The following is a 223,206-nucleotide window of genomic DNA, read 5'->3' as shown; positions in this document are numbered from 1 at the left end:
GCGCGGCCGCCCCGGCCGGCGGCACCGCGGGCGTCTTCCTCGGCGGCGTGTTCACCGAGTGGCTGAGCTGGCCCTGGGTCTTCGTCATCTACGTGCCGATCGGCCTCGCGACCCTCGCCGCCACCAAGCTGCTCCCCGAGGTCGCGTCCCGCCGCGGCGCCGTCGACGTCCTCGGCGCGGCCGCCGTCACCGCCGGCCTCGCGCTCGCCGTGTTCGCCGTCGTCCGGGCCCCCGAGGTCGGTTGGGGCGCCACCGCGACGATCCTGGAGCTGGCCGGCGCCGCCGCGCTGCTGGTCCTGTTCTTCGTGATCCAGAAGTCCGTCCGCGAGCCGCTCATGCCGCTCGGCGTCTGGCGGGTCCCGCGCCTCGGCTCCGCCAACCTGTCGATGACGCTGCTCGGCGCGGCCTGGATCCCGATGTGGTACTTCCTCAACCTGTACCTGCAGCAGGTCCTCGGCTACGGGGCCTTCGCCTCGGGCGCGGCGCTGCTCCCGATGACCGTGCTGCTGATGATCTTCATGACGGCCGTCACCGCGAAGCTGATGGCGAAGGTCGGCGCGAAGCCGCTGATCGGCGGCGGTCTGCTGGTTCTCGCCGCGGGCCTGGTGTGGCTGTCCGCCGTCGAGCCGACCGGGTCGTTCCTGGTCGACGTGCTGCCCGCCTCGCTGGTCGCCGCGCTCGGCATGTCCCTCGCGTACATCCCGGCGATGATCGCCGCGATGTCCGGCGCCCCGCAGGAGCAGGCCGGCCTCGCCTCCGGCATCGTCAACACCACGTACAACGTGGGCTCCGCGCTCGGTCTCGCCGCGCTGACCGCGCTCGCCATGTCGCAGGGCGCGGACCAGCTGGGCAACCTGCCGAAGCTGACCGAGGGCTTCTCCGCGGCCTTCGTCGGCGCCGCGGTGATCGCCGCGGTCGGCGGGGTGGTGACCCTGCTGGTCATGAAGAGCGACAAGGCCGCCGCGGCCGCCGCCGCTCCGGCCGCCGAGGCCCGGAAGGCCGGCGTGTGAGCCACGGGGGCGCGTGTCCCCCGTGCGCGCCGGAACCGAAGGGGCCGCCCGTCCGCGGGCGGCCCCTTTCGGCTGCCGCCCCCGTGCGCCCCCGCGGGGGTGCTGCTCGACTGGAGGGAACCCCCGCCCCCCAGAGGAGCGTGCGCACCATGGCCGTACTCGTCGTCATCGACATCCCCGGCGGGACCAAGGAGCAGTACGAGGAGAGCAACCGGAAGATCACCGAAGCCTCCTGGTTCCCGCCCAAGGGCCTCCTCCACCACGTCGGGGCGCCCAACAACGGCGGCTGGATCGTGGTCGACGTCTGGGAGACCCGCGAGGACTTCCGCGCCTTCGCCGAACAGGCCCGCCCCATCTTCTCCGAGACCGGCACCCCGCCGGTCGAGCCCAAGTTCTACGAACCGGCCAACGTCATCGCCCCCTGAGTCTCGGAGCCGACCCCGCGCCCCGGGCGATGAGTTTTCGGGGTGGGGGCGGTCTGTCCGGGGGGAGGGCCGCGGCGGGTGGTTCTCGGGACAGAGGAGTGGTTGCGGTGACGGTGATCGACTTCGATGCGCAGACGCGGCTCGTGGCGCGGTTGGCCGACGGGGTGGCGGACGGGCAGCTCGGGCTGGCCACGCCCTGCCCCGACTACGCCGTACGGCATCTGCTCGGGCATCTCGTCGGGCTGGCGGCGGCGTTCCGGGCCGCGGCGCGCAAGGACTTCGGGCCGATGACGGACACGTCGCCGCAGGAGTCCCTGCCGGACGTCGGGCCGGACTGGCGGGGCGAGCTCGACAAGAACCTGCGGGAGCTGGCCGAGGCGTGGCGGGAGCCCGCTGCGTGGGAGGGCTTCACCCGGGCCGGCGGGGTGGACCTGCCCGCCGATGTCGCCGGGCAGGTCGCGATGAACGAACTCGTCGTCCACGGCTGGGATCTCGCTCGCGCCACCGGCCAGGACTACGCGCCGGACGAGGCGTCGCTGCGGGTGTCCTACGAGCTGCTCGCACCCGAGGCGGGCGGTTCGGGCGGGGACGGTGAGGGCGGTCAGGACGTGGGCGGTGAGGTCGATCCCGACGCGCCGTTCGGGCCGGCCGTGCCCGTACCGCCCGGCGCGCCGCTGCTCGACCGGGTCATCGGGCTCAGCGGGCGCGATCCCCGCTGGCCGGCGCGCTGAGCCGGGCGGCGCGGGCCTGGCGGATCAGGAGCGCGGCCGGGACGAGGCCCAGCAGCATCGGCGTCGGCTCCAGGATCGCCGCGCCCACGACGCACCACACCGCCAGGCCCCAGCCGATGGACGCCGGGACGGTGACGGACCGCCGGGCCAGGTCCGCCACCAGTGCGCCCAGCAGCATCATCGGCACGGCGAAGCTGCCGATCGAGCTCCAGAACGCGCCGTTCGCGCCGCTCGGGTGGATGAACTCCTCGCGCGGCAGCCCCCACAGCGCGCCGGTGAACCACTCGTCCACAAAGTCCAGGTTCTGCGCTCCCAGCACGACCAGGTGCACCGCGCCGAGGATCATCAGCGTGCGTCCCGCCCAGCGTCCCATGTCGTTTCCCCTTTGCCCACTCGTTTCGGAACCATCAGTTTCGGAACTCGGGGTACCGTAACATGCGAGCATGGGACGACCTAGAGACGGCCGGGTCGACGAAGCGATCCTGACCGCCACCCGCAGCCTCCTCGCGGAGAGCGGGTACGCGCGGCTCACCGTCGACGCCGTGGCCGAGCGCGCGCGGATCGGCAAGGCGGCGATCTACCGGCGGTACGCGACCAAGCAGGAGATGGTCTTCGCGGCGGCCGTGCACGGCGCGGACCTGCCCCCGCCCCCCGACACCGGCAGCCTCCGCGGGGACCTCACGGCCCTCGTCCAGGAGATCGTGGACCACGTCACCAACCCGGCCGCCGCCGCCGCGATCCCCGGGCTGCTCGCCGACGTGGGCGGTTCGCCGGAGCTCGCCGCCCGCTTCCACGACGCCTTCGTCACCGTCCAGCAGGCCGGTCTCGCCGCGCTCCTCGACCGGGCCGTCGCGCGCGGCGAGCTTCCCTCGCCCCCCGACCTCGACCTCGTCCACGCCCTCGTCGCCGGGCCGGTCTTCGCCACGGTCTACCTCCAGAACCGCTCCCCGGACGGGCTGGCCGAGCCGCTGGGGCGGATGGCCGCCGCCGCCCTCACGGGGGCATGACGAAGGGCCGGGCCTTCGCGGCCCGGCCCCTGCGGTTCTCTCCAGGTGCGGATCAGGCGGGTCTAGGTGCGGATCAGGCGGGCGATCGCCTTCGACGCCTCGTCCACCTTCTCCTTCGCCCGGTCGCCGCCCTGGGCGATCGCCTCGGCGACGCAGCAGCTGAGATGCTCGTCGAGGAGGGCGACCGCGCAGGACTGCAGGGCGGCGTTGACGGCCGAGACCTGGGTCAGCACGTCGATGCAGTAGACGTCCTCGTCCACCATCCGCTGCACCCCCCGGACCTGGCCCTCGATCCGCCTCAGCCGTCTGATGACGTCTTCCTTGTGCGGTGCGTACCCGGCCATCGCCGTCCCCCCGTCACTTGTCGGCGGCCTGGAAGCCGCGCAGCCGCAGGCTGTTGCCGACCACGAAGACCGAGGAGAAGGCCATGGCGGCCCCCGCGATCATCGGGTTGAGCAGCCCGGCCGCGGCGAGGGGCAGGGCGGCCACGTTGTACGCGAAGGCCCAGAAGAGGTTGGACCGGATGGTGCCGAGCGTCTTGCGGGAGAGCCGGATGGCGTCCGCCGCCGCCCGCAGGTCGCCGCGTACGAGGGTCAGGTCGCCGGCCTCGATGGCGGCGTCGGTGCCGGTGCCCATCGCCAGGCCCAGGTCGGCCTGGGCGAGCGCGGCGGCGTCGTTGACGCCGTCGCCGACCATCGCGACCGAACGGCCCTCGGCCTGGAGCTTCTTGACGACGTCGACCTTGTCCTGCGGCATGACCTCGGCGATGACCTCGCCGATGCCGACCTCCGCGGCGACGGCCTCCGCGACCGCCTTGTTGTCGCCGGTCAGGAGGATCGGGGTGAGACCGAGGGCCTTGAGGCGGCGGATCGCCTCCGGGCTGGTCTCCTTGATCGCGTCGGCGACCTCCAGGACCGCGCGGGCCTCCCCGTCCCAGGCGACCGCGATGGCGGTCCGGCCGGCCTTCTCGGCCTCGTTCTTGGCGGACTTGAGGTGCGCCGGGAGTTCCATGGCCCACTCGGCGAGCAGCTTCTCGCGGCCGACGAGGACGGCGTGGCCGTCGACGATGCCCTGGACGCCGAGTCCGGGGACGTTGGCGAAGTCCTCGGGCGCGGGCAGCGTGCCGACCTTGGCGGCCGCGCCGGCGGCGACGGCCTGGGCGATCGGGTGCTCGGAGGAGTGCTCCAGGGCGCCGGCGAGGCGCAGGACGTCGGTCTCGTCGGTGCCGTCGGCGGTGTGCACCTTCAGCAGGGTCATCCGGCCGGTGGTGACGGTGCCGGTCTTGTCCAGGACGATGGTGTCGACCTTGCGGGTGGTCTCCAGGACCTCGGGCCCCTTGATCAGGATGCCGAGCTGCGCGCCGCGGCCGGTGCCGACCATGAGGGCGGTCGGGGTGGCCAGGCCCAGGGCGCACGGGCAGGCGATGATCAGGACGGCGACGGCGGCGGTGAAGGCCGCGGTCAGGCCCTGGCCGGTGCCCAGCCAGAAGCCGAGGGTGCCGAGGGCGAGCGCGATGACGACGGGGACGAAGACGGCGGAGATCCGGTCGGCGAGGCGCTGGGCGGCGGCCTTGCCGTTCTGGGCGTCCTCGACCAGCTTGGCCATGCGGGCGAGCTGGGTGTCGGCGCCGACGCGGGTGGCCTCGACGACGAGGCGGCCGCCGGCGTTCAGGGTGGCGCCGGTGACGGAGTCGCCGACGGAGACCTCGACCGGCACGGACTCGCCGGTGAGCATGGAGGCGTCCACGGCGGAGGAGCCCTCGACGACGGTGCCGTCGGTGGCGATCTTCTCGCCGGGGCGGACCAGGAAGCGGTCGCCGACCTGGAGTTCGGCGGTCGGGACGGTGAGCTCCCGGCCGTCGCGCAGGACGGTCACCTCCTTCGCGCCCAGCTGCATCAGCGCCTTGAGCGCCGCGCCCGCCTTGCGCTTGGAGCGGGCCTCGAAGTACCGGCCGGCCAGGATGAAGGCGGTGACCCCGGCCGCGGCCTCCAGGTAGATGTTCCCGGCGCCGTCGGTGCGGGCGATCGTGAACTCGAAGGGGTGCGTCATGCCGGGCGTGCCGGCGGTGCCGAAGAACAGCGCCCACAGCGACCAGGCGAACGCGGCGATCGTGCCGACCGAGATCAGCGTGTCCATCGTGGCCGCGCCGTGCCTGGCGTTGGTCCAGGCTGCCTTGTGGAACGGCCAGGCGGCGTAGACGACGACCGGCGCGGCGAGCGTGAGGCTCAGCCACTGCCAGTACGTGAACTGCAGCGCCGGGACCATGGCCATGGCGATGACCGGGACGGCGAGGGCGACGGCCGTGATCAGCCGCTGCTTCAGGGGCCGCAGTTCGGCGTCGGCCTTCTCCTCGTCGGAAGGGCCGCCGCCGTCGGCGTCCGCGGTCTCGTTCCGCGGCGGCTCGGGCTCCTTGGCGGTGTAGCCGGTGGCCTCGACGGTGGCGATGAGGTCCGCGACGCTGACGTCGGCGTCGAAGGTGACCTTCGCCTTCTCCGTCGCGTAGTTGACGGTGGCCTCGACCCCGTCCATGCGGTTGAGCTTCTTCTCGATGCGCGCCGCGCACGAGGCGCAGGTCATGCCGCCGATGGCGAGCTCGACCTGGGCGGCGGCGCCGGGTGTGGTGGTGGTCATGAGTGCTCCTCGTGGCGGAGTCGGGGGCCGGGGCCCGGGCGTGGAAGGGGCGGGCCCCGGCGGCCGGGGTGCTGCGGTGCTTCGTCGTGCGGTGGTGCGGTGCTGCGTGGTGCCGGTTGTGCGGTGGCGCGCGCCGGTCAGGCGCGGCCGGTGAGCTCGTAGCCCGCGTCGTCGATCGCCTCGGCGATCTTCGCGTCGTCGGGCTCGCCGCCGGTGGCGACGGTGACCAGGCCGCCGGCGATGTCGACCTCGACGGAGAACACGCCGTCGAGCGCGCCGACCGCGTCGGTGATCGCGGTGCGGCAGTGGCCGCAGCTCATGCCGGAGACGCGGTAGACGGTGGCGGTGCTCTCGGCGACGGCGGTCGCGGTGGTGGCGGCGCCGGTGGAGCAGCTGCCGTCGGTGGTGCAGCAGGACTCGGACATGGGGTTCTCCTCGTGGGGCGTCGGTGGGTCGATGTCGTTCGATACCCTCGGGGGGTATCCGCTGGGTCCATGTATACCCCCCTCCCGTATTCCGTGCAAGCCCCGGCGAGGACTTGACTTGATACCCCCTAGGGGTATTGTGAGGTGCAGTGAAGGACATCAGAGGTCAGGCGTACGCATACGGGAGAGCCGCCATGAACACCGGAGTGAAGATCACAGCCTTCGCCGCCGCGCTCGCCGCGACGTTCGGGACCGCGTACGGGGTCGGCGCCGCCGTCGGCCCCGTGGACGGGCCGAAGAAGGCGGAGCACGCGACGCAGGCCGGGCACGGCGAGACCGGCGGGTCCGGTGAGGCCGACGGGCACGGAGGCCATGAGGAGGCGCCGGGCGCCGGCGTGGCCGCGGCCGCGGGCGGGCTGCAAGTCTCCGAGGGCGGTTACACGCTCGCGCTCGAGACGCCGCGGCCGGCCGCCGGATCCGCGGTGCTGAGGTTCTCGATCAAGGACGCGGCCGGGAAGAAGGTCACCGCGTACAAGACGGAGCACGGCAAGGAGCTGCACTTCATCGTCGCCTCCCGCGACCTCACCGTCTTCCGCCACCTGCACCCGGTGCGGGCGGCCGACGGGACCTGGTCGACGCCGGTGGACCTGCCGGCGGCGGGCCCGTACAAGGCGTTCGCCGACTTCACCCCGGCCGCGAAGGGCGCGAAGCCGATGACCCTCGGCGTGGACGTCGCGGTGCCCGGCGCGTACGCCCCGAAGCCGCTGCCGGCCGTCGCGCCGACGGCCTCGGTGGACGGGTACGAGGTGAAGCTCGGCGGGACCCTGGCTCCCGGGAAGGCGGGCGAGCTGAAGCTCACCGTCTCGAAGGGCGGCCGGCCGGTGACCGACCTGGAGCCGTACCTCGGGGCGTACGGGCACCTCGTCGCGCTGCGCGAGGGCGACCTGGCGTACCTGCACGTCCACCCGAACGAGGGCGGGCCCGGTCCGGACGTCTCGTTCACGGCGACCGCGCCGAGCGCGGGGGCGTACCGGCTGTTCCTGGACTTCCAGCACGAGGGGAAGGTCCGTACGGCGGCGTTCACGGTGTACGCGGGCGGGGCGGCCGGCGCGGGTGCCGGTGCGGCTGCGGCGACCGACGGTGCGCACGATGCGTCCGGGCACTCCCACGGCTAGGCTGGTCCCGAACATTGGACTAGACCTGTAGCCGCAACTGGGAGGAACGGGCTCCATGAGCGACCGTGCAGTGCTGGAGGTGATCGCGCTCGACGAGGAGGACGCGGTCGCGGCCCAGGCCGGCGGGGCGGACCGCCTCGAACTGGTCACCGACATGGCGGCGGACGGGCTGACCCCCTCCAAGGAGCGCTTCGCGGCCGTCCGCGCGGCGGTGGACATCCCGCTGCGCGTGATGCTCCGGCTCACGGACGGCTTCGCCGCGGGTGACGTCGACGCGCTCGTGGGGCGGGCGGCGGAGCTGCGGGAGGCGGGCGCGGAGGAGTTCGTGCTCGGGTTCCTCACGGCCGACGGGCAGCCGGACCTGGTCGCGGTCGAGCGGCTGCTCGCGGTGATCGACGGCTGCCGGTGGACGTTCCACCGGGCGATCGACCGGTGCGCGGACCGGGACGGGCTGCGGAAGCTGCTCGCGGATCTGCCGGGGCTCGACACGTTCCTGACGGCGGGGGCGGCGACGGGGGTCGACGACGGGCTGCGGGTGCTGGCGGCCGAGGCGTCGCGGTCCGGTGAGCCGGGGTACGAGCCGCGGATCCTGGTGGGCGGCGGGCTGCGGCTCGACCACCTGCCGGCGCTGCGGGGGGCGGGGCTCACCGCGTTCCACATCGGTGGGGCGGCTCGGCCGCGGGGGTGGGCGGCGCCGGTGTCCGCGGAGGCGGTTGCGGTGTGGCGGGGGGCCGTCGATGCGCCCCTGGTCCCCGCGGGGGACTAGCCCCCACCCCGCCCCTTCCCGAAACCCTGCCGGGGGCGGGGGGTTCGCCGTGCCGGTCGGGGCGGGTTCGTTGTGGCCGGGCGCGCAGTTCCCCGCGCCCCTGGCGGGGGCGGTGGGGCGGAGTTTTCCGGTGCGGGTCCGTTGTGGCTGGGCGCGCAGTTCCCCGCGCCCCTTTCGGGGCGCTGACCGGCCTGTTTCCGGTGCGAGTCCGTTGTGGCCGAGCGCGCGGTTCCCCGCGCCCCTTTCGGGGCGCGGGTGGGGTGCTACGTCAGTTGTTCCGGCAGGGGTGCGTCGTGGACGATCGTCAGACCCGAGACGGCTCGGGTCAGGGCGACGTACAGGCGGCGGAGGCCCGTGCGTTCGTCGGGTTCGGCGGCGACGACGGCCGACGGGTCGTCGAGGACGACGTAGTCGTACTCCAGGCCCTTCGCCAGGGAGGCCGGGACCAGGGTGAGGCGGGCGTCGGCCGTGGTCTCCTCGCCGGGGGAGAGGTACGGCAGGCCCGCCGCCTCCAGGGCCTTCGCCAGCGCGGCGACGCGGGTGTCCGCGGCGATCAGGCCGATCGAGCCCTCGCGCGCCAGGGCCTCGCGGCAGGCCGCCACCACGTCCTCGTCCAGAGACGTGGAGTGACGGATCGTCAGGGAGCCGGGGTTCTCGCGGACCGACCTCACCTCCGCCAGGCCCGGCGACATGTGGGGCAGCAGCCGCGAGGCGTACGCGATGACCTCCTTCGGCACGCGGAAGCCCGCAGTCAGCTCCTCCACCGCCGCGTCCGGCTTGCCGAGGTGCCCCAGCGCCTGGGTCCAGCTCTCCGTGGCCCACGGCGTGGTGCCCTGGGCCAGGTCGCCGAGGACCGTCGCCGAGCCCGTCGTGCAGCGCCGGCCCACCGCCCGGTACTGCATCGGCGACAGGTCCTGCGCCTCGTCCAGGACCACGTGACCGAGCGAGTGCGTCCGCTCCACCAGGTCCTTCGCCTCGTCGATCAGCACCGCGTCCGCCGCCGACCACTTCGCGGACTTCACGCTGCGGGGCGGCTTCGTCCAGAGCAGGAGCCGCTGCTCGTCGTCCGTGAGGATCCCCGCCGCGTGCTCCGCCAGGAAGTCCGCGTCGCTCAGGAGGCGCAGGACCAGCTTCGCCGGGTCCACCTGCGGCCAGCACTCCTTGACGACGGCCTTCACCGCCGCGTTGCGCGCCACCGCGTCCTGGACCCGGTCGTCCGGCGCCTCGCCCGCCTGCTCCATGCGCACGAGCACGGTGTGCGCGATGCGCTGCGGCAGGGCGTCCCTGGCCGCCCCGTACCGGATGTCGCGGTCCAGCAACTCCCGGACGATCTCCTCCAGTTCGTACGCCGGCACCCGCCACCGCCGCGAACCGCGCACCACCATCAGCGGCTCCGTCGGCAGCGTGACGTGGGAGCGCAGCGCGCGCCGCAGCACCTGCGCCATCCGCGCGTCGCCCTTCACCACGGCCGTCGCCGCCGGGTCCTCGCCGCGCACCTCCACGTGCGCGACGAGGTCGTCCACCGTCGCCTGCTGGACCTCCAGCTCGCCGAGGGCCGGCAGGACCTGCTCGATGTAGTGGAGGAAGGAGCGGTTCGGGCCGATGACGAGCGTTCCCGTACGGGCCAGGCGCTCGCGGTGCGCGTACAGGAGGTACGCGACGCGGTGCAGGCCCACCGCCGTCTTCCCGGTGCCCGGGCCGCCCTGGACGCACACCGTGCCGGACAGGCCGGAGCGGACGATCGCGTCCTGCTCCGGCTGGATCGTCGCCACGATGTCCCGCATGGGGCCCACGCGCGGCCGCTCGATCTCCGCCTGGAGCAGCTTCGAGGTCCGCTCGGCCTCCGAGGGGTCGGTGAGGTGCTCGTCCTCGTACGCGGTGAGCTCGCCGCCGGTGTAGCCGAAGCGGCGGCGCAGCCGCACGTCCTGCGGGTCCTTCCGCGAGGCCCGGTAGAACGGCTGCGAGACGGGGGCGCGCCAGTCGATCACCATCGGGTCGCCGGCCGCGTCGTGGACGTGCCGACGGCCGATGTAGAAGCGCTGGCCGTGCTGGGTGGGGGGCAGGTAGTCCAGCCGGCCGAAGAAGAGCGGGGTGTGCGCGAGGTCCGCGAGCGCCTTGATCCGGTCGTCGATCTGCCGTTGCAGGACGAGGGAGTTGACCCAGTTCGCGGTGACGTCCTTGATGTCGAGCGCCTCCACGTCCTCGCGCATCGCGCGCAGCGCGGCGCGGGAGGCGGTCAGGTGGGCGCGCTCGCGGTCGAGCGGGTCGGTGGCGGACACGGACACGGACACGGCGGAGCCTCCGGGGCGGGAAGTGCGGACACGTCGAGGTGGCCGCCGGTTTCCGACCGGACGGCAGCTCTCCTGCGAGGGAGGCGGGGAAGCGGACGAGTGTAGCTTCCGGGCTCGCGTGGTGCGAACGGTTTTCCGCGGGGCCGTCGTACGGCTCGGTCGTACGGCGGGGCCGCCGTCCGACCCGTAGGGGACCGGGTCCGCCGCGCGTCGTACGCGGGGGCGCCGGCGGTTCCGCCCCCAGGGCGATGTGCTCGATATGTCCGAAATCCATGATGGAAGCATGACCACGACGACCCTGACCCCCGGCATCCCCCACTCCCGGCGGCTCGCCCTCGCCCTGCGCGCGATACGCGCCTACGGCGGCGCGGCCGTGAGCGTCGTCCTGCTCGGCGCGTACGACGAGCGGGCGGGCGTGAAGAACCCCCGGCCTGAGTACCTGTCCGAGCCCGACTGAGTACGTCCGCGCATGCCCGCGGCCCCGCCCGGCTGATGTGATCGGTGCATGACGACGCCTGCCCACGACGGCCCCACGCCCACCGCGCCCTCCTCCCGCGCCCTGCGCTTCCTCGCGCTCGGAGGGCTGGTGGCCCTGTTCGTCTCCCTCGTCCTGACCGCGATCGTCGTCCTCGACGACGCGATCTCCGGCGACGGCGTCGGCGGCCCCGCGGCCTCGGCCGGCTTCTGGGCGCTCGGCCTCGGGGCCCTGGCCGGCGTGGTCGCCGCCGCGGCGCCGCGCACGGCGCTCGCGTACCGGGCCCGCGCGGGGGTCGTCATGGCCGAGTACACGCTGGTCCTGGTCGCCCCGCTGATCGCCCTGATGGACTGACGACGACCGGTGTGGCCGGTCAGTTCTCCGCGAGCAGCTCGTCCGCGTCGACGATCCGGTACGCGTACCCCTGCTCGGCCAGGAAGCGCTGGCGGTGCGCCGCGAAGTCCTGGTCGACCGTGTCGCGGGCGACCACCGAGTAGAAGTGCGCCTGGTGGCCGTCGGCCTTCGGCCGCAGCACGCGGCCGAGACGCTGGGCCTCCTCCTGCCGGGAGCCGAAGGTGCCCGAGACCTGGATGGCGACGGTCGCCTCCGGCAGGTCGATGGAGAAGTTGGCGACCTTGGAGACCACCAGGACGCTGATCTCGCCGTTGCGGAAGGCGTCGAAGAGCTTCTCGCGTTGGGCGTTCGAGGTCTCGCCCTTGATGACCGGCGCGTTCAGGTGCTCGCCCAGCTCGTCGAGCTGGTCGATGTACTGGCCGATGACCAGGATCTGCTGCCCGGCGAACCGCTTCACCAGCGCCTCGGTCACCTTGCGCTTGGTGTCCGTGGTCGCGCAGTAGCGGTACTTCTCCTCCGTCTCGGCGGTCGCGTAGGCGAGCCGCTCGGCGTCGGTGAGGTTGACCCGGACCTCGACGCAGTCGGCGGGCGCGATGTAGCCCTGCGCCTCGATCTCCTTCCACGGGGCGTCGAAGCGCTTCGGGCCGATCAGCGAGAAGACGTCCGACTCGCGGCCGTCCTCGCGGACGAGCGTGGCCGTCAGGCCGAGCCGGCGCCGGGCCTGGAGGTCGGCGGTGAACTTGAAGACCGGCGCGGGCAGCAGGTGCACCTCGTCGTAGACGATCAGGCCCCAGTCCCGGGAGTCGAACAGCTCCAGGTGGGGGTAGATCCCCTTCCGCTTCGTCGTCAGCACCTGGTAGGTGGCGATGGTGACCGGGCGGATCTCCTTGCGGGTGCCGGAGTACTCGCCGATCTCGTCCTCGGTCAGCGAGGTCCGCTTGACCAGCTCGGCCTTCCACTGCCGGGCGGAGACGGTGTTCGTCACCAGGATCAGCGTGGTCGCCTTGGCCTGCGCCATCGCGCCCGCGCCGACCAGCGTCTTGCCGGCGCCGCAGGGCAGCACGACGACGCCGGAGCCGCCGTGCCAGAAGCCCTCCACGGCCTGCCGCTGGTAGGGGCGCAGCGCCCAGCCGTCCTCGGCGAGGTCGATGCGGTGGGCCTCGCCGTCGACGTAGCCGGCGTGGTCCTCGGCGGGCCAGCCGAGCTTGAGCAGGGTCTGCTTGATCTGCCCGCGCTCGGAGGGGTGCACGGCGACGGTGTCCTCGTCGATCCGGGCGCCGACCAGCGGCGCGACCTTCTTCGACCGGAGCACCTCCTCCAGGACGGGCCGGTCGGTGGTGGTCAGGACGAGGCCGTGCGTGGGGTGCTTGCTGAGCGTGAGCCGCCCGTACCGGGCCATCGTCTCGGCGACGTCGACGAGCAGCGCGTGCGGCACCGGGTAGCGGGAGTACTCGACAAGCGCGTCGACGACCTGCTCGGCGTCGTGCCCGGCGGCCCGGGCGTTCCAGAGCCCGAGCGGGGTGATCCGGTACGTGTGGATGTGCTCGGGGGCCCGCTCCAGCTCGGCGAACGGCGCGATGGCCCGCCGGCAGGCGTCGGCGAGCTCGTGGTCGACTTCGAGCAGGAGTGTCTTGTCGCTCTGGACGATGAGAGGACCGTTCACGTACGTGTATCCCTTCCGCGCGGCCAAACATCCAGTCTGCACGATGCGCGGCCGGTGTCGGCGGGGCCTGCCATGCTGGAGGCGACCGGTTCCGCACGAGGGAGGTGGCGAGATGAGCGTCGCGCACGATCCGCACTATGGGCCCTGGACGATAGAGGAGGTCCTGGCGCTGGGGGAGGACCGAGGTCAGCGCAGGGAACTGATGGGGGAAGCGCTCATGATGTCACCGGCTCCGGGAACCATGCACCAGCGGGCGTCGCTGCGGCTGGCGTCCCTGCTGGACCGCACGATCCAGGCCGCCGGCCTTCAGGCGGAGGTCCTGGAGGCGGTGAACCTGATCCTGCCGGACGGGCTCTTCATCCCGGACATCGTCGTCGTGGAGGCCGCTGCCGCGGCCAAGGACCCGGTCACGTACGACGCGGACGACGTCCTGTTGGTGGTCGAGATCGTCTCCCCCTCGTCCTCCGGCCGGCGCACGGACCGGCTGCTCAAGCCGCCGTACTACGCGGAGGCGGGGATCGAGCACCTGTGGCGGCTGGAGCTGGAGCCCGAGCCGGCCCTGGTCGTCACCGAGCTGGTGGACGGGCGCTACGTGGACCGGCTCGTGGCCGAGGCGGGGCGCGGCACGCTGATCGAGAAGCCCTTCGCCGTCGAGATCGACCCCGGGGCGCTCGTGAGCCCGAGGCGCGGGTAGGGCATACCGTCGGGCAGGACGGCCGCCCCGCTACCCCGCCGTCGTCCTGACCAGCGCGTTGTTGGCGATCGAGTTGTGGACGGTGAAGCTGACCGCGTCCGGGCGGTAGCGGTCGTCGGACCACTCCACGGGGCGGCCGTCGTGGGTGGTGGTGACGCGGCGCACGCGCAGCAGGGGGCTGGTGCGGCGCAGGGCGAGGAGGTCCGCGTCGCGGGCGCCGGCCGCGACCGCGTCGATCACGTGCTCCCCGTGCGCGAAGACCAGGCCGGTCTCCTCGTTCAGCCGCTGGGTGACCGAGGCGCAGTCCGGGGGGAGCGCCGCGACCGTGGGGGAGATCCAGTCGGCGTAGACCGTCCGCTCGATCAGGACCGGTTCGCCGTCGAGGCCCCGCACCCGCAGGACGTTCAGGAGCGGCACGCCCTGGTCCAGGTGGAGGCGGGCGGCGTCCTCGGCGGTGGCCGGGCGGTACTCCTGGGACACCACGTGTCCGGTGGCGGTGCGGCCCATGGCCTCGGCCCACTGGGCGAAGCTGCGCAGCTCGCCGAAGCTCTGGCTGCGGTGGTCGGCCAGGACCACCCGGCGGGCGCCCTGACGGGAGCCGATCAGGCCCTCCGCGGTGAGCGCGGCGACGGCCTGCCGGACGGTGCCGCGGGAGACGCCGTACTGGGCCGCGAGCTCGGTCTCGGCGGGCAGCCGGCTGCCCACCGGATACTCCTCGCGCCGGATCGCGCGCCGCAGCTCGGCGGCGATCTGCTCGTGTCTCGCGGCCATGGACTCCCCCCGGGAAAGTGGACAGCTGTGCACAGTTGTGCGCCGACGCTCAGCGTAATCGAGGGCGCGGCCGGCCGGTGGATCCGGTGACTGTGCAAAAAACAACGGGGATGCGTTCCCTTCGGGTTCATCTTTGTGTCACCATCGCCGGGCGTACTGAGGCCGACTTGTTCAGACAAGTTGTCCCCCTACGACGCTCCCCCTGGAGAAGCCGTGTCCGTCCCCCCGAGAAGCGCCGCCGCCTGCGGCTCGCTCGCGCTCGTCGCCGCCCTCGCCCTGACCGCCTGCGGCGCCGCCCCCGAGAACGACACCACGACCGCCGACGGCAGGAACGCCGCCACGGCCACCTCCGCCGCCGACTTCGGCGGCATGGACGCCCTCGTGAAGGCGGCCAAGAAGGAGGGCCGGCTGAACGCCATCGCCCTGCCCCGCGACTGGGCCAACTACGGCGCGCTGATCGACGGCTTCGAGAAGAAGTACGGGATCACCGTCGAGGTCGACAACCCGGACGGCTCCAGCCAGGAGGAGATCAGCGCCGTCACCACCCTCAAGGGCCAGGACCGCGCCCCCGACGTCCTCGACCTCGGCCAGTCCTTCGCGCTCTCCGGCGCCCAGCAGGGCCTGTTCGCCCCGTACGAGGTCGCCGCCTTCGCCGACATCCCCGCCGCCCAGAAGGACGCGCAGGCCCGCTGGTACAACGACTACGGCGGCTACGTCTCCATCGGCTGCGACGCCAAGCGCGTGAAGACCTGCCCGGCCACCTTCAAGGACCTGCTCAAGCCCGAGTACAAGGGCCAGGTCGCCCTCAACGGCAACCCGACCAAGTCCGGCTCCGCCTACGCCGGCGTCTTCGCGGCCTCCCTGGCCAACGGCGGCTCCTTCGACGACATCCAGCCCGGCATCGACTTCTTCGGGAAGCTGAAGGCCAACGGCAACTTCAACCCCGTCGAGGCCACCCCCGCCACCGTCGAGAAGGGCGAGACGCCCCTCACCATCGACTGGGACTACCTGAACGCCGGCTACGCCGAGCAGTTCCGGAGCAAGGGCCTCGACTGGAAGGTCGTCGTCCCCGCCGACGGCCGGTTCTCCCAGTACTACTCGCAGGCCGTCAACAAGGACGCCCCGCACCCCGCGGCCGCCCGCCTGTGGCAGGAGTACCTCTACAGCGCCGAGGGCCAGAACCTCTGGCTGAAGGGCTACGCCCGCCCGGTCCTGATGCCCGCCATGGAGAAGGCCGGCACGCTCGACAAGGACGCCGCCGCCAAGCTGCCCGCCGTCCCCGGCACGCCCGCGTTCCCGTCCGAGGCCCAGGCGGCCAAGGCCAAGACCACCCTGGCGCAGGGCTGGGGGAAGGCCGTCTCCGGATGACCCTCCCCGCCTCCGCCCGTCCCGCGACCGCGGCGACGGCCCCCACGCGGAGGGCCCAGGCGCCCGCCGCTTCCCCGGCCACCCCGGGGAAGCGGCGGGGCCGCACCCCCCTCCGCGCCCCCTTCCGCACCCCCGCCTGGCTCGCCGTCGTCCCGCTGCTCGCGGTCACCGCCCTCGCCTTCGGCGTCCCCGCCCTGGCGATGCTGGCCGGCGCGTTCACCGTGAAGGACCCGGTCACCGGGGCCGGTTCGTACGGGCTCGACAACCTGGCCACCTCGCTCCAGGGCGCGTACCTCACCGCCCTGCTCGGCAGCGTCGAGCTGTCCGCCGTCTCCGCCGGCATCGGCGTCGTCGCCGGACTCCTGCTCGCCCAGGCCGTCGTCACCTCCCGCTCCGAGGCGCTCCGGCAGGCCGTGCTCACCGCCTCCGGCGTGCTCGCCAACTTCGGCGGCGTCCCGCTCGCCTTCGCCTTCGTCGCCACCCTCGGCAACGCCGGCTTCCTCACCCGGAAGCTCGACCTCGCCGACAAGGGCTGGACGCTGTACGGCTTCACCGGACTGACCCTGGCCTACCTGTACTTCCTGATCCCGCTGATGGTGCTCACCATCACGCCGGCGCTCGAAGGACTGCGGTCCCAGTGGCGGGAAGCGGCGCTCGACAACGGCGCCACCCCCGCCCAGTACTGGCGGCACGTCGCCCTGCCGGTGCTCGCCCCGTCGCTCCTCGGCGGCTTCGTGCTGCTCTTCGGCAGCGCCTTCGCCGCCTACGCCACCGCCGCCGCGATGGTCGGCAGCTCGGTCCCGCTGGTCACCCTGCAGATCGCCGACGCGCTCGCCGGCAACGTCATGGTCGGCCAGGAGAACGTGGCCCTGGCGCTGAGCCTGGACATGGTCCTCGTCGCCGGGCTCGTCATGGCCGTGTACCTCCCCCTGCAACGACGGAGCGCCCGATGGCTCGCCTGACCCCTGCCCTCCGCGTACGCCCCGGGCGCGGTGTCGTCCTGCTGGTCGCGGCGGTCTACTTCCTGGTGCCGCTGGCCGCCTCCGTCCTCTTCACGATCGACGTCCCCGGCCGGGGCCTCACCTTCGACGCCTACACCGAACTGCTCGGCGCCGAGGGCTTCCTCACCAGCCTGCTGCTCTCCCTCGAACTGGCCGCCGCCACCATCGCGCTGGTGCTGCTGCTGATGGTGCCCGCCATGGTCGCGCTGCGGCTCGGCGCGCCGCGGCTGCGGCCGGTCGTCGAGGTCGTCTGCTCGCTGCCGCTGGTCGTGCCGCCGATCGCGTTCGTCGCCGGCATCGCCTCCGTCCTGACCTGGGGGCCCGAACACCTCTCCCGGACGCCGCTCTTCCAGACCTTCGTCGCCGTCCAGAACCCGGACTTCCCGGTGGTGCTCGTCCTCGCGTACACGGTGATGGCGCTGCCGTTCGTGCACCGGGCCCTCGACGCGGGCCTGCGCGCCGTCGACGTGCCCACGCTCGTCGAGGCCGCCCGCAACTGCGGCGCGAATTGGCCGCGGGCCCTGCTGCGGGCGGTGCTGCCGAACCTGCGCGGGGCGCTGCTGAACGCGTCGTTCCTCACCCTGGCGCTGGTGCTCGGCGAGTTCACCGTCGCCCAGATCCTGAAGTTCCGGCCGTTCGCCGTCTGGATCGTCGGCATCGGCGGCTCGCAGGCCCAGCTGTCCGTGGCCGTGTCCGTGCTCAGCCTGTTCGTCACCTGGCTGCTGCTGCTCGGCCTCGCCTTCGCCGGCGCCCGCCCCGCCGCCCCGACCACCACCGAGAAGTGAACCCGACATGACCGTCACCGCCTCCCGGCCGAAGGCCGGCCCCGCCGCCACCGACTCGGCCGCCACGGTCGAATTCCGGGGCCTGCGCCGCGCGTTCGGCGCCACCGTCGCCCTCGACGGGCTCGACCTGACCGTCCGGCCCGGGGAACTCCTGGCCCTGCTCGGCCCGTCCGGCTGCGGCAAGACCACCGCCCTGCGGATGCTCGCCGGCTTCGAGCGCCCCGACTCCGGCGAGATCCTCGTCGACGGCGAGGACGTCACCGGCGTCCCCGCCCACCGCCGCGACGCCGGCATGGTCTTCCAGTCGTACAGCCTGTTCCCGCACCTCAGCGCCCTCGACAACGTCGCCTTCGGGCTGCGGATGCGCAAGGTCCGCACCGCCGAGCGGCGCGCCCGCGCCACGGAACTCCTGGACCTCGTCGGCCTCGGAGACCAGGCCGGCCGCTACCCCCACCAGCTCTCCGGCGGCCAGCAGCAGCGCGTCGCCCTCGCCCGCGCCCTCGCCCTGCGCCCCCGCGTCCTGCTCCTCGACGAGCCGCTGTCCGCGCTCGACGCCAAGGTGCGGCTCACCCTGCGCGAGGAGATCCGCCGCATCCAGCGGGAACTGGGCATCACCACCCTGTTCGTGACGCACGATCAGGAGGAGGCGCTGTCCATGGCGGACCGCGTCGCCGTCATGCACGGCGGCCGCCTGGAGCAGATCGCCCCGCCCGCGGAGCTGTACGGTCGGCCCGCCACGGCTTTCGTCGCCGAGTTCGTCGGCACGATGAGCCGGATCCCCGGGGACCTCGACGGCAGCACCGTCGAGGTCCTCGGGCGGCGCCTCCCCGTCGACGGCGACGCGCCCGCAACGGCCGAGGTCGACGTGCTCGTCCGGCCCGAGGATCTGCGGGTCGCCGCCGACGCCTCCGGCACCGCCCGGGTCACGGCGGCCTCGTTCCTCGGCGCCGTCGTCCGGCTCACCGTCCGGCTCGCGGACGGCACCGAGGCCAAGGCCGACCTGCCCGCCCACGAGGCCCGCGCGCTGGCCGTCGGCGACGCCGTGACGGTGACCCCGCGCGAGCAGCCGGTCCTGGTGGCCGAGCGCGCCGCGCGCTAGCGCGCCGGCCTCGCAGCCGTACGTCTTCCGATGGAAAGAGAAACAGAGAACGTGACGCTGACCGCACAGCCGGGCGCCGCCCTCCAGGCCGTCCTGTTCGACATGGACGGCACCCTCGTCGACACCGAGGGCCTGTGGTGGGAGGCGGTGGAGCAGGTCGCCGGACGCCCGCTGACCGACGCCGACCGGCCGGACGTGCTCGGCCGCCCCGTCGAGCACACCGCCGCCTGGCTGGCCGCCGCCGACGGCGGCTCGGCCGAGGACCTCGCCGCCGCGCTGCACCGCGAGTTCGCCGACCGCGTCCGGGCCGGGGTCGTGCCCCGGCCGGGCGCGCTGGCCCTGCTGTCCTCGCTCGCCGCCGACGGCGTGCCCACCGCCCTGGTGACCGCCTCCCCGCGGTCCGTCGCCGACACCGTGCTCGCCGCCCTCGGCGCGCTGGGCGCCCCCGCGTTCGCGGTGTCCGTCACGGCCGACGACACCGCCCGCACCAAGCCCGAGCCCGACCCGTACCTCGCGGCCTGCCGGGCCCTGGCCGTCGACCCGGCCCGCTGCGTCGCCGTCGAGGACACGCCCACCGGGGTCGGCTCCGCCGAGGCCGCCGGCTGCGCGGTGCTCGCCGTGCCGTCCCTGGCGCCGATCGACGCCGCGCCCGGCCGGACCGTCCTCGACAGCCTCACCGAGGTCACCCCCGACCGGCTGCGCGCCATGGCCGGCGGCCCCCGGCTGACGGTGATGAGCTGGAACCTGTGGTTCGGCGGGGCGATGGTCGACGACGGCCGCGCCAAGCAGCTCGCGGCGATCCGCGGCTCGGGCGCCGACGTCGTGGGCCTGCAGGAGGCCGGCCCCGCCGCGACGGAGGAGCTGGCCGAGGCGCTCGGCTGGCACGGACACCACGTGGGCGACAACCTCGGCATCGTCAGCCGGCACCCGATCGTCGCCCGCCTCGGCGACCCGGACGTCGGCTTCTACGGGGCCACGGGCGTGCGCGTCCGCACGGACGACGGCCACGAGGTGGACGTCTGGACCGCGCACCTGCACTACACCCCGTACGGGCCGTACGAGGCCGACTTCGACGGGCTGCCGGCCGAGGAGCTGGTCGCCCACGAGGAGGTGAGGCTCGGTCAGATGCGGGACACCCTGGAGCGGATCGCGGCGGCGGCCGGGAACGCGCGTCCGGTCGTCCTCGTCGGCGACTTCAACGCGCCCTCGCACCTCGACCGCACCACCGTCCCGTGGCCGGTGACGCTGGCCGCCGAGGCGGCCGGGCTGCGCGACTCGTACCGGGAGGTCCACCCCGACCCGGTGCGCAGCCCCGGCCACACCTGGTCGCCGGTCCACGTCACGCACCCGGACGAGGGCTCCGGCAACGGGAGGCCCGAACCGCAGGACCGCATCGACTACGTCCTCCACAACGGCCGCGGGCTGCGGGTGCTCGACTCACGCACCCTGGTCACGGGCACCCCGAACCCGTGGCCGGAGGTCGCGGCGAACGCGTGGCCGTCGGACCACGCGGCGGTGCTCACGACGTTCGTCCTGGAGTAGGCGTCGTCCTGGAGCGGACGTTCGTCGAGCAGGCGTCGTCGTGGAGTACGCGTCGTTCGGGAGGAGGGCTGCTAGCCCTCGTCGTCGGCGAGTTCCGCGACGCCCGTAACGCGGTGCAGCGGGAACGTGCGGACCTCGTCGGCCGTGTGGTCGTAGCCGGTGACGAAGCCGCCCTCCACCCGGACCGGCGCGATCACCCGCTGGCTCGCGGCGCCGTCGGCGTTCACGTACCCGATCCACACCGCCGAGCCGGTCAGCGCCGCGGCCTGCACCGTGGCGAGGGTCTCCGCCGCGGAGGTGCGGGGCAGTTCGCCGGGCGCGCGCGGCGGCGCGTCCGGGCGTTCCTTGCGGACCGCCGTCGAGGCGAGGTCCCCGGCGCGGATCGCGCGGACCGCGGCCTTCAGGAGCGTGCCGTCGGGGGCCGGCGGCCCGTCCGGGACCGGGACGGGCGCGGTGCGCGGCGGGGTGCGGACCGCGTCGGCGCGGGTGATGAGCACGTCGCCCGCCGCGGACTCGGCGGCCGGCGCGTAGCCCATCGCGCGCAGCCCTTCGAGCAGCGTGGCCGGGTCGGTCTGCGCGGCGAGCACGGTCGGCGCGAGCCGGCGCAGCCGGAGCGCCGCTGACCGGCGGTCGGCGAGGATCTCGCCGAGCAGCGCGTCGTCGTCGCAGCGGACGTACGCGGACGCCGCCCCGATCCGCAGGTGGCCGTGCCGGCGGGCCACGTCGTCGATCAGGTACGCGAGCGGCTGAGGCACCGGCGTACGGGAGTGGGCGGCCAGGAACTCCTGCAGGTCGGAGGCGCTGCGCCCGGCGTCCAGGGCGCGGCGCACCGACGCCGGGGTGAACCGGTAGACGGTCGCGCCGCCCTTCGACTCGACGTCGGCGAGCACGGCCAGCGTCTCGGCGAGCGGCCGCTTCAGCGGGCCGGGCGCGACGGCGGTCAGGTCCGCCTGGAGCAGGACGTGGTCGACGGCCCCGGGCAGCAGCGGCGCGAGCAGCGCGGCCGCGCGGGAGGCGGCGACGGACAGTTCCACCCCGCCGCCGACCTCGCCGGGGGCGCGGTCGGGGCAGGGCCCGTCGAGCGGCAGGTTGAGCAGCGCCCGGCCGTGCCCGGAGAGCGCCCCCCGTCCGGTGAGCCCGAGGAGTTCGGCCTCGTCGAGCGCCCACAGGGCGAGCCTGGAGCGCAGGTCGGTGGGCCCGGCGGCCGTGTCGGCGCGGCCGGGGGCCGCGGCGGCCGAGCCGCGCAGCGGGCGCTCCCACGCGAGCCGGGCGAGCACGGACCGCGGGTCGGCGGCGGCGCCCGGCGGGAGGGTGGCCTGCAGGGTCAGGACCCGGCGGCGCACCTCGGGGGCGGGGGAGCGGTCGAGGTCCGGCCCGAGCACGGACAGCGTGCGCCCCTTGGCGTCCTGGCCGCCGACGAGTCCCGGGGTGCGGGTGCCCGGGAGCCAGGCGCCGACGAGGCGGGCCCAGCGGTCGGCGGGCGGCAGGTCGAGCCATTCGTCGTACGCGGGCGTCGGCGCGTACCGCTCGTCCGCCTCGCCGTCGGAGGCGAGCAGGCCCGCGCCGTGGCAGAGCTCCAGCCAGAAGGCGGCGACCGGTTCGGACACGTCGAGGGCGACGGCGGTGCGCTTGAGGTCGCGTACGGACAGGCCGCCGGCGCGCAGCACCGGGGGGCCGCCCTCGTTCCACTCGCGCAGCAGCTCCTCGACGGTGGCGAGCGCGGTGTACGCCTGGCCGGCGGCGGCGCTGTCCACAACCTGTGGACGGTACTCGCGCAGCACCTCCACGGCGGGCGGCACCGGCTCGACGACCCGGTGGGCGCGGCCGCCGCGCAGATGGAGCGCCGCCTCGCGGGGCAGCACGACCGTGCGCGTCGACACGGGCAGCAGCAGGCCCCGGTCGCGCAGCCAGCGGACCGGCGGCGGCGGGTCGGCGGTGACCTCGCCGTACGGCGGCCCCCAGACGAGCCGGTCGAGGACCGCGAGGGCGTCGGACGGGGCGGTGTCGAGCAGGGCGGCCATGCGCGTCCGGTCCGTGAACAGCTCCGTCAGCGCGGCCACGGCGGACACCGGGTCGTGGGTGGCGGGCAGCCCGGCCGCCGCGATGATCTCCTGCAGCCGGCCGGGGGACATGCCGGCGGTGGCCTCGGAGACCGAGGGCCCGAGACCGGTGGGGGAGGGGTGCTGGGGGGACGGGGCCAGGAGTTCGCGGGCGGTGCGGACCAGGCGCAGCCGGTCGTCGTCGCCCCAGACGAGCGCCTGCTCGCGCAGCAGCTCCACCGCGCGCGGCAACGCCTCGGCGATCGCCGGCTCGGGCTGCTCGTCCCCGGTCAGCAGCGCGAGCAGCACCGGGTACGGGGCCGGGTCCGGGGCCACGGCGAGGGCCTCGGCGGTCTGCAGGGCGAAACGGTCGAGGCGTTCGAGGGCGCGGACGACGGAGGCGCGGGTGCCGGCGCGGGTCGCGAGCTGGGTGAGGTCGTTCGGCACCGGCGACAGGAGGTCCGGCCGGGCGCGCAGCAGCGCGGCGAGCCCCTCGTCACCGCGGGCGCGGAGCGCCTCGGCGAGGGTGCGGGGCGGTGTCGTGCCGCCCGCGTTCCGTTCGGGCACGTGCGCCTCCCGATTGCGCTCTGCGGTCCCCATCCGCACCACGTTAGCCCCTGGACAGGCGCTAACGTCATGACCGAGCGGCCGGGGAGGGCGGATGGGCATCGAGAGCGAGCAGCTGGTCTTCGACTACCTGAGCCGGGTCGGGGACCTGGCGCAGCAGCGCCAGCTGCCGTCCGGGGAACGGATGAACCTCGTCGCGGAGCTCCGCGAGGAGATCGGCCGGCAGCGCGCCAAGGCGCTCGGCGGCGGCGACAGCCCGGCGACGGTGCGCCGCATCCTCAAGCGCCTGGGCTCGCCGGACGAGGTGGTGGAGCGCGCGGGCGGGGGCGTCCCCGCGCCGCGCGCGGAGACGCGGACCGGCGCGCCGGGCGCGGCGCCGGGCGGTGCGCAGGCCGGTGCGCAGGCCGGCTCGTCCGCCGGGGCGGAGCCCGGGGACTGGTGGGCCGAGGGCCCGCCGGAACTGCCGGGTTTCGTCGGCGGCGTGGAGGTGGCGGAGATACTCCGCCCGCCGGCGAAGGAGCCGGAAGAGCCCGACGGGCACGAGGAGCCCGAGGAGCAGGAGGAACCGGAGTCCGGGGAACCGGGCGGGCGGCGGGCGCTCCTCGCCCGGCTGTCCCGGCCGTCCCTGCGCAACCCGGTGCTGCTGCTGGCCGCGGGCCTGCTCGTGGCCGGAGCCGTCCTGGGCTCCCTGCTCGCCCTCGCGGGCGGCTGGCTCCTGGCGTACGCCTCGCGCCGGCTGAGCCCGTTCGAGTCGAAGCTCGCCGTCCTCGGCCTGCCGGGCGCGGCGCTGGCCGGCGGAGTCCTGTGGATCTGGGGCCGCGTCGACGGCCGCTGGGGCGCCCCGGTCCCCGCGGGCGGCGAAGCCCTCACCCGGGCCGTGTCCGAGACCTGGCCCTGGGCCCTGCGCGCCGCGGCGTTCGCCTCCGCGCTGTACCTGATCTGGCGCTCCCGCCGCGTATGACGTCTGTTCCGCACGTCCGACCGAAGCCTGACCACCCTCGAACGGAAGAGCCGAGAACCGTGCCGCACGACCGCACCGACCGCCCCGTCCCGCCCGTGACGCTGGAGGAGATAACCGACGACAACTGGCGGGCCGTCGCCGACGTCGCCCCCACCGACGACCAGCGCCGGTTCGTGGCCGCCCTCGGCGCCCGCTACCTGCTCCTGTCGATGCGCGGCGGCGTCTGGAACTCGCTCGGCGTGCGCGCCGGCGACGCCGTCGTGGGCCACGTCATGTGGGCCGTCGACGAGGCGGACGGCAGCCACTGGATCGGCGGCATGATCATCGACGCCGCCGAACAGGGCAAGGGCCTCGGCCGCGCCACCATGCACGCGCTGATCCGGCGCCTCGCCGCCCTCCCGGACTGCCGGGAGATCCGCCTCTCCTACCACCCGGACAACGTCCCGGCCGCCCGCCTCTACGCCTCCCTCGGCTTCACGCCCACCGGCGAGCGCGAGGACGACGAACTCGTCGCCGCCCTGCCGGTCGTACGGGACACCCCCTAGGAGGCACCCCCTAGGAGGCGTCCGACCAGGGCGTCGACGGGACCACCAGCGGGCTGCCGGTGATCGGGTCCGGGACGACCAGGGACCGCAGGCCGAAGACCTCCTCCACCAGTTCCGCCGTCACGACGTCCCCCGGCGCGCCCTCCGCGACGACGACGCCCGACTTCATCGCCACCAGGTGGTCCGCGTACCGGGCCGCCTGGTTGAGGTCGTGCAGGACCAGCACCACCGTGCGCCCGCGCGTACGGTTCAGCCGGCGCACCAGGTCCAGGACCTCCACCTGGTGCGCGATGTCCAGGTACGTCGTCGGCTCGTCGAGCAGCAGCAGGTCCGTCTCCTGCGCCAGCGCCATCGCGATCCACACCCGCTGGCGCTGACCGCCCGACAGCTCGTCCACCGAGCGGTCCGCGAGGTCGTCGACGTTCGTCCACGCCATCGCGTCCACGACCGCCCGCTCGTCGTCGTCGGACCACTGCCGCCACCACGCCTGGTGCGGCTGCCGCCCCCGGGACACCAGGTCCGCGACCGTGATGGCCTCCGGCGCCACCGGTGTCTGCGGCAGCAGCCCGATCGACTGCGCGACCCGCTTCGTCGGCAGCTTCGCCAGCGACTCGCCGTCCAGCAGCACCGCCCCGCCCCGCGGCTTCAGCAGCCGCCCCAGCGCCCGCAGCGTCGTGGACTTGCCGCAGGCGTTGGGGCCGACGATCACCGTCACCTTGCCGTCGGGCACGTCCAGGTCCAGGTCCCGCACCACCGTGCGGTCCTCGTACGCCAGCGTCAGCCCGCGCGCCGTCAACCTGCTCATGCTCGTCCTCCCGAAGTACGGCTGCGCACGATCAGCCAGATCAGATACGGCGCGCCCACCGCCGCCGTCAGCACCCCCACCGGCAGCTCCACCGGGGCGAGCAGCCGCCGCCCGAGCAGATCCGCGAGCACCACGACCGCCGCGCCCGTCAGGGCGGAGGCGAGCAGGGGGATCTGTGCCGTACGCGTCATCCGGCGGGCGATCTGCGGCGCGAGCAGCGCCACGAAGTCCACCGGTCCCGCCACGCCCGTCGCCACCGACGCGAGCACCACGCCCAGGAACACCAGCCCCAGCCGCACCCGGCCCAGCGGCACCCCGAGCGCCGTCGCCGTCGCGTCGTCCAGCGACACCGACCGCTGCGCCCGCGCCGCCCACAGCACCGCCGGCGCGAGCACCGCCAGCGTCAGCGCCAGCGGCCCCGCCTCGTCCCAGCCGCGCCCGTTCAGCGAACCGGTCATCCAGATCTGGGCCTGCTGGGCGACCAGATAGTCGCCCTTCGTCATGAACAGCGTCATCAGCGACCGCAGCGCGATCGCGACACCGATCCCGATCAGCACGAACCGCGCCGCGTGCAGCCCGCCCCGCCAGGCGAACACGTACACCAGCGCCGCCGCCGCGAGACCGCCGGCCACCGACAGGTACGGCAGCACCGTCCACGACGTCACGCCGAACGTCAGCGCGCCCACGGTCAGCGCGCCCGCGCCCTGGCTGATGCCGATGATGTCGGGGCTGGCCAGCGGATTGCGGGCCACCGTCTGGATCAGCGCCCCGGCCACCCCGAACGCCGTCCCGACCAGCAGCCCCACCACCAGCCGCGGCAGCCGCAGCGTGCCCACGACCAGCTCCGCCGGGGACTCCTGCCCCAGCAGGACCTTCACGACCTCCGCCGGGGCCACGAACCGCTCGCCCCAGCACAGGGACGCCACCGACGCCGCCGCCAGCAGCACCGCGAGCACCGCCGCCACGACCACCGACCGGCGGTGCACCAGGAACGACGCCCCGCGCCGTCCCGCCCGCACCACCGTGTATCCGGCGGGCCGCACCGTCCCGGCCCGCGCCGCCGCGGCCCGTGCCGCGCCCGTCGTCGCCGTCCCGGTCACGCCGGCACCGCCTTCCTGCGCACCAGCGTCACCAGGAACGGCACCCCGATCAGCGCCGTCATCACGCCCGCCGCGACCTCGCCCGGCGGGAACAGGATCCGCCCCAGCACGTCCGCCACCAGCAGCATCACCGGACCCACCAGCGCCGCCATCGGCAGCACCCAGCGGTGGTCGGAACCCACGATCGCCCGCGCCACGTGCGGCACCGCGAGACCGATGAAGGCGATCGGCCCGGCCGCCGCCACCGCCGCGCCGGTCAGCACCGTCGCGCCCAGCCCCGCCACGATCCGCACCGTCGCGACCTTCTGCCCGAGCCCCTTCGCCACGTCCTCGCCCAGCGACAGCGCGTCCAGGCCCCGGGCGACCGCCACCACGAGCACCGTGCCGAGCAGCAGGAACGGCCAGACCTGCGCGATGACCACCGTGTCGCGCCCGTCCAGCGCACCGGCCTGCCAGAAGCGGAACTCGTCCAGCGCCGCGGCCTTCGTCGTCAGCACGCCCGTCGTCACCGACAGCAGCAGCGCGTTGATCGCCGCCCCGCCGAGCGCCAGCTTCACCGGCGTCGCCCCGCCCCTCCCCCTGGAGGCGATCGCGTACACCGCCACCGACGCCAGCGCCGCGCCCGCGAAGGCGAACCACACGTATCCGGCCAACGTGTGCACCCCGGCGAAGGCGATCGCCAGGACCACGCCCACGGACGCGCCCTGGCTGATGCCGAGGATGCCGGGGTCGGCGATCGGGTTGCGGGTGATGCCCTGCAGGGCCGTGCCGGCCAGCGCCAGCGCGGCGCCGACCATCAGGCCGATCAGCGTCCGCGGCACCCGCAGCTCGCGCACCACCTGCGCGTCGTCGCCGGTCCCGCCGTGCAGCAGCGCGTCGAGCACCGTCGACGGCGGCACCGCGCGGGCGCCCACGGCGAGGCTCAGCAGCACGGCGAGCAGGAGGGCGACGACCGCCGCCGAGGTCGCGAGGACCCGTCTCGAACGGAAAGCGGCTGTCATCGGGGCCCATCAGCAGTGCGAGGTTCGGTAAGGCTTCGCTCAGTGGAGCGCAGGCCGCAGTAGTTTATGCGGCGACTATTTCCGGCCTGTTCGGGGCCGGGTTCCACCTGTTCGGGGCCGCGTTCGAACAGCCCGGCACAATGTCCCCCATGACGATGACCCCGCCCACCGTCGGCTTCGACCTCGACATGACGCTGATCGACTCACGGCCCGGCATCAAGGCCGCGTACGAGGCGTTCGCCGCCGAGACCGGAGTCTTCATCGACGCGGACCTCGCGGTCAGCCGCCTCGGGCCGCCCCTGGCCCAGGAGCTGGCCCACTGGTTCCCGGCGGAGGAGGTCGAGGACCGGGTCACGCAGTACCGCGCGCTCTACCCCACGTACGCGATCGAGCCCTCGGGCGCGCTGCCCGGCGCGCGGGACGCGGTCGCCGCCGTGCGCGAGGCGGGCGGCCGGGCGATCGTCGTCACGGCCAAGAACGAGGCGCACGCCAAGCTGCACCTCGTCCACCTCGGCATCGACCCCGACGCGGTGATCGGCGGCCTGTGGGCCGAGGGCAAGGCGGAGGCGCTGCGCGAGTACGGCGCGGGCGTGTACGTGGGCGACCACACCGGCGACGTCCGCGGCGCCCGGGCCGCCGGCGCGCTGTCCGTCGCCGTGGCCACCGGGCCCTGCGCCGAGCCCGAACTGCGCGCGGCCGGGGCGGACGTCGTCCTGCCGGACCTGACACACTTCCGCGCCTGGTGGGACGCCCACCGCTGGGCCGGCGAACCGGCCTAGACCCCGCGCGCCTGCTTCCGCTGCGCCGCGATCGACCGCAGCACCCCGGCCCCGGCGAGCGCGAAGCCGACGCCCATCAGCATCGACACCAGGTACGCGACGGTCGGGAACGGCTCCGTGCCCAGGAACAGCGGGGCCACCGTGACCAGCGTGGCCGCCGCGCCGACGATGAACACGACCGCACCGGCCCGGATCAGGCCGTCACCCGGAGCGGCGGTGTTCGAAGGCTTCGCGGGGGTTTCACTACGCATTCGGCCAGGGTAGTTCCCAGGCCGGAGGAACAAACCGGCGGCGTCTTGTCAGCAGGCCCCGGACCATTAGCCTTAATGTCGGCGGGTCACGGAGACCCGCTTGATTGCTATCCAGAGCTATTCCGACGAGTACGAGGACGAGGACGGACGTGCCTACCGGCAAGGTCAAATGGTTCAATTCCGAGAAGGGCTTCGGCTTTCTCTCCCGGGACGACGGCGGTGACGTCTTCGTCCACTCGTCCGTGCTCCCGGCCGGAGTCGAGGCACTCAAGCCCGGTCAGCGCGTGGAGTTCGGCGTGGTCGCGGGACAGCGCGGCGACCAGGCGCTGTCCGTGACGGTCCTCGACCCGACGCCGTCCGTCGCCGCGGCGCAGCGGCGCAAGCCGGACGAACTGGCGTCGATCGTGCAGGACCTGACGACGCTCCTGGAGAACATCACGCCGATGCTGGAGCGCGGCCGCTACCCCGAGAAGATCCAGGGCAAGAAGATCGCCGGCCTGCTCCGGGCGGTCGCCGACCAGCTCGACGTGTGAGCCGCGTCCGCGTCAGGGAAAACGCAGCGCGTCCGGGCCGAGGGGCGGTACGAGCCCCTCGGCCGCGGCGCGCGTGAGCAGGCCGCGGACGGCCGCGTAGCCGGCCTCCCCGAGGTCGGCCGTGAACTCGTTGACGTACAGCCCGATGTGCTGGTCCGCGACCTTCGGGTCCATCTCCTGCGCGTGCTCGACGACGTACGGCCGGGACGCCTCCGGGTCGTCCCAGGCCATCCGGACCGAGGTCCGCGCCGACTCGGCCAGCAGCCGCAGGGTGTCCGCGCCCAGCGAGCGCTTCGCGATGATCGCGCCCAGCGGGATCGGCAGGCCGGTGGTGTGCTCCCAGTGCTCGCCCATGTCGGCGAGGCGGTGCAGTCCGTAGTCCTGGTACGTGAACCGGGCCTCGTGGATCACCAGGCCCGCGTCCACCTTCCCGTCCCGCACCGCGGGCATGATCTCGTGGAACGGCATCACGACGACGTTCCCCACGCCGCCCGGGACGACGTCCGCCGCCCACAGCCGGAACAGCAGGTACGCGGTGGAGCGTTCGCTCGGCACCGCGACCGTCCGCCCGGTGAGGTCCAGGCCCGGCTCCCTCGTCAGCACGAGCGGGCCGCAGCCGCGGCCCAGCGCGCCGCCGCAGGGCAGCAGGGCGTACTCGTCGAGGACATAGGGCAGCACCGCGTACGAGACCTTCAGCACGTCGTGCGCGGCGTCGCCGCGCTCGGCCCAGCCGTTGGTGACGTCGATGTCGGCGAAGGTCACGTCGAGGCGCGGGGCGCCGGGGACGCGGCCGTGGGCCCAGGCGTCGAAGACGAAGGTGTCGTTCGGGCAGGGCGAGTACGCGATCTTCAGCTTCACTTCGGCTTCCTGAGTTCTGCGGGCTCCGCGAGGTCCCCGGGCGCCGGGCCGCCGGCGAGGAGACGGAAGGCGTGGGTCAGGGCGGCCAGGGCCTCGCCGATGCGCCAGGCGGCGCGGTCGCGGGGGCCGACGGCGTTGGAGACGGCGCGGATCTCGATCACCGGCAGGCCGTGCGCGGCCGCCGCCTCGGCGACCCCGAAGCCCTCCATCGCCTCGGCGACGGCGCCCGGGTGACGCCGCGCCAGCTCGGCGGCGCGGGCGGCGGTGCCGGTGACGGTGGAGACGGTGAGGACGGGGCCGACGCGGGGGCCGATGCCGCCGGCGTCGAGCACGTCGGCGACGTGCCGGAGGAGGGCCGGCGGGACCCGGTGCGCGGAGCGGCCGAAGCCGAGGTCCTCGACCGGCAGGTAGCCGTCGGGGGTCTGCGCGCCGAGGTCGGCGGCGACGAGGGCGTCGGAGACGACGACCGAGCCGAGCGGGGCGTGCGGGGCGAAGCCGCCGGCGATCCCGGCGGAGACGACGAGGCCGTACGGGGCGTCGTCCAGGGCCGCCCGGGCGAGGGCGGTGGCGGTGGCGGCCGCGGCGGCCGCCGGGCCGACGCCGGCGACGAGCACGTCGACGGCGGAAGGGGCCCCGGCCGGCGCGGCGGGGCCGCCGGAGGCCGTGGGGACCGGGACCGCGGTCGTGTGGCGGCGCAGGGCGTACCCGCCGGGCAGGGCGTCAGGGCGCCCCTCGCCGGCGAGGCCCCGGGCGACGGAGTCGGCCTCCGCCGCCACGGCCGTCACGATCAGGATCCGGTCGGTCACCGGCGGGTCAGGACTTCTTCTTCAGCTCGAACTGCCAGATGCCGGTGAGCTTCCGGCCGGTGTTCTCGACGATGGTGACCTGGGTCTTGTTGGTCGCCTCGCCGCCCTGGGCGGAGAAGAAGGCGCTGGCCGGAATGGTCCGGTACGTCTTCTTGTACGGCTCCGGCTCGGCCTGCTGGCCGCCGAGGAAGATCGTCCAGCCGTGGTCGGCGATCTCCGGGTCGACGCCGAAGCGGATCTTGTCGTCGCCGGAGACGGAGATGGACGTCGTGGCCTTCTTGTTCAGGCAGCCCTGGACGAGCGACTCCTTGATGGCCTTGCCGTCGTTGTAGCAGGTGGCCTCGGTGTGGACCGAGTCCGTCCCGACCGTCACGGTCGCGAGCGGCGTCGGCTTGTCGCAGGCGGAGAGTACGAGGAGGCCGGCGGAGACGGCCCCCAGGGCCACGGCGGCCCGGCGGCGCGAGCCGGAGAAGAACGCAACGGTCATGAGCCGAAGGCTATCGGTCGCACCGCCGCCGGGCTCCCCGACCCCCCGGTTCCCCCGGGCCGTCACACCGGCGAGGGCCCGCGCGGCGGGCCGGGTCAGGTGACGCGGGCGCCGGGCGGGCGGGGTGCGGGCGGGTGGCGCGGGGCCGTGAGCAGGCCGCGTACGGACAGCACGGCGCCCGTGGCGAGGATCGCCGCGGCCACGCCCATGCCCACGGAACCGTTCAGCGGCAGGGCGATGCCGATGGCGCCGCCGGCCACCCACGCCATCTGCAGCAGCGTCTCCGAGCGGGCGAAGGCCGAGGTCCGCACCACCTCCGGCACGTCCCGCTGGATGAGGGCGTCCAGGGACAGCTTCGACAGCGCCTGCGACAGGCCCGCGACGCCCCCGAGCACGGCAACCCAGGCCGGGCTGAAGAACAGCGCGGCGCACACCGCCGCCGACAGTTCCACGAGGATCATCGTGGCGATGATCACTTCCGGGCCGCGGGCCCGCAGCAGCGAGCCGATCGCCGTCCCGCAGGCGTTGCCCACCCCGGCGGCCACGCCCACGATGCCGAGGGAGACCGCCGCGCTCTGGCCCGCCAGCGGGTGCTCCCGGAGCAGGAAGGCGAGGAAGAAGATCAGGAAGCCGGACAGTCCGCGCAGCGCCGCGTTCGCCTGCAGTCCGTGCAGCACCGCCGGCCCCACCGTCCGCAGGCTGGGTTTCTTCTCGCCGTGCGTGAGCAGGTGGGCCGGGCGCTCGCCCTTCGCGGAGTCGACCTTGTGCGGCATCCGCAGCGCCCAGTACGCGCCCAGCAGGAACAGCGCGCACGCCCCGTACAGCGGCCAGGACGGGCCGATCCGCTGCATCGCCACGCCGATCGGCGCGGCGATGCCGGTGGCGAGCAGACCGGCCAGCGTGACGCGCGAGTTCGCCTTGACGAGCGAGAAGTTCGGCGGCAGCAGCCGGGGCACGACGGCGCTGCGGACCACGCCGTACGCCTTCGACGCCACGAGCACGCCGAGCGCCGCCGGGTACAGCTCCAGGCCCCCGGTCGCGACGGCGCCCGACATGGTGACGGCCAGGACGGCGCGGGTCAGCATCGCGCCCGCCATCGCCCAGCGGCGGCCGTGCGGCAGCCGGTCGAGCAGCGGGCCGATGACGGGAGCCAGGAGGGTGAACGGCGCCATCGTGATGGCGAGGTAGAGCGCGACACGGCCGCGGGCCTCGTCGGTCGGCACGGAGAAGAACACCGTGGACGCCAGCGCCACGGTGATCATCACATCGCCGGCGCCGTTCACCGCGTGCAGCTCGATCAGCTTGCCGAGGCCGGACTCGCCCGCGCCGTGCGCGTGCGTGGCGCGGCGGATGCCCTTCGCGGTGCCGGTGAACGGCAGGTGCAGGGCGCGGCCGAGTCCCCGGCCCGCCCGGCGGAGCGGCCCGGCCCGGTCGTGCGATCCCGTCGACGACGCCGAGGCCGACGACCTCGGCGGCCTGGACGACTTCGACGGCCCCGAGGACCTCGCGGCTGCCACCCCCTCATCGTCCCCCACTCCTCGCTCCCGCACCCCCTTGCGGCACCGGGTTTCCCGACCCTCTTGGGACGGGCAGGTGGGAAGGGGGCGGCGAACGGGGTAGCGTGCGTAGCGCGCCACCGGCGGAAGTCCTCGGCCGCGCGCCTCTTCGGCATCCCGCAGAATGGATGCTGGTAGGTGTGCCCGAGGCACGCGAGACTCACGAGAAACGTCGGGTGCGGACGTCGATGCGGCCCCCAGGTCCGCTCCGCCCGCCGCCCGTACACCGCTCGTCGCTGCTTCGCTCCTCGGCCGGCGCACCCGTGAGACGGCGTATGGAGAGAAGCGAGACCTGTGAGTGCTGCGACGACGCGAAGCCCGCGAGCCACGCGTACCCGTACCCCCGACCGTCTGTGCGCCGAGGCGGTAGACCTCGCCCGGGCGGCGGCGGAGGAGCTCGCGGCTCCTGGCGTCGTCGGCGAGCACGCCGGGGTCGTCGCGGACGGCGACCGGGTCGTCACGCACTACTTCGAGTGCAAGGAGCCGGGCTACCGGGGCTGGCGGTGGGCGGTCACCGTCACGCGGGCCTCCCGCGCCAAGAACGTCACGCTTGACGAAACCGTCCTGCTGCCGGGCTCCGACGCGCTCCTCGCACCCGAGTGGGTGCCGTGGAGCGAGCGGCTGCGGCCGGGCGACCTCGGGCCGGGGGACCTGCTGCCGACCGAGGCGGACGACCTGCGCCTCGAGCCCGGTTTCACCGGCGAGGACGCGCCGCCGCCGAACTCCGCGGTGTCGGAGGAGATGGCCGACCACCTCGACGCCGAGGACGCCGAGATCACCTCCCGGGCCCCCTCGCGCGGCGCGATCGCGTCCGTGGCGGAGGAGCTGGGGATGCGGCGGGCGCGGGTCCTGTCGCGGTACGGGCTGCACGTGGCGGCGGACCGCTGGGACGAGGCGTTCGGCGCGAAGACGCCGATGGCGCAGGCGGCGCCCGCGTCCTGCGAGTCGTGCGCCTTCCTGGTGCCGCTGGCGGGCTCGCTGCGGCAGGCGTTCGGCGTCTGCGCGAACGAGTTCTCCCCGGCGGACGGGCGCGTCGTGTCCCTCGCGTACGGCTGCGGCGGGCACTCGGAGGCGGCGGTCATGCCGAAGCCGCCGCGCCCCGCGGCGCCGGTGCTCGACTCGATGGCCGCGGACGAGTTCCCCCTGCGCCCCGCCAAGGACTCCGGCTCGGTCCCGGCGCCCGACGCGACGTCGGAGGACCTGGGCCACTCGTAGCGGCTCGCTCGGGACCGGACGCCCGCGCCCACACGGGTGGGGGCGGGCCCGCGTCGCTCGCTTCGCGCGGTACCTTCGGCCGCAGTGGGTAGCCGCCCGCCGTACCCGAGGAGCCAGCCGTGAGGACCAGCGTCCGGACGACGACCGACGGAGCCGACCCCTTCGGCACCGCCCGCCTGCGCCGGGGCGTTCTCGACGCCTGGGGCGCGAGCCCCGCCCGGTTCCGCGAGGACGCGAACGCCGAGGAGGACCTCGCCCTCGGCGGGTACCGCGACCGGCTCGTCGTCGAGCTCGCGCAGAACGCCGCCGACGCCGCCCGCCGGGCCGGCGTCCCCGGCCGGCTGCGCCTCACCCTGCACCCGGCGGACGCCGACGGCCCCGCCGCGCTGGCCGCCGCCAACACCGGCGCGCCCCTCGACGCCACCGGCGTCGAGTCGCTGTCCACCCTGCGCGCCTCCGCGAAGCGCGAGCACGACACCGCCGCCGTCGGCCGGTTCGGCGTCGGCTTCGCCGCCGTCCTCGCCGTCTCCGACGAGCCCGCCGTCCTCGGCCGGCACGGCGGCGTCCGCTGGTCCCTCGCCGAGGCCCGCGAGCTGGCCGCCGACACGGCCCGGCACAGCCCCGGCCTCGGCGACGAACTGCGCCGCCGCGAGGGCCACGTCCCGCTGCTGCGGCTCCCGCTGCCCGCCGAGGGCGCCGCGCCCGAGGGCTACGACACCGTCGTCGTCCTGCCGCTGCGCGACTCCGCCGCCGGCGACCTCGCCGAGCGCCTCCTGCGCGGCATCGACGACGCCCTGCTGCTCACCCTCACCGGCCTCGCCGAGATCGTCGTCGAGACCCCGGACGGCGTACGGACGCTGCGCCGCTCCGAGCAGGACGGCTACGTGCACATCGACGACTCCGCGTCCGGCACCCGCCGCTGGCGCACCGTCGAGCACGCCGGCCCGCTCGACCCGAAGCTGCTCGCCGACCGTCCCGTCGAGGAACGGCTGCGCCCGCACTGGTCCGTGACCTGGGCCGTCCCCGTCGACGCCGAGGGCGCCCCGCAGCGGCCCGCCACCGCGCCCGTCGTGCACGCGCCGACGCCCACCGACGAACCGCTGGGCGTGCCCGCCCTGCTGATCGCCTCGCTGCCGCTGGACACCGCCCGCCGCCACCCGGCGCCCGGCCCGCTGACGGACTTCGTCGTGGAGCGGGCGGCCGAGGCGTACGCCGAACTCCTCGGCGACTGGCAGCCCGTCGGCACCGGCACCCTCGACCTCGTCCCGGGCCCGGTCGGCAAGGGCGCCCTGGACGGGGCGCTGCGCGCCGCGATCCTCGGCCGGCTGCCGCGCGTGGCGTTCCTCGCGCCCGCCGTCGCCTCGGAGGAACTGCCGGCGCTGCGGCCGGTGGAGGCGGAGGTCGTGGAGGGCGCGGGCGCCGAGACCGTACGGGTCCTGGCGGAGGTCTTCCCGACGCTGCTGCCGGCCGGCCTGGAGCGCCGCGCCGAGCTGCGCACCCTCGGGATCGGCCGGGTGCCGCTGACGGAGGCGGTGGACCGGCTCGCCGGCGTGGACCGCGCGCCGTCGTGGTGGTGGCGGCTGTACGACTCGCTGTCCGGGGTGGACCCGGACCGGCTGACGGGCCTCCCGGTGCCGCTGGCGACCGGGGCTCCCGCGGACGGGCAGCCGGAGACGCCCGCGGCGACCCGTACCGCCGTCGGCCCGCGCCACCTGCTCCTGCCGCAGGAGCACACCCCCGCGGACCTGGCGCGGCTGGGCCTGAAGGTCGTGCACCCGGACGCGGCGCACCCGCTCCTGGAGAAGCTGGGCGCGCTGCCCGCCACGCCCCGGGCGATCCTGACGACCCCGCAGGTGCGGGCCGCGGTCGCCGCGTCCCTGGACGCGGGGGAGATCTGGGACGAGGACGCGGACACGCCGGACGCCGACGAGCTGGCGGAGATCGTGCTCGGACTCGTCCGGGAGGCGGAGCTGGAGCCCGGCGACGAGCCGTGGCTGGGCGCGCTGGCGCTGCCGGACGAGGACGGCGAACTGTCCCCGGCCGGCGAACTGGTGCTGCCGGGCAGCGCGTTCGCCGCCGTCATGCGCGAGGGCGAACTCGCCCTCGTGGACGCCGAGCTGGCCGAGCGCTGGGGCGAGCAGCCGCTCGCGGCCTGCGGGGTGCTGGCGAACTTCGCGCTCGTCCGCGCCACGGACCTCGTCCTCGACCCGGACGAACTGGAGCCGCGCGACAGCGACTTCCCCGAGCCGGACGACGCGGGGCTGCTCGACGCGGTCGACGTGTGGTGCGAGGACGTCCTCGACCGGCTCCCGGACTCGCCGGTGCCGCCGGTGGCGACCGAGATCGTCGCCGTACGGGACCTGGACCTGGTGGACGACGACGCCTGGCCGCAGGCGCTGGCGCTGCTGGCGCGGCCGCCGCTGCGGGACGCGCTGACGCAGCCGGTGAGGGTGCTGCTGCCGGACGGCACGACGGACACGGTCCGCTCGTACACGGCGTGGTGGCTGCGCGACCACCCGGTCCTGGACGGCCGCCGCCCCGCGGGCCTGCGCGCCGCGGGCACGGACCCGCTGCTCGCGGGCCTGTACGACTCCGCCGACGCGACCGGCTTCGAGGACGAGCAGGTGCTGCGGGCCCTGGGGGTGCGCACCTCGGTGGCCGCGCTCCTGGACGAGCCGGGCGGCGCGGCGGAGCTGCTGGCCCGGCTCGCCGACCCGGACCGCGAGGTCGGCGGCGCGCAGCTGCACGCCCTGTACACGGCCCTGGCCGATCTGGACCCGGAGCAGGTCACCCTTCCGGACGAACTGCGGGCGGTCGTGGACGGCGAACTGGTGGTGGTGGACGCGGCCGACGCCCTGGTGGCGGACGCCCCGGACCTGCTGCCGCTGACGGCCGGGCTGCCCCTGCTCCCGGTCGCCCCGTCCCGCGCGGCCGACCTGGCGGAGCTGTTCCAGGTCCGCCGGCTGAGCGAGGCGGTCGAGGCGGAGGTCACGTCGGACGGCGAGGAGCACGAGGTCCCGCCCGCCGTGCACGCCCTGCTCGGCCCGGCGACACCGGCCACGTACGTCGAGCACGAGGAGCTGCGCGCGGGCGGCGTCGAACTGGACTGGCGCCGGACCCCCGACGGGGTCGTGCACGCCGCCACCCTGGAGGGCGTGGCCGCCGGGCTGGCCTGGTCGGCCGCCCAGTGGCCCCGCCGCTTCGAGGTGGCGGCGCTCCTGGAGGACCCGTCCCGGACGGCGGAACTCGCCCGGGACAGGTGGTTCGACTAGCCGCCGGCCGGCCGGGTCAGTTCACGAAGACGACCGCGCCGCCCTGCGTGGTGTCCTTCACCGGGCCGTACTTGGCGCTGAAGAACCCGTTCGCGGGGCAGGTGCCGGGGCCGCTGTACTTGGTGAACTGCTGGTTGCTGAAGGTCAGCGAGTTGTCGGCGTTGGACGGGGTGGCCGTGAGGCTCGTCGCGCGGTAGACGCAGGTGGTCAGGCCGAGGATCGTGTTGATCTTCAGCGTGGTCTGGAGGGGGCCGGCGGCGCCCGCCGTCACCGTCAGGGAGCCGCCGGACGTCACGGCCGTGGCGTACGGCAGGTTGTTGACGGTGATGCTCTGCACGCCGGTGGCGCCGGTGATGTTGGTGGTGCAGCTGCTGAGCGTGTGCGCCGTCAGCGTCTCGGTGGCGGTGCCGGGGGCGGTCGGGTTGGTGTTGACCGTGGCGGTGAAGGCGGAGGAGTTGCAGGTGATGCCGCTGCTGCCGCCGGCCGTGGTGGTGATCTTCGCCTGGCTGCCGGTGGCGAGGGAGGCGGTCAGGACGTCGCCGGCGGCGACGGCCGTGCCGCCGGCGCTGCCGGTGGTCAGCACGTTGCCCGCGGCGGCCGTCGCGTGCGCGGTGGCCGTGAGGGCGGCGGTCAGCGTCGCGGCGACGGCGAGACCGGTGGAGGTGAGAAGGGCGCGCTTGCCCATGGGGGTTCCTTCCTTCGCGGTGGGGTGTGATGACGCGGCGGTGCGCGTGGGGCGCGCACGGCCTTCCGGGCACGGCGGAGCACCCGGAGGGCGTGGGGATGTGCGCGGGGGTGCGAGGGTGCGCGGGGTGAACGGCGAGCGGCTCCTGCCCGCCTCGTGCCACCGCCGGAACGATCCGGCGCCACGGATGTCCCGGCGGCGGTGTCGTGTTGCGCGTTCGGGAGTGATACTCGGGGCAGGGGATCGGGCAACTCCGCGTGGGAGCGGCGGAGTCGGACCGGTCTGCGCCGAGAGGAAAACCCATGAGGGTTGTAACTCCGCTCGCCGGTGCCGTCAACACCCCCGGGAGGACGTGGCCGATGGACGTCGTACGCGCCGCCGACGAGGCGCTCGTCCTGCCCGGCACCCGCACCGGGCGGGAGCCGGAGCGCTCGCTGCGGCCCGGCCCGCGCCGGCTGACGCCGGAGCAGGTGGCGTCGCGGCAGCGCGAGCGGCTGCTCGACGGCGTGGCCCGCACGGTCGCCGCCAACGGTTACGCGGGCGCCCGGATCAGCGACATCTGCCGGGCCGCCGGAGTCACCCGTCCGGTCTTCTACGAGCTGTTCTCCGGCAAGGAGGACGCCGTCATCGCCGCGTACCTGGGCGGCACCCGGATCGTCGTGCGCGCCATGGAGCAGGCGTACGGCGGGGCCGGCGGACCGGCCGCCTGGCCCGCCGCCGTACGGGCCGGACTGTGCGCCATGCTCGAACTCCTGGCGCGCAACCCGGTGTTCGCCACGATGGTCGTCGAGATCGAGTGCGTGGGGCCCGCGGGCCGCCGGGCGCGCGCCGAACTTCTGGCCAGTTTTCGCCGGTTCTTCTCCGACGCCCCGCCGGGACCGGCGGGCGTGGGGCGGGCCGAGCTGGTGGACATCGTCGTCGGCTCCGTCCACGCCGCCGTGCACCGGGCCGTCGACGAGGGGCGGTCGGAGCGGCTGCCCGAGCTGCTGGAGTCCCTCGTGCACGTGGTGCTCTCGCCGTTCCGGGAGCCGTGAGACCGGGCGGGAGGCCGGGCAGGAGCCTTGCGGGACCGGACGACAAGCGGTTTCTGCACGGCAATTGACTCGCGAGTAATAACGGGCGTACGTTCCGAAACGGTTCCCTGCGGCACGGCTGCCTCAGCACGGAGGAAGACCCAGGCGGGTCGGGGGACCGTTCGTCGTCCGCGCCAGGACACGCCGCGCAGGTCTGTTTCCTCATCTATGTCAGGAGCACCTCATGGCACTGTCCGAAGCCCCCCAGGGCGCCAGGGAGCCCGAGCGCCGCGGCCGGGTCCGCTACCGCCGCGCCGCGTCCATGGGCTTACCGGCCCTGGCCGTCGCCGCGGGGCTCGTCGTCCTCACCGCCCAGGGCGCGCTCGCCGCCCAGTTCGCGATCTCCGGCATGCCGTTCACGGTCGCCGCCGACTCCCTGGAGGGCCGCGGCTTCGGCCAGTTCGGCGGCATGGACAACATGGCCGAGGGCAGCCCCAACGCCGGCGACACCGGCGGTCAGGTCCTCGTCATCGTGACCGCGATCCGCGAGGCGGAGCTCACCAACCTCTGCCAGAGCGTGGAGCTCGGCGGCACCTTCCTGAAGATCACCGCCGGCGACAAGGGCACCACGGTCAAGGCCTCGGGCCTGACCACCGACTCCACCGAGATCTCCGGCAAGCTCGCCGCCTTCGACAACATCGAGATCGGCGGCGACGCGTCCACCTTCGACAAACCGCCGGTGAAGGGCCCGCTCGGCAGCTTCGGCCAGCAGGCCGACACCGTCAGCCTCAAGGACCTGCGGCAGACCAACTACGCCACCACCGCCGTCCGGTTCACCCTGCCCGACCTGCGGATGCGCTTCGCGTCGGAGGGCTGCTGACCATGACGCAGGGCACCGACGGGACGGCGACCACCGAGGAGCCCCGGGAGGCCGGGCCGGAGCCGCGTACGCATCCCCGGGCCGCCTTCCGCCGCTGGCGGCACCGTCGCCCGTTCGGTGCGGGTCTCGCCGTCGCCCTCGGCGGCGGCGAGATCCTGCTCACCCAGCGGGCCAGCGTCTCCGTGATCCTGACCGCCGGCGCGGACAGCCTGATCGGCTACGTCATGCCGGTGATCATGATCGTCTGCGGGCTGCTGATCGTTCTCAACCCGGGCCAGCGGCTGTTCTACTCGGTCGTCGCCGTCCTCGCCTCCCTGGCGAGCTGGCTGACCTCCAACCTGGGCGGCTTCTTCGTCGGGCTGCTGCTCGGCGTCGTCGGCAGCTCCCTCGCCTTCGGCTGGGACCCGGACCGGCCGGCCCGCGCGAAGCGCCGATGGCCGCGCCGCCGGAAGACCGCCCCAGTTACGCCGGGAACCTCCGGTCCACCCACCGCCAGGTGAACTCGAGCAGCGCCGCGCCCGTCGCCGCGATCGCCACCGCCGTCCACGGCATGGTCACCCCGACCAGCCGCAGCGCGAAGAACTCCTGCAGCCACGGCACCAGCAGCACCAGCACGAACGCCCCGCCCATCGCCGCGACCAGCCCGATCCGCCACCAGGTGTAGGGGCGGGCGACGATCGCCAGCACCCACATGGAGACCAGGAACAGCGTCAGGGTCGCGGCGCTGGTCTCCGCGTTCAGCGCGCCCTCGCCGCTGTAGTGGGAGCGGGCGATCAGGTACGTGGTGAACGTCGCCGTCGCCGCGACCACGCCGCCGGGGATCGCGTACCGCATCACCCGGCGCACGAAGTTCGGTTTCGCCCTCTCCTTGTTGGGGGCCAGGGCGAGGAAGAACGCCGGCACACCGATGGTCAGCGTGGACAGCAGCGTCAGGTGACGCGGCAGGAACGGGTACTCGACCTGGGAACAGACCACCAGGATCGCGAGCAGCACCGAGTACACCGTCTTCACCAGGAACAGCGTGGCGACGCGGGTGATGTTGCCGATCACCCGGCGGCCCTCGGCGACCACCGACGGCAGGGTGGCGAAGCTGTTGTTCAGCAGCACGATCTGGGCGACGGCCCGGGTCGCCTCGGAGCCCGAGCCCATGGCGACGCCGATGTCGGCGTCCTTCAGCGCGAGGACGTCGTTCACGCCGTCGCCGGTCATCGCGACCGTGTGCCCGCGGGACTGCAGCGCGCCGACCATGTGGCGCTTCTGCTGCGGGGTGACCCGGCCGAAGACGGTGTGGGCGTCCAGTTCCCGGCCCATCGCCTCCCGGTCGGCCGGCAGGGCGCGGGCGTCCACGGTGACCCCCGCGCCGGACAGGCCCAGCTTGCCGGCGACCGCGCCGACGGAGACCGCGTTGTCGCCGGAGATCACCTTCGCGGCCACGTTCTGGTCGGCGAAGTACGCCAGCGTGTCGGCGGCGTCCGGCCGCAGCCGCTGCTCCAGGACGACCAGGGCGGTGGGCCGGGCGCCCTCGGCGACCCGGGGCGCGTCCAGCTCGCCCGCCGCCCGGGCCAGCAGCAGCACCCGCAGGCCCTGCTCGTTGAGGTCGTCGATCTCGGCCAGCACCGGATCGCCGTCCGGCAGCAGCACGTCGGGCGCGCCGAGCAGCCACGTGGAGGACTCCCCGTCGCCCTCGCTGAAGGCGGCGCCGCTGTACTTGCGGGCGGAGGAGAACGGCAGCGACTCGGTGCAGCGCCAGTCCTCGCTGTCCGGGTAGGCGTCGATGATGGCCTGCAGGGAGGCGTTGGGCCGGGGGTCGGACTCGCCGAGCGCGCCGAGGACCTTGCGCACGTACGCCTCGTCCGAGCCGTCCAGGGTGCGCAGCTGGGTGACGTCCATGCCGCCCTCGGTGAGCGTGCCGGTCTTGTCGAGGCAGACGACGTCGACGCGGGCCAGGCCCTCGATGGCGGGCAGCTCCTGCACCAGGCACTGCTTGCGGCCGAGCCGGATCACCCCGATCGCGAAGGCGACGGAGGTGAGCAGCACGAGGCCCTCGGGGATCATCGGGACGATGCCGCCGACGGTGCGGGCGATCGAGTTCTTGAAGTCGGTGTCCTTGACGACCAGCTGGCTGATGACGAGCCCGATCGCGGTCGGCACCATCATCCACGTCACGTACTTGAGGATCGTGGAGATGCCGGAGCGCAGCTCGGAGTGGACGAGGGTGAAGCGGGACGCCTCCTCGGCGAGCTGCGCCGCGTACGCCTCGCGCCCCACCTTCGTGGCGGTGAACGCGCCGCCGCCGGCGACGACGAAGGAGCCCGACATCAGCGGGTCGCCGGGTTTCTTCAGGACGGGGTCGGCCTCCCCGGTCAGCAGCGACTCGTCGACCTCCAGGCCGTCGGCCTCGGCGACCTCGCCGTCCACCACGATCTTGTCGCCGGGCCCGAGCTCGATCAGGTCGCCGAGCACCAGCTCGGAGGTGGACACCTCGGTGGTGAGGCCGTCGCGGCGGACGGTGGGCCGGGCCTCGCCGATGACGGCGAGCCCGTCGAGCGTCTTCTTGGCGCGCAGCTCCTGGACGATGCCGATACCGGTGTTGGCGATGATCACGAAGCCGAACAGGCTGTCCTGGATGGGCGCGACGAAGAGCATGATCACCCAGAGCACGCCGATGATCGCGTTGAAGCGGGTGAAGACGTTGGCCCGCACGATGTCGACGGCGGAGCGGGAGCTGCGGACGGGGACGTCGTTGACCTCGCCGAGCGCGACCCGCTCGGCGACCTGGGCCGAGGTCAGTCCGGTGGGGCGGTGGACGACGGGAGGCCGCGCCCGCGCGTCGTCGGGCCGTGCGTCATCGTCGGTCTCGATCTTCGCCCGCTGCGTCATGTTTCCGACGGTACGGCCGGAGCGGCGGGTTCACCCGCCGAGTCGGGGGAAGTTGGGGCTGCGGGAGGACGGAGATCGTCCTGAGGTACTACGGGGCTTCCCCGAGGCCGTCGGCTTCGGCGGCCCGGGCCCGCTTGATCGCCGCGTCGCGCTTGCGCACGTACCAGATGCCGATGAGGCCGAGGCCCGCGCCGGCCAGGCAGGTCCAGATCCACGAGGTCGCGTTGCGGTCGGCGTACCAGCCGTAGAAGGGGACCTGGACGAGGAACAGGACGAACCAGAGGATCGTGCCGCCGATGATGGTGGCGACGACGGGCCCCTCCAGGGGCTCGGGTGCCTCGTGCTTGGGGGTCCACTTCGCCATGCGCCCAGTCTAGGGGGAGCCCCCCGGGGGTCTACGCGCGGAGATAGACGCTCTTCCGCTTATGTGTTCATACTGAAACGGTTTGCCTCCGGCGGGTTTCCCTCGTATGAACCGCCAACGAAGATCCCGATGAGGACCCTTTCATGAGCACCACGGCCCCCGCCCAGGCCACCCCCATGCCTCCCGAGCCGCAGCAGCCGGCCTCGGCCGTCGACCGCTTCTTCAAGATCTCCGAGCGCGGCTCCACCGTCGCCCGCGAGGTCCGCGGCGGCTTCGCCACCTTCTTCGCGATGGCCTACATCATCGTGCTGAACCCGATCATCCTCGGCAGCGCCAAGGACATGTACGGGCACCAGCTCGACGGCGGCCAGCTCGTCACCGCCACCGTCCTGACCGCGGCCCTGTCCACGCTGCTCATGGGCGTCATCGGCAACGTGCCGATCGCGCTGGCGGCCGGCCTCGGCGTGAACACGGTCGTCGCCCTCCAGCTCGCCCCGCGGATGTCGTGGGCCGACGCCATGGGCATGGTGGTGCTCGCCGGTCTCGTGGTGATGCTGCTGGTGGCGACGGGCCTGCGGGAGCGCGTGATGAACGCGGTGCCGGTGGGGCTGCGCAAGGGCATCGCGATCGGCATCGGCCTGTTCATCATGCTGATCGGCCTGGTCGACTCGGGCTTCGTCTCGCGCATCCCGGACGCCGCCCACACCACCGTCCCGCTGCAGCTCGGCGCCGACGGTCACCTCGGCGGCTGGCCGGTGCTGGTGTTCGTGCTCGGCACCCTGCTCACCCTCGCGCTGATCATCCGCAAGGTCCCGGGCGCGATCCTGATCTCCATCGTGGTCATGACGATCGCCGCCATGGTGATCAACGCCGTGGCGAAGGTCCCGTCCTGGGGCCTGACCACCCCGGAGTGGCCCGGCAACCCGGTCGCGACCCCGGACTTCGGTCTGGTCGGCGAGGTCAGCCTGTTCGGCGGCTTCGACAAGGTCGGCCTGCTCACCGGCTGCCTCTTCGTCTTCACCGTGCTGCTGTCCTGCTTCTTCGACGCGATGGGCACCATCCTCGGCGTCGGCGACGAGGCCAAGCTGATGGACAAGGACGGCAACTTCCCCGGCATCAACAAGGTCCTGCTCGTCGACGGCCTGGCCGTCGCCTCCGGCGGCGCGACCTCGTCCTCCGCCACCACCTGCTTCGTGGAGTCCACGGCCGGCGTCGGCGAGGGCGCGCGCACCGGTCTGGCGTCGGTGGTCACCGGCGGTCTGTTCTCGGTGGCGCTGTTCCTCACGCCGCTGGCCACGATGGTGCCCTCGCAGGCCGCCACGCCCGCGCTGCTCGCGGTGGGCTTCCTGATCCTGGCCGGATCGGTCAAGGACATCGACTGGAGCGACTTCACCATCGCCGTGCCGGCGTTCCTGGCGATGGTGATGATGCCGTTCACGTACTCGATCACCAACGGCATCGGCATCGGCTTCATCGCCTTCAGCGTGCTGCGGCTGGCGGCCGGCCGGGGCCGTGAGGTCCCGGCGGCCATGTACGTCGTCTCGGCCGTGTTCGTCTTCTATTACGCCATGCCGGCCCTCGGCCTCACGTAGGCGAAGCCGCCCGCGTCTCCGTCGTCGGGCCGTAGAACTTCTCGGTCTCGTCGACGGCGGCCTTGAACCGTTCGTCGAAATCGTCGCGGATGAGCGTCCGGAGGACATAGTCCTGGACGCTCATTCCGCGTTTGGCGGCATGCCCCCGGAGCCGGTCGAGCAGCTCACCGTCTATGCGCAGGCTGAGCACTGTCGATCCCATGCGAGTCAGGGTCCGGGAGCGGCTGGTCCGATGCGTCACTTTCCGGATGGCTCTCACTCATTTGGGTGACACATTCAACGAGTGCGCATGAGGGCGTGAAACCGAGTGGTCTTTAGGAAGAGTAATGAGTTACGCTAAAGAACATGCCTGACCTGTCCCACGGCACCGCCGAAGACGCGGCGGCCGTGAACGCGCTCCGCTCGGCGGTGATGCGGCTCGGCCGACGCCTGAAACACCAGCGCGTCGACGAGTCGCTCAGCCCCACCGAGATGTCGGTGCTCGGCACCCTCCACCTGTGCGGCTCGGCCACCCCCGGTGAGCTGGCCCGCAAGGAGCACGTGCAGCCGCCGTCCATGACCCGCATCGTGGCACTGCTGGAGGCCAAGGGACTGGTCCGGCTCGAGCCGCATCCCGACGACCGCCGGCAGAAGGTGGTCAGCCCGACCGAGGTGGCCGAGGCCATGCTCGAGGAGAGCCGCCGCAAGCGGAACGCCTGGCTGGCCGCGCTCGCCGAGGGTCTGGACGAGGACGAGTGGGCGAGGCTGCGTGCGGCCGCGCCGGTCCTGGAGAAGCTCGCACACCTCTGACCCTGCCAGCCGAGGAGGCGACGCACCTTGAGCACGGGACCCGGAGCACACTCCGCACCCGTCAGCACACCGCACCACGACACCCCCGCGGACCGGGGAACGTTCTCCTCCCTCCGGATCCGCAACTACCGCCTCTTCTTCACCGGAGCGATCGTCTCCAACACCGGCACCTGGATGGCCCGGATCACCCAGGACTGGCTGGTGCTCACGCTCACCGGTTCCTCCGCCGCCGTCGGCATCACCACGGCGCTGCAGTTCCTGCCGATGCTCCTGTTCGGCCTGTACGGCGGCGTGCTCGCCGACCGCTACCCGAAGCGGCGCATCCTCCTGATCAGCCAGGGCGCGCTCGGCCTGTGCGGCCTCGCCCTCGCGGCGCTCACGCTCTCCGGACACATCCAGGTCTGGCACGTGTACCTGGTGGCCTTCCTGCTCGGCATGGTCACCGTCGTCGACAACCCGGCCCGGCAGTCGTTCGTGTCCGAGATGGTCGGCCCCGGCCAGCTGCGCAACGCGGTCTCCCTGAACTCGGCGAACTTCCAGAGCGCCCGCCTCGTCGGCCCCGCCGTGGCCGGTCTGCTGATCGCCTCGGTGGGCAGCGGCTGGGCGTTCCTGCTGAACGGCCTGTTCTTCCTCGCCCCGCTGACCGGGCTGCTGATGATGCGCCCGGCCGAGCTGCACCGCACCGAGCGGGCGCCGCGCGGCAAGGGACAGCTCCGGGAGGGCCTGCGCTATGTGGCCGGGCGGCCCGAGCTGATCTGGCCGATCGTGCTCGTGGGCTTCGTCGGCACCTTCGGCTTCAATTTCCCGATCTGGCTGACGGCCTTCGCGGACGACGTGTTCCACGTCGGCGCCGGCACGTACGGCCTGCTCAACACGCTGATGGCGGCCGGCTCGCTGGCCGGCGCGCTGCTCGCGGCCAAGCGCGGCAGCACACGGCTGCGGATGCTCGTCGGCGCGGCGGCGCTGTTCGGCGTCCTGGAGGTCCTCGCCGCGCTCGCCCCCGCGTTCTGGATCTTCGCGCTGCTGCTGGTCCCGATCGGCACGGTCGGCCTCACGGTGAACGTGACGGCGAACTCGGCCGTCCAGCTCGCGACCGACCCGGTCATGCGGGGCCGGGTGATGAGCCTGTACATGATGGTCTTCGTCGGCGGCACGCCCATCGGCGCCCCGATCGTCGGCTGGCTGACGGACGAGTACGGCGCGCGCGTCGGCTTCGCCACGGGTGGCCTCATGACCCTGGCGGCCGCCACGACGGTGGGCCTGATCCTCACCCGGGCGGTCGGCGTGAAGCCCCGCCTCCACTGGCACCACGGCCACCCGAGGGTCCACCTGGTCAAGCGCACGCAGCCGGCCCTGGAGCCGGCCGCGTAGCCCGGTGGCAGCGGCCGGGTGGCTGTCAGACTCGCGGCATGAGGCTTTTCACCGCCGTCCTGCCCCGCCCGCCCGGCTCGCCGAGCTCGCCGCCGAGGTCGACGAGCTGCTCCGCCTCCCCGGTGCCGACGCCCTGCGCTGGACCGGCCGGCCCGGCTGGCACTTCACCCTCGCGTTCATGGGCGAGGTCGACGAGGCCCTGCTGCCCGACCTGCGCGCCCGGCTCGCCCGCGCCGCCCACCGCACCGCCCCGTTCCCGCTGCGCCTGCACGGCGGCGGCCGCTTCGGGCAGCGGACCCTGTGGACCGGCGCGGCCGGCGGGCTGGACGACCTGCGGCTGCTCGCCGAGCGCGCCGACGCGGCCGCCCGGCGCGCCGGCATCCCCATGGACGAGCACCGGGCCTTCCACGCCCACCTCACCGTCGCCCGGGCCCGCCCCGGCGTCCCGGCGGACCTGCGGCCGTTCGTCGAGGCGCTGGAGCGGTTCGAGGGCGGCCGGTGGGAGACCGGCGAGCTGGCGCTCGTCCGCTCCCACCTGCCCGCGAGCGGGGTCCCCGGCGAGGGCCCCCGGTACGAGACCCTCGACACCTGGCCCCTCGGCCAGGGCGGCTGACCCGCCGGGTTACGCTCGAAGGGTGGATCCGAAGACCCGAAACCAGATCATGGCCGGCGTGCTGGTGCTCCTGTTCGCGATCATCGCGGTGGCCTCGGTGACGGGCCAGTAGCGGAGTACCGGCCCGCCCCGACACGCCTCACCGCCTCAGCGCCTCACCAGGCGAAGGCCTCCGGGGACGGCCCCGGCCCGGGGAAGATCTCGTCCAGGGCCGTGAGCACCTCGTCCCCGAGCTCCAGCTCCACCGCGCGCAGCGCCCCCTCCAGCTGCTCCACGGTCCGCGGGCCGACGATCGGGCCCGTGACGCCGGGCCGCGTGAGCAGCCAGGCCAGCGCCGTCTCGCCGGGCTCCAGGCCGTGCTTGTCGACCAGGTCCTCGTACGCCTGCACCTGCGCCCGTACGGACGTGACGGCCAGGGCGTCCGCCGACCGGCCCTGCGTCCGCCGCCGGCCCTCGGCCTCCTTCTTCAGGACGCCGCCGAGCAGCCCGCCGTGCAGCGGGGACCAGGGGATGACGCCGAGCCCGTACTCCTGGGCCGCCGGGACGACCTCCATCTCCGCGCGCCGCTCGGCGAGGTTGTACAGGCACTGCTCGCTGACCAGGCCGACCATGCCGCGCCGGGCGGCGGCCTCGTTGGCCTGGGCGATCTTGTAGCCGGGGAAGTTGGACGAGCCCGCGTAGAGGATCTTGCCCTGGCCGATCAGGACGTCGATGGCCTGCCAGATCTCGTCGAAGGGGGTCCGGCGGTCGATGTGGTGGAACTGGTAGAGGTCGATGTGGTCGGTCCGCAGCCGCTTGAGGCTGGCGTCGACGGCGCGGCGGATGTTCAGCGCCGAGAGCCGGTCGTGGTTGGGCCAGCGGTCGCCGTCGGCGCCCATGTTCCCGTACACCTTCGTGGCGAGCACCGTGCGGTCGCGGCGGCCGCCGCCCTGGGCGAACCAGGAGCCGATGATCTCCTCGGTGCGGCCCTTGTTCTCGCCCCAGCCGTAGACGTTGGCGGTGTCGACGAAGTTGACGCCCGCGTCGAGGGCGGCGTCCATGATGGCGTGACTGGTCGGTTCGTCGGTCTGCGGACCGAAGTTCATCGTGCCGAGGACGAGTCGGCTGACCTTGAGTCCGGTGCGTCCGAGCTGCGTGTACTTCATGGGCCACCAGCCAACTGCTTCGAGTCCGCTCCAGGCAAGGGAGCGGGTCGGGCGGAACCCGGCGGGCCGGGTTCCGCCCCGTCGCCTAGAAGGTCAGGTTCCAGGCGTCGATCCTGCCGGTGTCCTGCGCGGCGTTGTCGTTCACGCGCAGCTTCCAGACGCCGTTCGCGACCTCCGCGGAGGCGTTGACGGTGTACGTCTGGGCGATGTTGTCCGTGCCGCTGCCGGTCCGGTTGTGCAGCGTGTAGACCGTGCCGTCCGGGGCCACCAGGTCGACCTTCAGGTCACCGATGTAGGTGTGCTTGATGTCGACGCCCACCTTCAGCGTGGCCGGGGCGTTGCCCGTGACGCCGCTGACCGTGATCGGGCTCTCGACCGTGGCGTTGTCCGCGATGGTCACGTCGGTCAGGTTCTCGAAGTACGCGCCGGGCGGCGGGGTGCTGCCGGAGACGGCCTTGAGCGCGTCGACCTGGCCCTCGCCGAAGAAGCCGTTCTTGGCGGTGGTGCCGGTGCAGCGGCTGTCGGCGGGGCAGGCGGTGTCGTTCGCCTGGGAGTTCAGCTTGTCGCGCAGGCCGGCCGGGGTGAGCGTCGGGTCGACGCTCGCGAGCAGCGCCGCGACGCCCGCCACGTGCGGGGACGCCATCGACGTGCCGTTCTTGTTGCCGTACTTGCCGCCCGGCAGCGTCGAGTAGACGCCGTACGAGCCGTCGCCGCCGGGGGCCGCGACGTCGATGACGTTGTTCCCGAAGTTGGAGTACGACGCCTTGACGTTGCCCCGGCCCATGGCCGCGACGGTGACGACGCCCGGCAGCTCGGTCGGGATGTCGATGCAGGCGTTGGTGATCGTGCGGGTGACCGGCGTCGAGTCGTTGGGGCTCTCGGAGTCGGTCGTCTTGTTCGCCAGGTCGTAGTTGGAGTTGCCGGCGGCGGCGATCTGGAGCGAGCCCTTGCCCTCGGCGTACGCCTGCGCGCGCCGGACGCCCTCGATGATGGCGGCCTGGTCGACGTTGTCCGGGCAGTTGAACTGCCACGGGTCGGTGTAATAGCTGTTGTTGGTGACCTTGAAGCCGTGGTCACCGGCCCAGACGAAGCCGCAGATCGTGTTCTCCGCGAAGAACAGGCCGCTCGGCTGCTCCGCGATGCGGACCGACGAGATCTTCACGCCCGGCGCGACGCCGATGACGCCCTTGCCGTTCTTGGCGGCCGCGATGGTGCCCGCGACGTGCGTGCCGTGGGTGTCGATGTCGCGCCACGCGCCCGGACGGGTGTCCGGCTTGCCGTAGGCGCAGGAGACCGAGTCCGCGGAGTTGAAGTTGGGCGCGATGTCCTGGTGCTGGTCGTCGACGCCGGTGTCCAGGACGCCGACCTTGACGGTGGCGGAGCCGGTGGTGACGGCCCAGGCCTGGTCGGCCTTGATCTGGGTCATGTCCCAGCGGTTCGACTCGGTCAGCGTCGTCGGCGACTGCGAGGGGTTCGGGGGCAGCGCCGGGTTGTAGGCGTCCGCCGGGACGTCGGAGGTGCGCGTCGCGCCGACCTGCTGGACGCCCGTCACGGCCCGCATCGCCGGGGCGAAGCCGGCCGACGCCGAGTGGGCCACGAGGACGCCGATGGCGTCGTAGGCCGCGAAGACGGAGCCGCCGTTGTTCGCGATCGCGGTGCGCACGGCGGTGGTGTCACCGGGGGCGGTGATCACCAGGTACGCGCGGGTGCCCGCCGCCCAGGACGTCTCCGCCGCCGCCGCGCGCGCCGCCGAGGACGAGGCCGTCGTGCGGGCGGCAGAGGAGGGTTCGGGGGTGTCGACCGGCGCCGCGTGGGCGAGACCGACGGGCCCGGCGAGGGCCATGGTCGCCCCGAGGGCGACGGCCGTCACGGCCGAGAGTCTCAGCCGGCTGGATATGTGGGAAAACAATGCGTCCTCCGAAGGCCCGGTGGCGCTGGTGGCGCCGGCCGGGCCATGTCATGTGTGGGGAGGACGCAAGATCCCAGACGAAGGCATGCGGAAGGAAGGGTTCTGTCCGACAAGTCTGGTGATGTTACTAAGAGTTGATCTGACTGTGCATCGGCTGCGGGTGTTTCCGCGGGTACGTGGCGAGAAGTGGACAGAAGCGTCGCCCCCGTGGGTGACCGCGGCCCGGTGCCATGTCCCTGCGCCCCGGCCTCCGTTTCAATGCGGAGGATGACCTCCACCCGTACGCGCCGCCCCGCGCTCGCCGCCGTGGCGGCGGCGCTCGTCGTGCTCGGCACCGCCTCCGCCGCCCCGCCCGCCCAGGAGCGCGTCCCGGCCGTGTTCCTCGGCGACGGGACCGTCGGCGGCTGGGGCATCGCGCCCGTCGACGAGAGCCGGCTCTCGTGCGTGCGCGCCCAGGAGAACCTGCCGGACGTGATCGAGGACCAGCTCGCCGACCAGTCGATCCTGCTGGACGTCACGGCCGATGTCTCCTGCGCGGGGGCGGAGCTGCGGCACGTGTGGGAGGAGCAGGGGTTCGGCGGTTCGGTGGCGTCCGCGCCGCCCCAGAAGCGGGCGTTGACGAAGGAGACCCGGCTGGTGGTGGCGGCCCTCGGGGCGCACACGGTGGGCCTCGGGCCGATCCTGAAGCAGTGCTCGGCGAAGCTGCGCGGGGCGCAGGGCGCGTTGCTGCCGGGCCGTCCGGTGGACGCCGCCTCGCGACCGGCGGACTGCGCCGCGTACTTCGCGCGCGGGGCGGGCGCGGACTGGCTGGCGCAGCGGTTCGAGCAGGCGGACAAGGACCTGGAGAAGCTGTTCTCGGAGATCCGCAGCGAGTCGCCGTCGGCGGACGCGGTGCTGGTCGGCTACCCGAGGCTGGTCCCGAAGGACGTGACGCGCTGCCGGACCGCGCTGCCCGACGGCGGGGGCCGTCCGCTCGCGGACGTCCCGGAGGCGGCCTGGGCGTTCCTGGACCGGAAGGTGCAGGCCCCGCTCAACTCCCTGATGGCCGAGCGCGCCAAGGCGCACGGCGGGCACTTCGTGGACCTGTACGCGGCGACCGGCGGGGCCACGGCCTGCGACGGCGCGGACCGCGCGACCGGCGGCCTCCTGGAACCCTCGGCCGTCACCCTCCTCGACCGGCGCCACCCGTGGTTCCTGCACCCGAACGAGACGGGGCGTGACGCGAACGGCGACGCGGTGGCCCAGGCGATCGCCACGGAGGTGTTCGGCCGCGGCCCGGCGTGAGCCGCCCGGGCCGGGCGGTCACGCCCCTCCGGGCCGGCCGGGTCACGCCCGGCCGTCTCACGCCCCGCCGAGCCAGCTCGGGGCGTCGAGCCGGTACGCGGTCTCCGGCGGGACGACGGTGCGCAGGGCGGCCTCCAGGTCGCGTACGCGCTCCGGGCCCAGGGTCGCGGCCCACTCCGCGCGCAGCTCGTCGAAGATCGCGGCCGAGCGGGCGAGGGCGTCGAGGCCGGCCGGGGTCAGGCGGACGAGCTTGCGGCGGGCGTCGGCGGGGTCGTCGGCGCGTTCGACGTAGCCCAGGGCGAGGAGGCGGTCGAGGGTCTTGCCGGCCGCCTGCTTGGACACGCCGAGCCGGCGCCCCACGTCGCTCGCCGTCGCCCCGGCCGGGCCGCCCGCCGCCACGGCCTGCAGGGCGAAGCCGTGCGCGGGGCGGAAGCCGGCGTGGCCCTCCTGGGCGAGGCGGGCGTGCAGGCGGTCGATCAGGGTGCGGAAGCCGCCGAAGAGCAGCAGCGGCAGCTCGTAGCCGTGGCCGTCCGCAATTCCCTTGCCGCGATCGACAACCTGGTTTACGTTTTCCTCGTCGAACTGGTCAACCATGTTGTCGATCCTATCCGGGGGTCCCCTTGCCGTCCGACCTGTCCCGCCGCGCCGCCCACGCCGTCACCCTCTTCAAGGAGTCCCCGCACGCCTTCGACGGCTTCCTGAAGCTCGTCGAGATCTTCGACTCCACCACCCTCGACCCGCACGCCCGTGAGACCGTCGTCCTCACCGTCGCCGCGCGCAACCAGTGCCACCTGTGCGTCGGCATGCACGAGGCCGCGTTCGCCGCGCTCGGGCCCGTCCCCGACCCGGAACGGCTCGCCGCCGTACGCGAGTTCACGCTCCAGGTCCTCGCCTCCAGCGGCGCGGTGAGCGATGCCGAGCTCGCCGCGTTCCAGGCCCACGGCTACACCCGGCAGAACGCCCTGGAGGTCGTGCTCGGCATCGGCGCGTACACGATCTCGACCCTCGCGAACCGCCTCAATCGCTGTTGACGGCCCGGCGGACGGCGCGGTTGTCTGCCGGGATGGAGCACCTGCGCTACGAAGCACCGGACACCGACCGCGTCCTGGAGGACTGGCGGCACGTCCACAACGTGATCGTCCCGCCCGCCGCGCTCACGCTCGACGAGGTCCGCGAGCGTGCGGGCCGGTACGAGCTGGAGGTCGCGTACCTCGGCGACGTGCCCGTCGGCTGTACGACGGTCCGCCCGCCGACCCCCGACGCGCCCCGCACGGCCACCGTCATCGCCCGCGTCCTGCCCGAGCACCGCGGCCACGGGCACGGCACCGCCCTGTACGCCCGCGGCCTCGCGCGGGCCCGGGCGCTCGGCGCGCGGACCGTCGAGACCTGCGTCCTCGCGGCCAACGAGGACGGCCTGCGCTTCGCCGGGCGCCGCGGCTTCACCGAGACCGACCGCTACACGCTGCCCGGTGACGACGCCCTCTGGATCGACCTCGCGCTGAACCTGAACACCCCGCGCCGGAACGTCGGTTCGGGCTCCCCGCTCGAACCCGAGATCGGCTTCTCGCGGGCCGTCCGCAAGGGCGCGCACGTCGCCGTCGCCGGCACCGCGCCCATCGCCGAGGGCGGCGGGACCGCCGGCATCGGCGACGTGTACGCGCAGACCGTCCGCTGCCTCGACATCGCCGAGGCCGCGCTCGCGGAGGCCGGGGCCACCCTGGACGACGTCGTACGCACGCGGATCATGCTCACCGACGTCACCGCCTGGAAGGAGGCGGCCAGGGCACACGGGGAACGCTTCGCCGCCGTGCGGCCGGTGACCACCTTCGTGGAGGTCTCACGGTTCATCGACCCCGAGTGGCTGGTCGAGATCGAGGTCGACGCGATCACCGACGCGCCGTAGCCGTCGTCAGGCCCGGTACGGCGCGCCCACGCCCCACGCCTGGTACAGCGCGTCCGCGAAGGCGGCGGCGAGCTTGTGCTCGCCCGTGGGGCCCGGGTGGGTGCCGTCGTACGTGTCCGCGCGCAGGTCGTACGACTCCGGCGGCGAGGCCAGCAGCAGCGGCGACGCGGCCGTGTCCAGGTCGGCGACGACCTTGGCCAGCAGCTCGTTGAAGCGCTCGCACTCCGCCGCGAACGGCGCGTCCGACGCGGCCCGCACGTTCGGGATCACCGGCAGCAGCACCGCCCGCACCCGCGGGTTCGCCGCGCGGGCCGCCGCGACGAAGGCACGGACGTTGTCGGCGGTCTGCTCGCTGTTCGTGTAGAAGCCCAGGTCGATCAGGCCCAGCGCGACCAGCAGCACGTCCGCCCCGGTCTCCGCCACCGCCCCGCCGATCAGCGGCGCCATGTGCAGCCAGCCCTCGCCCCAGCCGGCCAGGTGCCGGCGGGCCTCCTCGGGAAAGTCGGGCGCGGCGTACGCGGACGAGACGGCCGCGTCGGCCCCCGCCTCGTACAGCGCCGTGCGCGGGCCCACGATCTCGTACGGGCCTCCGGGGCACCGGCCGAGGTGCTGCCACATCCGGTAGCGCCACGTGTAGTCGCCGGCGCTTCCGACCGTGCAACTGTCGCCGACGAACATGAAACGCATCCCGCCATCATCCCGGACGCCCCGGCCGACCTGCGACGTGACGGCCGACACCCCTCTCCGGCCCGTGGCACGCTTGAGCCCATGCGATCGTCTCTCCGCGTCACCGGCGCCCTGGCCCTGGTCCTGTGCACGGCCGTCGCCCCGGCCGGCGCCGCCGAGGCCGCCCCGGCCGCCGAACCGGACCGCGACTTCACGATCGAGGACACCCGCGTCACCGAGTCCAGCGGGCTCGCCGCCAGCCGCGCCCACCCCGGTGTCTACTGGACGCACAACGACCAGGACGAGCCCCGGGTCTTCGCCGTCGACTCCCGCACCGGCCGGACCGTCGCCACGGTCACCCTCCGCGGCGTCGGCACCCCCCGCGACATGGAGGCGATCTCCGTCGGCCCCGACGGCCACGTCTACGTCGGCGACATCGGCGACAACCTCGGCGGCTCCTGGGACCACGTCTGGATCTACCGCTTCCCCGAGCCGAAGACCCTGCGCGACCAGAGCGTCCAGGCCGTCCAGTACGACGTGAAGTACGCCGACGGGCCGCGCGACGCCGAGGCCCTGATGGTCCATCCGAAGACCGGGCGGGTCTATCTGGCCAGCAAGCACGAGGACGGCGGCGGCTTGTACGAGGGGCCGGCGCGGCTCAGCACCAAGGGCGTCAACACCTTCCGCCGGATCGCCGAGGTCCCCTGGGTCACCGACGGCGCGTTCTCCCCGGACGGGGACCGGCTCCTGCTGCGCGGCTACCTCATGGCCCGCGAGTACGCGTGGCAGGGCGGCCGCCCCGGCGCGGACCGCTCCATCGGCGCGCCGTTCCAGGGGCAGGCGGAGTCCGCGACGTACACCCTCGACGGCTCGGCGGCGATGCTCGGCTCGGAGGGCGTGGGCAGCCGCGTGCTCCGCGTGGACCTGGACGACGAGCGGCCCGACGGCTCCGGCCCCACCGCGAGTCCCCCGGCGAAGGGCGGCGGCGCGGGCGAAGGCGCTCAGGACGGCCAGGAAGGTCAGGACCAGGGCAGCTTCGGCCTCGGCGTCGTCGTGCTGGCCCTCGCCACCGCCGTCGTCGTCGGCTTCAAGCGCCTGCTGCGCCGCGGCTGATCTGCGCCGCCCGCCTCCACGGGACGACAATGGAGACAGGGGGGACCGTCCGTGGAGGAATCATGACGGCATTCACCCGCGAGGACATTCCGGTCGCCATCGAGGGCGGCGGTGTGGAGGTCCGGCTGCAGGAGGTCGGGGAGATGACCCTGGCCTACATCCACCTTCCCCAGGGCACGGACATGGGCCCCACCCTCAAGGGGCTCGAGAACGACCTGTGCCAGTGCCCCCACTGGGGCTACCTGTTCAAGGGCCGGATCAAGATGCGCACCGCCTCCGGCGAGGACGTCTACGAGGCCGGCCAGGCGTACTACTGGGCCCCCGGCCACGCCCCCGAGGCGCTGGAGGACTCCGACGTGGTCGAGTTCTCGCCCACCGCCGCGTTCATGGAGGTGATGGACCACGTGAAGGCGCAGATGGGCTGAGCGCGCCGAAGGCCCGGCGGGTGGGCTCACCGCGCCGGGCCTTCCGGGGACGCCTGACGTCTACAGCTTCTCGATCACGTAGTCGACGCAGGCCGTCAGCGCCTGCACGTCCGCCGGGTCGATCGCCGGGAACATCGCGATGCGCAGCTGGTTGCGGCCCAGCTTGCGGTACGGCTCGGTGTCCACGATGCCGTTGGCGCGCAGCGCCTTGGCGACGGCCGCCGCGTCGATCTCGTCCGCGAAGTCGATCGTGCCGATGACCTGCGAGCGCTTCGCCGGGTCGGTGACGAACGGCGTCGCGTACTTGGACTCCTCGGCCCAGCCGTAGAGGTTCTGCGCGGACTGCTTCGTGCGGGCCACGGCCCAGTCCAGACCGCCCTGGCCGTTGATCCACTTCAGCTGCTCGTTCAGCAGGAAGAGGGTGGCGAGCGCCGGGGTGTTGTACGTCTGGTTCTTCAGCGAGTTGTCGATCGCGGTCGGCAGCGAGAAGAACTCGGGGATGTGCCGGCCCGACTCGTGGATCTTCTTGGCGCGCTCCAGGGCGGCCGGGGAGAACGCCGCGAGCCACAGGCCGCCGTCGGCGGCGAAGGACTTCTGCGGGGCGAAGTAGTAGACGTCGGTCTCGGTGATGTCGACCGGCAGACCGCCCGCGCCGGAGGTCGCGTCGACCAGGACCAGCGCGCCCTCGTCGGCGCCCGCGACCCGCTTCAGCGGGGCGGCGACACCGGTCGAGGTCTCGTTGTGGGTGTAGGCGTACACGTCGACGCCCGCCTCGGCCCGCGGCTCCGGGTGGGTGCCCGGGTCGGAGGAGATCACGGTGGGCTCGGCCAGCCAGGGCGCCAGCTTCGCGGCCTTGGCGAACTTGGAGGAGAACTCGCCGAAGGTCAGGTGCTGCGACTTGTTCTCGATCAGGCCGTGGGTCGCGATGTCCCAGAAGGCGGTGGAGCCGCCGTTGCCCAGGATCACCTCGTAGCCCTCGGGCAGCGAGAAGAGCGCGCGGAGGCCCTCGCGCACCTCGCCGACCAGGTTCTTCACCGGAGCCTGGCGGTGGGAGGTGCCGAGCAGGGACGTGCCCGTGGCGGCCAGGGCGTCCAGCGCCTCCGTACGCACCTTGGAGGGGCCCGCGCCGAAACGGCCGTCGGCGGGCTTCATGTCAGCGGGAATCTGGATCTCAGCCACGAGGCGGAGCGTATCGGGTCGGAAGGGCCGTGGCGGACCGTTGTCCGCCGGATGAGACGACGAGGTGAGACATGCTGGCCTCGTGGGAACACACGAGGCACCGCGGGACGCACTGAGGGACGCACTGCGCCGGGCGCTGCGCGGCGACGTCGACTTCTCCTCCACCGCCCGCGCCCTGACCAGCATGGACGCCTCCAACTACCGGCGCGTGCCGCTGGGCGTGGTGGCCCCGCGCGACGCCGGCGACGTGGCCGCGGCCCTGGAGGTCTGCCGGGAGCACGACGTGCCCGTCGTGGCGCGCGGGGCGGGCACGTCGATCGCCGGGCAGGCCACCGGCACCGGCGTGGTGCTCGACTTCACCCGCCACATGCGCGCCGTCGTGTCGGTCGACCCCGAGGCCCGGACGGCCGTCGTCCAGCCGGGTGCGGTCCTCGACCGGCTGCGGGCGGCGGCCCGCCCGTACGGGCTGACCTTCGGGCCCGACCCGTCCACGCACAGCCGCTGCACCCTCGGCGGGATGATCGGCAACAACGCCTGCGGGGCGCACTCGGTGGCCTGGGGCACCACCGCCGACAACGTCACCGGCCTCGACGTCCTCACCTACGGGGGAGCGGCGCTGCGGCTCGGGCGGGACTGGCGGGGCGCGCCGGACGGGCTGCGCGAGCTGGTCGGCCGGAACCTGGCGGCGCTGCGGACCGGCTACCCGTCGGGCCTGCCCCGCCGGATCTCCGGTTACGCGCTGGACGCGCTGCTGCCGGAGCGGGGCGGCGACGTGGTCCGCTCGTTCTGCGGGAGCGAGGGGACGCTCGGGGTGGTGACGGAGGCGACCGTGCGCCTGGTGCCGCTGCCGTCCGCGCCGGTGCTGGCGGTCCTCGGGTACCCGGACGAGAGCGCGGCGGCGGACGCGGCGGCGGGGCTGCTGCCGCTGGGCCCGCTGACCGTGGAGGGCATGGCCGCCGACCTCGTCCGGGGCGCCGCGGGGCTGCCCCGGGGCGGGGCCTGGCTGTTCTGCGAGGTCGACGGGCCGGACGCGGCCGCGCGGCTGGTGCGGGCCGCGGACGCGCTGGACGCGGCGGTGGTGAGCGACCCGGCCGGGCAGCGGGCGCTGTGGCGGATCCGCGAGGACGCGGCGGGCACGGCGACCCGGATGCCGGACGGCACGGAGGCGTGGCCCGGCTGGGAGGACTGTGCGGTGCCGCCCGCCCGCCTCGGCGGGTACCTGCGGGACTTCCGGGCCCTGCTCGCGGAACACGGGCTGCGGGGCACTCCGTACGGGCACTTCGGCGACGGCTGCATCCACGTGCGCGTCGACTTCGACCTGTGGACGGGCGAAGGGGTGGGCCGGTTCCGGGAGTTCTCCGAGGCCGCCGCGGACCTCGTGGTGGCGCACGGCGGCTCGCTGTCCGGGGAGCACGGGGACGGGGTGGCCCGCGCCGAACTGCTGCCGAGGATGTACGGGGACGAGCTGGTCGGGCTGTTCGGCCGGGTCAAGGACCTGTGGGACCCGGCGGGCGGCCTCAACCCGGGGATGCTGGTGCGGCCGGGGCGGCTCGACGAGAACCTGCGCTTCACGGGGCTGCCGGTGGTGGGCCTGGGGCGCGAGGTGGCGCGCTGCGTGGGCGTCGCGAAGTGCCGGGTGGAGGGCCCGGTTCCGGGGCCGTCGGTGATGTGCCCCTCGTACCGGGCGACGGGGGAGGAGCGGCACTCGACGCGCGGCCGGGCGCGGCTGCTGCACGAGATGGCGCTCGGCGAGGTGATCACGGACGGGCTGCGCTCGGAGGAGGTCCGCGAGGCGCTCGACCTGTGCCTGTCCTGCAAGGGCTGCCGCAGCGACTGCCCCGTGGGCGTGGACATGGCCGCGTACAAGGCGGAGTTCACCGACGGCTACTACCGGGGCCGCCCCTGGCGGCGGCCCCGCTCGCACTGGACGGTCGGCCGGCTGCCGGAGTGGCTGGCGCGAGCCCGCTGGCTGGTGGCGGCCGGCACGCGGCTGCCGTACGCGGCGCGGCTCGCGGGCGTGACGCCCGAGCGGCCGCTGCCGCGGCCGGCGGCGCGGAGCTTCGTCGCGCGGCACGGTGTGCTCGCCGGCGAGGACGCGGTGCTGTGGCCGGACACCTTCACCAACCACCTCGCCCCGGAGGTGGGCGAGGCGGCGGTACGGGTCCTGGACGCGGCCGGGATCGCGACGGGACTGCCGCCGGGGCGGGTGTGCTGCGGGCTGACGTACGTGTCGACCGGGCAACTGGACCGGGCCCGCGCGGTGATGCGGCGCACCCTGGACGTGGTGGAGCCGGTGCTCGGGCGGCCGGTGGTGGTCCTGGAGCCGTCCTGCGCGGCGACGCTGCGGACGGACCTGCCGGAGCTGCTCCCGGACGATCCGCGGGCGGCGCGGCTCGCGGCCTCGGTGCGCACCTTCGCCTCGGCCCTGGAGGAGCTGGCTCCGCAGTGGACGCCGCCGCGCCTGGACCGGCCGGCGGCCGGGCAGACGCACTGCCACCAGCACGCGGTGCTGGGCGACGCGGCCGAGCGGAGGCTCCGCGAACGCGCCGGGCTGAACGGCGAGTTGAGCGGGGGCTGCTGCGGCCTCGCCGGGAACTTCGGCTTCGAACCGGGGCACTACGAGGTCTCGGTGGCCTGCGCCGAGGACCGGCTCCTCCCGGCGGTCGCGGCGGCGGGCGACGACGCGGTGCTGCTCGCCGACGGCTTCTCGTGCCGGACCCAGCTGGACCACCTGGCGGGGCGGCGGGCCCGGCACCTCGCGGAGGTACTGGCGGAGGGGCTGGGATAGAAGGGGCGTCTCCGCCCCGGACATGCCCTGTCCGGAACAGCACCGGAAATCAAATGCCGGAAATGTGCGGTCGGTTGACGTCACATCAGATCAGTGATTAGAAATCCCCCCGCCTGACCGGCGCACCTCGTGCGAGGCCGTGTACCCATGGGCGGGTCACGGTCCGATTTCGCATGCCCCGAGGGATTCCGGCGGGTGAACGCACAGCGAACCGACACGGAACGGCCGTGTCGGACCTTCGGCACGCCCATTTCCGCAGCTCGGCGGAGGGGCGCCGACGAAAGGGATTTCGTGAAAGCAAGATATGGGCGGGCGACAGCCTGCCTTGTGGTCGCGGCCCTGTCCGGGACCATGTTGCCACAAGTGGCTTATGCCGCGCCGGTTTCGAGCGATGACGGCGAGGGTATTGTCGATGCCTTCTCCGGCTGGTTCTCGGACGACGGGGAGAACCCCGCTCCGCAGGAGCCCCGCACCGGCGGAACTCCGGTGCTCCCGAGCCGGGAGAAACTTCCGGCGGGGAAGGCGACGGCGAAGCCGAAGCGTGTCGCGGAGCTGACGGCCCGGCGTACGGCGCACGCCCGCTACTGGAAGCTCTCCGACGGCCGGGTGCAGGCCGAGGTGTCGGCGGTGCCGACGGCGTACCGCTCCGGGAAGTCGTGGAAGGACATCGACCCGACGGTCGTCCCGGCCGGCGACAAGAGCTTCCCGTTCGTCAACACCACCAACACCGCCCGTACGTCCTTCGGCGCGGACGCCGGCCGGCTGCTGCGGTTCGAGGCCGAGGGCCACGCGGTGACGCTGGGCCTGGAGGGCGCGGGCAGGCTGTCCCCGCGCGCCCAGGGCGACACGGTCACCTACAAGGACGCGCTGTCGGGCGCGGACCTGTCGTACCAGGTGGGTCCGGGCCGGGTGAAGGAGAACATCGTCCTGGACGCGAAGCCGTCCGGGCCGGTGTCGTTCACGTTCACGCTGGACGCCGGCGGTCTGACGCCGAAGGCGAACAAGGACGGCTCCGTCTCGTTCTTCGGCGAGGGCGCGAACCCGGTCCTGGTGATCCCGGCCGCGTTCATGACGGACGCGAAGAAGGACGCGGCCTCCGCGTACGGCACGGGCTACAGCGCGGCCGTGACGCAGAAGCTGACGAAGGCCGGCCAGGGCTGGAAGCTGACGGTCACGCCGGACACGAAGTGGCTGGCGGCGCCCGAGCGGCAGTACCCGGTCACCATCGACCCGACGATCTCCATCGCGCCGACGCCGACCACGGCGCAGGACGTGATGATCTCGTCGGACGGCCCGACGACGAACTACAAGGACAACTGGCGGCTGTCGGTCGGCAACACCTCCACCGGCGCCTCCCGTGCCCTGCTGAGGTTCCCGATCACGGGCGTGCCGGCCGGGACGAAGCTCGACTCGGCCGATCTGAAGCTGTGGTTCGACCAGACGCACACCACCGGCGACACCGAGGTGCAGCTGGAGGCGCACCGGGCCACGCAGGCGTGGACCGAGGACCAGGCGACCTGGAACAGCGCGAGCACGTACACCGGTGAGCTGTCCGGCACGTCCGTGGTCGTCGACGACGGCGACACGGGGACGACCGCCGCGGTCGGAGCGTGGCCGACGTCGGGCTCGACGCTGACGCAGTACGCGGTCGGCAGCGACTACCGCTACAACAAGGACACGGTCGCCGGCGACACCTACACCTGGCGGCCGAACCTTCCCGAGGACGGCACGTACCAGGTCGAGGCCCACTGGGTCGGCGCCACCGACCGCGCGGCGAACACGCCGTACACCGTCACCTACGACGGCGGGTCGAAGCAGTACCTGGTGGACCAGCAGACCGGCGGCACGGGCGTCTGGAAGACCCTCGGCAACCACCCGTTCAAGGCCGGCACGCTCGGCAAGGTCGTCCTCGGCGACGGCCCGGTGAACACCAGCACCTCGGTGATCGCGGACGCCGTCCGCTTCACCAAGGGCGGTGTCGTCACCAAGCAGGCCGGTGAGCTGAACACCTGGCACACCTTCCCCGTCACCAAGACCGTCCAGCAGTGGATCGACGGCACGTACACGAACCACGGTTTCGTGATCAAGGCCGGGGACGAGTCCGCGAACGGCCCGAAGGGCGGTCCGCGGTACGAGGGCAGCGAGTTCGGGTACGGCGGCGAGGCCGCGAACTACCCGCGCCTGGTGCTGACCTTCGGCCGGCAGGGCGTCGAGCTCGCCGCCCCGACGACCGTCCACGACACCGGCGCGGAGCTGTCCTGGTCCGCCTACGACGACCAGGACCCGATCGGAGCGGGCGACGACCTGGTCGAGTACCAGGTGCACCGTTCGATCAACCAGACGTTCACCCCGTCCGCGGCGACGCTCGTCTCCCCGGTCGCCCCGGGGACGACGTCCTTCACGGACACGTCGGCGACGCCGACGAAGGCGGACGACCCGGACCCGTTCGGCCGCGCGTACTACTACATGGTCGCGGTGAAGACGAAGGACGGACAGGTCGTCGCCGCGCCGACCCAGCTCGTCCGGCTGCCCAAGGCGGGCCGGACGACGAAGGTGCTGACGGCGACGCAGGACACCACCGTGTCCTCCGCGCGGACCACCTCCAACCTGGACACCATCGACGACCTCGGCCCGAAGAACTGGCTGAGCGTGGGCAACAACTCCACGACGTACGACGACACCCGTGCGCTGCTGAAGTTCCCGGCCCTCGGCATCCCGGCCACGGCCCGGGTGCTGGACGCGAAGGTGCGCCTCTGGTCCACCCAGACCGCCACCGACGCCGCCGGAGCCCTGTACGAGATCCGGCCGCTGACGCGGGACTTCGACGAGGCCGCGGCCACCTGGGTCAAGGCGGACGCGACGACGAACTGGACGACCCCGGGCGGCGACTTCGGCGCCGTCGTGGGCGACACCGGGGCGAAGACGAACGACCCGGCCCGGCACGACTGGGGCATCACCTCGCTCGCCCAGTCCTGGGTGACCAGCCCGGCCTCCCAGAAGGGCGTCGTCCTCAAGATGGCCGACGAGGCGGCCAAGCAGGAGCGGACGCTGTTCCTGTCCTCCGAGGGCGCCGAGCCGCGGCTCCACCCGAAGATCGTGGTCACGTACATCGACTCGACCACCGCGTCGACGTACTACGCGCCGCAGACCCCCGCGCGCATGACCCCGAACAGCGACTACACGGTCGACTTCACCCTCACCAACACCACCGCCTCCACCTGGAACGCGGCCGACCAGGTCCTCACCTACCGGTGGACCCTGCCGGACGGCAGCGACGTCACCACCGGCGGCAACCAGGTCCACACGGCCCTGCCGTCGAACGTCGCGCCGGGTGACAGCGTCTCCCTGCAGGCGAAGATCAAGACCCCGATCAACTCGGACAACGGCAACAAGCGCACCGACTACGTCCTGACCTGGGACGTCTTCAACAAGACGGCCGGCACCTGGACGTCGGGCACCGCGGGCATCCCGGGCCTCGCCCAGAACGTGGCCGTGGAGGACCCGACCTCCAACCAGCTCGGCATGGAGAAGTTCTACTCCTACAGCGGCAAGAACACCGGCGCCGGCTCGACCGTCATGAACAACCTGGCGTCGGGCAACAGCGTCTGGCAGTACAACGCGTTCACCAACCCCGGCCGTGGCATCACCACGTTCGCCCGGTTCGCGTACAACAGCCTCGACACCTCCGACACGGTCTCCGGCCACGGCTGGTCCTTCCAGGTCTCCGGGCCGATCCGGCTCGGCGCGGCGTTGGAGTTCCACCCCAAGCCGAACCCGACGGAGATCCGACTCCCGGACGGCGACGGCACCACGCACGTCTTCCGCTGGGACGCGACCGCCAACGCGTGGAAGGCCCCCGCGGGCGTCCACTACAAGCTGGCGGCCAAGCCCGGCCTGGACTGCACCCCGTTGAAGGACCCGACTCCGGACGCCTGGACGCTCACCCGTCCCGACGGCACCCGGTTCGTGTTCGGCTGCGACGGCTACCTGACGTCCGTCGTGGACAAGAACGGGAACGCGCAGACGTACACGTACGAGGAGCGGAAGTCCAACAACAAGCCGACCAAGTTCCTCAAGTACGTCACCGACCCGGCCGGCCGCCAGTCGCTGACGATCGAGTACTACACGAAGGCCGACAGCAGCAACCCGAAGATCATCGACCACATCAAGTCGATGACCGACGTCTCGCAGCGCACGCTGACCTTCGAGTACTCCGACAAGGGTCTGCTCACCAAGGTCACGGACGGCGCGGGCTCGACCCAGCCGAAGGTCTTCCTCTTCGAGTACGACGCCACCCAGGGCAACAAGAACGTCAAGCTCGTCAAGGTCACCGACCCGCGCGGCGCCACGACGGGCCTGGCGTACTTCGCGCCGCAGACCGGTGACGACCCGAAGTACCACTGGTGGACCAAGACGATCACCGACCGTCTGCAGGGAACCACCGGCTTCACGTACGCCGTGGACGCCGCGAACCCCAAGTTCACCGCCACCCGGGTCACCGACGCCGAGTCGCGCCCGACGGACTACGTGGCGGACGACTTCGGCCGGCCGGTCCAGGCGACGAACGCCAAGTCGCAGACCATGAAGATGTCGTGGGACGCCGACAACAACGTCACGTACATGGAGGAGCCCAACGGCGCGAAGACCGCGTACTGCTACGACCAGGTGACGGGCTACCCGCTCTGGAAGCGCGACGCGGAGAACAACAAGTCCGGTGTTCCGCCCTCGTCGGACTGCGCGCCTGGTGTGTACCCGGCGAACTCCGCCCAGTACGTGTACCAGAAGCGTGCGGACGGCTTCTCGGCCGATCTGTTCACCAAGACCTCCCCGGAGGGCCGGAAGTGGCAGTTCGGCTACGACACCTTCGGCAACCTGAAGACGGTCACCGACCCCAAGGGCGTCGCGACGACGACGGCCGGTGACTACACCACGTCGTACGAGTACGACGGCCACGGCCAGCTGATCAGGGCCGTCGACGCCAACGGCAACGCGGACACGAACAGCGACTTCGGTCCCACGGGCTTCCCGGCCACGATGACCGACGCCCTGAACAAGTCCACGACGTTCGTCTACGACGAGCGCGGCCAGGTCCGCGAGGTGACCGACGCCCTGGGCAAGAAGATCACGCAGACGTACGACACCTTCGGCCGTCCGCTGGTCAAGACCGAGCCCAAGGACCAGGCCGCCGGTGAGCTGATCACCGCTCCGGCCCCCGTGTACGACGCCAACGACAACGTCACCACGTCGACGGCGCCCAACGGCGCGGTGTCCACCGCGGTCTACGACGCGGCCGACCAGATCACCTCGGCGACCGAGCCGAAGGACACCACGACGTCGGACGAGCGCAGGACGCTCTACACCTACGACAAGGTCGGCAACCTCAGGACGACGACCGAGCCGAAGGGCGCGCTGACCCCGGCGGTCGCGACGGACTACGTCACGACCAACCACTACAACGAGATCTACCAGCTCACTTCCGTCGTCAACGCGGAGGGCCACAAGGTCAGCTACGAGTACGACGAGGTCGGCAACAACACCAAGGTCATCGACCCGAAGAAGAACGCGACGGCCGACACGACCGACTACACCACCCTGACCGCCTACGACCTGAACCACCGGGTCACCTCGGTCACCGACGCCGCCGGCAAGACCACCAAGAAGTCCTACGACAAGGACTCCCTGGTCGTCTCCACGACGGACGCCGAGAACAACACCACGCTCATCCGCTACGACGAGCGCGGCAAGCAGGCCGAGGTCAAGGTCCCGTTCAGCGGCACCACCTCGATCACCTACCGCACGACCCGGTACGAGTACGACCAGGTCGGCAACACCACCAAGGTGATCACCCCGCGGGCCGTCGACGCGGACACGACCACCGCGTTCACCGCGCGTACCGAGTACGACGCCCTGAACCGGCCGGTCAAGCAGTACCAGCCGTACGACCCGGCGGACACCCGCCACAACAGCCCGAACGTCTACACCGAGACCGTGTACGACGCCGTGGGCCGGGTCGCGAAGACCTCGCTGCCGCCCTCGGAGGGGCAGACGGTCCGCAACGACACCGTCTTCACGTACTTCGACAACGGCTGGGCCAAGAGCTCCACGGACCCGTGGGACATCGCCACCACCTACGAGTACGACGCCCTGGGCCGGCAGACGGCCCGGACGCTGACGTCCGCGGGCGGTTCCTCCAACCGCACGATGACCTGGTCGTACTTCCCCGACGGGAAGGTCAGGTCCCGGTCCGACGACGGTGTTCCGGTGGGCCGGTCGGTGGTCCTGGTGGACAACTCCGACACCCAGCACACCTCGGCCACGGGCACCTGGGCCACCGGGAACCTCACCGGGCAGCAGGGCTACGACCACCGCACCCACGCGGCCGGCACGGGCACGGACGCCTTCACGTGGACGCTCGACGTCCCCGAGGACGGCACGTACACCGCGTACGTGAAGTACCCGAAGGTGACGGGCGCCGCCACCACCGCGAAGTACACGCTGTCGCACGGCACCACCACCGAACCGGCGGTCACCAAGGACCAGAACGCCGGCACCGGCACCTGGGTCGGTCTCGGTTCCTACGCCCTCAAGCAGGGCGAGGACACCAAGCTGAAGCTGGAGCAGAACAGCGGCGGCGTCGTGGTCGCGGACGGCGTCAAGCTCGTCCGTGACAACTCCGCGGAGACCGACAACGAGAAGCGCACCTTCACCTACGGCTACGACGTCAACGGCAACCTGACGTCCATCGGCGACACGTCGTCCGGGGCGAAGGTCGACTCCTACGCCATCACCTACAACGGCCTCAACCAGGTCCAGAAGGTGGCGGAGTCGCTGGCCGGCGTGGAGAAGAAGGCGACCTCGTACACGTACGACGCGAACGGGCAGTCGGAGACGGTCAGCCACCCGAGCCAGTTCTCCAAGTACACCTACGACCTGCGGGAGAAGGTCAAGACGGTCTCGGTCGGCAAGTCCGCGACCGACACCTCGCCGAAGGTCACCTCGTACACGTACACCGACCGCGCCCAGAAGCTGAAGGAGACCAAGGCCAACGGCAACACCGTCGACTACACGTACTTCCTCAACGGCGCGCTGAAGTCGACCACGGAGAAGAAGGGCTCCGGCACCCTCGTCGCCTCGCACACCTACGCCTACGACGCCAACGGCAACAAGGCGCAGGACGTCGCGAAGAAGATGAACGCCGACAACCACGCGGCGTACCTCGACTCCACGACCGACTACACCTACTCGCCGACCGACCGGCTCATCAAGTCGGTCAAGACCGGCAACGGCGCGGGCACCGAGACGTACGTCCACGACGACAACGCCAACGTCATCGAGCAGACGATCAAGAACGTCACGACGAAGTACCACTACGACCGCAACCGGCTGCTGAAGGCCGTCACCGGAACGTCGACGGCGTCCTACGCCTATGACCCGTTCGGGCGCCAGCAGTCCGTCTCCAGCGGCGGCAAGGTCGTCGAGCGGAGCGTGTACGACGGCTTCGACCACGTCGTGGAGTCCCAGAAGCTGGACGGCTCCGGCGCGATGAAGTCGACGACGTACACCTTCGACCCGCTGGACCGCACCGCGACGAAGACGACGGACGGCAAGACCACCGACTTCGAGTACCTCGGTCTGTCCGACGAGGTCCTCGACGAGAAGGTCGCCGGCCGGCTGACCAAGTCGTTCCAGTACAGCCCCTGGGGCGAGCGTCTGTCGCAGGTCAAGCACAACGCCGACGGCACGTCCGAGGACGGCTACTACGGCTACAACAGCCACACCGACGTCGAGACCCTGACGGACGGCAACGGCGACACCAAGGCCACCTACGGCTACACCGCCTACGGCAACAACGACACGTCCGAGTTCACCGGCATCGACAAGCCCGACGCCGCCGACCCGGCCAAGGAGGACTACAACCCCTACCGCTTCAACGCCAAGCGCTGGGACGCCCAGTCCGGCACGTACGACATGGGCTTCCGCGACTACAGCCCGGGCCTCAACCGGTTCACCACCCGGGACATGTACAACGGCGCCCTGGCCGACATGAGCCTCGGGTCCGACCCGTACACCAGCAACCGCTACGCCTTCACCGGCGGCAACCCGGTGAGCGGCGTCGAACTGGACGGCCACCTCGTCTGGTTCGGCATCCCGGCGATCTACTACGGGTACGCCGCGCTCTTCGGCACCGCCGCGTACGCGTCGACGCCGGCGGGCCAGGAGAACCTGGCCAACGCGGGTTCGGCCATCGGCAGCCTGCTCATGCCGTCCGCGTCCGACGTCGACAACTCCAGCGACTCGTCGAACGAGCCGCGTCCCGGTCCGACCCCTCAGCCGTCGCCGCAGCCGCAGCCGCAGCCCCGGCCCGTGCCGCGGGTCACCGACACCAACGACCCCAACTGCGACTCGATGGCCCGCATCGACGGGGGCCGGATCTACGGAGGTCTCGAGGAGTACACGGATCACTCGGGGCGGAAGGGCTGCAGGGCGACCGGCGCCTTCGCGTTCCTGACCAAGAGCGACCGCAGGTCGCGCACCGGGGCCGGCGGGCTGCCGAAGTGCCCCGAATGCGAGCCGTCCGTGCAGCCGGAGGGCATGAACGAAATCCGGGCCGGAGGCGGAAAGCCGCAGGCGGGCCACCTGATAGGTTACTGGGGCAAGGGCACCGGCCAGGACGTCAAGAACCTGGTCGCTCTGCACGGCCGGGCGAATGCCCGGATGGCCAGCAGGGTGGAATCCTTCGGGTGGAAGCACCTGACCGGTGACAACAAGCTGATCATGTCGGTCGTTCCCATCTACGGAGACCCGCGTTCGGCCGTTCCCACCACCGTCCAAGTGGGAATGACCGCGTACAACGCCCAGGGCGACATCGCGGGATCCTTCTCCTGCACGGTGAACAACACGAAGACCGGCTACGGCTCGACGTGCTAGAAGGGGCCTCACGGTGGCAACGCTTTCAGAGATAGAAGCCCTGCTGGGCGAACCCCGGTTCAACTGGTCGGACCCGGCGCCCTGGATCGCCCTGGAGCAGGAATTCGGCATCGAATTCCCCGCGGATTTCCGGGAGATCCTGGACGCCTACGGCTCGGTCCAGATCAACGGGCAGTTGTATCTGGAGCACCCCGCCGGTCATCTTCTGCACAATCTCGGGGAGACCATCAGGGGCGACCTCGAGATGTGGCGCGAGGAGGACATGGCGGAGCGCCTGCCCGGTCCGGTCGGGTCGGGCCCCGGTGAACTGATGCCGGTGGCCTCGGCCACGACGGGGGAGTGGGTGTTCCTCCGCGTCCCCGACGACCCGTCCTCCCCGTGGCGCGTCGTGGTCCTGGAACTCGACAGTCCGGCCTGGACCCTCTACGAGATGACGTTCGGCGCGTGGTTGCTGGCGTATCTCCGGGGGAGGGACGTGACGTTGTGTTCGCGCAACCTCGCGCCCGAGGGCCCGTTCTTCGAGCCCCTCTCCTGAAAACCGCACACACGACGGCCCGCCGGTTCCGACCGGCGGGCCGTCCGTCGTCCGTGCACGGCGGTCAGCTCTCGCGGGCGATGGCGCGGGCCAGTTCGGCGAGGGCCGGGATCGCCGGGTGCGGGGAGGCGTCGCGCCAGGCGAGCAGGACGGGGACGGGCGGGGCGTCGGGAAGCGGGCGGTAGACGACGCCCGGATGGGGGTGCATCTCGGCGGTGGAGGCCGCCGAGACGCCGATGCCGCGGCCGGCCGCGATGGCGGTCAGCCAGTCGTCGGTGTTGCCGACGGTGAGGGTGGAGGAGGGACGGGAGTCCGGGGGCCACAGGCCGAGGGTGGTGGTGCCGGAGACCGGGTTGAGGACCGCGGTCTCGTCGGCCAGGTCGGCCAGGCTCAGGGTCGGTCGCGCGGCGAGCGGGCTGTCCGCGGGCAGCGCGGCGACGCGCAGCTCGCTGACCAGCTCCACGGTCGCGAGGCCCGGCGTGTCCACCGGGCCGCGCAGCAGCGCCGCGTCGACCTCGCCGCGGGTCAGCCCGGCGGTGCGGTCGTCGATGCGCAGGAGTTCCAGCGGGGTGTCGGGATGCGCGTGCTGCCAGCGGCGCAGCAGGGGCGTGGTGTACGGGCCGAACGCCGACCAGGCGTGCCCGAGCCGCAGCGGGCGGCGGCGCAGCAGCTCCGGGTCGGCGGCCGCGTCGAACGCGGCGACGGCCGCGGCGGCCCGGTCGTGGAAGGCCCGGCCCTCGGGGGTGAGTGCGAAGCGGTGCGTCGTGCGGTCGACGAGCCGGGCGCCGAGGTGCCGCTCCAGCGCGGCGAGGGTGCGGGAGACGGCCGGCTGCGTGAGGTGCAGCCGGGCGGCGGCCCTGGTCAGGTTGCCTTCTTCGGCGATGGCCAGGAAGCAGCGGAGATGACGGAGCTCGATGCCCATGCGCCAGGAGCATAACCGCAGCCCAATCGGCATTTCCGGCAGCGCGCGGGGGCTCGTAGCGTGAAGAGGGGAGAGCGCTTGACGAGTCCAGTACTCTGTACTGAGAGTCCATTCGAATGAACTGGCGGTGTGGTCCAGCGCACCCCTGAGCACCAACGAGCACCAACCCGCAAGGAGTGAGCCGGTGGACAGCCCGGTCAAGGACATCGCCGCCGTCTCCGCCCCCGAGGCCGCCGCGGCCCGGCCCGGAGCGCCCGCCCGGGCGGCCCGGCTCGGACCCGTGGCCCTCGTCGTCGCGGGCGGGCTCTCCGTCCAGTTCGGCTCGGCCGTCGCCGTGCTGCTGATGCCCCACGCGGGCGCGCTCGGCGTGGTCACGCTCCGGCTGGTCCTCGCCGCCGCGGTGCTCCTGCTCGTCTGCCGGCCCAGGGTCCGCGGCTACAGCCGCGCCGACTGGGGCACGGTCGCCGCCTTCGGCACCGCCATGGCCGGCATGAACATCCTCTTCTACCAGTCCGTCGACCGGATCCCGCTGGGCGCGGCGGTCACCCTGGAGGTCCTCGGCCCGCTGATCCTGTCCGTCGTCGCCTCGCGCCGCCTGGTGAACCTGCTCTGGGCCGGCCTCGCCCTCGGCGGCGTCGTGCTGCTCAGCGGCGGCGGATTCGACCGGCTCGACCCGGTCGGCGCGGCCTTCGCGCTCGCCGCGGGCGCCATGTGGGCCACGTACATCGTGTTCAGCGCCCGCACCGGCCGCCGCTTCCCGCAGGCCGACGGCCTGGCCCTGGCGATGGCCTTCGGCGCGGTGCTCAGCCTCCCGCTGGGCCTGGCCGAGGCCGGCGACCGGATGCTCGTGCCCTCGACGATCGGTCTCGGCCTCGCCGTCGCGCTCCTCTCCTCGGTCCTGCCCTACACCCTCGAACTGCTCGCCCTGCGCCGGCTGCCCGCCCCCACCTTCGCGATCCTGATGAGCCTCGAACCGGCCATCGCCGCCACCGCGGGCTTCCTCGTCCTCCACCAGGCCCTGGCCGTCACCGACGCCCTCGCCATCGCCCTGGTGATCGCCGCCAGCATGGGCGCGGTCCGCACCCAGACCCGCCGGCAGTCCCGCCGGCAGTCCTGACGGCCCGATCCTGACGATCTTCGGCCCGGACACGGGCTGTCCGGAGCCCCGCGCACCGGCAGGATCGGGCCATGGCTCTGGACATGCGCACGATCTGCGAACGCTGCGGGACGACCCCCCTCCCCGCCGACGGCCCCGCCCGCATCTGCTCGTACGAGTGCACCTTCTGCGTCCCCTGCGCCGAGGCGATGGCCGGCGTCTGCCCGAACTGCGGCGGCGAACTCGTCCCCCGCCCCCGCCGGGCCTCCTCGGCCTGAACACGGTCAGTACGACTTGGGCAGGCCCAGGGTCTGGTGGGAGACGTAGTTCAGGATCATCTCCCGGCTGACCGGGGCGATCCGGGCCACGCGGGCCGCCGTGATCAGGCGGGCGAGGCCGAACTCCTTGGTGAGCCCGTTGCCGCCGAGGGTGTGGACGGCCTGGTCGACGGCCTTCACGCAGGCTTCGGCGGCCGCGTACTTGGCCATGTTGGCGGCCTCGCCCGCGGCCATGTCGTCGCCCGCGTCGTACAGGGCGGCGGCCTTCTGCATCATCAGCCGGGCCAGTTCCAGCTCGATGTGGGCCTGGGCGAGCGGGTGGGCGACGGCCTGGTGGGCGCCGATCGGGGACTTCCAGACCTGGCGCTCCTTCGCGTACTGCACCGCCTGCGCGAGCGCGTAGCGGCCCATGCCGATCGCGAACGCGGCGGTCATGATCCGCTCCGGGTTCAGCCCGGCGAAGAGCTGCAGCAGCCCCGCGTCCTCGTCGCCCACCAGGGCGTCCGCCGGGAGGTGGACGTCGTCGAGGGTCAGCTCGAACTGCTTCTCCTCCGCCCGCAGCTCCATCTCGATGTGGCGGCGGCCGAAGCCCGGGGTGTCCCGCGGCACGATGAACAGGCACGCCTTGAGGTTGCCCGTGCGGGCGTCCGACGTACGGCCGACGATCAGCGTGGCGTCCGCGATGTCGACGCCCGAGACGAACACCTTGCGGCCGTTGAGCACCCAGCCGTCCTCGGTGCGGGTCGCCGTCGTCGTGATGCGGTGCGAGTTGGAGCCGGCGTCCGGCTCGGTGATGCCGAAGGCCATCGTGCGGGAGCCGTCGGCCAGGCCGGGCAGCCACGCCCGCTTCTGCTCCTCCGTGCCGAACCGCGCGATCACCGTGCCGCAGATGGCCGGCGACACGACCATCATCAGCAGCGGCGCGCCCGCCGCCCCGGCCTCCTCCAGGACGATGGACAGCTCGGCCATGCCGCCGCCCCCGCCGCCGTACTCCTCCGGCAGGTTCACCCCCAGGTAGCCGAGCTTCCCGGCCTCGGCCCACAGCGCGGCCCGGTCGAAACCGGGGCCGTGGCGGTGGCCGAGGGCGGAGACGGCGGCGCGCAGCGCGGTGTGCTCCGGCGAGTCGATGATGCTGCTCATGAGGCGGTTTCCTCCTGTGCTTCGGTCGGTACGTCCGAGGGCTGTACGACGGCGAGCAGGGCGCCGACCTCGACCTGGCGGCCGGGGGCGGCGTGGAGCGCGGTGAGGATGCCGGAGGCCGGAGCGGTGACGCGGTGCTCCATCTTCATGGCCTCCAGCCAGAGCAGGGGCTGACCGGCGGCGACGGCGTCGCCGACCGCGAGCCCGTCGGCGACCCGGACCACCGTGCCCGGCATGGGCGCGAGCAGCGAGCCCGGCTCCTGCCGGTCCGTGGGGTCGGTGAAGCGCGGCCGGGCGGCGAGGCGGTGCGGGCCGACGTGGACGGTGCCGTCCGGGTAGGCGGTGACCGCGTGGTCCCGGACCACGCCGGCGACGTCGAGGCGGACGAGCCCGGGGGTCACGGAGACGACGCGGACGCCCTCGGGGGCGGTCACCGTGTAGCCGTCGCGCCCGTACCGGTACCGGACCTCGTGCCCGCCGTACGTCTTCACCTGGTCCTGCGAGGCGAGGTTGCGCCACGCCCCGCCGAACCGCCCTTCGTTGCGGGCCGCGTCGGCGAGCGCGGCGGCCACCGCCGCGTACGCCTCGCCGTCCCGGGGCCGGGTCAGCCCGTCGAGGTTCCGTCCGTAGAAGCCGGTGTCGAGCCGGGCCGGGTCGCCGAACTCGGGGTGCCGCAGCGAGGCGGCCAGCAGGTCCCGGTTGGTGACCGGGCCGTGCACCTGCGCCCTTTCCAGTACGGACGCCAGCCTGCGCACGGCCGCCTCCCGGGTCGCGGCGTGCACGACGACCTTGGCGAGCATCGCGTCGTAGTGGACGGGGACGGCGTCCCCGGAGGCGTATCCGGTGTCGACGCGGACGCCCTCGGGGAACTCCAGGCGGTGCAGCACCCCCGTCTGCGGCGTCCAGCCGGCGGCCGGGTCCTCCGCGTACAGGCGGGCCTCGACGGCGTGGCCGCGCGGCTCCGGGGGCTCGGCGGGCAGCGGCGCGCCCTCCGCGACCGACAGCTGCAGGGCCACCAGGTCGACGCCGTACACCTCCTCCGTCACGGGGTGCTCGACCTGGAGCCGGGTGTTCATCTCCAGGAAGTGCGCGCGGCAGTCCGCGACGAGGAACTCCACCGTGCCCGCGCCGACGTAGCCGACCGCCTTCGCGGCCGCCGCCGAGCGCGCGTACAGCTCGTCGGCGAGCGCGGCCGGCAGGCCGGGCGCGGGGGCCTCCTCGATCACCTTCTGGTGCCGCCGCTGCAGGGAGCAGTCGCGGGTGCCGAGCGTCCACACCGTGCCGTGCGCGTCCGCGAGGACCTGCACCTCCACGTGCCGGCCGTTCTCCACGTACGGCTCGACGAACACCTCGCCGTCGCCGAAGGCGCTCTCAGCCTCGGCCGAGGCGGCTGCCAACTCCTCCTCCAGCGCGCCGAGTTCGCGGACGACCCGCATCCCGCGCCCGCCGCCGCCCGCCGCGGCCTTCACCAGGATCGGCAGGTCCGCCTCCGTGACGCCGGTCAGCGGCGCGACGCCCATCAGCTCCTTCGCCCGGGTCTTCGAGGCCATCGCCTCGATCGCCTCCGGCGGCGGCCCGATCCACACCAGGCCCGCGGCCGTCACCGCCCGCGCGAAGTCGGCGTTCTCCGACAGGAAGCCGTAGCCGGGGTGCACCGCGTCCGCGCCGGCCGCCAGCGCCGCGGCCACGATCAGGTCGCCGCGCAGATACGTGTCCGCCGGCGCCGCGCCCGGCAGCCGTACCGCCGCGTCGGCCGCGCGGACGTGCAGCGCGTCCGCGTCCGCGTCGGAGTACACGGCGACGGTCGCGACGCCCAGCTCGCGGCAGGTCCGGAAGATCCGGCAGGCGATCTCGCCGCGGTTCGCCACAAGGACGGAAGTGATCATGGGGACAGCCCTCACATCCTGAAGACGCCGAAGCCGCCGCGTGCGCCCTCGACCGGTGCCGTTTGGATCGCGGACAGGCACAGCCCGAGGACCGTGCGGGTGTCGCGGGGGTCGATGACGCCGTCGTCGTACAGCCGCCCGGACAGGAACATCGGCAGCGACTCCGACTCGATCTGCGCCTCGACCATCGCCCGCAGCCCGGCGTCGGCCTCCTCGTCGTACGGCTGCCCCTTCGCCGCGGCCGAGGCGCGCATCACGATCGACAGCACCCCGGCCAGCTGCTGCGGGCCCATGACCGCCGACTTGGCGCTCGGCCAGGCGAACAGGAACCTCGGGTCGTACGCGCGGCCGCACATGCCGTAGTGCCCCGCCCCGTACGACGCGCCCATGAGGACCGACAGATGCGGGACCTTCGAGTTCGACACCGCGTTGATCATCATCGCGCCGTGCTTGATGATGCCGCCCTGTTCGTACTCCTTGCCGACCATGTAGCCGGTGGTGTTGTGCAGGAAGACCAGCGGGATGTCGCGCTGGTTCGCGAGCTGGACGAACTGCGCGGCCTTCTGCGACTCGGGGCTGAACAGCACGCCCTGCGCGTTGGCGAGGATGCCCACCGGGTAGCCGTGCAGCCGCGCCCAGCCGGTCACCAGCGACGGCCCGTACAGCGGCTTGAACTCGTCGAAGTCCGAGCCGTCGACGATCCGGGCGATCACCTCGCGCGGGTCGAACGGGGTCTTCAGATCGCCGGGGACGATCCCGAGGAGCTCCTCCTCGTCGTACTTCGGCGGCTCGGCGAAGCCCGGGTCGGCGTGCGCCTTGCGGTGGTTGAGCCGGGCGACGATCCGCCGCGCCTGGCGCAGCGCGTCGGCCTCGTCGACGGCGTAGTGGTCGGCGAGCCCGGAGGTGCGGGCGTGCATCTCCGCGCCGCCCAGCGACTCGTCGTCGCTCTCCTCGCCGGTCGCCATCTTCACCAGCGGCGGGCCGCCGAGGAAGACCTTCGACCGCTCCTTGATCATCACCGTGTGGTCCGACATGCCGGGCACGTACGCCCCGCCGGCCGTCGAGTTGCCGAAGACGACGGCGATCGTGGGGATGCCGGCCGCCGACAGGCGGGTGATGTCCCGGAACAGCCCGCCGCCGGGGATGAAGATCTCCTTCTGCGAGGGCAGGTCCGCCCCGCCCGACTCCACGAGCGCGATGCACGGCAGCCGGTTGGCGTACGCGATCTCGTTGGCCCGCAGCGCCTTCTTCAGGGTCCACGGGTTGGAGGCCCCGCCGCGCACGGTCGGATCGTTGGCGGTGATCAGGCACTCGACGCCCTCGACCACCCCGATGCCGGTCACGATCGACGCGCCGACCGGATAGTCGCTGCCCCAGGCGGCCAGCGGCGACAGCTCCAGGAACGGGGTGTCCGGGTCGATCAGCAGCTCGATCCGCTCGCGGGCGAGCATCTTGCCGCGCCCGCGGTGCCGTTCGGTGTACTTCTCGCCGCCGCCCGCGAGCGCCTTGGCGTGCTCGGCGTCGAGCGCGGCGAGCTTCTCCAGCATGGCGGCGCGGTGCGCGGCGTAGTCGGGTCCGGCCGTGTCGAGGGCCGAGGCGAGCACGGTCACAGCAGTTCCTCCGGTACGTCGAGAACGCGGGCGCGGAGCCATTCGCCGAGGGCCTTGGCCTGGGGGTCGAAGCGGGCCTGCGAGGCGACGCCCTCGCCGAGCAGCCCCGTCACCACGAAGTTGACCGCGCGCAGGTTCGGCAACAGGTGGCGCTCGACGGGCAGTTCGGCGGTCTCCGGCAGGAGCGCGCGGAAGCGGTCCACCGTGAGGGTGTGCGCGAGCCAGCGCCAGGCGGCGTCCGACCGCACCCAGACGCCGACGTTCGCGTCGCCGCCCTTGTCGCCGCTGCGGGCCCCGGCGACCCGCCCGAGGGGGATCCGGCGCACCGGCCCCGGCGGCAGCGGCTCGGGGAGCGGGGGCTCCTCGACGGGCTCCAGCTCGCGGGTCCGCGCCGGTACGGGGACGTCCTGCCGGGTGCCGTCGGGCAGCACGGCCACGTGCGGCACGTCCTTCGCCGGCACGTACGCCGCCTCGACGACCCCGTACGGCGCGCCCTTGCCGGGCGGGGCGATGACGTGGAAGCCGGGGTAGCTGGCGAGGGCCAGCTCGATCGCCGCGCCGGACAGGGACCGGCCGACGGCCTCGGGGTCCGGGTCGCGCACGACGAGCCGCAGCAGGGCGCTGGCGGTCTCCTCGGTGGCCGCGTCGGGCCGGTCGGTGCGGGCCAGCTCCCAGCGGACCTCGGCGGGACGGGACTTGGCGCGGGCGAAGGCGTCCTCGACCTGGTCGCGCACGAGCCGCGCCTTGGCCTCGACGTCGAGGCCGGTGAGGACGAGGACGACCTCGTTGCGGAAGCCGCCGAGGCGGGTGCGGCCGACCTTGAGCACGGGCGGCGGGGCCTCGCCGCGCACCCCGTCGATCCGGACCCGGTCGGGGCCCTCCCGGGTCAGCCGTACGGTGTCGAGCCGGGCGGTCACGTCCGGCCCGGCGTACCGCGCCCCGGCCGTCTCGTACAACAACTGGGCGGTGACGGTGCCGGTGTCGACGAGTCCGCCGGTGCCGGGCTGCTTGGTGATCACGCAGCTGCCGTCCTCGTGCAGCTCGGCGACCGGGAAGCCGGGGCGGCGGAAGAGGGCCGGGTCGTGCTCGGCGAAGAAGGCGTAGTTGCCGCCGGTGGCCTGGGTGCCGCACTCCAGGACGTGCCCGGCGACGACCGCGCCCGCGAGCCGGTCGTACTCCTGCGGGCCCCAGCCGAACCGCCACTGCGCGGGCCCGGTGACCAGGGCCGCGTCGGTGACCCGGCCGGTGACCACGACGTCCGCGCCGGCGGCGAGGCACGCGGCTATCCCGGCGCCGCCGAGGTAGGCGTTGGCGGTCAGCACGCCGTCGCCGGTGGGCAGTCGGTCGCCCTCGACGTGCGCGACGCGGACGGGCAGGCCGAGCCGGTCCGCCAGGGCGCGCAGGGCGTCGGCGAGCCCGGCGGGGTTCAGTCCGCCCGCGTTGGTGACGAGGCGGACCCCGCGCTCGTGGGCGAGGCCGAGGCCCTCCTCCATCTGGCGCAGGAAGGTCTTCGCGTACCCGGCGGCCGGGTCCTTCAGGCGGTCCCGGCCGAGGATGAGCATGGTCAGCTCGGCGAGGTAGTCGCCGGTGAGGACGTCGAGTCCGCCGCCGGTGAGCATCTCGCGGACGGCGTCGAAGCGGTCGCCGTAGAAGCCGGAGGCGTTGCCGATGCGGAGGGTCACCGGGTCGCCCCCTGGGGCGGGCGGCCGGCGCCCGCCGGGCCGGCGAAGGCCTGGGCGATGGTGAGCCAGTGCGCCGCGTCGGCGCCCTCGGCGGTCACGTCCAGGTCGTCCCGGTGGGCGCGCTGGGTGACGAGCAGGCAGAAGTCCAGGGCGGGCCCGGTGATCCGCTGAGCCGCGTCCTCGGGCCCGTACGCCCACCGCTCCCCGTCGGGCCCGGTCAGTTCGACGCGGAACGGCTCGGCCGGCGGGGTCAGTCCGCGCACGAGGTACGCGTAGTCCCGGGCCCGCAGCCCGATCCAGGCGACGTGCCGGAGCCGGGCGGTGGGCCGGCGGTCGACGCCGAGGGCGTCGGCGACGTCCTGGCCGTGCGCCCAGGTCTCCATCAGCCGGGCGGTGCCCATCGACACGGCGCTCATGGGCGGGCCGTACCAGGGGAAGCGGCTGCCGGGCGGCGCGGCCCGCAGCACCTCCTGCAGCCGCTCGCGCCCCTCCCGCCACCGGGCGAGCAGCTCGGCGGGCGGCAGGGTGGCGCCGTCCTCGGCGCCCCGGTCGACGAAGCCGCCGGGGTCGGCGAGCGCCTTCTCCGTCTCGGCGGCGAAGCCGTCGGCGTCGGTGGCGGCGAGCAGCGCGGCGCGGTCGGTCCAGGCGAGGTGGGCGATCTGGTGGGCGATCGTCCAGCGCGGCGCGGGCGTGGGCGTCGCCCACTCCGGGGCGCTCAGGCCCCCGACCAGCCGGTCGAGTTCCTCGCTCTCGCTGCGCAGGTCGTCCAGGACGACGGCGGGGTCGGACACGGTGCACTCCCTCGGCGGGGCGGGGACACGGGCGTGTGCCGAGGAGCATGGCAGCGCCGACAGAAACAATCAAGCGTGCTTGCTTTATTGACGGGGCGCTGCCAGGGTCTCCCCAAGTCCCGTGGGCAGGCGTCATCCTGACGCCACCTTCCACCACTCCAGGGGGCACGCATGGTGTTCTACAGCGAGTACGCGGACGTTCCGGCCCTGTCCCTGCCCATCCACGACGCCGTCCTCGGCGAGGCCGCCGCGCGCGGGGACACGCCGGCGCTGATCGACGGAAGCGGCGCTCCGGGGGCGCTCACGCTCACGTACGCGCAGGTCGACGCCTTCCACCGGAAGGTCGCGGCCGGGCTCGCCGAGGCGGGCGTGCGCAAGGGCGACGTACTGGCCCTGCACAGCCCCAACACGGTGCTGTTCCCCATCGCCTTCTACGCCGCCACCCGGGCCGGCGCGTCCGTCACCACCATCCACCCGCTGGCCACCCCCGAGGAGTTCGGCAAGCAGCTCCGGGACTCCGCCGCCCGGTGGATCGTCACCGTCTCCGCGCTCGCGGAGACCGCGCGCAGGGCCGCCGAACTCGCCGGCGGCGTCGAGGAGATCTTCGTCTGCGACACCGCCGACGGACACCGCTCGCTGCAGTCGATGCTCGCCACCACCGCCCCCGAGCCGGACGTCGCGATCGACCCCGACGAGGACCTCGCCGCCCTGCCGTACTCCTCCGGCACCACCGGCGTGCCCAAGGGCGTGATGCTCACCCACCGCTCCATCGGCACCAACCTGAACCAGCTCGAACCGCTCGTCCCCATGGGCCCCGGCGACCGCGTCCTCGCGGTCCTGCCGTTCTTCCACATCTACGGGCTCACCGCCCTGATGAACGCCCCGCTCCGCAAGGGCGCCACCGTCGTCGTCCAGCCGCGCTTCGAGCTCGACCGGTTCCTCGCCGCCGTCCAGGAGCACCGCATCACCGGCCTGTACGTCGCCCCGCCGATCGTCCTCGCGCTCGCCAAGCACCCGTCGGTGGATGCGTACGACCTCTCCTCGCTGCGGTACATCGTGTCGGCCGCCGCCCCGCTCGACGCCTCCCTCGCCGAGGCCTGCCGGGCCCGGCTCGGGCTGCCCGTCCGCCAGGCGTACGGCATGACCGAACTGTCGCCCGGCACCCACGTCGTCCCGCTCGCCGTGGCCGACCCGCCGCCCGGCGCGGTCGGCAAGCTCCTGCCGTCCACCGAGATGCGCATCCTGTCCCTCGACGACCCCGCCAAGGACGCCGCGCCCGGCGAGGAGGGCGAGGTCGCCATCCGCGGCCCGCAGGTGATGAAGGGCTACTTCGGCCGGCCGGAGGCCACCGACGCGATGATCGACGCGGACGGCTGGCTGCACACCGGCGACATAGGCCGCGTCGACGCCGACGGCTGGCTGTACGTCGTCGACCGGGTCAAGGAACTCATCAAGTACAAGGGCTTCCAGGTCGCCCCCGCCGAGCTGGAGGCGCTGCTGCTCACCCACCCCGGCATCGCGGACGCGGCGGTCATCGGCGTCGCCGACGGGGACGGCAACGAGGTGCCGAAGGCGTACGTCGTCCGGCAGCCCGGCGCCGACGGGTTGACCGACGCCGACGTGATCGCGTTCGTCGCGGGGCAGGTAGCCCCGTACAAGAAGATCCGCCGGGTGGAGTTCATCGACGCGGTGCCGAAGGCGGCGTCCGGGAAGATCCTCCGCCGCGAACTGAGGGAGCGCCCATGACCCTGGTCCCCGTCGCCGACGAGCGCGGCATCCGGACCCTGACCCTCGACTCGCCGTCGAACCGCAACGCGCTCTCGGCGGCCCTGGTCGCCGAGCTCGCGGACGCGCTCGCCGCGGCGGGCAAGGACCCGGCGGTCCGGGCGGTGCTGCTCACGCACACCGGGACGGTGTTCAGCGCGGGCGCGGACCTGAAGGCGCCGCCCAACCCGTACGCCTTCGTGACCCTGCTGCGGCAACTCGTCGAACTGCCGAAACCGGTGGTCGCGCGGGTCGCCGGCAAGGTTCGGGCCGGGGGACTGGGCCTGCTCGGCGCCTGCGACGCGGTCGTGGCCTCGGCGGACTCGGACTTCGCGCTCACCGAGGTGCGCATCGGCGTGGCGCCCGCGGTGATCTCGCTGACGCTGCTGCCGAAGCTGGATCCGCGGGCGGCCGCGCGGTACTACCTCACGGGCGAGCGCTTCGGCGCCGCCGAGGCGGCGCGGATCGGGCTGGTCACGGCGTCCGACGCGGACCTGGAGAGCATCCTCGACGGGCTGCGGCGGGCCTCCCCGCGGGGCCTGGCCGCCGCGAAGCGGCTGGTCACGGCTAAAGTCCTGGAGACCTTCGAACGCCACGCGGAGGAGCTCGTGCAGGAGTCGGCCTCCCTGTTCGCCTCCGCCGAGGCGCGCGAGGGGATGACGGCCTTCCTCGAGCGACGGGACCCCGAGTGGCGCTTGTGACCGCACCCAAGCAGGACAGGAGCCGCGCCACCCGGCAGCGGCTCCTGCAGGCCGCGGTGGCCTGCCTGGCCGAGCGCGGCTGGGCGGGCTCCACGGTCGCGGTCGTCGCCGAGCGCGCCGGGGTCTCGCGCGGCGCGGCGCAGCACCACTTCCCGACCCGGGAGGATCTGTTCACGGCGGCGGTCGAGTACGTCGCCGAGGAGCGCTCGCACGCGCTGCGGTCGCTGGCGGCGAAGGACCGCCGCGAGGTCGTCGCGGCGATCGTGGACCTGTACACCGGCCCGCTGTTCCGGGCCGCCCTGCACCTGTGGGTCGCCGCCTCCGACGAGGACCAGCTGCGGAGCCGGGTGACGGAGCTGGAGGCCCGCGTCGGCCGCGAGTCGCACCGCATCGCGGTCGAGCTCCTCGGCGCCGACGAGGCGGTCCCCGGCGTCCGCGAGACCGTCCAGGGCCTCCTCGACATGGCCCGCGGCCTGGGCCTCGCGACCCTGCTGACCGACGACCGCCCCCGCCGCGAGCGCGTGGTGAACCAGTGGGCGGCCCTGGTGGACGAGGCACTGGGCTAGCAGGGCGCGGGGGCGCCGGCGAGCGCCTGGCCGCCCGACGGGCGTGCCGCCCGCCCCGCGCACGACCCGCCACACCGCCCCCGGCGTGTGACCCCCGCCACATGCGATTTGCCGCGCCCGCAGTACGCTGGTCGCATGCTTTCGCTCGTGCGCCGCCGTCACGTGGACTACGTCCGCGTCACGACCATGGGCTGTCGGCGCTCCGCCTGACCTCGGAGCCCCCTTCTCACCCGGCCCGGAGCCCCCGCCCCACCCCGTCGCGGCCGCCCCGGGTCCCGTACACCCCGCGGATGCATTCCATGACGAACACCCAGTCGTACGCGCAGCTCCCCGTCATCGACCTCTCCGCCGCCGACCGCGGCCCGCAGGCCCGGCGCGAGCTGCACCGGCAGCTGCACGCCGCCGCGCACGAGGTCGGCTTCTTCCAGCTGGTCGGACACGGTGTGACCGAGGCCGAGACGGAGGCGCTCCAGCAGGCCATGCGGGCCTTCTTCGCGCTGCCCGAGCCCGCCCGGCTCGCCCTCGACAACGTGAACTCGCCGCACTTCCGCGGCTACACCCGCATCGGCGACGAGCGCACCGCCGGCGCCCGCGACTGGCGCGACCAGCTCGACATAGGCGCCGAGCGGCCCGCCCGCGTCCCCGCGCCCGGCGAGCCCCCGTACTGGTGGCTCCAGGGCCCCAACCAGTGGCCGGCCGCCCTGCCCGAGCTGCGCACGGCCGCGCTGAACTGGATCGAGCGGCTCAGCTCCGTCGCCGAGCGGCTGCTGCACGAGCTGCTTGCCTCCATCGGGGCGGAGCCGCGCTTCTACGACGACATCTTCGGCCCGGAGGCCCACCCGCACCTGAAGCTGGTCCGCTACCCCGGCCGGCCCGCCGAGGAGGGCGACGACCAGGGCGTGGGCGTCCACAAGGACTACGGCTTCCTGACCCTGCTCCTGCAGGACGAGGTCGGCGGCCTGCAGGTCCTGCGCGGCGACGGACTGTTCCACGACGTGCCGCCGATGAAGGGCGCGTTCGTGGTGAACCTGGGCGAGCTGCTGGAGGTCGCCACCAACGGCTACCTCGTCGCCACCAGCCACCGCGTGGTCTCCCCGACCACCGAGCGGTACTCGGTGCCGTTCTTCTACAACCCCCGGCTCGACGCCCGGATCGCGCCGCTGCCGTTCCCGTACGCCTCCGACGCCCCCGGCGTCACGGCCGACCCGGCGAACCCGCTGTTCGCCGAGTACGGCCGCAACGAACTGAAGGGCAAGATGCGCGCCCACCCGCTGGTGACCGCGCGCCACCACGCCGATCTGCTGCTGCGGGACGGCCGCGAGGTCGCGGTGAGCCGGTGACCGTCAGCCGCTGATGTCGGCGTAGCCCTCGATCTCCTGCGGGCTGCGCTGCCCCGGGCCGACGTACGTCGCGGAGGGCCGGACCAGGCGGCCGGTGCGCTTCTGCTCCAGGATGTGCGCCGACCAGCCGGCCGTACGGGCGCAGGTGAACATCGAGGTGAACATGTGCGCCGGCACCTCGGCGAAGTCGAGGACGATCGCGGCCCAGAACTCGACGTTCGTCGCCAGGACGCGGTCCGGGCGGCGGTTGTGCAGCTCCTCCAGGGCGGCCTTCTCCAGCGCCTCGGCGACCTCGAAGCGCGGCGCGGCCAGCTCCTTGGCCGTACGGCGCAGCACGCGGGCGCGGGGGTCCTCGGCGCGGTAGACGCGGTGGCCGAAGCCCATGAGGCGCTCGCCCTTGTCGAGGGCCTGCTTGACGTACGCCACCGCGTCGCCGGTCTTCTCGATCTCCTCGATCATGCCGAGGACGCGGGACGGGGCGCCGCCGTGCAGCGGGCCGGACATCGCGCCGACCGCGCCGGACAGCGCCGCGGCCACGTCCGCGCCGGTGGAGGCGATGACCCGGGCGGTGAACGTGGAGGCGTTCATGCCGTGCTCGGCGGCGGACGTCCAGTACGCGTCCACGGCCTTGACGTGCTTCGGGTCCGGCTCGCCGCGCCAGCGGATCATGAACCGCTCGACGACGGACTGCGCTTTGTCGATCTCGCGCTGCGGCACCATCGGCAGCCCCTGGCCGCGCGCGGACTGCGCCACGTACGACAGGGCCATGACGGCCGCGCGGGCGAGGTCGTCGCGGGCCTGCTCGGGCGAGATGTCGAGCAGCGGCTTCAGGCCCCACACGGGGGCGAGCATCGCCAGCGCGGACTGCACGTCCACGCGGATGTCGCCGGAGTGCACCGGGATCGGGAACGGCTCGGCCGGCGGCAGGCCGGGGTTGAACGCCCCGTCGACCAGCAGGCCCCAGACGTTGCCGAACGAGACATGGCCGACCAGTTCCTCGATGTCGACGCCGCGGTACCGGAGCGCACCGCCCTCCTTGTCGGGTTCGGCGATCTCCGTTTCGAACGCGACGACTCCCTCGAGTCCGGGTACGAAGTCGGACATCAGGCGGCTCCTCGTGGTGGGTGGTTGATCGATGATCAATCAGCGGTCGGATCTGGTCGTGGGGAGGCAACAGTCATCCAGCCGAAGAGTCTGTACGGTTCCGACGATGCGGGGAAGCGTGACATCCGGCACACTGCGCCGATCCGGCGAGCGAGGATTAGCGAGCCGCACCGGCGGGCAGAATGGGGCCGCCACCCGCTGCTGCGGCAGGATGAAACGCGTGACTCACATCCTCGACCCCGCAGACATGCGCGAGCAGTACCGCACCAAGGAGCTGCACGCGGAGGATCTCGCGCCGGATCCGATCGAACAGTTCACCCGTTGGTTCGAGGAGGCGGCGGGGAATCCGGAGATCCACGAGCCCAACGCGATGGTCGTCTCGACCGCCACCCCGGACGGCCGCCCGTCCTCCCGCACGGTGCTGCTCAAGCACTACGACGAGGCCGGCTTCGTCTTCTTCACCAACTACGGCTCCCGCAAGGGCGGCGAACTGGCGGCCAACCCGCACGTCTCGCTCCTCTTCCCCTGGCACCCCGTCGCCCGCCAGGTCATCGTCACCGGCACGGCGGCCCGCACCGGCCGCGACGAGACCGTCGCGTACTTCCGCACCCGCCCCCACGGCTCCCAGCTCGGCGCCTGGGCCAGTGCCCAGTCCTCGGTGATCGACACCCGCGAGGAACTGCTCACCCGCTACGAGGAGCTGCACGCCCGCTACCCGGAGGGCGAGCAGGTCCCGGTGCCCCCGGAGTGGGGCGGCTTCCGGGTGACGCCGGAGACGGTGGAGTTCTGGCAGGGCCACGAGAACCGCCTCCACGACCGGCTGCGGTACGTCCGGGACGGCGAGGGCTGGAGCGTGGAGCGGCTGTCGCCGTAGCGGCGGCCCTCGCCCGGGTGCGCGGACCTTAACGGCCGCACAGCACCGGGGCAAGCAACGACATGCGCGGTCCCCGGACAGTGATCACGCCCACAGTGGCCGAAACCGACCCCCTCCGTCCACGCCTGACATAGCGTGATCAGTGACCAACTCAACCTGTTCACAGGGGGATTAACTATGCGTAGGACTCTGACCAAGTCCCGCAAGTCCGTGGTCGTCGGAACGCTGGCGGCGATGCTCGTCGGCGTTCCGGTCGCCACCGCGGTGGCCGCCGAGATCTCGTCCAGCCGCCTTCCGTTCGCCATCGCGACCGGAGGCAGCAAGGAGGACGGCGACCGCTGGAGGGGCCCGGGCAGCGGGCACGCCAAGGCGTGCGGAGACGTCCCGGTCAACGACACCCGGACGTTCAGCGCGTACATATACCAGGACCGGAGCTTCCGCCCCGACCCGCAGATCGCCAGCACCTCCCGCAGCTACCGCAGCGGATACGGCTGCGGGGCGTACAAGGGGACCAGCACCGGCTCCAAGTACTACACCAAGGCCACCTGGGCGGGCATTCCCGGCAGCCGCGCCTACGGCTACGTGAACGCGCAGAACTGACCACAGGGAACACCGTGTCCTTGAGCAACAACGTCGCCGCGGCCGGCCCTGTGCCGGCCGCGGCCGTCGCGTCCGTGACGGTCCGGTACGGACAGTCCACCGCACTCGACGGCGTCTCGCTGGGCTTCGCCTCCGGCGTCACCGGGCTCCTCGGTCCCAACGGCGCGGGCAAGAGCACCCTGCTCTCCCTGCTGAGCACCGCCCGCCGGCCCACCGCCGGCACGGTCACCCTGCTCGGCGAGCCGGACCCGAAGGGAGCGGCGGTACAACGGGTCCGCCGCAGCATCGGCGTGCTGCCGCAGTCGTTCGGCTTCTACCCGAAGTTCACCGTCCTGGAGTTCACCGAGTACGCGGCCTGGCTGCGCAAGGTGCCCTCGGCCGAGCGCCGGGACCGGGCCCGCGAGGCCCTGCGCCTGGTCGAGATGGAGCAGCACGCCGACCGCCGCATGGGGGCGCTGTCCGGGGGCATGCTGCGCCGCGTCGGCATCGCGCAGGCCGTCGTCAACCAGCCCTCGCTGGTCCTCCTCGACGAGCCGACCGTCGGCCTCGACCCGGCGCAGCGCGTCGGCTTCCGCGGTCTGATCCGAAGCCTCGGCGAGCGCTGCGCCGTCGTGATGAGCACCCACCTGGCCGAGGACGTGGCGCACGTCTGCGACCACGTCGCCGTCCTGCTCGAAGGACGGACCCGGTTCACCGGCACCGTCGCCGAGCTGTGCGCCCTGCCCGCGCGGGACGGCGGCGCGGACGCGGAGCCCGAGGTGAACGGCACCTCCGTGGAGGCCGGGTACCTGCATCTGGCCGGCGCGCAGGCGGTGACCGGATGATCCGCGTCCTGCTGACCGAGCTGCGGCGCGGCGAGGCCAAGTGGGCCGCCGCGGCCATGACCGCGATCGGCTGCTGGTACCTCGCCTCGGAGAGCCCCGCGCAGAGCGACTGGATCGGCTGGTGGACGCAGACCAGCCTGCAGGTCCAGCTGTTCGGCGTGATCGTCATGGGCTCGGTGACGAGCAGCGCCGCCGCCTGGGGCGCCGGCCGCGCCCACCGGCATCGCACCCTCCCGCTCGCGGAGACGGCCGCCCGCAGCGGCTGGACGCAGGCCCTCGTGGTGGGTCTGGCGGCCTGGCTGTGCGCCCTGCTCGGCTACGCCGTGCTCGCCGCCGTCGCGTTCGCCCGGACCGCCGCCGTCAGCGAGCTCACCGCGCCGGTGTGGGCGCCGCTGCTCCTCGGCGCCGCCGTGCTCGCCCTGCAGACCGGCTTCGGCGTGGCCGTCGGCCTCGCGCTGCCGTCCCGCGTCGTCGCCCCCTTCGCCGGGGTCTTCTGGTACGGCCTGTTCGTCGTCCTCGGGTTCCTGCCCGACAGCCCGCTGAACAAGCTCGTCCCGGCCGTCGACGAGCACTGGGACACCGTCTTCGCGCCGAACACCCCCCGGATGCTCGTCGCCGGAGTGTGGTGCCTGGCGCTGGCGCTGCTCCTGCCCGCGCTGCCGGCGCTGCTGCGCCCCGCCGCCCGCCCCCGGCCGTACGCCCCCGTGGCGCTCGGCCTCGTCGCGCTGGCCGCCGGCGGGGCGCTGGTGTCGTTCCCGACGCCGAAGCCCGACCCGTACTGGGCCGTGCGCAAGGAGCAGCCCGCCGCACCCGTCTGCGCGACGAGCGGCCGGACCACCGCCTGCCTGTGGCCGGAGGACCGGCACCTCCTTGCCCACGCCCGCGCGGCGGCCCGCCGCGTCGACACCGGCCTCGGCGGACTGAAGGGCCTCAACCGCGGCTTCTACGCCACCGGCCTGGACCGGCCGGCCGGCGCCACGGCCGAACTCCCGCTGACGAGCCCGGCGCAGACCGAGGAGCAGTTGGCCGATGCCATGTTCGCCGCGTCGCTCCCGTTGCCGCCCGAGGGCTGCGAGCCGAAGGTGAGGGACGAACTCGGCGGCTATCCGGACACCTTCCTGTTCGAGGCGGCCGTGCGTCAGCGCATCGGCGTCCCGTCCGAGTACTACGGCGAGCGGTTCGGCGCCGCCCTCGAACGGATCGCCCGCGCCCCGCGCGCCGCCCAGGACGCCTGGATCGAGCAGTCCGCCGAGGCCGTCCGGTCCTGCCGGCCCGTCCCCCCGCCGCCCCGGTGAACGCCGCGGTCGCCTTCGCCCGCAGCCGCGGTCTGCCCGTGGCCGTCGGCAGCGCCACGGCCGTCGCGCTGGTGACGACGGCGTTCGCGAGCCGGCGCGTGGCGGTGCCGGAGTTCCGCTACCTCGTCGACTTCAGCGTGCCCGTCGCGGAGCTCGCCCCGCTCGCGTACGCGGTGCTCCTGGCCGGCACGCTGTTCTCGCCGATGGCCGAACTGGAGCGGACCGCCGCCCAGCCGATGCGGCGGCACCGCGCGGTGCACCTGCTGGTGCTGCTCGGCTGCGCGCTGGCCCTGAGCGCCCTGCCGCTGGCGGCCGGGGCGACGGGCGAGGTGTGCCTCGCCGCGGCGCGCAACGCGGTCGGCTACCTGGGGCTCGGCATGATCGGGGCCCGGCTGTTCGGCAGCGGCCTGGCGTGGCTGCCGCCGCTCGGCATGTTCGGTCCCACGCTGCTCCTCGGGGTGCGCTTCGACAACACGCCCGAGCCGTGGGCCTGGGCCCTGCACCCGGCGTCGAGCACCTCCGCCGCCGTGGTGGCCGGGCTGCTGTGGTTCGTCGGCGCCGTCGCCGCGGCCACCGGCTCGCCGCGCGCGGCCGAACGGGCGGAGCAGCGCTAGGCGTTCCCCGCCAGGGCCCGGGCCTGTTCCAGGGCCGTCTCCACGGCGGCGGGGATGTCGGTGACCGGGAACTGGACGTGGCGTACGGTCCGGGCCCGGTCCAGGACCAGGACCAGGCGCTTGAACCGGAGCATCTGTCCGGTGCGGAACGTGGGGAGGCGCAGGGCCGCCGAGAGGCGGTGGTCGGTGTCGGAGAGGAGGAGGAACGGCAGGTCCTCCTCCGCCGCGAACGCCCGTTGTTCGTCCGGGCGTTGGGCGGAGACGCCGCGTACCGCGATGCCGGCCGCGGTGAAGTCCGGGTACGCGTCCCGGAACAGCCGGTTCTCCAGGGTGCAGCCGAGCGTGCCGGGGATGTCGTTCCAGCCCTCCGGCAGCGGGCTCGGCCGGCCGGTGGCGGGGTAGCAGAACAGGACGGTCGCGGCCGCGTCCGCGTCGACCGGGTCCAGCTCGCCGCCGGTGTGCGCCGGCAGCAGCAGCCCGGCGGGCAGCCGTGCGCCGGGCAGGTCGTGGACGCGGTGCGCCTCGGGGCCGTCCTCGTCGGCGAGGGCGGTGAGCCGGCCGTCGCCGAGGACCCAGCGGTCGGCCCAGTCCTGCATGGCGACGAGCACGGGCAGCAGGGCGCGGCCCGCGTCGGTGAGCCGGTACTCGTACCGGACCGGGTTCCGCTGGTACGCGACCTTCTCCAGGACGCCCGAGTCCACGAGGTGCCCGAGCCGCTCGGTGAGCACCTTGCGGGAGATGTCCAGCTCGCGCTGCAGCTCGTCGAAGCGGTGCCGGCCGCGGGCCGCCTCCCGCACGAGCAGCAGGCTCCACCAGTCGCCGATGACGGCGGCCGCCTGCGCGACGGCGCACGCGGTGTCGCGGTCGGGTACGGCTCGGGGCATCGCGGTCTCTCCTTACGGTCCGGCGTTCCCATCTTGCGCCACGGAGTGAGTTCCCGATAGAAACTCTCTCGTCCCGCGAGTTAGTTCCCAAAAGAGACTCACTGGTCTCGCCGATCCACAGGGGGAGATGTCCGTGCCCGTCGCCTGGGCAACCGCACGGCGCACCTGGCTGATGACGCGCCGCGCCTATCCGTGGTCGTACGCCGTCGGCACCGTGCTGCCCGCCGCGCTCGCCATCGCGCTGGCGTACCTCGGCTTCCACGCCGTCGCCGACGGCGCCGTCGCCGACGACTTCACGGCCGGCACCGGCACCACCGCCTACCTGGCCTACCTCGCCGTCGGCGCGACCGCCTTCCAGTTCACCGTCCGCCTGATCCTCTGGTCCGCCAAGGCGCTGATCACCGAACAGCGCGAGGGCACCCTCGGCGCGCTGCTCGTCGCGCCCGCCGGCCGCTTCCCCTACCTGCTCGGCTTCACCGGCTTCGCCGTCACCAGCAGCCTCGTCGAGTTCCTCGCCCTCGGCGTCGTCATCGCCGCCTTCGGCATCGCGATCCCCGTGTCCTCGCCCCTCGCCCTGCTGCTCGGCGCGCTCGCCCTGCTCGGCACCGTCTTCGCGCTCTGCGTCGGCCTCGGCGGGCTGATGATCGCCGCCGGCGAGGCGCACATCTCGCAGAACACCGTCTTCATCGTCCTCGGCCTGCTCGGCGGCTACACCTTCCCCCGCAGCTACCTCCCGGACTGGGCCCAGTGGCTCGCCGAACTGCTGCCCACCACCGCCGCCGTCGACGTCCTGCACGGCGCGACCACCGGCGGCCAGACCCTCGCCGAACTCCTGCCGCGGCTGGGCGCCGCCGCCCTCGTCGCCGCCGGCTACCTGCTGCTCGGCCTGCTGTACCTGCCGCGGGCCGAGGCCCGCGCCGTGGAAAGGACCTACTGACGATGACGACCGGCATCCAGGTGCGCGGACTGCGCAAGGACTTCCCCGTACGGGACAAGGGCCTCTTCGGCCCGCGCGGCACCAAGCGCGCCGTCGACGGCCTCGACCTCGACATCCCCGCCGGCCGCATCACCGGCCTCCTCGGCCTCAACGGCGCCGGCAAGACCACCACCATCAAGATCCTCGCCACCCTGCTGCGCCCCAGCGCCGGAACCGTCCGGGTCGACGGCCTCGACACCGTCGCCGACGCCCGCGCCGTACGCCGCCGGATCAACCTCATCGCGGGCGGCGAGCGCATGGTCTACCACCGCATGACCGGCGCCGAGAACCTCTGGTACTTCGGCCAGCTCTACGACGTCCCCCGCGCCGAACTGCGCACCCGCATCGCCGAACTCCTCGATCTCGTCGGCCTCACGGACGCCGCCGACACCGCCGTCGAGCGCTACTCCCGCGGCATGACCCAGCGCCTCGCCATCGCCCGCGGCCTCATCAACCGCCCCGCCTACCTGCTCCTCGACGAACCCACCCTCGGCCTCGACGCCCCGATCGCCCGCGACCTGCGCAAGGTCGTGGCCGAACTGGCCGCCGCCGGCACGGGCGTGCTCCTGACCTCCCACTACCTCACCGAGGTCGAGGAGCTCTGCGGCCACGTGTACGTGATCTCCGAGGGCCGCCACCTCGCCCAGGGCAGCCCCGCCGAGCTCAAGGCCGCCACCGGCAGCCACCGCACCGTCCGGCTGACCGTCACCAACCCCGGCCCGGCCACCGCCGCCGTCGCCGACCGCTTCGGCGCGCGCCGCGAGCCGCGCCCCGACGGCGGCGAACTGCTCGTCCTGAGCCACCCCGACGACGTCGCAGGACCGCTGGCCGCCGCGATCGTCGGGGCCGGCGGCTCGATCGGCGGCCTGGAGATCGCCGAAGCCAGCCTGGAGGACGCGATCCTGCGGCTGGCCGACGGCGAGGCCCGGGCGCTCGCGGGGGTGGCCGGATGAACCTGCGGCACGCCCTGCGCGTCTTCGCCGCGGAGGCCCTCAAGCAGCACCGCCGCCTCTTCGGCCAGCCGCTCGTCGTCTTCTCGATGCTGGTCTGGCCGGTGCTCCAGCTCGCCACGACCTACTACACCCTGCGGCCGGTCGCGACCGCCTCCCCGGCCGCCGCGAACTGGCCCCTCGCCGCCGACCCCGAACGCCTCCTCGCGTTCCTGGCCACCGGCACCCTCGCCTACGCGTTCTTCTTCTCGCTCGTCCAGTCCGCCTGGCACTTCGCCTTCGAGCGCAGCACCGGCACCCTGGAGCTGCTGTTCCTCTCCCCGGCGGGCCGGCTGACCCTGATGCTCGCGAACGGCGCCGGGGCGCTGGTCCAGAACGCCTGGCTGCTGACCTGCTTCACCGTCGCCGCCCTGACCGGCTTCGGCGCGCTGTCGGTGTCCGCGTGGTGGATGTACGGGGTGGTCTTCCTGGCCCTGCTGATCCCGGCGGTGGCGTGGGGCGCGTTCCTGAACAGCCTGCTGGTGTTCTCGCGCGACTCGACGTTCCTCTACACGATCCTGGACGAGCCGCTGTGGTTCGTGGCGGGCGTCCGCCTGCCGAACTTCGCCCTCCCGGCGGCGGTCCAGATCGTCGGCGCCGTCTTCCCGCTCACCGGCAGCCTGGTGGTCCTGCGCGGCGCCCTCCTGGACCACCGCACCCTCACGGACCTCGCGGGCCCGCTGGCCGGCCTGGCCGGCCTCAGCCTGCTGCTCCTGGCCGGGGCCGCGCTGATCCTGAAGGCGGGCGAGGCGAGGGCCCAGCGCACGGGCACGCTGTCCCTGGCGTGAGCGCTCGGGAGGAGCCCGGAAACGCAGACGACCCGTGGGCCTTGGTCCCGTCCGCTCGAGTTCGGACGGGAGCCGGCCGGACTTACCGGCGGCCCACGGGTCGGGTGACTGCGTTGGTGTTCGGCAGGGGCCTGCCGAGGTGCACAGAGTGCGACGGCAGGCCTTAGCCCGCAGTCACCTCACGAGTCCGAAAAGAAACCATTTTTTCGGATCACCTCCTTTCGCGTGTGCCCACACACTAAGAGGGTGCCGGGAGGGGTTCAAGCGAATTAATCGGCGGATCTTCCGGCCGCTAATCGGCGGATGTCCCGGCCGCGTGCTCCGCGATGATCCGCGCCATCGAGCCGACCGGCAGACCGGGGTTCCGGCCCGCGGCTTCGGCCACGCCGGGGTTCCCGTCGGAGACGAGCGCGAGCAGGTAGGCGAGCGGCAGCCGGGGGTGGTCGGCGACGGCGGTGCGCACCCGGGCGTCGGGATCGGTCGCCAGCTCCTCCAGGTGCGGGACGGGCAGCTCCGGGTCGCGCGGGGCCAGCGCCCGCATCCGCGGATCGGGGTCGGTCGCGAAGCGCCGCAGATACGCGACCGGGTACGCGTACCGGTCGGAGGGCCGGTCCGCCGGCTTCCTGGTGTCCTTGTGGGCCCGCTCCACGCGCTCCACGGCGGCCGGGTCGAGGGTGTCGCGGTGACACCGGACGGTGACCAGGCGGACGTACTGGTCCTCGTCGTCCAGCAGCCGCGCCACGGCCTCCGGGGGCAGCCCCGCGGCGCGCGCCGCCGAGTGCCGGAAGAACGGGTACGGCGAATCGAGGTGCCGCAGCGGGTCGGCCCGCACCCACGCGACGGTGCGGAAGTCCAGACCGGCCAGGGCCAGCCGGCAGAACACGTCCTCGTCGCTGCACCCCTCCTCCAGGAACCGCCGTGCCCGCGCCTCCCCGGCCCGCAGGTACGCGTAGATCTCCGCCCGCAGCTCCTCCGGAGTGTCCTCCCGGACCAAGACCGCGGCCCGGACGACCGGGTCCGCGTCCCGGGCCAGTACGTCCCGCAGCGCCGCGGGCAGCGCCGGATGCGCGGCCACCGCGCCGCGCACCTCCTCGTCCTCGTCCGCCGCCAGCGCGGCCGCCGTCTCCGGCGTCAGCGGATCCAGATGGGCCACCACGCCCGCCCGGGTCGCCGGGTCGGCCAGCAGCGCCGGGATCAGTTCGGCCGGCGGGGCCGGGTGCGGCAGGCGGCGGAAGTACGTCGAGCAGGCCGCCTTGCGGACCCTGGGCTCCGGGTCGGCGAGCAGCCTGCGCCGTACGTCCTCGGGCGCGGCCACCCACCACTGCGCCAGCTCGATCCGCACCTCCGGATCCGGATCCTCCGCCAGGCGGGCGAGCACGTCGGCCGGGGCGTCCGCGTTCCGGGCGAGGAACTGCCGCACGAGCGGGCGCGGGTCGGCGACCAGCAGGTCGAGCACGTCCCCGGGCAGCTGGTCGGCCACCCGGGTCAGCTGCCCACGGACCTCGTACGCCGGGTGCGCCGCGAGCCCACGGTAGACGCCGTCCGGGAGACCCGGGGCGCCGGCGAGCCACCGCAGCACCACCTCGTGCCCGGAGGCCGCGAGCTCCTCCACCAGCGCCGGCGGCGGATCCTCGTACAGGTGCTCGGCCACCCGCCCCAGGACCCCGCACTCCAGCAGCGGGCGCAACAGGCGGGCGGGCAGCGCCGGGTTGGCGCCCAGGCCCCTCAGGACGAATTCGGTGTGCATGCCCCTCATGCTCGTTTCCGGCATGCAACGATTTCCTCGAATCAGGTGTGTCCTGCGTCACGTTCGAGTTGAATGACCGGGGCGTGCGGATCGGGCGTACGCGTACACACCGTCCTGCAGGGGGTGCCGGGATGAGTGCTGCCGGAAGTGGGACCGCGGAGCGACGGGCCGAAGGGCCCGGGGGCGACCTTTTGGCCGCCCTGCTCGACGGGATGGACGCGGCCCTGTGCGCCTTCGACGCGGACGGGACCGTCACGCACTGGAACCGGGAGGCCGAGCGGATCCTCGGCTGGCCCGCCGAACAGGCCGTCGGGCGGCGCGGTTTCGCCGGCTGGGCGGCCCGCCCGGCCGACGCCGACGAGGTGCTCGGGCGGCTCATGGCCGCCATGCACGCCCCCGGCCGCCAGGTCCACGAGTTCGCGCTGCTCCGGAAGGACGGCGGACGCGTCCTCGTCCGCACCCAGTCCGCCGGGGTGCGCGGCGCGGACGGGCAGCCGGCCGGCGTGTACTGCGCCTTCAGCGAGGTCCACGCGCAGATCGACCTGGAGCGGTCCATCGCGCTCAGCGAGGCCCTCTTCGAGGACGCCTCCTGGGGCGTCGTCCTCGTCGACGTCGACCTGCGGCCCGCCGTCGTCAACGCCCGCGCCGCCCGCGCGCTCGGCACCGGCCGCACCACCGCCCTCGGCCGCCCGCTCGGCGAGCTGATCGCCCAGGGCGTCGAGGAGGTCGAGGGCGCCCTCCAGCACGTCCTCGCCGAGGGCGCGCCGCCCGGGCTGGCCGAGATGTGGGTGACGCTGCGCGGCGACGGCGAGGAGCGGCGGCGCTGCTGGCGCAGCGGCTTCCTGCGGCTGGCCTCGCCGCTCGCCGAGGAGCCCGTGCCGCTGGGCGTCGGCTGGCTGTTCCAGGACGTCACCGAGGCCCGGCTCGCCGAGCAGGAGGCCGACCGGCTGCGCTTCCGCAGCAGCCAGTTGCACCGCGCCGGGGCCGCCGCCGCGGAGTGCGAGGACCCGATGGAGGCCGCGACCGTCCTGCTGGACTTCGCCGTCGCGGGCTTCGCCGACCACGCGCTGCTCGACGTCACCGCCGACGAGCGCCGCCTCGTCCGGGCCGCGGCCACCCCGACGGGCGCGCCGGGCCCCGTCGCGCCCGTCGCGGGCGGCGGGGTGCCCGTCCCGTACCCGGACGGGCATCCGGCCCTGCAGGCGCTGGCCCGCACCGGCCCCGTCCGCGCCTCCGCCGGCGCGGGCCGGCCGCACGCCGCGGGGGAGTGGGCCGCCGAACGCCGCTGGCCGGGCGACGCGGCCCACGCCCTGTGCATCCCGCTGCGCAGCCGGGGCCGCACCCTCGGCATCGCGACCTTCCTGCGCTCCGCGTCCCGCCCGCCCTTCGAACGCCCGGACGCGGTCTACGCGGAGACGGTCACGACCCGCCTGGCCGCCTCCCTGGACCTGGCGGAGGCACTACGGGGCCGGTGAGGCACCCGGCCGCGCCGCCCACCGAGCGCCTGACGGGCGGGGGTCAGGCGCGGGAGAGGATCGGGGCCGGGCGCGGCGGCGGACCGGGTCAGGCGCGGTAGAAGATCCGGTCCGCGTACTCGGTCATCACGCGGCCGTTCCACTCGTGACCGCCGTCCACGTTGCCCGAGCGCAGCAGGGGCGGCTCGATGCCGCGGGCGACCAGCTCCTCCGCCGCCGCGGCCATCGTGGCCTGCATCAGCGCGCTGGTCACCACTGTCGACGCGGGCGCGAAGGGCGCCTCGATGCCCTCGTGCGTCAGCTCCGCGTCGCCGACCGCGATCTTCGAGTCCAGGACGATGTCGCAGTGGTCCTTCAGGTACGTGCCCGACACGTGGCGGGACTTCGTCTCCGAGGCGTACGCCACCGACGTCACGCCGATCACCGTGAGCCCGAGCGCCCGCGCGTTCATCGCCATCTCCACCGGCAGCGCGTTGCGCCCGGACAGCGAGACGACGAACAGCAGGTCGCCCGCCCTCGCCGGCGAGGAGTCCAGGACCGCGCCCGCGAGCCCGTCCACCCGCTCCAGCGCGGAGCCCAGCGTGGCCGGCATGACGTCGACGCCGACGACCCCCGGTACCGCCAGCAGGTTCATCAGCGCGAAGCCGCCCGCCCGGTAGACGACGTCCTGCGCGGCGAGCGAGGAGTGCCCCGCGCCGAACGCGAACAGCCGGCCCCCGGAGGCCACCGTGTCGGCGATCGCGGCGCCCGCCGCGGCGATCTCCGCCGCGTCCTCGTCCCGGACCCGCTGGAGCAGGCCGATCGCCGCGTCGAAGAACCGGTCGGGCAGTTTTCCGCCGCCGCCGCTCCCGCCGTCCCCGCGCGCGCTCTCGCCCATACCGAAGCCCCTTCTCGTCGTGGTCGCCGATCACGGTGCGGTCTGGACCATTGCTCTGTCAATACTGCCTCTGCCCGGTATGCAGACGGCTGGGCACGGTTGTCCGCGACATGCGCAAGAATTGGTGCAGGGCCAGCGCACGACTCAATCGAGGGGCACGTATGTCCGGACTGATCGACACCACGGAGATGTATCTCCGCACCATCCTCGAACTCGAGGAGGAAGGCGTCGTCCCGATGCGCGCCCGGATCGCCGAGCGGCTGGACCAGAGCGGTCCGACGGTCAGCCAGACGGTGGCCCGCATGGAGCGCGACGGCCTGGTGGCCGTCGCCAGCGACCGCCACCTGGAGCTCACCGAGGAGGGCCGCAAGCTCGCCACCCGCGTGATGCGCAAGCACCGCCTCGCGGAGTGCCTGCTCGTCGACGTGATCGGCCTGGAGTGGGAACAGGTCCACGCCGAGGCCTGCCGCTGGGAGCACGTGATGAGCGAGGCGGTGGAGCGGCGCGTCCTGGAGCTGCTGCGCCACCCGACCGAGTCGCCCTACGGCAACCCGATCCCGGGCCTCGACGAGCTGGGCGAGAAGGCGGAGGCCGAGGCGTTCCTCGACGACTCCATGGTGTCGCTGGCCGACCTGGACCCCGGTACGGACGGCAAGACGGTGATCGTCCGCCGCATCGGCGAACCGATCCAGACCGACGCCCAGCTGATGTACACCCTGCGACGGGCCGGCGTGCAGCCCGGCTCGGTGGTCAGCGTCACCGACTCGCCGGGCGGCGTGCTCGTCGGCAGCAGCGGCGAGGCGGCGGAGCTCGACGCGGAGATCGCCTCCCACGTCTTCGTGGCGAAGCGGTAGCGCACACCTTTCCGGGCACCTTCCCTTCCCGGACCCGGACCCGGACCCTGGCTTCCCCCGGGCACCCGCTAGCCGCGGAACGTGCGGCGGTAGGTGTCCGGCGGGACGCCGACCGTCCGCTGGAAGTGGCGGCGCAGCGTCGTCGCCGTGCCCATGCCCGCCGCCGCGGCGATCGTCTCCACGCTGTCGTCGGTGCTCTCCAGCAGCTCCTGCGCGCGCCGGATCCGCTGGGCCAGCAGCCACTGCAGCGGCGTCGTGCCCGTCACGGCGCGGAAGTGCCGCGCCAGATGGCGTGAGCTCATGTGTGCCCGCCGGGCCAGGTCCTCGACCGTCAGCGGCCGGTCGAGCCGCCCCATCACCCACGGCAGCAGCTCCGCCAGAGGATGGCCGTCCCGGGCCGGTACGGGCGTGCTGACGAACTGTGCCTGGCCGCCCTCACGATGCGGCGGCACGACCAGCCGCCGGGCGACCACGTTGGCGACCGCCGAGCCGTGGTCGCGGCGCACCAGGTGCAGGCACAGGTCCATCGCCGCCGCCTTGCCGGCCGAGGTCAGCACCCGGCCGTTGTCGACGTACAGCACGTCCGGGTCGACCTCGACCCGCGGGTGGCGGGCGGCCAGCTCGTCGGTGTGCGCCCAGTGCGTGGTCGCGCGCAGCCCGTCGAGCAGGCCCGCGGCGGCGAGGGCGAAGACCCCCGTGCACAGCGACGCCACCACCGCGCCCGCCTCGTACGCCGCGCGCACCGCCGCGACCAGCTCGGCCGGCGGCTCCTCGTCCACGTCCGCGAGCGCCGGGACGATCACGGTGTCGGCCTCCGCGAGCCCGTCGAGCCCGCGGTCCGGCTCCAGCAGGAACCGCCCGACCCGCACGGCGCGCGCCCCGCACACGGTGAGGTCGTACCAGGGGCCCGGCAGCGCGGCCGGGGCGGAGCCGAAGACCTCCTGGGCCAGGGCCAGTTCGAAGTGCAGCATCCCGTCGGTCGCGGCGATGGCGACGGATCGGCGGCGCGGGGCGGAAGCCATGTCCGGAAGTGTATGGGTCATGTCGTTCCGGACACTGGGAGACGACGCGCCGCGGCGACAGGATCTGCGTACGGGACCAGGACAGGACCTGGGCGGGCAGACGGGAGTGGACATGGGTGCGGTGCGGAACGACGTCGTCGCGGTGTACGGGGCGTACGGGCACACCGGGCGGTTCGTCGTCGCGGAGCTGCGCGAGCGCGGGTACGTCCCGCTGCTCGTCGGCCGCGACGCGGTCGCGCTGAAGGCGCTGGCCGGGGAACTGCCGGGCCTGGAGGGCCGCCAGGCGGCGGTCGACGACCCGGCGGCGCTCGACCGCGCACTGCGCGGCGCCGCCGCCGTGATCAACTGCGCCGGGCCCTTCGCCGCCACCGCCGCCCCGCTCGTCGAGGCGGCGCTGCGGGCCGGGATCCCGTACGTCGACGTGGCCGCCGAGATCGAGGCGAACCGCGACACCTTCGCGCGGTTCGCGGACCGGGCGCGGGACGCCGGCGTCGTGGCCGTCCCCGCGATGGCCTTCTTCGGCGGCCTCGGCGACCTGCTGGTGACCGCCGCGCTGGGCGACCGGACGACGGCCGACGAGGTGCACGTGGCGTACGCCCTGAGCAGCTGGCACCCCACCGGCGGGACGCTCGCCTCCGGCACGGTGTCCCACGAGCGGCGGGCCGGCCGCCGGGTCCGCTTCACGGGCGGCGAGTTGACATACCACGACGACGCCCTGCCGGCCCTGCGGTGGCCGTTCCCGGACCCGCTCGGCCCGCAGGACGTCCTCGGCGAGTTCACCATGGCCGACGTGGTCACCGTCCCCAGCCACCTCGCCGTCCCGGAGGTGCGCACGTACATGACCGTGAACGCCGCCGCCGACCTGGCCGCCCCCGGCGCCGCCGCGCCGGCCGCCGTCGACGAGCGCGGCCGGTCGGCACAGACCTTCCTCGTCGACGTGCGCGTCACCTCCGGCGGCGAGGAGCGCCGTGCCGCCGTGTCCGGCCGGGACATCTACGCGGTCAGCGCGCCGCTCGCCGTCGAGGCAGTCGACCGGATCCTCACCGGCCGGACGAAGGCCACGGGGGTCCTCTCCGCGGGCGCGGCCTTCGACGCCCCGGACTTCCTGCGGGCCCTGTCCGGACACGTGACCTTGGCGCAGGGCATTTAGCAGGGCCTTGGCAGGGCTTCAGGCGGGCGGCTTTTGGGTGGGAGCGAGGGCAGGATGGGGGCGCGCGTCGGTCAGGACGCGCCGACGCGCGCCAGGTACGCGGCCAGCCCCGCCGACGCGGACGCGCCCGCCCAGCCCACGTACCCGTCCGGCCGGATCAGGAACAGGCCGCGCCCGTACGCCTCGTACGCGCCGAGGCGCACCGCCCGGAGGGCGCTGCCGCTGCCGCTGCCGCCCACGTCGACGGCCGGCGGCTCCACCCCCACCGCGAGCAGCGTGAAGTGCGGGCCGCGGAAGGCGTCGAAGAGCCGCCCGCCCTCGTACGGCCCGTCCGGCGCGCGGTCGCCGGCCCGCAGCGCCCCGTCCGGCAGGCCGGTCCGTGTCTCCACGGCGAGCGAGGACCCGCGGTAGCCGACGCCGAGCTGCCGCACCTCGTCGCCGCGCTGGGTGTTCTCCCCGTCGGTGCTCGCCCGGTGGATGCGGGTGGTGATGCCGAGGACGTCCGCGGCGACGGGCAGGCGCTCCTCCTCGTACGTGTCGAGCAGCGCCTCGGGCGCGCCGTGCCGCAGCACCTGGCCGAGCTTCCAGCCGAGGTTGTAGGCGTCCTGGACGCTGGTGTTGAGGCCCTGGCCGCCGGCGGGGGAGTGGATGTGCGCGGCGTCGCCGGCGAGGAAGACCCGGCCCTCGCGGAACCGTTCGGCCATCGCCGCGCGGGCCCGGAAGTCCGAGGCCCACCGCACCTCGATCACCTCCGCCGCGGTGACCGGCGTACGGGCGGCGATCAGCTTGCGCACGGCGTCCGGGGCGGTGTCGACGGTCGCGTCGACGTCCTCGAAGCCCGCGACGAGCTGGAACCCGTCGCCCTCGCCGCCGGGCAGCGGGCACAGGGCGATGCCGCCGCCCTCCGCCGTGGGCCAGATGTGCCAGTTGCGGCGGTCGACGACCGCGCCGGGCGCGAGGCGCACGTCCGCGACGAGCATCGGGTGCGGATCGACGGTCTCGCCGGCCATGCCGAGGCCCAGCGCGCGGCGGACGGTCGAGCGCCCGCCGTCGGCGCCGACGAGGTACGCCGCGCGGACGGTGTCCCCGCCGGAGAGCTCCGCCTCGACGCCCTCCGCGGTCTGACGGAAGGCGGTGAGCCCGGCCCCGAAGCGGACGGAGCCGCCCAGCTCCCGCAGCCGCTCGTACAGCACCTCCTGGGTGCGGGACTGCGGGATGAGGAGGGCGTTCGCGTACGGGACCTGCTCGCTCGGCTCGGCGCGCTCGATCATGTCCCACTCGTGCTGCGGCTCGGCGCCCTGCCAGGCACGCATCCGCAGGTACTCCGAGGCGGAGGCCAGGATCCCGGGCAGCGCGCCGAGGTCGTCGAGGACCTCCAGGCTGCGCGGCTGGAGCCCCTTGCCGCGCGAGCCGGGGAACAGCCGGTCCGCCTTCTCCAGGAGCACCGTGCGCACGCCCCGGCGGGCGAGGTCGAGGGCGAGGACGAGGCCGGTGGGGCCGGCGCCGGCGATGAGGACGTCGGTGTCGAGGGGAGCGGTGCTGTGGACGGGCACGGGAAGACCTCCAGAGTTCCTTAACGACGTTAAGCCCACGCCGCAGGAGCATTCCCTTAACGCTGTTAAGTTGTCAAGCGCGGCTACCGTGGCGGCGTGGCGACGAAGAAGACGAACCGGATCGATCCCGCGCAGGTCGCGGAGGTCGCTCTGGGCCTCCTGAACGAGAAGGGCCTGGAGGGGCTCACCCTGCGGGCCATCGCCGGCGAGCTGAACGTCCAGGCGCCCGCGCTGTACTGGCACTTCAAGAACAAGCAGGCGCTGCTCGACGAGATGGCGACGGTGATGTACCGGCGGATGGTCGCCGACCCCGCCGCCCGCCCGTCCGGCGACGTGAGCTGGCAGGAGCGGATCCTCGCCGTCAACCGCGGCCTGCGTGCCGGACTCCTGCGGTACCGCGACGGCGCGAAGGTCTACAGCGGCGCCCGTTTCACCGCCGACGACTTCGCCGCCGACATGGAGGAGCAGCTGCGCGCGCTGGTGGACGCGGGCTTCGGGCTGCGCCAGGCGGTCCGGGCGAGCACGACGGCGTACATGTTCACGCTCGGCTTCGTGACGGAGGAGCAGGGCATGCAGCGGGGCCCCGGCGAACTGCGCGAGGGCTTCGACGTGGAGGAGCGCACCGGTCGGCTCGCGCCCGACTACCCGCTGGCGGCGGCGGCCGGGAAGGAGATCTTCGCCGACTACGACGACCGCTTCGAGGAGGGCCTCCGGCTGATCGTGGCGGGCATCGAGGCCCGGTACGCCCCGGAGGCGGCCGGCCGGGAGGGCTGACGCGGGGGCGGGAGCGGGAGCGGGGGCGGGGTCGGGGTCGGGAAGGCGGGGGTCGGCGAGGGGCGTCGGGGTCGCCGTACGGCGTGAACGGCGTGAAGTGGACAGCCCGGTTTACGGCGGAATGGCCCCGCGCGCCCCCTCGGCGTGCCACGCTGGGGGCAAGGGGACCGGGGTGGTGGGCCGGTCGGGTCGGGGAGGGGGCCGGAGGATGCCGGCGACGCGGCGAGCGGACGGACGGGCGCCGACGGACGGACGGGTGCGGCCGGACGGACGGGTGCGGACGGGCGAGGGCCCCGGCGCCCATGGACGCCGGGGCCTGTCCTCCCCTGTGCCGACCCGGAGCCCCGAGCTCCCAGGGTCGACCCCTTCGGACCGGTTTCCCCGAGCGGTCCGCCCCCCGCAGAAGATCTCCCCTCGGCGGCGCGCGCCAATCCTTGAGCGATGTCACTCGAAGGTGGGGTGTTGCGCGGCAGAACCGCATTTTCGAATACAGGTTCGATAGTCTGGCGGAGCTCGACGGCGCACGCGGCATGTGGCTTCGAGCCCTTCACATTCAGGTACGACGCTCGATCGAAGAGTCGAAGAGGGGGTGCCAGGAGCATGATGCGACGCATCGATGTCACCGGAGCCGACGGCGTACGCCTGGCTGCCTGGGAGTTCGCGGAACCGCGCCGAGGGGCCGGACGGGAACCCGCGGACGTGCTCGCGCCCGCCCCCGCCTCCGGGGTGTTACTCCTCCACGGCCTGATGGGCCGGGCGACCCACTGGGCGCCCACGGCCCGCTGGCTCTCCGCCCGGCACCGCGTGGTCGCGCTCGACCAGCGGGGCCACGGCCTCAGCGAGAAGCCCCCCGCCGGCCCGTTCACGCGCGAGGCGTACGTGGCGGACGCGGCGGCCGCGGTCGAACAGCTCGGGCTCGGCCCCGTGACTCTCGTCGGCCACTCCATGGGCGCGCTCACCGCCTGGCAGCTCGCGGCGGAACGGCCCGACCTCGTCCGCGCCCTGGTCATCTGCGACATGCGCGCCTCCGCGCTCGGCGCGGCCTCCCAGCGCGAGTGGGCGGACTGGTTCCGCTCGTGGCCGGTCCCGTTCGCCACGCTCGCCGACGTACGGAAGTGGTTCGGCGCGGACGACCCCTGGGTCGAGCACCCGAACCCGGGGCGCGGCGAGTTCTTCGCCGAGGTGATGACGGAGTCGGTGGACGGCTGGCGTCCGGTGTTCGATCCGGCGCAGATGCTCACGTCCCGCGAGACATGGGTGCACGACGCGCACTGGGACTCCCTCGCGCAGGTCCGCTGCCCCACGCTCGTCGTCCGCGGCCTCGACGGCGAACTGGGCCGCGCGGAGGCGCAGGAGATGGTCCGCGTCCTGCCGCACGGCGCGTACGCCGAGATCCCCGACGCCGGCCATTTCCTCCACTACGACCACCCCGACGCGTGGCGCGAGGCCATCGAACCGTTCCTGAACGGGGTCCTGACCCCGTAGGGGCCGGCGGGCGCAACTAGGCCAGAACCTGACCTGATGACCCCCTACGGTCGGGGCACAGCCCGGGGAGCGGGATGGGAACTGCGAAGGGGAACTGCCGTGTTGCGAGGTCTCACCACCGTCAGCTTCTGGACCTCCGATTTGGCGGAGGCGAAGCGCTGGTACACGGAACTGCTGGGGGTGGAGCCGTACTTCGAGCGCCCGGGGTACGCGGAGTTCCGCCTCGGCGACCACCAGCACGAACTGGGTCTCATCGACAGCCGCTACGCCCCGGAGGCGGCGGCCCCCGGCCCGGGCGGCGCCATCGTGTACTGGCACGTCGACGACGTGCCCGCGGCGGTGGACAGGTTGCTGTCCCTGGGCGCGAAGGAGTACGAACCCCTCACGGAGCGAGGCCCCGGCTTCGTCACGGCCTCGGTGACGGACCCGTTCGGCAACGTCCTGGGCGTGATGTACAACCAGCACTACGTGGACGTACTGAGGGCACGCGGCTGACGCCGCGGGGGCGCTGGGGGCGAGCCGGCCTGGCGGGCTTCTGGTGCGGCCGCCCTCTTTCCGAGTGTGGTCCCTGGAGGCGCCGCGTCAAGGGCGCTCCTTACGTCGCGTCGCTTCGCGATTCCGCTGTCGCTCCACCCTTGCCCCGGCACCTCCAGGGCCCTTTTCACACTCGGAGGGCGGCCGGGGGCGGGGGTCCGCGCGGGGGGCCGTCTGCCCGCGAGCGCCGTGGGCGGCCGTCGGGCTGGTTGGGTGGTGTTGCGCGGCAGTGGAGTGGGGTGCCCATTGCCGTCTCGGCGGCATGGGGGCCGTGGGTGTGTGCGGTGCATGCCTCGCTGGTCATTGCCCGGTGGGGGGAGGGGTGGGAGGGGTAGGGGGTTGGAACGGAAAGCGCACGCGAACGACGGCAAGTGGTGCGGACGGGACCGGTGTTGTCTCGTGTGACGAGGGTGGGGGACGGGGGCGCGTTGAATACCGAGTTACGACGCGGACAGCTGACGATTCGGCTCGGGGCGCAACCGAACGCGCACGGTAACGGACCCCAAGGGGCCTGGGTGAGACGGGTGTCGTCTTGTGTGACGAGGGTGGGGGACGGCGGCGGGTTGAGTGCCACGTTGAGGCGCGGGCAGGGAGAGATCCGGCCCCGGGCGTAACCGAACGCGAACGAGAACGGCCGGCGAGGTCTTGGTTGGGGCGGGGGAGGGAGGCGGCGAGGCGTTGAGGGCTGCGTTACGACGCGGACGGCCGACGACCCGGCCCGGGCGCAACCGAACGTGCACGGGAACGGACCCCAAGCGCCCTCGCGGGGGCCGGTGTTGCCACGTGTGACGGGGGAGGTGACGGCCGCGCTGCTCGGGCTCCGTTACGGCGTGGACGGCCGGCGGTCCGGCCCGGGCGCAACCGAACGCGGACGGGAACGGGCTGCGAGGTGCCTGGTTGGGGCGGGTGTTGTTTCGTGTGGCGAGGGTGGGGGATGGGCGCGCGTTGATTTCCGCGTTACGTCCCAGGCGTGCGGAAAACCGGTCCCGGGCGTAACGGAGCGTGCCCCGGAGGCGTCCGCGAGGCATTCGGAGGGGGCGGAAGTCGCCTGGTGTGACGGGGGAGGTGACGGCCGCGCTGCTCGGGCTCCTTTACGACGCGGACGGCCGACGATCTGGCCCGGGCGCAACCGAACGCGGACGGAGACAGGCCGCAACGCATGTGCGTGGAAGGGGCGTTGACGCGCGTGGCAACTGATCCTCTACGGTGGCTCGGTGACCGCGACGGAGGAGCGCAGAGACGTGGGGCCGCCCGCTGAGGGTCCTGACGAGAAGTCGACGCTGCTCGCGTTTCTGAACTACCTCCGTGACGCCGTGGCCGCGAAGGCTGAAGGGCTGGACGACGGCAAGGGGCGCACACCCGGCGTGGAGTCCGGTACCAGCGTCTTCGGCCTCGTCAAGCACCTGACCGCAGCGGAGACCTACTGGTTCGCCTGGGCCTTCGAGGGTGAGGACGTCGCCCACCCGGACTTCGGCATGGAGCTTGCCGAGGCCGACAAAGCGGAAGTCCTCTTCGCCGCCTACCGTCGGGCCGTCGAACGCTCCAACCGCATCGTCGCCCGTCACGACGACCTGAACCGCCGCTGCGCCCGTCCCGCAGGCACGGCCGGCGCGGTGCGATCACTGCGGTGGGTCCTGGTCCACATGATCGAGGAGACCGCCCGCCACGCAGGTCACGCCGACATCCTCCGCGAACAGGCCGACGGCGCCGTCGGCCGCTGAGCTCTGCTCTCCGCGGAAGTGAGGCGGCCGGCTGCCTTCCGTTCGCCGGAACGGAGTCCTGAAGGTGCCGCCGTCCCCCTCCCCCGTCACACGAGACAACACCAGCCCCACTGGCACCCCTTGCCGCCGTTCACGTGCAATTTCGGTTCCGGCCCGGCCCGAGCGCCGCGCCCTCCTCGTCGCCCCCGCCACACCAGGCAACACCTGTCACAATCCCGGGCCTTGGTCCCCCCACCGGGCAATGACCAGCGGGGCATGTGCCGAACACACCGACGGCCCCACGCCGCCGAGACGGCAATGGGCACCCCACTCCACTGCCGCGCCCCCATCCACCCACCCAGCGCGCAGTCGCCCACGGCGCTGGTGGCAGATGGGCCCCTGCGTGGACCCCGGCCCCCGGACCGCCCTCCGAGAGGTTTTTCGCGGCTTCCGGCGGTGGGTCAAGGGTGGCCGTAGGCCATCGCGGAGCGACGCGACGTAGGAGCGCCCTTGACGCACCGCCGGAAGGTGCGACTCTCGGAAAGAGGGCGGTCCCACCCGCGTCCCGCGACCGCGTCCACCCCTTGCAGCCATGCTTTTGGCCCGAGCCGGCCGAGCGATGCCGCCCACGAGGGGCCCACCGCGTACGCCTGGCAACGTCACCTCGTACGGGGCACGGCGGCAGCGCGTGACCACTCGTCCAGCCACGCGTCGAGGGGGAGCGTCGCGTGCGTGATGCCTCGCTCGGCACCGGGGCCGTCGTCCTCGTACCGGACGACGAGCGGGGCCGCCGCCGTGTCCTCCAGCGGCACGTACCACGCCGTCGCGCAGCCGCACTCCACCAGCCGCAGCCACGGCTTCCGCTCGCGCCCGTACAGCTCCACGAGCTGCGCCAGCCGGTGCAGACCGTAGTCCGGGCCGAAGCCGCCGTCCCCGACCTCCGTGTACACGTGCCGCAGCAGCGCGGGCAGTCTCCGGCCGATCGCGGCCTCCGCAGCCTCCCACTCCGCCGCCGACGCCGGCGGGTGCGGCGGTACGCGCGGGGCGTCCGCGTAGTACGCCGACGCCTCCTCCGCACCGGCCGGCAGGTACGCCACGACTCCGGAGCCGACGAAGCTCAGGGACAGCGCCCGCTCGGCCGCCGCCTCCGCGCCGTACGTCTCCTCCAGCCACTCCAACGGCACCGTCACCTCGTCCAGCCGCCGCGCGGGGTCGTACGCGCGGCGGCGCAGACCCTCGATCAGCCGGCGGATGCGAGCTCCCGCAGGAACGCGGACCACGCGGCGGGCGAGACGGCGAGGGACGGGATCGACGTGTCCTCGGAGTCGCGGACGTGGCCGGTGCGGGGGCAGGCCGCGACCTCGACGCATGCGCCGCCCGGGTCGCCGCTGTAGCTGCTCTTGAACCAGCTGAGGTCGGTGCTCATAGGCGCGTGTGCCACCTGCTCGATGAGATGATTCGTACGGACTCCACCGGCGTGAACGCCTGCGCCCGCAGGGTGCTGTACCGAGCGGATACGTCTCCCGCGTCCGGGTGTTCGCTCAGAAAGTACCTCCCACCCCGGCCCTCTACATAGACGGGCGGTCGGCTGAGCGGGCCGGCGAAAAAAAAGATCTACGGCAGCGGACCCCCTGGCGCTACCGTGGCCCGATGCCAGCGATCAGGGAGTTCCAGGTCACCTTCGACTGCGCCGAGCCGGAGCGCGTCGCGCGCTTCTGGTGCGAGGTGTTGGGGTACGTGCTTCCGCCGCCTCCGAAGGGGTTCGGCTCGTGGGAGGAGTACGACCTCTCGCTGCCGCCCGAGGAGCGGGGCGCGTGGGCCGCGTGCAAGGACCCGTCGGGCGTGGGCCCGCGGTTGTACTTCCAGCGCGTGCCCGAGGGCAAGGCCGTCAAGAACCGTGTGCACCTCGACGTGCGCGTCGGCACCGGGCTGGTGGGCGCCGAGCGCCTGGCCGTGCTGGAGGCCGAGCGGGACCGGCTCGTCGCGCTCGGCGCGGTGTGCGTGAACGTCCTGCTCGCCGACGAGGAGAACGAGTCCTGCATCAACATGCAGGACATCGAGGGCAACGAGTTCTGTCTCGACTGAGGGAGGGCGGCTGACATGCGGGTTCGTGCCACGACCGAGGCGGAACGCGGCCTCTTCGTCGACACGCTCCACACCGCCTTCGGGCGCTTCCCCGAGACGCCGGACGACGACGGGCGCGGGGTCTGGTGGGCGGCGCTGGAGATGGACCGCAACCTGTTCGCGGTGACGGAGGACGGGCGGCCCGTCGGCACCGCCGGGGCGTACAGCTTCGAGCTGACCCTCCCCGGCGGGGCGGTCGTCCCGGCCGCCGGAGTGACCGCGGTCGGCGTCCTGCCGTCGCACCGGCGGCAGGGCGTGCTCAGCGCGATGATGCGGCACCAGCTCGGCGAGTTGCGGGAGCGGGGCGAGTTCCTGTCCGTGCTGCTCGCTTCCGAGGCCCCGATCTACGGACGGTTCGGCTACGGGTCCGCCACGTACACGCAGCGGCTCACCGTGGAGCGCCACCAGGCTGACCTCGCCCCGCCCCGGGCGGCGCGGGGGCCCGGGGCCGCCGGCACCGTCGAGGTGCTGAGGCGGGCGGACTGCGGCGACATCCTGGAGCAGGTCTACGACCGGTACCGCCGCGCCCGGCCCGGGGCGCTGTCCCGGCCGCACCGGTGGTGGGAGCGGGGCGCGGGGCAGCCCCCGGTCGCCGCGGCGCCGCGCCACATCGCCGTCCACCGGGACGCCGACGGCGTGCCCGACGGGTACGCCAGCTACTCGGTCACCGAGCCGGACACGCTGACGGTCGACGAGACCGTCGCCGCGGACGACGCCGTCTCCACGGCCCTGGCCCGCTTCCTGCTCGGGCACGACCTGGTCGCCCGGGTGGTGTTCAAGCACGTCCCGCCGGATCACCCGCTGCGCTGGCAGCTGGCGGACTTCCGCGCCGGTGAGGTGGGGCACGACACCGACTGGCTCTGGGTGCGGCTCCTCGACGTGCCGCGGGCGCTGACCGCGCGCGGCTGGTTCACGGACGGCGAGCTCGTGCTCGACGTGGACGATCCGTTCCTCGGCGAGCACGAGCGCTATCTGCTGACCGTCCGGGACGGAGGGGCGGTGTGCGTACGGACGGACCGGGAGCCCGATCTGTCCCTGGACGTACGCGACCTGGGGTCCGTGTACCTCGGCGGCACCGCTCCCAGCACGCTCGTCCGCGCCGGACACGTCCGGGCCCACCACGCGGAGGCGGCGGCCCTCGCCGACGCGCTCTTCCGCTCCGACCGCGCCCCGCACTGCCTGCACTGGTTCTGACCGGGGGAGTACGAGGACGGGCGCCGGCCGACCAGCCGGCTAGGCCGCCCGTACCCGCTCCGCGCCGATGCGGTCGATGCGTTCGCGGCCCCACTGCGCCAGGGACTCCAGGGCGGTGTTGAGGGAGACGCCGTGCTCCGTGAGGGAGTACTCGACCTTCGGCGGGACCACGGCGTGCACCTTCCGGTGCACCAGGCCGTCCTCCTCCATCTCCCGCAGGTGCTGGACCAGCATCTTCTCGCTGACGCCGGGCAGGCCGCGGCGGAGTTCGGCGAAGCGGCGGGTGCCGTTCTCGTGGAGCTCCCAGAGGATCAGGGACTTCCACTTGCCCGAGACGACGTCCATCGCCGCGTCGATTCCGCAGAAGTACGGGCCCTGGCGTGCCGGGTTCGTCATCGTCGCCGCTTACCTTTCGGTGAGTACCCCACTATTTAGTCCGTACTTCTCAACTCTACTGAGCCGCAAGAGGATTGCCTCATCCCACGGAGCGAAGTGCGAAGGAGCGATCTGTCATGGCGGAGAAGAAGAACGACCTGCGGGTGAGCGTGCTGGGCCTCGGGGCCATGGGCGGTGTCCTCGCCGGGGCGCTCGTCGACGCCGGGTACGCCACGACGGTGTGGAACCGGTCGGCGGGCAGGGCCGACGAGCTGGTCGCGCGGGGCGCGAAGGAGGCCGGCAGCGCGGCCGAGGCCGTGACGGCCGCCGATCTGGTGGTCGTGTGCCTCTTCGGTCACTCCTCGGTGCACGAGGTGCTCGACCCGCTCCGCGCGGAGCTGGCCGGGCGGACGGTCGTCAACGTGACCACGACGAAGCCCTCGCAGTCGCGGGAGCTGGCGGCCTGGGCGACCGAGGCGGGGGTCCGGTACCTGGACGGCGGGATCATGGCGGTGCCGTCCATGATCGGGAAGCCGGGGGCCTCGATCCTGTACTCCGGCTCCGAGGGTGCCTTCCGGGAGCACCGGGAGCTGCTCGAACTCTGGGCGGCGAGCACGTACTACGGCGAGGACGCCGGGCTCGCGTCGCTGTACGACTTCGCGCTGCTGTCGGCGATGTACGTGATGTTCGCGGGGTTCATGCAGGGTGCGGCCATGCTCGCGCCGGCGGGAGTGAGCGCGCGGGAGTTCGCGGGCATGGCCGCACCGTGGCTGACCGCGATGACCGGGGAGCTGGAGGGCTTCGCGAAGGTCATCGACGGCGGGGACTACACCGTTCCGGGGCAGCAGAGCCTGGAGTTCTCGAACCTCGGGATGTTCCTGGAGGCGATCGCCGAGGAGGGCGTCGGGGACGAGCCCGTCGCGATGGTCCAGCGCCTCATCCGGCGTCAGGTGGACGCGGGGAAGGGGGACGAGGGGTTCGCGCGGATCTTCGAGAGCGTGCGGCGCCCTGCTGCCTGAGAGTACGGGCGGAACGGGCGGGGCGTCAGAAGGTGAAGACCGCGCCCTCGGCCATCGTCGAGCGCAGCTCGCACGCGTTGCCGTACGTCGCCGACCAGCTGACCCGCTTGCCCTGCCAGACGCCGTCGCCGGTGATGGTGACCGGCTCCCACTGGCGGGTGCAGGTACGGGTCGGGGCGTCGGCGGCCAGTGCGCCGAACTGCCCGCCGGTCGCGGTGAGTTCGGCGCAGGCGGCGGCGGGGTCCGGGTGGCTGCCGCCCGGGGTGGGGGCGCAGGTCAGGGTGACCGCGCGCAGGACGGTGGCCGTGTCGGCGCTCTCGCCGGCGCCGACGGTGAGCACGAGGGCGGACGGCGCGTACAGGCTGGAGGTCGCGGCGTCGGCGATGCCGGAGGTGGCGGTGCCGAGGAGGGCGAGGCCGGTGCAGGTGGCGAGCGTGGTGACGCGGAAGCCGGTGCTGCGGGTGCTGCTGACGTGACGCACGGGGGTGTCCCTTCGGATGTCAGTGCGAGTGCTGGGGTGCAGGATGACTGCGGACGGGAGTCTTGCGGACGCCCTCCGTGATCGCACATCGCCCGAAACTTTCCGGCCGCAGCCCCGTTGCGCCGCCCACCGACTGGTCGTTCGGGCTCCGCGGGCCCGCACCGGCCCCACTGGTTCAACCCGAAACGGCCCTCTGACCTGCGCGTACCCGAAATTGGTTGAGGTGTGGAGGACTTGAATCCGCATGCGGTCGGCCGGAAACGTTCCGCCTACCCCTTGCTCACCGCCGTCAGGATCTCCGGGAGCCGGGTCGCCGTGCTCGGCGCGGCGGTGCGGAGGCCGGACCAGGCGATGAGGGCGCCGTAGGCGGTGCCGGCCGGGAGGATCAGCCACAGCCAGTCGCGGTGGCCGGTCAGGTGGAGGGTGATCGTCGCGGCGACCACCGGGGCCGACAGGAGGGCCGCGGCGACCATGCCGCCCAGGATGGAGAGCCAGGCCAGACCGCCCTGCCCGGGGGCGACGTTCTTGTACGCGCTGTCCTGGGGGATCGAGTACGGGAAGTTCGCCGAGGCCACCGCGCCGGTCGCGACCATCGCGCCGAGCAGCGCGAAGGCCAGGCCCAGGGCATCCGGCAGCGCCCGCCAGTCGCCGAGAGCGGCGGCCGTGGCGACGGTGACCAGGGCCGTGTACGGCACCGTGATCACGAGCAGCGCCAGGGCCCGCGCCCGGAGTTCCGCGTACGCGTCCCGGGTCGAGGCGATCGTCTGGGCGACCATCCAGAACGCCGAGGTGTCCTGGCCGAACTGGTTGTACATCTGGATGCCGAGCATCCCCGACGCGAAGCAGGCGAAGTAGATCGAGCCGGTCCCCTGCAGGGCGTTGAAGAGGGGGACGATCGCGCCGATCGCGAGCGAGGTCACCCACGCCGCCTTCGTCTTGGGGTCCCGCCACACGTACCGCAGGCTGCGCTGCATCACCGCGCCCGTACGGCCCTCCCAGCCGCCCGCCGTGCCCCCGCCGGCCGTCCCGCGCACCCCCGCGGCCTCGATCGTCGAGCCGTCCGGCGCGGTCATCAGCCGCACCAGGCTCCGCCGCCACCACAGCAGCAGCGCCCACAGAGCCGCCGCCGCGAGCAGCAGGCCCGCCGCGGCCCTCCCGTACGCGCCGTCGCCCGCCGCGTCGACCGCCGCCAGCGCGGACGCGGGCGGCAGCCAGCCCACCACGGCCGCCACCGGGTCGAGCACCGCGAGCCCGCCCGCGCGGCCCAGCCGCTGGGCGCCGAAGTTGACCGCCTGGATGCCGACCGCGATCAGCAGACCGCTCAGCACCGCCAGGTCCCGGCCCCTGCGCGAGTTCAGGAGCCGGATGTTCGCCGCCGCGACGGCCCGCGACAGCGCCACGCAGACCAGCACCAGCAGCGGCACCGCCGCCACCGCCGCCGCAACCCCGGCCGCGCCGCGCGCGAGCGCCAGCGCGGCGCCCACGGCGAAGCACAGCGTGAACAGGGGGCCGATCCCCACCAGCGAGGCCACCAGCAGCGCCCGTACCAGAGGCCGGGGCCGCAGCGGCAGCATCACGAGCCGCGACGGGTCCAGCGTCTCGTCGCCGCTCGGCACGAACAGCGGCATCACCGCCCACCCCAGCGCGAGCACACCGGTCAGCAGGACCGCGAGCGTGTCCACGTCCGCGTGATGGCGCATCAGGACGAAGGCGAGCAGCAGCCCCGCCGCGACCAGCAGCGCCCCGGCGAGGGAGACGAGGAAGACCGTCGCCCGTCCCGTCGACTGGCGCAGGCCGTTGCGCAGCAGCGCCCACTTCAGGCGGACGAAGACGGACGTCAGGCCGTCGGACGCCGCCGCCCGTGCGCTCGTCGGCCGCGCGCTCATCGGCCGCCGCCCGAGCCGCCCGAGCCGCCCGCGGCCCCGCCGCCCAGCCAGTCCAGCGTGTGCCCGGCCTCGTCGCGGCCCTGCGCACCGACCAGTTCGAGGAACGCGGCCTGCAGGGACGGCGCCTCGCCGCGTACCTGCTCCAGGGGGCCGTGCGCGCGGATCTGCCCGGCGGCCATGACGGCGACCCAGTCGCACAGCGACTCGACCAGCTCCATCACATGACTGGAGAACACGACCGTGGCGCCCGAGCCGGTGTAGCGCTCCAGGACGCCGCGGATGGTCTGCGCGGAGACCGGGTCGACGCCCTCGAAGGGCTCGTCGAGGAACAGCACGTCCGGGTTGTGCAGCAGCGCGGCCGCGAGGCCGATCTTCTTGCGCATGCCGGTCGAGTAGTCGACGACGAGCTTGTGCTGCGCGCCCGCGAGGTCGAGGACGTCGAGGAGCTGGGCGGCGCGCCGGTCGACCTCGTCGCCGGGCAGCCCCCGCAGCCGCCCGGTGTACGCGAGGAGTTCGCGGCCCGAGAGCCGCTCGAAGAGCCGCAGGCCCTCCGGCAGGACGCCGATCCGGGCCTTCACCGCGGCCGGGTCGCGCCACACGTCGTGGCCGGCCACCTCGACGCGCCCGTGGTCGGGGCGGAGCAGGCCGGTGACCATCGACAAGGTGGTGGTCTTGCCGGCCCCGTTGGGGCCGACGAGGCCGATGAACCGGCCCGAGGGCAGTACGAGATCGATCCCGGCGACGGCGATCTGCTGTCCGAACCGTTTCCACAGGCCCTCGACGCGCACGGCGGGCGGCGGCGTCCCCGCCGCCCCGCCCGCCGTCTCGTGCCGCTCCGCCGCCTGGTCGGACATGGCGCCGCCGCCCTTCCGGTCGTCCCCATCGCTCGGGAGCCACCTTAGGACCGGCGCCGCCCCGGACCGGTCAGGTCTCAGGACCGCCGGGCGCGTGCCGCCGCGGCCTCGCGTCCGCAGGCGTACGCGACGGGGCTGATCAGCTCCTCCACGTCGGGCAGCCAGCGGTTGGCGGGCGTGGGGCGGCGGGCCCACTGGACGGCGCCCTGGCCGCCGACCCGGGTGGGCGGGGCGGCCACGTAGTGGCCCTCGCCCCGGGCGATCAGATCGAGCGAGCTGGGGGCCCAGCCGAGCTTGCGGATGAGGTCGGGGGCCTTGGCGGCCGCGCCGGGGAGCACGAAAAACATCATCCGGCGGTCGGGGGTGCAGGTCACCGGGCCGAGGGTGAGCTCCATCCGCTCCATGCGGGCGAGCGCGAGGAAGCCGGCCGACTCGGGCACGTCGAGCACGTCGAAGGTGCGCCCGGTCGGCAGCAGGATCGAGGCCTTGGGCTGCTTGCCCCAGATCCGGCGCGCCGCGACGGCGCTGCCGGTGGCCTGGGTGGCCCAGTCCGGTCTGGCGGCGTGCGCGCCGGGCGCGGCGCAGTCGGCGGCGCCGCAGGAGCACCGTTCGGCGCCGTCCACCGCCTCCAGCCACGTGCCGGCGAACACGTCCCAGTGCCGTTCTTCCGCGTACCGCACGGCGCTGTCGAGCAGCTGTTCCCCGCGCTGCTTGGGGATCTGTGCGGCTTCCGTGACTCCGATGGTCTCTTCCACGCCCCTCTCAACTCCCGCCGTCACCTGGGGTTACGGGCGTCCCGGCGAGCGGCCTGGCGCATCGATCCTGCACGCGGGGCGCACGGGTGCACGGGCGGGGGCGCGCGTGCGGGCGGGGAGCGGCGGAGGGGTAGCCAGAGTCGGGGGGCGTCGGCGGACACGCGTGGGCCGATGCGTCCGGTTTCGCGTGTTCACATCGGCATTGACCGGATATCCGCCGGGCAGTGATCAGCTCAGTTCGGTGATCATGCACGGCCTCAGGGGGTTCTTCATGGCAGCCAGACCTCTCGTCGCCCGACAGCCCAACGAACGGCTGCAGGCGCTCATCCAGGAAGCCGGGTGCTCCAACGCGGGTCTTGCCCGGCGGGTCAACATGGTCGGCGCGGAGCGCGGTCTCGACCTGCGGTACGACAAGACGTCGGTGGCGCGCTGGCTGCGCGGCCAGCAGCCGCGCGGCCGGGCGCCCGGGATCATCGCGGAGGCGCTGGGCCGCAAGCTGGGACGGACCGTCACCATCGACGAGATCGGGATGGCGAACGGCAAGAACCTGGCGTCGGGGGTGGGCCTGCAGTTCTCGCCGACCGTCACGGGGGCGATCGAGCAGGTCTGCGAGCTGTGGCGGAGCGACGTGGGCCGCCGGGACTTCCTGTCCGGTTCGGCGGTGGCGGCCTCGGCGCTGGTCGAGCCGAGCCGGGACTGGCTGATCAGCGGCGCGGACGCGCAGGTGGCGCGGTCCGCCGGGTCGCGCGTCGGGGCCTCGGACGTGGCGGCGGTACGGGAGATGACGCAGGCGCTGGTCGACCTCGACCACCGGTTCGGCAGCGGCCACGTGCGGCCGGTGGTGGTGCACTACCTGAACAGCGTGGTCGCCGGGATGCTCGCCGGGGCGTACCAGGAGTCGGTGGGGCGGGAGTTGTTCGCCGCGGTGGCCCGACTGACCGAGCTGGCCGGGTACATGGCTGTGGACACCGGGCAGCCGGGGCTCGCGCAGCGGTACTACATCCAGGCGCTGCGGCTCGCGCAGGCGGCGGGGGACCGCGGGTACGGCGGGTATGTGCTGGCCGCCTCGATGAGCCATCTCGCGGCGCAGCTCGGGAACCCGCGGGAGATCGCGCAGTTGGCGCGGGCCGCGCAGGAGGGCGCGCGGGGGCACGTCACGCCGCGGGCCGAGGCGATGTTCCTGGCGGCGGAGGCGCGCGGGCACGCGCTGCTCGGCGACGCCCGCACGTTCGACGCGGTCGCGGGCCGGGCGGTACGGGCCCTGGAGCAGGCCGATCCGGAGTCGGGCGACGACCCGGCGTGGATCGCGCACTTCGACCACGCGTACCTCGCCGACGAACTGGCTCACGGGCACCGGGACCTGGGCCGGCCGGAGGAGGCGGCGCGGGCCGCGGAGGAGGCGCTGAGCGGGCTGCCCGAGACGCGGGCGCGGCGGCGGGCGATCGGTCTGGTGCTGCTGGCGTCCGCGCAGGTGCAGCGGCGCGAGGTCGAGCAGGCGTGCCACACCGGGACGCGCGCGCTCGAACTGCTGGGCGCGCTGCGGTCGTCGCGGGGCGCGGAGTACCTGGAGGACCTGCAGCAGCGGCTGGAGCCGTACGCGACGGAGCCCGCTGTGCGGGAGTTCGGAGCGCGGCTGGAGATCCAGGCGGCGTAGCGCTCCGCGAGGTTCGGCGCCTCGGCTGCGGGTCCGTTGTGGCTGGTCACGCAGTTCCCCGCGCCCCTCGTGGGGGAGCCGTTGTCCGTTGGCTGCGGGTCCGTTGTGGTTGATCGCGCCGTTCCCCGCGCCCCTGGTGGGGGTGGGCTGTTGTCGGTTGGGTGTGCGGTTACCCGGTCCCTGTGGGGGCTTGGGTGAGGGGGGACACACATGTGTGCGTCGTGCGGGAGGCACCCGGTAGCGTGAACCGACGCTTCCGTAGGTGGATCAAGGTAGATCGGTAGGAGTCCCGGTGACGCAGAGCGGACAGGGTCCGGACCCGCAGCATCCCGCGGTTCGGCCCACGCACGAGGGTGTCGTGCTGCCCGCGGAGGGCGGCCTCCAGGGCGCGCCCGGCGGCGGCCCGGCCGGCGGGCAGCCGTGGGGCGGCTCCTGGGGGCCGGGCGCGGGCGCGCCGCCGGTCTCCCAGCCGCTGCCGCCGGAGGCCGTCCCCGGGGGCGACGCGGACCTGCAGGCCACGCAGTACATCGCCCCGGTCCCGGCCGGCGGCCCCGGCCCGATGCCCGGTGCCCAGGACGGCTACGGCTTCCCCGGGCCCGCCGTCGCCGGTCCGGCCGCGCCCGCGCCCGGCGGCGCCGCCCCGCAGGCCGGGTACGGCTTCCCGGCCCCGGCGGCTCCCGCCGCGCCCGCGCAGCCGCCCGCGTACGGCTACCCGAACCCCGCCCCGCCGGCCCCGCAGGCCGGGTACGGCTTCCCCGGGCCCGGCGGCGACGCGGCCGACCTCCAGGCCACCCAGCACATACCCCCGGTCGCCCCGCAGGGCGGCGCGGACGACACCCGTTTCCTCGGCACCGGGCCGCTCCCGCAGAACCCGCCGGCCGCCGCCGGCGACGCGGAGGCGACGCAGTACCTGCCGCCGGTGGCCGCCGGGCCGCAGGGCGAGCGCACCCGCCCGCCCGCCGAGTTCGACAACCTGTTCCGCAGCGACAGCACCCAGCAGCTGCCGCAGACGGCGCATCAGGCCCCGCCCGGGCGCCCGCAGTTCAGCCCGCAGCCCGCGCCGTACCAGCAGCACGCCCCGCAGGCCCCGCAGCCCCCGTACGGCCGTCAGGACGACGACTACGGCTACGACCCCGAGCCGCGCCGCAAGGTCCCCGGCGCGCTGATCGCCGCCGTGGTCGTCGGCTGCGTCGTCCTCGGGCTCGGCGTGGGCGCGGTGCTCGGCGGCGGCGACGAGGGCACGGACACCGGCAAGAACGCGGCGGCGAGCTCCTCCGTCCCCTCCACCGCGCCCTCCGAGGCCGCGCAGCCCGACGACCCGGCCGAGCCGCAGGCCAAGGCGCTCGACAAGCTCCTCGCGGACAGCAACGACAGCCGCGACGCGGTGATCCGTTCCGTCGACAACATCCGGCAGTGCAAGAACCTCGACCAGGCGGCGCGCGACCTGCGCGGCGCGGCCCAGCAGCGCCGCGGCCTGATCACGCGGCTGCAGACGCTGTCCGTCGACAAGCTGCCGCAGCACACGCAGCTGACCGCCGCGCTCACCAAGGCGTGGCAGGCGTCGGCCTCCGCCGACGACCACTACGCGGCCTGGGCGGACCAGATGAAGGGCAAGAAGGCCTGCAAGGGCGGCAAGGCCCGCAACACCGGCCAGACCGCAGAGGCCACCCGGAAGAGCGGCGAGGCCACCGCGGCCAAGCGCGAGGCGGCCGGGCTGTGGAACCCGACCGCCGAGAAGTACGGGCTGCCCAAGCGCCAGCCGCACCAGCTGTAGACGCGGCGCGGCGTCCTACGGGGCGCTGCGCACGGTCTCGCCGACGTCGACGAAGCCGGGCTTCTGGGCGACGAGGCGGCCCTGGCGGACGACCTGGAAGGTCACCTCGGAGTTGACGATCCGGGGGAAGTCGGTGGCGCCGAGCATGTCCTCGTAGCGCCAGCGCAGCGGCGGGGTGAGGCCGCCGGTGTCGATCTCCTCGCCCCGGTCGAGGGCGCGGGCGACCCGCAGCGGGGTGACCTCCTCGGCGCCGACGCTCTCGACCGCCTTCTTCAGGACCGTGTAGGCGATCCAGGTCGTCTGGACGCCGGCGTCGGCCGGGTCGATGCGGTTGTCCTCGAAGGCGTGCTCCCGGATGACCTTCAGCATCGGGGTCCACGCCTTGTCCGAGGCGTCGGGGTACCAGCCGGTGACGTACGCGCCCTCGAAGGGGCTGCGCGAGCCGCCGGTGCGGTCGACGAGCGGCTGGCCGACGCTGCCGAGCACGGAGGAGATCCGGACCTCGGCGTCGTCGTCGGAGTCGGGCAGCCGGCGGAAGGAGTCGAAGAAGGTCTGGGTGCGTTCGCCGAGCACGGCGGTGACGCAGCCCTTGTCGTCGCCGGCCTTCTCGCGGGCCTCGCTGGCCTTCTCGGTGTACTCGCCGGCGTCCTCGACGGCCGGGATGTCGGTGGCCGTGCGGTGGCGGGAGCGCTGCAGGCCGGAGTTGAGCAGGGTCGGCAGCCGGTCGCCGGCGACGGTGTCCGGGCGGACGAGGGAGACGCGGCGGCAGGACTCGGCGAGCTGCATGCCGTGGCCGGCGATCAGCGAGGCCTGCCCGCCGTTCACCGGGTAGGAGAGGTGGCTGGTGAATTCGTCCTCGGAGAGGCCGTAGCCGCCGATGTACGGGATGCCGGCGGCCTCCAGCGGGGCCATGAAGGCGCGGCCGTGCTGGCTGTAGGAGCCGACGACGGCCACGACGTTCTCGCGGACGGCGCGGCGGGCGCAGGCGGCGGCGCCGGCGGAGGAGTTCTGCTCGTTGCAGGTCAGGACGCGCAGTTCGTGGCCGGCGATGCCGCCCTCGGCGTTGACCCAGCGGGCATACGCCTGGGCCATGGCGGGCATTCCGGGCATGTTGGTGGCGCGGGTGCCGTCGGGGGCCCAGGTCATCACGGTGAGGGGCTCCCTGGAGCCCCCCGAGACTCCAGGGAGGACGCCGCACCCGGTGAGCAGCGCCGCGCCGGTTGCCGCGGCCGTCGCGTATGCGAGGAGTGAGGTCATTCGCCTACCGGTCATGGCCATGCACAATTCCGCCTCGCGGGTAACGCCGGAGTGTGCGTGATCCAACGCTCGGTGACATCCAGGTGAATTGCGGGAGCCCGGGCGAGACGAGGGAGGGGCTTCGTCCGCTTGATTCAGGGGGGAACGTACGATCGAACGGTGTCCAGTTCTGTCTCCGGTTCGGTGAACTCTTCCCGTCGCGGCCGTCGCTCCTCCACCATGGGCGGCATGCCGCTCAACGACATGCCGTGGTGGCGCTGGCGCAGCAATGTGCGCTCGGCGCTGCACATGCTCTCCGACCCCGTCTTCCAGCAGGAGGCCTGGCTGGCCGGTCTCGACGGGTACGGCGACGTCACCGACGCCGTCTACCGGCTGGTCGAGGACACCTGGCTGGACAACTGGTCCGCCGAGAAGTACGTCGGGACGATCTTCCGCGACTCGGGCGAGGCCGCGCTGGTGGACGTCGCCGTGCTCCGGGTGCTGAGGATCATGCACCAGGTCGGGGCCGACGCCCCGGTCTCCGCGTTCCTGGAGCACCACGGCTGGCCGGAGGCGGTGCGCGCGGCGCGCGAGGCGCACGTGCGGATGGCGACGGCGGACGGGGAGGACCCGGACGTGCCGCCGCGGTCGCTCGAGGTGCTGCGGATCATGACGGGCGCGGCCTGACGGGTCCGGCGGGGGCGAGGGCGCCCGGCGGGGGTCCGGGGTGTCCGGGGGTGTCCGCGGCGGGGTCCGCCTGGCGGACGGGGTGCCGGGGGAGCGCCGCGACTGTGGCAGCCTATGAGGATGACCGACCAGTACGTCCTCACCCTCTCGTGCCCGGACAAGCAGGGCATCGTGCACGCCGTGTCGAGCTACCTGTTCATCACGGGATGCAACATCGAGGACAGTCAGCAGTTCGGAGACCGTGACACGGGTCTCTTCTTCATGCGGGTGCACTTCTCCGCGGAGGCGCCGGTCACCGTCGAGAAGCTGCGGGCCAGCTTCGCGGCCGTGGGCGACTCGTACGCCATGGACTGGCGGATCAACCGGGCCGACGAGCGCATGCGCGTCGTGCTCATGGTGTCGAAGTTCGGCCACTGCCTGAACGACCTGCTCTTCCGGTCCCGGATCGGCGCGCTGCCGGTCGAGATCGTCGCGGTGGTGTCCAACCACACGGACTTCGCCGAGCTGGTGGCGTCGTACGACATCCCGTTCCGGCACATCCCGGTGACGAAGGAGAACAAGCCGCAGGCCGAGGCGGAGCTGCTGGACCTGGTCCGGGAGCAGGACGTCGAGCTGGTGGTGCTCGCCCGGTACATGCAGGTGCTCTCGGACGACCTGTGCAAGCAGCTCGCGGGCCGGATCATCAACATCCACCACTCGTTCCTGCCGAGCTTCAAGGGCGCGAAGCCGTACCACCAGGCGCACGCCCGCGGCGTGAAGCTGATCGGTGCGACCGCGCACTACGTGACCGCGGACCTCGACGAGGGCCCGATCATCGAGCAGGAGGTCGAGCGGGTCGGCCACGAGGTGACCCCGGACCAGCTCGTCGCGATCGGCCGCGACGTGGAGTGCCAGGCGCTGGCGCGCGCGGTGAAGTGGCACGCCGAGCGGCGCATCCTGCTCAACGGCCGCCGTACGGTCGTCTTCGCCTGACGCCAGGGCTCACAGACGGCTGAGCGAGGCGGCGGCGGACAGCACGTCCCGGATCGCCTCGCGGTCGCCGTCCTGGCCGGCCGCGGCCTCCTGCGGGGAGACGTGCCCGGCGAGCAGCTGGCAGAACTCGACGCCGTCCATGGCGACCTGCGCCACCGCCCGCTCCTTGGTGCCCAGGGCCGCGGGGGAGTCCAGGGCGATGTACCAGTGGCCGCCGCCCGAGCCCTCGATCTCCAGGTGCAGCGAACGTCCCGGCGAGCCCGCGGCGACCAGGTGCCGCGGCGGGGACGCCAGCCCCGCGCGCCGACGGTCGGCGAGCGCGGCCGGCAGCAGCCGGGCGGCCAGGTCGATCATCGTGTGCAGATGCGCGCCGCCGGGCGGGGCGTACGGGTAGTCCACGGCGCCGGCGATGTCGTCGGCGTGCACCCAGCACTCGAAGGCCCGGTCGAGCAGCGCGTCGCGCAGCGGCAGCGCGAAGTCCCCGTACGGCACGGTGAGGTCCGCGACGCCGCGGCCGGCGAACGACACGGTGCGCACGAGGGTGTGGCTCTGCTCGCGCCAGGGCCCGCGGATCGCGCGCGTGGGCGGGTGGTGCCCGCTCTCCCAGTACGCCTCGGTGCGCTCGGTCGGCGAGGCGCCGGCGGTGCGGGCCAGTTCGCCGAGCGGGTCGTCGAGGCCGAGGGCCCGGCCGACGAGGCCGTCGACGGCGAGCAGATGGCCGATCACGCCGGCGACGCTGGTGCGGCGGCTGACCTGCCGCTCGCCCTCGAACCACTTCAGCCGCACCGGGGCGTGCCACTCGGAGTCCCCGATGTCGCGCAGCAGCGCGTCGAGCCGCGCCGTCTCGGCGTCGTACGAGGTGGCCCAGTCGGGCACGGGGATGCGGGCGGGCCGCCGGCCGAGGCAGTTCTCCAGCACGCGGGAGCGCAGCAGCGGGTCGAGGTCGAGGTCGCGGTCCTCGTGCAGCAGGGCCACGGCGTCCCGCAGCCGCAGGGCCTCCTCGGCGCAGGGCGCGCACTCGGTCAGATGCGCCTCGACGGCCCGGGTCTCCTCCCCGGAGCAGGCCGCCAGCGCCCACGCCCCGAGCAGCGACTTCAGCTGCCGGTGCGGGAGCAGCAGGAAGCCGGCCGGCGCGGCCTCGGGCCCTTCGAGGGCGGCGTCGGGCGCCCCGGGCGTCGGGTCCGGTCCGGGCGTCGGGTCCGGTCCGGGCGGGTCCGCGGGGGTCGTCCGGTCCGCGGGGGCCGGCGGGCGCTGGGGGCGGGAGAGGTCGGCATGGTCGTCGGCGGCCCACCTCGGGCCCGGTATGCGGGGGACGCGCGGGGTCTTGTCCGGGTCCTCCGGGGCGTCGTCGGGGCGGCTCACAGGGCACGTCCGTAACCCGGCGGGTCCTCCGGACCGCCGCGTGTGTGCGCCGTCGACAGCAACTGGAGCCCCAGGCGCAGCCGGCGGCACGCCTCCTCCTCCGTCACGCCCAGATCGGCCGCGGTCTGGCGGTAGTCGCGGCGTCTGCGGTACGCGAGGTCGAGCGCGGCGCGCAGCGGCGCGGGCATGGACATCACGATGTAGTCGGCGCGGGCCGCCACCGACGCCCGCTGCACCTTCTGCTCCAGCTCCTCGGGCGTCAGCGCGCCCGCCTCCGTCTCGCGGAGCCGGCGCACCGCCTGCCGGTGGGTCAGGTGCGCCACCCAGGCGCGCAGGTTGCCCTGTTTCGGGTCGTATGCGTCGGGGTGCTGCCAGACGTGGCCGAACACCTCGCGGGTCACCGCGTCCGCCGCCTCCTCGTCGTCGAGCACCCGGTGCGCGAGGTCGTGGACGAGGGAGGCGTAGCGGTCGTACAGCTCGCCGAGCGCGGCCGCCTCGCCGCGGGCCAGCCGCTGCTGCATCCGTCGGTCCCAGCGCAGTGGTGTGTCCTTCGCCATACGAGACCCTCCCGGCTGCCCTCCCGAACCGACTGTCCCTCGACAGTAATGCGCCGCGCCGACCTGCACCTCCCTTTGCGGCAAGAGCGCGCGGGCCCGGTGAGGGGATGGTAAGAAACGCGTCACGCTCGGGTGAAGGGGTTTCGACTGGGCCGAACGGGGCAGCGGGAGGGCACAGGAAGGGCATCCTCCGCTTGCCTTCACCTCCGGAAAGGTCGCACCGTGACGCTCAAGGTCGACGTGCACGAGCAGAATTCCTGGACCGTGCTGTGCATCAGCGGCGAACTCGACCTGGCGACCTCGCCGGTGATACGCCGCAGGGTCCACGACGCCGTCGCCGTCGGACGGCACGACGTGGTCGTCGACCTGTCCGCCGTGCGGTTCTGCGACTCCAGTGGTGTGGGGGTGCTCATCGCCGCCCGCCGCCTCATGCACTCCTGCCGCGGCCGGCTGCGGCTGATCCTGCCCGCGCAGGGCGCGCCCGCCGGTTCGCACGTGAACCGGGTGCTCGCCGCGCTGGGCGTGCGCCGGCTGTTCGACGTGTACGAGGACGTGGCCTCCGCGACCTGCGAACGGGCCCAGCCGCTGTCCGCATAGTGGGAGGCCGGCGTCCGTGACGTCGCACGTCTCGGCAGCGCGGCCCTTCGCGTCGTACGCTCCGCACCATGGACTCCACGGACGCCGACGCGCTCTACCGACGCCGACTCGCCAACCGTTTCCGCGCCTTCGACCAGGACGGCGACGGCACCATCTCCCGTGAGGACTTCACCACCGCCGCCAAACGCGTCCTCGGCGCGTTCGACGTGCCGTTCCGCTCCGACAAGGGCCAGGCCCTGTGGAGCGGCGCGGAGGCGTTCTGGCAGGGCATGGCGGGGATCGCCGACGTCGACGGCGACCAGAAGGTCAGCCACGCCGAGTTCACCGGCTCGGCGGCCAAGCGGCTGCACGACCACCCGGAGCGGTTCGCCGAGATCGCCCGCCCGTTCCTGCGGGCGCTGCTCGCGGTGGCCGACGGCGACGGCGACGGGCGCGCGGAGACCAAGGACGTCGAGAAGGCCCTGGTGGCCCTCGGCGTGGAACCGCACATGGCCGCGCTGAGCGCCGAGTCCCTCGACACGGACCGCTCGGGCACGGTCGACGAGGAGGAGGCGGTCACCGCCTTCGCCCGGTACTTCATGACCAACTGAGCGTCACGCCGCGCCGTACCGCTCCCTGAGCTTGTACTTCAGCACCTTGCGCAGGGTCTCGTTGCGCGGCAGCGCGTCCACGACCTCCAGCTGCTCGGGCAGCTTGTGCACGGCGAGGCCGCGCTCGCGCAGGTACGCGGCGAGGCCCGCGAGCGTCAGCTCCGGCGCGCCCGCGGGCTGTTCCACCACCGCGCACACCCGCTCGCCGCGCTCGGCGTCCGGCAGTCCGATCACGGCGGCGTCGCCGACGGCCGGGTGGGTGTGCAGCAGGTCCTCGATCTCCTTGGCCGAGATGTTCTCGCCCTTGCGGATGATGATGTCCTTGATCCGGCCGGTGAGGACGAGGTGCCCGTCGGCGGTGAGGCGTCCGAGGTCCCCGGTCCTGAGGAAGCCGTCCTCGTCGAAGGCGGCCGCGGTCTGTTCCGGGTCGAGGTAGCCGCGGCACACCGCCTCGCCGCGCAGCCGCACCTCGCCGTCCCCGGCGATGCGTATCTCCATCCCCGCCGGCGGCCGGCCCTCGGTGGTCGCCAGGTTCTCCGCGGTGTCCTCGGGATCGCCCATGGTGATCATCGGGACCTCGGTCATGCCGTAGCCGTGCGTCAACTGGCAGCCCAGCTCCCGCACCACGGCGTGGTAGAGCTCCGGGGGCTTCGGCGCGCCGCCGCCGGCGAGCAGCCGGAGCGTCGGGATGACCTTCTCACCGGGCTGCTTGCGCTGTTCGGCGAGGAACATCGCGTAGAAGGCGGTGGAGCCGCCGGCCACGGTGACGCCGTGTTTGCGGTATTCCTCCAGGGCGTCCGGTAGCCGGAACTGTTCGAACATGACCGCCGGGAATCCGTACAGGAGCAGCATCACCGTGTAGTCGGGGCCGGCGATGTGTGCGTACGGGAAGGCCATCGAGCCGACGTCGTCGGGGGTGAGCCGCAGCGCGTGGGCGAGGCAGGAGCCGCCGGCGATCAGGGAACGGTCGGTGTGCAGGACGCCCTTGGGGTCGGAGGTGGTGCCGGAGGTCCAGTAGATCCAGCGGACGTCCTCCCCGGAGGCGGGCGGCGGGGGCAGCACCGCCGGGTCTCCGACGGGCAGGCTCTCGGGGGAGTACGCCTCGAAGATCCCGCGCGCCCCGAGCCGCCGGGCCATCTCCGTGTGGTCGTGGCCGCGCCAGACGCCGGGCACGGCGAAGTGCCCGGCCCGGGACTCGCGCAGCGCGAAGCCGACCTCGCGGTCCCGGTGGAAGGGGATCAGCGGGGTCTGCACGGCCCCGAGCCGGGCCAGCGCGAAGGAGAGCAGCGCGGTCTCGATGCGGGTGGGCAGCTGCCAGGCGACGACCGTGCCGGGGCGCACGCCCCGGTCGTACAGGCCGGCGGCCACCCGCTCGGCGCGCTCGCGCAGTTCGCCGAAGGTCAGGGTGCGGTCGCCCTGCAGCAGGACGGGGCGGTCGGGGGTGAGTGCGGCGCGGCGCTCGACGAGCTCCCAGAGCGTGCGGGACTCGCCGAGGGCGTGGGCGGTGTCGGTCGCGGTCACGGCGCTCCCTCGGTCGGCGCGGTCTCCTGACGTTCCGTCAGATGGTGCCGAGAGCGTAGGGCCCCGCTCCTTGTCGGTCCAGGGGCGCGGGGCTAGCCTGCTATCTGACGGGTCATCAGATAGCGGTGGACCACGTACGTGCCACGGAGGCGTCCCATGACCGAACTGCCGAGGATCGTCAGCGTCGACGACCACGTGATCGAACCGGCCCATCTCTTCGAGACCTGGCTCCCCGCCAAGTACCGGGACCGCGGACCCAGGCCGCTCACCGCCGGCATCGGCGAGCTCGCCTACGTCGGCGGGAAGTACCAGATCACGATGGACCCGGACGGCCCGCCCACCGACTGGTGGATCTACGAGGACCTCCGGTTCCCGTACAAGCGGAACATCGCCGCCGTCGGCTTCGACCGCGACGACATGACCCTGGAGGGCATCACCCGGGAGGAGATGCGCCGCGGCTGCTGGGACCCCGTCGAGCGGCTGAAGGACATGGACCTCAACCACGTCGAGGCCTCCCTGTGCTTCCCGACCTTCCCGCGCTTCTGCGGCCAGACCTTCGCCGAGGCCAAGGACAAGGAGGTCGCCCTCGCCTGCGTGCGCGCGTACAACGACTGGATGGTCGAGGAATGGTGCGGCGACAGCGGCGGCCGGCTGATCCCGCTCTGCCTCATCCCGCTGTGGGACGTCGACCTGGCCGTCGCCGAGATCCGGCGCAACGCCGCGCGCGGGGTGCGGGCCGTCACGTTCTCCGAGATCCCGACGTACCTCGGCCTGCCGTCCATCCACTCCGGCTACTGGGACCCGTTCTTCGCGGTCTGCCAGGAGACCGGGACGGTGGTCAACATGCACATCGGCTCGTCGAGCCAGATGCCCGCCGCCTCGCCCGACGCCCCGCCCGCCGTGCAGGCGTCCCTGAGCTTCAACAACGCGATGGCCTCCATGATGGACTTCCTGTTCAGCGGGGTCCTGGTGCGGTTCCCCCGGCTCAAGCTCGCCTACAGCGAGGGCCAGATGGGGTGGATCCCGTACGCCCTGGAGCGCGCCGACGACGTGTGGGAGGAGCACCGCGCCTGGGGCGGGGTGCGCGACCTGATCCCCGAGCCGCCGTCCACGTACTACTACCGGCAGATCTACTGCTGCTTCTTCCGCGACAAGCACGGCATCGCCTCGCTGGACGTGGTCGGCCGCGACAACGCCACCTTCGAGACCGACTACCCGCACGTCGACTCGACCTTCCCGCACACCAAGGAGGTCGCCCTCGACCACGTCAAGGGCCTCGACGACGAGACCGTGTACAAGCTCATGCGCGGCAACGCCATCCGGATGCTCGGCCTGGACCTCGCCTGATGGACCTCGCGTACACGGACGAGGAAGAGGCGTTCCGGGCGCGGCTGCGGGAGTGGCTGGCCGGCGTGCTGCCCACGCTGCCGCAGCGCCCCGACCCGCTGGACTGGCCGGGCCGCCGGGCCTACGACTGCGGCTGGCAGCGGCGGCTGTACGACGCCGGGTACGGCGACGTCCACTGGGACGCGTCGCCGACCCGCCGGCTGATCTTCCTGGAGGAGACCGAGCGGGCCGGCGCGCCGTACGTGGGCGCCAACTTCGTCGGGCTGCTGCACGCCGGCCCGACCGTCGCCGCCGAGGGCACGCCCGAGCAGCGCAAGCGCTGGCTGGAGCCGGTGCTGCGGGGCGACGAGGTGTGGTGCCAGGGCTTCAGCGAACCGGACGCCGGCTCGGACCTCGCGGCCCTGCGGACCCGGGCGGTGCGGGACGGCGACGCGTACGTGGTGACCGGCTCCAAGATCTGGACCTCGCACGCGGAGGTCGCCGACTGGTGCGAACTGCTCGTGCGCACCGACCCGGACGCGCCGAAGCACCGCGGGATCACGTGGCTCGCGATGCCGATGGCGAGCCCCGGGATCACGGTGCGGCCGCTGCGGACGCTCGCCGGGTCCACGGAGTTCGCGGAGCTGTTCCTCGACGAGGTGCGGGTGCCGGTCGCCAACCGGGTCGGGGACGAGAACGACGGCTGGCGGGTCACGATGGTGACGCTGTCGTTCGAGCGGGGGACGGCCTTCGTGGGGGAGGTCGTCGCCTGCCGGCGGGTGCTCGGCGAACTCGCGCGCGCCGCCCGGGAGAACGGCGCCTGGGACGACACGGTGATCCGCCGCCGGCTCGGGCGGCTCGCCGCGGAGTTCGCGGCGCTGTGGCGGCTCACCCAGTGGAACGTCAGCGAGGCGGAGGCGTCGGGCGGGGTGCCTGGCGTCGGCGGGTCCGTCTTCAAACTGCGGTACTCGCACGCGCGCCAGGAGCTGTACGACGCGGCGGCGGCCGTCCTCGGGCCGGACGCGCTGGACCTCGGGCGGGAGTGGAACCTCGACCGGCTGTCCTCGCTCTCGTACACGATCGCCGCGGGCACCTCGCAGATCCAGCGGAACATCGTCGCCGAGCGGATCCTCGGCCTGCCGAAGGGGCGGTGACGCGGGATGGACTTCCGGCTGACGGACGACCAGAAGGCGCTGCGGGCGGGCGTGCGGGAACTGCTCGCCCGGCGCTTCGACCGGGACGCGCTGCGCGGCGCGGTGGAGGCGGGCCCGGTGCTCGATCGCGGGCTGTGGCGGGAGCTGGGCGCGGCCGGCTTCTTCGCGCTGCGGCTGCCCGAGGAGCGGGGCGGGGTGGGCCTCGGGGCGCCGGAGGCGGTGCTCGCCTTCGAGGAGGCGGGCCGGGCGCTGCTGCCGGGGCCGCTGATCGCCACGCACCTGGCGGCGGGTTCGGTTCCCGGCGCGGCGGAGGGGGAGACGGTCGTCGCGGCGGTGGACGGCGCGCTCGTGGAGTGGCTGGACGAGGCGGACGTGGTCGTGGGCGACGTGACGGGAGCCGTGCCGGTGCGGTCGGTCGATCCGCTCACGCCCTTGCACCGGGTACGCGGCGCCGCCGCGCGCGGCGGCGACCTCGCCGTCCTGCTGTCCGCGGCCGAGCAGCTCGGGAGCGCCGGTGCCACCACGGCGATGGCTGTCTCCTACGCGTCCGCGCGGTCGCAGTTCGGGCAGGTGATCGGGGCGTTCCAGGCCGTCAAGCACCTGTGCGCCGAGCTGCTCGTACGGGTCGAGGTGGCGCGGGCGGCGGTGTACGCGGCGGCCGTGACCCTCGATCCCGTCGAGATCGCCGGGGCGAAACTGCTCGCCGACGAGGCGGCCGTGCGGTGCGCGCGGGACTGCCTCCAGGTGCACGGCGGCATGGGGTTCACCTGGGAGGCGGACGTGCATCTGCACCTGAAGCGGGCCTGGGTGCGGGCCGAGCGGTGGATGACCGCGGCGGTCGCCGAGGAGACGGCGGCGGCGGCGCTGTGACCCGGAGCGCCCCGTGCGCTCACGGAGCGTCGATATCGGGTTGTGTCCTTCGCGGGGGCCGTCACGGGCCGGAGTCGGGGCCTCGCTCCGGTACGCTCCGTGGGATGCGAGTGGTTCACAGCCCGGTACCCGCCGGTGTCGCCCCAGCGGCGGCATCGCTCCCGGGAATGCCTGCCGCTCGCGGCCCGTGGAGGCGTTCTGCGCCCTCCTGTTCGACTCCCCGCAGCGTGCGTCGCACAGTATGCACCACGCGTACTCCTTCGCGCTGGAATATGCCCGAAGCGCTTGTTGCGGTGACTGTACGTCAACCATGCTGTCTCACAAGGGAATCACGTTCCGTGATGACCTCGTTGTCTGTGAGGCGCGAGGCGATGTGTCCGCCGGTTCGGATGGTGTGAGCGGTGCAGGTGCTTCAGGTTCAGTTGGAGGTCGGGCCGGACCCGGCTGAGGTGGGACGCGCCCGGCGATGGGCCCGTTCGAGGCTCGCAGGTTCGGGCATAGGGGATGACGAGCCGCTGGCCGAGACGCTGGTGCTGCTCATCTCCGAACTCGTGACGAACGCGGTGGTGCACACGGGCTGCCCCGCCGTGCTGCGGATGCTGTTCGGGGCCGGCGCCCCGGAGGCCGGGACGGTGCGGGTGGAGGTCGCGGACGCCAGCGACTGTCCGCCGCGGCCGCGCCGGGCCGGCGGCGAGGACACCAACGGGCGGGGCCTGGAACTGGTCGACGGGCTCGCCGACCGGTGGGGCTGGCAGCCCGAGGGGGGCGGCAAGCGCATCTGGTGCGAGGTCGACCGGCGCGGCTACCTGAAGGCCCCCGCCTACGAGACCCTGGGGCACGAGACGCCCGTCGGCGAGGCGTCCGGCTACCAGGCCACCGGCTGCCAAGGGCCCGGCTTCGGAGCCCCCGGAGTCGTCACGTATCACGCGTAACGGGTAAATATGCCGTAATCCGTTGACGGTTCGCGTCCGGAAGATCACCCTGGGACGAGCGATTCGTCGCGAGGGGACGACGAGGGACGCGCCCGTGCGGCCGCCCTCGACGAGTGCGGGTCGTGGCGGGGTGGCGGCTGCCGTGCCGTGCTCGGGGCGCGCATGCGTACGCCGCCACCCGCAACTTCACCGCGTGGCGCGACGGTTCCCCGCGTCCCGCGACCTCACAGGACGGCCACCGGCGCGACCGGGCTTCCCGTGCCGCCGACGAAGGGCTCGGGCGTCGCCGCGAGCAGGAACGCGTACCTCCGCTCCTGTGCACAGGCTGTGGACAACTTTTCCAGATTCCAGTTCTGGCCCTGCAGCATCCCCATCTCCACCAGGTCCAGGGCGTGCACCGGCAGCCACAGGTTCTCGATCTCCGGCGGGAAGATCTCGAAGGTCAGGGTGTCGTTCGCGACCGCGGCGACGTCCCGGGCGTGGAACCACTCCGGGGTGCGGAGCGAGAGCCCGGGCGAGGGGTACCCGTACCCGTGCCGGTCCCCCGCCAGATACACCTGCACCTGCCCGGTCCGCACGAGCACGAGGTCGCCGGCGCCGACGGCGACCCCGCCGAACTCCGCCGCCTCGTCCAGGTCCTCCGGGGTCACCGCGTGGTCGCCGGGCAGCCGCTCCACGCCCTTCGCGGCCGCCACGTCGAGCAGCACGCCCCGGCCCACGAGGTGCCGCACGGTGTGGATGCCGCTGAACGCGGCCCGGCCGTGGGCGGTGATCGAGTCGGCGGGCCGGCCGTTGTAGAGGCGGCCGGAGTGCGAGGCGTGCGTGAGCGCGTCCCAGTGGGTGCCGGCCTGCAGCCCGAGGGTCACCGCGTCGTCGCTGGTCGCCACCGTGCCCGGCCCGAACAGCTCCTGGTTGACCTGCACCATCACGTGCAGCGGGTTGACCCGGCCGGGGATCAGGCCGCTCTGCACGCCGTCCTGCTTCAGGTCCAGGGCGAGCGGGACCCGCAGCCCGGAGCGGACCGTGCGGACCGCCTCCCGCACCGCCTCGTCCGTGATCAGGTTCAGGGTGCCGAGCTCGTCGTCCCGGCCCCAGCGCCCCCAGTTGTTGACGCGCTTGGCGATCTCGTGGAACTCGTCGGGCAGGGACATCGGGCCTCCCGGGTCTTGTTTTCCGGTATCTGACGGGCCGTAGAATCCAGAAGGCGAATCTAACGGACCGTCAGAAAGCTCGGGAAGGGGCCGGTCGTGGGGAACTTCTTGACAGGCAAGGTCGTCGCCGTCACCGGAGCGGGCCGCGGCATCGGCCGGGCGGTCGCCCTGGCCTGCGCGGCCGAGGGCGCGAAGGTCGTCGTCAACGACTACGGGGTCTCGATCGAGGGCGGCGAGCCCACCTCGGAGGTCGCCTGCGCGGTCGTGAAGGAGATCGAGGCGGCGGGCGGCTCCGCCGTCGCCGTCGCCGACGACATCTCCACCATGGCGGGCGGACAGCGCGTCGTGGACACCGCCCTCGCGGAGTACGGCCGGATCGACGGCGTCGTGTGCGTGGCGGGCATCCTGCGCGAGCGGATGCTCTTCAACATGACCGAGGAGGAGTGGGACCCCGTCGTCGCCACCCATCTGAAGGGCACCTTCACCCTCTTCCGGGCCGCCTCGGCGGTCATGCGCAAGCAGCGCTCGGGCACGCTGATCGGCTTCACCAGCGGCAACCACCAGGGCTCCGTGTCCCAGGCCAACTACGCCTCCGCGAAGGGCGGGATCATCTCCCTCGTCCGCAGCGCGGCCCTCGGCCTGCACAAGTACGGGGTCACCGCGAACGCGGTCGCCCCCGTGGCCCGCACCCGGATGTCCGCGAACGTGCCCATGGAGCTGAAGGAGATCGGCGAGCCGGAGGACGTGGCCGCGCTCGTCGTCTACCTGCTCTCCGACCGGGCGAAGGAGGAGCGGATCACCGGCCAGGTGTACACGATCGCCGGCCCCAAGCTCGCCGTCTGGGCGCAGCCGCGCGAACTGCGCGCCGCCTACGCGGAGTCCGGCGGGTGGACGCCGGAGCGGATCGCGGACTTCCTGCCGGGCACGGTGGGCGCCGACCCGATGCCGATGCTGGCGCTGCTCGACGACATGGCCAGGGCGGCGGCGTCCGGCGACCGCCCCAACGGCTGACCGGCCGGAGGACGCCGTGGACTTCGCGTTCGGCCCCGAGGACGAGGCGTTCCGCCACGAGGCCCGGGACTGGCTCGCCGGACACCCCGCGCCCGCCGGCGACCCCCGCGCCTGGGAACGGGAACTGGGGGCCGGCGGCTGGATCGGGATCGGCTGGCCCGACGGCTCGTACGGGAACCGGCGCGCCGGCCTCACCCAGCAGGTCGTCTGGGCCGAGGAGTACGCCCGCGCCGGCGCCCCGGCCCGCCTCGGGCACATCGGCGAGAACCTGCTCGCGCCCACGCTCCTCGCGCATGGCACCGAGGAGCAGTGCCGCCGCTTCCTGCCGGCGATCGCGCGCGGCGAGGAACTGTGGTGCCAGGGCTACTCCGAGCCGGGCGCCGGCTCGGACCTCGCCGGGGTGCGGACCCGGGCGGTGCGGGACGGGGACCGGTACCGGATCAGCGGGCAGAAGATCTGGACCTCGCTCGCCCTCGACGCCGACCGGTGCTTCGTGCTCGCGCGCAGCGAGGAGGGCTCGCGGCGGCACCGCGGGCTGTCGTTCCTCCTCGTCGCCATGGACCAGCCCGGCCGGATCGAGGTGCGGCCCATCCGGCAGATGTCCGGGACCAGCGAGTTCAACGAGGTGTACTTCGACGGGGCCGTGGCCCACGCCCGCGAGCGCGTCGGCGCGGAGGGCGACGGCTGGCGGGTCGCCATGGCACTGCTCGCCCTGGAGCGCGGGGTGTCCACCCTCGTCCAGCAGATCGGCTTCGCCGCCGAACTGGACGGCGTGATCGGCGCGGCGGTCCGCTCCGGCGCGGTCCGCGACCCCGTCCTCGCCGACCGGCTGGTCACCGCCTGGGCCGAGCTGCGCGTCATGCGCTGGAACGCCCTGCGCACCCTCGGCGGCACGGCCGACCCGGGCGCGCCCAGCGTCGCCAAGCTCCTGTGGGGCGGCTGGCACCGGCGGCTCGGCGAGCTGGCCATGGCCGTGCGCGGCGCCGCCGCGACCGCCGGGCCCGGCGCGTGGAGCCCCGCGTACGAACTCGACGAGCAGCAGCGGATGTTCCTCTTCAGCCGGGCCGACACCATCTACGGCGGCTCCGACGAGATCCAGCGCGACATCATCGCCGAGCGGGTGCTCGGCCTGCCGAGGGAAGCGAAGGAGACCCGATGAGAGGCGTCGTGTTCGACGGTACGCAGGCGCAGGTCGTCGACGACCTGGAGATCCGCGCACCCGGCCCCGGCGAGGTGCTGGTCGCCGTCGCCGCCGCGGGACTGTGCCACAGCGACCTGTCCGTGATCGACGGCACCATCCCGTTCCCCGTCCCCGTCGTCCTCGGACACGAGGGCGCCGGGATCGTCGAGGCCGTCGGCGCGGGCGTCGTCCACGTGGCGCCCGGCGACCACGTCGCCCTGTCCACGCTCGCCGGCTGCGGGGCCTGCGCCGACTGCGACCGGGGCCGGCCGACGATGTGCCGCAAGGCCATCGGCCGGCCGGGCCGGCCCTTCTCCCGGGGCGGGGAGCCGCTGTTCCAGTTCGCGTCCAACTCGGCTTTCGCCGAGCGGACGCTGGTCAAGGCCGTGCAGGCCGTGAAGATCCCCGACGGCATCCCGCTGACCTCCGCCGCGCTGATGGGCTGCGGCGTGCTGACCGGCGTCGGCGCCGTCCTCAACCGGGCCAGGGTCGACCTGGGAGACACCGTCGTCGTCATCGGCACCGGCGGCATCGGCCTCAACGTGCTCCAGGGCGCCCGGATCGCCGGCGCGTCCGCGATCGTCGCCGTCGACACCAACCCGGCCAAGGAGGAGCCGGCCCGGCGGTTCGGCGCCACCCATTTCCTGCCGTCCGCCGAGGCCGTCCGGGACGTCCTGCCCACCGGCGCCGACCACGTCTTCGAGTGCGTCGGCCACACCGGGCTCGTCCGGCAGGCGATCGACCTGCTCGACCGGCACGGCCAGGCGGTCCTGCTCGGCATGACAGCGCCGACCGCCGAGGCCAGCTTCGCGCCCGCCGCGATGTTCCTCGACAAGTCGATCCTCGGCTGCCGCTACGGCTCCTCCCGGCCGCAGCGGGACCTCGCCCTCTACGCCGACCTGTACCTCCAGGGCCGGCTGCTGCTCGACGAACTCGTCACCGAGACCTACCCGGTGGAGGACTTCGCCAAGGCCGCCGACGACGCCCGGCAGGGCCGGGTCGCCCGCGGGGTGCTCACCTTCTGACGGTCGCGGGCGCGCGCGTGCGGGTGGGCGGGGGCGGGAGGAGACTGGTGATGTAGCGCGGCCGGGGACGATCGCGGCGAGCCCTTGGACGGGTCCGAGCGAGGAGTTCCCCATGGACGGCACGGCACTGGACACGCTGCGCGGGACGGTGCGCGGCGAGGTCTTCGGACCGCGGGACGAGGGCTACGACGCGGCCCGCACGCTCTACAACGCGATGGTGGACACGCGTCCCGCCGCGATCGTGCGGGCCGCGGACACCGCCGACGTCCGGACGACCGTGCGGTTCGCCCGGGACCACGACATCGCGTTCGGCGTGCTCGGCGGCGGGCACAGCGGCGCGGGCCTGGGCCTGATCGAGGACGGTCTGACCCTCGACCTCTCCGGCGGACTGCGCTGGGTCCACATCGACCCCGCGGGCCCCGCCGCCCTGGTCGGCGGCGGCGCTCGGATCGGGGACCTGGACCACGCGGCGCACGGCTTCGGCCTCGGCGTCCCGTCCGGGATCATGTCGACCACCGGCGTCGGCGGGCTCACCCTCGGCGGCGGGCACGGCCACCTGACCCGTGCCCTCGGCCTGACCGTCGACAGCCTGCTCGGCGCGGACGTGGTCCTCGCCGACGGCACGTACGTGACCGCCTCGCCCGAGCAGCACCCCGAACTGTTCTGGGCGCTGCGCGGCGGCGGGGGGAACTTCGGCGTCGTCACCTCGTTCCGCTTCCGGCTGCGCCCGGTCGACACGGTGGGCCTCGGCGTGACCGTGTGGGAGCCGGACAGGATCGGTGACGTGGTCCGCTGGTACCGGGAATTCGTGCCCGCCGCGCCGCGCACGCTCAACGGCTTCTTCGCCACGCTCACGATCGACCCCGAGCCGCCGTTCCCGGAGGAGTTGTACGGCAGGAAGGTCTGCGCGGTGGTGTGGTGCTACACCGGACCGCACCCGGACGAGGACACGCTGACCGAGGTCTTCGCCCCGGTCAACGAGGCCGCCCCGCCGGCCTTCCACTTCGCCACGCCGATCCCGTACCCGGCGCTGCAGGCGATGTTCGACCACCTCATCCCCAAGGGGCTGCAGTGGTACTGGCGCGGCGACTTCTTCGACCGGATCACGGACGAGGCGATCGACGTGCACGCCACGTACCTGGACGCCCTGCCGACGGAGCAGTCGACGATGCACCTGTACCCGGTGGACGGCGCGGCGCACGACGTCGGCCCGGACGCCACGGCCTGGGCGTACCGGGACGCGCTGTGGTCCGGGGTGATCGGCGGGATCGGCGCGACCCCGGCCGAGGCGGAGCCGGTCAAGAAGTGGTGCGTGGGCTACTGGGACGCCCTGCACCCGCATTCGATGGGCGGCGCGTACGTGAACTTCATCGGCGCGGACGAGAGCCGCGACCGGGTCCGGGCCACGTACCGGGGCCACTACGACCGGCTGGCGCGGATCAAGGCCGAGTACGACCCGGACGACTTCTTCCGCGGCACCCAGCACATCCCGCCCGCGTCCTGAGGGGCGCGTACTCGGGTGGATCCCGAGGGGCGCGTACTCGGGTGAGGATGAGTATCCGCGCTCTGCCGGGCGGCCGGCGGGGGCCGAACACTGGAGGCATGAGCAACGGACCGGCGCGGACGACCGCGACACACCTGATGACGACCCTGGCCGCGGCCGTGGCGGCGGCGGCCTCGTGGGCCGCGTGGCTGGGCTGGGACCAACTGCGCGACGTGCACCCCGACGGTTCGGTGAGCGGCCCGTACGAGGCCTGGCAGGTGATCGGGCTCGCGGTGACGCTGCTGGTGATCGGAGGCGCGGCGGCCTTCAAGGAGTGGTACGTGGCCGCGGTGCTCGGGACCACCGCCGGGGTGACCGCCGCCTCCTTCCACGACTGGTCGGACGACGGGAGCGGGCTCTTCGTGATCGGCGTGGGCATGATCATGATCGGGACCGGGGTCGTGGCCACCGCCGTCACCGCCGTGATCGCCGCCTGGCACCGGCGGAGGGGGACCGGCGCTCCCGCCGCCCTCTGAGGCGGGGGCTCAGCGCGGGGACGCGGCGCGGAAGGTGCGGCGGTAGGCGGTCGGGGTGACGCCTATCGCGGCCTGGAGGTGCGTCCGCAGCGACTGCGGGGTGCCGAAGCCGGCGTCGCGGGCCACCTGGTCGACGGGGAGGTCCGTGGACTCCAGGAGGTGCCGGGCCCGTTCGACGCGCTGCTGGGTCAACCACTGGCCGGGGCTGACGCCGACCTCCTCGCGGAAGCGGCGGGTGAAGGTCCGCACGCTCATCGACTCGCGCGCGGCCAGGTCGCGCAGCTGGATCGGCTCGTGCAGCCGGGCCAGGGCCCAGGCGCGGGCGGCGGTGGTGGACGCCGTGCCGGCCTCGGGGAGCGGCCGGGCGATGTACTGGGCCTGGCCGCCGTCCCGGTGCGGCGGGACGACCGTGCGGCGGGCCACCTCGGTGGCGACGGCCGCGCCGTGGTCGCGGCGCACGATGTGCAGGCACAGGTCGAGGCCGGCGGCCACGCCCGCCGAGGTCAGCACGTCCCCGTCGTCGACGAACAGCACGTCCGCGTCGACCCGGACGGACGGGAACAGCCGCTGGAAGTGCTCCGCGGAGGCCCAGTGCGTGGTGGCGGGGCGCCCGTCGAGGTAGCCGGCGGCGGCGAGCACGTACCCGCCGGTGCAGATCGACACCAGGCGCGTCCCGGGCCGGACGTGCGCCAGCGCCGCCGCGAGCTCCTCGGTCAGCCGGCCCTCCTCGTACACCGGGCCCAGCTCGTACGAGGCCGGTACCACGATCGTGTCGGCGGTGGCCAGCGCCTCCGGGCCGTGCTCGACGGCGATGGCGAAGTCGGCGTCGGTCTGCACCGGCCCGGCGACCGGGGCACAGGTGACGATCTCGTACAGCGGCCGCCCCGCCGCGTCCTTGGCGCGGCCGAAGATCCGGTGCGGGATGCCGAGTTCGAAGGGGAGCAGGCCGTGCAGCGCGAGCACGGCGACGCGGTGCGGGGCGGTGCCGTCCGGCTCGGCGGCCGGCGCGTGCTGCGGCATGGCGTCTCCCTGCGGGAAGTCCATGGAGGCTCCCGTAAATCCCTGGTGGTCCAGACCACTCGGTGGTAGACCTCGGGCCCGTGACGGACAAGTACAGGTACAAGTCTGCGGCAGCCGCCGGCGTTCCCCGCCCGGCCGGGCCGCCCCCGTCCCCGCCGCCGCTGTGGAGCCGGGACTTCCGGCTGTTCTTCGTGGCCCGGGCCGTGGCCGTCCTCGGCGAGGGCATGGTGCCGGTCGGGCTCGCCGCCGGACTCCTCGGCGACGGCCGGCCCGACGCTACCGTCGGCTACGCGCTCGGCGCGTGGATCGGCACCTTCGCCCTGCTGGTGCTCTTCGGCGGCGTCCTCGCCGACCGCTTCACCGCCCGCCGGATGATGATCGTCGCGGATCTGCTGCGGCTGCCCGGCGCGGCCGTGCTCGCCGTCGCCTTCACCGCCGGCAGCCCACCGCTGTGGTCCGTGTACGCGCTCTCCGCGCTCAGCGGCGTCGGCGCGGCGCTCTTCCAGCCCGGCGTCGCCTCCACGATCCCGCGCATCGCGGCCGACGTGCAGCGGGCCAACGCCGTGCTCCGGGTCGTCGAGGCCCTGATGACGATGGCCGGACCGGCGCTCGCGGGACTGCTGCTCGTCGTGGCCGACGTGGGCGCGGTGTTCGCCGTCGACGCGGCGACCTTCGGCGTCAGCGCCCTGTGCCTGGCGCTGATGCGCGTCCCGGCGCGCGCGTACGACCGGGCACGGCGCGGCTCCCTGCGGGCGGAACTCGCGCTCGGCTGGCGGGAGTTCACCTCCCGGGCCTGGCTGTGGGGGGTCATCGCGATCTGGACCGGGTACGGACTGACCGTCGCCGGGCCCATGGTCACGCTCACCGCGACCGTGGTCACCGGCGACCACGGCTCGTCCGCGTACGGGCTGTTGATGGCCGTCCACGGGGCGGGCAACGCGGCCGGCGGCCTGCTCGCCCTGCGGCTGCGCCCGCGCCGCCCGCTCGCGGCGGGCGCGGTGGCGCTGCTCGGCCTGCCGGTGAACCTGTACCTGCTGGGCACGGGCGCGCCGGTCGCGTGGCTGGCGGCGGGACAGTTCGTCGCCGGGGCGGCGTTCGCGTTCTGGCTGGTCATGTGGTCCACGTCGGTCCAGACCCATGTGCCCCAGGAGGCCCTGAACCGGATGCACGCCTACGACGTGGCCGGCTCGCTGCTGATGATGGCCGCCGGCCGCGCCCTGGCCGGGCCGGTCGCGGAGGCGGTGGGCGCGGAGCGGGTGCTCCTGACGGGCTCGGGGCTCGCGGTCCTGGTGGTGGCGGCGCTGCTGCTCGTCCGTCCGATCAGGAGGCTGGGGCGGGCGCCGGGGGTGTGAGGGGGCGGCGGGGGCGGCCGGCGGGTGGCCCGATACGTGCGTGGCCCGATTCGTGTGAAAGCTGGCAGTCGGGCCAATGGCCGGGCGGGGCGCGGGCCGGGATGCTCGTGACGTGGCACAGACAACCGACACCCACGAGACCGTGGATCCGGACGGGACACGCGCGACGGGCGCGACCGGAGCGACCCTCCCGGCCGGCGAGACAGCACAGACCGCCGAGGCTGCCGAGGCTGCCGAGACCGCCGAGAGTCCCGCGTCCGCCTCGCCGCCGCCCCGCGCCCGCGCCGCCGGCCGCGTCCACCGGGCCTGGTTCGTCGCGGCGGTCGCGTTCGTCACGATCATCGGCGCGGCCGCCTTCCGCTCGCTGCCGGGCCTGCTGATCGACCCGCTGCACCAGGAGTTCGGCTGGTCGCGCGGCACCATCGGGCTCGCCGTCTCCGTCAACCTGGCGCTGTACGGGCTCACCGCGCCGTTCGCCGCCGCGCTCATGGACCGCTACGGCATCCGGAAGGTCGTCGCCGCCGCGCTCACGGTCATCGCCGTCGGCTCCGGGCTGACGGTGTGGATGACGGCGGCCTGGCAACTGCTGCTCTGCTGGGGCCTGTTGGTGGGCCTCGGCACCGGCTCCATGGCGCTGGCCTTCGCCGCGACCGTCACCAACCGCTGGTTCACCGAGCGCCGGGGCCTGGTCACCGGCATCCTGACCGCCGCCGCGGCCTCCGGCCAGCTGATCTTCCTGCCGACGCTGGCGTGGATCGTGGACGAGCACCGCTGGCGGCCGGCCGCCGTGACGGTCGCGCTCGCCGCGCTCGCCGTCGTCCCGTTCGTCTGGCTGCTGCTGCGCGACCACCCGGCGGACGTGGGCCTCGCCCCGTACGGCGCGAAGGAGTTCGTGCCGAAGCCGCCGCCGGTGCCCGGCGCCGCCCGGCGGACGCTCGCGGTCCTGTTCAAGGCCGCCAGGACCGGCCCGTTCTGGCTGCTCGCCGGCACCTTCGCGATCTGCGGGGCGTCGACGAACGGCCTGATCCAGACGCACTTCGTGCCCGCCGCGCACGACCACGGGATGCCGATCACGGCGGCCGCCTCGCTGCTCGCGGTGATCGGCGTCTTCGACGTCGTCGGCACGATCGCCTCCGGCTGGTTCACCGACCGCTTCGACGCGCGCCGGCTGCTCGCCGTGTACTACGCGCTGCGCGGCGTCTCGCTGTTGTTCCTGCCGATGCTGCTGGCGCCCTCGGTGCATCCGCCGATGGTCTTCTTCATCGTGTTCTACGGCCTCGACTGGGTGGCGACCGTGCCGCCGACGATCGCGCTCTGCCGCGAGCACTACGGGGAGGACAGTGCGATCGTCTTCGGCTGGGTCCTCGCCTCGCACCAGGTCGGCGCGGCGGTCGTGGCCTTCGCCGGCGGTGTGGCGCGGGACGTCTTCGGCTCGTACGACGTCGTCTGGTACGCCTCGGGCGCGCTGTGCGCGGCGGCGGCGCTGATGGCGCTGGTGATCCGCAGGAGGGCGTAGGGCGCCCCCGGGTGCCGGGGCTCCTCCCGCAGGGTGCATGATGCCTGCGGGAGGGGATTTGAATGCGTTCAGAAAAGCGTGTCCGGGACAGGTTCGGCGCGGTGCTCCTCGCGTCGATGTCCGTCCTGTTCGTCGAGGCCGTGATCGGCTGGGTCGGCCTGCTCGTATGGGGCCAGACGCGGGAGAGTCCGGGCGGCCTGCCGTTCGGCGCGCTGGGCGGCTTCGTCCTGCTGATCATGGCGCCGTTCGTGGCGTTCGCGGGGGCGATCCTGGCAGCGCTGTTCTCGGTCGTCGCCGTGATGCCGCTCATGGTCGTGGCCGACTGGGTGGCTCGCGGCGTCACGGGGCGTCCGGCCTGGTGGCCGGTCCCGGCACTGGCGGCCGGGTGCGGCGTACTGCCGGGCGTGATCGCGGGGGTGCTCGTGGAGTCCGTGGGCGCGGCCCTCGTCTGGTGGTTCGTGACGCTGGCGGTTCTCGCGGGTCCGGCGCTGGTCGCCCGCAGGCTGGTGCATCCGGACCGCCCGTGGATCTCCGGCCGGCGGATCTTCGGGTGGGTCGCGCTGTACGGGACGCTCGCCGTCGTCGGCGCGTTCGCGCTCGCCGGGGTCGCCCTGTGGGCCGGGATCGGTTACGAGCCGCCGCAGATGAGCGTGCAGCGCCTCGCCGGCACGTGGAGCGACGACGAGGGCGGCACGCTCGTCCTGGGGGAGGACGGCCGGGCGACGGCGACCGGGGTGAACGTCTACGACTGGGACGAGGCGAAGCAGGAGTGCACCGGCACGGGGACCTGGTCCTACGAGCCGGGCGGCACCCCCTGGGACCAGGAGGTCGACGTGACGGTCCCCGGCTGCGACCTGGAGACGTGGGAGTTCTTCGGCACCGAGGAGCATCCGAAGCTGTTCGTCTACGTCGGCGACCCCGACTCCTGGGACCTGTACCTCCTGGAACGCCGCTAACGCGGCCGCGGCGCCTCGCCCGCGCGGTCGGCGGCGGCGGTGGCGAGGACCGCGGACGTGCCGGTGACGGTGCCGGCGGGGCCCGCGTCGGTGGTCGCGACGAGGACGGTGCGCTCGCCGAGGTACGCGTACGTGCTCCGGTCGAAGATCCACTGCTTCTGCTCGCCGTGCGCGGTACGGGCGACGGTGACGCCCGTGCGCCCGGCGGCGTCCTCGGCCGTCCCGGCCACCGTCACGCCCGGGATCAGCGCGGCGGCCCGGTAGAGCGCGGCGGACACGCGCGGCGGCGCGGCCGTCTCGGCGAGCAGCTCCCCGATGGCCTCGAAGGCCCGTTGGTCCGGGTCCTGGCCCTGGCCTCGGGTCTGCTCGCGCACGAGGGCGAGGAGCGCGGCGGGGTCGGTGGGGAGCGTGGCGACGAAGGTGTGGGAGGGGGCGGAGACGGAGGGGGCGGACGCCCCGGCGGAGACGACGGGCGAGTCGGCCCGCCCCTCCTCCCGTACGAGCCCGTCCGCGCTGCCGTCGGCGGACAACCAGACCTCCCGGGTCCGCACCGGCGAGAGCGTGAGCGGGCCTCCGCCGGCGCTCTGCCCGGCGTACGCGACCTCGCTGCGCACGTACACGAACTGGCCGGGCCGGACGGTGGTCGCGGGGCGCGAGCCGGCGGCCAGGGCGGCGCGGTCGAGCAGCCGTACGGCGGGGTCCGACTGCGCGACGGCGGGCGGCCGTCCGGCCCCGTTCCCGCCCAGGTCCGGGCCCACGACGCCCACGACGCCCGCGACGGCGAGCGCACCGGCGACGGCGGGCACGAGCAGCCGCCGGCGCAGCGGCCGGGGCGCGGGCCGGGCCTGCCGCAGCACGGCCTGCTTCAGGAGCAGCGCCCGTTCGCGGGGCAGCTCGGGAACGGCCGGCGGGGGCAGCAGGGCGGCCAGCTCCCGCACGTCGGCCTCGTCGTCGGCGCGGCGGGGGGCGGTGGCGTTCATCGGCGGTTCTCCAGGGGGGCGGGGGCGGACGGGGAACGACGGCCGTCGAGGGGGGAGGCCGCGGGGGCGGTGCCGGGGGCGAAGGGTCGCCGGGCGGCGGGGGTGGGGCGCGGGTGGGTTGCGGGGGCGGTGTCCCGGCGGGGGCCGGTCCCGGGGAGCGGCCACGGCTCGGCGGCGGGGGCCGGCGGCGTGCCGGGCCCGGCCGCCCGGGCCGCGGGCGTGCCGGGGTCGGCGGGGGAGTCGGCCCTGTCGCGGCGGGCCCTGCGGGCTTCGCCGCCCGGCCCTGCGGCCTCTGCGGCCTCTGCGGGCTCCGCGGCGTGGGCGGGTCTGCGGGGGGAGCGGGCTTCCTCGGCGGCCAGTTCGCGCAGGCGGGACCGGGCGCGGGAGAGGCGGGAGCGGACGGTGCCGACCGCGACGCCGAGGGCCTCCGCCGCGGCGGCGTAGTCGAGACCGCCCCACACGACCAGCGTGAAGACCTCCCGGTCGCGCCGCCGCAGCCGGGCCAGCGCCGCCTGCGCGGCGCGCAGCTCCTCCGTGTCCGCCAGGTGCGCGACCAGGTCGTCCGCGAAGTCCGGGACCGAGCCGCGCTCCGGCAGCCGGGCCAGGGCGAGTTCGCGGAGCCGCCGCGTACGGGCGTTGCGCCGCATGACGTTCGTGGCGATGCCGAGCAGCCACGGGCGCAGCCCGTCGCCCTCCGGCCGGAGCTTCTCGCGGCTCCGCCACGCCTCCAGGAACGTCGCCGAGACGACGTCCTCCGCCTCGGCCCAGTTCCCCGTCACGCGCAGGGCGTACCGGTGGAGCACCCGGGCGTGCTCGTCGTACAGCTCGGCCAGGGCGTCGGGGTCGCCGCGGCGGAAGCGCTTCCTCATGACTGTTTCCACACCTCGCCCTGCCGCGGGCGTTGCGCGGGTTCCGGTGACGTGCGTCACGGGAACTCCGCCGGGGTGGACGGCAGTGCCGCAGTATGAATCGTTTCTCCGCGACCCGTCGTCGCCTCCTGTCCGCGTTCCTCGGCAGCGCCCTGCTCGGCGGGGCCGGCCTCGCCGCCACCGCGGCCCCGGTCACCGCCGCCCCCGTGCCCGCCACCGGCTCATCCGCCGGAACCGTCTCCCTCACCATCCGGCACCTCGACCGCGCCGGCCGCCCCGCCGCCGCGTACGAGACGACCGTCACCGGCCTGTCCGGCGCGGGCGCCGACGCGTCCGCGCGGCCGTACGACGCCGACGGCACCGTCACCGTGCGGCTCCCGCGCGGGCGGTACGTGCTGGACAGCGCCCTGACCGCCACGAAGGACGGCGGCACCGACTGGATCGTGCGGCCCCGGCTCGACCTCGTCCGCGACACCACCGTCACCGTCGATGCCCGCACCGCCCGCCCCGTCGACGTCCGTCCGCCGGACGCCGCCGCGCGCTTCCGGCACGGCGGGATGTTCCTGACCGTCTCCCACGGCGGCGCCGAGCGGTTCCTCAACCGGGTGCAGGCCCGGCCGGGCCTGCGCGTCGCCCACCTCGGCCCCGCCGCCGAACCCGGCTCGGTGCGGCAGTGGTACGACGCGTACTGGTCGTCCCCGAGCGGCGTCGACTACGCCCTCGGGCACGCCGTCACCGGCGACCGCGCCCTCACCGGGCTGGTCCGGAAGCCCGCCGCTGCGGAGCTGGCCACCCTGAGGGTCCGCGCCACGCGGCCCGGCACGCTGGACCTGCAGCCGTCGGCGGGGCCGACCGTGGGGATCTCCCGGGTGCTGACGCCGGCCGCGCCGGCGACGTACCGCGTCACGCCGGGCCGGGGCACGTACGACGTCTCGTACGCGCCCGACGGCGGCCCCCGCGAGAACGCCGACGGGCTCGTCCTGCGGCCCGGGCGCACGACCGTCCTGACGTTCCCGGGCGGCGCCGCGGGGCGCTGAGGGCTGGGCTTCAGGCGCTGAAGCGTCCGAAGCGGCCCCGGTGGAACAGCAGCGGCGCGCCGTCGTCCTCGGCCCCGAGCGCCTCGACCGCGCCGACGACGATCAGGTGGTCGCCGCCCGTGTGCACCGCGCGGATCGTGCAGTCGATCCACGCGGGCGCCCCGGCCAGCCGGGGCGAGCCGGTCACCGGGGCGGGGGCGTGGTCGACCCCGGCGAACTTGTCGGCGCCGCTGACCGCGAACGCCCGGCACAGTCCGCCCTGGTCCGCGCCGAGCACGTTCACGCAGAACGTGCCGGCGCGGGCGATCCGCGGCCAGGTCGTCGACGTCCGGGCGACCATGAACACGACGAGAGGCGGGTCGAGGGAGAGCGAGGCGAAGGACTGGCAGGCGAAGCCCGCCGGCCCGTCCTCGTCCCGCGCGGTGATCACCGTGACGCCGCTCGCGAAGTGGCCGAGGACGCGGCGGAACTCGCCGGGGCCGACGGGCGCGCGCTCGTCGTCGCGGACCGCGCGCAGCTCGGGGCGGGGCGCGGACGCCCGCCCGTACGGCGTCCCGGCGCTCGCGGGGGTCCCGGCCGACCTGAGGTAGCGGACGGCGGTGGCGGCCATCCCGGCATGTCCCATCACACCGTCCATTGAAGCTGACGGTTCGTCAGATGGGAAGGGTCGGGAGCAGGCCCTGCGTACAGTGGCTGGCATGTTCGTCAAAGTCTGTGGGCTGCGCACCGAGCGGGACGTCGACGCGGCCGTCGCGGCGGGCGCCGACGCCGTCGGCCTCGTCCTCGCCGAGAGCGTCCGCCGGATCGACGCCGCCACCGCCCGCCGCCTCGCCGCGCGCGTCCCCGAGCCGGTGCTCACCGTCGGCGTCTTCCGCGACCAGCCGCTGGAGGACGTGCGGGCGGCCGTCGAGGAGACCGGCGTGCGCGCCGTCCAGCTGCACGGCCACGAGGACCTCGCCTACTTCGAGGCCGTGCGCGGCTTCCTGCCGCCCGGCCGGACCCTGATCCGTGCCGCGTCCGTGCGCGAGCAGGCCCCGGCGTACGGGGAGCGCGGCGAGGACGTGCTGCTGCTCGACGCCCCGGTGCCGGGCGCGGGGGAGACCTGGGACCTCACCGGCAAGCGCCTCCCCGGGCCGGACGTCCGCTGGCTGCTGGCCGGCGGGCTCACCCCGGCCAACGTCGGCGCGGCGATCCGCACCGCCCGCCCGTGGGGCGTGGACGTCTCCAGCGGCATCGAGGCGAGCCGCGGCGTGAAGGACCCGGAGCTGATCCGGGCGTTCCTGAAGGCGGCGCGGGAGGAAGCGGCGTAGCGGAGGAGCAGGAGCGGGTTCGGCAATCTCCCCCGGGCCATGGAGAGTTGAACTAGCCTTCCCCGCGTGGATCAGTTGACCGGCGAGGACCCCACCCACATCGGCGCCTACCGCCTGATCGCCCGGCTGGGCGCGGGCGGCATGGGGCTGGTGTACCTGGGCCGCTCCGAGGGCGGCCGGACCGTGGCCGTGAAGGTCGTCCAGGCCGAGCACGCCGGGCACCCCGAGTTCCGCCGCCGCTTCGCCCGCGAGGTGGAGGCCGCGCGGCGGGTCGGCGGCGACTGGACGGCGGCGGTGCTCGACGCGGACCCCGAGGCCGCGGTGCCGTGGGTGGCGACCCAGTACATCCCCGGCCCCGACCTCACGTCCGTGGTCGCCGAGGACTACGGGCCGCTGCCCGAGCACTCGGTCCGCACCCTCGCGAACCGGCTCGCCCTCGCCCTGCAGGCCGTGCACGGGGCGGGCCTGATCCACCGCGACCTCAAGCCGTCGAACGTGCTCGTCACCGTCGACGGCCCGCGCGTCATCGACTTCGGCATCGCGCGGGCGATGGACAGCCTGGCCGGGGACAGCCTGCACACCCGCACCGGGATGCTGATCGGCTCGCCCGGCTTCATGTCCCCGGAACAGGTCCGCGGCCTCGAACTGACCCCGGCGAGCGACGTGTTCTGCCTGGGCGCGGTGCTCGTGTACGCGGCGACCGGCCGGCTGCTCTTCGGCGCGACCGACACCGGCCTGAACGCCCACCTGTTCCGGGTGGCGGAGGAGGAGCCGGACCTGACCGGCGTACCGGAGTCGCTGCTGCCGCTCGTACGGGCCTGCCTCCAGAAGGACCCGGCGCTGCGGCCCACGCTTCAGCAGATCGCCGAGGGCACGGCGGCGGACCGCGCGGAGGAGTGGCTGCCGGGTCCGGTCCTCGCGCAACTGGGGCGGCACGCGGCGCAGTTGCTGGACTACGCGCCGACGGACGCGCGGGTCCCGGTGGCCGGGGCGCCCGCCGCCGCGCCGGTGCCGCCGCCGCCCGCGTACGCGCCGACGACCCCGGCGCACCACGTCCCGCCCCAGGGCTTCGGCCCGCCGCAGGCCCCCGCCCCGTACCCGTACCCGCAGGCCCCGGCGGGGCCGAACCCGAAGCGGTGGCGGGGCCTGACGGCGGCGGTGCTGGCGCAGCTCGCGGTGCTGTTCGCGGCGGGGGTCTTCGACCTGTCGCTCGCGGAGGTCCAGGGCGATCTGGGCCTGGCTGTCGGCGAGTTCGGCCTGCTCTACGGTCTGTACGCGGTCGGCATCGCCGCGACGCTGGTGCTCGGCGGACACCTCGCGGACCTCGTCGGCGCCCGGCGGACGACGGCGATCGGGCTGAGCGGGCTCACGGCCGCGTGCGTCGTCGGCGGTCTGGCGCCGTCCTTCGGCCTGCTCGCCGGGGGCCGGGCCCTGCAGGGCCTCTGCTCCGGGCTGGTCCTGTCGGCCGCGCTGTCCCTGGTGGCCGGCGGCTTCACCGAACCGGCCGAGCGGCGGCGGGCGTTCGGGGTGTGGGCGACGGTGCTCGTCGGCAGCGCGGGGGTCGCGGCGTTCGCCGGCGGCTGGCTGACCGAGCTCCTGAGCTGGCGCATGGCAGCGTTCGCGGGCGTACCCCTGGCGCTGGCCGCGCTGGTCTGCGTGCTTGCACTGCCCGCAGGCGTCCCGGGCGAGGGCCGCCGCTTCGACACGGCCTCGGTGCTGCTCGGCACCGGGGGCGCGCTGGCGTGCGTCTTCGGCCTGACCCTCGACGGCCTGGGGGGCGGCCCCCGCCCGCTCTGGTCCCCGCTGACCCTTCTGGCCTGCGTCGCCGGCCTCGGGCTGCTCACGGGCTACCTCCAGCGGCAGACGAGGCCGGGCGGGCCGCTGGCCCCGCGGCACCTCGGCGGACTGCTCGCCCTGGTGGCGGCCGGCGCCGGCGTCCTGACGCTGCTGTGGACGGTGAACACGTACCTGGTGCACGGCGCCGGCTACGCGCCGGGCATGGCCGGCGTGCTCCGCCTGCCGCTGGTCGGCGCGGCGGCGATCGGCGGCCTCGCCCTCGCGCCGGCGCTGACGCGGCGTGCGGGTACGCGGCTGTCCGCCACGGCGGGCCTGCTGGTCGCGGCGGCCGGCGTGGCGCTGCTGACCGCCCTCGACACCGGGGGCGGCCTGGCGATCGCCCTCGCCGCCATGGTCCTCGCGGGCCTCGGTGCCGGTCTCGCCCTCGGCCCGCTGCTCGCCGCCATCACGGCGGACGCGAGCCCGCTGCACGTGGGGGGCGCGGCGGCGGCCGTGCTCACGGCCCAGCAGATCGGCGAGTCGCTGGGCGGGGCGGTCCTGTCCACCCTGCTCGACGACATCGGCGGCGACGAGGTCGAAGCCGCCGGCTCGGTCGGCAACGCCCTCCTCCACGCCTATGCCCGCAGCAACTGGTGGGGTGCGGGCGCCCTACTCCTCGCCGCCCTCCTGACGGCCACGACGCTGCGGCCGGCACCGCGGGACGGAGCGGCCCGCTAGGGGGTGTCCGGAAAGTCCCGCCTGGCTCGCGACGCCCGGCATGCTCCCCCGCTGCCTGAAGGGCGCGGGGGGACCCCCAGCGGCGTTGTCGTCGGTCGCCATGGCGAGCCATGACTCCCTCCTCCGCCTTGCGATGACACGCGCCAGACGCCGCGAGCCCTGCCCTTCGGGCAGACGACGCCACTTTCCGGACACCCCCTAGGGCTCCCTACCGTCCCCGGTACTCCGGTGTGCGGCGCTCCACGAAGCCGGCCACGCCCTCGTGCGCGTCGTGGGTCGTCATGTTGAGCTCCTGCGCGGTGGCCTCCGCGGCGAAGGCGGTGGCGCGGTCGGTGTCCAGGGAGGCGTTGACGAGCTGCTTCGTCAGGGCGAGGGCCCGCGTGGGGCCCTGGGCGAGGCGCTCGGCCCATGCGCGGGCGGTCTTCTCCAGGTCCTCCGGCGGGACGACCCGGTTGACCAGGCCCATGCGTTCCGCGTCCGTCGCGTCCAGCGCGTCGCCGAAGAACATCAGCTCCTTCGCGCGCTGCGGGCCCACCAGCCGGGGCAGCAGGTAGGCGCCGCCGCCGTCGGGGACGAGGCCGCGGCGGACGAAGACCTCGATGAACCGGGCGCCCTCCGCCGCGAGCACCAGGTCGCAGGCGAACGCCAGGTGCGCGCCGATGCCGGCGGCCGTGCCGTTGACCGCGGCCAGCACCGGCTTCTCGCAGTCCAGGACGGCCGCGACGAAACGCTGGGCGCCGCGCCGGATCGTGCGCGCCACGTCACCGGCCACGGGGTCCCCGCCCGACGGGACGCCCCGCAGGTCCGCGCCCGCGCAGAAGCCGCGGCCCGTCGCGGTGACCACCACCGCCCGGACGGCCGGGTCCGCGGAAGCGTCCTCCAGCAGGGCGACGATCCGCTCCCGCTGCTCCCAGGAGACCGCGTTCAGCACGTCGGGGCGGTTGAGGGTGATCCACGAGACGCCGTTCTCGATGCGGTGCAGTACCTCGTCCACGTACGCCTCCTCAGCGGCACACCGCGAGCGCGTCGAGCGCCACCGCGCCCTGGCCGCGCGGCAGCACCATCAGCGGATTGATGTCCAGCTCGGACAGTTCGCCGTCCAGCTCCAGGGCCATGCGCTGCACCCGCAGCACGACCTCGACCAGCGCGTCGACGTCGGCGGGCGGCGCGCCGCGCACGCCCTCCAGAAGGGCCCGGCCGCGCAGTTCGGCGAGCATCGCCCGCGCCTGGTCCTCGCCGAACGGCGGGACCCGCACCGCCGTGTCGTCCAGGACCTCCACCAGGACCCCGCCGAGCCCCACGGTCACCGTCGGCCCGAACAGGGCGTCGCGGGTCACCCCGACCACCATCTCGACGCCCTTCGCGACCATCTGGCACACCAGGATCCCGTCGAGGCCGACGCCCTCGTAGCGGGCGATGTCGGTGAGTTCGCGGTACGCGTCGCGGACCTGGCTGGCGGAGGTCAGCCCGACCTTCACCAGGCCCAGTTCGGTCTTGTGGGCGAGCTGCGCGCCGGACGCCTTCATCACCACCGGGTAGCCGACGAGCCCCGCCGCCCGGACCGCGGCCGCCGCGCTGGTCACCAGCTGTTCGCGCGGCACCCGGATCCCGTACGCCCGCAGCAGCTGCTTCGCCGCGTGCTCGCTGAGCCGCTGCCCGGGCCGCATCAGGGTGCGGGCCTTGCGGAAGGAGGGCGACGGGGTGCGCGGGGCGTCGTCGAAGGGCGAGCGGTACGCGGCGGTGAAGCGGTGGTGGTCCAGGTGGGCGCGGACCGCGGTGATGCAGTTCGCGAAGGTGCGGAAGGTGGCGACGCGGGAGGAGCCGAGGAGGGTGCGACGGTACGCGTCCTCCGTGCCGACCGGCGACCCCCACACCACGCAGACCAGCTTGTCCGTCGTCTCGGCGGCGTCGACGAGGTCCTGCGCGAGCTTGTCGCTCATGGGCGGGAAGGGGCCGGTGATGGGGCAGACGAGGACGCCGACGGACGGGTCGGCGAGGATCGCGTCGATGATCTTCCGGCCGCGCCAGTCGCCGACGGGGTGGCCGCCGTTGTCGACCGGGTTGGCCACGCTGAGGTACTCCGGGATCCACTGGTGCAGCTCGTCCTGCTTGGCGTCGCTCAGCGTGGGCAGGGTCAGGCCCGCGGCGGTGGCGAGGTCGGCGAAGTGGGCGCCGGTGCCGCCGGAGATGGAGTAGACGACGACGCCGTCGGCGACGGGCCGGCGGGCGCGGGCGAGCAGGGCGGCGGTGTCCTGGAGTTCGTCGAGCCCGTCGACGCGGATCACCCCGTACTGGCGCATCGCCGCGTCGACGACCTTGTCCGCGCCGGTGAGCTTGCCGGTGTGGGAGGCCGCGGTGCGGGCGCCGGTCTCGGTGCGGCCCACCTTGACCGCGACGACCGGGACGCCGGCGCGGGCGGCGCGGTCGGCGGCGAGCAGGAAGGACCGGCCGTCCTTGAGGCCCTCGACGTAGCAGGCGATGGCCCCGACCTCGGGCCGCTGGGCGAAGTACGCCAGGAAGTCCGCGGTCTCCAGGTCGGCCTCGTTGCCGGTGGGCGCCCAGTGGGAGAGCCGCACGCCGAGTTCCTGCAAGGTGAAGACGGGCCGCCCCTGGTGGCCGGACTGGGTGATGAGGGCGACGGCGGGGCCGTCGAGGTCGTCCCGGAACCGCTCGAAGGCGTTCAGGTTGGTGTTCGGCCCCAGCAGCCGCACCCCGGACGCCTTCACGGCCTCGGCGAGCCGTTCCTGCGCGGCGGCGCCCTCCGCGCCGGTCTCGGCGAAGCCGGAGGCGAAGGCGACGGCGAACTTCACCTTCGCCTCCGCGAGTTCGGCGATCAGCGGCAGCGGGTCGGCGACGAGCAGCACGGCGAGGTCGACGGTCTCGGGCAGCGCGCCGAGGGACGGCACGCAGGGCAGCCCGAACACGCTCTCCCGGCGCGGATGCACCGGGTGCACCCGGGCCCCGACCCGCTCCGCCCACGCGAGCAGCTGTCGCGTGATCCCCGTGTTGGGCCGTCCTTCGGCGTCGGACGCCCCGACGACGGCGACGGACTCGGGCCGGAAGAACCGGTCGAGGTCCGGCACGGCCGCGTACAGCGCCCGCCCGCTGACGTCCACGTCCCCCGGCGCGGCCGCCACGCCGTGCACGACGTTGCCGCGCTCCTCACCGCAGGCCACGACACGGGCGCGGAGATCGGTGGTGAAGGTGCCGTGCGTCGAACCAAGCATCGTTCCGCCCGCTCTCCTGCTCACCGGCCACCGCCGACCCGACGGCGCCGTCGGTCCACTGAACTGACGCACAGTCAGGTTACAAGTCTGACGGCCAGTCAGGAACAGTCGTGCAGGGAGGAACGGGCGTGCGGGGAGGAGCGGCCGTGCGGGGAGGAACGTCAGCGGCCGGAGGCGATGCGCCTCGCGATGCGTTCGGCGTCTCTCGCCAGTTCGCGGAGCATGCCGCTGATGGGGTTGGTGAAGCCGGTGAAGTACAGGCCGGGGGCGTTCGGCGGGGAGACGGGACCGGGCGTGCGGGGGCGGCCGCGGTCGTCCAGGACGCCGAGGTGGCCGACCAGGGGCTCCAGGCCCCGGCGGTAGCCCGTGGCGGCGACGACCGTGTCGGGGGTCAGGCGGGTGCCGTCGGCGAGAACGACCTCGGCGCCGTCGAAGGACTCCACCGCGGCGACCGGTTCCACCCGGCCCGCGCGGATCGCGTCGATCAGGCCCACGTCCTGGACCGGGATCGCGCCCTCGCGGACGCGGGAGTACAGGCCCGTGTCCGGGCGGGGCAGGCCGTGGGCCGTCAGGTCCGGGACCGCGACGCGGGCGAGCAGCCGGCCCGCCGCGTCCACCAGGCGCACCGGCAGCCGGCGCACGAGGATGCCGGTGCGCTGGGCCGGCCAGCCGGCCGTCGAGCGGCGCACGATGTGCGGCACCGTGCGGATCGCGAGCCGCACCCGCGCCGCGCCGCCCTCCGCGAGGTCCGCCGCCAGCTCCGCGCCGGTGTTGCCGGCGCCGACGACCAGGACGTCCTTGCTGGCGTACGGCGCGGGGTTGCGGTACGCGCTCGCGTGGAGCAGTTCGCCGGTGAAGCCCTCCAGGCCGGGCCAGTCCGGCAGCCTCGGCGTGTGGTTGTAGCCGGTCGCGACCACCACCGCGCGGCCCGTCAGCCGCCGCCCGCCCGTCGCGTGCAGCAGCCACGTGCCGTCGTCCGCGCGCTCGATGCGGTCGACCTCGACGCCGGTGACGAGCTCCAGCTCGTGCACCTCCGCGTACTTCTCCAGATAGCGCACCACGTCGGCGCGGGCGACCCAGCGGCCGAACGAGCGGGGCATGGGCAGTCCGGGGAGCGCGGAGAGACGGCGCGTGGTGTGCAGCCGCAGCCGGTCGTAGTGGCCGCGCCAGGACGCGCCGACCGCGTCGGACTTCTCGAGGACGACCGCGCGGACGCCCCGGGTGCGGAGCGCCGCCGCCGCGGCGAGTCCGCCCGGCCCGCCGCCGATGACGTAGACGGGGTGGACGGAGGTGTCGTGGGAGGTGGTGACCATGACTTCCGAGCGTAATGACGTGGTCACCTCATGGGTCTCGGTCAAGACGGGAATCGGTTGCGAATCGGTCACGCTCGTGCGGTCTTTGTGTGCTCCGTGCGCAGCCCTTGCGCCCGGGGCCTTCCGTCCGCTCAACTGACGTACCGTCAGATCCCGTTCGTGCACGCCAGGGAGGGCCCCGATGCAGACCGTCTGGCTCACCGGCGCCGAATGGCTCGCCGTCCTCCGCATCGGCCTCGGCCTGTGGTGGCTGGAGAGCTGGCGCCACAAGGACAGGAAGGGCTGGTTCGAGCGCGGCACCGGCATCGCCTGGGCCGCAGAGGTCGCCGCAGAGCACCGCTGGGGCTTCGTCCGCGGCGGGTTCGAGCGGGTCGTCGCGCCCCGCCCCCGGCTCATGGCGTACGTCGTCGTGTACGCCGAACTCGCCCTCGGCCTCGGGCTCGTCCTCGGCTTCCTCACCCCCGTCGCCCTGGCCGGCGGGCTGCTGCTCAACCTGCTCTATCTCGTCCTGATGATCCACGACTGGGCCGAGCAGGGGCAGAACGCGATGATGGCGCTGATCTCGCTGGTCGCCCTCTTCGCGCTGTCCTGGCAGACCTGGTCCCTCGACCACGCGATCGGACTCTTCGGATGACCTCGTCGCCCCGGTACGACCTGCCCGACGTCGACGCCTTCACCCGGCCCTACTGGGACGCCGCCGGCGAGGGCCGGCTGCTGATCCGGCGGTGCCGGGACTGCGGGCGGGCCCACCACTACCCGCGCGAGTTCTGCCCGTCCTGCTGGAGCGAGGACGTCGCCTGGGAGGAGGCGAGCGGGCGGGCGGAGCTGTACACCTGGTCCGTCGTCCACCGCAACGACCTGCCGCCCTTCGGCGCGCGGGTCCCGTACGTCGCCGCGGTCGTCGACCTCGCCGAGGGGCCGCGGATGATGACCGAGGTCGTGGACTGCCCGCAGGACGCGCTCCGGATCGGGATGCCGCTGCGGGTCGCCTTCCGGGCCGGGGACGAGGGGCCCGCGACGCCGGTGTTCCGGCCGGCCTGAGCCTGCTGAGCCTGCTGCACCCCGGGGCCGGGAGCGTCTCCGCGCCCGGACCTCACGGCCAGAGCAGCTCCCGCGTCCAGCCGTCCGCGGTGCGCCGGTAGTGGAGCCGTACGTGCCGCCGCCGTTCGTCGCCCTGGAAGAACTCGGCCTCCACCGGCTCCAGGACGTACGCCGTCCACGTCGCCGGCTCCAGGTCCGGCTCCAGCCGGGCCCGCTCCCAGGCCGCCTCGCTCGCGGCGGCGAGGGTCTCCAGGTCGGGGAGCGGCTCGCTCTGGCGGCCGACCAGGGCCGCGGCCAGTGCGCCGGTCGAGCGGGCGTGCAGATCCGCGTACGCCTCCTCGGCCGTGCCGGTCACGACCCGGCCCCGGACGCGGACCTGGCGGCCCTGGACGGGCCAGTAGAAGCCGAGCGCCGCCTGCGGGCGGGCGGCGAGCTGCCGCCCCTTCGCGCTGCTCGCGTGCGAGGCGAAGTGCCAGCCGCGGGCGTCCGCATCGTGCAGCATCAGCGTCCGCACGTCCGGCAGCCCCGCCTCGTCCACCGTCGCCAGGTGCATGGTGTGCGGCTCGACCGCCCCGGCCGCGGCCGCCTCGACGAACCACGAGCGGAAGAGCGTCACCGGCTCGTCGGGCACGTCCGCCGGATCGAAGGCGGGCAGTCGCGTGTCCCACACCCGGAGGGACCTCAGGGCCCGGTGGAAGGCGTCGATGTCGGTCATGGGCCCCGACCCTACGCCGCCGTCCGCGCACCGGCCGGCAGGCCGTACTCGGTGACCGGCACCGCGTGCGCGGCGGCCTGGATCTCGTCGCGGATCTTCTTCGCGATCAGGTTCCGCCACGGGGTCCTCGGCAGGGTGCGGACCATGAACATCCGCAGGGCGATCTTCCACCGCCGGTCGACCGTCATCTCCTTGACGAAGCCCTCGGCCATCCTCTGGTTGCGCTCCACGCCCGGCCGCATCACCCGCTCGTACGCCGCGAACGCCGCCCGGTGGTCGCCGCCGGCCGCCGCCAGCTCGCCGGCCAGCGTATACGCGCCGAGCAGCGCGAGTCCGGTGCCCTGGCCGGAGGCGGGGGAGGCGCAGTGGGCGGCGTCGCCGAGCAGCACGACCCGGCCCTTCGACCAGCGGTCCATCTCCACCAGCGCCACGGAGTCGAAGTAGAAGTCGCCGGCGTCCGCCGCGTGCCGCATCAGCCGGGGCAGCTCCCACCGGCCGTCCGCGAAGGCGTCGGCGAGCAGCCGCTTCTGCGCGGCGACGTCCCGGTGGTCGTAGGACAGTTCGGCGGCCGGGGCGAAGACGAAGAGGTTCTTCGCGTCGGTCTCGCCGGCGGAGCTGTAGACGCAGGCCAGCCGCCCGGGGGAGGCGTGGTACGTCTCCCAGCGGTCCAGGCCCAGGTGGTTGGGCGCGGTGAAGATCGAGATGTACGCGCCGAGGTGCCGCGTGAACCGCCGTTCGTCGCCGAAGACCAGCCGGCGGGTGTGGGAGTGCATCCCGTCCGCGCCGACCACCAGGTCGAAGCGCCGGCGGCCGCCGCTCTCGAAGGTGACGTCGACGCCGTCGGCGTCCTCGGCGAGCGTGGCGACCGAGTCGCCGAAGACGTACTCGACGTCCTCGCGGGTCCGCTCGTACAGGATCCGGGCCAGCTCGCCGCGCATGATCTCGTCGTCGCCCTCGGCCCGCCCGCCGAAGATCTCGGCGGGCATCTCGCCGACCGTGCGGCCCTCGTCGTCCACGTACGAACCGCCGCGCATGTCCGTGGAGCGGGCGCGGATCTCGTCGAGGACGCCCATCCGCCGGCAGACCTCGATCGCGGTGCCGCGGATGTCCACCTTGTACCCGCCGGTGCGCAGTACGGGGGCGCGCTCGACGACGGTCGGGACGAAGCCGTACCGGTGCAGCCAGTACGCGAGGGCGGGTCCGGCGATCGAGGCGCCGGAGATGAGGACGGTCTTGGCGGGGGCGGCGGTACGCGTCATGGCAGGACTCCCTCGTCGGGTGGGCGCGGGACCGCTCCGGCCCCGCACCGACGACTATACGGATGTACTACACGCCTGTCTATGACACCTGTATAGATCTCCGCTCTCGGCGGTGCGGTGCGCCGTCTGCCCTCGCCCCCCTCAACCCCGGCCCAGCACCACCGTTCCCGAGGAGCAGAACCAGCCCCCCGTCCCCGAGGCCACCGCCAGCTCCGGCAGGCTGCCGTCCGCCCGTCGCACCTGCCGGCCCACCGCCTCGCCGCGCAGCTGCCGCACCGCCTCCACCAGCAGGAACAGCCCCCGCATCCCCGGGTGGCAGGCCGAGAGGCCGCCGCCGTCGGTGTTCACCGGCAGCCCGCCGCCCACCGTCAGCCGCCCCTTCTCGACGAAGGCCCCGCCCTCGCCCTTGGCGCAGAAGCCCAGGTCCTCCAGGGTCACGAGGGTCATGTACGTGAACGCGTCGTAGATCTGGGCAAGGTCGACGTCGGCCGGGCCGACCCCGGCCCGCTCGAACGCCAGCCGGCCGCTGACGGCGGCCGGCGAGACCGTGAAGTCCTCCCACTCCGACATCGTGGTGTGCGAGACGTGCTCGCCCGTGCCGAGCACCCAGACCGGAGTCCTCGCCGTGTCCGGCACGTACTCCTCGGCCGCCAGCAGCACCGCGCAGCCGCCGTCGCTGCGGATGCAGCAGTGCAGTTTGGTGAACGGGTCCGCGATCATCGGCCCGGACAGCACCTCGTCCACCGTGATCGGCTCGCGGAACATCGCCTCCGGGTTGAGCGCCGCGTTCGCCCGCGCCTGGACGGCGACCTCGGCGAGCTGCTCCAGGGTGGTGCCGTACTCGTGCATGTGCCGCCGGGCGGCCATCGCGTACTTGGCGATGAGCGTGTGCCCGTACGGCACCTCGAACTGCAGCGGGCCGCGCGCCCCGAAGGAGAGGTTCGAGGTGCGCCGGCGGGCCTTGATGTCGGCGCGCGCCGTGGAGCCGTACACCAGCAGCACGGCGTTCGCGTGCCCGGCGGCGACGGCGTCGGCCGCGTGCGCGGCCATGACCTCCCAGGCGGCGCCGCCGACGGCGGTCGAGTCCACCCAGCGGGGCCGCAGCCCCAGGTACTCGGCGACCTCGACGGGCGCCAGGGTGCCGAGCCCGGCCGAGCCGAAGCCGTCGATCACCGCCCGGTCGAGCCCGCTGTCCGCGAGCGCCCGCCGCGCGGCCTGGGCGTGCAGGGCGTAGGGGGTGGCCTCGTCGACGCGGCCGCCGTCGGAGAGGGATATGCCGACGACGGCGACGCGTCGTCCGGCGCGGTTCCGTGGAGTGGTGGGCATAAACCTGACGGTACATCAGATACCGTTCGGCGAGCCCGGCCCGGACGGCGTCGATCCGTTCCGCCGCACCCCTGGGCATCCCGTGCGGACCGCCCTAACATGACGGCTCGTCAGATACGGAGGGGAGCTCCATGGACGCCGCCTTCACCGGGGAGCAGGACGAGATCCGACGCACCCTGCGGGACCTGCTCGCCAAACGGTCGGGGCCCGACGAGGTCCGCGCGGCGGTCGCCACCGCCGCCGGGCACGACCGCGAACTGTGGGCGCTGCTCGCCGAGCGGCTCGGGCTGCCGGGGCTCGCGCTGCCCGAGGAGTACGGGGGCGTCGGCTGCGGGCCCGCCGAGCTCGCGCTCGCCTGCGAGGAGACCGGACGGGCCCTCACGCCCTCGCCGCTGCTCGCCACCACGGTCCTCGCCGCCCCCCTGATCGCCGCCCTCGGGACCGGGGCACAGCGCGCCGCCCTGCTGCCACGGCTCGCCTCCGGGGCGCTCACCGCAACCCTCGCCGTGCCCGGCGGCTCGCTCGCCGTGGCGCTCGGGCTCACCGCCGGCGATCCCGACTGGGCCGGCGGCGGACGGGCCGGCGGGGTGCAGGCGCGCCCCGCCGGGGACGGCTGGACGCTGTACGGGGAGGCCGGGCAGGTACTCGACGGGCACAGCGCCGGGCTGCTCCTGGTCGCCGCCCACACCGGCGGCTTCGCCCGCAGCCGCACCCTGCTCTTCCTGGTCCGCGCCGACGCGCCGGGCCTCACCCGCACCCGCCGGACCGCCCTGGACGAGACCCGGCCCCAGGCGAGCGTCGAACTGCGCGACGTGCGCGCCGAGTTGCTCGGCGCCGACCCCGCCGACGTGGCGGGCGCGCTCGCCCGAGCCGGACGGACGGCGGCGGCCGTCGTCGCCGCCGAGGCGGTCGGCGCGGCGGCCCACTGCCTGGACCGCACCGTCGCGTACGTGAGCGCCCGCGAGCAGTTCGGGCGGCCGATCGGCGCCTTCCAGGCCGTCCGGCACCGGCTCGCCGACCTGTACGTCCAGCTCCAGGCGGCCCGCTCGGCGGCCTGCTACGCCGCCTGGGACGCCGGCCGTCCCGGACCCGGCGAACCCGGAGCGGCGCCGCTCGCGCTGGCGCAGTGCCTGGAGACGGCGCGGGCCGTCACCGCCGAGACCATTCAGCTGCACGGCGGCATCGGCTTCACCTGGGAGCACGAGGCCCACCTGTACTTCAAACGGGCGAGCGCCGACGAACTCCTCCTCGGCCCCGTGCACCGGCTGCGCGCGGCCGCCGCGCAGGAGGCGGGGCTGCTCGCCCCGTACGGGACCGGGAAGGGGGCGGCGGCCTGATGCCGGTCGGACTGCGCCTGATGCAGAAGGTGTCCGCCACGCGGACGTTCGCGCGGATCGCGCCGTACTTCGTCCCCGCCATGGACCGCGCGGTCCACCGGCTGACCCGCGGCAGGGTGCTGCCCAGCGCCCGGATGCTGCCCGGGGTGGTCCTCACGGCCCGCGGCGCGAAGTCGGGGCTGCCGCGCAGCACGCCGCTGGCCTGCATGCCGGAGGAGTCCGGCGCGAGCTGGATCCTGATCGGCTCGAACTTCGGCCGTCCGGGGCATCCGGCGTGGACGGCGAACCTGCTGGCCCATCCGGACGCGGAGGTGAGCTGGCGCGGGGAGACGATCCCGGTGCGGGCGCGGCTGCTGACAGGGGAGGAGCGGGAAGCCGTCTGGCGGGCCGTGCTCGGCTTCTGGCCGCCGTACGCCACGTACCAGGAGCGGGTGGAGCGGGAGATCCGGCTGTTCCGCCTCGTACGGCGCTGAGGCCGGGGCGAGGTTCCGCCGGGCGAGGGGGCGGCGCGGGCCCGGGCACGGGAACGCCGGCGGCGGTCGTGGCGGGGCGCCGACCGCCGCCGGCGCGACAGGACGTGAAAGGGGGGGGCGCTGCGGCCCGGGGGAGCCGGAGGCTACTTCGTCGGCTTCTTGCCCGTGATCCCGAGGTGCACCAACAAGGCCAGGCTGGGCTTGAGTTCGGCCTGCTTGACGCCCCAGCTCTGGAAGCCCTTCTGGTGGCCGGCCACCGAGGCGAGCATCGCGACGAGCGAGCCGGCCATCGCCGCCGGGCTCACGTCCTTGTCGACCTTGCCCTTGGACTGGAGCTCCTTCACCGCGTCCGTCAGGGAGTTGGTGACCGAGTTCAGGATCTTCATGCGGATCTTGTAGAACCGCTTGTCGCCCTCCGCGGCTCCCAGATCCACCACGCGCAGGATGGCGTCGTGCTTGCGCCAGAAGTCCAGGAAGCCCTCGACGAGCTCCTCCGAGGTCTGCCAGCCGGCCTTGCCGACCCAGGAACGGCCGGAGACCAGATCGGTCAACCCCGCGCCCTCCTTGGCCATTTCCTCGGCGATCTCGAGCACGGCGCCCTCGACGTCGGGGAAGTACTGGTAGAACGTCGCGGGCGAAGTGCCCGCCTTCCGGGCCACGTCGATGACCTTGACGTCCCGGTAGGGAGAGGAGCTGAGCATCTCGCTGAGGCAGTCGAGCAGCTTCTGCCGCGTCGCCTGACCTCGTCGACCGGCCACGCGGCCGTCGACGGTGCGTACTTGTCCTGTCATGCCGTCAGCTTACCGAGGGGTGTTCGGGGCGCGATTCGGCCGACTGCAAATGGGGTGCACCCCCGGGGAGCGCTCCCGGGGGCCGCCGCGAGCACCGCGGCCCCGCCCGCGCGGGCCCCGGCTCTCCCCCGTACGGGAATAGGCTTATGAACAGCCTGTGGACAACTTCGGTGGACAACCATGCTGCCAAATGTTCGATATCAGGGGGTGCGGGCCGATTCGCCCCGGCCTAGCGTGGACACCGGATACCGGTGTCTGGAAGGAACCACGCCCATGGCCGTATTCGCAGAGGGCACGCCGTGCTGGGCGGACGTCCAGCTCCCCGACATCGAGGCGGGCAAGCGCTTCTACGGCGAGCTCTTCGGCTGGACCTTCGACCCGGTCACGCTGGAGGCGCGGATCGACGGCCGGCGCGCGGCCGGGCTGGTGCCCAAGCGGGACGGGCGGATGCCCACCACCTGGACGGTCTACCTGGCCACCGGCGACGCCGGCGTCCTCGCCCGGCGGATCGAGGCGGCCGGCGGCCGGATGGTGATGGCGCCGTACCCGGTGGGGCCGTACGGGGTGACGGCGCTGGCCGCAGACCCCGGCGGGGCGGTCTTCGGGCTGCGCCAGGGCGGCGAGCGCGACGACGGCTTCCAGACCCGGATGGAGCCCGGCTCCTTCTGCTGGATGGAGGTCTACACGCGCGAGAAGGACGCCGTGGACACCTTCTACGCGGCCGTCTTCGGCTACGTCGCCCAGGACCTCGCCGAGGGCAGCCTCGACTACCAGGTCTGGTCCCCGCCCGGCTCGCGGCCCGGCGACGACACCTCCTTCGGAGGCCGCGCCGTGATCACCGACGCCTTCCCGGCGGAGATGCCCGGCCACGTCCTGATCTACTTCGCCGTCCAGGACGTCGACGCGGCCTGCGCCGCCACCGTCCGGATGGGCGGCCGGATCACCAACGAGCCCTTCGACACCCCGCACGGCCGCATCGCCGTCCTCACCGACAACCAGGGCGCCCGCTTCGGCGTCCTCGCGGAACCGGCGGCGGAGGGCGACTCCGCGAAGGGTGGCTCTGCGAAGGGCGACTCCGCGGAGGGCTTCCGGACGGGTGACGCCCCGGAGGGCGAACCGGAGGTCGAGGGAAGCGCGGAAACGGGCGCCGGAACGCGTGCCGGAACAGGCGCCGAGGCGGGTGAGGAATCCCTCGCCGACCGGCCCGCTCCCGGCAGTACAGCGAAAACGGCCGAAAAGTCCGCTGAAAAGCCCGACGATATGACCTAGGACACCCCGATCCGCCCCCGGGTTCGCAACCGCCGCCCCGGACAGGAAGAATCAGGGGGCGACCGGGCCGTACTCTCATGGCCCGTACGGGGAGGTGGCAGGCAAGTGGAGCAGCTGACGCAGCACGACCCGAGGCGGATCGGTCCCTTCGAGGTGCTGGGCCGGCTCGGCGCCGGAGGCATGGGCCTGGTCTATCTCGCGCGCTCGGCGTCGGGCCGGCGCGTGGCGATCAAGACCGTGCGGACGGAGCTCGCCGAGGACCAGCTGTTCCGCGTCCGGTTCACGCGCGAGGTGGAGGCCGCCCGGGCGGTCTCCGGGTTCTACACCGCGGCCGTGGTGGACGCCGACCCCCGGGCCGCCGTGCCCTGGCTGGCCACCGCGTACGTGCCCGCGCCCTCGCTCGAGGAGATAGTGAACGAGTGCGGGCCGCTCCCGGCCCAGGCGGTGCGCTGGCTCGCGGCCGGCGTCGCCGAGGCCCTGCAGTCCATCCACGGCGCGGGCCTGGTCCACCGCGACCTCAAGCCCTCGAACGTCCTCGTCGTCGAGGACGGCCCCCGGGTGATCGACTTCGGCATCGCGTCCGGCGTCTCCAACACCCGGCTGACCATGACCAACGTGGCCGTCGGCACGCCCGCGTACATGTCGCCCGAGCAGGCCCGCGACTCGCGCAGCGTCACCGGCGCCAGCGACGTGTTCTCGCTGGGCTCGATGCTGGTCTTCGCCGCGACCGGCCACGCGCCCTTCCACGGCGCGAACCCGGTCGAGACGGTGTTCATGCTGCTGCGGGAGGGCCCGGACCTGGCCGGGCTGCCCGACGAGCTGCGGCCGCTGATCGAGTCCTGCATGCAGATGGACGTCTCGCTCCGGCCCACCCCGGCCGATCTGCAGGCCCAGCTCGCCCCGCACCTCTTCGGCTCGGGCAGCGACGACAGCGGCACCGCCTCGGCCTGGCTGCCGCAGAGCGCCGTCGCCATGATCGAGACCCGTCGCGGCGGCGGCCGCACCACGCCCCCGCGCCCGACGGGCCCCGGCCCGTCCGGACGGCCCCCGACGCCCCCGCCGCCGCCCGGACCGCCCCCCGGCCCGCAGCACGACCCGCGCTCCCCGGTGGGCGCCGGCGTCGGCGGTGGCCGGCACGCCGGGCCCGCCGAGTCGCCGCACGCCGACGGCCCGGTGCGCCTCGCCGGCGCGGCCGTGCCGATCGGCCCCGGCCCCCGGGTGGCCGACACCCGAGCCGCCGTCGTCGCCGACGCCGGACCGGCCACCGGCTGGATCCGCCCGCCCGGCGCGGAGCCCGGCCCGACGCCCGGCACGCGGCTGCCCGGGCCGACCCCGCCGGCCGAGCCGCCGGCGCCGCCGGAGCCCGGCCACTGGCGGCCCTGGCGGTTCCGCATGTCCAACGACGTCTGGGGCACCCCGGTCGTCGCGGGCGACCTGCTGTACGTGACGTCCTTCGAGGTGCACGCCCTGGACACGGCCAGCGGCCGGCGCCAGTTCAAGACGAAGGACGTCGCCTGGGCGATGGCCGTCGCCCAGGGCCGCATCCACGCCTCCGACGGGCCCAGCCTGTACGCCCTCGACGCCGCCGACGGCACCGAGCGCTGGCGGCTGTCCACGGACGCCTGGGTGTACTCGCTCAAGGTCGACCGGGGCACCGTCGTCACCGGCACCCGCGGCGGCGGCGTCCAGGCCTGGGAGGCGTCGAACGGGGCGAAGCTCTGGGAGCTGAGCGGCGCGCAGACCGACTTCGAGACCCCGGAGGCCGGTCCGGCGGTGCACGGCGACACCGTGTACGTGTGGAAGGACGCCCGGCTCCGGGCGCTGGACGCGCGGACCGGCGGCGAGCGCTGGTCGTACCCGATCGGCGACGCCGCGTCCTGCGGCAACGTGCCGGTCCGGGTGGCCCCGGCGGAGGACGGCTGCGTGTACGTGTCGGCCGGCACGCGCGTGCTGTCGATCGACATCTCCGGCGGGCACGTCCGCTGGCATTTCGAGGCGCCCGCGGTGTTCCTCTCGCCGCCCGCGTTCGTGCCGGGCCCGGCGGTGACCGGCGGAGGCGTGTACCTCGCGGACTACCTCGGCACGGTGTACGCGCTGGACGCGACGACCGGCCAGGACCGCTGGCGGATCGCCACCGAGCAGCGCCAGTCCGGCGAGCCGGTCCTCGTGGACGCGGGGAACGTGCACGTGGCCAGCGGCAGCGCCCTGTACACGCTGGACGCGGTCACCGGCACGCCCAAGTGGCGGTTCCCCGCGGGCGGCCCGATCACCGGCAGCCCGGTGGTCGCCGACGGCCGGCTGCACTTCGGCTCCGCCGACCACGTCCTGTACACGCTGGACGCGGCCGGCGGCCAGCTCCGCTGGAAGCTGGCGACCGGCGGCGAGATCACCGGTTCGCCGGTGGCCCGGGGCGGCGTCGTGTACGCCTGCAGCAAGGACCGCTGCGTGTACGCCCTGGACGCGGTGAAGGGCACGGCCACGGGCCGGGGCTCGGCCCAGGCCCGCGCCTGAGCCCGCTCATCCCCCGGCCCTTTCTCACGGCGCGATCGGGCCGGGCCGGCATCCCCTAGGCTGGCGCGAGCACGTCAGGGACAGGAAGGGGCGGGGAAGCGGTGGAGGCGGGACGACGGCTGCGGTTCGCGGCGGTGCTGGTGGTGGTCGTGCTGGCGCTGACCGGGTTCCAGTCCGGCAAGAGCAGCGGCGGCAGCGGCGGGAAGAGCCGCAGCGGCAAGAGCAGCAGCGGCGGCGGCTGCTCCAGCTCCAAGAAGAAGAACCACGACTACGACGACGACGCCCTCGGGGACGAGGCGGGCTACGACTCGGGCGGTTCCGGCGCGTACGACTCCGGTCCGAAGCCCACCGTCACCTCGTCCACCGCCCCGGTGACGGTGACCGTGGTGGATTGTGTGAAGCCCTCGCAGAAGAAGCGCAAAGGCCGGCCCGCCCGGAAGGCCGACACGACGGCGAGCGTCCGGATCACGTCGACCGCCGCGGCGACCCGGACCTTCCGTCTCGAGCTGGAGTTCCAGGACGCCGGCGGCATGGAATGGGACGAGACGACCAAGGCCGTCACGCTCGAACCGGGGCAGACGCTGACCGTGGACGTGCCGATGTCCTCCCCGTCGATGGTGGACAAGGTCCGCCGGTGTGAAATCACGGGCGTCGGCGTCCAGTAGGGTGACGTGCGCCCGTCAATACTGTTTCCGGACGGGCCCTGTCTTCCTGCCTGCGCGCACGCGCACACACTCAACGGGGGTTGAAGCGTGAAGCTTCGTCATGTTCGTGCCATCGCCGTCTTCGGTGTCGCCCTGATCGCCCTGACCGGTGCCCGCGGCTCCGGCGGCGCCAGCTGCAGCGGCAGCCACGGCTCCAGCAACAACTCCAGCAGCTCCAGCAGCAGCGGTTCCGACGGCGGCAGCTCCAGCAGCAGCGGCGGCGTCACCACGGGCGGCGTCGGCTCCTCGAAGGACCGCGCCTCGCGCGACATCAAGATCGACGAGTGCGCCCTCAGCGCCGACGGCAAGAACCTGGTCGCCAAGCTGACCATCACCAACAGCGACTCCTCGGCGTACCTCTACGACGTCACCATGCAGTTCAAGGGCGACGCCGGCAAGACCGTCGACCTGGCGCTGGCCAAGGTCGACGACCTGCGGGTCGAGGGCGGCATGTCGAAGACCGCCGAGGCGTCCACCCCGTACACCGGCACCGGCAACGGCTCCGAGTACACCAAGTGCGAGGTCGCCTTCGCCGACCGCACCATCGGCTGACGCACGCCCGCAGTTCAGCGCAGCCGGAAGCCCCCGCCCCGCCCGGTGAACAGCTCCGCCTGCCGCTCCGGCGGCAGGTTGCCGAGCGCCACCAGGTGCGGGGCGTGGGACAGGGCGGCCGTCCGCGCCGCCTCCTTCGCCGCCCACAGGGCCCGGACGGTGCCCTGCACCGCCTCCGTCGGGTACGAGGCGACGACGGCCGCCGCCGTCCGCGCGGCGGCCAGCGCCCCGCCGGGCTCCGTCACCTCGCCGACCAGGCCGGTCTCGTACGCGCGGCGGGCCGACACCCGTTCGGCCGAACCCATCAGGGCCATCCGGGCGACTTCCCCGTACGGCATCCGCTGGGCCATCAGGACGGTCTCGAACGCGGACACCATGCCGTACGTGGTGTGCGGGTCGAAGAAGGTCGCGTCCCGGCCGGCGATCACGAACTCGGCCTCGCCGAGCAGGTAGAACGCCCCGCCGCAGGCCATCCCCTCGACCGCCGCGACGACGGGCTTCCACAGGTCGTTGGCCTTGGGCCCGATCGCGAGCAGCGGGTCGTCGATCGCGTACGGCGACGAGGGCTGCGGCACCCGCCCCGCGTCGGCGCGGTCCACGCCGGTGCAGAAGGCCCGGCCGCCCGCGCCGGTGACGACGACCGCGCGCACCCCGTCCTCGTACCGGAAGCCCCGCCACACCTCGCCCAGCGTCCGGGCCATCTCCAGGGTGATCGCGTTGTGCTTCTCCGCCCGGTCCAGGGTGACGACGGCGACGCCGCTCTCCCCGTCCCGCTCCACCCGGATCCCGCCGGCGCTCATCCGCGCTCCAGCAGCCAGCGCGGCACGGTGACCCCGCCGACGTCGGCGAAGACCGCCCTCACGGCCGCGCCGATCCGCAGCCGGGCCGGATCGACGGAGTTCAGCGGCGCGTCCGGGGCGGCGACCACATTGCCGGCGAGGCGGATGCGCGGCGCGTCGGCGAGCTCGACCAGGACCACGTTGTACGGGGCCTGGGCGGCGTATTCGGGCAGCAGCGGCGGATGCGGCAGCACGTACGACCAGATCCGGCCACGGCCGGACATCAGGCGCCACGCGCTGTCGAAGGACTGGCAGTGCGGGCAGCAGGGGCGCGGCGGGAAGCGCAGTTCGCCGCAGCTCCCGCACGCCTGGATGCGCAGCTCGCCGCGGGCGGCGTACTCCCAGAAGGGCGCGCCGTCCTCGTCGGCGACCGGTGTCAGCAGGCTCACGGCTCCTCAACTCCTCAGGCTCGCAGCAGGATCGCCGACGTGGGGACGCCCTCGCCGGCGGTGACGAGGCAGGTGGCGGCGTCCGGGACCTGGGCGGTGGACGTGCCGCGCAGCTGTTTCACGCCCTCGTTGATCAGGTTGAAGCCGTGCACGTACGCCTCGGAGAGCCCGCCGCCGCCGGTGTTGACCGGCAGCCGGCCGCCGATCTCCAGCGCGCCCCCCTCGGTGAACGCGCCGCCCTCGCCGCGTCCGCAGAAGCCGTAGCCCTCCAGGGAGAGCGGGATGAGCGGGGTGAAGGCGTCGTAGATCTGGGCCACGTCGACGTCCTGCGGCCCGAAGTCGGCCTGCTTCCACAGGTGTCGGGCGGCGGTCCAGGCGGGGCCGGTGAGCGGGTCGTCGTTCCAGTAGTTGACCATGCCGTGGTGCTGGGCGGGCAGGCCCTGCGCGGCGGAGTGCACGTACACCGGCTTGCGCCGGCAGTCGCGGGCCCGCTCGGCGGAGACGAGCACGCAGGCCAGCGCGCCGTCGGTCTCCAGACAGTTGTCGAAGAGGCAGAGCGGCTCGCTGATCCAGCGGGCGGTCATGTACATCTCGCGGGTCAGCGGGCGCTCGTACATGATCGCGTCGGGGTTCTGGTTGGCCCGGTTGCGGCAGGCGAGGGCGACGTTGAACAGGTGGTCGCGGGTGGCGCCGTACTCGTGCATGTAGCGGCGGGCGAGCATCCCGATCTCGTCGGAGGGGCGCAGCAGCCCGAAGGGCCGGGTCCACTGGCCCGGGGTGGGCAGCTGGACGGCGGTGTTCTTCCACGGCCGGGGACCGGAGCCGCGTTTCCGGGAGCGCCAGGCGACGCCGACGGTGGCCTGGCCGGAGGCGATGGCGGCGGCGAGGTGGCCGACGGTGGCGCAGGAACCGCCGCCGCCGTAGCCGACCTTGGAGAAGAAGGTGACGTCGCCGGCGCCGATGGCCTTGGCGACCTCGACCTCGTCGGTCTCCTCCATCGTGTACGAGGCGAAGGCGTCGACCTCGGAGGGCGCGAGGCCGGCGTCGTCGAGGGCGGCCAGGATCGCCCGGCAGGCGAGCGTCTTCTCGGACTCGGGGAGGTGTTTGGCGAAGGGCGTCTGGCCGATCCCGACGATGGCTGTGCGGTCCTTGAGCACGGCGGCCCCCTCCGGTGTCCCCACTGCTGACAGCGCGTCAGGCTACAGCTAATCTGACGGACAGTCAGCTCTTAGGGTTCGGCTCTTTGGCTCTTTGGAGGGGTGCGGATGCGCGGCGACCTGGAGTGGGGCTCGATACCGCGGCTCGTGCGCGCGGCGGCGGAGCGGTACGGGCCGCAGGAGGCGGTCGTCGACGGCCGGCTCCGGATCTCGTACGCGGAGCTGGGCGAACGCGTCGAACGCGCCGCGGCGGCCTGCCTCGCCGCCGGGGTCCGCACCGGCGACCGGGTCGCGATCTGGGCGCCGAACACCCTCGACTGGATCGTCTCGGCCCTGGGCGCGGTGACGGCGGGGGCGGTCCTGGTCCCCCTCAACACGCGCTTCAAGGGCACGGAGGCGGCGTACGTGCTGGCCCGCTCGCGGGCGCGACTGCTGTTCGTCACGGGCACGTTCCTGGGCACCTCGTACGTGGCGTCGCTGCGCCGGGCCGGCGTCGAACTCCCCGCCCTGAAACGGGTGGTGGTGCTCGGCGACACCGCCCCGGACGACGACGGCTACACGACGTGGAAGGAGTTCCTGGCGGGCGGCGACGGAGTGCGGGGCGAGGAGGTCCGGGCGAGGGCGGACGCGGTGGAACCGCGGATGCCCTCGGACCTCGTCTACACCTCCGGCACCACCGGCCGCCCCAAGGGCGCCGTCATCACCCACGCGCAGACCCTGCGCTGCTACGACGTGTGGGCGGAGCTGGCCGGGCTGCGGCAGGGCGACCGGTACCTGATCGTGAACCCGTTCTTCCACACCTTCGGCTACAAGGCCGGGATCATCGCCTGCCTGATGCGCGGCGCGGTCATGATCCCGCAGCCGGTGTTCAACGTGGACACGGTCCTGGCGAACCTCGCGGCGGAGCGGGTCACCGTGCTGCCCGGCCCGCCGACCCTGCACCAGTCGCTGCTCGACCACCCCGCCCGCTCCTCGTACGACCTGTCCGCGCTGCGGCTCGTGGTGACCGGCGCGGCGGTGGTGCCGCTGCGGCTGGTGGAACGGCTGCGGGGGGAGCTGGGCGTGGGCACGGTGCTGACGGCGTACGGCCTGTCGGAGGCGAGCGGCCTGGTCACCATGTGCCGGCCGGGCGACGGGGCGGACGTGATCGCCCGCACGTCCGGCCGCGCGATCCCGGACACGGAGGTGCGCCTGTCGGAGGCGGGCGAGATCCTCGTGCGCGGCCACAACGTGATGAGCGGCTACTTCGAGGACGAGGCGGCCACCCGGGAGGCGATCGACGCGGACGGCTGGCTGCACACGGGCGACGTGGGGGTGCTGGACGAGTCCGGCAACCTGCGGATCACCGACCGGATCAAGGACATGTTCATCGTCGGCGGCTTCAACGCGTATCCGGCGGAGATCGAACAACTCCTCTGCCTCCACCCCGACATCGCCGACGTCGCGGTCATCGGCGTCCCGGACGCGCGGCTCGGCGAGGTCGGCAAGGCGTACGCGGTCCGCCGCCCCGGCGCGACGCTGACGGCGGACGACCTGATCGCCTGGTCGCGGCGGGAGATGGCGAACTACAAGGTCCCGCGCGAGGTCGAGTTCGTGGCGGAACTCCCGAGGAACGCGAGCGGCAAGGTGGTGAAGGGCGAACTGCGGGCGAGGAACGCGCCACCGGAGGGTGGGAACGCGCAACCGGACGGTGTGCGGAGCGCGTGATAGGAGGCGATCGGCGCGCGCGTCCCTCCCTTCGTCCTTACGACTCTGGAGCGGTCCGGTGGATATCGAGATCCCGCTGTCCCTCACGCCCGAGCAGGCCGCCGTCGGCGTGGGCCTGACGATCCAACTGCCGTCCGGTCCCGCGCACGTGGACGTCCCGCCGGGCGTCCGGAACGGCGACCTCGTCCGTGTCCCGGGCGCGCCCGGGACGCCGTCGGTGGTCCTGCGCATCGACGTCGCGGGCGCCCCGGCGCCGGTGCGGAGGTCCGGCGCGCTGGGCGGCCTGGTGACGCTGGGCGTGGTGGGCGCGGTGATCGCGACGCTGGTCCTGACGGCCGGCGGGGAGGACGGCACGGAGCCGACGGCCGGCCCGGCGTACGGCTCGTCGTACGACCCGAGCCCGTCGTACGGCTCGTCGTACGAGCCGTCGTACGACCCCGAGCCCAGCGAGCAGCCGACGACGGAGGAGCCGCCGGACCCGTTCGACACGGGCACGTGCCTGAACGGCCGACTCCCCGACTCGGAGACGGCGCAGACCGTCAGCGACGTGGAAGAGGTCTCCTGCAACGCCGCGGACGCGCACTACAAGGTGATCCAGACGTTCCCCTTCACCTCGGACATGAACCGCTGCCGCAGCAACCCCCGCACCCAGTACGCCTTCTCGTACCGCTACACGATGAACGGCGCGACGATCAACGAGTACGTGTACTGCCTGGTCGGCCTCGGCTCCTACGCCCGCTGAAGCGTGCCGGGCACGGGCCCGGCCGGGTGGACGGTGATGTCGAAGGCGGTCCCGGGCCGTTCGAGCAGCTTGGGAACGAACGCGGGCAGCAGCCGCTCCAGCAGCACCCCGGCCTCGCGGAGCGCGAACTGCGCGCCGAGGCAGGCGCGGGGGCCGAGGCCGAAGGGGTAGTAGGCCCCGTGCCCGGCGGGGTGCCGCGCGGCGAGGTGCGGCCGGTCGGGCCGGAAGGCGTCGGGCTCCTCCCACAGCAGCGGGTCCCGGTGCGTGAAGTACGGGCTGGTGAGCACGAGGTCCCCGGCCCGGACGCGGTACCCGGCGAGCACGTCGTCCTCGACGGCGTGCCGGGGCATGAGCCAGGCGACCGGGTACAGCCGCAGGGTCTCGGCGACGAGCGCCTGGACGCCGGCGGGCCCGCGCTCCAGCGCCCAGTCGCGCCAGTGGGGCTCGGCGTCGAGCAGCAGGTGCAGCCAGGCGAGGGTCGAGGCGGTGGTCTCGTGCCCGGCGAAGACGAGCGTGGCGACTTCGTCGCGCACGAGCCGTTCGGTGTCGTAGGCGTCGATCAGCACGCGGGTCAGGCCGGAGCCGGACGGCGAGGCCCGCACCTCGTCCAGGACGCGTTCGACGACGGCGTCGATCCGCGCGACCTCGGCGGTGAGGTCGGGCGGGGCGTCGCCGGGGCGGGGGACGACGGGGAGCGCGGAGAGGACGGTGTCCACGGCGCGCAGTTCGTCGTACGTCTCGTACGTGACGGCCCGCCCGGTCAGGCACCGCCAGATGACGTCCAGCGAGTAGAACCGCAGATCCTCGGCGAGGTCCCGCACCTCACCGGTGCGCGCGGCGAGGTCCCACGTGGTGAAGGCCCGCTCGGCGGCGTCCCGGAGGTGCTGCTCGTACCGCCGGATCCCCTGCCCCGTGAAGTACCGCTGCAGCAGCCTGCGCTGCTCCCGCCACGCCTCCCCGGACGCGGTCAGCACCCCGCCCCCGAGCAGCGGCGCCAGCCGGTGCGACCGCTTCACGTACCGCTCGGGGTGCAGCGCGAGCACGTGGTGCACCGCCTCGGGCTGCCGCACGAGCACGGCGTCCACCGCCCCGAGCGACACCCGCGCCACGGGCCCGAGCCGGTCGACGAGCTCCAGCAACGCGAAGACGCCCCGCCCGGAGGCCCTCCACTCGGCGACGAGCCCGGGGGAGAGGGCGGGCGGTGCCGGGACGCCAGGACCGGACTGCGGGAACGACATGACGAAACCTCCGCGGTGAGGGGACGCTCGACACCCTGCCCGCCCGGATGCCGCACGAGTCCTCCCGCCCCCGCCGACCGTGTGATCCAGGCCACTGACCGCTTCACCTCGGACGTCGACGACCTGCGCAGGCCGTGCCGCCCGGACGTCCTGATCCGCGCCGTGCAGCCGGGCATGCCAGAGGGGCCGGGCGTGGTGCCCGGCCCCTCTGTCTCGCGTTCGGTCGTCGTGCGCCGCGTCCAGCCCGCCGGGTCCCCCCGGTCCCGACAGGCGTCCCCCGAGCGCGGCGCGCGTCCGCCGACCGCGTACGACCCCGGCGGCTCCCCCGATCCCCCGGCCGCCGCGGCCGTACCCCGTGGGGGAGTGGCTACGTGGCCGGCTCGCTGGTGGCGTGCGCGTCGAGCGGCTTGATCGGCTCCGACGTGGCGTGGGCGTCGAGCGGCTTGATCGGCTCGCTGGTGGCGTGGGCGTCCAGCGTGGTGATCTCCTCGCCCGTGGCGTGCGCGTCCGTGGGCTTGAGGTTGTCGGCCATGAGGATCAACTCCTGTAGCTGTGCGGTCTGGAGAGCGGACCGTCCGCCCGGCGACTCCCCCGTGGATCGCCGGGCGGACGTCCAGGGCCGATCACCATAACGGTGGGGCCTCGTGAGGATCCGTCTGCCCCCCGACGCGACGGATCGACATGCACGAGAGTGACCCGTGGCGATAAACGATTGATGAACGGCCAGGTCGGCTCAGGCGACCGCGGCCGGATTGAGCAGCGACCGGACGTCGACCGCCTCGGGCGAGTCGAGCTCCTCGAAGACCGCGAGCGCCTCCCGCCAGCACACCCGCGCCCGGTCGACCTGCCCCAGCGCCGACAGACCGCGCCCCAGCACCGTCAGGACGTTGGCACGCCGCCATTCGCCGCCGATCCCGTGGAGCACCGCGAGCGCCTGCTCGGCGTGCGAGGCCGCCGACGCGGGCTTGCGCTCCGCGAGGTACACCTCGGCCAGCCGGAAGAGCGTCATGCCGTGCCAGAGCTTCTGGCGGCTCTCCTGGAAGACGCTCAGGGCCTCGGCCAGCACCACGCGGGCCTGGGCCGTCTCACCGGCCGCGGTGAGCGCGAGGCCGAGGGCGTACTTGCCGTTCGCGAGCCGGAGCGGCAGGCCGGCGTCGGCCTTCTCGTAGATGGCGATGCCCTGCCGCGCCAGCTCCACCGCGCTCCTGGTCCGTCCCATGGCGAGGTGCACCCGCGACAGGTTGCACAGCACGCTGGCCTCTCCGGGCCTGTTCTCGTCCACGCGGAACGCGTCCAGCGCCCGCGACAGATGGGCCTCGGCGTCCGCGTGGCGGCTCTCGTAGAGCGCGATGATCCCGCGCTGGTTCTGCGCCTGGCCCAGCGAGACCGGATCGCCCGCGGCCACCCCGCACTCCAGCGCGCGCCGCGCCTCCTCCTCGGCCTCGGTGAACCGTCCGGAGGTGCTGTGGACGTGCGTCAGCATCGTGCGGGCGCGCCCCTCCGCCAACGGATCGCCCGCGGCCCGGGCCGCCTCGCTCACGGCCACCGCCGCCTGGGCGAACTGGTGGGTGTTCGCTCCCGACTCGCCGAGGTCCACCGTCGCCATCAGGAGATCGGCCGCGCGGCGCAGCATGCCCGTCGCGGCGGACTGCCGCGCGCAGGCGAGCAGCGGGCCGGCCTCGGTGAACAGCCAGTCCAGCGCCGCGTCACGGTCGCCGAAGGCGAGACCCGGGTAGCGGGTCCGCTCGAAGTGGTCCAGGACGCGCTCGCCCGGGCGTTCGATCGCGTACACGCCCGCCGCCGTCGAGAGGTAGAAGTCCAGGAGGCGGGAGAGGGCCGCCTCCCTTTCCGCCGGGGGCTGTTCGTCGCGTTCGGCGCATGCACGCGCGTAGAGGCGGACCAGGTCGTGGTAGCGGTAGCGGCCGGGCGCCGCGGACTCGACCAGCGAGGTGTCGACGAGGGCCTCCAGGAGGTCCTCCGTGTCGTGGGGCGGCAGGTCCAGGACCGCCGCCGCCGCGGCCAGCGAGATGTCCGGGCCGTCCGCGAGGCCCAGCAGGCGGAACGCCCGCGCCTGGGCCGGCTCCAGCTGGCCGTAGCCGAGTTCGAAGGTGGCCTTCACCGCGAGGTCGCCCGCCTGGAGCTCGTCCAGCCGGCGGCGCTCGTCCGCCAGCTTGGCCGCGAGGACCGAGACCGTCCAGGTGCGGCGGGCCGCCAGGCGCGAGGCCGCGATGCGGATGGCCAGCGGCAGGAAACCGCACGCCGCGACCACGTCCAGCGCCGCCTCCCGCTCCGCCCGCACCCGCTCCTCCCCCACGATCTTCGTGAAGAGCTGCAGCGCCTCCTCCGGCGACATCACGTCCAGGTCGACCAGGTGCGCCCCCGCCAGGTCCACCATCCGGATCCGGCTGGTCACCAGCGCCGCGCAGCCCGCCGTGCCCGGCAGCAGCGGCCGGATCTGCGCCGCGTCCCGCGCGTTGTCCAGCAGGACCAGCACCCGCCGCCCGTCCAGCGTCGAGCGGTACAGCGCCGCCCGCTCGTCCAGCGAGTCCGGGATCGCCGAGTCCGGCGTGCCGAGCGCCCGCAGGAACGCCCCGAGCACCGTCTCCGGCGCCGCCGCCCGCGCCCTCGCGCCCTGCAGGTCCACGTACAGCTGGCCGTCCGGGAAGTGCGGGCGCGCCGCGTGCGCCACGTGCACCGCGAGCGTCGTCTTGCCGACGCCGCCGATGCCGGCCAGCGCCGACACCGCCATCACCTGGCCCTCCGCCGTCGCCAGCCGGTCGCCCAGCTCCCGGACGAACGAGGCCCGGCCGGTGAAGTCCGGCACCGTCGCCGGCAGCTGCGCGGGCTTCGCCAGCGGCGCCGGCCCCGGCGCCTGCTCCTCCACCGGCCGCGCCAGCTCCGCGTCCGCCTGCAGGATGCGCTGCTGCAGCCGCGACAGCTCCGGGCAGGGGTCCACGCCCAGCTCGTCCGCGAGGAGCCGCCGGGTGTCCGCGTACACCGCCAGCGCCTCCGCCTGCCGCCCGCTGCGGTACAGCGCCAGCATCAGCAGCTCGCGCAGCCGCTCGCGCAGGGGGTGCGCGGCCGTCAGGGCGGTCAGCTCCGACACGGCCTCCGCGTGGCTGCCGACCTCCAGGTCCATGTCGAGCCGGGTCTCCAGGAGGGTGAGCCGCCACTCCTCCAGCCGGACCCGCTGGGTCTCCGCGTACGGGCCCGGCACCGAGGCCAGCACCTCGCCGTCCCACAGCCCGAGCGACTTGTTGATGCGGGCCCGCGCCGCCGCGCGGTCCCCGGCCGCGCGCAGCTTCTCCGCCTCGGCGACGAGGTCCTGCGCCACGTTCAGGTCGAGGGCCGCGCGCGGGGCGCGCAGCGCGTACCCGCCGGCGTCGCTGACCAGCACCCCGGGACCGAGCACCTTGCGCAGCCGGGAGGCGTACGTGCGGACGGCGGCGAGCGCCTGCGAGGGGGGCTCGTCGCCCCAGATGGCGTCGATCAGCTCGGCCGCGGTCGCGGTGCGCCCGTCGCGCAGCAGCAGCGCGGCGAGCAGGGCCCGCTGCTGCGGGGACCCGGACGGCAGGGGTTCGTCGTTCCGCCAGGCCCGCACGGTCCCGAGCACCCCGAACCGCAGGTCGGAGGTGGGGGCCGCGCCCGAGGGGGCCGCGCCCGAAGGGGCCGGTGGCGTGCCCGAGGGGGTGTCGCGGTCCGTGCCCGGGTCCGCGAGCCCGTCCGGTCCGGCGGTGTCCGCGACGGTGTCGGCGTCCGTCGCCGTTCCCGCGGCCCGGGTCCCCGCGGCCCGGCTCCCGGCGGCGCCGGTCACGCCCGCCGCCGTACCGCCCGCTCCGGGCCCCGCCGCCGTACCGGCCCGCGCGGGCCCGTCCGTCGCGTTCACGGGGCCCCTTCGCGGAGATCTCTGCCCCGGCACGCGCGGGCCGTTCTCACGGTCCATAGCTCCCCCTGCCCCTGCCGCTGGTTTCGCCCAAGACAGTCTGCCTTGTCCGGAGGGGATGCGTCAGCATCGGGTGACTGTCTGCACAGGATCTGCCGTACCGATAGCTGACGATGCGTCAGATCGGCGCTACCGTGAATCCATGGAGACCTTCCCGAAGATCATCTCGGTGGACGACCACACCGTGGAGCCCCCCAGCGTCTGGCGGGACCGGCTCCCGTCCCGGTATCGCGACATCGGCCCCCGCGTCGTCCGCGCGCCCCTGAAGGAAATGACCTTCCTCGGCGGCAAGTTCGCGCCGGTCATGGGCGCGCCGGGGGACGACGGGCCCATCGGGGACTGGTGGGTGTACGAGGACCTGCACCGCCCGCTGACCCGGCTCGACACCGCCGTCGGCTACGACCGCGACGAGATCAGGCTGGAGGTGATCACGTACGAGCAGATGCGGCCGGGCTCGTACAGCGTTCCCGACCGGCTCGCCGACATGGACGTCAACCACGTCCAGTCCGCCCTCTGTTTCCCCACGTTCCCCCGTTTCTGCGGCCAGACGTTCACCGAGGCGTCCGACCGTGAGCTGGGGCTGCTCGGGGTGCGCGCGTACAACGACTGGATGGTCGAGGAGTGGTGCGGCCCCGAGGCGCAGGGCCGGCTCATCCCGCTCACGCTCGTCCCGCTCTGGGATCCGCACCTCGCGGCCGAGGAGGTCCGGCGCAACGCCGCCCGGGGGGTGCGCGCCGTCGCGTTCTCCGAGATACCCCCGCACCTCGGGCTGCCCTCCGTGCACACCGACCACTGGGACCCGTTCCTCGCGGCCTGCGACGAGACCGGCACCGTCGTCGCCATGCACATCGGCTCGTCCAGCCGGATGCCGTCCACCTCCGCGGACGCCCCGCCCGCCGTCGGCTCCACGATCACCTTCGCCAACTGCTGCTTCTCGATGGTCGACTGGCTGATGAGCGGCAAGTTCGAGCGCTTCCCGAACCTGCGGGTCATGTACGCCGAGGGTCAGATCGGCTGGATCCCGTACATCCTGGAGCGCGCCGACGTGGTCTGGGAGGAGAACCGCGGCTGGGGCGGGGTCGCCGACAAGGTCACCCGGCCGCCGTCCGAGCTGTTCGCGGACCATGTCTTCGGCTGCTTCTTCGACGACGCCTTCGGCCTGCGCAACCTCGACTCCATCGGCGTCGGCAACGTCCTGTACGAGACGGACTACCCGCACTCCGACTCCACCTGGCCCAAGTCCCGCGAGGTCGGCGAGGCCCAGATGGGGCACCTGGACCCCGGAACCGTCGAGCGCATCGTGCGCGGCAACGCCATCGACCTGCTGGGGCTCACCCCGGAGGGCCTCTGGCCGGGGGCCTGACGAAGCCGGAGCCCGGCGCGGCGCGGGCGGGCGACGGACCCGCGTCCCGACGCGACCGGGGGCGCGGCCCGTGCGTCACGCGCGGTGCGCCCCCTCTCACCCCAACTCACCCGGAACAGCGCCCCGTTGACAACGATCACCGGCGTGATTGCATGAACCGCATGCACAGCACCGGAGTGGAACAGACCGCCTATCTCGTCAACGAATCACGGGCCCGCCGGCCCGACCTCGCCCGCGACCCGCTCGCCGCCGCCTGGATCCCCGACGGCGAACGCGGCGGGGTGCGGGCCCTGTGGGAGGAGTTCGCGGGCGACGTCTACCCGCACGACGACCTGGTGGTCTCGCTGCGCGGCAGAATCATCGCGGACACCCTGGAGCGGGCCCTGGAGAAGGACCCCGACACCGTTCTCGTCGTCTGCGGCGCGGGCTTCTCCTCGTACCCCTGGCTGCTGCCCTTCCGCACCGCCCTGGAGGTCGACCTGCCCGCCATGGCCGAGGCCAAGCGGCGGCGGGCCGCCGAGCTGACGGACGCGGGCGTGATCCCACGCCGCGACGTGCGCCACCTCGCCGCCGACCTCGGCACCGCGGACGGCCGCGCGGCCGTCGTCGCGGCGGTGCGCGAGCTGGCCGCCGGACGGCCGGTCGCGTACGTCGCCGAGGGCCTGGTCTTCTACCTGCCGCCGGACGACGCGCGCGCCGTGGCCCGGCTCGGCGCCGAACTGGACGCCCACGTGGTCAGCGCCGTCAGCTACTGGCCCGACTGGGCCGCGGAGCACCGGGTCCTCGCCGACCAGCGGCTCTGGTTCCGCCGCCGCTCCGTCCCCGAGGACGCCAGCTACCTCGCCCACGACGAGCTGCCCGGACTGCTCGCCGGCGGCGGACCCCTGGAGGACCACGGGCCGGAGTCCCTGCAGCGGCGCTACCTGGACCGGGTGGAGGTCCCGGAGAGCGAGCTGATCCCCGAGTACGTGGCCGTGTCCTGGGCCGGTGGCAGATGACCGTCCTGCACCTGCAGAGCAGGGCGTACCCCCTGCACTACAGCTCGCCCGACCTGACCCACGGCTCGGTCCTCGTGCCGGGCCACGGCGAGCTGCGGCCGGTCGCCGGCCGGCTGGCGTCGCTGGCGTACAACCACGACGCGACCATCGAGATCGACCTGACCGACATGGCGGTCACGGGCATATCCCTGCCCGGCATCGAGATAGCGGGCTGCCACGCCCGCGTCCTCAGCGGCGGCTCGGTGCTCGTCGTGTACGCGCTGCGGCACGAGCAGGACCTGCGGCGGCTGTCGCTGGCCGAGCTCGACGCGCTCGACGCCCGCGTCAACCACGCGTTACGGGAGGCGGACGCGCCGATCCTGTCGGCGATGCTGACCGCCTCCGTCGGCAGCGGCCTGGTGCGCGGGCTGCGGCTGCGGCCGGACCGGGAGCTCGGCGGCGACGAATCGCCGACCGACCGGCGCTCGGTCCGGTACAACGCGCACTTCGTGACGCAGGACCCGCCGTGGGCCAGCGACCCGCGGGTGCCGGAGCTGATCACCGGCCCGGCCTGCCGGGTCCTGCTGCCGTTCACGTACGCCTGGGACCGCGATCCGCGGGAGCCGATCGGCGAGCTGCTCACCATGACCGAGCCGACCGACATCGCGGTCGCCCAGCAGTCGCTGCTCGCGGGCGCGCTGCTGGCCGGCCGGGAGATCCTGGTCGACCTGGCGGGCACCGATCCGGACCGGGCCGACGTGCACGCCTTCCGGCACTTCCTCGACGGCATCTGGGCGGGCTTCTACCACCTGGACAGCTATCGCATCGAGTCCGCCCAGGACCACCGGGCGACCTATCTCGCGGCCCGCGAGGTGATCGGCCTGGACGGCACCCAGGAACGGGCGGACAAGCTGCTCAGCTATGTGAGCAACTCGCTGATGGCCGCGGCGATGCAGCGCACGGAGGAGCTGGACAACCGGCTCAACCGGGTGGCCTCCGCGCTCGCCGTGTTCACCGTGGTGGCCTTCGCGCAGGACTCGGCGGTGTTCCTGCTGGGCGAGGACGCCGCGCTGTGGAGCCGGTTCGCGGCGGTGGCCGGCGTGATCGCCGCGGGCTCGGCCGGTCTGTACATCACGGTGCACCCGAGGGCGCGCGAGCGCCGCCGCCGGCGGCGCGCCGCCGACTAGGACCGCTCCCACCCCTTGCCTGACGGTCCGTCAGTGACGACGATGGGGCTCGCGTCGTCATCTGACGCACCGTCAGTCGTCGGCGGCCTCCGCCGCCGGTGCGGCCTCCGGCAAGGGGTGGTTCCATGGTGATGTACGGGATGCAGCTCCCGGTCCAGTCGCAGAGCACCCTCTACGCGGAATCCTGGGAGGCCGGCGCGGGCCCCGCCGATCTGGTGGAGATCGCCCGCGTCGCCGACCGGACCGGCTTCGGCTATCTCGCCTCCTGCGACCACGTCGCCATCCCGCGGCGGCTCGCCGGGGCGATGAGCACGGTCTGGTACGACCCGGTCGCCACCCTCTCCCATCTCGCCGCCGTCACCGAGCGGGTCCGGCTGATGTCGCACGTCGCGCTCGTGGGCCTGCGCCACCCGCTGGTCTCCGCCAAGGCGTACGCGACCCTCGACCGGCTCTCCGGCGGCCGGCTGATCCTCGGCGTCGGCGCCGGGCACGTGCACGAGGAGTTCGAGGCGGTCGGCGCGGACTTCGGCCGGCGCGGGGCGCTGCTCGACGAGACCATCGACGCGCTGCGGGCGGCGCTCGGCCCGGAGGAGTACCCCGCGTTCACCGGCGAGCGGTTCGCCTTCAAGGACCTCGGGCAGCAGCCCCGGCCGGTGCAGGAGCGGGTGCCGCTGTGGGTGGGCGGCTCCTCGCCGGCCGCCCTGCGGCGGGCCGCGCTGCGCGGCGACGGCTGGCTGCCGCAGGGCGATCCGCGCGACCGGCTGCCCGGGCAGATCGCCCGGCTGCTGGCGCTGCGCGAGGAGGCGGGCATCGAGGCGCCGCCGGTCATCGGCGCGATCACCGAGCCGCTGTACGTCGGCCGCGCCGGCTGGGACGTGGGCCGGCGCACCCTGACCGGCGCGCCGGAGGCGCTGGCCGCGTCGCTGCGCGCGTACGGGGAGCTGGGCGTGCACCAGATCCAGGTCCGGTTCCGCTCCCGGAGCCGTGCCGAACTCACCGACCAGATGGCGGCGTTCGCCGCGGAGGTCGCACCGCTGTTGAGCTGAGGAGCGTGGCAGGCATGGGCAAGCTGGACGGACGGGTCGTGATCGTCACGGGCGCGGCGCGCGGACAGGGCGAGCAGGAGGCCCGGCTGTTCGCCGCGGAGGGGGCGCGGGTCGTTCTCGCGGACGTGCTCGACGGCCTCGGCGAGGCGCTGGCGAAGGAGCTGGGCGAGGACCGGGCGTCGTACGTGCGCCTGGACGTCACGCGGGAGGCCGACTGGGCGGCCGCGGTCGCGCACGCGAAGGAGCGCTTCGGGCGGATCGACGGGCTGGTGAACAACGCGGGGATCCTGCGGTTCAACGAGCTGGTGTCGACGCCGCTGGAGGAGTTCCAGGCGATCATCCAGGTCAACCAGATCGGCTGCTTCCTCGGCATGAAGGCCGTCGCGCCCGAGATCGAGGCGGCCGGCGGCGGCACGATCGTCAACACCGCCTCGTACACCGGGGTGACGGGCATGGCGGGCGTGGGGGCGTACGCGGCGACCAAGCACGCGGTGGTCGGGCTGACCCGGGTCGCGGCGGTCGAGCTGGCGCCGAAGGGGATCCGGGTGAACGCGGTGTGCCCGGGGGCGATCGACACCCCGATGAGCAATCCGGAGGGCGTGGACCCGGAGGCGACGGCGGAGCTGTACCGGAACCTCGTGCCGCTGGGCCGGATCGGCCGGCCGGAGGAGGTGGCGGCGCTCGCGCTGTTCCTGACCGCCGAGGACTCCTCGTACATCACCGGGCAGCCGTTCGTCGTCGACGGCGGCTGGCTGGCCGGCGTGAAGCTGTTCTGACAGCGCTGCTCCGCCGCCCACCACCGTTTCTGACGGTTCATCAGTATTGACGCACCCGCCGCGCGGTGCGACAGTCGGGCACATCAAGGATCTGACGATGCGTCAGAAATGACGAGGACGGTGAACCCCCTTGGAATTCGGGATCTTCGTACAGGGATACGTCGGCAAGCGCGCCGAGACCGATCCCGAGGCCGAGCACAAGGCGCTGATGGAGGAGACCGAGTACGTCGTCCAGGCGGACCGGTCCGGGTTCAAGTACGCCTGGGCCTCCGAGCACCACTTCCTGGAGGAGTACTCGCACCTCTCGGCGAACGACGTCTACCTCGGATACCTCGCCCACGCCACCGAGCGGATCCACCTGGGCTCCGGCATCTTCAACCCGCTGGCCCCGGTCAACCACCCGGTCAAGGTCGCCGAGAAGGTCGCCATGCTCGACCACCTCTCCGGCGGGCGGTTCGAGTTCGGCTCCGGACGCGGCGCCGGCTCCCACGAGATCCTCGGCTTCTTCCCGGGCATCACGGACATGAACCACACCAAGGAACTCTGGGAGGAGACGATCGCCGAGTTCCCCAAGATGTGGCTCCAGGACGAGTACGTCGGCTTCCAGGGCAAGCACTGGTCCCTGCCGCCGCGCAAGGTCCTGCCCAAGCCGTACGGGAAGTCCCACCCGGCCATGTGGTACGCGGCCGGCTCGCCGTCCTCGTACGCGATGGCCGGCCGCAAGGGGCTCGGCGTGCTGGGCTTCAGCGTCCAGAAGGTCTCCGACATGGAGTGGGTCGTCGACTCGTACAAGACGGCCGTCAAGGAGGCGCAGGCGGTCGGCGACTTCGTCAACGACAACGTGATGGTGACCTCGACGGCGATCTGCGCCGAGACGCACGAGAAGGCCGTCGAGATCGCGGTCGGCGGCGGACTGAACTACCTCCAGTCGCTGCTGTTCCGCTACCACGACACCTTCCCGCGGCCCGAGGGCGTCCCCGAGTGGCCGGAGCTGCTGCCGGAGTACTCGGCGGAGATCATCGAACTCCTCATCCAGGAGGAGCTGATGATCTGCGGCGACCCGTCGGAGGTCCTGGCCCAGTGCAAGCGCTGGGAGCAGGCCGGCGCGGACCAGCTGTCCTTCGGCCTGCCGATCGGGGTCTCGTACGAGGACACGATGAACACGATCAAGCTGATCGGCGAGCACGTCATCCCCGAGATCGACACCGACCCCGTCCACCGCACCACCCGCTTCCGCCAGGCCGCGGGGAGCTGACGGGGCTCCGTCCCCCGAGCGCGGGGCGGTGTCTTCCCGGACCGCCGCCCCGTACCGGCCCCGGCCGGAGGCCCTTCCGCGGCGGCCTCCGCCGGGGCACACCCGCGTCCCCGCGCAGAAAGGACCGTCATGCTCGATCACCTGATCAAGGGCGCCACCGTCGTGGACGGCACGGGCGCCCCCGCCCGCACGGCCGACGTGGGGATACGCGACGGGCGGATCGTCCTCCCGGAGCCCGGCGCCGCCGCCTGCACCAGCGAGGACGCGTCCGGGCTGGTCCTCGCGCCCGGCTTCGTCGACCCGCACACCCACTACGACGCCCAGCTGTTCTGGGACCCGTACGCCACCCCGTCCCTCAACCACGGCGTCACCACCGTCGCGGGCGGCAACTGCGGCTTCACCCTCGCCCCGCTCCACCCGGACCGGCCCGAGGACGCCGACTACACCCGCCGCATGATGGCGAAGGTCGAGGGCATGGCCCTCAAGGCGCTGGAGGAGGGCGTCGACTGGAGCTGGTCCTCCTTCGGCGAGTACCTCGACGCCCTCGACGGCCGGATCGCCGTCAACGCCGGCTTCATGGTCGGCCACTGCGCCCTGCGCCGCTACGTGATGGGCCCCGACGCCGTCGGCGGCCGGCCGACCCCCGGGCAGCTGGAGCAGATGACCGCCCTGCTGAAGGACGCCATGGAGGCCGGGGCCTGGGGCCTGTCCACCACCCAGTCGAGCACCCACTCCGACGGCGACGGCCGGCCCGTCGCCTCCCGGCACGCCGCCCCCGACGAGCTGATCGCGCTGTCCCGCGCCGTCGGCGAGCACGAGGGCACCCAGCTGGAGGCGATCCTCGCCGGCTGCCTCGACCAGTTCTCCGACGAGGAGATCGAGCTGTTCGTCGAGATGACCGCCGCCGCCGGCCGGCCCCTCAACTGGAACGTGCTCACCATCGACGCCGCCGTCCCCGCACGCGTCCCGCGCCAGCTCGTCGCCTCCGAACGGGCCCGCAAGGCCGGCGGCCGGATCGTCGCCCTCACCATGCCGATCCTCACGCCCATGAACATGTCCCTCGGCACCTTCTGCGCGCTCAACCTCATTCCCGGCTGGGGCGAGATCCTCGGACTGCCCGTCCCCGAGCGGATCGCGAAGCTCCGCGACCCCGAGGTGCGCGCCGGGATGCTGCGCCGCGCCGACTCCGAGGAGGCCGGCGTCTTCCGCCGGCTCGCCGACTTCGGGCGGTACGTCATCGGCGACACGTACAGCCGAGAGAACGAGGGCCTGACCGGCCGGGTCGTGAAGGACATCGCCGCCGAACGCGGCCAGGACCCCTTCCAGTGCCTCGTCGAGATCTGCGCCAACGACGAGCTGCGCACCGTCCTGTGGCCCATGCCCACCGACAACGACCCGGCCTCCTGGGCGCTGCGGCGCGAGACCTGGGAGCACGAGGACGTGCTGCTCGGCGGTTCCGACGCCGGCGCGCACCTGGACCGGATGTGCGGGGCCCCGTACACCACCCGATTCCTCGGCGACTGCCTGCGCGGGCGGAAGCTGGTGCCGCTGGAGCGAGCGGTGCGGATGCTGACCGACGACCCGGCCCGGCTGTTCGGGCTGCGCGGCCGCGGCCGGATCGCCGAAGGCCACCACGCCGACCTGGTCCTCTTCGACCCCGAGCGGATCGACGCCGGCCCGGCGACCCTCGTCCACGACCTGCCGGGCGACAGCCCGCGGCTCGACTCGAAGGCGCTCGGCGTGGTGTCGGTCCGGGTCAACGGCGTGGAGGTCATCCGGGACGACGCGGTGACCGGGGCGCTGCCCGGGCGTGTGCTGCGGTCGGGCCGCGACACGGAGACGGTGGCGACGCGATGAGGACCGAGAGGCTGTTCGTCGGCGGCGCGTGGGTGGAGCCCGACGGGGGCCACTACGAGGTGATCGACCCGGCCACCGAGGAGGTCGTCGGCCTCGCCCCCGAGGCCTCCCGGGCCCAGGTGCACGAGGCGGCCGCGGCGGCCCGGGACGCCTTCGGCGCCTGGTCGCGGACCAGGCCCGAGGAGCGGGCCGCGATCCTGGACCGGGCCGCCGACCTCATGGCCCGCGACGCCGAGGCGAACACCGTCCTCGCCCAGGCGGAGACCGGCGCGACGACCGGGACCGCCCGCGGCATGCAGGTCGCCGTCGGCGTCTCCCGCTTCCGCCGGTACGCGCGCGGCGCCCTGGAGCCGGTCGAGCGGGCGCTGCCGCCGCAGATCAACGAGGCCGGGCCGATGGGGCGGGCGGGGGTGTTCGGCGCGGTCGCGGTCCGCCGGCCGGTCGGCGTGGTCACCTGCATCACCTCGTACAACAATCCCTGGGCGAATCCGGCGGGCAAGGTCGCCCCGGCGCTCGCGATGGGCAACACGGTCGTGGTGAAGCCCGCCCCGCAGGACCCGCTGTCGGTGTACGCGATGGCCCGCGCCCTGGAGGAGGCGGGCGCGCCGCCCGGCACGGTCAACGTGGTCACCGGCTCCGCCCCGGAGGTCGGCGAGGCGGCGGTGGACTCCCCGGACGTCGACATGGTCTCGTTCACCGGCTCCACGGCCGTCGGGCAGGCGATCGGCGAGGTCTGCGGCCGGTCGCTGAAGCGGCAGCTGATGGAGCTGGGCGGCAAGGGCGCGGCGCTGGTGTTCGACGACGCGGACCTGGACTCCGCGGTGGCGGGGATCGGCACGACCTGGGCGTTCTACAGCGGCCAGATCTGCACCGCCCCGACGCGGGTGCTCGCCCAGCGCGGGATCTACGAGCGGCTGGTCGAGCGGCTCACCGGCTACGTGTCCTTCATGAAGGTCGGCGACCCCCGGGAGAAGGGGACGGTCGTCGGCCCGGTGATCTCGGCGGCGCACCGCGACCGGGTGGAGTCGTACGTGGAGCTCGGCCGCAAGGAGGGCGCGCGGGTGGTCGCGGGCGGCGAGCGGCCGGACCTGCCCCGCGGTTTCTACGTGGCGCCCACGCTCCTCGCGGACTGCACGAACGACATGCGGGTGGTGCGCGAGGAGATCTTCGGTCCGGTGGTGGTGGTCGTGCCCTTCGACGACGAGGAGGAAGGCGTCGCCCTGGCGAACGACAGCGACTACGGACTGATCGACTACGTGTGGTCCGGCGACGTCGCCCGCGCATTCCGCATCGCGTCCCGGCTGCGGGCCGGCGGGGTCGGGATCAACACGGTCGGCCGGAACATGGAGGCGCCGTTCGGCGGCTTCAAGAAGAGCGGCGTGGGACGGGACGTGGGCTCCTACGCCCTGCACGCGTACGGCGAGTTGCAGGCGGTGGTCTGGCCCGGCTGAGCCCTCTTCCCCCGGCTCGGTGCCCGCTCTTCCACGGCTCGGAAAATAGTTCGGGAAATTTTGAAACCGGACATTTGGGGTGCGGCTGCGGTTCCCGCATAGCGGACGTGATCGCGATCACTGGCGGATCGATCGGCCTACGGGATCGTAGATCTTTCAATCACTGGGCATTTCGGGTGACGCACCTGGAAATGCAAGGCGAAGATCGGCCGTGGGGTGCGGATTGTGATCTTCCGGATGTGGAAACCGCAGCCCTTAACGTCCTGTTCATGACTCAGGTGGAAGCACGGCCACAGGCCGGAGACACGGTAAGGGGCGTCACGGCGCCCGGCGACTCCCAGGGTGTTCGCGACAAGGGACTGGGCGGCAACTCCGTCGGACTGATGGGCGGCGCCGTCATCGGCGTCTCGACCGTCGCCCCCGTCTACTGTCTGACCTCCACGCTCGGCCCCACGGTCGGCGAGGTCGGACTCCAGATGCCCGCCGTCTTCCTCGCGGGCTTCATCCCGATGCTCCTCGTCGCGTTCGCCTACCGCGAGCTGAACCGGGCCCTGCCCGACTGCGGCACCTCCTTCACCTGGTCGGTGAAGGCCTTCGGCCCCAAGATCGGCTGGATGTGCGGCTGGGGCCTGCTGATCGCCACCATCGTCGTCCTGTCGAACCTCGCCGGCGTGGCGACCTCCTTCTTCTGGCTCACCGCCGGAGAGATCACCGGCAGCGAGAGCGTCGCCGCCCTCGACGGCAACAAGGCCGTCCACATCGCCACCACGCTGGTCTTCATCGCCATCGCCACCGCGATCAGCTACCGGGGCATCACGGCCACCAAGTGGGTGCAGTACGCCCTCGTCGGACTCCAGCTCACGGTCATCGCGATCTTCGCCGTCATGGCCATCGGCAAGGCCGACCAGGTCGCCGGCTCGATCGACTTCTCGCTCGCCTGGCTGAACCCCTTCGGCATCGAGTCCTTCTCCGCGTTCACCGCCGGCCTCTCCCTGTCGATCTTCATCTACTGGGGCTGGGACGCCTGCCTGTCCATCAACGAGGAGAGCACCGGCAGCGCCCGCACCCCCGGCCGCTCGGCCTTCCTCGCGATGGTCGTCATCGTCGCCTCGTACCTGATGGTCGCCATCGCCGTGCAGATGTACGCCGGCATCGGCGAGACCGGCACCGGCCTCGGCAACCCGGACACCTCCGACAACGTCTTCGCCGTCCTCGCCGGCCCGATCATGGGCTCCGGCCTCGGCATCCTGCTCTTCGTCGCGGTCCTCGCCTCGGCCGCCGCCAGCCTCCAGACCACCTTCATCCCGGTCGCCCGCACGGCGCTCGCGATGAGCAGCTACGAGGCGTTCCCGCCGGCCTTCGCGAAGGTCCACCCCAAGTTCAAGACGCCGGGCCGCGCCACGGTGGTCGCGGGCGCCGCGACCGGACTGTTCTACGCGGTGATGAGCCTCGTCAGCGAGAACGTGCTGGTCGACACGATCTACGCGCTCGGCCTGATGATCTGCTTCTACTACTCGATCACGGCCTTCGCCTGCGTCTGGTTCTTCCGCAAGGAGCTGACCGGCTCCTTCTCGAACCTCATGGTCAAGGGCGTGCTGCCCGGCGTCGGCGGCCTGATGCTCACCGCCGTCTTCGGCAAGACCCTCTACGACATGTGGGACCCGGCCTACGGCTCCGGCTCCTCGGTCCTGGGCATGGGCTCGGTCTTCGTCATCGGCGTGGGCCTGCTGCTCCTCGGCGTCGTCATCATGCTGGTCATGCAGCGCCGCAGCCCGGCCTTCTTCCGCGGTGAGGTCCTCACCAAGGAGACCCCGTCGCTGGTCGTCGCCGACTGACGCACCGCCGCCGTACCGCTTGAGCCATACGGAAGACCCGCGCCGTCCGATCGGCGCGGGTCTTCGCGTACGTGGGCGCAGGTCAGCCGATGCTGGTGAACGACTTCCAGCCGGTGCCGATCTTCACGCCGGAACCGATGCCGCCGGTGCCGTTGCCCGCGTAGCGGTACAGGTCGCCGGCCGTGGTCCGGCCCAGGATGTCGTCCCTGCCGTCGCCGGTCAGGTCGCCGATGCCGACGAAGTCGGCCATGCCGCCCCAGCCCGAGCCGATCTTCGTGCCCGAGCCGATCGTGCCCTGACCGGAGCCGTAGTAGCGGTACAGGTCGCCCGTGGCCGTACGGGCCACCAGGTCGGCGTGCCGGTCGCCGTTGAGGTCGCCCGCGCCGACGATCGTCAGGGACTTCCAGCCGCTGCCGATCTTGCCGACGCGCAGGAAACCGCCGGACTTCGTCCCCGCGTACAGGTACAGGTCGCCGGTGGAGATCTGGCGGGCCACCAGGTCCGGCAGGCCGTCGGCGGTGAAGTCGCCGGAGTGGGTGAGGCCGTCGAAGGCCGCCCAGCCCGTGCCGATCTGCGTGGCCGGAGTCTGGGAGGTGACCACCTGACCGCGGTCCGGCGAGTAGCGGTACATCGCGCCGCCGTAGTCGGTGACGATCGTGTCGTTCACGCCGTCGCCGTTCAGGTCGCCGAAGGGGACCAGCGTGGAGGTCGTCCCCCAGTAGCCGCTCTCCACCCGGGCCGAGACCGTTCCGGCCGAGGTGCCCCGGTAGACCGCCAGCGTGCCGTCGGAGCGGCGCGCGTACAGGTCGGGGAAGCCGTCGTTCCCGACGTGGTCCCGGCGCTTGGCCGGCTGCTTGGCGGCGCCCGTGGCGGAGGACCAGACCTGGTTGATCTCGTGGTGGTCGCTGGTCGTCCCCACCCGCTTGTCCCAGACGGCGACGGCCCGGCCGTCCGCGCCGGCGGCGACGGAACCCGGCTGGGTGTACGGGGCGACGTCGCCCAGCTTCATGGGCCGCCCCCAGCCGTCCGAGCGCGTGACCGCCCACAGCTCGTCCTCGAGCGACGTCCACACGACGGCCAGGGAGCCGTCCGGGCCGCGGCCGGGGGCCCAGACGCGGCTGAAGCTGTGGCCTTCGGCCAGCGTCAGCGCCTGCGACCACGTGCCGTCCACCCCACGCGTGGCCGTTCGCAGCACGCGGTACCCCGCCCACACCGCGGTCACCCGGCCGTCGGCCTCCAGCTGAGGCACGGCGGTGTCCGTCCGGTCCTGCTCGGCCGGAAGGTACGTGTACGGGCCCCACGCCGTGCTGCCGGCCGGGCGGACGGCGAGGACGGCGACGCCGCTCTCGGTCCAGCTGACCAGCGCGGCGCCGGTCGCGGCCGTCTGCACATCGAAGTCGCCCACCATGCCGGTCCCGACCTTGAGGATCTTGGGGGCGGTCCACTGCGCCGAACCCGCCGCCCGGGTCGCGACGTTCACCGACTCGCTCAGGACGCCCGGCTGCCAGGCGACCGTCACCGCCCCATCGGCCCCGGCCGACGCCCTGAACTGGTTGACGGAACCGGCGGCGATCAGGACCGGCTGTGACCACGTACCGTCGGGCGACGCCAGGTCGGAGACGTACAGCCCCCGGTCCGCGTCGTTCTCCCCGGGCGTCGGGTCGCCCTTCCACAGGGCGGTGAGGCGGCCGCCGGGGCCGCTCACCAGGGTGAGGTCGTACGCGAAGAGCGCCGTCGTGACCCGGGCAGGCGCCGACCACGCCGCGGCGCCGGGGCGGAGCGTCGACGTCTGGTGCGCGGCGAAGTTCTCGGTGTCGTAGCGGTCCCACGAGACGACGGCGGACCCGTCCTGCGCGGCGATCAGCCGTACGTCCTGCACCATCCGCTGGTCCGCGGCGACACGGACCGGTGCGCTCCACGCCGTGGCGCCCTCGGCGCGGGTCGCGGCCCAGAGCTCCTGCGTCGCGTCGCCGAACGTGCCCGAGGTCCACACGGTGACGGCCGTGCCGTCGGAGGTGACGACCACGCCCGCGCTCGTGTTCCGCTCGCCCGTCAGCGCCGTGGGCGCGCTCCAGGTCCGGTCGGTCGCCGACGCCGGGGCGGCCGCCACGAGGGTGGCGGCGAGGCCCCCGCCGACGGCCCCCAGGGTCAGCGTGAGCGTGGGCAGCAGTGCCGCCGAGATGATCGTGGTCCTGGTTCTGCGCATCGCGAGACTCCCCGTACTCGTCGAAACACGGGCAGGGGCGAGGAGGCGGATGCGCAGGCGCTTGAGGCCGCGCACCCGCCGGTGACGTACTGAGACGGCGGTCCCCCCGGGCCCTCTCCCCACCCCGGCAAATGATCAAGGAGCCTAGCAGCGGGACGTTCGCCTCACGAACGAATTCCGGACGTCCCCCCTCACGCCCGGTCCAGGAACACCGGATTGGTGAAGGCCGCCAGGGCGCCGGGCAGCGGCGGGAGGGTCGCGGGGTGGCGGACCTCGGCGCGGACGTACGTCGCGTACGCGCTGGTCGTGCGCCACTCCACCGTGCCCGGGCCCTCCGCCGGCAGCGTCGCCGTGTGCAGCGTGCCCTGGTCGGTGACCAGGCGGGCGGTGCGGCCCGGGGCCCCGGTCACCGTGAGGCGGACCGTCACGGGCGCGTCCGGCGCGGTGCGCAGCCGCTCGCCCAGGCCCGCGGTGCGCCCCCGGCCGTCGGCGACGGTGAGCTCCAGGGACACCGCGGAGGACTCGGCGACGTACGAGCGGCCCGTGCGCAGGCCCTCCAGGACCGCCTCGCGCGTCAGGTCGTCCGCCAGGTGCGGTCGCCGTCCGGGGTGCCGGCCTGCGCGAAGCTCACGGTTCCCAGAGTGAGGGCGGAGGCCGCGCCCGTCGTCAGGAGCGTTCTTCTGGTGGGTTCGCTCATGGGCGCAACTCTCGTACGAACCCGTGAACACGGGAACAACGCGGGACGCCGTTCTGCCGCAGCTCTCGGAAATCCGGGCGGCAGCCCCTACCGTGCGTCCATGCGGATCTCGACCACGATCTTCCTGACCGACGAGACCATCGCGCCCGTCCGGCTGGCCCGTGAGCTGGAGCAGCGCGGCTTCGCCGGGCTCTATCTGCCCGAGCACACCCACATCCCGGTCGAGCGGACGACGCCCTATCCGGCGGCCGGCGACGTGCTGCCGCCGGAGTACGGCCGGACCCTCGACCCCTTCGTCGCCCTCGGCCAGGCCGCCGCCGTCACCGAACGGCTGGGCCTCGGCACGGGGGTGACGCTGATCGCCCAGCACGACCCGATCGTCCTCGCCAAGCAGATCGCCACCCTCGACCACCTCTCCGGCGGCCGTTTCACCCTCGGCGTCGGCTTCGGCTGGAACAAGGAGGAGGCCGCCGACCACGGCGTCCACTGGCCCACCCGGCGCGAGCTGGGCCGGGACCGGATGGCCCTGATGCGCGCCCTGTGGGCGGCCGAACCGACCGGGTACGAGGGTGAGTTCGGGTACGTCCGGCCCTCGTTCGCCCACCCCAAGCCGGCCGGCGGCGCGCCGCGCACGCTGCTCGGCGGGGCGGCCGGGCCGAAGCTGTTCGCGCAGATCGCCGAGTACGCCGACGGCTGGCTGCCGATCGGCGGCCGCGGCCTGACGCAGACGCTGCCGGTGCTGCGGGAGGCGTGGGAGAAGGCGGGCCGCGACCCGAAGACCCTCCAGGTCGTCCCGTACGGGGTCCTGCCCAACCCCGGCAAGCTCGCGCACTACGCGGAGCTGGGCTGCGAGGAGGTCGTCCTGCAGCTGCCGCCGGGGCGGGAGGACGAGGTCCTGCGGGCCCTGGACGAGTACGCCGCCTACCTCTGAGCCGGCCGGAGCGCAGGCGGCGTCAGGTCGTCGGCGGCCTCCGATCCCTCGGTCCCGTCCGGGGCGTAGGCGCAGGGCATGCCGGTGAAGCCCTCCAGGGTCTTCCAGTGCGACCACCAGGTGAAGACCAGCCGGTCGTCGTGGCCCTTGCTCGCCCGCAGCTCCCAGTCGTCGCCGGACTTGCGGTGACCGTCGATCGTCCAGCCGGTCTTCTCCAGACGGGCGTGCAGCCGGTCCAGGGCCGCCCGGCCCTCGGCCTCGCCGACGGCGTCCAGCCGCCACTCGTGGAACAGCCGGTACGAGCCGGGCTCGGGCGTGTCCTCGATGCCCTCGATGCCGCGGGGGTAGCAGGACTCGGACCCGAGACTGTTGGCCGCCGCACCGTGGTCGCCGTTCCACCGGGTCGTCCCCAGCGGGCGGGTCAGGCCGGACGCCTCGTACATCTCCTGCGAGCGGTCGGTCGCCCGCCGCGCCATGTCCGCCGGCCGCACCCGCTCGAAGTCCTCGCCGGTCGCCTTGTCGACGCCGTACCAGACGAACAGCCCGACGACGAGCAGCACGGGCAGGGCGACGAGGCACAGGACGACGGAGAGGACGGCGCGCAGGGGGCCGCGGACACGCTGGTTCATGGCCCCGACGCTACGGCCGCGCCCGCGGCGGCGGATCCGTACGACGACTCAGACCGGGTACTCAGGCCGGCCGCCCGCGGCGCCCCGGGCAGGTACGCGCCGACCGGCCCGTCCCCTTCGCGGGCGGCCGCTCGTATCCTCGCTGCATGACGGATCAGCAGGCAGGACGGCCCACCGAGAACGCGATGCGACGTGCCCTGAAGAGAGCGAGGGACGGTGTCGCGCTCGACGTCACCGAGGCGGCCGTGCTGCTGCGGGCGCGCGGTGCCGATCTGGAGGACCTGACCGCCACCGCCGGGCGGGTGCGTGACGCGGGCCTGGAGGCGGCCGGCCGGCCGGGCGTCATCACGTACTCGAAGAGCGTGTTCATCCCGCTCACCCGGCTCTGCCGCGACAAGTGCCACTACTGCACCTTCGTCACCGTGCCCGGAAAGCTCCGCCGCGCCGGCCACGGCATGTACCTGTCGCCGGACGAGGTCCTGGACATCGCCCGCCGCGGGGCCGAACTCGGCTGCAAGGAAGCCCTCATCACCCTCGGCGACAAGCCCGAGGACCGCTGGCCCGAGGCCCGGGAATGGCTCGACGCGCACGGCTACGACGACACCCTCGCGTACGTCCGCGCCATGGCGATCCGCATCCTGGAGGAGACCGGGCTGCTGCCCCACCTCAACCCGGGCGTCCTGTCCTGGACGGACTTCCAGCGGCTGAAGCCCGTCGCACCCTCCATGGGCATGATGCTGGAGACCACCGCGACCCGCCTGTGGTCCGAGCCCGGCGGCCCCCACCACGGCTCCCCGGACAAGGAACCCGCCGTGCGGCTGCGGGTCCTGGAGGACGCCGGGCGCTCCTCCGTGCCGTTCACCTCCGGCCTGCTGCTCGGCATCGGCGAGACGTACGAGGAGCGGGCCGAGTCGCTGTTCGCGCTGCGCCGCGTCTCCCGCGCCCACCACGGCATCCAGGAGCTGATCATCCAGAACTTCCGCGCCAAGCCGGACACGGCGATGCGCGGCATGCCGGACGCGGAGCTCGACGACCTGGTCGCCGCCGTCGCCGTCGCCCGGCTCGTCCTCGGCCCGTCGGCCTGCCTGCAGGCCCCGCCGAACCTCGTCGACGCCGCGTACGAGCGGCTCATCCGGGCCGGCATCGACGACTGGGGCGGCGTCTCCCCGCTCACCATCGACCACGTCAACCCGGAGCGGCCCTGGCCGCGGATCGAGGAACTGGCCGAGCGCTCCGCCGCGGCCGGCTTCGAGCTGCGCGAACGGCTCTGCGTCTACCCGGAGTTCGTCCGCCGCGGCGAACCCTGGCTGGACCCGCGCGTCCTGCCGCACGTACGCGCCCTCGCCGACCCGGAGACCGGCCTCGCGAACCCCGACGCGGAGGTCCGCGGGCTGCCCTGGCAGGAGCCCGACGAGGCGTTCACCGCCGCCGGCCGCACCGACCTGCACCGCACCATCGACACCGAGGGCCGCACCGCCGACCGGCGTGCCGACTTCGACGAGGTGTACGGCGACTGGGAGGCGCTGCGCGAGGCCGCCGCTCCCGGCATGGTGCCGCAGCGCATCGACACCGACCTGCGCGAGGCCCTCGCCGTCGCCGCCGACGACCCGACGCGGCTCACCGACGAGCAGGCCCTCGCGCTGCTGCACGCGGACGGCCCGGCGCTGGACGCGCTGACCCGCATCGCCGACGACGTGCGCCGCGCGGCGGTCGGCGACGACGTCACGTACGTCGTCACGCGGAACATCAACTTCACCAACGTCTGCTACACCGGCTGCCGTTTCTGCGCCTTCGCGCAGCGCCGTACCGACGCCGACGCGTACACCCTGTCCCTGGACCAGGTCGCCGACCGCGCCCAGCAGGCGTGGGACGTCGGCGCGGTCGAGGTGTGCATGCAGGGCGGCATCCACCCGGACCTGCCGGGCACCGCGTACTTCGACATCGCGCGGGCGGTGAAGGAACGCGTCCCGGGCATGCACGTGCACGCCTTCTCGCCGATGGAGGTCGTCAACGGGGCCTCCCGCACCGGCCTTTCGATCCGCGAGTGGCTGATCGCGGCGAAGGAGGCCGGGCTCGACTCGATCCCCGGCACGGCCGCCGAGATCCTCGACGACGAGGTGCGGTGGGTCCTCACCAAGGGCAAGCTGCCGACGGCGACGTGGATCGAGGTGATCACCACGGCGCACGAACTGGGCCTCCGGTCGAGCTCCACGATGATGTACGGGCACGTCGACCAGCCCCGGCACTGGCTGGGCCACTTCCGCACGCTCGCCCGCATCCAGCAGGAGACCGGCGGCTTCACGGAGTTCGTGACCCTGCCGTTCATCCACACCAACGCCCCGGTGTACCTGGCCGGCATCGCCCGTCCGGGCCCGACGGTCCGGGACAACCGGGCCGTCACCGCGATGGCCCGGCTGCTGCTGCACCCGCACATCCCGAACATCCAGACCAGCTGGGTCAAGCTCGGCGCGGAGGGCGCGGCCGAGATGCTCCGCTCGGGCGCGAACGACCTGGGCGGCACGCTGATGGAGGAGACGATCTCCCGGATGGCCGGGTCGAGTTACGGCTCGTACCGCTCGGTCCGCGACCTGGTCGCCATCGCCGAGGCCGCCGGCCGCCCCGCCCGCCCGCGCACCACCCTCTACGGCGAGGTCCCCGAGGAGCGGGTGCGCGCGGCGGAGGCGTCCGACGGCCACCTGCCGGAACTCCTGCCGGTCCTGGAGGACTAAGGGGTGTCCGGAAGCCGGTCCTTCAGCCGGTAGCCGCCTTCGACGACGCGTGCGTCGGCGGCCGGGGCCATGCACCTGGTGAGCTGGGGCTCGCCCTTCGGCGTGGCCCCGGACAGGCCGATCCGGGCCTCGCCGCCCTTGCCGGGCACGTGGAAGCTGACGCCCATGCGGACGTCCGGGTCCAGCACCTCCCGCCAGACGTGGCCGGGGCTGGTGCGGACCAGGCGGCCGGTCACGGTGGCGGTGGGCCCGCCGGTGGTGAGGCAGTCCACCGCGAACTCGCCCCAGTGGACGGTCCCGTCGACCTCGTGGGAGATGCGGAAGGTTCCCCACGAGCGGGTGGGGAGGCTCGCCGGGCCGAAGCGGGCGTGGGCGTCGACGCGGACCCGGACCTCCTCGTCGGCCACGGGGTAGGCCATGCGCGCCTCGCCGGCGAGCGACGAATGGGTGGTCCGGGCGGGCGCCGGCGGTTCGGCGGGGGCGGGGGCCGCGACGGCGACCGGGGCGGCGACGGCGGCGATCAGAGCGAGCACGACGGCGGCCCGCAGGGTGTGGTTCGGCACGGTGGACTCCTGACAGGAAGGGCTGGACTGCCCTTCGAGCGTCGCCGAGCCGCCGGGCCTCCGCGTCCGCCCCGGGGCGGTACCCGCTCCGCCGCGCGGCGGAGGCGATTCACGGCCAGGGTGACCGGAAGGAGCCCTCAACCGACCGATCCTGATCGGTTACAGTGCTGCGCCTGACCGCCGCCGAGTCGCCACGGGAACCACAGGGGGACGCGTGACCACAGCAGCAGCCGTCTGGGGCCGTGCCGAACAACAGGACTTCCGGTCGCGGGTGCGCGGCTGCCTGCTCGGCGGCGCGGTCGGCGACGCGCTCGGCGCCGGCGCCGCGGGGCTCAGCCTGGAGCAGATCCGCGCCGCCCACGGCCCCCAGGGCCTGATGGAGCCGGTCCCCGCGTACGGACGGCGGGGCGCGGTCACCGCGGCCACGCAGATGACCCTGTTCACCGTCGACGGGCTGATACGCGCCCAGGTCCGCCGGGACATCGGCGCCTGGCACCCGCCCACCGACGTGCACCGCGCCCACCTGCGCTGGGCCGCCACCCAGCGCGACTGGGGCCCCGACGAGCGCCGCAAGGACGGCGGCTGGCTGGCCCGCCAGGAGTGGCTGTACGCCCGCCGCGACCCGTCCCGCGCCTGCCTGACCGGATTCGGCGACGAGGTGCTCGGCACCGTCGAGCGGCCCAAGAACCCCGACGCCCGGGACGCGGGCGCGGCGGTGCGCTCGGCCCCGTTCGGGCTGCTCGTCGGCTGGGAGCCGGAGCTGGTCTGCCAGCTCGCCGTCGAGTGCGCCGCGCAGACGCACGGCCACCCCTCCGCTTACCTCTCCGCCGGGGCGTTCGCGCTGATCGTGCACGGCCTGGCGCGCGGCGAGACCGTGGACGGCGCGGTCCAGCGGACGCTGGCCCAGCTCGCCCGGCGGCCGGGCCACCAGCCCGTGACCGACGCGCTGCAGCAGGCCCTCGGCGCGGTGCGCCAGGGCATCCCCGGACCGGGCCGGCTGGACGCGCTCGGCGCGGGCGAGGACCTGGCCGAGCGGGCCCTCGCGGCGGCCGTGTACTGCACGCTCGTCGGCGAGGACATCCGCCACGGCCTGCGCCTGGCCGTCAACCACGACGGCCCGTCGGCCGCCACCGCCGCCCTCACCGGCGCGCTGCTCGGCGCCCTGCACGGCGAGACGGCCCTCCCGCCGGCCTGGCTGGCCGAACTGGAGGGCCGCGGCACGATCCTGGAGCTGGCCGACGACTTCGCCATGGAAATGACCCAGGGCGCCGCCCTCCACGCCCCGGCCGACTCCTCGGCAGCCTGGCTGACGAGATACCCAAGAGACTGACCCGCACCCCGAAGGGGCGCGGCGAACTGCGCGACCGACCACGACGGTGCCGCGGCCGACGTGCGGCAGGTGGTCCCCCATCAGGGGCGCGGGGCTGTGTTCATTTGCGGCTCCGCCGCGTGCGCGCGACCAGCCACAACCGACCCGCACCCGAGAACCGCCCCCGCAGAGCGTCACCGCATCAGCTCGCCCGCGTTCACCAGCAGCGACTGCCCCGTGATCGCCCGGGCGCGGTCGGACGCGAGGAACGCCACCGCGTCCGCGACGTCCCCGTCCGTCGCCAGCTCCGGCAGCGCCATCCGCTCCGTGAGCCGCGCCAGCACCTGCGCCTCCGGCACGCCCTCGCTCCGCGCGGCGAACGCCACGTAGCCCTGCACCGGCGGCCCCCACATCCAGCCCGGCAGCACGGTGTTGACCCGGATCCGGTGCGGCCCCAGTTCCCGCGCCAGCGAGTACATCGCGCTCGTGAGCGCGCCCTTCGACGCCGCGTACGCCGCCTGCCGCACCTGCGTCGGCGCGGCCACCGACGACTGCGTGCCGATGACGACGACGGAGCCGCCGCGTTCCTTCAGGCCCGGCAGACAGGCCCGCGTCATCCGCAGGGTGCCCAGCAGGTTGACGTCGAGCACCCCCTGCCAGGTGGCGAAGTCGGCGTCCTCGAGACCGCCGAAGCAGCTGTCCCACGCCGCGACGTGCACCACCGCGTCCAGTGCCCCGAAGCGTTCCACCGCGAGCGCGGCCAGCGCCTCGCACTGCGCCTCGTCGGTGATGTCGGTGGCCCGGTACGCGGTGTGCTCGCCCTTCGGGTCCAGCTCGGCCGCGCAGGCGGCCAGCCGCTCCTCGGTGCGGGCGCCGAGGACCGCGTTGCCGCCGTCCCGCACGACGGCGGCGGCGACCCGGTGCCCGAGGCCGGCACCGACACCGGACACGACGACGGTCTTCCCCTGCAGCAGCATCCGCGACCTCCCGGCTCTGGCCATCCATCTGACGGCCCGTCAGAGTAGGTCTCCGGCAACGACTTGGGAAGGGGCAGCGAATGAGCGAGGAGCCGCCGAGCGAGGACCCGCGCGTCGAGGCGTACGCCGAACTGGCCGCCGTCGGCCCGTACGGCATCCGCCCCGGGCACGCGCTGATCACCATGGTCGAACCGCACCCGGGCCACGAGTACGCGTACAACCGCTGGTACGAGGACGACCACTACTACGCCGGCGCGATGGCGATGCCCTGGATGTACGCGGGCCGCCGCTGGGTCGCCACCCGCGAACTGCAGGAACTGCGCTACCCGGAGAAGTCCGCCGTCGCCCGGCCGGTGACCGCCGGCTGCTACCTCTCCACGTACTGGATCACCGAGGGCCGCTACGACGAGCACATGAAGTGGACGGTCGCCATCAACAAGCGGCTCAACCGCGACGCCCGCGTCCACCAGGCCCGGACGCACGTCTTCACGTCCTTCCAGGACCACGAGGTCACCGTCTACCGCGACGGCGCCGCCGGGCCCCGCGACTTCCACGCCCTCGACCACCCGTACCGGGGCCTGGTCCTGCAGGTGATCGACGCGGAGGACGCGGAGCGGCGGGCCGGACTGCTGGAGTGGCTGCGCGGCCGGGAGCTGCCGCGCAGCCTCGCCGGCTCACCGGCGGCCATGGTCACGGTCTTCCGGCCGACGCCGCTGCCCGGCGACCGGATGACGTACGTGAAGCAGGTGGAGGGGGTCGACACCCGGCTGACGCTGCTGTGGTTCCTGGAGGCGGATCCGCGGGAGTGCTGGCAGCAGCACTTCGCCGGGCTCGACGCGGGGGAGTGGGGGAGGGTGGAGCTCGTCGCGCCGTTCGTCCCGACCGTGCCGGGCACGGACCGCTACGTGGACGAGCTCCGCTGACGAGGCGAGCTCCGCCGACGAGGCGAGCTCCCCCGGCAAGGCCGAGCCCTCTCGGCCAGGACGGCGAAAACCGGTCGAGAGGGCCCTGTGCTGGAACGTTCCGCTGCGGAGCGGGAGGAGTGGAGCACTCAGAGCGTTCCCGTGCTCACTTCTCCGACGAACGCATTCCAGGAGTGCGAGGCGAACGTGAGCGAAGGACCCTCGGGGGCCTTCGAGTCACGCACCGCGATGGAGGCCAGAACGGGGGACTTGACCTCCACGCAGGCGCCGTTCCCGCCCGAATAGGAGGACTTGGTCCACGTGTCCGTCGCGCCCTGGAGAATAGCCATGACAAGGCTCCGATTCTGCCGATCGAGAGAGGCGCCGACGTGGTCGCCGGCGCTCATGCTGGCGTGATCGACGCTACTCGTCGGCCTCGGGCCGTGGGACGGGCGTTCACTCGTGAGGATGGCATATTCCAGGCGGACTTCCGCCGGAGCCTGAGCGGGGTGTACCGTTCCGCTCCCTCAGTTCGCGTCCGCGTACTCCTTCGCGATCCCCTCGATGAATTGCCGGGTTTGTTCGACATTCAGGGCCTGCGCGCGCAGGTGCTCGTACATGACGCTGTACTTGGCGACGTCATTCGCCTTTTCCAGATACAGGTCGCTCGTCACGCCCTCGATGTACACGACGCTGGAGTCCGAGGCGTCCGGGAATTCCAGGATCGCGTAATGCCCGCTGATGCCCGGATGCGCCCCCATGTCGAACGGAAGCACCTGAACCGTCACGTGCGGCAGCTGCGACTGCTCGATGAGATGCTCCAACTGCTCGATCATCAGCTGCCGGTTGCCGACGATCCGGCGCAGCGCGCCCTCGTCGATCACCGCCCACAGCCGCAGCGGCGCGTCCTGAGCCTTGATGCGGTCCTGCCGCCGGGTGCGCACGTTGACCCGCTTCTCGATCTCGCCCGGCGTCGACTCCGGCAGCGCGCCCGCGATGAGCGCCTCCGCGTACCGGTGCGTCTGCAGCAGGCCGGGGATGACCTGGGGCTCGTACACCCGCAGGCTCTCCGCGTCGGTCTCCAGGCCGATGTACACGCTGTACGGGATGTCGCCGAAGGCGTGCCACCAGCCCTGCTGGCGCGAGTCCTTGGCCATCTGCATCAGCGACTCGACGACCCGGTCGTCCTCCACCTCGTAGACCCCGCAGAGGTCGCGGACGTCGCGCTGACTGATGGAGCGACGGCCGTTCTCCAGCCGGCTGATCTTCGACTGGGAGACCAGCAGGCGCTCCGCCACCTGCTCCGCCGTCATGCCCTTGAGCTCGCGAAGCCGGCGCAACTCCTGGCCCAATCGGCGACGCCTGACGGTGGGGTTGACGTTGGACGCCACGGAAACTGCACCTCCGGCTGCGTAGCTGTACGTATCTACTGCTTGGCAGACTGCCACCAAAGGTGCGCGGCGCGCTGGAAAACGGCCACAACGCAGGGACGACGGGACCTCACGCACATGCGCGGGGCAGCCGGCGTGGCTGCCCCGCGCACCTGTGCGGCTCCCGGAACGGGTCGTGCGGTGGTGGTGCGGGTGGTGTTGCAGGTGGAGCTGTGGAACTGCTCGTACGGGTGGTGCCCGGTACGAGCGGCGCGTGCGCACCGGTGGTGCGCCCGCTGGTGCGTACGCGCGTGGTGCGCGTCAGTGCGACGCGACGGCGCGTGCCATCCGGCCGCGCGTCGGCTGCACCGGCACCGCGGCCTGACGACCGCCGGCGGCACCGCGGCGGGGCTGCGCGCCCACACCGTTCTGGACGTCCATCACCGCGTGCGCGACGAGACCGCCCATCGGGTCGTGCCGGATCAGGTCGCGCAGCCGCGACCGCGACGACCGTCCTTCGTTGCCCGGGTACAGATGCTTGCCGAGCCCGACCGCGTGGGCCAGCGCGGCGAGCGCCGCGGTCCGCGGGTCCGGCGGTACGCCGGTGCGGATCGCACTGTCCAGCCGGGCCCTGATCTCCCGGCTGATCGCCGTGTCCGTCGCCTGGTAGCGAGTCGTCGGCAGCACCCCGCACATCTGACCCGCCACGGCATGCACCATGCCGCAGCGCTCCAGATGCGAGAGATACGTCTGGCGGAGCCCCAGGCGGGGCCCGCCGATCCAGTGGACGGCCCGGACCGGACTGCCACGCCTGCGCAGCAGCTCCAGTGCGGAGTCCAGAGTCGGATCTCCGGTCGGCCGTGGCATCACCACGGCGATACGATCCCCGTCAGGGGCTATCCGTCCTGCCAGAGCCAGCTCCACTAGCTGTGCTCCGGCGAGGCCGAGGTCGAGCGACTGCGGCTGCGCTGTGGTACCCGTGGCCGGGTCCAGAGCGAGCAGCAGAAGCTCCTCCGGAAGTGTTCTGCGGCTCCTGCCCATCCATGCCTCCCCGCGTGGATGAATGACAGGGTGACCCCTCTCACATTCATCTGTCGAGAGTGCCTGGGCGGTTGGGGCGGGAACCGGTAGGTATGTCGTTCTCGTCTAGCACGGGAGCCAAGGGGTTCACACAGGACACTGGTAGATGGTTCGGACGAACAGATGACGCATGGAGGAGGCACGGTGGCGGGCGAGTCCCCCGACAGGTCGGAGCAGCGGAAGTCGTCGGGGGAGACGGCTTCGGGCGGAGCGGATCCGCGGCTGGCCCTCCTCGGCGATTCCGCATCCCCGGTCCGGGCGGACCAGGCGACCGCCGTCTTCAAGACCGTGTCCCCCCGCAGCCCGGAGCCCGAGGCGGACGCCGCCCCCGGGGAGGGCGAGGACCGTCTGAAGGCCGCGGTGGCGGCCTGGGTCGCCACGGAGGAGCCGGAGGCGGCCACGGAGCCCGAGGCGCGTACGGAGCCGGAGGACGCGGCGGAGGCCCCGTCCGAGGGCGAGTCCGACGGTGAGTCCGAGGCCCCGTCCGACGGCGAGTCCGCCGCGGAGGACGCGGCGGAGGCCCGTGCGGAGGCCGAGGCGTCCGAGCCTGCCGCCGAGCCCGAGGCGTCCGAGCGGGCCGAGGAGTCGGCTGCGGGCGCGCCCGCGGAAGCCGACGAGACCGCCGAGGACGCCCCTGAGGCGTCCGAGAAGCCGGCGAGCGCCGAGGAGCCGGCCGCCCGGGAGCCGGAGGCCGTACGGGACGCCGAGCCCGTCGCCGCCTCCGCCCCGGAGGGCAGGACGGCCACGGCGGAGAAGCCCGCCGCCGACGTGCCGTCCGAGGCGACCCCGGCGGACGACGACGCCGCCGACGAGCCCGCCGCCGACGTGAGCGCGACCGGCGCCAGGACCGGGGCCGCCGCCGAGTCCTGGTTCACCGCCAAGAAGCCCTCGGTGCCCGCCCGTACGCCCGAGGCCGCCGACCCGGCCGCCTCCGAGGCGCCGAAGGCGCCCCAGGCCCCCGAGCAGGCCCCCAAGGCTCCCGAGGCCCCCGCGAAGCCGAAGGCGGACGAGAAGCCCGCCGCAGGCCCCGTGGACCAGCCGACGGCCGTGTTCAAGGCCGTCCGGCCGCCGGTCGTCGACCAGCCGACCACCGCCCTCAAGCTGCCCGCGAACCCGCCCGCGCCCGAGCGCCCCAGCACCTTCGTGCCGCTGCGCAAGGACGGCGCCCCCGCGTCGCAGCCCCCGGCCGCTCCCGCAGCGCCGGGCGCGGCTCCCGCCCCGGCATCCGCCCCGGCTCCCGCCCCCGCGTCGCTCACCGAGGCCGAGCGGACCAAGCAGCAGCCCATGCCGCCGCTGCCCCCGCTCGACCTGCTCGCCGAGCTCACCAACACCCCGCCCCCGCCGCCGACCCCGATGCGCGTCTTCGCCCGGCGGCTCAAGATCTGGACCCCGCTGGTCGTCCTGCTGCTGATCGTCTTTGCGGTCGTACAGTTCGTGCGCCCGCTCCCGCAGCCCGCCCTCTCGCTCTCCGTCGCCCCCACGTACACCTTCGAGGGCGGCGAGCTGAAGATGCCGTGGCCCGGCGAGGGCCAGGGCGCGGTCGAGGTCGAGGGCGTCGGCTCCATGGGCACGTACGGCGACCAGAAGCCCGCCCCGCTGGCCAGCGTGGCGAAGACGATGACCGCGTACGTGATCCTGCGCGACCACCCCCTGAAGGGGGAGCAGGAGGGCCCGAAGATCACCGTCGACCAGAAGGCCGAGGACGAGGCCGCCAACCGGCACGAGTCCCGGGCGCCGGTGAAGAAGGGTCAGGAGTACACGGAGAAGGAGCTGCTCCAGCTCCTGATGATCCCGTCCGCGAACAACGTCGCCCGGCTGCTGGCCCGCTGGGACGCCGGCTCCGAGGCCGCGTTCGTCGACAAGATGAACGCCGCGGCCAAGGACCTCGGCATGACCAGCTCCACGTACACCGACCCGTCCGGCCTCGAGGACTCCACGGTCTCCACGCCGAAGGACCAGCTGAAGCTGGCGAAGGCGGTCATGCAGTACGACGTGTTCCGGGAGATCGTGAACAGCCCGAACGCCGTCGTCGAGGGCGTCGGCCGGATCGAGAACAACAACAACATCCTGCTGGAGCCCGGCGTCGGCGGCATCAAGACCGGCTCGTCCACCCCGGCCGGCGGCAACCTGCTCTGGTCGGCGAACACCAAGGTCGACGGCAAGATCCACCGGGTGCTCGGCATCGTCATGGGCGCCAAGGACGCCAAGATCCTCGACGACAAGCTGCAGCTCTCCATCGACTACAGCCTCAAGCTGATCCAGCAGGCCCAGAAGGACGTGACGTCCGCGTCGGTCATCCGCAAGGGCCAGGTCGTCGGCTACGTCGACGACGGCCTCGGCGGCCGCACCGCGGTCGTCGCGACGAAGGAGCTGAAGCCGATCGGCTGGCCGGGCCACAAGGTCCACCTGGAGCTGACCGACGGCGGCAAGACCGTCCCGCACAGCGGAAAGGCGGGCGACATCGTCGGCGAGGTGTCGGTCGGCGTCGGCGAGGGCCGCGTCAGCGCGCCCGTCGCGCTGGAGACCGACCTGGTCGAGCCGGGTCTCACCGAGAAGCTGACGCGCGTCGGCTGACGCGCCGCGACCGCCGCGCGTGGGCGCCCCGGTTCCCGGGGCGCCCACCTGTTAGCGTTCCCGGGCAACCGTCGGGCACGGGACGGCGTCCGACCGGGAGACGGGGACCAGGAGCGCGCACCGGAGCCTGTCCGGCGGACCAGGGCCGGACGGCCCCAAGACCGGAGAGAGCCGAGTGACGACCGCCGAGCCGACACACGCCGACGACGGTACGAACGCGCTGCACGACGGGCGGCGCACCGCCCCGCGAATAACGCTGCCCTCGCCCCGGCCCCCCGCGGCCGCCGCCCCGCGGCCGCTGCGCCGGCGCCGCCGCCACCCGGTCCTCGTGGCGACCGGCCTCGCCGCCGTCAGCCACGTGCTGTGGTTCCTGCTGTTCGCGAACAGCGGCGGCGACCTCGCCGCGCAGGACGCCTGGGCCGAGTTCGTCGGACGGCACCCGGACTCCGCGTACAACCTCGCCTGGTACGGCGGGATGCACCCGGTCTCGTACAGCGTGGTCTCGCCGTACGTGATGTCCGTGCTCGGCGTGCGGACGACGATGATGATCGCCGGAACGGTCTCGGCCGGGCTGACGGCCCTGATCCTGGTCCGGGTGCGGGCGGTCCGGAACCCGATGGCGTGCGCGCTGGCCGGCGTGTTCGCGTTCCTGTGCAACGCGCTGTCCGGGCGGGTCACCTTCGGGCTCGGCATGACGTTCGCGCTGGGCGCGGTCGCGGCGGTGTTCTGCTGGCCGCACCGCTGGCGGCACCGGCGCTGGGCCAAGGCCGCCGTCGCGGCGCCGCTCGCCGGACTGGCCACGGCGGCGAGCCCGGTGGCCGGGCTGTTCCTCGGGATCGCGGCCGCCGCGCTGTTCCTCCACAAGCGGCGGCCGGGGGCGTACGCGCTCGGGCTCGCGCCGGTCGCCGTGGTGGCCCTGTCGGCGTGGCTGTTCCCGTTCTCGGGCACGCAGCCGATGTCGGTGGGGTCGACGGCGCTGCCGTTCGCCTTCGGGCTCCTGGTCTGCTTCCTCGTGCCGAAGGACTGGCGGACCGTCCGCACGGGCGCGGCCGTGTACGCGGCCGGCACGGCGCTCACCTGCCTCGTCGACTCGCAGATCGGCTCCAACATCTCCCGGCTGCCGATGCTGTTCGCCGGCGTGGTGCTGCTCGCGGCCCTGCCCTACACCGTCCCGCGCTCGCGCCGCTGGTACGCGCTGGTCCTGGCCGTCGCCGGACTGCACCTGTGGGTCGGCTACAAGAGCGTCGACGACGTCATCCGCACCGCGCCGCACGCCTCCTGGGCCCGCGAGCTCGCGCCGCTGGTCGACCAGCTGCAGCGGCGCGGCGCGGAGAAGGCGAGGGTGGAGGTCGTGCCGGCGAGCAGCCACCGCGAGTCGTCCGCGCTCACCCCGTACATCAACCTGGCCCGCGGCTGGAACCGGCAGGCGGACATCGAGCGCAACCCGATCTTCTACGACGACACCCTGAACACCGCGAACTACCGCGACTGGCTGCACCGCTGGGCCGTGCACTACGTGGTGCTGCCGACGGGCGCCCCGGACACCGGCGCCGAGCGCGAGGCGCGCCTGGTGAAGGCGGGGCTGCCGTACCTGAAGCAGGTCTGGTCGGACGCGAACTGGCGGCTGTACGAGGTCCGGGAGCCGACCCCGCTGGCCGATCCGCCGGCGAAGGTGGAGCGCGCCGGCGAGAACGAGGTGACGATCCGCCTGGACACGGCGGGCCGGGTGCTGATCCGGGTGCCGTGGTCGCCGTGGCTGGCGCTGCTCGACGAGAACGGCGCGAAGGTCGAGCCGCCGCAGGAGACGGAGGCGTCGAAGCGGGCGCGGGAGGCGTCGGAGGAGGAGCTTCCGCCGCGGTACGCCAACGCACACGGCTGCCTGCTGAGGGCCGAGCCCGACGCCGAGGGCGACGAGTGGACGGAGCTGCTGGCCCCGAAGCCCGGCACGTACCGGCTTGCCGCCCCGTACAAGCTGTTCCCGCGCGGGACGGCCTGCCCGGAGGAACTGCGCTGACCCTCCCGCGGCGGGGAACGGTCCTGCATAGTGGGCGGCTATGGCATGCGAACGGTGCGGGAGCGGGCGGCGCGGGCCGCTGCCGGGCATGGTCTGCCCGGGCTGCGCCGCGGCGCGTCCGGCCCGCCGCGGCGGGGCGGTGCTGCTGACGGCGGGCGTGATGACGGTGGCGGCGGTCGTGCTGGTGGCGCTGTTGCGCGGCGACGACGGGGAGCGGCGCGCGGAGGCGGCGGCCGGGCCGGGGACGGGCCTGACGCGCGGGGTCCCCACGAGGATCGCGCCGACGGCGTTCCCCAGCGCGGCGGAGAGCACCGGCGGCCCGGACGGGTCCGCCTCGCCGAGCCCCTCCGCGTCCCCCTCCCCGTCGGCGTCCGAGTCCCGCTCCCCGTCGCCCCCGCGGCACGCGCCCCGGCCCCCGGCGACCTCGCCGCCGGCGTACGTGGCCTGGGCGGGTCCGGGCTGCGCCGGCGGCGGCACGTACCGGGAGGAGGGCCGGTACGCGGACGGCTGGGAGGGCTGGTACACGGTGACGAGCGGCGGCCACCGCGGCGACGGCTGCGACGGCCGGTTCTCGGCGATCCCCATGTCGGGCAGCGCGACGCGCGACCGCGGCAACTCGGCGACCTGGTCGTGGCACGTGGGCGCGGGCCACGGCCGGTGCACCCTGGCCGTCAAGGTGCCGTCGCCGCCGAGGCGGCAGGACGCGGCGGGGGATCCGGCGGTGTACGAGGTCCTCGCGGACGGGAGGCCGTACGCGCGGTTCGAGGTCGACCAGCCGGCCCACCGGGGCGAACTCCTCCACACGGCGTGGTACCCCTTGCGGGACGACTCCTTCACGGTCCGCCTCCTGGACCGGGGGGTCGACTGGGGGTCGGAGGAACGGGAAGGCGCACACCACGGGGCCGCCCAGATGAGACTGCAGTGCGCGTGAGCGTGACTGTGACGGTGACTGTGTGCATGAGGACATGACGAAGAACGCATTTCTGGCGACGACGCCGCACGCGAGCCCGACGAGGGAACTCCTGGCGCAGGCCGCCGTGTCGAGGGGCATGGAGGCCGTCCCCCTGACGGGCCCGGACACGGCCGCTCGGCTCGGGGCGCAGGGAGGGGCCGCGCACTTCTACGGCGGCCCGGCGCTGGGGCAGGCGGTGGCGTCCGAGCTGGGCGTGGCGCTCCTGGAGCCGGCGGACGACTGGCTTCCGTCGTTGCCGCGGGAGTTCACCGGGCGGACGATCCGGCTGATGCCGCTGGCGGAGGCGCGCGGCCTGCCGGGCCCGTTCTTCGCCAAGCCGCCGCGCGACAAGACGTTCCCGGCGGCCGTGTACGAGGACGGCGCCGCGCTGCCGGACGGCCCGTCGGCCGGGGAGGCGGGGGCGCCGGTGCTGGTGAGCGAGGTGGTGGACTGGGCGGCCGAGTTCCGGCTGTTCGTCCTGGACGGGGAGGTGCTGACGGGGTCGCGGTACGCGACGTACGGGCGGCTCGACGCGCGAGAGTTGACGGACAGTCATACACCCGCGGGTTTTCACGAGTTCACGTACCGCCTGCTGGCGGACCACGGCCACACCCTTCCCAGCGCGGTCGTCCTCGACGTCGGGCTGCTGGCGCGCCCGGAGGGCGGCGCGACGGGGGAGTGGGCGGTGGTGGAGGCCAACATGCCCTGGTTCAGCACGCTGTACGCGGCCGACCCGGCGCGGGCCCTGGAGGTGACGCTGCGGTCGGCGGGCCCGCGGGAGGCCGTGGCACCGCGCGACCGCGGCTTCGTGCGGGGCCTGTAGGGGGCGTTCGGAGGGCTTCCTGTGGGCGTTCGGAGGGCTTTCTCTGGGCTTTCAGGGCGCTACTGGCTCGCTTCCCGTGGCTCGGGCTGCGTGGGTTGCGGGGCCCGGATGCCGAGGACGGCGTCCACCGCAGACGGACGAGAACCACAGCCACGCGATCATGGACCGTGCGCACGAGCACGGCATCAACTTCTTCGACACCGCCGACGTGTACGGGGTGACGCCCGGCGACGGCGTCACCGAGGAGATCATCGGCCGCTGGTTCGCGGCCGGCGGCGGCCGCCGCGAACGGACGGTCCTGGCGACGAAGGTCTACCTGCCCACCGGGCCGGGCCCCAACGACGCCTTCCTCTCCGCCCGCCACATCCGCGCCGCCTGCGAGGCGTCCCTGAAGCGGCTGCGCACCGAGCACATCGACCTGTACCAGATGCACCACATCGACAGAAACACCCCGTGGGAAGAGATCTGGGAGGCGTTCACCGTCCTGCGCCAACAGGGCAAGGTCCTCTACTTCGGCTCCTCCAACTTCGCGGGCTGGCACCTCGCCCAGGCCCAGGAGGCCGCCAAGTCCCGCCACTTCCTCGGCCTGGTCAGCGAACAGTCGCGCTACAACCTGATGACCCGCTGGGCCGAACTGGAGGTCCTGCCCGCGGCCCGCGCGTACGGCATCGGCGTCATCCCCTGGGGCCCGCTGAACGGCGGCGTCCTGGCCGGCGTCCTGCGCAAACAGCGCAACGGCACGGCCGCCCGCGGCAGCTCCGACCGCTCGGCCGCCACCCTGACCGCCCACCTCCCGGCGATCGAGGCCTACGAGAACCTCTGCGCCGACCTGGGCGAAGACCCGGCCCACGTCGGCCTGGCCTGGCTCCTCGCCCAGAAAGGCGTGACGGGCCCGATCATCGGCCCCCGCACCGAAGCCCACCTGACGGGCGCCCTCCGCGCCCTGAACACCCTCACCCCAGAAACACTGACGACCCTGGACACCCTCTTCCCACCCCCGGCCCCCAACGGCAACAAACCGTCCCCCGAGGCATACGCCTGGTAGAGCACCCCAAGGCGCCTCTCACCGCCACCTTCGCCCTCCCGACAACCCGGGCGACAGGTCCGAACGCCGTCCCACCTGACGCACCCGAACACCCCAAAGGGCACCTACTGAATTCAGTAGGTGCCCTTTGCGCTTGTGCCCCCGGCAGGATTCGAACCTGCGACACCCGCTTTAGGAGTTCGATCGGGAGTCTGTGCGGCACGGCCGAGGGGCCTGATGCGAGCTCGCACACGGCTGCCTGATGTCGCGGCTGTCTGCCGTCGTTGATGTCAACGGAAGATGTCAGATCCGGCAAACGTATCGTTGCGGAGCCCCTATGCTCTGGCGTCTGACTCACCAAGCGGTGGGCGGGCGGGTGCTAGGGGCATGGCGGCAGGGGGCTTCAATGTTGATCATCCTGATCGGTCTAGCGATTGGTGCGGCCTACGTCTGCCGAGACACACCCCTCTTCATCCCGGCCATCGTGGTCGCGATCTGCTCTTTCTGGTCCAACGGCGTCATTTCGAACTTTCGCGGGACGCCTGAGGTTCCTCGCTTCGCCACTGCCGTCAGCTTCATCAGCTTCGTTCTCACCTTGGCGTTCGGCATCGCGGGACTGATCATGGGTTGATGCTTCACGGGGAACGGGCTCCCAGCCACAGCGCTCCCGGCTGTCATCCCGTCTGCCGTCGACCCACACACCGTGGAGCGGGCGCGGGTCCTGGCGTCCAGGTGGAGCGCGCCACTGTACGAACGACCTGGACGCCAGGACCCGTGTCTGCTCGGCTCTGCCTGGGTCGATGGCAGGCGGGATGACAGCCCCCTCCCGCACCACATCCGACCGGCACCCGCGGAACGGGCCCCGTTCATCCCGGAGCCTGAGCGCCCCCGCCGGAGGCATCTGCTCTAACGGGAAGCCGACCGATCAGGCCGGTTCACCCATCCAGCCCCCCGCCTTGGCGCGCGGGCCGGCGGCCGGTCCGGAGCGGGGCGGAGACAGGAGCGGCGGGCCGGACGCCGGGCCGCGCGACGCCGCGTTGTCGCGGCGGAAGCGCCCTTGATGAAGTAGAGAAACTCTTACCGCGCCGTGGTGCCCGGCATCTCGGCCTGTCCGCTCGTCACCAGCCGATTTGTGGTTCGCCCAGGACCTCGCTACCTATGTGTGCGGCGAGTTTCTGGGCCCGGGGTAGGTCACCGAACTTGCCCACGTGGACGAAGACGGTGTGATGTTCGGTCCACTGGTCCCATTGAGCGTCCTGTCCGTGGAACACGACTTGGACCCCGTCGTACTTCGCCGACCCGTAGAGATCCGACTCTGGGTCATCCGGCCACATGCCGTGCCAGTCGACGGCGGCCATGCCCTGCCCGAGCGCCTTTACGAAGCACTCCTCTACGCTCCCTCTCGGGGCGTCTTCCAAGAGGGACAGCGGGAGGTGCTGCTGCAGTACCTCATCGTCCGTCTCCGCAAGGTCGAGGTCGAACCAGGCGAACTCCCCCGCCGCATCGGTGCGCGTATCGACATAGTCGAAGTTCGCCTCGGGCAGGACCGCCGCCATGCACCGAACATCCGCGACCGTATGCAGTTCGGCGAAGAGCCCGACCTCGTCATCGCGTTCCGCCAGGAGCGCGCACAGGCGCTTGGCCTGTGTGTACGCCGTTGCTGCGTCAGTGCTCTGGAAGACGGCATACGCCTTGGAATTGCCCATGGCCGAACCGTCACATGGCTTCGTGAGCCTTCGCCACCGCATTACCGGGCTCAGGTGAGCTGCCTGCCGTCATGGCTCCGGACGTGCGGCCCGTTCCCAGCCAGTGCATCGAGCAGGCGAACTGCGTATACCTCGGCCATCCTCTCGGAGACCTCTTCGGGCGTGAGCCAGTCGACGGCGGTCGACTCGTCACTGGTGCGCTCGCTGCCGCCTGACGGCTTGCACCGGAAGACCAGGGCGACGATGCCTCGGGTGGTGTTCTTGTAGACGCCGGTCAGCTCGTCCACCTCGACCTGGATGCCGGTCTCCTCGAAGACCTCGCGGACGACGCCGGCCTCCGGAGCCTCGGCTAGTTCGAGCACTCCGCCCGGGAGCTCCCACGTGCCGTTGTCGGCTCGGCGGATCGCCAGGAGTCGGCCGTCCTCGCGCACGACGGCTCCCGCCACGGACACGGAGTGCAGTGGCGTTGACTGGGCTTCACGCGCGCTGTTACTCATGTACAGGAGCATAGGAGAGTGAAGAGGACCGTGGGAACTCCAGTAGGAGGCAGTCGGGCCGTACCTAGGTACGTTCAGATCGCCGACGAGATCGTTCAACAGATCCGCGCAGGCATCCTCAAGCCCGGCGACATGGTCCCGAGCGAGTCCGAACTCGTGGAACGCTACGGCGTCGCCGGCGGAACGATCCGCAAGGCCATGGTGGAGGTCAGGGCCAGCGGCCTGGTGGAGACTCGCCACGGCAAGGGCTCGATCGTGAAGGACCGACCCCCGGTGCGACTCCGCTCCTCGGACCGCTTCCGGGCCTCGCACCGCCGAGAAGGGAAGGCCGCGTACCTGGCAGAGTCGGCCCAGTCCGGTGCCACCGCCAAGGTCAGCGTCCTCTACATCGGCCCCATGGAGGCTCCGGAGGAGATCGCCGAACGCCTCGGCGTCGAGGCCGGCACTCAGGTACTCGCCCGGCGCCGCCTCTACTTCCGGAACGGCGTGCCCGTCGAGACCGCCAGCTCCTACCTGCCCTGGGACGTCGTCAAGGACATCCCGGAGCTCTTCGCCGAGAACCCCGGCCCCGGCGGCATCTACGCCCGGCTGGAGGACCACGGCCACGTCTTCGTCGAGTTCGTCGAGACGCTGCAAGCCCGCCCGGCCTCGAAGGCCGAAGCCTCCGAACTCGCCCTGAGCGCTGGCGCGCCCGTCGTTCACCTCCTTCGGAACGCGGTGACGAAGGAGGGTCGGGTGGTGGAGGTGTGCGACACCCTCATGGCCGCTGACCAGTTCGTTTTCCAGTACCGGATCCCCGCTACGGACTGACGCAAGCTCAACTCATCACAGCCCGCTGCGAGTTCTTTCTCGCGGCGGGTTGACTCATGTACAGGAGTCATGCACTCTTCTTCATGTCACTCCTATACATGAGTGACGGAGTCCAAGCCTCTATGGAGGAGTGTTCCCATGCGTCTCATCCCCGTCGACACGTCCGCGGCAACCGTGATGGTGGCCCAGCCCCCGACCCCGAAGATCGCGAACCGTCAGACCGGAGAGGTCGCCACCGACCGCGAAACCGGTGTGCGGCTGATGGTCGTGAACGTGATGTTCGCGGCGAACGACAACGTCGAGTTGCTGGCCGTCGCCGTGCCGGAGACCGGCATCTCCGGCGACCTGGTGATGGGCACCCCGGTCGCCCTGACCGGCCTCGTCGCCCGGCCGTGGGAGCGGGACGGCCGGTACGGCATCGCCTTCCGCGCCGTCGCCGTCACCCCGCTGACCGCCGTGAAGGCGGCCTGACCGTGACCGCGACCGCCTTAACGGCAACCTTGGCGCTGGTCGTCACGGTGGCGCTGTTGCTGCGGTGGCAGCGTCCGGCCTGGTACTGGATGACCTTCGGCATCGTGTTCGCGGTGGCGCGGGTGCTGGTCCGGTACGCGTCGGTCATGGACGCCTGCGGGCTGACCGTCCCGCCCTCCCGCTGGCGTTTGGCCCTGGCCCGGATCGCGAACCGGCCGGTTCCGGAGTCTCGGGCCCCTCGGATTCTGCGACTGCGGCCCACCCGGACGGGGCTCGTGCTGAGGGTAAAGCTGCGCCCCGGTCAGGACGCGTTCGACTTCTCCGCCGCCTCGGACCGTCTGCGGCACTCGTTCGTCATGCAGAACGTCACCGCCCGCGAGATCCGTTCGGGTGTGGTCGAGCTGAGGATGACCGGCTACGACGTTCTCAAGCGGGTGCAGATGCCCGCCCTCGCCGCCGACCGCGGGCCGCTGCGGGTGCCGGTAGCGATGCGGGAAGACGGAGAGGTCTACTACCGCGACTACCGGCAGACCCCGCACGCGCTCAACGTCGGCGCGACGCAGTCCGGCAAGTCCGTCTACCAGCGCAACCTGGTCGCCGGCCTCGCCGCCCTGGACGTCGCCCTCGTCGGCATCGACTGCAAGCAAGGCGTCGAACTCGCCCCGCTCGCCCGCCGGTTCACTGCCCTGGCCGACAATCCCGACACCGCTTCTGCGCTGCTGGATGCGCTCGTCGAGCACATGGCGGACGTCTATCAGCTCATCCGGCGCGAACAGCGGCTGAGCGCGGACGTGCCGGATGCGGAGATTACCGCCGACATCTGGGACCTACCCGACCACCTCCGCCCAACCCCGATCGTCCTCGTCGTCGACGAGGTCGCCGAACTCGCCCTGTACGCCACGAAGGACGAGGAGAAGCGCCGGGACCGGATCATCACAGCTCTCGTCCGGCTCGCCCAGCTCGGCCGCGCGGCCGGGATCTATCTGGAGATCTGCGGGCAGCGCTTCGGCTCCGAGCTCGGCAAGGGGATCACTATGCTCCGCGCGCAGCTCACCGGCCGCACCGCGCACCGCGTCAACGACGAGACCTCGGCGAACATGGCCTTCGGCGACATCGCCCCGGACGCTGTCCTCGCCACCATCCAAATCCCGACCGACCGGCCCGGCACCGCCGTCGCCGGCGACTCCTCCGGCGGCTGGGTCCGCATCCGAACCCAGCACCTCACCCTGCGGCGGGCCGTGAACATCACGAACGCCCACGCCGATCGCACTCCGGCGATTCCCGCCCTGGATGTCTTTCGCCCGGTTCTCCCGAGCCTCGACAACGCTCCCGGCCCGGCGGCCGGGACCGCCCCAGCGCTCGCCTGAATCCCTCCGCTCATCGGTCGGCGTGACCGCCTCACGCCAGCTCCCTACCCCCTCCATGCCTGATACCGGAAGGGAGGACCTGCGATGCGCTCGACGCTCCGGCCGGACGCCGTCCTCGTGCAAGCCGTGATCGCTGGTGCCCTGTCCTTCGCCCACCTTCACGACCTCGCAGAAGCAGCCGGACAGACCGGATGGAAAGCGTGGGCATATCCCATCTCCGTCGACCTGCTCTTGGTGGCTGCCTGGCACCGGTTGCGGAGCCTGCGTGCTGCTGGTGCTCCGGCCCGCGCCGCCTGGACGTGGTTCGCCGTCGCCCTCGCCGCATCGCTCGGCGCGAACGTCGCCACTGCCGGCCTGCTCGACCTGGCCGACGTGCCGAACTGGCTGCGCATCCTCGTCGCCGGGTGGCCGGCACTCGCGTTCCTGGGCGGCACGCTCCTTGCCCACGCCCCGGCGCCCGCGGCCGAAGCCTCGACTGAGCCTGAACCACCCGCCGTCGCTGAGGTCGTCGAGCGCGAGACCCCCGCCGCACCTGAGCCGGAGGCTCCGCCCGCGCTGCCCGCTGTCGAGCCCGACACGGTGCCGGAGCCCGAGCCGACAGCGCCTGCCGTAACCGTCCCGCCCGCCCTGGTCGCTCACGCCCGCAAGGTCGCCGACGACCACCGCGCCCGTACCGGCTCGCCGATCGACAACGACACCCTGCGCGCCCGCCTCGGAGTCCCGCCCGTGATGGCCGACGCGATCGCCGCCCAACTCGCCTGAGGAGGTGAACTCCCATGCCCGCCCGCGACCGCTTCCACTCCGTGATGCGGATCGGCCCCGTGCAGATCGGCACCCATCGCGACCGGCACGGCCGCACCAAGCACGCCGCCGTGTGCACCGCCGACCGCTGCGGCTGGTCCGCCGACTACTCCAGCTCCTCGGCCGCCCAGCTTGCCGCCCGAACCCACCGCTGCACGCCCCACTGACGCCCCAAGGAGACCTGCCATGGACGTCCCGCTCTGGCTCGCCCTGATCGTCGTCGGTGCCCTCGGGATCAAGCTCATCCGCCCGCCCTGGTGGCTCGTCGCCGTGATCCTCCTCGGCGGCTACCTCCTCGCGGACAGCTTCCTCGCCCCGGCCATCGACACCGCCATCAACCAGTAAGGAGAAAGCCGATGCTCCGACCGCGCGTCCCGGTCAACCCGCTCCCGACCGGCCTCGTCACCCCGCTCATCCAGCCGATCACCACGTCCGACATCGAGCCGCAGACCGCTGCGCAGCCGGCCCCGGCCACGCCCCGCGTCCAGGTCCCGGCCGTCCGTCTCACCCCGACCGGCCTCATCGCCGTGGTCGCCGGTGGCGCGGGCCTCGTCCTGGTCGTCGGCGCGGTCCTGGTCTCGATGCTCCTCGCCGTCGCGATCAGCGCCGCCTCGGTCGCCGTGTGCGCCGTCGTGCTGCGCTCGCTCCTCAACAACGAGCACAAGCACCGCTGACCGGCCCCGGGACGGCCCTGAAACCGCCAAGTCTCCGCCGTCCCGGAGCCGCATCCCTGCCCGATCCACAGAAGCGGAAGGAACCCACCCATCATGACCGCCCACCCCCGGGCCACGTCCCGAATCTGCTCGAACTGCGACGGTCACGCCACCGTTGCCGTTACCCTCGGCGGCCGCGACCACCGCGGGCACCTGCGCACCGTCACCGCGCACTGCCCCGCCTGCCACGGCACTGGTACCCGCCCCACCCCGGCCCGGGAGACCGCCCGTGCCTGACGCGACCTTCGCGGGCCTGGACTCGGCCACCCTCAGCGACATGCTCAGGGTGGCCGGGTCCACCGGCTTCGACCGCTGGCGCGAGCAGATCCACCGGACCGGCGGCTGCTCCGCCCCGATCCACCTCCAGGGCTGGACCCTCACCCAGGACAAGACCAGCGGCGAGACCCTGCACCGCTACTCCACCGACGCCGAGCCCGGAGGACGACTCCGCGTCGCCTGCGGCAACCGCCGCGCCTCCCGCTGCCCCGCCTGCGCCTGGACCTACGCCGGCGACACGTACCACCTCATCCGCGCCGGCCTCGCCGGAGACGACCGCCGCGACATCCCCGCCACCGTCCGCGACCACCCCCGGGTGTTCCTCACGCTGACGGCCCCCTCATTCGGCCCGGTCCACAACCGCCCCGGCGACCGGCCTTGCCGCTGCGGCACCCGGCACACCGAGGACTCCGCGGAACTCGGCACGCCCCTCGACCCGGACACGTACGACTACGCCGTGGCCGTCCTCTTCAACAACCACGCCGGACAGCTCTGGCAGCGCTTCACCACCCGCCTCCGCCGGGAGATCGCCGCCCAGGCGGGGCTGACACAGAGGGCGTTGAAGGAGGTCGCCCGGCTTTCCTACGGCAAGGTTGCCGAGTTCCAGAAGCGCGGAGCCGTCCACTTCCACGCCGTGATCCGGCTCGACGGACCCGACGGCCCCAGCACGCCACCGCCCCACTGGGCCTCGACCGAACTCCTCACGAACGCGATCCAGGCCGCGGCTGCCCACGCGTACACCACGGTCACCGTCCCCGCCGCCGGCGACCGGCCCACCCGCCGCCTGCGCTGGGGCACCCAGCTCGACATCCGGCCCGTCAAAGCCTTCGGCGACGGCTCCGACATCACGGAACAGGCGGTCGCCTCGTACATCGCCAAGTACGCGACCAAGGCTGCCGAGACGACCGGCAGCCTCGACCGCCGCATCGGCAACCGCGAAGCCCTGATCCTGCTCGGCGTCCCCGACCACACCCGCCGCCTCGTCGAAGCCTGCTTCGACCTCAACGACCTCTACCCCGAGCGTCGACTCACCGCCTGGGCCCACATGCTCGGCTTCCGCGGCCACTTCTCCACCAAGTCCCGCCAGTACTCCACCACCCTGAGCGAACTCCGCCAGACCCGTGCCGACTACCGCGCCGCCCAGGAACGCACCAACCGCGGCCTCGACGACATCGAGCCGGACACCGTCCTCGTCCTCACCTCCTGGACGTACGCCGGACAGGGCCACTCCCCCGGTGAGGCCGTCCTCGCCGCGTCCATCGCCCGGGACATCCAGCTCAACCGCGAGACCGCCCGCGAAGCCCTACGCGACCAACTCACCATGGAAGGAGCCGCAGCATGACCACTGCCGCCGCCGAACTGCTGACCGTGCCCGAGGTCATGGCGCGGCTCAAGCTCGGACGCTCCACGGTCTACGACCTCATCCGCTCGCGTCGCCTCACCTCGATCACCATCGGCCGGGCCCGGCGCATCCCTGCCGACGCCGTACGGGACTTCATCGTCGACCAGATCGAGGAGGCCGCCTGATGGCCGCGCAGCGGAAGCGCAACCCCAACGGGGCCGGCACTATCACCTTGCGGAAGGACGGCCGGTATCAGGCCGCCGTCTACGTCCTCCAGCCCGACGGCACCCGCGCCCGGAAGTTCGCCTACGGCAAGACGTGGGCTGAGTGCGACGCCAAGCGCCGCGCACTCCTCGACAAGGTCGACCAGGGCGTGCCCGTGCCCACCAAGTCAGCCAAGCTCTCGGAGTGGCTGCCGTACTGGCTCGACAACGTCATCAAACCGCGCCGCAAGCTCAGCACGTATGACAAGTACGAGGCGCACGTGCGGCTTTACCTCGTCCCGCTGATCGGCTCCAAGCGGCTGGAGTCCCTCGGCGTCGCCGACGTCCGGCGCTTCCTCGTCCAGTTGGAGAAGAAGACCACCGCCGCGACCGCCAAGGAGTCGCACCGCGTGCTGCGCACCGCGCTCTCCGCCGCCTGCCGCGAAGAACTGATCACACGCAACGTGGCCACGCTCGTTGAGCCGCCCCGGGCGAAGGCTCGCGAGCTGCAGCCCTGGTCACTGGACGAGACGCTCGACTTCCTCGCCGCCGCCCGCCGGGACCCGCTGTACGCGGCCTTCGTCCTCGCGATCGCCATGGGTCTGCGTCGGGGCGAGCTGATCGGCCTTCGCTGGGTGGACCTCGACCTCGACCACCGGGTTCTCTACATCCGCCAGCAGACCCAGCGCCGACGTGGCGTTCTGTACGACGACGATCCCAAGGGGCGCCGCCGTCGAGCCGTGCCGCTGCCCGCCATGTGCATTGCCCCGCTCCGCTGGCACCGGATGCGGCAGAACGAACAGCGGACCAAGGCGGGGGAGAGGTGGCACGAAGGCGGCTACGTCTTCACCACACGGACCGGCCGACCCGTCGAGCCGCGCAACGTGTACCGCTCCTTCACCCGCGTCGCCGACTCCGCAGGACTTCGCGTCATCCGGCTGCACGATGCCCGGCATGGCTGCGCCACCCTGCTCACCGCGGCCGGCGTCGCGCCCCGCGTCGTGATGGAGATCCTCGGGCACAGCCAGATCAGCATCACGATGGACGTGTACACACACGTCGTCCAGGACACGCAGCGCGAAGCCATCAGTCACATGGACCGGCTGCTCAAGAGGCGGCCCGGCCGTCCCTGACCGCTGCCGTTGATGTCAGCCGTGGATGTCAAAGGCCACCTACCAAGATCGGTAGGTGGCCTTTGTGCTTGTGCCCCCGGCAGGATTCGAACCTGCGACACCCGCTTTAGGAGAGCGGTGCTCTATCCCCTGAGCTACGAAGGCGAGTCGTGAACAGGGTAGCGGATGGGTGTGCGTGGGGGGTCGTGGACGGGGTGGGTGGGGTGGGGAGGGAACCGGGGAGCCGGGTGGGGCGTTGTTTCGGGTGGGTGTGATCACGGGGGGAGTCTGGGATGGGTGTCACGCTGGCCGAGGAGATCATGCTGCTCTCGCTCGACGACGCGTCCGGGGCCGCGAAGCAGCGGCAGGCGGTCGGGTGGGCGGTGGCCGGGGGGATTCTGCTGGAGCTGGTGCTCGCCGGGCGGGTGAGTGTGGAGGGGAAGCACCTCACGCTCGGCTCGGGCGAGCCCACGGGGGAGCCGCTGCTCGACGGGCGGGCCGAGGCCATCGCGGGCTGGATGGGACGCCGGGAGCGGCGGCGGGTGACGGACTGGCTGACCAAGGACCAGGCCAAGGCCGTCCGCGCCGCCCTGGAGCGCCTGGCCGCGCGCAAGATCGTCGCCGAGGAGAAGCACAAGGCCCTCGGGCTCTTCCCTGTGCGTCGCTACCCGGAGGCCGACGGCGCCGTCGAGCGGGAGCTGCGCGAGCGGCTGCGGGCCGTCGTCCTCGATGGTGCGGAGCCGGACGAGCGGACCGCCGGGCTCGTCGCCCTGCTGCACGCCGCCAAGCTGCACCGGCTCGCCTTCCCCGACCGGCCCCGCCGCGAGGTCGCCGGCCGCATGGCCGAGGTCGCCGAGGGACAGTGGGCGGCCGAGAGCGTCCGGGCCGCGATACGCGACATGCAGGCGGCCATCACGACCGCCACTGTCGTCACCGTCGTGGCCGCCGGTGGCTGACCCGGCCTTGCCCCCGACCCCGACCCCGACCGCCTTGACGGGTTTCGTCGCCCGCGCCTAGCGTCGGGGCCGGTGGGCGAGCAGGTGCTGAGGGACCGGTAGGACGGGTGAGGGCTTGGTGGACCGCGACGGCGACGGCGACGGCCGCCCCGCGCTCGCGCGCGTCGTCGCGCAGCTGACCTCCCCCGGCGCTCCCTTCGCCGTGGGCGACGGGCACTACACCGGCGGGCCCGCCACCCTGCGCGAGTTCGTCGAGGCCACCTGGGCCTTCGGCGAGCGGCCGTTTCTCGTCGCCGAGAGCCGGACCTACACGTACGCCGAGTTCTTCGCCGCCGCCTGCGGCCTCGCGCGCCGGCTGACCGACACGTACGGGCTGCGCCCCGGCGACCGGGCCGTCGTCGCCATGCGCAACCACCCCGAGTGGCAGATCGCCTTCTGGGCCGCCCAGCTCGCCGGCCTCGTCGCCGTGCCGCTCAACGCCTGGTGGACCGAGGACGAGTTCGCGTACGCCCTCGACGACTGCGCGCCCCGCGTCCTGCTCGTCGACGGCGAGCGCCTCCCGCGCGTGCGCGACTGGGCCCGCGCCCACCACGTGCCCGGGATCGTCTTCCACCCCGGTGGCGGCACGCCCGGTGACGGCACGCCCGGTGACGGCACGCCCGGTGACGACACACCCGCTGGCGCCCCGCTCGGCGAGGGGTTCACCGTGTACGAACCCGACACCGACCCCACCCTCGGGCCCCCGCCCGTCGACGTCCTGCCCGAGCACGACGCCACCATCGTCTACACCTCGGGCACCACCGGCCGCCCCAAGGGCGCCGTCGCCACCCACCGCGCCCAGACCGGCGCGGCGCTCAACCCGCGGTACCACGCCGCCGTCTCCGCCCTCCTGCGCGGCCGCATCCCCGGTCAGGGCCCCGCCCCCGTCTCGCTCGTCACCTTCCCCTTCTTCCACGTCGCCGCCTTCACCGCCCTCTACCCGGTCATGGCCGCCGGCGGCACCGTCGTCGTCATGCACAAGTGGGACGCCGAACGCGCCGTCGAGCTCATCGAACGCCACCGCGTCACCCACTACGCCGGCGTGCCCACCACCGCCCTCCAGCTCGTCGACCTCGTCGAGCGCCGCGGCTGGGCGCACCGCCTCGCCGGCCTCGGCCACTTCAACACCGGCGGCGCCGCCGCCCCGCCCGGCCTCGTCGGCCGCCTCACCGCCCTCCTCGGCGAACACGTCGAACCCCGCAACGGCTACGGCCTCACCGAGACCTGCGGCGGTGTCCTCGCGAACTTCGGCGCCGAGTACCGCGCCCACCCCCACAGCGTCGGCCGCCCCGCGCCCGCCGCCGAGGTGCGCATCGCGGACCCCGACGCCTCCGGCGTCGGCGAGCTGTGGCTGCGCGGCCAGTGCCTGGCCCGCGGCTACTGGCGTGACGAGGCCGCCACCCGCGCCGCCTTCACCGACGACGGCTGGTTCCGCACCGGCGACCTCGCCACGTACGAGGACGGCCGCGTCACGATCGTCGACCGGATCAAGGACATGGTGATCCGCGGCGGCGAGAACGTGTACTGCGTCGAGGTCGAGGGCGCGCTGCACGACCACCCGGACGTCGCCGACGCCGCCGTGCTCGGCGTCCCGCACCCCACCCTCGGCGAGGAGGTCGCGGCCGTCGTCGTCCTCCGCGACGGCGCGACCGCCGGCCCCGGCGACCTGCGGGCGCACGTCGGACGGAGCCTCGCCGCCTTCAAGGTGCCGTCGCGCGTCCTCGTACGGGACGTCCCGCTGCCGCGCAACGCCGCCGGCAAGGTCCTCAAGCGGGAGCTCGGGGCGCTGTTCGCGGGCTCCTCCCGGCCCTCGGCCGCCCGCACCCGGTAACCGTCGTCGGGTAGCCGCCGCGCGGGGCCGCGCCACGAGCGGCCGACCCGGACCCGGTAGCCGCCGCGCGGGGCGCGCTACGAGCGGCTGACCCGGACCCGGTAGCCGCCGTCGTCCTCCTCCGACAGCACCGTGATCCGGATGCCGTGCTCCCGGTCCGTGAACGACTCGCCCGGCCGGTACGCCGCGTCCGACAGCTCCGCGTGCACATTGGGCCGGCGCGTGCAGCCCCCGCTGTCCCGGTCGCTGTCCGAGACGCTGATCGGCCCGTGCCCGGTGTCCACGTCCGACTCCACCCGGTACACCAGCACGCCCGGCTCGCACACCGCCTCGTCGTTGCCCTGCTGGGTGCGGACCTCCACCGCGTACCCCGACCGCTCCGACAGCGGCACGAACGCCAGCTTCGGCCCGCCCGCGACCGCCAGCGGCGTCAGCTCGTACTCGTGCACCCCGGTCGCGGACGCGCACCGCACCTGGTCGTTGTCGAGCCAGCCCAGCTTCCACTTGTGCCAGCCGAGGAGGTCGTTGTTGGCCCCCCAGTCCTCGGACATGATGTCCCAGTGCCCGACGGTCCCGCCGCCGTCCACGGTGTACAGGTCGGGCAGGCCGAAGACATGGCCGTTCTCGTGCGGCAGCACCCGGTAGCCGGTCCGGTCGTAGGAACCCGAGCCGTCGTCCTGGCGGCTGTAGACGAAGGACGTGTTGGAGAGCGGGACGCCGTCCGCGTACGGCGCGTCGTCGTTCCCCGAGAAGGTGACGGACAGGACCGTGTCCAGCGCGGACGGCCCGGCGTTCGGCGTCACCAGCACGTTGACCAGGTCGTACGCGCTGAAGTCCACCTCCGCGTCGGCGGCCTTCACCAGGTCCTCGACCAGCTTGCGGTACCCCGGCTCGTACGGCGAGCCGCGCTCTATCCCGTACGAGGAGAACGGCAGCGGCATCCGCAGCCAGTCCTGCAGCGGGGTCTCCGGCTGGTAGACGAGCCGGCCGTACGAGCTGACCCGGAACCAGTCCGAGGTCTGCGGGAAGAACTCCCGGAACCGGCTCAGCGCCGTCCCCTCGCCCTCGGCGTCCGGGAAGTCGATCATCAGGTTCAGCGCCCGTATCCGCCCGGTGGAGCGTACGTACCCGGGGGCGGTCGGCAGTCCCTCCGACATCTGCACGCCCAGCGCCGTGGCGATCCGGCACGGCCCGAGCAGGGCGTCGGCGGGAGCGGCGGGGGCGGGGCCCGCGGAAGCGGGGGCGGGCCCGGGAAGGGTCGTGCTCGCGGTGGCCAGCGTGGCGAGCGCGAGCGCCCCGGCCGCGGCCAGGGTGAAGGGTCTGCGTATCCGCCGGCGGGTCTGCTGCATACGGTCGCCTTCGGTCCGCGGCAGCCGGCCGGGTCCGGACTGCCCTGTCCGATCAGCCTGTGCCGGGTGATCGGGTGACGCGCGCCGGGTGGCCCGATCGTGGGTATCGGGCGGGGCGGCGTCAGGCGGTGCGGGGGAGTGGCTCAGGTCACAGCCGGGGCCGGAAATAAGCGGGGAGCGTGTCCCCGTTTACGCCTGTGTCCGCGAAACGGGGACTCCTTCCCCGGATCTCGGAGCCTGGCTTTTCGGATCGCATCCCTCCAGTTCCCCGACAGTTCCTCGACACGGCAGGAGTCAGTGGCGTGAACACCGCCGCCGGTAGGCGTCACCCAGACGCGACCCCGTCCGCACGTCCCGTCCCGCGGGCGCGGGCGCGGGCCGACGCGCTGCGCAACCGCGAGCGGATCGTCACCGCCGCCCGCGAGATGTTCGTCGAGTTCGGCCCGCAGGTGCCGCTCGACGAGATCGCGCGCCGGGCCGGCGTCGGCAACGCCACCCTCTACCGCAACTTCCCCGAGCGCTCCGACCTCGTCCACGAGGTCGTTCTCTCCGTCACGTCCCGCACCCGGGAGCGGGCGGTCGAGGCGGCCGAGGCCGAGGCGGACGCGTTCGACGCGCTGCGCCGCTTCGCGCACGCGGCCGCCGACGAACGGGTCGGCGCCCTGTGCCCGATGCTCGACGGCACCTTCGACAAGGACCACCCCGAACTCCTCGCGGAACGCGAGCGGCTGGAGGAGGCCGTCCAGGGTCTCGTCGACCGCGCGCACGCGTCGGGCCGGCTCCGTCCGGACGTCGCCGTCGGCGACCTGCTCGTGGCCCTGTCGCAGCTGACCCGACCGCTGCCGGGCGGCGCCTGCCTCCCGGACTTCGACCAGTTCGTCCACCGTCACCTGCAGCTGCTCCTCGACGGCCTCGAAGCCCCCGCCCGGTCCGTACTGCCGGGCTCGGCGGCGACGCTCGAGACGCTGCGCCGACGGGAAACGGGGGAGGCCGCCTGCTGAACCACGGCCCGTTCGCCTCGTTCGCCTCGTACGCCTCGTGCCTCTCGTACCTCTCGTAGGGCTCGTAGGGCTCGTAGGGCTCGTAGGGCTCGTAGGGCCTCTCGTACGTCCCGTAGGGCTCGTAGGGCTTCTTGTACGTCCGTAGGCCGTCGTCGTCGCCTACGCCTTTTCACCCCTTTTCTTCACTTCCGCTCCAAAAGGTGGCTACCCCATGTCCAAAATCGCCGAGCCGTCGAGGCTCCCCGACCCCAACCGCTGGAAGGCGCTCGTCTTCATCGCGCTCGCGCAGCTGATGGTCGTGCTCGACGCGACCATCGTGAACATCGCGCTCCCCTCCGCCCAGCAGGACCTGGGGATCTCCAACGGCAACCTGCAGTGGGTCATCACCGCCTACGCCCTCGCCTTCGGCGGACTGCTGCTCTTCGGCGGCCGCATCGCCGACCTGTGGGGCCGGAAGCGGGCCTTCGTCGTCGGACTCGTCGGCTTCGCCGCCGCCTCCGCGCTCGGCGGCGCGGCCACCGGCCAGGAGATGATGTTCGGCGCCCGCGCGCTCCAGGGCGCCTTCGGCGCGCTGCTCGCGCCGGCCGCCCTGTCGCTGCTCGCCGTGATGTTCACCGACGCGCGCGAGCGCGCCAAGGCGTTCGGCATCTACGGCGCGATCGCCGGCGGCGGCGGCGCGGTCGGTCTGATCCTCGGCGGCTTCCTCACCGAGTACCTCGACTGGCGCTGGACCTTCTACGTCAACATCCCGTTCGCCGTCGTCGCCGCCCTCGGCGCGTACTTCGTGATCCGCGAGCCGGCCGGCGGCCGCAACCGCTCGCCGCTCGACATCCCCGGCGTCGTCCTGTCGACGCTCGGCCTGGTCACGCTCGTGTACGGCTTCACCCGCGCCGAGTCCCACGGCTGGACCGACATCACCACGCTCGGCCTGTTCGGCGGCTCGGTCGTCCTGCTCGGGGCGTTCGTGCTGACCGAGGCGCTGGTGAAGTCGCCGCTGCTGCCGCTGCGCGTCCTGGCCGACCGCAACCGCGGCGGGGTCTACCTCTCCCTCGGTCTGGCCGTGATCGCGATGTTCGGCCTGTTCCTCTTCCTCACCTACTACCTGCAGGTCGTGAAGGGGTACTCGCCCGTCACCACCGGCTTCGCCTTCCTCCCGATGATCGCGGGCATGATCATCGGCTCCACGCAGATCGGTACGCGGCTGATGACGCGGGTCGCCCCGCGCCTGCTGATGGCCCCCGGCTTCCTGACCGCGGCCGTCGGCATGCTGCTGCTGACGCAGCTGGAGGTCGGTTCGTCGTACGCCGGTCTGATCCTGCCCGCGCAGCTGCTGCTCGGCCTGGGCATGGGTACGGCGTTCATGCCGGCGATGTCGCTGGCGACGCACGGCGTCGACCCGCGGGACGCCGGTGTGGCCTCGGCGATGGTCAACACCTCGCAGCAGGTCGGCGGCGCCATCGGCACCGCGCTCCTGAACACCATCGCGGCCTCCGCGACCACCGCCTACATCGCCGACCACGCCGCAGGCGCGACCACTCCGGCCGCGCAGAAGCTGCTGCAGCTGCAGGGCATGGTCGAGGGGTACGCGTCGGCGATCTGGTGGGCGGTCGGCATTCTGGTCGTCTCCGCGACGATCGCGTTCACCTTCATCAACACCGGCAAGCCGCAGGCCGGCGCAGTGGCCGCCGGGTCGGGCGGCGGGGAGGGCGCCGAGGACGAGGTGAAGGTGCCGGTGGTGGTGCACTGAGACGGGGTCGGCCGGCTGAGACGCGAGTCGGCCTGCCGTACTGAGGTGCGGCCGGCCGGCCGGCCCGCCCGTACCGCTATCGCTTCGGCGACGTACGCGTACGGCTCCGGCCCTGGCCCCGTGCCCCGGCCCCGGCGTACGGGATGCCGCCGCCGCGCCTGACGTGGCGTCCCCCTGCCCTGGTCCCGCCGAGCTCGGCTCAGCGGAGCCAGGGCAGGTCCGCGTCCGGGTCCGTGGGCTGGAGGCCCTCCGCGATCACCCGCATGATCTCGCCGAGCTGCTTCACCTGCTCCGGCGAGAGCCGGTCGAACATCGCCTGCCGCACGGCGGCGACATGCCCGGGCGCGCTCTGCCGCAGCACCTCGTACCCCTCCTCCGTCAGCTGCGCGAACTGGCCGCGCTTGTCGGAGGGACAGTCCTCGCGGCGCACCCAGCCGCTCTTCTCCAGGCGCGCGACCGCGTGCGAGAGCCGGGAGCGCGTGATCTTGGCGTTCCGGGCCAGTTCGGTCATCCGCATCCGGCGGCGGGGGGCCTGGGAGAGGTGCACGAGCAGCCCGTAGTACACGTGCGGCATGCCCGCGTCGCGCTGCAGCTGGCGGTCGAGATGGTCGTCGAGGAGGGTGGTGGCGTGGAGGTAGGCGCGCCAGACGTGCTGTTCCTCGTCGCTCAGCCAGCGGGGTTCCTGGGATGCCGTGGTCATGAGATCCATCGTACGACCCGTTCTTGAAAGTTGAACTAGATCGGATCTAAGCTCGTCATGTCATCAAGCTTGAAGATTCAATCACTTCCGTCGACTTTCGGATGAAGATCGGAGGCGCCGCCATGAGCGACGACACCCGCACGAGCGCCCTCCCGGCGACCGCCCCGGCGGCACACACCCCCGCCACCACTCCCGACCCCGCCCCTGCCCGCATGCCCGCCCTCTACCTCTCCCACGGCGCACCGCCGCTCGCCGACGACCCCGTCTGGCCCGGCCAGCTCGCCGCCTGGTCCGCCGACCTGCCCCGCCCCACGGCGATCCTCATGGTCTCCGCGCACTGGGAAGAGGCTCCCCTGGCCCTCGGCGCGACGGAGACGGTGCCGCTCGTGTACGACTTCTGGGGCTTCCCCGAGCACTACT

Annotated in this window: 201 protein-coding genes, 1 tRNA gene and 2 pseudogenes (2 of these 204 running past the window's edge); 124 read left to right on the top strand and 80 right to left on the bottom strand. The window is 73.6% G+C overall.

Going from position 1 to position 223,206, the window contains the following annotated elements:
* The 3 genes from ACNJ93_RS14020 to ACNJ93_RS14010 form a co-directional block, all read left to right on the top strand.
* A protein-coding gene (locus tag ACNJ93_RS14020; protein WP_418957745.1) for an MFS transporter crosses the window boundary here: on the top strand, positions 1-1,010 show its 3' portion. It extends 424 nt beyond the left edge of the window; the window shows 1,010 of its 1,434 coding nt (coding positions 425-1,434); its start codon lies beyond the left edge, outside the window; its stop codon occupies positions 1,008-1,010.
* Between the two features lie 149 nt (positions 1,011-1,159).
* A complete protein-coding gene (locus tag ACNJ93_RS14015) occupies positions 1,160-1,435 on the top strand; it encodes a hypothetical protein (protein ID WP_418957744.1) in 276 nt (91 codons plus the stop codon).
* 98 nt (positions 1,436-1,533) lie between these two features.
* Positions 1,534-2,166 (top strand): TIGR03086 family metal-binding protein, encoded by a 633-nt coding sequence (locus ACNJ93_RS14010; protein ID WP_418957743.1) that lies wholly within the window; start codon positions 1,534-1,536, stop codon positions 2,164-2,166.
* Here ACNJ93_RS14010 and ACNJ93_RS14005 read toward each other — a convergent pair.
* Entirely contained in the window at positions 2,132-2,539 is a 408-nt protein-coding gene (locus ACNJ93_RS14005; RefSeq protein ID WP_418957742.1) for a DUF6463 family protein, read from the bottom strand. The genes ACNJ93_RS14010 and ACNJ93_RS14005 overlap by 35 nt on opposite strands.
* A gap of 70 nt (positions 2,540-2,609) precedes the next feature.
* Between ACNJ93_RS14005 and ACNJ93_RS14000 the strand changes: the two genes are divergently transcribed.
* The gene (locus ACNJ93_RS14000) at positions 2,610-3,173 is read left to right on the top strand and encodes a TetR/AcrR family transcriptional regulator (protein ID WP_418957741.1); all 564 of its coding nucleotides are present in this window, start codon (positions 2,610-2,612) and stop codon (positions 3,171-3,173) included.
* 62 nt (positions 3,174-3,235) lie between these two features.
* On the opposite strand, the gene ACNJ93_RS13995 is transcribed toward ACNJ93_RS14000, so the two are convergent.
* The 3 genes from ACNJ93_RS13995 to ACNJ93_RS13985 form a co-directional block, all read right to left on the bottom strand.
* Positions 3,236-3,517 carry a metal-sensitive transcriptional regulator gene (locus ACNJ93_RS13995; RefSeq protein ID WP_418957740.1) on the bottom strand — a complete coding sequence of 94 codons (282 nt, stop codon included), beginning with the start codon at positions 3,515-3,517 and terminating at the stop codon, positions 3,236-3,238.
* A gap of 13 nt (positions 3,518-3,530) precedes the next feature.
* Positions 3,531-5,804, bottom strand: coding sequence for a heavy metal translocating P-type ATPase (locus ACNJ93_RS13990; protein WP_418957739.1), 2,274 nt, complete (start codon positions 5,802-5,804; stop codon positions 3,531-3,533).
* Between the two features lie 137 nt (positions 5,805-5,941).
* Positions 5,942-6,229 carry a heavy-metal-associated domain-containing protein gene (locus tag ACNJ93_RS13985; RefSeq protein ID WP_418957738.1) on the bottom strand — a complete coding sequence of 96 codons (288 nt, stop codon included), beginning with the start codon at positions 6,227-6,229 and terminating at the stop codon, positions 5,942-5,944.
* Positions 6,230-6,423: 194 nt separating this feature from the next.
* On the opposite strand from ACNJ93_RS13985, the gene ACNJ93_RS13980 reads away from it, so the two are divergent.
* Both ACNJ93_RS13980 and ACNJ93_RS13975 read left to right on the top strand, forming a co-directional pair.
* Entirely contained in the window at positions 6,424-7,404 is a 981-nt protein-coding gene (locus ACNJ93_RS13980) for a hypothetical protein (RefSeq protein WP_418957737.1), read from the top strand.
* A 55-nt stretch (positions 7,405-7,459) separates the two neighbouring features.
* Positions 7,460-8,170: a copper homeostasis protein CutC gene (locus ACNJ93_RS13975; RefSeq protein ID WP_418957736.1), complete on the top strand. Its 711-nt coding sequence runs from the start codon at positions 7,460-7,462 to the stop codon at positions 8,168-8,170.
* A 263-nt stretch (positions 8,171-8,433) separates the two neighbouring features.
* Here the strand turns inward: ACNJ93_RS13975 and ACNJ93_RS13970 are convergent, their stop codons facing one another.
* Positions 8,434-10,455 (bottom strand): HelD family protein, encoded by a 2,022-nt coding sequence (locus ACNJ93_RS13970; protein WP_418961401.1) that lies wholly within the window; start codon positions 10,453-10,455, stop codon positions 8,434-8,436.
* 289 nt (positions 10,456-10,744) lie between these two features.
* Between ACNJ93_RS13970 and ACNJ93_RS13965 the strand changes: the two genes are divergently transcribed.
* Positions 10,745-10,918 carry a hypothetical protein gene (locus ACNJ93_RS13965; protein ID WP_418957735.1) on the top strand — a complete coding sequence of 58 codons (174 nt, stop codon included), beginning with the start codon at positions 10,745-10,747 and terminating at the stop codon, positions 10,916-10,918.
* Between the two features lie 48 nt (positions 10,919-10,966).
* On the top strand, positions 10,967-11,290 hold the full coding sequence (locus ACNJ93_RS13960) for a hypothetical protein (RefSeq protein ID WP_418957734.1): 324 nt from the start codon (positions 10,967-10,969) through the stop codon (positions 11,288-11,290).
* 19 nt (positions 11,291-11,309) lie between these two features.
* Here ACNJ93_RS13960 and ACNJ93_RS13955 read toward each other — a convergent pair whose 3' ends face one another.
* Positions 11,310-12,953: a DNA repair helicase XPB gene (locus ACNJ93_RS13955; protein WP_418957733.1), complete on the bottom strand. Its 1,644-nt coding sequence runs from the start codon at positions 12,951-12,953 to the stop codon at positions 11,310-11,312.
* 112 nt (positions 12,954-13,065) lie between these two features.
* Here ACNJ93_RS13955 and ACNJ93_RS13950 point away from each other — a divergent pair, with 112 nt between their 5' ends.
* Complete coding sequence (locus ACNJ93_RS13950; RefSeq protein WP_418957732.1) at positions 13,066-13,647, top strand: Uma2 family endonuclease; 582 nt, start codon at positions 13,066-13,068, stop codon at positions 13,645-13,647.
* A gap of 30 nt (positions 13,648-13,677) precedes the next feature.
* On the opposite strand, the gene ACNJ93_RS13945 is transcribed toward ACNJ93_RS13950, so the two are convergent.
* Complete coding sequence (locus ACNJ93_RS13945; protein ID WP_418957731.1) at positions 13,678-14,418, bottom strand: GntR family transcriptional regulator; 741 nt, start codon at positions 14,416-14,418, stop codon at positions 13,678-13,680.
* A gap of 213 nt (positions 14,419-14,631) precedes the next feature.
* Between ACNJ93_RS13945 and ACNJ93_RS13940 the strand changes: the two genes are divergently transcribed.
* The 5 genes from ACNJ93_RS13940 to ACNJ93_RS13920 all read left to right on the top strand — a co-directional run bounded on the left by ACNJ93_RS13940 (position 14,632) and on the right by ACNJ93_RS13920 (position 20,213).
* A complete protein-coding gene (locus ACNJ93_RS13940) occupies positions 14,632-15,786 on the top strand; it encodes an ABC transporter substrate-binding protein (protein ID WP_418957730.1) in 1,155 nt (384 codons plus the stop codon).
* Positions 15,783-16,748, top strand: a complete 966-nt coding sequence (locus ACNJ93_RS13935) for an ABC transporter permease (RefSeq protein ID WP_418957729.1) — start codon at positions 15,783-15,785, stop codon at positions 16,746-16,748. Before ACNJ93_RS13940 ends, ACNJ93_RS13935 begins: the two co-directional genes overlap by 4 nt.
* A complete protein-coding gene (locus ACNJ93_RS13930) occupies positions 16,736-17,572 on the top strand; it encodes an ABC transporter permease (RefSeq protein ID WP_418957728.1) in 837 nt (278 codons plus the stop codon). Before ACNJ93_RS13935 ends, ACNJ93_RS13930 begins: the two co-directional genes overlap by 13 nt.
* A gap of 7 nt (positions 17,573-17,579) precedes the next feature.
* A complete protein-coding gene (locus ACNJ93_RS13925) occupies positions 17,580-18,671 on the top strand; it encodes an ABC transporter ATP-binding protein (RefSeq protein ID WP_418957727.1) in 1,092 nt (363 codons plus the stop codon).
* A 102-nt stretch (positions 18,672-18,773) separates the two neighbouring features.
* On the top strand, positions 18,774-20,213 hold the full coding sequence (locus ACNJ93_RS13920; protein ID WP_418961400.1) for an HAD-IA family hydrolase: 1,440 nt from the start codon (positions 18,774-18,776) through the stop codon (positions 20,211-20,213).
* Positions 20,214-20,284: 71 nt separating this feature from the next.
* On the opposite strand, the gene ACNJ93_RS13915 is transcribed toward ACNJ93_RS13920, so the two are convergent.
* Entirely contained in the window at positions 20,285-22,852 is a 2,568-nt protein-coding gene (locus ACNJ93_RS13915; RefSeq protein ID WP_418957726.1) for a helicase-associated domain-containing protein, read from the bottom strand.
* A 61-nt stretch (positions 22,853-22,913) separates the two neighbouring features.
* Here ACNJ93_RS13915 and ACNJ93_RS13910 point away from each other — a divergent pair, with 61 nt between their 5' ends.
* A complete protein-coding gene (locus ACNJ93_RS13910; protein WP_418957725.1) occupies positions 22,914-23,780 on the top strand; it encodes an HAAS signaling domain-containing protein in 867 nt (288 codons plus the stop codon).
* A 59-nt stretch (positions 23,781-23,839) separates the two neighbouring features.
* The gene (locus ACNJ93_RS13905; RefSeq protein ID WP_418957724.1) at positions 23,840-24,325 is read left to right on the top strand and encodes a GNAT family N-acetyltransferase; all 486 of its coding nucleotides are present in this window, start codon (positions 23,840-23,842) and stop codon (positions 24,323-24,325) included.
* Between the two features lie 10 nt (positions 24,326-24,335).
* Here ACNJ93_RS13905 and ACNJ93_RS13900 read toward each other — a convergent pair whose 3' ends face one another.
* The 3 genes from ACNJ93_RS13900 to ACNJ93_RS13890 are packed head-to-tail and all read right to left on the bottom strand — an operon-like array spanning position 24,336 to position 27,231.
* A complete protein-coding gene (locus tag ACNJ93_RS13900; RefSeq protein ID WP_418957723.1) occupies positions 24,336-25,130 on the bottom strand; it encodes an ABC transporter ATP-binding protein in 795 nt (264 codons plus the stop codon).
* Complete coding sequence (locus ACNJ93_RS13895) at positions 25,127-26,230, bottom strand: FecCD family ABC transporter permease (RefSeq protein ID WP_418957722.1); 1,104 nt, start codon at positions 26,228-26,230, stop codon at positions 25,127-25,129. The genes ACNJ93_RS13900 and ACNJ93_RS13895 overlap by 4 nt, the downstream gene beginning before the upstream one ends.
* The gene (locus tag ACNJ93_RS13890; protein ID WP_418957721.1) at positions 26,227-27,231 is read right to left on the bottom strand and encodes a FecCD family ABC transporter permease; all 1,005 of its coding nucleotides are present in this window, start codon (positions 27,229-27,231) and stop codon (positions 26,227-26,229) included. The genes ACNJ93_RS13895 and ACNJ93_RS13890 overlap by 4 nt, the downstream gene beginning before the upstream one ends.
* A gap of 140 nt (positions 27,232-27,371) precedes the next feature.
* Between ACNJ93_RS13890 and ACNJ93_RS13885 the strand changes: the two genes are divergently transcribed.
* Positions 27,372-28,010: an HAD family hydrolase gene (locus tag ACNJ93_RS13885; protein WP_418957720.1), complete on the top strand. Its 639-nt coding sequence runs from the start codon at positions 27,372-27,374 to the stop codon at positions 28,008-28,010.
* On the opposite strand, the gene ACNJ93_RS13880 is transcribed toward ACNJ93_RS13885, so the two are convergent.
* On the bottom strand, positions 28,007-28,261 hold the full coding sequence (locus ACNJ93_RS13880; protein ID WP_418957719.1) for a hypothetical protein: 255 nt from the start codon (positions 28,259-28,261) through the stop codon (positions 28,007-28,009). The genes ACNJ93_RS13885 and ACNJ93_RS13880 overlap by 4 nt on opposite strands.
* A gap of 149 nt (positions 28,262-28,410) precedes the next feature.
* Here ACNJ93_RS13880 and ACNJ93_RS13875 point away from each other — a divergent pair, with 149 nt between their 5' ends.
* Entirely contained in the window at positions 28,411-28,794 is a 384-nt protein-coding gene (locus ACNJ93_RS13875) for a cold-shock protein (RefSeq protein ID WP_418957718.1), read from the top strand.
* A gap of 12 nt (positions 28,795-28,806) precedes the next feature.
* Here the strand turns inward: ACNJ93_RS13875 and ACNJ93_RS13870 are convergent, their stop codons facing one another.
* From ACNJ93_RS13870 to ACNJ93_RS13855, 4 genes are all read right to left on the bottom strand, one after another.
* Entirely contained in the window at positions 28,807-29,652 is an 846-nt protein-coding gene (locus tag ACNJ93_RS13870) for a 1,4-dihydroxy-6-naphthoate synthase (RefSeq protein WP_418957717.1), read from the bottom strand.
* Positions 29,649-30,458, bottom strand: coding sequence for a futalosine hydrolase (locus ACNJ93_RS13865; RefSeq protein WP_418957716.1), 810 nt, complete (start codon positions 30,456-30,458; stop codon positions 29,649-29,651). The genes ACNJ93_RS13870 and ACNJ93_RS13865 overlap by 4 nt, the downstream gene beginning before the upstream one ends.
* Positions 30,459-30,465: 7 nt before the next feature.
* A complete protein-coding gene (locus tag ACNJ93_RS13860; RefSeq protein ID WP_418957715.1) occupies positions 30,466-30,945 on the bottom strand; it encodes a DUF2771 domain-containing protein in 480 nt (159 codons plus the stop codon).
* A 95-nt stretch (positions 30,946-31,040) separates the two neighbouring features.
* On the bottom strand, positions 31,041-32,330 hold the full coding sequence (locus tag ACNJ93_RS13855; RefSeq protein ID WP_418961399.1) for an MFS transporter: 1,290 nt from the start codon (positions 32,328-32,330) through the stop codon (positions 31,041-31,043).
* Between the two features lie 465 nt (positions 32,331-32,795).
* Between ACNJ93_RS13855 and ACNJ93_RS13850 the strand changes: the two genes are divergently transcribed.
* On the top strand, positions 32,796-33,716 hold the full coding sequence (locus ACNJ93_RS13850) for a DUF3027 domain-containing protein (protein WP_418957714.1): 921 nt from the start codon (positions 32,796-32,798) through the stop codon (positions 33,714-33,716).
* A 119-nt stretch (positions 33,717-33,835) separates the two neighbouring features.
* Positions 33,836-36,988: a sacsin N-terminal ATP-binding-like domain-containing protein gene (locus tag ACNJ93_RS13845; protein ID WP_418957713.1), complete on the top strand. Its 3,153-nt coding sequence runs from the start codon at positions 33,836-33,838 to the stop codon at positions 36,986-36,988.
* A 16-nt stretch (positions 36,989-37,004) separates the two neighbouring features.
* Here the strand turns inward: ACNJ93_RS13845 and ACNJ93_RS13840 are convergent, their stop codons facing one another.
* Positions 37,005-37,673: a Tat pathway signal sequence domain protein gene (locus tag ACNJ93_RS13840; RefSeq protein WP_418957712.1), complete on the bottom strand. Its 669-nt coding sequence runs from the start codon at positions 37,671-37,673 to the stop codon at positions 37,005-37,007.
* Between the two features lie 359 nt (positions 37,674-38,032).
* On the opposite strand from ACNJ93_RS13840, the gene ACNJ93_RS13835 reads away from it, so the two are divergent.
* From ACNJ93_RS13835 to ACNJ93_RS13825, 3 genes are all read left to right on the top strand, one after another.
* Positions 38,033-38,707 (top strand): TetR/AcrR family transcriptional regulator, encoded by a 675-nt coding sequence (locus tag ACNJ93_RS13835; RefSeq protein ID WP_418957711.1) that lies wholly within the window; start codon positions 38,033-38,035, stop codon positions 38,705-38,707.
* Between the two features lie 223 nt (positions 38,708-38,930).
* Positions 38,931-39,566 carry a DUF6230 family protein gene (locus tag ACNJ93_RS13830; RefSeq protein WP_418957710.1) on the top strand — a complete coding sequence of 212 codons (636 nt, stop codon included), beginning with the start codon at positions 38,931-38,933 and terminating at the stop codon, positions 39,564-39,566.
* A 2-nt stretch (positions 39,567-39,568) separates the two neighbouring features.
* Positions 39,569-40,066 (top strand): DUF6114 domain-containing protein, encoded by a 498-nt coding sequence (locus ACNJ93_RS13825; RefSeq protein ID WP_418957709.1) that lies wholly within the window; start codon positions 39,569-39,571, stop codon positions 40,064-40,066.
* Here the strand turns inward: ACNJ93_RS13825 and ACNJ93_RS13820 are convergent.
* Positions 40,029-42,446 (bottom strand): HAD-IC family P-type ATPase, encoded by a 2,418-nt coding sequence (locus tag ACNJ93_RS13820; protein WP_418957708.1) that lies wholly within the window; start codon positions 42,444-42,446, stop codon positions 40,029-40,031. The two genes, ACNJ93_RS13825 and ACNJ93_RS13820, sit on opposite strands and share 38 nt — an antisense overlap.
* Before the next feature lie 88 nt (positions 42,447-42,534).
* Positions 42,535-42,810, bottom strand: coding sequence for a DUF2530 domain-containing protein (locus ACNJ93_RS13815; RefSeq protein ID WP_418957707.1), 276 nt, complete (start codon positions 42,808-42,810; stop codon positions 42,535-42,537).
* A gap of 143 nt (positions 42,811-42,953) precedes the next feature.
* Between ACNJ93_RS13815 and ACNJ93_RS13810 the strand changes: the two genes are divergently transcribed.
* Positions 42,954-44,402 carry an NCS2 family permease gene (locus ACNJ93_RS13810; protein ID WP_418957706.1) on the top strand — a complete coding sequence of 483 codons (1,449 nt, stop codon included), beginning with the start codon at positions 42,954-42,956 and terminating at the stop codon, positions 44,400-44,402.
* Here ACNJ93_RS13810 and ACNJ93_RS13805 read toward each other — a convergent pair.
* Entirely contained in the window at positions 44,395-44,604 is a 210-nt protein-coding gene (locus ACNJ93_RS13805; RefSeq protein WP_418957705.1) for a ribbon-helix-helix protein, CopG family, read from the bottom strand. The genes ACNJ93_RS13810 and ACNJ93_RS13805 overlap by 8 nt on opposite strands.
* 143 nt (positions 44,605-44,747) lie before the next feature.
* Here ACNJ93_RS13805 and ACNJ93_RS13800 point away from each other — a divergent pair, with 143 nt between their 5' ends.
* From ACNJ93_RS13800 to thpR, 3 genes and pseudogenes are all read left to right on the top strand, one after another.
* Positions 44,748-45,191 (top strand): MarR family winged helix-turn-helix transcriptional regulator, encoded by a 444-nt coding sequence (locus tag ACNJ93_RS13800; RefSeq protein WP_418957704.1) that lies wholly within the window; start codon positions 44,748-44,750, stop codon positions 45,189-45,191.
* A gap of 27 nt (positions 45,192-45,218) precedes the next feature.
* Entirely contained in the window at positions 45,219-46,562 is a 1,344-nt protein-coding gene (locus ACNJ93_RS13795; protein ID WP_418957703.1) for an MFS transporter, read from the top strand.
* A gap of 38 nt (positions 46,563-46,600) precedes the next feature.
* Positions 46,601-47,175 (top strand): annotated as a pseudogene (gene thpR / locus ACNJ93_RS13790) (RNA 2',3'-cyclic phosphodiesterase).
* Between the two features lie 155 nt (positions 47,176-47,330).
* On the opposite strand, the gene ACNJ93_RS13785 reads toward thpR, so the two are convergent.
* Positions 47,331-48,320, bottom strand: coding sequence for an aldo/keto reductase (locus tag ACNJ93_RS13785; protein WP_418957702.1), 990 nt, complete (start codon positions 48,318-48,320; stop codon positions 47,331-47,333).
* 85 nt (positions 48,321-48,405) lie between these two features.
* Positions 48,406-50,190 carry a S8 family serine peptidase gene (locus tag ACNJ93_RS13780; RefSeq protein ID WP_418957701.1) on the bottom strand — a complete coding sequence of 595 codons (1,785 nt, stop codon included), beginning with the start codon at positions 50,188-50,190 and terminating at the stop codon, positions 48,406-48,408.
* 306 nt (positions 50,191-50,496) lie between these two features.
* Here ACNJ93_RS13780 and ACNJ93_RS13775 point away from each other — a divergent pair, with 306 nt between their 5' ends.
* Positions 50,497-51,513: an SGNH/GDSL hydrolase family protein gene (locus ACNJ93_RS13775; RefSeq protein ID WP_418957700.1), complete on the top strand. Its 1,017-nt coding sequence runs from the start codon at positions 50,497-50,499 to the stop codon at positions 51,511-51,513.
* A gap of 57 nt (positions 51,514-51,570) precedes the next feature.
* On the opposite strand, the gene ACNJ93_RS13770 is transcribed toward ACNJ93_RS13775, so the two are convergent.
* A complete protein-coding gene (locus tag ACNJ93_RS13770; RefSeq protein ID WP_418957699.1) occupies positions 51,571-52,107 on the bottom strand; it encodes a MarR family winged helix-turn-helix transcriptional regulator in 537 nt (178 codons plus the stop codon).
* 26 nt (positions 52,108-52,133) lie between these two features.
* Here ACNJ93_RS13770 and ACNJ93_RS13765 point away from each other — a divergent pair, with 26 nt between their 5' ends.
* Both ACNJ93_RS13765 and ACNJ93_RS13760 read left to right on the top strand, forming a co-directional pair.
* Positions 52,134-52,544 (top strand): carboxymuconolactone decarboxylase family protein, encoded by a 411-nt coding sequence (locus ACNJ93_RS13765; protein WP_418957698.1) that lies wholly within the window; start codon positions 52,134-52,136, stop codon positions 52,542-52,544.
* Positions 52,545-52,576: 32 nt separating this feature from the next.
* Positions 52,577-53,416 carry a GNAT family N-acetyltransferase gene (locus ACNJ93_RS13760; RefSeq protein ID WP_418957697.1) on the top strand — a complete coding sequence of 280 codons (840 nt, stop codon included), beginning with the start codon at positions 52,577-52,579 and terminating at the stop codon, positions 53,414-53,416.
* Positions 53,417-53,422: 6 nt separating this feature from the next.
* On the opposite strand, the gene ACNJ93_RS13755 is transcribed toward ACNJ93_RS13760, so the two are convergent.
* Entirely contained in the window at positions 53,423-54,103 is a 681-nt protein-coding gene (locus ACNJ93_RS13755; protein WP_418957696.1) for a GDSL-type esterase/lipase family protein, read from the bottom strand.
* Positions 54,104-54,184: 81 nt separating this feature from the next.
* Between ACNJ93_RS13755 and ACNJ93_RS13750 the strand changes: the two genes are divergently transcribed.
* Positions 54,185-55,195, top strand: coding sequence for a WD40 repeat domain-containing protein (locus ACNJ93_RS13750; RefSeq protein WP_418957695.1), 1,011 nt, complete (start codon positions 54,185-54,187; stop codon positions 55,193-55,195).
* A gap of 62 nt (positions 55,196-55,257) precedes the next feature.
* Positions 55,258-55,620 (top strand): hypothetical protein, encoded by a 363-nt coding sequence (locus ACNJ93_RS13745; protein ID WP_418957694.1) that lies wholly within the window; start codon positions 55,258-55,260, stop codon positions 55,618-55,620.
* A gap of 60 nt (positions 55,621-55,680) precedes the next feature.
* On the opposite strand, the gene serC is transcribed toward ACNJ93_RS13745, so the two are convergent.
* Positions 55,681-56,799: a phosphoserine transaminase gene (serC, locus tag ACNJ93_RS13740; protein WP_418957693.1), complete on the bottom strand. Its 1,119-nt coding sequence runs from the start codon at positions 56,797-56,799 to the stop codon at positions 55,681-55,683.
* A gap of 82 nt (positions 56,800-56,881) precedes the next feature.
* On the opposite strand from serC, the gene ACNJ93_RS13735 reads away from it, so the two are divergent.
* The 3 genes from ACNJ93_RS13735 to ACNJ93_RS13725 all read left to right on the top strand — a co-directional run bounded on the left by ACNJ93_RS13735 (position 56,882) and on the right by ACNJ93_RS13725 (position 69,050).
* On the top strand, positions 56,882-59,587 hold the full coding sequence (locus tag ACNJ93_RS13735; protein WP_418957692.1) for an FAD-binding and (Fe-S)-binding domain-containing protein: 2,706 nt from the start codon (positions 56,882-56,884) through the stop codon (positions 59,585-59,587).
* Between the two features lie 351 nt (positions 59,588-59,938).
* The gene (locus tag ACNJ93_RS13730) at positions 59,939-68,515 is read left to right on the top strand and encodes a DNRLRE domain-containing protein (RefSeq protein ID WP_418961398.1); all 8,577 of its coding nucleotides are present in this window, start codon (positions 59,939-59,941) and stop codon (positions 68,513-68,515) included.
* Positions 68,516-68,528: 13 nt separating this feature from the next.
* Entirely contained in the window at positions 68,529-69,050 is a 522-nt protein-coding gene (locus ACNJ93_RS13725; RefSeq protein ID WP_418957691.1) for an SMI1/KNR4 family protein, read from the top strand.
* A gap of 64 nt (positions 69,051-69,114) precedes the next feature.
* Here the strand turns inward: ACNJ93_RS13725 and ACNJ93_RS13720 are convergent, their stop codons facing one another.
* A complete protein-coding gene (locus tag ACNJ93_RS13720) occupies positions 69,115-69,972 on the bottom strand; it encodes a LysR family transcriptional regulator (protein WP_418957690.1) in 858 nt (285 codons plus the stop codon).
* A gap of 184 nt (positions 69,973-70,156) precedes the next feature.
* Between ACNJ93_RS13720 and ACNJ93_RS13715 the strand changes: the two genes are divergently transcribed.
* Both ACNJ93_RS13715 and ACNJ93_RS13710 read left to right on the top strand, forming a co-directional pair.
* Positions 70,157-71,089, top strand: coding sequence for an EamA family transporter (locus ACNJ93_RS13715; protein WP_418957689.1), 933 nt, complete (start codon positions 70,157-70,159; stop codon positions 71,087-71,089).
* Between the two features lie 71 nt (positions 71,090-71,160).
* The gene (locus tag ACNJ93_RS13710; protein WP_418957688.1) at positions 71,161-71,346 is read left to right on the top strand and encodes a DUF1272 domain-containing protein; all 186 of its coding nucleotides are present in this window, start codon (positions 71,161-71,163) and stop codon (positions 71,344-71,346) included.
* A gap of 6 nt (positions 71,347-71,352) precedes the next feature.
* On the opposite strand, the gene ACNJ93_RS13705 is transcribed toward ACNJ93_RS13710, so the two are convergent.
* The 5 genes from ACNJ93_RS13705 to ACNJ93_RS13685 are packed head-to-tail and all read right to left on the bottom strand — an operon-like array spanning position 71,353 to position 78,455.
* Positions 71,353-72,486 (bottom strand): acyl-CoA dehydrogenase family protein, encoded by a 1,134-nt coding sequence (locus tag ACNJ93_RS13705; RefSeq protein WP_418957687.1) that lies wholly within the window; start codon positions 72,484-72,486, stop codon positions 71,353-71,355.
* Positions 72,483-74,372, bottom strand: a complete 1,890-nt coding sequence (locus tag ACNJ93_RS13700) for an acetyl/propionyl/methylcrotonyl-CoA carboxylase subunit alpha (RefSeq protein ID WP_418957686.1) — start codon at positions 74,370-74,372, stop codon at positions 72,483-72,485. Before ACNJ93_RS13700 ends, ACNJ93_RS13705 begins: the two co-directional genes overlap by 4 nt.
* 11 nt (positions 74,373-74,383) lie before the next feature.
* Positions 74,384-75,982 (bottom strand): acyl-CoA carboxylase subunit beta, encoded by a 1,599-nt coding sequence (locus tag ACNJ93_RS13695; protein ID WP_418957685.1) that lies wholly within the window; start codon positions 75,980-75,982, stop codon positions 74,384-74,386.
* Complete coding sequence (locus ACNJ93_RS13690) at positions 75,979-77,664, bottom strand: acyclic terpene utilization AtuA family protein (RefSeq protein WP_418957684.1); 1,686 nt, start codon at positions 77,662-77,664, stop codon at positions 75,979-75,981. Before ACNJ93_RS13690 ends, ACNJ93_RS13695 begins: the two co-directional genes overlap by 4 nt.
* On the bottom strand, positions 77,661-78,455 hold the full coding sequence (locus tag ACNJ93_RS13685; protein ID WP_418957683.1) for a TIGR03084 family metal-binding protein: 795 nt from the start codon (positions 78,453-78,455) through the stop codon (positions 77,661-77,663). Before ACNJ93_RS13685 ends, ACNJ93_RS13690 begins: the two co-directional genes overlap by 4 nt.
* 171 nt (positions 78,456-78,626) lie before the next feature.
* On the opposite strand from ACNJ93_RS13685, the gene ACNJ93_RS13680 reads away from it, so the two are divergent.
* The 4 genes from ACNJ93_RS13680 to ACNJ93_RS13665 all read left to right on the top strand — a co-directional run bounded on the left by ACNJ93_RS13680 (position 78,627) and on the right by ACNJ93_RS13665 (position 82,826).
* Positions 78,627-80,201: a 4-coumarate--CoA ligase family protein gene (locus ACNJ93_RS13680; RefSeq protein ID WP_418957682.1), complete on the top strand. Its 1,575-nt coding sequence runs from the start codon at positions 78,627-78,629 to the stop codon at positions 80,199-80,201.
* Complete coding sequence (locus ACNJ93_RS13675) at positions 80,198-80,920, top strand: enoyl-CoA hydratase family protein (RefSeq protein WP_418957681.1); 723 nt, start codon at positions 80,198-80,200, stop codon at positions 80,918-80,920. Before ACNJ93_RS13680 ends, ACNJ93_RS13675 begins: the two co-directional genes overlap by 4 nt.
* Positions 80,908-81,486: a TetR/AcrR family transcriptional regulator gene (locus ACNJ93_RS13670; protein ID WP_418957680.1), complete on the top strand. Its 579-nt coding sequence runs from the start codon at positions 80,908-80,910 to the stop codon at positions 81,484-81,486. The genes ACNJ93_RS13675 and ACNJ93_RS13670 overlap by 13 nt, the downstream gene beginning before the upstream one ends.
* Positions 81,487-81,785: 299 nt before the next feature.
* Positions 81,786-82,826, top strand: a complete 1,041-nt coding sequence (locus ACNJ93_RS13665) for an isopenicillin N synthase family dioxygenase (protein ID WP_418957679.1) — start codon at positions 81,786-81,788, stop codon at positions 82,824-82,826.
* Positions 82,827-82,829: 3 nt separating this feature from the next.
* Here ACNJ93_RS13665 and ACNJ93_RS13660 read toward each other — a convergent pair whose 3' ends face one another.
* Entirely contained in the window at positions 82,830-83,930 is a 1,101-nt protein-coding gene (locus ACNJ93_RS13660; protein ID WP_418957678.1) for a citrate synthase 2, read from the bottom strand.
* A gap of 247 nt (positions 83,931-84,177) precedes the next feature.
* Between ACNJ93_RS13660 and pdxH the strand changes: the two genes are divergently transcribed.
* The 5 genes from pdxH to ACNJ93_RS13635 all read left to right on the top strand — a co-directional run bounded on the left by pdxH (position 84,178) and on the right by ACNJ93_RS13635 (position 88,137).
* Complete coding sequence (gene pdxH, locus ACNJ93_RS13655) at positions 84,178-84,804, top strand: pyridoxamine 5'-phosphate oxidase (protein ID WP_418961397.1); 627 nt, start codon at positions 84,178-84,180, stop codon at positions 84,802-84,804.
* Between the two features lie 177 nt (positions 84,805-84,981).
* A complete protein-coding gene (locus ACNJ93_RS13650; protein ID WP_418957677.1) occupies positions 84,982-85,404 on the top strand; it encodes a hypothetical protein in 423 nt (140 codons plus the stop codon).
* Between the two features lie 14 nt (positions 85,405-85,418).
* On the top strand, positions 85,419-86,228 hold the full coding sequence (locus tag ACNJ93_RS13645; protein ID WP_418957676.1) for an ATP-binding cassette domain-containing protein: 810 nt from the start codon (positions 85,419-85,421) through the stop codon (positions 86,226-86,228).
* The gene (locus ACNJ93_RS13640; RefSeq protein WP_418957675.1) at positions 86,225-87,523 is read left to right on the top strand and encodes a DUF7224 domain-containing protein; all 1,299 of its coding nucleotides are present in this window, start codon (positions 86,225-86,227) and stop codon (positions 87,521-87,523) included. The genes ACNJ93_RS13645 and ACNJ93_RS13640 overlap by 4 nt, the downstream gene beginning before the upstream one ends.
* Positions 87,520-88,137, top strand: coding sequence for a hypothetical protein (locus tag ACNJ93_RS13635; RefSeq protein ID WP_418957674.1), 618 nt, complete (start codon positions 87,520-87,522; stop codon positions 88,135-88,137). Before ACNJ93_RS13640 ends, ACNJ93_RS13635 begins: the two co-directional genes overlap by 4 nt.
* Here the strand turns inward: ACNJ93_RS13635 and ACNJ93_RS13630 are convergent.
* Complete coding sequence (locus tag ACNJ93_RS13630; protein ID WP_418957673.1) at positions 88,134-89,021, bottom strand: winged helix-turn-helix transcriptional regulator; 888 nt, start codon at positions 89,019-89,021, stop codon at positions 88,134-88,136. The two genes, ACNJ93_RS13635 and ACNJ93_RS13630, sit on opposite strands and share 4 nt — an antisense overlap.
* Before the next feature lie 127 nt (positions 89,022-89,148).
* On the opposite strand from ACNJ93_RS13630, the gene ACNJ93_RS13625 reads away from it, so the two are divergent.
* The 3 genes from ACNJ93_RS13625 to ACNJ93_RS13615 are packed head-to-tail and all read left to right on the top strand — an operon-like array spanning position 89,149 to position 91,774.
* Positions 89,149-89,958: an ABC transporter permease gene (locus tag ACNJ93_RS13625; RefSeq protein WP_418957672.1), complete on the top strand. Its 810-nt coding sequence runs from the start codon at positions 89,149-89,151 to the stop codon at positions 89,956-89,958.
* A gap of 2 nt (positions 89,959-89,960) precedes the next feature.
* Positions 89,961-90,950: an ABC transporter ATP-binding protein gene (locus ACNJ93_RS13620; protein WP_418957671.1), complete on the top strand. Its 990-nt coding sequence runs from the start codon at positions 89,961-89,963 to the stop codon at positions 90,948-90,950.
* Entirely contained in the window at positions 90,947-91,774 is an 828-nt protein-coding gene (locus tag ACNJ93_RS13615) for an ABC transporter permease (RefSeq protein WP_418957670.1), read from the top strand. Before ACNJ93_RS13620 ends, ACNJ93_RS13615 begins: the two co-directional genes overlap by 4 nt.
* Before the next feature lie 292 nt (positions 91,775-92,066).
* Here the strand turns inward: ACNJ93_RS13615 and ACNJ93_RS13610 are convergent, their stop codons facing one another.
* A complete protein-coding gene (locus tag ACNJ93_RS13610) occupies positions 92,067-93,521 on the bottom strand; it encodes a hypothetical protein (protein WP_418957669.1) in 1,455 nt (484 codons plus the stop codon).
* Positions 93,522-93,652: 131 nt separating this feature from the next.
* Between ACNJ93_RS13610 and ACNJ93_RS13605 the strand changes: the two genes are divergently transcribed.
* Positions 93,653-94,996 carry a PAS domain-containing protein gene (locus ACNJ93_RS13605; RefSeq protein ID WP_418957668.1) on the top strand — a complete coding sequence of 448 codons (1,344 nt, stop codon included), beginning with the start codon at positions 93,653-93,655 and terminating at the stop codon, positions 94,994-94,996.
* An 88-nt stretch (positions 94,997-95,084) separates the two neighbouring features.
* Here ACNJ93_RS13605 and ACNJ93_RS13600 read toward each other — a convergent pair whose 3' ends face one another.
* Entirely contained in the window at positions 95,085-95,873 is a 789-nt protein-coding gene (locus tag ACNJ93_RS13600; protein ID WP_418957667.1) for an SIS domain-containing protein, read from the bottom strand.
* A 161-nt stretch (positions 95,874-96,034) separates the two neighbouring features.
* On the opposite strand from ACNJ93_RS13600, the gene ACNJ93_RS13595 reads away from it, so the two are divergent.
* The gene (locus ACNJ93_RS13595) at positions 96,035-96,727 is read left to right on the top strand and encodes a metal-dependent transcriptional regulator (RefSeq protein WP_418957666.1); all 693 of its coding nucleotides are present in this window, start codon (positions 96,035-96,037) and stop codon (positions 96,725-96,727) included.
* A 68-nt stretch (positions 96,728-96,795) separates the two neighbouring features.
* Here the strand turns inward: ACNJ93_RS13595 and ACNJ93_RS13590 are convergent, their stop codons facing one another.
* Positions 96,796-97,749 (bottom strand): helix-turn-helix domain-containing protein, encoded by a 954-nt coding sequence (locus ACNJ93_RS13590; protein WP_418957665.1) that lies wholly within the window; start codon positions 97,747-97,749, stop codon positions 96,796-96,798.
* Between the two features lie 112 nt (positions 97,750-97,861).
* Between ACNJ93_RS13590 and ACNJ93_RS13585 the strand changes: the two genes are divergently transcribed.
* Positions 97,862-98,899, top strand: a complete 1,038-nt coding sequence (locus ACNJ93_RS13585; RefSeq protein ID WP_418957664.1) for a saccharopine dehydrogenase family protein — start codon at positions 97,862-97,864, stop codon at positions 98,897-98,899.
* 71 nt (positions 98,900-98,970) lie between these two features.
* On the opposite strand, the gene ACNJ93_RS13580 is transcribed toward ACNJ93_RS13585, so the two are convergent.
* Positions 98,971-100,452 (bottom strand): FAD-dependent monooxygenase, encoded by a 1,482-nt coding sequence (locus ACNJ93_RS13580; protein ID WP_418957663.1) that lies wholly within the window; start codon positions 100,450-100,452, stop codon positions 98,971-98,973.
* 96 nt (positions 100,453-100,548) lie between these two features.
* Here ACNJ93_RS13580 and ACNJ93_RS13575 point away from each other — a divergent pair, with 96 nt between their 5' ends.
* The 4 genes from ACNJ93_RS13575 to ACNJ93_RS13560 all read left to right on the top strand — a co-directional run bounded on the left by ACNJ93_RS13575 (position 100,549) and on the right by ACNJ93_RS13560 (position 104,966).
* Entirely contained in the window at positions 100,549-101,226 is a 678-nt protein-coding gene (locus ACNJ93_RS13575; RefSeq protein ID WP_418957662.1) for a TetR/AcrR family transcriptional regulator C-terminal domain-containing protein, read from the top strand.
* 600 nt (positions 101,227-101,826) lie between these two features.
* A complete protein-coding gene (locus ACNJ93_RS13570; RefSeq protein ID WP_418957661.1) occupies positions 101,827-102,711 on the top strand; it encodes an alpha/beta fold hydrolase in 885 nt (294 codons plus the stop codon).
* A gap of 99 nt (positions 102,712-102,810) precedes the next feature.
* Complete coding sequence (locus tag ACNJ93_RS13565; protein WP_418957660.1) at positions 102,811-103,206, top strand: VOC family protein; 396 nt, start codon at positions 102,811-102,813, stop codon at positions 103,204-103,206.
* Positions 103,207-104,459: 1,253 nt separating this feature from the next.
* Positions 104,460-104,966, top strand: coding sequence for a DinB family protein (locus ACNJ93_RS13560; protein ID WP_418957659.1), 507 nt, complete (start codon positions 104,460-104,462; stop codon positions 104,964-104,966).
* A gap of 638 nt (positions 104,967-105,604) precedes the next feature.
* On the opposite strand, the gene ACNJ93_RS13555 is transcribed toward ACNJ93_RS13560, so the two are convergent.
* Together ACNJ93_RS13555 and ACNJ93_RS13550 are read right to left on the bottom strand one after the other, a co-directional pair.
* Positions 105,605-106,225 carry a hypothetical protein gene (locus ACNJ93_RS13555; RefSeq protein ID WP_418957658.1) on the bottom strand — a complete coding sequence of 207 codons (621 nt, stop codon included), beginning with the start codon at positions 106,223-106,225 and terminating at the stop codon, positions 105,605-105,607.
* Entirely contained in the window at positions 106,186-106,371 is a 186-nt protein-coding gene (locus ACNJ93_RS13550; protein WP_418957657.1) for a DUF397 domain-containing protein, read from the bottom strand. The genes ACNJ93_RS13555 and ACNJ93_RS13550 overlap by 40 nt, the downstream gene beginning before the upstream one ends.
* A 224-nt stretch (positions 106,372-106,595) precedes the next feature.
* Here ACNJ93_RS13550 and ACNJ93_RS13545 point away from each other — a divergent pair, with 224 nt between their 5' ends.
* Entirely contained in the window at positions 106,596-107,030 is a 435-nt protein-coding gene (locus ACNJ93_RS13545; protein WP_418957656.1) for a VOC family protein, read from the top strand.
* 15 nt (positions 107,031-107,045) lie between these two features.
* A complete protein-coding gene (locus tag ACNJ93_RS13540; RefSeq protein WP_418957655.1) occupies positions 107,046-108,263 on the top strand; it encodes a GNAT family N-acetyltransferase in 1,218 nt (405 codons plus the stop codon).
* Between the two features lie 39 nt (positions 108,264-108,302).
* Here ACNJ93_RS13540 and ACNJ93_RS13535 read toward each other — a convergent pair whose 3' ends face one another.
* Complete coding sequence (locus tag ACNJ93_RS13535; protein WP_418957654.1) at positions 108,303-108,659, bottom strand: winged helix-turn-helix transcriptional regulator; 357 nt, start codon at positions 108,657-108,659, stop codon at positions 108,303-108,305.
* A gap of 116 nt (positions 108,660-108,775) precedes the next feature.
* Here ACNJ93_RS13535 and ACNJ93_RS13530 point away from each other — a divergent pair, with 116 nt between their 5' ends.
* Complete coding sequence (locus ACNJ93_RS13530; RefSeq protein ID WP_418957653.1) at positions 108,776-109,657, top strand: NAD(P)-dependent oxidoreductase; 882 nt, start codon at positions 108,776-108,778, stop codon at positions 109,655-109,657.
* 25 nt (positions 109,658-109,682) lie between these two features.
* Here ACNJ93_RS13530 and ACNJ93_RS13525 read toward each other — a convergent pair whose 3' ends face one another.
* The 4 genes from ACNJ93_RS13525 to ACNJ93_RS13510 all read right to left on the bottom strand — a co-directional run bounded on the left by ACNJ93_RS13525 (position 109,683) and on the right by ACNJ93_RS13510 (position 113,633).
* Positions 109,683-110,042, bottom strand: a complete 360-nt coding sequence (locus ACNJ93_RS13525; RefSeq protein ID WP_418961396.1) for a subtilase-type protease inhibitor — start codon at positions 110,040-110,042, stop codon at positions 109,683-109,685.
* Between the two features lie 365 nt (positions 110,043-110,407).
* Complete coding sequence (locus tag ACNJ93_RS13520; protein WP_418957652.1) at positions 110,408-112,024, bottom strand: transporter; 1,617 nt, start codon at positions 112,022-112,024, stop codon at positions 110,408-110,410.
* Positions 112,021-112,878, bottom strand: coding sequence for an ABC transporter ATP-binding protein (locus ACNJ93_RS13515; protein WP_418957651.1), 858 nt, complete (start codon positions 112,876-112,878; stop codon positions 112,021-112,023). The genes ACNJ93_RS13520 and ACNJ93_RS13515 overlap by 4 nt, the downstream gene beginning before the upstream one ends.
* 77 nt (positions 112,879-112,955) lie before the next feature.
* Entirely contained in the window at positions 112,956-113,633 is a 678-nt protein-coding gene (locus tag ACNJ93_RS13510) for a bifunctional DNA primase/polymerase (RefSeq protein WP_418957650.1), read from the bottom strand.
* Between the two features lie 271 nt (positions 113,634-113,904).
* Here ACNJ93_RS13510 and ACNJ93_RS13505 point away from each other — a divergent pair, with 271 nt between their 5' ends.
* Positions 113,905-115,287, top strand: coding sequence for a transcriptional regulator (locus ACNJ93_RS13505; RefSeq protein ID WP_418957649.1), 1,383 nt, complete (start codon positions 113,905-113,907; stop codon positions 115,285-115,287).
* Between the two features lie 292 nt (positions 115,288-115,579).
* A complete protein-coding gene (locus ACNJ93_RS13500) occupies positions 115,580-117,061 on the top strand; it encodes a hypothetical protein (RefSeq protein WP_418957648.1) in 1,482 nt (493 codons plus the stop codon).
* 15 nt (positions 117,062-117,076) lie between these two features.
* Here ACNJ93_RS13500 and ACNJ93_RS13495 read toward each other — a convergent pair whose 3' ends face one another.
* Positions 117,077-118,333 carry an ABC transporter substrate-binding protein gene (locus tag ACNJ93_RS13495; protein ID WP_418957647.1) on the bottom strand — a complete coding sequence of 419 codons (1,257 nt, stop codon included), beginning with the start codon at positions 118,331-118,333 and terminating at the stop codon, positions 117,077-117,079.
* 204 nt (positions 118,334-118,537) lie between these two features.
* Here ACNJ93_RS13495 and ACNJ93_RS13490 point away from each other — a divergent pair, with 204 nt between their 5' ends.
* Together ACNJ93_RS13490 and purU are read left to right on the top strand one after the other, a co-directional pair.
* Positions 118,538-118,984 carry an SCO4402 family protein gene (locus ACNJ93_RS13490; protein WP_418961395.1) on the top strand — a complete coding sequence of 149 codons (447 nt, stop codon included), beginning with the start codon at positions 118,538-118,540 and terminating at the stop codon, positions 118,982-118,984.
* 120 nt (positions 118,985-119,104) lie between these two features.
* Positions 119,105-119,956 carry a formyltetrahydrofolate deformylase gene (gene purU, locus ACNJ93_RS13485; protein WP_418957646.1) on the top strand — a complete coding sequence of 284 codons (852 nt, stop codon included), beginning with the start codon at positions 119,105-119,107 and terminating at the stop codon, positions 119,954-119,956.
* 9 nt (positions 119,957-119,965) lie between these two features.
* Here the strand turns inward: purU and ACNJ93_RS13480 are convergent, their stop codons facing one another.
* Together ACNJ93_RS13480 and ACNJ93_RS13475 are read right to left on the bottom strand one after the other, a co-directional pair.
* Complete coding sequence (locus ACNJ93_RS13480; protein ID WP_418957645.1) at positions 119,966-121,318, bottom strand: zf-HC2 domain-containing protein; 1,353 nt, start codon at positions 121,316-121,318, stop codon at positions 119,966-119,968.
* Positions 121,315-121,875 (bottom strand): sigma-70 family RNA polymerase sigma factor, encoded by a 561-nt coding sequence (locus ACNJ93_RS13475; protein ID WP_418957644.1) that lies wholly within the window; start codon positions 121,873-121,875, stop codon positions 121,315-121,317. Before ACNJ93_RS13475 ends, ACNJ93_RS13480 begins: the two co-directional genes overlap by 4 nt.
* Positions 121,876-122,097: 222 nt before the next feature.
* Here ACNJ93_RS13475 and ACNJ93_RS13470 point away from each other — a divergent pair, with 222 nt between their 5' ends.
* Both ACNJ93_RS13470 and ACNJ93_RS13465 read left to right on the top strand, forming a co-directional pair.
* Entirely contained in the window at positions 122,098-122,472 is a 375-nt protein-coding gene (locus tag ACNJ93_RS13470; protein WP_418957643.1) for an STAS domain-containing protein, read from the top strand.
* 68 nt (positions 122,473-122,540) lie between these two features.
* Positions 122,541-123,062 carry an EF-hand domain-containing protein gene (locus ACNJ93_RS13465; protein WP_418957642.1) on the top strand — a complete coding sequence of 174 codons (522 nt, stop codon included), beginning with the start codon at positions 122,541-122,543 and terminating at the stop codon, positions 123,060-123,062.
* 3 nt (positions 123,063-123,065) lie between these two features.
* On the opposite strand, the gene ACNJ93_RS13460 is transcribed toward ACNJ93_RS13465, so the two are convergent.
* Positions 123,066-124,583, bottom strand: coding sequence for a class I adenylate-forming enzyme family protein (locus tag ACNJ93_RS13460; RefSeq protein ID WP_418957641.1), 1,518 nt, complete (start codon positions 124,581-124,583; stop codon positions 123,066-123,068).
* Between the two features lie 156 nt (positions 124,584-124,739).
* Here ACNJ93_RS13460 and ACNJ93_RS13455 point away from each other — a divergent pair, with 156 nt between their 5' ends.
* The 4 genes from ACNJ93_RS13455 (at position 124,740) to ACNJ93_RS13440 (ending at position 128,865) form a co-directional block, all read left to right on the top strand.
* Positions 124,740-125,930 (top strand): amidohydrolase family protein, encoded by a 1,191-nt coding sequence (locus tag ACNJ93_RS13455; RefSeq protein ID WP_418957640.1) that lies wholly within the window; start codon positions 124,740-124,742, stop codon positions 125,928-125,930.
* Positions 125,930-127,063, top strand: a complete 1,134-nt coding sequence (locus ACNJ93_RS13450; RefSeq protein ID WP_418957639.1) for an acyl-CoA dehydrogenase family protein — start codon at positions 125,930-125,932, stop codon at positions 127,061-127,063. Before ACNJ93_RS13455 ends, ACNJ93_RS13450 begins: the two co-directional genes overlap by 1 nt.
* A gap of 6 nt (positions 127,064-127,069) precedes the next feature.
* A complete protein-coding gene (locus ACNJ93_RS13445) occupies positions 127,070-127,933 on the top strand; it encodes an acyl-CoA dehydrogenase family protein (RefSeq protein WP_418957638.1) in 864 nt (287 codons plus the stop codon).
* 401 nt (positions 127,934-128,334) lie between these two features.
* Positions 128,335-128,865: an ATP-binding protein gene (locus tag ACNJ93_RS13440; RefSeq protein WP_418957637.1), complete on the top strand. Its 531-nt coding sequence runs from the start codon at positions 128,335-128,337 to the stop codon at positions 128,863-128,865.
* A 224-nt stretch (positions 128,866-129,089) separates the two neighbouring features.
* Here the strand turns inward: ACNJ93_RS13440 and ACNJ93_RS13435 are convergent, their stop codons facing one another.
* Positions 129,090-130,016: a cyclase family protein gene (locus tag ACNJ93_RS13435; protein WP_418957636.1), complete on the bottom strand. Its 927-nt coding sequence runs from the start codon at positions 130,014-130,016 to the stop codon at positions 129,090-129,092.
* Between the two features lie 96 nt (positions 130,017-130,112).
* On the opposite strand from ACNJ93_RS13435, the gene ACNJ93_RS13430 reads away from it, so the two are divergent.
* The 5 genes from ACNJ93_RS13430 to ACNJ93_RS13410 all read left to right on the top strand — a co-directional run bounded on the left by ACNJ93_RS13430 (position 130,113) and on the right by ACNJ93_RS13410 (position 135,251).
* Entirely contained in the window at positions 130,113-131,027 is a 915-nt protein-coding gene (locus tag ACNJ93_RS13430; protein WP_418957635.1) for an SDR family oxidoreductase, read from the top strand.
* Between the two features lie 16 nt (positions 131,028-131,043).
* On the top strand, positions 131,044-132,186 hold the full coding sequence (locus ACNJ93_RS13425) for an acyl-CoA dehydrogenase family protein (protein ID WP_418957634.1): 1,143 nt from the start codon (positions 131,044-131,046) through the stop codon (positions 132,184-132,186).
* The gene (locus tag ACNJ93_RS13420; protein WP_418957633.1) at positions 132,183-133,232 is read left to right on the top strand and encodes a Zn-dependent alcohol dehydrogenase; all 1,050 of its coding nucleotides are present in this window, start codon (positions 132,183-132,185) and stop codon (positions 133,230-133,232) included. Before ACNJ93_RS13425 ends, ACNJ93_RS13420 begins: the two co-directional genes overlap by 4 nt.
* Positions 133,233-133,344: 112 nt before the next feature.
* Positions 133,345-134,736, top strand: a complete 1,392-nt coding sequence (locus ACNJ93_RS13415) for an FAD-binding oxidoreductase (RefSeq protein WP_418957632.1) — start codon at positions 133,345-133,347, stop codon at positions 134,734-134,736.
* Positions 134,737-134,834: 98 nt separating this feature from the next.
* Positions 134,835-135,251 carry a hypothetical protein gene (locus ACNJ93_RS13410; protein WP_418957631.1) on the top strand — a complete coding sequence of 139 codons (417 nt, stop codon included), beginning with the start codon at positions 134,835-134,837 and terminating at the stop codon, positions 135,249-135,251.
* Between the two features lie 9 nt (positions 135,252-135,260).
* Here the strand turns inward: ACNJ93_RS13410 and ACNJ93_RS13405 are convergent, their stop codons facing one another.
* Positions 135,261-136,271: a GlxA family transcriptional regulator gene (locus tag ACNJ93_RS13405; RefSeq protein ID WP_418961394.1), complete on the bottom strand. Its 1,011-nt coding sequence runs from the start codon at positions 136,269-136,271 to the stop codon at positions 135,261-135,263.
* 80 nt (positions 136,272-136,351) lie between these two features.
* Between ACNJ93_RS13405 and ACNJ93_RS13400 the strand changes: the two genes are divergently transcribed.
* From ACNJ93_RS13400 to ACNJ93_RS13390, 3 genes are all read left to right on the top strand, one after another.
* Positions 136,352-137,623, top strand: coding sequence for an MFS transporter (locus ACNJ93_RS13400; protein ID WP_418957630.1), 1,272 nt, complete (start codon positions 136,352-136,354; stop codon positions 137,621-137,623).
* A gap of 112 nt (positions 137,624-137,735) precedes the next feature.
* Positions 137,736-139,139: an MFS transporter gene (locus tag ACNJ93_RS13395; protein WP_418957629.1), complete on the top strand. Its 1,404-nt coding sequence runs from the start codon at positions 137,736-137,738 to the stop codon at positions 139,137-139,139.
* Positions 139,140-139,201: 62 nt separating this feature from the next.
* A complete protein-coding gene (locus ACNJ93_RS13390) occupies positions 139,202-140,095 on the top strand; it encodes a hypothetical protein (RefSeq protein ID WP_418957628.1) in 894 nt (297 codons plus the stop codon).
* On the opposite strand, the gene ACNJ93_RS13385 is transcribed toward ACNJ93_RS13390, so the two are convergent.
* Positions 140,092-141,075 (bottom strand): CU044_5270 family protein, encoded by a 984-nt coding sequence (locus ACNJ93_RS13385; protein ID WP_418957627.1) that lies wholly within the window; start codon positions 141,073-141,075, stop codon positions 140,092-140,094. The genes ACNJ93_RS13390 and ACNJ93_RS13385 overlap by 4 nt on opposite strands.
* Positions 141,072-141,944, bottom strand: coding sequence for an RNA polymerase sigma factor (locus tag ACNJ93_RS13380; RefSeq protein ID WP_418957626.1), 873 nt, complete (start codon positions 141,942-141,944; stop codon positions 141,072-141,074). The genes ACNJ93_RS13385 and ACNJ93_RS13380 overlap by 4 nt, the downstream gene beginning before the upstream one ends.
* 95 nt (positions 141,945-142,039) lie before the next feature.
* Here ACNJ93_RS13380 and ACNJ93_RS13375 point away from each other — a divergent pair, with 95 nt between their 5' ends.
* A complete protein-coding gene (locus ACNJ93_RS13375) occupies positions 142,040-142,981 on the top strand; it encodes a hypothetical protein (protein WP_418957625.1) in 942 nt (313 codons plus the stop codon).
* Between the two features lie 10 nt (positions 142,982-142,991).
* Here the strand turns inward: ACNJ93_RS13375 and ACNJ93_RS13370 are convergent, their stop codons facing one another.
* Complete coding sequence (locus ACNJ93_RS13370; protein ID WP_418957624.1) at positions 142,992-143,606, bottom strand: flavin reductase family protein; 615 nt, start codon at positions 143,604-143,606, stop codon at positions 142,992-142,994.
* Positions 143,607-143,679: 73 nt separating this feature from the next.
* On the opposite strand from ACNJ93_RS13370, the gene ACNJ93_RS13365 reads away from it, so the two are divergent.
* Positions 143,680-144,291 (top strand): phosphoribosylanthranilate isomerase, encoded by a 612-nt coding sequence (locus ACNJ93_RS13365; RefSeq protein ID WP_418957623.1) that lies wholly within the window; start codon positions 143,680-143,682, stop codon positions 144,289-144,291.
* A gap of 66 nt (positions 144,292-144,357) precedes the next feature.
* Positions 144,358-146,805 carry a bifunctional serine/threonine protein kinase/MFS transporter gene (locus tag ACNJ93_RS13360; RefSeq protein ID WP_418957622.1) on the top strand — a complete coding sequence of 816 codons (2,448 nt, stop codon included), beginning with the start codon at positions 144,358-144,360 and terminating at the stop codon, positions 146,803-146,805.
* A gap of 208 nt (positions 146,806-147,013) precedes the next feature.
* Here the strand turns inward: ACNJ93_RS13360 and ACNJ93_RS13355 are convergent, their stop codons facing one another.
* From ACNJ93_RS13355 to ACNJ93_RS13345, 3 genes are all read right to left on the bottom strand, one after another.
* On the bottom strand, positions 147,014-147,799 hold the full coding sequence (locus ACNJ93_RS13355) for an enoyl-CoA hydratase/isomerase family protein (RefSeq protein ID WP_418957621.1): 786 nt from the start codon (positions 147,797-147,799) through the stop codon (positions 147,014-147,016).
* Positions 147,800-147,809: 10 nt separating this feature from the next.
* Positions 147,810-150,032 carry an acetate--CoA ligase family protein gene (locus tag ACNJ93_RS13350; protein WP_418957620.1) on the bottom strand — a complete coding sequence of 741 codons (2,223 nt, stop codon included), beginning with the start codon at positions 150,030-150,032 and terminating at the stop codon, positions 147,810-147,812.
* 161 nt (positions 150,033-150,193) lie between these two features.
* On the bottom strand, positions 150,194-151,345 hold the full coding sequence (locus tag ACNJ93_RS13345) for a flavin-containing monooxygenase (RefSeq protein WP_418957619.1): 1,152 nt from the start codon (positions 151,343-151,345) through the stop codon (positions 150,194-150,196).
* A 181-nt stretch (positions 151,346-151,526) separates the two neighbouring features.
* Here ACNJ93_RS13345 and ACNJ93_RS13340 point away from each other — a divergent pair, with 181 nt between their 5' ends.
* Entirely contained in the window at positions 151,527-151,979 is a 453-nt protein-coding gene (locus ACNJ93_RS13340; RefSeq protein WP_418957618.1) for a DoxX family protein, read from the top strand.
* Positions 151,976-152,386, top strand: a complete 411-nt coding sequence (locus ACNJ93_RS13335; protein WP_418957617.1) for a Zn-ribbon domain-containing OB-fold protein — start codon at positions 151,976-151,978, stop codon at positions 152,384-152,386. Before ACNJ93_RS13340 ends, ACNJ93_RS13335 begins: the two co-directional genes overlap by 4 nt.
* 52 nt (positions 152,387-152,438) lie before the next feature.
* Here ACNJ93_RS13335 and ACNJ93_RS13330 read toward each other — a convergent pair whose 3' ends face one another.
* From ACNJ93_RS13330 to ACNJ93_RS13320, 3 genes are all read right to left on the bottom strand, one after another.
* Complete coding sequence (locus ACNJ93_RS13330; protein ID WP_418957616.1) at positions 152,439-153,101, bottom strand: pyridoxine/pyridoxamine 5'-phosphate oxidase; 663 nt, start codon at positions 153,099-153,101, stop codon at positions 152,439-152,441.
* Positions 153,102-153,112: 11 nt separating this feature from the next.
* Positions 153,113-154,360: an FAD-dependent monooxygenase gene (locus tag ACNJ93_RS13325; protein WP_418957615.1), complete on the bottom strand. Its 1,248-nt coding sequence runs from the start codon at positions 154,358-154,360 to the stop codon at positions 153,113-153,115.
* Between the two features lie 141 nt (positions 154,361-154,501).
* Entirely contained in the window at positions 154,502-155,686 is a 1,185-nt protein-coding gene (locus ACNJ93_RS13320; RefSeq protein WP_418957614.1) for a thiolase C-terminal domain-containing protein, read from the bottom strand.
* A 131-nt stretch (positions 155,687-155,817) separates the two neighbouring features.
* On the opposite strand from ACNJ93_RS13320, the gene ACNJ93_RS13315 reads away from it, so the two are divergent.
* Together ACNJ93_RS13315 and ACNJ93_RS13310 are read left to right on the top strand one after the other, a co-directional pair.
* The gene (locus ACNJ93_RS13315; RefSeq protein ID WP_418957613.1) at positions 155,818-157,023 is read left to right on the top strand and encodes an acyl-CoA dehydrogenase family protein; all 1,206 of its coding nucleotides are present in this window, start codon (positions 155,818-155,820) and stop codon (positions 157,021-157,023) included.
* Complete coding sequence (locus ACNJ93_RS13310; protein ID WP_418957612.1) at positions 157,023-157,496, top strand: nitroreductase family deazaflavin-dependent oxidoreductase; 474 nt, start codon at positions 157,023-157,025, stop codon at positions 157,494-157,496. Before ACNJ93_RS13315 ends, ACNJ93_RS13310 begins: the two co-directional genes overlap by 1 nt.
* Positions 157,497-157,639: 143 nt before the next feature.
* On the opposite strand, the gene ACNJ93_RS13305 is transcribed toward ACNJ93_RS13310, so the two are convergent.
* The gene (locus tag ACNJ93_RS13305) at positions 157,640-158,287 is read right to left on the bottom strand and encodes a TetR family transcriptional regulator (RefSeq protein ID WP_418957611.1); all 648 of its coding nucleotides are present in this window, start codon (positions 158,285-158,287) and stop codon (positions 157,640-157,642) included.
* A gap of 273 nt (positions 158,288-158,560) precedes the next feature.
* Between ACNJ93_RS13305 and ACNJ93_RS13300 the strand changes: the two genes are divergently transcribed.
* The 4 genes from ACNJ93_RS13300 (at position 158,561) to ACNJ93_RS13285 (ending at position 163,323) form a co-directional block, all read left to right on the top strand.
* A complete protein-coding gene (locus ACNJ93_RS13300; protein ID WP_418957610.1) occupies positions 158,561-159,556 on the top strand; it encodes a VOC family protein in 996 nt (331 codons plus the stop codon).
* Between the two features lie 105 nt (positions 159,557-159,661).
* On the top strand, positions 159,662-162,067 hold the full coding sequence (locus ACNJ93_RS13295; RefSeq protein WP_418957609.1) for a PQQ-binding-like beta-propeller repeat protein: 2,406 nt from the start codon (positions 159,662-159,664) through the stop codon (positions 162,065-162,067).
* Positions 162,068-162,168: 101 nt separating this feature from the next.
* Positions 162,169-162,732, top strand: a complete 564-nt coding sequence (locus ACNJ93_RS13290) for a hypothetical protein (protein WP_418957608.1) — start codon at positions 162,169-162,171, stop codon at positions 162,730-162,732.
* 87 nt (positions 162,733-162,819) lie between these two features.
* Positions 162,820-163,323, top strand: a complete 504-nt coding sequence (locus ACNJ93_RS13285) for a hypothetical protein (protein WP_418957607.1) — start codon at positions 162,820-162,822, stop codon at positions 163,321-163,323.
* Positions 163,324-163,337: 14 nt separating this feature from the next.
* Here ACNJ93_RS13285 and ACNJ93_RS13280 read toward each other — a convergent pair whose 3' ends face one another.
* From ACNJ93_RS13280 to ACNJ93_RS13270, 3 genes are read right to left on the bottom strand one after another with little or no spacing between them, the layout of a single operon-like run.
* The gene (locus ACNJ93_RS13280; protein WP_418957606.1) at positions 163,338-164,123 is read right to left on the bottom strand and encodes an enoyl-CoA hydratase/isomerase family protein; all 786 of its coding nucleotides are present in this window, start codon (positions 164,121-164,123) and stop codon (positions 163,338-163,340) included.
* Complete coding sequence (locus ACNJ93_RS13275; protein WP_418961393.1) at positions 164,120-164,545, bottom strand: Zn-ribbon domain-containing OB-fold protein; 426 nt, start codon at positions 164,543-164,545, stop codon at positions 164,120-164,122. The genes ACNJ93_RS13280 and ACNJ93_RS13275 overlap by 4 nt, the downstream gene beginning before the upstream one ends.
* Positions 164,546-164,565: 20 nt before the next feature.
* Complete coding sequence (locus ACNJ93_RS13270; protein WP_418957605.1) at positions 164,566-165,708, bottom strand: lipid-transfer protein; 1,143 nt, start codon at positions 165,706-165,708, stop codon at positions 164,566-164,568.
* A gap of 108 nt (positions 165,709-165,816) precedes the next feature.
* Here ACNJ93_RS13270 and ACNJ93_RS13265 point away from each other — a divergent pair, with 108 nt between their 5' ends.
* Together ACNJ93_RS13265 and ACNJ93_RS13260 are read left to right on the top strand one after the other, a co-directional pair.
* Positions 165,817-167,415 (top strand): FadD3 family acyl-CoA ligase, encoded by a 1,599-nt coding sequence (locus ACNJ93_RS13265; RefSeq protein ID WP_418957604.1) that lies wholly within the window; start codon positions 165,817-165,819, stop codon positions 167,413-167,415.
* Positions 167,416-167,473: 58 nt separating this feature from the next.
* Positions 167,474-168,157, top strand: a complete 684-nt coding sequence (locus ACNJ93_RS13260) for an LppU/SCO3897 family protein (RefSeq protein WP_418957603.1) — start codon at positions 167,474-167,476, stop codon at positions 168,155-168,157.
* On the opposite strand, the gene ACNJ93_RS13255 is transcribed toward ACNJ93_RS13260, so the two are convergent.
* The 3 genes from ACNJ93_RS13255 to ACNJ93_RS13245 all read right to left on the bottom strand — a co-directional run bounded on the left by ACNJ93_RS13255 (position 168,145) and on the right by ACNJ93_RS13245 (position 173,338).
* Positions 168,145-169,395, bottom strand: coding sequence for a cytochrome P450 (locus ACNJ93_RS13255; RefSeq protein WP_418957602.1), 1,251 nt, complete (start codon positions 169,393-169,395; stop codon positions 168,145-168,147). The genes ACNJ93_RS13260 and ACNJ93_RS13255 overlap by 13 nt on opposite strands.
* Before the next feature lie 367 nt (positions 169,396-169,762).
* Positions 169,763-169,927 (bottom strand): hypothetical protein, encoded by a 165-nt coding sequence (locus ACNJ93_RS13250; RefSeq protein WP_418957601.1) that lies wholly within the window; start codon positions 169,925-169,927, stop codon positions 169,763-169,765.
* Between the two features lie 201 nt (positions 169,928-170,128).
* Positions 170,129-173,338, bottom strand: a complete 3,210-nt coding sequence (locus ACNJ93_RS13245) for an AfsR/SARP family transcriptional regulator (protein WP_418957600.1) — start codon at positions 173,336-173,338, stop codon at positions 170,129-170,131.
* Between the two features lie 142 nt (positions 173,339-173,480).
* Between ACNJ93_RS13245 and ACNJ93_RS13240 the strand changes: the two genes are divergently transcribed.
* The 9 genes from ACNJ93_RS13240 (at position 173,481) to ACNJ93_RS13200 (ending at position 185,085) form a co-directional block, all read left to right on the top strand.
* Positions 173,481-174,701, top strand: coding sequence for an amidohydrolase family protein (locus tag ACNJ93_RS13240; protein WP_418957599.1), 1,221 nt, complete (start codon positions 173,481-173,483; stop codon positions 174,699-174,701).
* Positions 174,702-174,862: 161 nt separating this feature from the next.
* Positions 174,863-175,699 carry a class I SAM-dependent methyltransferase gene (locus ACNJ93_RS13235; RefSeq protein ID WP_418957598.1) on the top strand — a complete coding sequence of 279 codons (837 nt, stop codon included), beginning with the start codon at positions 174,863-174,865 and terminating at the stop codon, positions 175,697-175,699.
* On the top strand, positions 175,696-176,865 hold the full coding sequence (locus tag ACNJ93_RS13230) for a hypothetical protein (RefSeq protein ID WP_418957597.1): 1,170 nt from the start codon (positions 175,696-175,698) through the stop codon (positions 176,863-176,865). Before ACNJ93_RS13235 ends, ACNJ93_RS13230 begins: the two co-directional genes overlap by 4 nt.
* A gap of 125 nt (positions 176,866-176,990) precedes the next feature.
* On the top strand, positions 176,991-177,911 hold the full coding sequence (locus ACNJ93_RS13225) for a TIGR03619 family F420-dependent LLM class oxidoreductase (RefSeq protein ID WP_418957596.1): 921 nt from the start codon (positions 176,991-176,993) through the stop codon (positions 177,909-177,911).
* Between the two features lie 14 nt (positions 177,912-177,925).
* Positions 177,926-178,687 (top strand): SDR family NAD(P)-dependent oxidoreductase, encoded by a 762-nt coding sequence (locus tag ACNJ93_RS13220; protein WP_418957595.1) that lies wholly within the window; start codon positions 177,926-177,928, stop codon positions 178,685-178,687.
* A gap of 130 nt (positions 178,688-178,817) precedes the next feature.
* Positions 178,818-179,942, top strand: coding sequence for an LLM class flavin-dependent oxidoreductase (locus ACNJ93_RS13215; protein WP_418957594.1), 1,125 nt, complete (start codon positions 178,818-178,820; stop codon positions 179,940-179,942).
* Between the two features lie 129 nt (positions 179,943-180,071).
* Positions 180,072-181,799, top strand: coding sequence for an N-acyl-D-amino-acid deacylase family protein (locus tag ACNJ93_RS13210; RefSeq protein ID WP_418957593.1), 1,728 nt, complete (start codon positions 180,072-180,074; stop codon positions 181,797-181,799).
* Entirely contained in the window at positions 181,796-183,250 is a 1,455-nt protein-coding gene (locus ACNJ93_RS13205) for an aldehyde dehydrogenase family protein (protein ID WP_418957592.1), read from the top strand. The genes ACNJ93_RS13210 and ACNJ93_RS13205 overlap by 4 nt, the downstream gene beginning before the upstream one ends.
* A gap of 269 nt (positions 183,251-183,519) precedes the next feature.
* Complete coding sequence (locus tag ACNJ93_RS13200; RefSeq protein ID WP_418957591.1) at positions 183,520-185,085, top strand: APC family permease; 1,566 nt, start codon at positions 183,520-183,522, stop codon at positions 185,083-185,085.
* 82 nt (positions 185,086-185,167) lie between these two features.
* Here the strand turns inward: ACNJ93_RS13200 and ACNJ93_RS13195 are convergent, their stop codons facing one another.
* The 3 genes and pseudogenes from ACNJ93_RS13195 to ACNJ93_RS13185 form a co-directional block, all read right to left on the bottom strand.
* Positions 185,168-187,291: an FG-GAP repeat domain-containing protein gene (locus tag ACNJ93_RS13195; protein ID WP_418957590.1), complete on the bottom strand. Its 2,124-nt coding sequence runs from the start codon at positions 187,289-187,291 to the stop codon at positions 185,168-185,170.
* Between the two features lie 191 nt (positions 187,292-187,482).
* Positions 187,483-187,881, bottom strand: a pseudogene (locus tag ACNJ93_RS13190) (phosphoesterase); the annotation flags it as partial.
* Entirely contained in the window at positions 187,866-187,988 is a 123-nt protein-coding gene (locus ACNJ93_RS13185) for a hypothetical protein (protein ID WP_418961621.1), read from the bottom strand. The gene ACNJ93_RS13185 and the pseudogene ACNJ93_RS13190, both read right to left, overlap by 16 nt.
* A gap of 100 nt (positions 187,989-188,088) precedes the next feature.
* Here ACNJ93_RS13185 and ACNJ93_RS13180 point away from each other — a divergent pair, with 100 nt between their 5' ends.
* Entirely contained in the window at positions 188,089-188,919 is an 831-nt protein-coding gene (locus tag ACNJ93_RS13180) for an LLM class F420-dependent oxidoreductase (protein ID WP_418957589.1), read from the top strand.
* Here the strand turns inward: ACNJ93_RS13180 and ACNJ93_RS13175 are convergent.
* Positions 188,910-189,548, bottom strand: a complete 639-nt coding sequence (locus ACNJ93_RS13175) for a hypothetical protein (RefSeq protein WP_418957588.1) — start codon at positions 189,546-189,548, stop codon at positions 188,910-188,912. The two genes, ACNJ93_RS13180 and ACNJ93_RS13175, sit on opposite strands and share 10 nt — an antisense overlap.
* Before the next feature lie 146 nt (positions 189,549-189,694).
* Between ACNJ93_RS13175 and ACNJ93_RS13170 the strand changes: the two genes are divergently transcribed.
* The gene (locus ACNJ93_RS13170) at positions 189,695-192,277 is read left to right on the top strand and encodes a bifunctional FO biosynthesis protein CofGH (RefSeq protein WP_418957587.1); all 2,583 of its coding nucleotides are present in this window, start codon (positions 189,695-189,697) and stop codon (positions 192,275-192,277) included.
* Here ACNJ93_RS13170 and ACNJ93_RS13165 read toward each other — a convergent pair.
* Positions 192,274-192,840, bottom strand: a complete 567-nt coding sequence (locus ACNJ93_RS13165) for a hypothetical protein (protein ID WP_418957586.1) — start codon at positions 192,838-192,840, stop codon at positions 192,274-192,276. The genes ACNJ93_RS13170 and ACNJ93_RS13165 overlap by 4 nt on opposite strands.
* A gap of 214 nt (positions 192,841-193,054) precedes the next feature.
* On the opposite strand from ACNJ93_RS13165, the gene ACNJ93_RS13160 reads away from it, so the two are divergent.
* Positions 193,055-194,170: an ADP-ribosylglycohydrolase family protein gene (locus tag ACNJ93_RS13160; protein WP_418957585.1), complete on the top strand. Its 1,116-nt coding sequence runs from the start codon at positions 193,055-193,057 to the stop codon at positions 194,168-194,170.
* 173 nt (positions 194,171-194,343) lie between these two features.
* On the opposite strand, the gene ACNJ93_RS13155 is transcribed toward ACNJ93_RS13160, so the two are convergent.
* Positions 194,344-195,126 carry an SDR family oxidoreductase gene (locus ACNJ93_RS13155; RefSeq protein ID WP_418957584.1) on the bottom strand — a complete coding sequence of 261 codons (783 nt, stop codon included), beginning with the start codon at positions 195,124-195,126 and terminating at the stop codon, positions 194,344-194,346.
* A gap of 80 nt (positions 195,127-195,206) precedes the next feature.
* Between ACNJ93_RS13155 and ACNJ93_RS13150 the strand changes: the two genes are divergently transcribed.
* Positions 195,207-196,049, top strand: coding sequence for a hypothetical protein (locus ACNJ93_RS13150; protein WP_418957583.1), 843 nt, complete (start codon positions 195,207-195,209; stop codon positions 196,047-196,049).
* A 128-nt stretch (positions 196,050-196,177) separates the two neighbouring features.
* On the opposite strand, the gene ACNJ93_RS13145 is transcribed toward ACNJ93_RS13150, so the two are convergent.
* The 3 genes from ACNJ93_RS13145 to ACNJ93_RS13135 form a co-directional block, all read right to left on the bottom strand.
* The gene (locus tag ACNJ93_RS13145; protein ID WP_418957582.1) at positions 196,178-196,378 is read right to left on the bottom strand and encodes a DUF397 domain-containing protein; all 201 of its coding nucleotides are present in this window, start codon (positions 196,376-196,378) and stop codon (positions 196,178-196,180) included.
* A gap of 177 nt (positions 196,379-196,555) precedes the next feature.
* A complete protein-coding gene (locus tag ACNJ93_RS13140; RefSeq protein WP_418957581.1) occupies positions 196,556-197,419 on the bottom strand; it encodes a helix-turn-helix domain-containing protein in 864 nt (287 codons plus the stop codon).
* A 300-nt stretch (positions 197,420-197,719) separates the two neighbouring features.
* Complete coding sequence (locus ACNJ93_RS13135) at positions 197,720-198,439, bottom strand: GOLPH3/VPS74 family protein (RefSeq protein WP_418957580.1); 720 nt, start codon at positions 198,437-198,439, stop codon at positions 197,720-197,722.
* Between the two features lie 162 nt (positions 198,440-198,601).
* Between ACNJ93_RS13135 and ACNJ93_RS13130 the strand changes: the two genes are divergently transcribed.
* The 6 genes from ACNJ93_RS13130 (at position 198,602) to ACNJ93_RS13105 (ending at position 206,496) form a co-directional block, all read left to right on the top strand.
* Entirely contained in the window at positions 198,602-201,052 is a 2,451-nt protein-coding gene (locus tag ACNJ93_RS13130; protein WP_418957579.1) for a D-alanyl-D-alanine carboxypeptidase, read from the top strand.
* Between the two features lie 175 nt (positions 201,053-201,227).
* Positions 201,228-203,066: an MFS transporter gene (locus tag ACNJ93_RS13125; RefSeq protein WP_418957578.1), complete on the top strand. Its 1,839-nt coding sequence runs from the start codon at positions 201,228-201,230 to the stop codon at positions 203,064-203,066.
* Positions 203,067-203,106: 40 nt separating this feature from the next.
* Positions 203,107-203,997, top strand: a complete 891-nt coding sequence (locus ACNJ93_RS13120; protein ID WP_418957577.1) for an adhesin — start codon at positions 203,107-203,109, stop codon at positions 203,995-203,997.
* A gap of 34 nt (positions 203,998-204,031) precedes the next feature.
* On the top strand, positions 204,032-204,841 hold the full coding sequence (locus ACNJ93_RS13115) for an ATP-grasp domain-containing protein (RefSeq protein WP_418957576.1): 810 nt from the start codon (positions 204,032-204,034) through the stop codon (positions 204,839-204,841).
* A gap of 76 nt (positions 204,842-204,917) precedes the next feature.
* Positions 204,918-205,886: an aldo/keto reductase gene (locus tag ACNJ93_RS13110; RefSeq protein ID WP_418957575.1), complete on the top strand. Its 969-nt coding sequence runs from the start codon at positions 204,918-204,920 to the stop codon at positions 205,884-205,886.
* Between the two features lie 385 nt (positions 205,887-206,271).
* The gene (locus ACNJ93_RS13105) at positions 206,272-206,496 is read left to right on the top strand and encodes a hypothetical protein (RefSeq protein ID WP_418957574.1); all 225 of its coding nucleotides are present in this window, start codon (positions 206,272-206,274) and stop codon (positions 206,494-206,496) included.
* Between the two features lie 487 nt (positions 206,497-206,983).
* On the opposite strand, the gene ACNJ93_RS13100 is transcribed toward ACNJ93_RS13105, so the two are convergent.
* Together ACNJ93_RS13100 and ACNJ93_RS13095 are read right to left on the bottom strand one after the other, a co-directional pair.
* On the bottom strand, positions 206,984-207,571 hold the full coding sequence (locus ACNJ93_RS13100) for a hypothetical protein (protein WP_418957573.1): 588 nt from the start codon (positions 207,569-207,571) through the stop codon (positions 206,984-206,986).
* A gap of 50 nt (positions 207,572-207,621) precedes the next feature.
* Positions 207,622-208,080, bottom strand: a complete 459-nt coding sequence (locus tag ACNJ93_RS13095; RefSeq protein ID WP_418957572.1) for an NUDIX hydrolase — start codon at positions 208,078-208,080, stop codon at positions 207,622-207,624.
* A gap of 18 nt (positions 208,081-208,098) precedes the next feature.
* On the opposite strand from ACNJ93_RS13095, the gene ACNJ93_RS13090 reads away from it, so the two are divergent.
* The 10 genes from ACNJ93_RS13090 to ACNJ93_RS13045 all read left to right on the top strand — a co-directional run bounded on the left by ACNJ93_RS13090 (position 208,099) and on the right by ACNJ93_RS13045 (position 215,184).
* Positions 208,099-208,878, top strand: coding sequence for a GntR family transcriptional regulator (locus ACNJ93_RS13090; protein WP_418961392.1), 780 nt, complete (start codon positions 208,099-208,101; stop codon positions 208,876-208,878).
* A gap of 138 nt (positions 208,879-209,016) precedes the next feature.
* Positions 209,017-209,349 (top strand): hypothetical protein, encoded by a 333-nt coding sequence (locus ACNJ93_RS13085; protein WP_418957571.1) that lies wholly within the window; start codon positions 209,017-209,019, stop codon positions 209,347-209,349.
* Positions 209,350-209,438: 89 nt separating this feature from the next.
* The gene (locus ACNJ93_RS13080; protein ID WP_418961391.1) at positions 209,439-210,716 is read left to right on the top strand and encodes an FtsK/SpoIIIE domain-containing protein; all 1,278 of its coding nucleotides are present in this window, start codon (positions 209,439-209,441) and stop codon (positions 210,714-210,716) included.
* 84 nt (positions 210,717-210,800) lie between these two features.
* Positions 210,801-211,478: a DUF2637 domain-containing protein gene (locus ACNJ93_RS13075; protein WP_418957570.1), complete on the top strand. Its 678-nt coding sequence runs from the start codon at positions 210,801-210,803 to the stop codon at positions 211,476-211,478.
* A gap of 14 nt (positions 211,479-211,492) precedes the next feature.
* Positions 211,493-211,684 (top strand): mobile element transfer protein, encoded by a 192-nt coding sequence (locus ACNJ93_RS13070; RefSeq protein WP_418957569.1) that lies wholly within the window; start codon positions 211,493-211,495, stop codon positions 211,682-211,684.
* 19 nt (positions 211,685-211,703) lie between these two features.
* Entirely contained in the window at positions 211,704-211,862 is a 159-nt protein-coding gene (locus ACNJ93_RS13065; protein ID WP_418957568.1) for a hypothetical protein, read from the top strand.
* A gap of 11 nt (positions 211,863-211,873) precedes the next feature.
* Complete coding sequence (locus ACNJ93_RS13060; protein ID WP_418957567.1) at positions 211,874-212,191, top strand: SpdD-like protein; 318 nt, start codon at positions 211,874-211,876, stop codon at positions 212,189-212,191.
* Positions 212,192-212,459: 268 nt separating this feature from the next.
* Entirely contained in the window at positions 212,460-213,848 is a 1,389-nt protein-coding gene (repSA, locus tag ACNJ93_RS13055) for a replication initiator protein RepSA (protein WP_418957566.1), read from the top strand.
* Positions 213,845-214,033, top strand: coding sequence for a helix-turn-helix domain-containing protein (locus ACNJ93_RS13050; protein ID WP_418957565.1), 189 nt, complete (start codon positions 213,845-213,847; stop codon positions 214,031-214,033). Before repSA ends, ACNJ93_RS13050 begins: the two co-directional genes overlap by 4 nt.
* Positions 214,033-215,184 carry a tyrosine-type recombinase/integrase gene (locus ACNJ93_RS13045; protein WP_418957564.1) on the top strand — a complete coding sequence of 384 codons (1,152 nt, stop codon included), beginning with the start codon at positions 214,033-214,035 and terminating at the stop codon, positions 215,182-215,184. Before ACNJ93_RS13050 ends, ACNJ93_RS13045 begins: the two co-directional genes overlap by 1 nt.
* A gap of 71 nt (positions 215,185-215,255) precedes the next feature.
* Here ACNJ93_RS13045 and ACNJ93_RS13040 read toward each other — a convergent pair.
* Positions 215,256-215,328 (bottom strand) — tRNA-Arg (locus tag ACNJ93_RS13040).
* Between the two features lie 128 nt (positions 215,329-215,456).
* On the opposite strand from ACNJ93_RS13040, the gene ACNJ93_RS13035 reads away from it, so the two are divergent.
* Together ACNJ93_RS13035 and ACNJ93_RS13030 are read left to right on the top strand one after the other, a co-directional pair.
* Positions 215,457-216,119 (top strand): GOLPH3/VPS74 family protein, encoded by a 663-nt coding sequence (locus tag ACNJ93_RS13035; protein ID WP_418957563.1) that lies wholly within the window; start codon positions 215,457-215,459, stop codon positions 216,117-216,119.
* Positions 216,120-216,237: 118 nt separating this feature from the next.
* On the top strand, positions 216,238-217,989 hold the full coding sequence (locus ACNJ93_RS13030) for a class I adenylate-forming enzyme family protein (protein ID WP_418961390.1): 1,752 nt from the start codon (positions 216,238-216,240) through the stop codon (positions 217,987-217,989).
* Between the two features lie 77 nt (positions 217,990-218,066).
* On the opposite strand, the gene ACNJ93_RS13025 is transcribed toward ACNJ93_RS13030, so the two are convergent.
* Positions 218,067-219,338 carry a M6 family metalloprotease domain-containing protein gene (locus tag ACNJ93_RS13025; RefSeq protein ID WP_418957562.1) on the bottom strand — a complete coding sequence of 424 codons (1,272 nt, stop codon included), beginning with the start codon at positions 219,336-219,338 and terminating at the stop codon, positions 218,067-218,069.
* A gap of 386 nt (positions 219,339-219,724) precedes the next feature.
* On the opposite strand from ACNJ93_RS13025, the gene ACNJ93_RS13020 reads away from it, so the two are divergent.
* Both ACNJ93_RS13020 and ACNJ93_RS13015 read left to right on the top strand, forming a co-directional pair.
* Positions 219,725-220,339, top strand: coding sequence for a TetR/AcrR family transcriptional regulator (locus ACNJ93_RS13020; protein ID WP_418961389.1), 615 nt, complete (start codon positions 219,725-219,727; stop codon positions 220,337-220,339).
* Positions 220,340-220,550: 211 nt separating this feature from the next.
* Positions 220,551-222,086, top strand: a complete 1,536-nt coding sequence (locus ACNJ93_RS13015) for an MFS transporter (protein WP_418957561.1) — start codon at positions 220,551-220,553, stop codon at positions 222,084-222,086.
* A gap of 199 nt (positions 222,087-222,285) precedes the next feature.
* Here ACNJ93_RS13015 and ACNJ93_RS13010 read toward each other — a convergent pair whose 3' ends face one another.
* Positions 222,286-222,795, bottom strand: a complete 510-nt coding sequence (locus ACNJ93_RS13010) for a MarR family winged helix-turn-helix transcriptional regulator (protein ID WP_418957560.1) — start codon at positions 222,793-222,795, stop codon at positions 222,286-222,288.
* Between the two features lie 203 nt (positions 222,796-222,998).
* Here ACNJ93_RS13010 and ACNJ93_RS13005 point away from each other — a divergent pair, with 203 nt between their 5' ends.
* Positions 222,999-223,206: the start of a dioxygenase gene (locus ACNJ93_RS13005; protein WP_418961388.1), read on the top strand. Its footprint extends 557 nt past the window's final position; only the first 208 of its 765 coding nucleotides appear in the window; it begins with the start codon at positions 222,999-223,001; the stop codon falls past the right edge of the window.

The sequence above is a fragment of the Streptomyces tritici genome (genome assembly GCF_048500665.1).
In the GTDB taxonomy this organism is placed as follows: domain Bacteria; phylum Actinomycetota; class Actinomycetes; order Streptomycetales; family Streptomycetaceae; genus Streptomyces; species Streptomyces tritici.
The sequence above is the reverse complement of the archived record's forward strand: the minus strand, read 5'-3'. Positions and strand labels throughout refer to the sequence as shown.

What these genes read in the sequence shown, in the direction of transcription:
- ACNJ93_RS13265 (WP_418957604.1), top strand. Translation starts at nt 165,817, where the DNA reads ATGCGCGGCGACCTGGAGTGGGGCTCGATACCGCGGCTCGTGCGCGCG.
- ACNJ93_RS13075 (WP_418957570.1), top strand. Translation starts at nt 210,801, where the DNA reads ATGCGCTCGACGCTCCGGCCGGACGCCGTCCTCGTGCAAGCCGTGATC.
- ACNJ93_RS13415 (WP_418957632.1), top strand. Translation starts at nt 133,345, where the DNA reads ATGGACGGCACGGCACTGGACACGCTGCGCGGGACGGTGCGCGGCGAG.
- ACNJ93_RS13720 (WP_418957690.1), bottom strand. Translation starts at nt 69,972, where the DNA reads ATGGGCATCGAGCTCCGTCATCTCCGCTGCTTCCTGGCCATCGCCGAA.
- ACNJ93_RS13385 (WP_418957627.1), bottom strand. Translation starts at nt 141,075, where the DNA reads ATGAACGCCACCGCCCCCCGCCGCGCCGACGACGAGGCCGACGTGCGG.
- ACNJ93_RS13335 (WP_418957617.1), top strand. Translation starts at nt 151,976, where the DNA reads ATGACCTCGTCGCCCCGGTACGACCTGCCCGACGTCGACGCCTTCACC.
- ACNJ93_RS13220 (WP_418957595.1), top strand. Translation starts at nt 177,926, where the DNA reads ATGGGCAAGCTGGACGGACGGGTCGTGATCGTCACGGGCGCGGCGCGC.
- ACNJ93_RS13320 (WP_418957614.1), bottom strand. Translation starts at nt 155,686, where the DNA reads ATGCCCACCACTCCACGGAACCGCGCCGGACGACGCGTCGCCGTCGTC.
- ACNJ93_RS14015 (WP_418957744.1), top strand. Translation starts at nt 1,160, where the DNA reads ATGGCCGTACTCGTCGTCATCGACATCCCCGGCGGGACCAAGGAGCAG.
- ACNJ93_RS13540 (WP_418957655.1), top strand. Translation starts at nt 107,046, where the DNA reads ATGCGGGTTCGTGCCACGACCGAGGCGGAACGCGGCCTCTTCGTCGAC.
- ACNJ93_RS13495 (WP_418957647.1), bottom strand. Translation starts at nt 118,333, where the DNA reads ATGACCGGTAGGCGAATGACCTCACTCCTCGCATACGCGACGGCCGCG.
- ACNJ93_RS13610 (WP_418957669.1), bottom strand. Translation starts at nt 93,521, where the DNA reads ATGCACACCGAATTCGTCCTGAGGGGCCTGGGCGCCAACCCGGCGCTG.
- ACNJ93_RS13060 (WP_418957567.1), top strand. Translation starts at nt 211,874, where the DNA reads ATGCTCCGACCGCGCGTCCCGGTCAACCCGCTCCCGACCGGCCTCGTC.
- ACNJ93_RS13585 (WP_418957664.1), top strand. Translation starts at nt 97,862, where the DNA reads ATGGGTGCGGTGCGGAACGACGTCGTCGCGGTGTACGGGGCGTACGGG.
- ACNJ93_RS13245 (WP_418957600.1), bottom strand. Translation starts at nt 173,338, where the DNA reads ATGGACCGTGAGAACGGCCCGCGCGTGCCGGGGCAGAGATCTCCGCGA.
- ACNJ93_RS13130 (WP_418957579.1), top strand. Translation starts at nt 198,602, where the DNA reads ATGACGCATGGAGGAGGCACGGTGGCGGGCGAGTCCCCCGACAGGTCG.
- ACNJ93_RS13860 (WP_418957715.1), bottom strand. Translation starts at nt 30,945, where the DNA reads ATGACCGTTGCGTTCTTCTCCGGCTCGCGCCGCCGGGCCGCCGTGGCC.
- ACNJ93_RS13345 (WP_418957619.1), bottom strand. Translation starts at nt 151,345, where the DNA reads ATGGTCACCACCTCCCACGACACCTCCGTCCACCCCGTCTACGTCATC.
- ACNJ93_RS13445 (WP_418957638.1), top strand. Translation starts at nt 127,070, where the DNA reads ATGGACTTCCGGCTGACGGACGACCAGAAGGCGCTGCGGGCGGGCGTG.
- ACNJ93_RS13995 (WP_418957740.1), bottom strand. Translation starts at nt 3,517, where the DNA reads ATGGCCGGGTACGCACCGCACAAGGAAGACGTCATCAGACGGCTGAGG.
- ACNJ93_RS13375 (WP_418957625.1), top strand. Translation starts at nt 142,040, where the DNA reads ATGAATCGTTTCTCCGCGACCCGTCGTCGCCTCCTGTCCGCGTTCCTC.
- ACNJ93_RS13730 (WP_418961398.1), top strand. Translation starts at nt 59,939, where the DNA reads ATGTTGCCACAAGTGGCTTATGCCGCGCCGGTTTCGAGCGATGACGGC.
- ACNJ93_RS13350 (WP_418957620.1), bottom strand. Translation starts at nt 150,032, where the DNA reads ATGCTTGGTTCGACGCACGGCACCTTCACCACCGATCTCCGCGCCCGT.
- ACNJ93_RS13145 (WP_418957582.1), bottom strand. Translation starts at nt 196,378, where the DNA reads ATGGCTATTCTCCAGGGCGCGACGGACACGTGGACCAAGTCCTCCTAT.
- ACNJ93_RS13115 (WP_418957576.1), top strand. Translation starts at nt 204,032, where the DNA reads ATGACGAAGAACGCATTTCTGGCGACGACGCCGCACGCGAGCCCGACG.
- ACNJ93_RS13705 (WP_418957687.1), bottom strand. Translation starts at nt 72,486, where the DNA reads ATGAGCAGCATCATCGACTCGCCGGAGCACACCGCGCTGCGCGCCGCC.
- ACNJ93_RS13010 (WP_418957560.1), bottom strand. Translation starts at nt 222,795, where the DNA reads ATGGATCTCATGACCACGGCATCCCAGGAACCCCGCTGGCTGAGCGAC.
- ACNJ93_RS13830 (WP_418957710.1), top strand. Translation starts at nt 38,931, where the DNA reads ATGGCACTGTCCGAAGCCCCCCAGGGCGCCAGGGAGCCCGAGCGCCGC.
- ACNJ93_RS13915 (WP_418957726.1), bottom strand. Translation starts at nt 22,852, where the DNA reads ATGGGGACCGCAGAGCGCAATCGGGAGGCGCACGTGCCCGAACGGAAC.
- ACNJ93_RS13420 (WP_418957633.1), top strand. Translation starts at nt 132,183, where the DNA reads ATGAGAGGCGTCGTGTTCGACGGTACGCAGGCGCAGGTCGTCGACGAC.
- ACNJ93_RS13325 (WP_418957615.1), bottom strand. Translation starts at nt 154,360, where the DNA reads ATGACGCGTACCGCCGCCCCCGCCAAGACCGTCCTCATCTCCGGCGCC.
- ACNJ93_RS13625 (WP_418957672.1), top strand. Translation starts at nt 89,149, where the DNA reads ATGTCCGTGCCCGTCGCCTGGGCAACCGCACGGCGCACCTGGCTGATG.
- purU (WP_418957646.1), top strand. Translation starts at nt 119,105, where the DNA reads ATGACCGACCAGTACGTCCTCACCCTCTCGTGCCCGGACAAGCAGGGC.
- ACNJ93_RS13230 (WP_418957597.1), top strand. Translation starts at nt 175,696, where the DNA reads ATGACCGTCCTGCACCTGCAGAGCAGGGCGTACCCCCTGCACTACAGC.
- ACNJ93_RS13620 (WP_418957671.1), top strand. Translation starts at nt 89,961, where the DNA reads ATGACGACCGGCATCCAGGTGCGCGGACTGCGCAAGGACTTCCCCGTA.
- ACNJ93_RS13515 (WP_418957651.1), bottom strand. Translation starts at nt 112,878, where the DNA reads ATGTCCGACCAGGCGGCGGAGCGGCACGAGACGGCGGGCGGGGCGGCG.
- ACNJ93_RS13490 (WP_418961395.1), top strand. Translation starts at nt 118,538, where the DNA reads ATGGGCGGCATGCCGCTCAACGACATGCCGTGGTGGCGCTGGCGCAGC.
- ACNJ93_RS13100 (WP_418957573.1), bottom strand. Translation starts at nt 207,571, where the DNA reads ATGGGCAATTCCAAGGCGTATGCCGTCTTCCAGAGCACTGACGCAGCA.
- ACNJ93_RS13835 (WP_418957711.1), top strand. Translation starts at nt 38,033, where the DNA reads ATGGACGTCGTACGCGCCGCCGACGAGGCGCTCGTCCTGCCCGGCACC.
- ACNJ93_RS13920 (WP_418961400.1), top strand. Translation starts at nt 18,774, where the DNA reads ATGGACGGCACCCTCGTCGACACCGAGGGCCTGTGGTGGGAGGCGGTG.
- ACNJ93_RS13180 (WP_418957589.1), top strand. Translation starts at nt 188,089, where the DNA reads ATGCGGATCTCGACCACGATCTTCCTGACCGACGAGACCATCGCGCCC.
- ACNJ93_RS13900 (WP_418957723.1), bottom strand. Translation starts at nt 25,130, where the DNA reads ATGAGCAGGTTGACGGCGCGCGGGCTGACGCTGGCGTACGAGGACCGC.
- ACNJ93_RS13595 (WP_418957666.1), top strand. Translation starts at nt 96,035, where the DNA reads ATGTCCGGACTGATCGACACCACGGAGATGTATCTCCGCACCATCCTC.
- ACNJ93_RS14000 (WP_418957741.1), top strand. Translation starts at nt 2,610, where the DNA reads ATGGGACGACCTAGAGACGGCCGGGTCGACGAAGCGATCCTGACCGCC.
- ACNJ93_RS13225 (WP_418957596.1), top strand. Translation starts at nt 176,991, where the DNA reads ATGGTGATGTACGGGATGCAGCTCCCGGTCCAGTCGCAGAGCACCCTC.
- ACNJ93_RS13310 (WP_418957612.1), top strand. Translation starts at nt 157,023, where the DNA reads ATGCCGGTCGGACTGCGCCTGATGCAGAAGGTGTCCGCCACGCGGACG.
- ACNJ93_RS13800 (WP_418957704.1), top strand. Translation starts at nt 44,748, where the DNA reads ATGCCTGACCTGTCCCACGGCACCGCCGAAGACGCGGCGGCCGTGAAC.
- ACNJ93_RS13305 (WP_418957611.1), bottom strand. Translation starts at nt 158,287, where the DNA reads ATGACAGGACAAGTACGCACCGTCGACGGCCGCGTGGCCGGTCGACGA.
- ACNJ93_RS13820 (WP_418957708.1), bottom strand. Translation starts at nt 42,446, where the DNA reads ATGACGCAGCGGGCGAAGATCGAGACCGACGATGACGCACGGCCCGAC.
- ACNJ93_RS13825 (WP_418957709.1), top strand. Translation starts at nt 39,569, where the DNA reads ATGACGCAGGGCACCGACGGGACGGCGACCACCGAGGAGCCCCGGGAG.
- ACNJ93_RS13435 (WP_418957636.1), bottom strand. Translation starts at nt 130,016, where the DNA reads ATGTCCCTGCCCGACGAGTTCCACGAGATCGCCAAGCGCGTCAACAAC.
- ACNJ93_RS13455 (WP_418957640.1), top strand. Translation starts at nt 124,740, where the DNA reads ATGACCGAACTGCCGAGGATCGTCAGCGTCGACGACCACGTGATCGAA.
- ACNJ93_RS13950 (WP_418957732.1), top strand. Translation starts at nt 13,066, where the DNA reads ATGAGCGTCGCGCACGATCCGCACTATGGGCCCTGGACGATAGAGGAG.
- ACNJ93_RS13080 (WP_418961391.1), top strand. Translation starts at nt 209,439, where the DNA reads ATGACCTTCGGCATCGTGTTCGCGGTGGCGCGGGTGCTGGTCCGGTAC.
- pdxH (WP_418961397.1), top strand. Translation starts at nt 84,178, where the DNA reads ATGCGCGAGCAGTACCGCACCAAGGAGCTGCACGCGGAGGATCTCGCG.
- ACNJ93_RS13050 (WP_418957565.1), top strand. Translation starts at nt 213,845, where the DNA reads ATGACCACTGCCGCCGCCGAACTGCTGACCGTGCCCGAGGTCATGGCG.
- ACNJ93_RS13450 (WP_418957639.1), top strand. Translation starts at nt 125,930, where the DNA reads ATGGACCTCGCGTACACGGACGAGGAAGAGGCGTTCCGGGCGCGGCTG.
- ACNJ93_RS13465 (WP_418957642.1), top strand. Translation starts at nt 122,541, where the DNA reads ATGGACTCCACGGACGCCGACGCGCTCTACCGACGCCGACTCGCCAAC.
- ACNJ93_RS13985 (WP_418957738.1), bottom strand. Translation starts at nt 6,229, where the DNA reads ATGTCCGAGTCCTGCTGCACCACCGACGGCAGCTGCTCCACCGGCGCC.
- ACNJ93_RS13775 (WP_418957700.1), top strand. Translation starts at nt 50,497, where the DNA reads ATGACCTCCACCCGTACGCGCCGCCCCGCGCTCGCCGCCGTGGCGGCG.
- ACNJ93_RS13300 (WP_418957610.1), top strand. Translation starts at nt 158,561, where the DNA reads ATGGCCGTATTCGCAGAGGGCACGCCGTGCTGGGCGGACGTCCAGCTC.
- ACNJ93_RS13535 (WP_418957654.1), bottom strand. Translation starts at nt 108,659, where the DNA reads ATGACGAACCCGGCACGCCAGGGCCCGTACTTCTGCGGAATCGACGCG.
- ACNJ93_RS13150 (WP_418957583.1), top strand. Translation starts at nt 195,207, where the DNA reads ATGAGCGAGGAGCCGCCGAGCGAGGACCCGCGCGTCGAGGCGTACGCC.
- ACNJ93_RS13520 (WP_418957652.1), bottom strand. Translation starts at nt 112,024, where the DNA reads ATGAGCGCGCGGCCGACGAGCGCACGGGCGGCGGCGTCCGACGGCCTG.
- ACNJ93_RS13750 (WP_418957695.1), top strand. Translation starts at nt 54,185, where the DNA reads ATGCGATCGTCTCTCCGCGTCACCGGCGCCCTGGCCCTGGTCCTGTGC.
- ACNJ93_RS13175 (WP_418957588.1), bottom strand. Translation starts at nt 189,548, where the DNA reads ATGAACCAGCGTGTCCGCGGCCCCCTGCGCGCCGTCCTCTCCGTCGTC.
- ACNJ93_RS13600 (WP_418957667.1), bottom strand. Translation starts at nt 95,873, where the DNA reads ATGGGCGAGAGCGCGCGCGGGGACGGCGGGAGCGGCGGCGGCGGAAAA.
- ACNJ93_RS13505 (WP_418957649.1), top strand. Translation starts at nt 113,905, where the DNA reads ATGGCAGCCAGACCTCTCGTCGCCCGACAGCCCAACGAACGGCTGCAG.
- ACNJ93_RS13405 (WP_418961394.1), bottom strand. Translation starts at nt 136,271, where the DNA reads ATGCCGCAGCACGCGCCGGCCGCCGAGCCGGACGGCACCGCCCCGCAC.
- ACNJ93_RS13945 (WP_418957731.1), bottom strand. Translation starts at nt 14,418, where the DNA reads ATGGCCGCGAGACACGAGCAGATCGCCGCCGAGCTGCGGCGCGCGATC.
- ACNJ93_RS13700 (WP_418957686.1), bottom strand. Translation starts at nt 74,372, where the DNA reads ATGATCACTTCCGTCCTTGTGGCGAACCGCGGCGAGATCGCCTGCCGG.
- ACNJ93_RS13815 (WP_418957707.1), bottom strand. Translation starts at nt 42,810, where the DNA reads ATGGCGAAGTGGACCCCCAAGCACGAGGCACCCGAGCCCCTGGAGGGG.
- ACNJ93_RS13340 (WP_418957618.1), top strand. Translation starts at nt 151,527, where the DNA reads ATGCAGACCGTCTGGCTCACCGGCGCCGAATGGCTCGCCGTCCTCCGC.
- ACNJ93_RS13745 (WP_418957694.1), top strand. Translation starts at nt 55,258, where the DNA reads ATGACGGCATTCACCCGCGAGGACATTCCGGTCGCCATCGAGGGCGGC.
- ACNJ93_RS13975 (WP_418957736.1), top strand. Translation starts at nt 7,460, where the DNA reads ATGAGCGACCGTGCAGTGCTGGAGGTGATCGCGCTCGACGAGGAGGAC.
- ACNJ93_RS13120 (WP_418957577.1), top strand. Translation starts at nt 203,107, where the DNA reads ATGGCATGCGAACGGTGCGGGAGCGGGCGGCGCGGGCCGCTGCCGGGC.
- ACNJ93_RS13810 (WP_418957706.1), top strand. Translation starts at nt 42,954, where the DNA reads ATGAGCACCACGGCCCCCGCCCAGGCCACCCCCATGCCTCCCGAGCCG.
- ACNJ93_RS13990 (WP_418957739.1), bottom strand. Translation starts at nt 5,804, where the DNA reads ATGACCACCACCACACCCGGCGCCGCCGCCCAGGTCGAGCTCGCCATC.
- ACNJ93_RS13710 (WP_418957688.1), top strand. Translation starts at nt 71,161, where the DNA reads ATGGCTCTGGACATGCGCACGATCTGCGAACGCTGCGGGACGACCCCC.
- ACNJ93_RS13570 (WP_418957661.1), top strand. Translation starts at nt 101,827, where the DNA reads ATGATGCGACGCATCGATGTCACCGGAGCCGACGGCGTACGCCTGGCT.
- ACNJ93_RS14005 (WP_418957742.1), bottom strand. Translation starts at nt 2,539, where the DNA reads ATGGGACGCTGGGCGGGACGCACGCTGATGATCCTCGGCGCGGTGCAC.
- ACNJ93_RS13760 (WP_418957697.1), top strand. Translation starts at nt 52,577, where the DNA reads ATGGAGCACCTGCGCTACGAAGCACCGGACACCGACCGCGTCCTGGAG.
- ACNJ93_RS13185 (WP_418961621.1), bottom strand. Translation starts at nt 187,988, where the DNA reads ATGAGCGAACCCACCAGAAGAACGCTCCTGACGACGGGCGCGGCCTCC.
- ACNJ93_RS13095 (WP_418957572.1), bottom strand. Translation starts at nt 208,080, where the DNA reads ATGCTCCTGTACATGAGTAACAGCGCGCGTGAAGCCCAGTCAACGCCA.
- ACNJ93_RS13370 (WP_418957624.1), bottom strand. Translation starts at nt 143,606, where the DNA reads ATGGGACATGCCGGGATGGCCGCCACCGCCGTCCGCTACCTCAGGTCG.
- ACNJ93_RS13910 (WP_418957725.1), top strand. Translation starts at nt 22,914, where the DNA reads ATGGGCATCGAGAGCGAGCAGCTGGTCTTCGACTACCTGAGCCGGGTC.
- ACNJ93_RS13025 (WP_418957562.1), bottom strand. Translation starts at nt 219,338, where the DNA reads ATGCAGCAGACCCGCCGGCGGATACGCAGACCCTTCACCCTGGCCGCG.
- ACNJ93_RS13380 (WP_418957626.1), bottom strand. Translation starts at nt 141,944, where the DNA reads ATGAGGAAGCGCTTCCGCCGCGGCGACCCCGACGCCCTGGCCGAGCTG.
- ACNJ93_RS13605 (WP_418957668.1), top strand. Translation starts at nt 93,653, where the DNA reads ATGAGTGCTGCCGGAAGTGGGACCGCGGAGCGACGGGCCGAAGGGCCC.
- ACNJ93_RS13935 (WP_418957729.1), top strand. Translation starts at nt 15,783, where the DNA reads ATGACCCTCCCCGCCTCCGCCCGTCCCGCGACCGCGGCGACGGCCCCC.
- ACNJ93_RS13615 (WP_418957670.1), top strand. Translation starts at nt 90,947, where the DNA reads ATGAACCTGCGGCACGCCCTGCGCGTCTTCGCCGCGGAGGCCCTCAAG.
- ACNJ93_RS13805 (WP_418957705.1), bottom strand. Translation starts at nt 44,604, where the DNA reads ATGGGATCGACAGTGCTCAGCCTGCGCATAGACGGTGAGCTGCTCGAC.
- ACNJ93_RS13530 (WP_418957653.1), top strand. Translation starts at nt 108,776, where the DNA reads ATGGCGGAGAAGAAGAACGACCTGCGGGTGAGCGTGCTGGGCCTCGGG.
- ACNJ93_RS13155 (WP_418957584.1), bottom strand. Translation starts at nt 195,126, where the DNA reads ATGCTGCTGCAGGGGAAGACCGTCGTCGTGTCCGGTGTCGGTGCCGGC.
- ACNJ93_RS13205 (WP_418957592.1), top strand. Translation starts at nt 181,796, where the DNA reads ATGAGGACCGAGAGGCTGTTCGTCGGCGGCGCGTGGGTGGAGCCCGAC.
- ACNJ93_RS13660 (WP_418957678.1), bottom strand. Translation starts at nt 83,930, where the DNA reads ATGTCCGACTTCGTACCCGGACTCGAGGGAGTCGTCGCGTTCGAAACG.
- ACNJ93_RS13315 (WP_418957613.1), top strand. Translation starts at nt 155,818, where the DNA reads ATGGACGCCGCCTTCACCGGGGAGCAGGACGAGATCCGACGCACCCTG.
- ACNJ93_RS13545 (WP_418957656.1), top strand. Translation starts at nt 106,596, where the DNA reads ATGCCAGCGATCAGGGAGTTCCAGGTCACCTTCGACTGCGCCGAGCCG.
- ACNJ93_RS13930 (WP_418957728.1), top strand. Translation starts at nt 16,736, where the DNA reads ATGGCTCGCCTGACCCCTGCCCTCCGCGTACGCCCCGGGCGCGGTGTC.
- ACNJ93_RS13195 (WP_418957590.1), bottom strand. Translation starts at nt 187,291, where the DNA reads ATGCGCAGAACCAGGACCACGATCATCTCGGCGGCACTGCTGCCCACG.
- ACNJ93_RS13665 (WP_418957679.1), top strand. Translation starts at nt 81,786, where the DNA reads ATGACGAACACCCAGTCGTACGCGCAGCTCCCCGTCATCGACCTCTCC.
- ACNJ93_RS13085 (WP_418957571.1), top strand. Translation starts at nt 209,017, where the DNA reads ATGCGTCTCATCCCCGTCGACACGTCCGCGGCAACCGTGATGGTGGCC.
- ACNJ93_RS13330 (WP_418957616.1), bottom strand. Translation starts at nt 153,101, where the DNA reads ATGACCGACATCGACGCCTTCCACCGGGCCCTGAGGTCCCTCCGGGTG.
- ACNJ93_RS13070 (WP_418957569.1), top strand. Translation starts at nt 211,493, where the DNA reads ATGCCCGCCCGCGACCGCTTCCACTCCGTGATGCGGATCGGCCCCGTG.
- ACNJ93_RS13590 (WP_418957665.1), bottom strand. Translation starts at nt 97,749, where the DNA reads ATGGCTTCCGCCCCGCGCCGCCGATCCGTCGCCATCGCCGCGACCGAC.
- ACNJ93_RS13200 (WP_418957591.1), top strand. Translation starts at nt 183,520, where the DNA reads ATGACTCAGGTGGAAGCACGGCCACAGGCCGGAGACACGGTAAGGGGC.
- ACNJ93_RS13250 (WP_418957601.1), bottom strand. Translation starts at nt 169,927, where the DNA reads ATGGCCGACAACCTCAAGCCCACGGACGCGCACGCCACGGGCGAGGAG.
- ACNJ93_RS13135 (WP_418957580.1), bottom strand. Translation starts at nt 198,439, where the DNA reads ATGGGCAGGAGCCGCAGAACACTTCCGGAGGAGCTTCTGCTGCTCGCT.
- ACNJ93_RS13065 (WP_418957568.1), top strand. Translation starts at nt 211,704, where the DNA reads ATGGACGTCCCGCTCTGGCTCGCCCTGATCGTCGTCGGTGCCCTCGGG.
- ACNJ93_RS13880 (WP_418957719.1), bottom strand. Translation starts at nt 28,261, where the DNA reads ATGCGTAGTGAAACCCCCGCGAAGCCTTCGAACACCGCCGCTCCGGGT.
- ACNJ93_RS13550 (WP_418957657.1), bottom strand. Translation starts at nt 106,371, where the DNA reads ATGAGCACCGACCTCAGCTGGTTCAAGAGCAGCTACAGCGGCGACCCG.
- ACNJ93_RS13885 (WP_418957720.1), top strand. Translation starts at nt 27,372, where the DNA reads ATGTCCCCCATGACGATGACCCCGCCCACCGTCGGCTTCGACCTCGAC.
- ACNJ93_RS13630 (WP_418957673.1), bottom strand. Translation starts at nt 89,021, where the DNA reads ATGCCCCGAGCCGTACCCGACCGCGACACCGCGTGCGCCGTCGCGCAG.
- ACNJ93_RS13675 (WP_418957681.1), top strand. Translation starts at nt 80,198, where the DNA reads ATGACCCTGGTCCCCGTCGCCGACGAGCGCGGCATCCGGACCCTGACC.
- ACNJ93_RS13170 (WP_418957587.1), top strand. Translation starts at nt 189,695, where the DNA reads ATGACGGATCAGCAGGCAGGACGGCCCACCGAGAACGCGATGCGACGT.
- ACNJ93_RS13840 (WP_418957712.1), bottom strand. Translation starts at nt 37,673, where the DNA reads ATGGGCAAGCGCGCCCTTCTCACCTCCACCGGTCTCGCCGTCGCCGCG.
- ACNJ93_RS13890 (WP_418957721.1), bottom strand. Translation starts at nt 27,231, where the DNA reads ATGACAGCCGCTTTCCGTTCGAGACGGGTCCTCGCGACCTCGGCGGCG.
- ACNJ93_RS13105 (WP_418957574.1), top strand. Translation starts at nt 206,272, where the DNA reads ATGTTGATCATCCTGATCGGTCTAGCGATTGGTGCGGCCTACGTCTGC.
- ACNJ93_RS13680 (WP_418957682.1), top strand. Translation starts at nt 78,627, where the DNA reads ATGGTGTTCTACAGCGAGTACGCGGACGTTCCGGCCCTGTCCCTGCCC.
- ACNJ93_RS13045 (WP_418957564.1), top strand. Translation starts at nt 214,033, where the DNA reads ATGGCCGCGCAGCGGAAGCGCAACCCCAACGGGGCCGGCACTATCACC.
- ACNJ93_RS13755 (WP_418957696.1), bottom strand. Translation starts at nt 54,103, where the DNA reads ATGCGTTTCATGTTCGTCGGCGACAGTTGCACGGTCGGAAGCGCCGGC.
- ACNJ93_RS13240 (WP_418957599.1), top strand. Translation starts at nt 173,481, where the DNA reads ATGGAGACCTTCCCGAAGATCATCTCGGTGGACGACCACACCGTGGAG.
- ACNJ93_RS13410 (WP_418957631.1), top strand. Translation starts at nt 134,835, where the DNA reads ATGAGCAACGGACCGGCGCGGACGACCGCGACACACCTGATGACGACC.
- ACNJ93_RS13015 (WP_418957561.1), top strand. Translation starts at nt 220,551, where the DNA reads ATGTCCAAAATCGCCGAGCCGTCGAGGCTCCCCGACCCCAACCGCTGG.
- ACNJ93_RS13640 (WP_418957675.1), top strand. Translation starts at nt 86,225, where the DNA reads ATGATCCGCGTCCTGCTGACCGAGCTGCGGCGCGGCGAGGCCAAGTGG.
- ACNJ93_RS13280 (WP_418957606.1), bottom strand. Translation starts at nt 164,123, where the DNA reads ATGAGCGCCGGCGGGATCCGGGTGGAGCGGGACGGGGAGAGCGGCGTC.
- ACNJ93_RS13035 (WP_418957563.1), top strand. Translation starts at nt 215,457, where the DNA reads ATGGGTGTCACGCTGGCCGAGGAGATCATGCTGCTCTCGCTCGACGAC.
- ACNJ93_RS13390 (WP_418957628.1), top strand. Translation starts at nt 139,202, where the DNA reads ATGCGTTCAGAAAAGCGTGTCCGGGACAGGTTCGGCGCGGTGCTCCTC.
- ACNJ93_RS13210 (WP_418957593.1), top strand. Translation starts at nt 180,072, where the DNA reads ATGCTCGATCACCTGATCAAGGGCGCCACCGTCGTGGACGGCACGGGC.
- ACNJ93_RS13925 (WP_418957727.1), top strand. Translation starts at nt 17,580, where the DNA reads ATGACCGTCACCGCCTCCCGGCCGAAGGCCGGCCCCGCCGCCACCGAC.
- ACNJ93_RS13235 (WP_418957598.1), top strand. Translation starts at nt 174,863, where the DNA reads ATGCACAGCACCGGAGTGGAACAGACCGCCTATCTCGTCAACGAATCA.
- ACNJ93_RS13960 (WP_418957734.1), top strand. Translation starts at nt 10,967, where the DNA reads ATGACGACGCCTGCCCACGACGGCCCCACGCCCACCGCGCCCTCCTCC.
- ACNJ93_RS13650 (WP_418957677.1), top strand. Translation starts at nt 84,982, where the DNA reads ATGCGTAGGACTCTGACCAAGTCCCGCAAGTCCGTGGTCGTCGGAACG.
- ACNJ93_RS13475 (WP_418957644.1), bottom strand. Translation starts at nt 121,875, where the DNA reads ATGGCGAAGGACACACCACTGCGCTGGGACCGACGGATGCAGCAGCGG.
- ACNJ93_RS13770 (WP_418957699.1), bottom strand. Translation starts at nt 52,107, where the DNA reads ATGGTTGACCAGTTCGACGAGGAAAACGTAAACCAGGTTGTCGATCGC.
- ACNJ93_RS13365 (WP_418957623.1), top strand. Translation starts at nt 143,680, where the DNA reads ATGTTCGTCAAAGTCTGTGGGCTGCGCACCGAGCGGGACGTCGACGCG.
- ACNJ93_RS13965 (WP_418957735.1), top strand. Translation starts at nt 10,745, where the DNA reads ATGACCACGACGACCCTGACCCCCGGCATCCCCCACTCCCGGCGGCTC.
- ACNJ93_RS13980 (WP_418957737.1), top strand. Translation starts at nt 6,424, where the DNA reads ATGAACACCGGAGTGAAGATCACAGCCTTCGCCGCCGCGCTCGCCGCG.
- ACNJ93_RS13785 (WP_418957702.1), bottom strand. Translation starts at nt 48,320, where the DNA reads ATGAAGTACACGCAGCTCGGACGCACCGGACTCAAGGTCAGCCGACTC.
- ACNJ93_RS13255 (WP_418957602.1), bottom strand. Translation starts at nt 169,395, where the DNA reads ATGTCGTTCCCGCAGTCCGGTCCTGGCGTCCCGGCACCGCCCGCCCTC.